The 227685-nt window shown below is 71.7% G+C and carries 214 protein-coding genes, 1 other RNA gene and 3 pseudogenes (2 of these 218 running past the window's edge); 123 read left to right on the forward strand and 95 right to left on the reverse strand.

The window, feature by feature from the left end; translation table 11 throughout:
- Positions 1-545 carry the start of an erythromycin esterase family protein gene (locus tag ACFYT9_RS11100; protein WP_389162295.1) on the reverse strand. The gene continues 799 nt to the left of window position 1, outside the view, so only the first 545 of its 1344 coding nucleotides appear in the window; its start codon is at positions 543-545; its stop codon lies beyond the left edge, outside the window.
- Between the two features lie 122 nt (positions 546-667).
- Here ACFYT9_RS11100 and ACFYT9_RS11105 point away from each other — a divergent pair, with 122 nt between their 5' ends.
- A complete protein-coding gene (locus ACFYT9_RS11105; RefSeq protein WP_389162297.1) occupies positions 668-1258 on the forward strand; it encodes a TetR/AcrR family transcriptional regulator in 591 nt (196 codons plus the stop codon).
- 144 nt (positions 1259-1402) lie between these two features.
- Here ACFYT9_RS11105 and ACFYT9_RS11110 read toward each other — a convergent pair whose 3' ends face one another.
- The gene (locus ACFYT9_RS11110) at positions 1403-2329 is read right to left on the reverse strand and encodes a Gfo/Idh/MocA family protein (protein WP_389162299.1); all 927 of its coding nucleotides are present in this window, start codon (positions 2327-2329) and stop codon (positions 1403-1405) included.
- Positions 2330-2559: 230 nt separating this feature from the next.
- Between ACFYT9_RS11110 and ACFYT9_RS11115 the strand changes: the two genes are divergently transcribed.
- From ACFYT9_RS11115 to ACFYT9_RS11150, 8 genes are all read left to right on the forward strand, one after another.
- Positions 2560-3975, forward strand: coding sequence for a hypothetical protein (locus tag ACFYT9_RS11115; RefSeq protein ID WP_389162301.1), 1416 nt, complete (start codon positions 2560-2562; stop codon positions 3973-3975).
- Positions 3972-5150 carry a hypothetical protein gene (locus tag ACFYT9_RS11120; protein WP_389162303.1) on the forward strand — a complete coding sequence of 393 codons (1179 nt, stop codon included), beginning with the start codon at positions 3972-3974 and terminating at the stop codon, positions 5148-5150. The genes ACFYT9_RS11115 and ACFYT9_RS11120 overlap by 4 nt, the downstream gene beginning before the upstream one ends.
- A 187-nt stretch (positions 5151-5337) precedes the next feature.
- Positions 5338-6369, forward strand: a complete 1032-nt coding sequence (gene glnII / locus ACFYT9_RS11125) for a glutamine synthetase (protein WP_376604296.1) — start codon at positions 5338-5340, stop codon at positions 6367-6369.
- Positions 6370-6845: 476 nt separating this feature from the next.
- Positions 6846-7376 (forward strand): winged helix-turn-helix domain-containing protein, encoded by a 531-nt coding sequence (locus ACFYT9_RS11130; protein ID WP_376604993.1) that lies wholly within the window; start codon positions 6846-6848, stop codon positions 7374-7376.
- A gap of 189 nt (positions 7377-7565) precedes the next feature.
- Positions 7566-8366 (forward strand): tyrosine-protein phosphatase, encoded by an 801-nt coding sequence (locus tag ACFYT9_RS11135; RefSeq protein WP_389162306.1) that lies wholly within the window; start codon positions 7566-7568, stop codon positions 8364-8366.
- Positions 8367-8431: 65 nt separating this feature from the next.
- Positions 8432-10558: a hypothetical protein gene (locus ACFYT9_RS11140; protein WP_389162308.1), complete on the forward strand. Its 2127-nt coding sequence runs from the start codon at positions 8432-8434 to the stop codon at positions 10556-10558.
- A 297-nt stretch (positions 10559-10855) separates the two neighbouring features.
- A complete protein-coding gene (locus tag ACFYT9_RS11145; protein ID WP_376604886.1) occupies positions 10856-11740 on the forward strand; it encodes a metal-dependent hydrolase in 885 nt (294 codons plus the stop codon).
- Positions 11740-12840, forward strand: coding sequence for a PDR/VanB family oxidoreductase (locus ACFYT9_RS11150; RefSeq protein ID WP_389162310.1), 1101 nt, complete (start codon positions 11740-11742; stop codon positions 12838-12840). Before ACFYT9_RS11145 ends, ACFYT9_RS11150 begins: the two co-directional genes overlap by 1 nt.
- 3 nt (positions 12841-12843) lie before the next feature.
- On the opposite strand, the gene ACFYT9_RS11155 is transcribed toward ACFYT9_RS11150, so the two are convergent.
- Positions 12844-13368 carry a hypothetical protein gene (locus ACFYT9_RS11155; protein ID WP_389162312.1) on the reverse strand — a complete coding sequence of 175 codons (525 nt, stop codon included), beginning with the start codon at positions 13366-13368 and terminating at the stop codon, positions 12844-12846.
- 37 nt (positions 13369-13405) lie between these two features.
- Between ACFYT9_RS11155 and ACFYT9_RS11160 the strand changes: the two genes are divergently transcribed.
- Entirely contained in the window at positions 13406-14125 is a 720-nt protein-coding gene (locus ACFYT9_RS11160) for a TetR/AcrR family transcriptional regulator (protein WP_376604891.1), read from the forward strand.
- On the opposite strand, the gene ACFYT9_RS11165 is transcribed toward ACFYT9_RS11160, so the two are convergent.
- From ACFYT9_RS11165 to ACFYT9_RS11200, 8 genes are all read right to left on the reverse strand, one after another.
- Complete coding sequence (locus tag ACFYT9_RS11165; protein ID WP_387280411.1) at positions 14110-14442, reverse strand: 5-carboxymethyl-2-hydroxymuconate Delta-isomerase; 333 nt, start codon at positions 14440-14442, stop codon at positions 14110-14112. The genes ACFYT9_RS11160 and ACFYT9_RS11165 overlap by 16 nt on opposite strands.
- A 101-nt stretch (positions 14443-14543) precedes the next feature.
- Positions 14544-19841, reverse strand: a complete 5298-nt coding sequence (gene pulA, locus ACFYT9_RS11170) for a pullulanase-type alpha-1,6-glucosidase (RefSeq protein WP_389162315.1) — start codon at positions 19839-19841, stop codon at positions 14544-14546.
- Positions 19842-19909: 68 nt separating this feature from the next.
- A complete protein-coding gene (locus ACFYT9_RS11175; RefSeq protein WP_389162317.1) occupies positions 19910-21634 on the reverse strand; it encodes a carbohydrate-binding module family 20 domain-containing protein in 1725 nt (574 codons plus the stop codon).
- Between the two features lie 141 nt (positions 21635-21775).
- Positions 21776-22843, reverse strand: a complete 1068-nt coding sequence (locus tag ACFYT9_RS11180) for a LacI family DNA-binding transcriptional regulator (protein ID WP_389162319.1) — start codon at positions 22841-22843, stop codon at positions 21776-21778.
- Positions 22831-24483, reverse strand: coding sequence for a glycoside hydrolase family 13 protein (locus ACFYT9_RS11185; RefSeq protein WP_376605255.1), 1653 nt, complete (start codon positions 24481-24483; stop codon positions 22831-22833). The genes ACFYT9_RS11180 and ACFYT9_RS11185 overlap by 13 nt, the downstream gene beginning before the upstream one ends.
- Positions 24484-24533: 50 nt before the next feature.
- On the reverse strand, positions 24534-25406 hold the full coding sequence (locus tag ACFYT9_RS11190; protein WP_387276961.1) for a sugar ABC transporter permease: 873 nt from the start codon (positions 25404-25406) through the stop codon (positions 24534-24536).
- A complete protein-coding gene (locus tag ACFYT9_RS11195) occupies positions 25403-26416 on the reverse strand; it encodes a carbohydrate ABC transporter permease (RefSeq protein ID WP_389162322.1) in 1014 nt (337 codons plus the stop codon). The genes ACFYT9_RS11190 and ACFYT9_RS11195 overlap by 4 nt, the downstream gene beginning before the upstream one ends.
- A 19-nt stretch (positions 26417-26435) precedes the next feature.
- On the reverse strand, positions 26436-27713 hold the full coding sequence (locus ACFYT9_RS11200) for an extracellular solute-binding protein (RefSeq protein WP_389162324.1): 1278 nt from the start codon (positions 27711-27713) through the stop codon (positions 26436-26438).
- Between the two features lie 435 nt (positions 27714-28148).
- Between ACFYT9_RS11200 and ACFYT9_RS11205 the strand changes: the two genes are divergently transcribed.
- A complete protein-coding gene (locus ACFYT9_RS11205) occupies positions 28149-29183 on the forward strand; it encodes a LacI family DNA-binding transcriptional regulator (RefSeq protein ID WP_389162326.1) in 1035 nt (344 codons plus the stop codon).
- 97 nt (positions 29184-29280) lie between these two features.
- The gene (locus tag ACFYT9_RS11210) at positions 29281-30192 is read left to right on the forward strand and encodes a phosphatase PAP2 family protein (RefSeq protein WP_389162328.1); all 912 of its coding nucleotides are present in this window, start codon (positions 29281-29283) and stop codon (positions 30190-30192) included.
- Here ACFYT9_RS11210 and ACFYT9_RS11215 read toward each other — a convergent pair.
- Entirely contained in the window at positions 30176-31738 is a 1563-nt protein-coding gene (locus ACFYT9_RS11215) for an amidohydrolase (protein ID WP_389162330.1), read from the reverse strand. The genes ACFYT9_RS11210 and ACFYT9_RS11215 overlap by 17 nt on opposite strands.
- Positions 31651-33186 carry an APC family permease gene (locus ACFYT9_RS11220; protein ID WP_389162332.1) on the reverse strand — a complete coding sequence of 512 codons (1536 nt, stop codon included), beginning with the start codon at positions 33184-33186 and terminating at the stop codon, positions 31651-31653. Before ACFYT9_RS11220 ends, ACFYT9_RS11215 begins: the two co-directional genes overlap by 88 nt.
- A 135-nt stretch (positions 33187-33321) precedes the next feature.
- Here ACFYT9_RS11220 and ACFYT9_RS11225 point away from each other — a divergent pair, with 135 nt between their 5' ends.
- Positions 33322-33939 (forward strand): TetR/AcrR family transcriptional regulator, encoded by a 618-nt coding sequence (locus tag ACFYT9_RS11225; protein WP_387276948.1) that lies wholly within the window; start codon positions 33322-33324, stop codon positions 33937-33939.
- A gap of 9 nt (positions 33940-33948) precedes the next feature.
- Here the strand turns inward: ACFYT9_RS11225 and ACFYT9_RS11230 are convergent, their stop codons facing one another.
- The 3 genes from ACFYT9_RS11230 to ACFYT9_RS11240 all read right to left on the reverse strand — a co-directional run bounded on the left by ACFYT9_RS11230 (position 33949) and on the right by ACFYT9_RS11240 (position 39392).
- On the reverse strand, positions 33949-35145 hold the full coding sequence (locus tag ACFYT9_RS11230) for an NAD(P)/FAD-dependent oxidoreductase (RefSeq protein ID WP_389162334.1): 1197 nt from the start codon (positions 35143-35145) through the stop codon (positions 33949-33951).
- A gap of 126 nt (positions 35146-35271) precedes the next feature.
- Entirely contained in the window at positions 35272-36213 is a 942-nt protein-coding gene (gene sigJ, locus ACFYT9_RS11235) for an RNA polymerase sigma factor SigJ (RefSeq protein WP_387276944.1), read from the reverse strand.
- A 191-nt stretch (positions 36214-36404) separates the two neighbouring features.
- Complete coding sequence (locus tag ACFYT9_RS11240) at positions 36405-39392, reverse strand: bifunctional [glutamine synthetase] adenylyltransferase/[glutamine synthetase]-adenylyl-L-tyrosine phosphorylase (RefSeq protein WP_376603968.1); 2988 nt, start codon at positions 39390-39392, stop codon at positions 36405-36407.
- A 633-nt stretch (positions 39393-40025) separates the two neighbouring features.
- Between ACFYT9_RS11240 and ACFYT9_RS11245 the strand changes: the two genes are divergently transcribed.
- Positions 40026-42113, forward strand: a complete 2088-nt coding sequence (locus tag ACFYT9_RS11245) for a PIG-L family deacetylase (protein ID WP_389162337.1) — start codon at positions 40026-40028, stop codon at positions 42111-42113.
- Between the two features lie 36 nt (positions 42114-42149).
- Here the strand turns inward: ACFYT9_RS11245 and ACFYT9_RS11250 are convergent, their stop codons facing one another.
- A complete protein-coding gene (locus tag ACFYT9_RS11250) occupies positions 42150-43394 on the reverse strand; it encodes a cytochrome P450 (RefSeq protein ID WP_389162339.1) in 1245 nt (414 codons plus the stop codon).
- On the reverse strand, positions 43391-44674 hold the full coding sequence (locus ACFYT9_RS11255; RefSeq protein WP_389162341.1) for a cytochrome P450: 1284 nt from the start codon (positions 44672-44674) through the stop codon (positions 43391-43393). Before ACFYT9_RS11255 ends, ACFYT9_RS11250 begins: the two co-directional genes overlap by 4 nt.
- Before the next feature lie 210 nt (positions 44675-44884).
- On the opposite strand from ACFYT9_RS11255, the gene ACFYT9_RS11260 reads away from it, so the two are divergent.
- The gene (locus ACFYT9_RS11260) at positions 44885-45316 is read left to right on the forward strand and encodes a VOC family protein (protein ID WP_376605204.1); all 432 of its coding nucleotides are present in this window, start codon (positions 44885-44887) and stop codon (positions 45314-45316) included.
- Positions 45317-45550: 234 nt separating this feature from the next.
- On the opposite strand, the gene ACFYT9_RS11265 is transcribed toward ACFYT9_RS11260, so the two are convergent.
- Together ACFYT9_RS11265 and ACFYT9_RS11270 are read right to left on the reverse strand one after the other, a co-directional pair.
- Complete coding sequence (locus ACFYT9_RS11265) at positions 45551-45829, reverse strand: hypothetical protein (RefSeq protein ID WP_387276934.1); 279 nt, start codon at positions 45827-45829, stop codon at positions 45551-45553.
- 231 nt (positions 45830-46060) lie between these two features.
- On the reverse strand, positions 46061-47422 hold the full coding sequence (locus tag ACFYT9_RS11270; protein ID WP_360311921.1) for a glutamine synthetase family protein: 1362 nt from the start codon (positions 47420-47422) through the stop codon (positions 46061-46063).
- Positions 47423-47625: 203 nt separating this feature from the next.
- On the opposite strand from ACFYT9_RS11270, the gene ACFYT9_RS11275 reads away from it, so the two are divergent.
- The 4 genes from ACFYT9_RS11275 to ACFYT9_RS11290 all read left to right on the forward strand — a co-directional run bounded on the left by ACFYT9_RS11275 (position 47626) and on the right by ACFYT9_RS11290 (position 49951).
- Positions 47626-48039, forward strand: a complete 414-nt coding sequence (locus ACFYT9_RS11275; RefSeq protein WP_389162343.1) for a hypothetical protein — start codon at positions 47626-47628, stop codon at positions 48037-48039.
- Positions 48040-48104: 65 nt separating this feature from the next.
- The gene (locus ACFYT9_RS11280) at positions 48105-48782 is read left to right on the forward strand and encodes a DUF3105 domain-containing protein (RefSeq protein ID WP_389162344.1); all 678 of its coding nucleotides are present in this window, start codon (positions 48105-48107) and stop codon (positions 48780-48782) included.
- On the forward strand, positions 48779-49414 hold the full coding sequence (locus ACFYT9_RS11285) for a DUF305 domain-containing protein (protein ID WP_376600684.1): 636 nt from the start codon (positions 48779-48781) through the stop codon (positions 49412-49414). Before ACFYT9_RS11280 ends, ACFYT9_RS11285 begins: the two co-directional genes overlap by 4 nt.
- A 117-nt stretch (positions 49415-49531) precedes the next feature.
- A complete protein-coding gene (locus tag ACFYT9_RS11290) occupies positions 49532-49951 on the forward strand; it encodes a CBS domain-containing protein (protein ID WP_376600682.1) in 420 nt (139 codons plus the stop codon).
- Here the strand turns inward: ACFYT9_RS11290 and ACFYT9_RS11295 are convergent.
- Complete coding sequence (locus ACFYT9_RS11295) at positions 49936-50739, reverse strand: alpha/beta fold hydrolase (protein WP_389162345.1); 804 nt, start codon at positions 50737-50739, stop codon at positions 49936-49938. The two genes, ACFYT9_RS11290 and ACFYT9_RS11295, sit on opposite strands and share 16 nt — an antisense overlap.
- The gene (locus ACFYT9_RS11300; protein ID WP_389162711.1) at positions 50736-51545 is read right to left on the reverse strand and encodes a DUF998 domain-containing protein; all 810 of its coding nucleotides are present in this window, start codon (positions 51543-51545) and stop codon (positions 50736-50738) included. The genes ACFYT9_RS11295 and ACFYT9_RS11300 overlap by 4 nt, the downstream gene beginning before the upstream one ends.
- Before the next feature lie 257 nt (positions 51546-51802).
- On the opposite strand from ACFYT9_RS11300, the gene ACFYT9_RS11305 reads away from it, so the two are divergent.
- The gene (locus ACFYT9_RS11305; RefSeq protein ID WP_389162713.1) at positions 51803-53587 is read left to right on the forward strand and encodes an NAD+ synthase; all 1785 of its coding nucleotides are present in this window, start codon (positions 51803-51805) and stop codon (positions 53585-53587) included.
- Here the strand turns inward: ACFYT9_RS11305 and ACFYT9_RS11310 are convergent.
- The 4 genes from ACFYT9_RS11310 to ACFYT9_RS11325 all read right to left on the reverse strand — a co-directional run bounded on the left by ACFYT9_RS11310 (position 53553) and on the right by ACFYT9_RS11325 (position 58665).
- Positions 53553-54794 carry an MFS transporter gene (locus ACFYT9_RS11310; RefSeq protein ID WP_387276924.1) on the reverse strand — a complete coding sequence of 414 codons (1242 nt, stop codon included), beginning with the start codon at positions 54792-54794 and terminating at the stop codon, positions 53553-53555. The genes ACFYT9_RS11305 and ACFYT9_RS11310 overlap by 35 nt on opposite strands.
- Before the next feature lie 143 nt (positions 54795-54937).
- Complete coding sequence (locus ACFYT9_RS11315; RefSeq protein ID WP_376600676.1) at positions 54938-55951, reverse strand: endonuclease/exonuclease/phosphatase family protein; 1014 nt, start codon at positions 55949-55951, stop codon at positions 54938-54940.
- Positions 55952-56181: 230 nt separating this feature from the next.
- Complete coding sequence (locus ACFYT9_RS11320) at positions 56182-56913, reverse strand: TetR/AcrR family transcriptional regulator C-terminal ligand-binding domain-containing protein (protein WP_389162347.1); 732 nt, start codon at positions 56911-56913, stop codon at positions 56182-56184.
- Positions 56914-57060: 147 nt separating this feature from the next.
- Positions 57061-58665 (reverse strand): MFS transporter, encoded by a 1605-nt coding sequence (locus ACFYT9_RS11325; protein ID WP_389162349.1) that lies wholly within the window; start codon positions 58663-58665, stop codon positions 57061-57063.
- Positions 58666-58880: 215 nt separating this feature from the next.
- Between ACFYT9_RS11325 and panB the strand changes: the two genes are divergently transcribed.
- From panB to ACFYT9_RS11340, 3 genes are all read left to right on the forward strand, one after another.
- Entirely contained in the window at positions 58881-59744 is an 864-nt protein-coding gene (panB, locus tag ACFYT9_RS11330; protein WP_387276920.1) for a 3-methyl-2-oxobutanoate hydroxymethyltransferase, read from the forward strand.
- A 91-nt stretch (positions 59745-59835) separates the two neighbouring features.
- Entirely contained in the window at positions 59836-60837 is a 1002-nt protein-coding gene (locus ACFYT9_RS11335) for an ATP-binding cassette domain-containing protein (protein WP_387276918.1), read from the forward strand.
- The gene (locus ACFYT9_RS11340; RefSeq protein ID WP_387276916.1) at positions 60834-61691 is read left to right on the forward strand and encodes an ABC transporter permease; all 858 of its coding nucleotides are present in this window, start codon (positions 60834-60836) and stop codon (positions 61689-61691) included. The genes ACFYT9_RS11335 and ACFYT9_RS11340 overlap by 4 nt, the downstream gene beginning before the upstream one ends.
- 26 nt (positions 61692-61717) lie before the next feature.
- On the opposite strand, the gene ACFYT9_RS11345 is transcribed toward ACFYT9_RS11340, so the two are convergent.
- Positions 61718-65038: a BTAD domain-containing putative transcriptional regulator gene (locus ACFYT9_RS11345; RefSeq protein ID WP_389162352.1), complete on the reverse strand. Its 3321-nt coding sequence runs from the start codon at positions 65036-65038 to the stop codon at positions 61718-61720.
- A 269-nt stretch (positions 65039-65307) separates the two neighbouring features.
- On the opposite strand from ACFYT9_RS11345, the gene ACFYT9_RS11350 reads away from it, so the two are divergent.
- Positions 65308-66108, forward strand: a complete 801-nt coding sequence (locus ACFYT9_RS11350) for a site-2 protease family protein (protein WP_376603081.1) — start codon at positions 65308-65310, stop codon at positions 66106-66108.
- Here ACFYT9_RS11350 and ACFYT9_RS11355 read toward each other — a convergent pair.
- Together ACFYT9_RS11355 and npdG are read right to left on the reverse strand one after the other, a co-directional pair.
- The gene (locus ACFYT9_RS11355) at positions 66105-66296 is read right to left on the reverse strand and encodes a hypothetical protein (RefSeq protein WP_387275303.1); all 192 of its coding nucleotides are present in this window, start codon (positions 66294-66296) and stop codon (positions 66105-66107) included. The genes ACFYT9_RS11350 and ACFYT9_RS11355 overlap by 4 nt on opposite strands.
- A 137-nt stretch (positions 66297-66433) precedes the next feature.
- Positions 66434-67132 carry an NADPH-dependent F420 reductase gene (gene npdG, locus ACFYT9_RS11360; protein ID WP_376603079.1) on the reverse strand — a complete coding sequence of 233 codons (699 nt, stop codon included), beginning with the start codon at positions 67130-67132 and terminating at the stop codon, positions 66434-66436.
- A 93-nt stretch (positions 67133-67225) separates the two neighbouring features.
- Between npdG and ACFYT9_RS11365 the strand changes: the two genes are divergently transcribed.
- A complete protein-coding gene (locus tag ACFYT9_RS11365; protein ID WP_389162355.1) occupies positions 67226-67825 on the forward strand; it encodes a hypothetical protein in 600 nt (199 codons plus the stop codon).
- 48 nt (positions 67826-67873) lie between these two features.
- Positions 67874-69196, forward strand: coding sequence for an MFS transporter (locus tag ACFYT9_RS11370; protein ID WP_387275308.1), 1323 nt, complete (start codon positions 67874-67876; stop codon positions 69194-69196).
- A gap of 261 nt (positions 69197-69457) precedes the next feature.
- On the opposite strand, the gene ACFYT9_RS11375 is transcribed toward ACFYT9_RS11370, so the two are convergent.
- Complete coding sequence (locus tag ACFYT9_RS11375) at positions 69458-69688, reverse strand: hypothetical protein (protein ID WP_376603076.1); 231 nt, start codon at positions 69686-69688, stop codon at positions 69458-69460.
- A 61-nt stretch (positions 69689-69749) separates the two neighbouring features.
- Here ACFYT9_RS11375 and map point away from each other — a divergent pair, with 61 nt between their 5' ends.
- Positions 69750-70607 carry a type I methionyl aminopeptidase gene (gene map, locus ACFYT9_RS11380; RefSeq protein ID WP_389162357.1) on the forward strand — a complete coding sequence of 286 codons (858 nt, stop codon included), beginning with the start codon at positions 69750-69752 and terminating at the stop codon, positions 70605-70607.
- A gap of 118 nt (positions 70608-70725) precedes the next feature.
- On the forward strand, positions 70726-71376 hold the full coding sequence (locus ACFYT9_RS11385; RefSeq protein ID WP_376603074.1) for a heme oxygenase (biliverdin-producing): 651 nt from the start codon (positions 70726-70728) through the stop codon (positions 71374-71376).
- A gap of 16 nt (positions 71377-71392) precedes the next feature.
- On the opposite strand, the gene ACFYT9_RS11390 is transcribed toward ACFYT9_RS11385, so the two are convergent.
- The 3 genes from ACFYT9_RS11390 to ACFYT9_RS11400 form a co-directional block, all read right to left on the reverse strand.
- Positions 71393-72070 carry a PhzF family phenazine biosynthesis protein gene (locus tag ACFYT9_RS11390; protein ID WP_376603073.1) on the reverse strand — a complete coding sequence of 226 codons (678 nt, stop codon included), beginning with the start codon at positions 72068-72070 and terminating at the stop codon, positions 71393-71395.
- 113 nt (positions 72071-72183) lie between these two features.
- Positions 72184-73854: an HtaA domain-containing protein gene (locus ACFYT9_RS11395; RefSeq protein WP_389162360.1), complete on the reverse strand. Its 1671-nt coding sequence runs from the start codon at positions 73852-73854 to the stop codon at positions 72184-72186.
- 127 nt (positions 73855-73981) lie between these two features.
- Positions 73982-75484, reverse strand: a complete 1503-nt coding sequence (locus ACFYT9_RS11400; RefSeq protein WP_389162362.1) for an HtaA domain-containing protein — start codon at positions 75482-75484, stop codon at positions 73982-73984.
- Between the two features lie 126 nt (positions 75485-75610).
- Between ACFYT9_RS11400 and ACFYT9_RS11405 the strand changes: the two genes are divergently transcribed.
- The 4 genes from ACFYT9_RS11405 (at position 75611) to ACFYT9_RS11420 (ending at position 79748) form a co-directional block, all read left to right on the forward strand.
- Positions 75611-76612, forward strand: a complete 1002-nt coding sequence (locus ACFYT9_RS11405; RefSeq protein ID WP_389162363.1) for a hemin ABC transporter substrate-binding protein — start codon at positions 75611-75613, stop codon at positions 76610-76612.
- On the forward strand, positions 76609-77721 hold the full coding sequence (locus ACFYT9_RS11410) for a FecCD family ABC transporter permease (protein ID WP_389162365.1): 1113 nt from the start codon (positions 76609-76611) through the stop codon (positions 77719-77721). Before ACFYT9_RS11405 ends, ACFYT9_RS11410 begins: the two co-directional genes overlap by 4 nt.
- Positions 77721-78581 carry a heme ABC transporter ATP-binding protein gene (locus ACFYT9_RS11415; protein ID WP_389162716.1) on the forward strand — a complete coding sequence of 287 codons (861 nt, stop codon included), beginning with the start codon at positions 77721-77723 and terminating at the stop codon, positions 78579-78581. Before ACFYT9_RS11410 ends, ACFYT9_RS11415 begins: the two co-directional genes overlap by 1 nt.
- A gap of 129 nt (positions 78582-78710) precedes the next feature.
- Positions 78711-79748 (forward strand): hypothetical protein, encoded by a 1038-nt coding sequence (locus ACFYT9_RS11420; RefSeq protein ID WP_389162367.1) that lies wholly within the window; start codon positions 78711-78713, stop codon positions 79746-79748.
- A gap of 120 nt (positions 79749-79868) precedes the next feature.
- Here ACFYT9_RS11420 and ACFYT9_RS11425 read toward each other — a convergent pair whose 3' ends face one another.
- Entirely contained in the window at positions 79869-80648 is a 780-nt protein-coding gene (locus tag ACFYT9_RS11425; RefSeq protein WP_387275324.1) for a bifunctional DNA primase/polymerase, read from the reverse strand.
- A 113-nt stretch (positions 80649-80761) separates the two neighbouring features.
- On the reverse strand, positions 80762-81442 hold the full coding sequence (locus tag ACFYT9_RS11430; protein ID WP_387275326.1) for a TetR/AcrR family transcriptional regulator: 681 nt from the start codon (positions 81440-81442) through the stop codon (positions 80762-80764).
- A gap of 180 nt (positions 81443-81622) precedes the next feature.
- On the opposite strand from ACFYT9_RS11430, the gene ddaH reads away from it, so the two are divergent.
- Positions 81623-82453: a dimethylargininase gene (gene ddaH, locus ACFYT9_RS11435; RefSeq protein ID WP_389162369.1), complete on the forward strand. Its 831-nt coding sequence runs from the start codon at positions 81623-81625 to the stop codon at positions 82451-82453.
- Here ddaH and ACFYT9_RS11440 read toward each other — a convergent pair.
- Together ACFYT9_RS11440 and ACFYT9_RS11445 are read right to left on the reverse strand one after the other, a co-directional pair.
- Entirely contained in the window at positions 82450-83439 is a 990-nt protein-coding gene (locus ACFYT9_RS11440; protein WP_376601344.1) for a small ribosomal subunit Rsm22 family protein, read from the reverse strand. The genes ddaH and ACFYT9_RS11440 overlap by 4 nt on opposite strands.
- Positions 83440-83513: 74 nt before the next feature.
- Entirely contained in the window at positions 83514-84791 is a 1278-nt protein-coding gene (locus tag ACFYT9_RS11445) for a Bcr/CflA family multidrug efflux MFS transporter (RefSeq protein WP_389162371.1), read from the reverse strand.
- Positions 84792-84869: 78 nt separating this feature from the next.
- Here ACFYT9_RS11445 and ACFYT9_RS11450 point away from each other — a divergent pair, with 78 nt between their 5' ends.
- A complete protein-coding gene (locus ACFYT9_RS11450; RefSeq protein WP_389162373.1) occupies positions 84870-85865 on the forward strand; it encodes a Gfo/Idh/MocA family protein in 996 nt (331 codons plus the stop codon).
- Here ACFYT9_RS11450 and ACFYT9_RS11455 read toward each other — a convergent pair.
- Positions 85852-86025 (reverse strand): annotated as a pseudogene (locus ACFYT9_RS11455) (alkaline phosphatase); the annotation flags it as partial. The gene ACFYT9_RS11450 and the pseudogene ACFYT9_RS11455 overlap by 14 nt on opposite strands.
- A gap of 231 nt (positions 86026-86256) precedes the next feature.
- Here ACFYT9_RS11455 and ACFYT9_RS11460 point away from each other — a divergent pair.
- Positions 86257-87000, forward strand: coding sequence for an SDR family oxidoreductase (locus ACFYT9_RS11460; RefSeq protein ID WP_389162719.1), 744 nt, complete (start codon positions 86257-86259; stop codon positions 86998-87000).
- A gap of 4 nt (positions 87001-87004) precedes the next feature.
- Here the strand turns inward: ACFYT9_RS11460 and ACFYT9_RS11465 are convergent, their stop codons facing one another.
- On the reverse strand, positions 87005-87337 hold the full coding sequence (locus ACFYT9_RS11465) for a nuclear transport factor 2 family protein (RefSeq protein ID WP_387275334.1): 333 nt from the start codon (positions 87335-87337) through the stop codon (positions 87005-87007).
- Between the two features lie 150 nt (positions 87338-87487).
- Between ACFYT9_RS11465 and ACFYT9_RS11470 the strand changes: the two genes are divergently transcribed.
- Positions 87488-87922 carry a hypothetical protein gene (locus ACFYT9_RS11470; RefSeq protein ID WP_389162375.1) on the forward strand — a complete coding sequence of 145 codons (435 nt, stop codon included), beginning with the start codon at positions 87488-87490 and terminating at the stop codon, positions 87920-87922.
- Positions 87923-88133: 211 nt separating this feature from the next.
- The gene (locus ACFYT9_RS11475) at positions 88134-89324 is read left to right on the forward strand and encodes an FG-GAP-like repeat-containing protein (RefSeq protein WP_389162377.1); all 1191 of its coding nucleotides are present in this window, start codon (positions 88134-88136) and stop codon (positions 89322-89324) included.
- 716 nt (positions 89325-90040) lie between these two features.
- Here ACFYT9_RS11475 and ACFYT9_RS11480 read toward each other — a convergent pair.
- The gene (locus ACFYT9_RS11480; RefSeq protein WP_389162379.1) at positions 90041-90508 is read right to left on the reverse strand and encodes a hypothetical protein; all 468 of its coding nucleotides are present in this window, start codon (positions 90506-90508) and stop codon (positions 90041-90043) included.
- A gap of 363 nt (positions 90509-90871) precedes the next feature.
- On the opposite strand from ACFYT9_RS11480, the gene ACFYT9_RS11485 reads away from it, so the two are divergent.
- From ACFYT9_RS11485 to ACFYT9_RS11505, 5 genes are all read left to right on the forward strand, one after another.
- Positions 90872-91477 (forward strand): hypothetical protein, encoded by a 606-nt coding sequence (locus ACFYT9_RS11485; protein WP_389162381.1) that lies wholly within the window; start codon positions 90872-90874, stop codon positions 91475-91477.
- A gap of 36 nt (positions 91478-91513) precedes the next feature.
- Entirely contained in the window at positions 91514-92044 is a 531-nt protein-coding gene (locus ACFYT9_RS11490; protein WP_389162383.1) for an ImmA/IrrE family metallo-endopeptidase, read from the forward strand.
- Positions 92045-92060: 16 nt separating this feature from the next.
- The gene (locus ACFYT9_RS11495) at positions 92061-93251 is read left to right on the forward strand and encodes an MAB_1171c family putative transporter (protein ID WP_389162384.1); all 1191 of its coding nucleotides are present in this window, start codon (positions 92061-92063) and stop codon (positions 93249-93251) included.
- On the forward strand, positions 93248-94825 hold the full coding sequence (locus ACFYT9_RS11500) for an amidase family protein (protein WP_389162386.1): 1578 nt from the start codon (positions 93248-93250) through the stop codon (positions 94823-94825). Before ACFYT9_RS11495 ends, ACFYT9_RS11500 begins: the two co-directional genes overlap by 4 nt.
- Positions 94826-94979: 154 nt before the next feature.
- Positions 94980-95441: a hypothetical protein gene (locus ACFYT9_RS11505; protein ID WP_389162388.1), complete on the forward strand. Its 462-nt coding sequence runs from the start codon at positions 94980-94982 to the stop codon at positions 95439-95441.
- A gap of 36 nt (positions 95442-95477) precedes the next feature.
- Here the strand turns inward: ACFYT9_RS11505 and ACFYT9_RS11510 are convergent, their stop codons facing one another.
- The 6 genes from ACFYT9_RS11510 to ACFYT9_RS11535 form a co-directional block, all read right to left on the reverse strand.
- Positions 95478-96857, reverse strand: a complete 1380-nt coding sequence (locus ACFYT9_RS11510; RefSeq protein ID WP_389162390.1) for a hypothetical protein — start codon at positions 96855-96857, stop codon at positions 95478-95480.
- Between the two features lie 181 nt (positions 96858-97038).
- Positions 97039-97491, reverse strand: a complete 453-nt coding sequence (locus ACFYT9_RS11515; RefSeq protein ID WP_389162392.1) for a hypothetical protein — start codon at positions 97489-97491, stop codon at positions 97039-97041.
- Positions 97492-97546: 55 nt separating this feature from the next.
- On the reverse strand, positions 97547-97876 hold the full coding sequence (locus ACFYT9_RS11520) for a hypothetical protein (protein ID WP_389162393.1): 330 nt from the start codon (positions 97874-97876) through the stop codon (positions 97547-97549).
- Positions 97877-97998: 122 nt separating this feature from the next.
- Complete coding sequence (locus ACFYT9_RS11525; protein ID WP_389162395.1) at positions 97999-98304, reverse strand: hypothetical protein; 306 nt, start codon at positions 98302-98304, stop codon at positions 97999-98001.
- A gap of 80 nt (positions 98305-98384) precedes the next feature.
- Positions 98385-98789, reverse strand: a complete 405-nt coding sequence (locus tag ACFYT9_RS11530) for a hypothetical protein (protein WP_389162397.1) — start codon at positions 98787-98789, stop codon at positions 98385-98387.
- A gap of 68 nt (positions 98790-98857) precedes the next feature.
- Positions 98858-99742, reverse strand: coding sequence for a hypothetical protein (locus ACFYT9_RS11535; RefSeq protein ID WP_389162399.1), 885 nt, complete (start codon positions 99740-99742; stop codon positions 98858-98860).
- 284 nt (positions 99743-100026) lie between these two features.
- Here ACFYT9_RS11535 and ACFYT9_RS11540 point away from each other — a divergent pair, with 284 nt between their 5' ends.
- On the forward strand, positions 100027-100353 hold the full coding sequence (locus tag ACFYT9_RS11540) for a nucleoside triphosphate pyrophosphohydrolase (RefSeq protein WP_389162401.1): 327 nt from the start codon (positions 100027-100029) through the stop codon (positions 100351-100353).
- A 71-nt stretch (positions 100354-100424) separates the two neighbouring features.
- Here ACFYT9_RS11540 and ACFYT9_RS11545 read toward each other — a convergent pair whose 3' ends face one another.
- Positions 100425-101765, reverse strand: coding sequence for a methyltransferase domain-containing protein (locus ACFYT9_RS11545; RefSeq protein ID WP_389162403.1), 1341 nt, complete (start codon positions 101763-101765; stop codon positions 100425-100427).
- A gap of 19 nt (positions 101766-101784) precedes the next feature.
- Positions 101785-102855, reverse strand: coding sequence for a LysR family transcriptional regulator (locus ACFYT9_RS11550; RefSeq protein WP_375887943.1), 1071 nt, complete (start codon positions 102853-102855; stop codon positions 101785-101787).
- A 207-nt stretch (positions 102856-103062) separates the two neighbouring features.
- Here ACFYT9_RS11550 and ACFYT9_RS11555 point away from each other — a divergent pair, with 207 nt between their 5' ends.
- From ACFYT9_RS11555 to ACFYT9_RS11570, 4 genes are read left to right on the forward strand one after another with little or no spacing between them, the layout of a single operon-like run.
- Positions 103063-103620, forward strand: coding sequence for a hypothetical protein (locus ACFYT9_RS11555; RefSeq protein WP_389162405.1), 558 nt, complete (start codon positions 103063-103065; stop codon positions 103618-103620).
- A 5-nt stretch (positions 103621-103625) separates the two neighbouring features.
- Positions 103626-104246: a hypothetical protein gene (locus ACFYT9_RS11560; RefSeq protein WP_389162407.1), complete on the forward strand. Its 621-nt coding sequence runs from the start codon at positions 103626-103628 to the stop codon at positions 104244-104246.
- Positions 104247-104267: 21 nt separating this feature from the next.
- A complete protein-coding gene (locus tag ACFYT9_RS11565) occupies positions 104268-105212 on the forward strand; it encodes a hypothetical protein (protein WP_389162409.1) in 945 nt (314 codons plus the stop codon).
- Positions 105209-106369: a cysteine desulfurase family protein gene (locus ACFYT9_RS11570; protein ID WP_389162410.1), complete on the forward strand. Its 1161-nt coding sequence runs from the start codon at positions 105209-105211 to the stop codon at positions 106367-106369. The genes ACFYT9_RS11565 and ACFYT9_RS11570 overlap by 4 nt, the downstream gene beginning before the upstream one ends.
- Positions 106370-106473: 104 nt before the next feature.
- Here ACFYT9_RS11570 and ACFYT9_RS11575 read toward each other — a convergent pair whose 3' ends face one another.
- From ACFYT9_RS11575 to ACFYT9_RS11615, 9 genes are all read right to left on the reverse strand, one after another.
- Complete coding sequence (locus tag ACFYT9_RS11575) at positions 106474-107208, reverse strand: hypothetical protein (RefSeq protein ID WP_389162412.1); 735 nt, start codon at positions 107206-107208, stop codon at positions 106474-106476.
- 127 nt (positions 107209-107335) lie between these two features.
- Positions 107336-107968, reverse strand: coding sequence for a hypothetical protein (locus ACFYT9_RS11580; RefSeq protein ID WP_389162414.1), 633 nt, complete (start codon positions 107966-107968; stop codon positions 107336-107338).
- 90 nt (positions 107969-108058) lie between these two features.
- Positions 108059-108556, reverse strand: a complete 498-nt coding sequence (locus tag ACFYT9_RS11585) for a hypothetical protein (RefSeq protein WP_389162417.1) — start codon at positions 108554-108556, stop codon at positions 108059-108061.
- 65 nt (positions 108557-108621) lie between these two features.
- Positions 108622-109041, reverse strand: coding sequence for a hypothetical protein (locus tag ACFYT9_RS11590; RefSeq protein ID WP_389162420.1), 420 nt, complete (start codon positions 109039-109041; stop codon positions 108622-108624).
- Positions 109042-109176: 135 nt separating this feature from the next.
- On the reverse strand, positions 109177-110904 hold the full coding sequence (locus tag ACFYT9_RS11595) for a hypothetical protein (RefSeq protein WP_389162422.1): 1728 nt from the start codon (positions 110902-110904) through the stop codon (positions 109177-109179).
- Between the two features lie 98 nt (positions 110905-111002).
- A complete protein-coding gene (locus tag ACFYT9_RS11600; protein ID WP_375887916.1) occupies positions 111003-111515 on the reverse strand; it encodes a hypothetical protein in 513 nt (170 codons plus the stop codon).
- Between the two features lie 68 nt (positions 111516-111583).
- On the reverse strand, positions 111584-112003 hold the full coding sequence (locus ACFYT9_RS11605; protein WP_389162425.1) for a hypothetical protein: 420 nt from the start codon (positions 112001-112003) through the stop codon (positions 111584-111586).
- 115 nt (positions 112004-112118) lie between these two features.
- Positions 112119-112352, reverse strand: coding sequence for a hypothetical protein (locus ACFYT9_RS11610; RefSeq protein WP_389162428.1), 234 nt, complete (start codon positions 112350-112352; stop codon positions 112119-112121).
- A gap of 122 nt (positions 112353-112474) precedes the next feature.
- Positions 112475-112726 (reverse strand): hypothetical protein, encoded by a 252-nt coding sequence (locus ACFYT9_RS11615; RefSeq protein ID WP_389162430.1) that lies wholly within the window; start codon positions 112724-112726, stop codon positions 112475-112477.
- Positions 112727-112993: 267 nt separating this feature from the next.
- On the opposite strand from ACFYT9_RS11615, the gene ACFYT9_RS11620 reads away from it, so the two are divergent.
- The 11 genes from ACFYT9_RS11620 to ACFYT9_RS11670 all read left to right on the forward strand — a co-directional run bounded on the left by ACFYT9_RS11620 (position 112994) and on the right by ACFYT9_RS11670 (position 121756).
- Positions 112994-113473, forward strand: coding sequence for a hypothetical protein (locus tag ACFYT9_RS11620; RefSeq protein WP_389162433.1), 480 nt, complete (start codon positions 112994-112996; stop codon positions 113471-113473).
- Between the two features lie 67 nt (positions 113474-113540).
- The gene (locus ACFYT9_RS11625; RefSeq protein WP_389162435.1) at positions 113541-114149 is read left to right on the forward strand and encodes a hypothetical protein; all 609 of its coding nucleotides are present in this window, start codon (positions 113541-113543) and stop codon (positions 114147-114149) included.
- Between the two features lie 49 nt (positions 114150-114198).
- Positions 114199-114831 carry a hypothetical protein gene (locus ACFYT9_RS11630; RefSeq protein WP_389162438.1) on the forward strand — a complete coding sequence of 211 codons (633 nt, stop codon included), beginning with the start codon at positions 114199-114201 and terminating at the stop codon, positions 114829-114831.
- Positions 114832-115255: 424 nt separating this feature from the next.
- A complete protein-coding gene (locus tag ACFYT9_RS11635) occupies positions 115256-115624 on the forward strand; it encodes a hypothetical protein (protein WP_389162441.1) in 369 nt (122 codons plus the stop codon).
- Positions 115625-115684: 60 nt separating this feature from the next.
- Positions 115685-115897 carry a hypothetical protein gene (locus ACFYT9_RS11640; protein WP_389162442.1) on the forward strand — a complete coding sequence of 71 codons (213 nt, stop codon included), beginning with the start codon at positions 115685-115687 and terminating at the stop codon, positions 115895-115897.
- A gap of 57 nt (positions 115898-115954) precedes the next feature.
- On the forward strand, positions 115955-116632 hold the full coding sequence (locus ACFYT9_RS11645) for a hypothetical protein (RefSeq protein WP_389162444.1): 678 nt from the start codon (positions 115955-115957) through the stop codon (positions 116630-116632).
- 86 nt (positions 116633-116718) lie between these two features.
- Entirely contained in the window at positions 116719-117381 is a 663-nt protein-coding gene (locus tag ACFYT9_RS11650) for a hypothetical protein (RefSeq protein WP_389162446.1), read from the forward strand.
- A gap of 97 nt (positions 117382-117478) precedes the next feature.
- The gene (locus tag ACFYT9_RS11655; RefSeq protein WP_389162449.1) at positions 117479-117943 is read left to right on the forward strand and encodes a hypothetical protein; all 465 of its coding nucleotides are present in this window, start codon (positions 117479-117481) and stop codon (positions 117941-117943) included.
- Between the two features lie 152 nt (positions 117944-118095).
- The gene (locus ACFYT9_RS11660) at positions 118096-118941 is read left to right on the forward strand and encodes a hypothetical protein (RefSeq protein ID WP_389162451.1); all 846 of its coding nucleotides are present in this window, start codon (positions 118096-118098) and stop codon (positions 118939-118941) included.
- Between the two features lie 258 nt (positions 118942-119199).
- Positions 119200-120546: a DNA cytosine methyltransferase gene (locus tag ACFYT9_RS11665; protein ID WP_389162453.1), complete on the forward strand. Its 1347-nt coding sequence runs from the start codon at positions 119200-119202 to the stop codon at positions 120544-120546.
- A gap of 106 nt (positions 120547-120652) precedes the next feature.
- Positions 120653-121756 (forward strand): hypothetical protein, encoded by a 1104-nt coding sequence (locus ACFYT9_RS11670; protein WP_389162456.1) that lies wholly within the window; start codon positions 120653-120655, stop codon positions 121754-121756.
- A 16-nt stretch (positions 121757-121772) separates the two neighbouring features.
- Here ACFYT9_RS11670 and ACFYT9_RS11675 read toward each other — a convergent pair whose 3' ends face one another.
- Positions 121773-122099 (reverse strand): DUF6087 family protein, encoded by a 327-nt coding sequence (locus tag ACFYT9_RS11675; protein WP_389162459.1) that lies wholly within the window; start codon positions 122097-122099, stop codon positions 121773-121775.
- Positions 122100-122320: 221 nt separating this feature from the next.
- On the opposite strand from ACFYT9_RS11675, the gene ACFYT9_RS11680 reads away from it, so the two are divergent.
- From ACFYT9_RS11680 to ACFYT9_RS11705, 6 genes are all read left to right on the forward strand, one after another.
- Entirely contained in the window at positions 122321-122755 is a 435-nt protein-coding gene (locus ACFYT9_RS11680; protein ID WP_389162461.1) for a hypothetical protein, read from the forward strand.
- A 166-nt stretch (positions 122756-122921) separates the two neighbouring features.
- Positions 122922-123419, forward strand: a complete 498-nt coding sequence (locus ACFYT9_RS11685) for a hypothetical protein (protein WP_389162464.1) — start codon at positions 122922-122924, stop codon at positions 123417-123419.
- 94 nt (positions 123420-123513) lie between these two features.
- A complete protein-coding gene (locus ACFYT9_RS11690; protein ID WP_389162467.1) occupies positions 123514-123867 on the forward strand; it encodes an HNH endonuclease in 354 nt (117 codons plus the stop codon).
- A 571-nt stretch (positions 123868-124438) separates the two neighbouring features.
- Complete coding sequence (locus ACFYT9_RS11695) at positions 124439-125098, forward strand: hypothetical protein (RefSeq protein ID WP_389162470.1); 660 nt, start codon at positions 124439-124441, stop codon at positions 125096-125098.
- 281 nt (positions 125099-125379) lie between these two features.
- Positions 125380-125631 carry a hypothetical protein gene (locus ACFYT9_RS11700; RefSeq protein ID WP_389162472.1) on the forward strand — a complete coding sequence of 84 codons (252 nt, stop codon included), beginning with the start codon at positions 125380-125382 and terminating at the stop codon, positions 125629-125631.
- A 260-nt stretch (positions 125632-125891) separates the two neighbouring features.
- Positions 125892-127685: a hypothetical protein gene (locus ACFYT9_RS11705; protein WP_389162474.1), complete on the forward strand. Its 1794-nt coding sequence runs from the start codon at positions 125892-125894 to the stop codon at positions 127683-127685.
- A 44-nt stretch (positions 127686-127729) separates the two neighbouring features.
- On the opposite strand, the gene ACFYT9_RS11710 is transcribed toward ACFYT9_RS11705, so the two are convergent.
- Entirely contained in the window at positions 127730-128410 is a 681-nt protein-coding gene (locus ACFYT9_RS11710; RefSeq protein ID WP_389162475.1) for a hypothetical protein, read from the reverse strand.
- 297 nt (positions 128411-128707) lie between these two features.
- On the opposite strand from ACFYT9_RS11710, the gene ACFYT9_RS11715 reads away from it, so the two are divergent.
- Together ACFYT9_RS11715 and ACFYT9_RS11720 are read left to right on the forward strand one after the other, a co-directional pair.
- Positions 128708-128926: a hypothetical protein gene (locus tag ACFYT9_RS11715; protein WP_389162478.1), complete on the forward strand. Its 219-nt coding sequence runs from the start codon at positions 128708-128710 to the stop codon at positions 128924-128926.
- A gap of 42 nt (positions 128927-128968) precedes the next feature.
- Complete coding sequence (locus ACFYT9_RS11720; protein WP_389162480.1) at positions 128969-129217, forward strand: hypothetical protein; 249 nt, start codon at positions 128969-128971, stop codon at positions 129215-129217.
- A gap of 30 nt (positions 129218-129247) precedes the next feature.
- Here the strand turns inward: ACFYT9_RS11720 and ACFYT9_RS11725 are convergent, their stop codons facing one another.
- The 4 genes from ACFYT9_RS11725 to ACFYT9_RS11740 all read right to left on the reverse strand — a co-directional run bounded on the left by ACFYT9_RS11725 (position 129248) and on the right by ACFYT9_RS11740 (position 130642).
- Positions 129248-129469 carry a hypothetical protein gene (locus ACFYT9_RS11725; protein ID WP_375880877.1) on the reverse strand — a complete coding sequence of 74 codons (222 nt, stop codon included), beginning with the start codon at positions 129467-129469 and terminating at the stop codon, positions 129248-129250.
- Positions 129470-129493: 24 nt separating this feature from the next.
- Entirely contained in the window at positions 129494-129922 is a 429-nt protein-coding gene (locus ACFYT9_RS11730) for a DUF6233 domain-containing protein (RefSeq protein WP_389162483.1), read from the reverse strand.
- A gap of 10 nt (positions 129923-129932) precedes the next feature.
- Entirely contained in the window at positions 129933-130106 is a 174-nt protein-coding gene (locus tag ACFYT9_RS11735) for a hypothetical protein (RefSeq protein WP_389162486.1), read from the reverse strand.
- Between the two features lie 122 nt (positions 130107-130228).
- Positions 130229-130642, reverse strand: a complete 414-nt coding sequence (locus ACFYT9_RS11740) for a hypothetical protein (protein ID WP_375880881.1) — start codon at positions 130640-130642, stop codon at positions 130229-130231.
- 171 nt (positions 130643-130813) lie between these two features.
- Here ACFYT9_RS11740 and ACFYT9_RS11745 point away from each other — a divergent pair, with 171 nt between their 5' ends.
- A complete protein-coding gene (locus ACFYT9_RS11745) occupies positions 130814-131296 on the forward strand; it encodes an NUDIX domain-containing protein (protein WP_389162488.1) in 483 nt (160 codons plus the stop codon).
- Positions 131297-131340: 44 nt separating this feature from the next.
- On the opposite strand, the gene ACFYT9_RS11750 is transcribed toward ACFYT9_RS11745, so the two are convergent.
- Positions 131341-132621 carry a helix-turn-helix domain-containing protein gene (locus ACFYT9_RS11750; RefSeq protein ID WP_389162490.1) on the reverse strand — a complete coding sequence of 427 codons (1281 nt, stop codon included), beginning with the start codon at positions 132619-132621 and terminating at the stop codon, positions 131341-131343.
- A 216-nt stretch (positions 132622-132837) separates the two neighbouring features.
- Between ACFYT9_RS11750 and ACFYT9_RS11755 the strand changes: the two genes are divergently transcribed.
- Entirely contained in the window at positions 132838-133749 is a 912-nt protein-coding gene (locus ACFYT9_RS11755) for an NAD-dependent epimerase/dehydratase family protein (protein WP_389162493.1), read from the forward strand.
- Positions 133750-133861: 112 nt separating this feature from the next.
- Positions 133862-135166, forward strand: a complete 1305-nt coding sequence (locus tag ACFYT9_RS11760) for a UDP-N-acetylglucosamine 1-carboxyvinyltransferase (protein ID WP_389162495.1) — start codon at positions 133862-133864, stop codon at positions 135164-135166.
- A 432-nt stretch (positions 135167-135598) separates the two neighbouring features.
- On the opposite strand, the gene ACFYT9_RS11765 is transcribed toward ACFYT9_RS11760, so the two are convergent.
- The 6 genes from ACFYT9_RS11765 to ACFYT9_RS11790 all read right to left on the reverse strand — a co-directional run bounded on the left by ACFYT9_RS11765 (position 135599) and on the right by ACFYT9_RS11790 (position 139593).
- Positions 135599-135892, reverse strand: coding sequence for a hypothetical protein (locus ACFYT9_RS11765; protein ID WP_375880888.1), 294 nt, complete (start codon positions 135890-135892; stop codon positions 135599-135601).
- Complete coding sequence (locus tag ACFYT9_RS11770) at positions 135889-136527, reverse strand: hypothetical protein (RefSeq protein ID WP_389162498.1); 639 nt, start codon at positions 136525-136527, stop codon at positions 135889-135891. The genes ACFYT9_RS11765 and ACFYT9_RS11770 overlap by 4 nt, the downstream gene beginning before the upstream one ends.
- A gap of 28 nt (positions 136528-136555) precedes the next feature.
- Entirely contained in the window at positions 136556-137431 is an 876-nt protein-coding gene (locus tag ACFYT9_RS11775) for a hypothetical protein (protein WP_389162500.1), read from the reverse strand.
- Positions 137432-137540: 109 nt separating this feature from the next.
- On the reverse strand, positions 137541-138077 hold the full coding sequence (locus ACFYT9_RS11780; RefSeq protein WP_389162503.1) for a hypothetical protein: 537 nt from the start codon (positions 138075-138077) through the stop codon (positions 137541-137543).
- 373 nt (positions 138078-138450) lie between these two features.
- Positions 138451-138690, reverse strand: a complete 240-nt coding sequence (locus ACFYT9_RS11785) for a DUF397 domain-containing protein (protein ID WP_389162721.1) — start codon at positions 138688-138690, stop codon at positions 138451-138453.
- A 6-nt stretch (positions 138691-138696) separates the two neighbouring features.
- Positions 138697-139593, reverse strand: a complete 897-nt coding sequence (locus tag ACFYT9_RS11790) for a helix-turn-helix domain-containing protein (RefSeq protein ID WP_389162505.1) — start codon at positions 139591-139593, stop codon at positions 138697-138699.
- Positions 139594-140067: 474 nt separating this feature from the next.
- Between ACFYT9_RS11790 and ACFYT9_RS11795 the strand changes: the two genes are divergently transcribed.
- The 16 genes from ACFYT9_RS11795 (at position 140068) to ACFYT9_RS11870 (ending at position 166822) form a co-directional block, all read left to right on the forward strand.
- Positions 140068-140646 carry a hypothetical protein gene (locus ACFYT9_RS11795; protein WP_389162507.1) on the forward strand — a complete coding sequence of 193 codons (579 nt, stop codon included), beginning with the start codon at positions 140068-140070 and terminating at the stop codon, positions 140644-140646.
- On the forward strand, positions 140643-141068 hold the full coding sequence (locus ACFYT9_RS11800) for an ATP-binding protein (RefSeq protein ID WP_389162510.1): 426 nt from the start codon (positions 140643-140645) through the stop codon (positions 141066-141068). Before ACFYT9_RS11795 ends, ACFYT9_RS11800 begins: the two co-directional genes overlap by 4 nt.
- 29 nt (positions 141069-141097) lie before the next feature.
- Positions 141098-141502 (forward strand): hypothetical protein, encoded by a 405-nt coding sequence (locus ACFYT9_RS11805; RefSeq protein ID WP_389162513.1) that lies wholly within the window; start codon positions 141098-141100, stop codon positions 141500-141502.
- 191 nt (positions 141503-141693) lie between these two features.
- A complete protein-coding gene (locus tag ACFYT9_RS11810; protein WP_389162516.1) occupies positions 141694-142635 on the forward strand; it encodes a LuxR C-terminal-related transcriptional regulator in 942 nt (313 codons plus the stop codon).
- Positions 142636-142786: 151 nt separating this feature from the next.
- On the forward strand, positions 142787-143230 hold the full coding sequence (locus tag ACFYT9_RS11815; RefSeq protein WP_389162519.1) for a DUF6082 family protein: 444 nt from the start codon (positions 142787-142789) through the stop codon (positions 143228-143230).
- 364 nt (positions 143231-143594) lie between these two features.
- Complete coding sequence (locus ACFYT9_RS11820) at positions 143595-144158, forward strand: hypothetical protein (RefSeq protein ID WP_389162521.1); 564 nt, start codon at positions 143595-143597, stop codon at positions 144156-144158.
- Positions 144159-144204: 46 nt separating this feature from the next.
- Positions 144205-144801 carry a hypothetical protein gene (locus ACFYT9_RS11825; RefSeq protein WP_389162524.1) on the forward strand — a complete coding sequence of 199 codons (597 nt, stop codon included), beginning with the start codon at positions 144205-144207 and terminating at the stop codon, positions 144799-144801.
- 24 nt (positions 144802-144825) lie between these two features.
- Complete coding sequence (locus ACFYT9_RS11830) at positions 144826-145716, forward strand: endonuclease/exonuclease/phosphatase family protein (RefSeq protein WP_389162527.1); 891 nt, start codon at positions 144826-144828, stop codon at positions 145714-145716.
- A 241-nt stretch (positions 145717-145957) separates the two neighbouring features.
- Positions 145958-146275 (forward strand): hypothetical protein, encoded by a 318-nt coding sequence (locus tag ACFYT9_RS11835; protein WP_375880905.1) that lies wholly within the window; start codon positions 145958-145960, stop codon positions 146273-146275.
- 53 nt (positions 146276-146328) lie between these two features.
- On the forward strand, positions 146329-146667 hold the full coding sequence (locus ACFYT9_RS11840; protein WP_389162530.1) for a hypothetical protein: 339 nt from the start codon (positions 146329-146331) through the stop codon (positions 146665-146667).
- Between the two features lie 128 nt (positions 146668-146795).
- Positions 146796-149114 (forward strand): phage portal protein, encoded by a 2319-nt coding sequence (locus tag ACFYT9_RS11845; RefSeq protein ID WP_389162532.1) that lies wholly within the window; start codon positions 146796-146798, stop codon positions 149112-149114.
- Positions 149111-149326 carry a hypothetical protein gene (locus ACFYT9_RS11850; RefSeq protein WP_375880911.1) on the forward strand — a complete coding sequence of 72 codons (216 nt, stop codon included), beginning with the start codon at positions 149111-149113 and terminating at the stop codon, positions 149324-149326. Before ACFYT9_RS11845 ends, ACFYT9_RS11850 begins: the two co-directional genes overlap by 4 nt.
- A gap of 236 nt (positions 149327-149562) precedes the next feature.
- The gene (locus tag ACFYT9_RS11855; protein ID WP_389162535.1) at positions 149563-165714 is read left to right on the forward strand and encodes a hypothetical protein; all 16152 of its coding nucleotides are present in this window, start codon (positions 149563-149565) and stop codon (positions 165712-165714) included.
- An 11-nt stretch (positions 165715-165725) separates the two neighbouring features.
- Entirely contained in the window at positions 165726-165959 is a 234-nt protein-coding gene (locus ACFYT9_RS11860) for a hypothetical protein (RefSeq protein ID WP_389162538.1), read from the forward strand.
- Positions 165960-166015: 56 nt separating this feature from the next.
- Positions 166016-166597 (forward strand): hypothetical protein, encoded by a 582-nt coding sequence (locus ACFYT9_RS11865; protein WP_389162540.1) that lies wholly within the window; start codon positions 166016-166018, stop codon positions 166595-166597.
- Between the two features lie 12 nt (positions 166598-166609).
- On the forward strand, positions 166610-166822 hold the full coding sequence (locus tag ACFYT9_RS11870; RefSeq protein ID WP_389162543.1) for a hypothetical protein: 213 nt from the start codon (positions 166610-166612) through the stop codon (positions 166820-166822).
- A 6-nt stretch (positions 166823-166828) separates the two neighbouring features.
- On the opposite strand, the gene ACFYT9_RS11875 is transcribed toward ACFYT9_RS11870, so the two are convergent.
- On the reverse strand, positions 166829-167173 hold the full coding sequence (locus ACFYT9_RS11875; RefSeq protein WP_389162546.1) for a hypothetical protein: 345 nt from the start codon (positions 167171-167173) through the stop codon (positions 166829-166831).
- Positions 167174-167488: 315 nt separating this feature from the next.
- Between ACFYT9_RS11875 and ACFYT9_RS11880 the strand changes: the two genes are divergently transcribed.
- The 10 genes from ACFYT9_RS11880 (at position 167489) to ACFYT9_RS11925 (ending at position 175980) form a co-directional block, all read left to right on the forward strand.
- Positions 167489-169351, forward strand: a complete 1863-nt coding sequence (locus ACFYT9_RS11880) for a 2'-5' RNA ligase family protein (protein ID WP_389162549.1) — start codon at positions 167489-167491, stop codon at positions 169349-169351.
- A 184-nt stretch (positions 169352-169535) separates the two neighbouring features.
- The gene (locus tag ACFYT9_RS11885) at positions 169536-170840 is read left to right on the forward strand and encodes a phage major capsid protein (RefSeq protein WP_389162552.1); all 1305 of its coding nucleotides are present in this window, start codon (positions 169536-169538) and stop codon (positions 170838-170840) included.
- A gap of 360 nt (positions 170841-171200) precedes the next feature.
- Positions 171201-172448 (forward strand): hypothetical protein, encoded by a 1248-nt coding sequence (locus ACFYT9_RS11890; protein ID WP_389162554.1) that lies wholly within the window; start codon positions 171201-171203, stop codon positions 172446-172448.
- A gap of 74 nt (positions 172449-172522) precedes the next feature.
- The gene (locus ACFYT9_RS11895; RefSeq protein ID WP_389162557.1) at positions 172523-172987 is read left to right on the forward strand and encodes an IPT/TIG domain-containing protein; all 465 of its coding nucleotides are present in this window, start codon (positions 172523-172525) and stop codon (positions 172985-172987) included.
- A 96-nt stretch (positions 172988-173083) separates the two neighbouring features.
- On the forward strand, positions 173084-173548 hold the full coding sequence (locus tag ACFYT9_RS11900; RefSeq protein ID WP_389162559.1) for a hypothetical protein: 465 nt from the start codon (positions 173084-173086) through the stop codon (positions 173546-173548).
- A 249-nt stretch (positions 173549-173797) separates the two neighbouring features.
- Positions 173798-174421, forward strand: coding sequence for a hypothetical protein (locus ACFYT9_RS11905; RefSeq protein ID WP_389162561.1), 624 nt, complete (start codon positions 173798-173800; stop codon positions 174419-174421).
- 13 nt (positions 174422-174434) lie between these two features.
- Entirely contained in the window at positions 174435-174767 is a 333-nt protein-coding gene (locus tag ACFYT9_RS11910) for a hypothetical protein (protein ID WP_389162563.1), read from the forward strand.
- Complete coding sequence (locus tag ACFYT9_RS11915) at positions 174767-175297, forward strand: hypothetical protein (protein WP_389162565.1); 531 nt, start codon at positions 174767-174769, stop codon at positions 175295-175297. Before ACFYT9_RS11910 ends, ACFYT9_RS11915 begins: the two co-directional genes overlap by 1 nt.
- A 54-nt stretch (positions 175298-175351) precedes the next feature.
- Positions 175352-175558, forward strand: coding sequence for a hypothetical protein (locus tag ACFYT9_RS11920; protein ID WP_389162568.1), 207 nt, complete (start codon positions 175352-175354; stop codon positions 175556-175558).
- On the forward strand, positions 175558-175980 hold the full coding sequence (locus ACFYT9_RS11925) for a hypothetical protein (RefSeq protein ID WP_389162571.1): 423 nt from the start codon (positions 175558-175560) through the stop codon (positions 175978-175980). The genes ACFYT9_RS11920 and ACFYT9_RS11925 overlap by 1 nt, the downstream gene beginning before the upstream one ends.
- 68 nt (positions 175981-176048) lie before the next feature.
- On the opposite strand, the gene ACFYT9_RS11930 is transcribed toward ACFYT9_RS11925, so the two are convergent.
- Positions 176049-176294: a hypothetical protein gene (locus ACFYT9_RS11930; protein ID WP_389162573.1), complete on the reverse strand. Its 246-nt coding sequence runs from the start codon at positions 176292-176294 to the stop codon at positions 176049-176051.
- A gap of 48 nt (positions 176295-176342) precedes the next feature.
- Positions 176343-177023 carry a hypothetical protein gene (locus tag ACFYT9_RS11935; RefSeq protein WP_389162576.1) on the reverse strand — a complete coding sequence of 227 codons (681 nt, stop codon included), beginning with the start codon at positions 177021-177023 and terminating at the stop codon, positions 176343-176345.
- A gap of 146 nt (positions 177024-177169) precedes the next feature.
- Here ACFYT9_RS11935 and ACFYT9_RS11940 point away from each other — a divergent pair, with 146 nt between their 5' ends.
- From ACFYT9_RS11940 to ACFYT9_RS11965, 6 genes are all read left to right on the forward strand, one after another.
- Complete coding sequence (locus tag ACFYT9_RS11940; protein WP_086828654.1) at positions 177170-177754, forward strand: hypothetical protein; 585 nt, start codon at positions 177170-177172, stop codon at positions 177752-177754.
- Positions 177755-177851: 97 nt separating this feature from the next.
- A complete protein-coding gene (locus tag ACFYT9_RS11945) occupies positions 177852-178370 on the forward strand; it encodes a hypothetical protein (RefSeq protein ID WP_389162579.1) in 519 nt (172 codons plus the stop codon).
- 282 nt (positions 178371-178652) lie between these two features.
- Entirely contained in the window at positions 178653-182693 is a 4041-nt protein-coding gene (locus tag ACFYT9_RS11950; RefSeq protein ID WP_389162582.1) for a hypothetical protein, read from the forward strand.
- Positions 182680-183621 carry a hypothetical protein gene (locus ACFYT9_RS11955; RefSeq protein WP_389162584.1) on the forward strand — a complete coding sequence of 314 codons (942 nt, stop codon included), beginning with the start codon at positions 182680-182682 and terminating at the stop codon, positions 183619-183621. Before ACFYT9_RS11950 ends, ACFYT9_RS11955 begins: the two co-directional genes overlap by 14 nt.
- An 86-nt stretch (positions 183622-183707) precedes the next feature.
- Entirely contained in the window at positions 183708-184685 is a 978-nt protein-coding gene (locus ACFYT9_RS11960; protein WP_389162587.1) for a hypothetical protein, read from the forward strand.
- Entirely contained in the window at positions 184685-185881 is a 1197-nt protein-coding gene (locus ACFYT9_RS11965; protein WP_389162590.1) for a hypothetical protein, read from the forward strand. Before ACFYT9_RS11960 ends, ACFYT9_RS11965 begins: the two co-directional genes overlap by 1 nt.
- On the opposite strand, the gene casA is transcribed toward ACFYT9_RS11965, so the two are convergent.
- Together casA and ACFYT9_RS11975 are read right to left on the reverse strand one after the other, a co-directional pair.
- Positions 185875-187380, reverse strand: a complete 1506-nt coding sequence (gene casA / locus ACFYT9_RS11970) for a type I-E CRISPR-associated protein Cse1/CasA (protein ID WP_389162592.1) — start codon at positions 187378-187380, stop codon at positions 185875-185877. The genes ACFYT9_RS11965 and casA overlap by 7 nt on opposite strands.
- Positions 187377-187706 carry a hypothetical protein gene (locus ACFYT9_RS11975; protein ID WP_389162595.1) on the reverse strand — a complete coding sequence of 110 codons (330 nt, stop codon included), beginning with the start codon at positions 187704-187706 and terminating at the stop codon, positions 187377-187379. Before ACFYT9_RS11975 ends, casA begins: the two co-directional genes overlap by 4 nt.
- 263 nt (positions 187707-187969) lie before the next feature.
- Between ACFYT9_RS11975 and ACFYT9_RS11980 the strand changes: the two genes are divergently transcribed.
- The 5 genes from ACFYT9_RS11980 to ACFYT9_RS12000 all read left to right on the forward strand — a co-directional run bounded on the left by ACFYT9_RS11980 (position 187970) and on the right by ACFYT9_RS12000 (position 193799).
- Positions 187970-191377 carry a hypothetical protein gene (locus tag ACFYT9_RS11980; RefSeq protein WP_389162596.1) on the forward strand — a complete coding sequence of 1136 codons (3408 nt, stop codon included), beginning with the start codon at positions 187970-187972 and terminating at the stop codon, positions 191375-191377.
- Between the two features lie 8 nt (positions 191378-191385).
- Positions 191386-191739 (forward strand): hypothetical protein, encoded by a 354-nt coding sequence (locus ACFYT9_RS11985; protein WP_389162599.1) that lies wholly within the window; start codon positions 191386-191388, stop codon positions 191737-191739.
- A 121-nt stretch (positions 191740-191860) separates the two neighbouring features.
- Positions 191861-192277: a hypothetical protein gene (locus ACFYT9_RS11990; protein WP_389162602.1), complete on the forward strand. Its 417-nt coding sequence runs from the start codon at positions 191861-191863 to the stop codon at positions 192275-192277.
- 73 nt (positions 192278-192350) lie between these two features.
- On the forward strand, positions 192351-192671 hold the full coding sequence (locus tag ACFYT9_RS11995; protein ID WP_389162605.1) for a hypothetical protein: 321 nt from the start codon (positions 192351-192353) through the stop codon (positions 192669-192671).
- A gap of 297 nt (positions 192672-192968) precedes the next feature.
- Entirely contained in the window at positions 192969-193799 is an 831-nt protein-coding gene (locus ACFYT9_RS12000) for a hypothetical protein (protein ID WP_389162608.1), read from the forward strand.
- Positions 193800-194321: 522 nt separating this feature from the next.
- On the opposite strand, the gene ACFYT9_RS12005 is transcribed toward ACFYT9_RS12000, so the two are convergent.
- From ACFYT9_RS12005 to ACFYT9_RS12030, 6 genes are all read right to left on the reverse strand, one after another.
- Positions 194322-195932 (reverse strand): hypothetical protein, encoded by a 1611-nt coding sequence (locus ACFYT9_RS12005; protein WP_389162610.1) that lies wholly within the window; start codon positions 195930-195932, stop codon positions 194322-194324.
- A gap of 254 nt (positions 195933-196186) precedes the next feature.
- Positions 196187-197140 carry a hypothetical protein gene (locus tag ACFYT9_RS12010; protein WP_389162612.1) on the reverse strand — a complete coding sequence of 318 codons (954 nt, stop codon included), beginning with the start codon at positions 197138-197140 and terminating at the stop codon, positions 196187-196189.
- Between the two features lie 131 nt (positions 197141-197271).
- On the reverse strand, positions 197272-198069 hold the full coding sequence (locus ACFYT9_RS12015; RefSeq protein ID WP_389162615.1) for a hypothetical protein: 798 nt from the start codon (positions 198067-198069) through the stop codon (positions 197272-197274).
- 15 nt (positions 198070-198084) lie between these two features.
- The gene (locus tag ACFYT9_RS12020) at positions 198085-199113 is read right to left on the reverse strand and encodes a hypothetical protein (RefSeq protein ID WP_389162618.1); all 1029 of its coding nucleotides are present in this window, start codon (positions 199111-199113) and stop codon (positions 198085-198087) included.
- Positions 199110-199397, reverse strand: coding sequence for a hypothetical protein (locus tag ACFYT9_RS12025; RefSeq protein WP_389162619.1), 288 nt, complete (start codon positions 199395-199397; stop codon positions 199110-199112). Before ACFYT9_RS12025 ends, ACFYT9_RS12020 begins: the two co-directional genes overlap by 4 nt.
- 68 nt (positions 199398-199465) lie before the next feature.
- On the reverse strand, positions 199466-200032 hold the full coding sequence (locus tag ACFYT9_RS12030; RefSeq protein ID WP_389162622.1) for a hypothetical protein: 567 nt from the start codon (positions 200030-200032) through the stop codon (positions 199466-199468).
- 614 nt (positions 200033-200646) lie between these two features.
- On the opposite strand from ACFYT9_RS12030, the gene ACFYT9_RS12035 reads away from it, so the two are divergent.
- The 4 genes and pseudogenes from ACFYT9_RS12035 to ACFYT9_RS12050 all read left to right on the forward strand — a co-directional run.
- Complete coding sequence (locus ACFYT9_RS12035) at positions 200647-201291, forward strand: ParB N-terminal domain-containing protein (RefSeq protein WP_389162625.1); 645 nt, start codon at positions 200647-200649, stop codon at positions 201289-201291.
- A gap of 2 nt (positions 201292-201293) precedes the next feature.
- Positions 201294-201935: a hypothetical protein gene (locus ACFYT9_RS12040; protein WP_375880954.1), complete on the forward strand. Its 642-nt coding sequence runs from the start codon at positions 201294-201296 to the stop codon at positions 201933-201935.
- A 92-nt stretch (positions 201936-202027) separates the two neighbouring features.
- The gene (locus tag ACFYT9_RS12045) at positions 202028-203068 is read left to right on the forward strand and encodes a peptidoglycan-binding protein (protein WP_389162628.1); all 1041 of its coding nucleotides are present in this window, start codon (positions 202028-202030) and stop codon (positions 203066-203068) included.
- Between the two features lie 58 nt (positions 203069-203126).
- A pseudogene (locus tag ACFYT9_RS12050) lies at positions 203127-203489 on the forward strand (single-stranded DNA-binding protein); the annotation flags it as partial.
- Positions 203490-203614: 125 nt separating this feature from the next.
- On the opposite strand, the gene ACFYT9_RS12055 reads toward ACFYT9_RS12050, so the two are convergent.
- The 3 genes from ACFYT9_RS12055 to ACFYT9_RS12065 are packed head-to-tail and all read right to left on the reverse strand — an operon-like array spanning position 203615 to position 206323.
- On the reverse strand, positions 203615-205294 hold the full coding sequence (locus ACFYT9_RS12055) for a hypothetical protein (protein ID WP_389162631.1): 1680 nt from the start codon (positions 205292-205294) through the stop codon (positions 203615-203617).
- Positions 205291-205677, reverse strand: coding sequence for a hypothetical protein (locus ACFYT9_RS12060; protein WP_389162634.1), 387 nt, complete (start codon positions 205675-205677; stop codon positions 205291-205293). The genes ACFYT9_RS12055 and ACFYT9_RS12060 overlap by 4 nt, the downstream gene beginning before the upstream one ends.
- Positions 205661-206323 carry an RNA polymerase sigma factor gene (locus ACFYT9_RS12065; RefSeq protein WP_389162637.1) on the reverse strand — a complete coding sequence of 221 codons (663 nt, stop codon included), beginning with the start codon at positions 206321-206323 and terminating at the stop codon, positions 205661-205663. The genes ACFYT9_RS12060 and ACFYT9_RS12065 overlap by 17 nt, the downstream gene beginning before the upstream one ends.
- A gap of 227 nt (positions 206324-206550) precedes the next feature.
- On the opposite strand from ACFYT9_RS12065, the gene ACFYT9_RS12070 reads away from it, so the two are divergent.
- The 3 genes from ACFYT9_RS12070 (at position 206551) to ACFYT9_RS12080 (ending at position 208502) form a co-directional block, all read left to right on the forward strand.
- Positions 206551-206769 (forward strand): hypothetical protein, encoded by a 219-nt coding sequence (locus tag ACFYT9_RS12070; RefSeq protein WP_389162639.1) that lies wholly within the window; start codon positions 206551-206553, stop codon positions 206767-206769.
- Between the two features lie 141 nt (positions 206770-206910).
- Positions 206911-207096, forward strand: coding sequence for a DNA-binding protein (locus tag ACFYT9_RS12075; RefSeq protein ID WP_389162642.1), 186 nt, complete (start codon positions 206911-206913; stop codon positions 207094-207096).
- A 167-nt stretch (positions 207097-207263) separates the two neighbouring features.
- Positions 207264-208502 carry a tyrosine-type recombinase/integrase gene (locus tag ACFYT9_RS12080; protein WP_389162645.1) on the forward strand — a complete coding sequence of 413 codons (1239 nt, stop codon included), beginning with the start codon at positions 207264-207266 and terminating at the stop codon, positions 208500-208502.
- Between the two features lie 296 nt (positions 208503-208798).
- Here ACFYT9_RS12080 and rnpB read toward each other — a convergent pair.
- An RNA gene (gene rnpB / locus ACFYT9_RS12085) (RNase P RNA component class A) lies at positions 208799-209197 on the reverse strand.
- A 78-nt stretch (positions 209198-209275) separates the two neighbouring features.
- Here rnpB and ACFYT9_RS12090 point away from each other — a divergent pair.
- A pseudogene (locus ACFYT9_RS12090) lies at positions 209276-210047 on the forward strand (MerR family transcriptional regulator).
- Positions 210034-210897: a hypothetical protein gene (locus ACFYT9_RS12095; RefSeq protein WP_389162650.1), complete on the forward strand. Its 864-nt coding sequence runs from the start codon at positions 210034-210036 to the stop codon at positions 210895-210897. Before ACFYT9_RS12090 ends, ACFYT9_RS12095 begins: the two are co-directional and overlap by 14 nt.
- On the opposite strand, the gene ACFYT9_RS12100 is transcribed toward ACFYT9_RS12095, so the two are convergent.
- Positions 210842-212290 (reverse strand): RNB domain-containing ribonuclease, encoded by a 1449-nt coding sequence (locus tag ACFYT9_RS12100; RefSeq protein ID WP_389162653.1) that lies wholly within the window; start codon positions 212288-212290, stop codon positions 210842-210844. The genes ACFYT9_RS12095 and ACFYT9_RS12100 overlap by 56 nt on opposite strands.
- Positions 212291-212594: 304 nt before the next feature.
- Here ACFYT9_RS12100 and yaaA point away from each other — a divergent pair, with 304 nt between their 5' ends.
- Both yaaA and eda read left to right on the forward strand, forming a co-directional pair.
- Positions 212595-213362, forward strand: coding sequence for a peroxide stress protein YaaA (yaaA, locus tag ACFYT9_RS12105; RefSeq protein ID WP_389162654.1), 768 nt, complete (start codon positions 212595-212597; stop codon positions 213360-213362).
- A gap of 70 nt (positions 213363-213432) precedes the next feature.
- Positions 213433-214107, forward strand: a complete 675-nt coding sequence (eda, locus tag ACFYT9_RS12110) for a bifunctional 4-hydroxy-2-oxoglutarate aldolase/2-dehydro-3-deoxy-phosphogluconate aldolase (RefSeq protein ID WP_389162656.1) — start codon at positions 213433-213435, stop codon at positions 214105-214107.
- A gap of 46 nt (positions 214108-214153) precedes the next feature.
- Here eda and ACFYT9_RS12115 read toward each other — a convergent pair whose 3' ends face one another.
- Genes ACFYT9_RS12115 through ACFYT9_RS12130 form a run of 4 tightly spaced genes read right to left on the reverse strand, consistent with a single transcriptional unit; the run spans position 214154 to position 217908 of the window.
- Positions 214154-214957, reverse strand: a complete 804-nt coding sequence (locus ACFYT9_RS12115; protein ID WP_389162659.1) for a GNAT family N-acetyltransferase — start codon at positions 214955-214957, stop codon at positions 214154-214156.
- A 52-nt stretch (positions 214958-215009) separates the two neighbouring features.
- Positions 215010-216350, reverse strand: coding sequence for a bifunctional RNase H/acid phosphatase (locus ACFYT9_RS12120; protein WP_389162661.1), 1341 nt, complete (start codon positions 216348-216350; stop codon positions 215010-215012).
- Positions 216350-217093, reverse strand: coding sequence for a zinc ribbon domain-containing protein (locus ACFYT9_RS12125; protein ID WP_376605142.1), 744 nt, complete (start codon positions 217091-217093; stop codon positions 216350-216352). Before ACFYT9_RS12125 ends, ACFYT9_RS12120 begins: the two co-directional genes overlap by 1 nt.
- On the reverse strand, positions 217090-217908 hold the full coding sequence (locus tag ACFYT9_RS12130; RefSeq protein ID WP_389162664.1) for a Nif3-like dinuclear metal center hexameric protein: 819 nt from the start codon (positions 217906-217908) through the stop codon (positions 217090-217092). The genes ACFYT9_RS12125 and ACFYT9_RS12130 overlap by 4 nt, the downstream gene beginning before the upstream one ends.
- Before the next feature lie 312 nt (positions 217909-218220).
- On the opposite strand from ACFYT9_RS12130, the gene ACFYT9_RS12135 reads away from it, so the two are divergent.
- A complete protein-coding gene (locus tag ACFYT9_RS12135; RefSeq protein ID WP_389162666.1) occupies positions 218221-219408 on the forward strand; it encodes a hypothetical protein in 1188 nt (395 codons plus the stop codon).
- A 56-nt stretch (positions 219409-219464) separates the two neighbouring features.
- Positions 219465-219599 carry a hypothetical protein gene (locus ACFYT9_RS12140; RefSeq protein WP_376605134.1) on the forward strand — a complete coding sequence of 45 codons (135 nt, stop codon included), beginning with the start codon at positions 219465-219467 and terminating at the stop codon, positions 219597-219599.
- A gap of 257 nt (positions 219600-219856) precedes the next feature.
- On the opposite strand, the gene ACFYT9_RS12145 is transcribed toward ACFYT9_RS12140, so the two are convergent.
- Genes ACFYT9_RS12145 through ACFYT9_RS12155 form a run of 3 tightly spaced genes read right to left on the reverse strand, consistent with a single transcriptional unit; the run spans position 219857 to position 222769 of the window.
- Positions 219857-220801, reverse strand: a complete 945-nt coding sequence (locus tag ACFYT9_RS12145) for a 3-oxoacyl-ACP reductase (RefSeq protein ID WP_376602680.1) — start codon at positions 220799-220801, stop codon at positions 219857-219859.
- 11 nt (positions 220802-220812) lie between these two features.
- Positions 220813-221889, reverse strand: a complete 1077-nt coding sequence (locus ACFYT9_RS12150; protein ID WP_387275370.1) for a Zn-dependent alcohol dehydrogenase — start codon at positions 221887-221889, stop codon at positions 220813-220815.
- A 25-nt stretch (positions 221890-221914) separates the two neighbouring features.
- Positions 221915-222769, reverse strand: a complete 855-nt coding sequence (locus ACFYT9_RS12155) for a MaoC/PaaZ C-terminal domain-containing protein (protein WP_389162670.1) — start codon at positions 222767-222769, stop codon at positions 221915-221917.
- A 317-nt stretch (positions 222770-223086) separates the two neighbouring features.
- Here ACFYT9_RS12155 and ACFYT9_RS12160 point away from each other — a divergent pair, with 317 nt between their 5' ends.
- From ACFYT9_RS12160 to ACFYT9_RS12175, 4 genes are read left to right on the forward strand one after another with little or no spacing between them, the layout of a single operon-like run.
- Positions 223087-224019, forward strand: a complete 933-nt coding sequence (locus tag ACFYT9_RS12160) for an ATP-binding cassette domain-containing protein (protein ID WP_389162673.1) — start codon at positions 223087-223089, stop codon at positions 224017-224019.
- Positions 224016-224756, forward strand: a complete 741-nt coding sequence (locus tag ACFYT9_RS12165) for an ABC transporter permease (RefSeq protein WP_389162677.1) — start codon at positions 224016-224018, stop codon at positions 224754-224756. Before ACFYT9_RS12160 ends, ACFYT9_RS12165 begins: the two co-directional genes overlap by 4 nt.
- Before the next feature lie 12 nt (positions 224757-224768).
- Positions 224769-225956, forward strand: a complete 1188-nt coding sequence (locus tag ACFYT9_RS12170; protein WP_389162680.1) for a histidine kinase — start codon at positions 224769-224771, stop codon at positions 225954-225956.
- Between the two features lie 5 nt (positions 225957-225961).
- Entirely contained in the window at positions 225962-226594 is a 633-nt protein-coding gene (locus ACFYT9_RS12175; RefSeq protein WP_389162724.1) for a response regulator, read from the forward strand.
- Between the two features lie 46 nt (positions 226595-226640).
- Here ACFYT9_RS12175 and ACFYT9_RS12180 read toward each other — a convergent pair whose 3' ends face one another.
- Positions 226641-227327, reverse strand: a complete 687-nt coding sequence (locus ACFYT9_RS12180) for a response regulator (protein ID WP_389162683.1) — start codon at positions 227325-227327, stop codon at positions 226641-226643.
- A protein-coding gene (locus tag ACFYT9_RS12185) for a sensor histidine kinase (RefSeq protein WP_389162685.1) crosses the window boundary here: on the reverse strand, positions 227324-227685 show its final stretch. The gene runs 832 nt beyond the window's last position; the window shows 362 of its 1194 coding nt (coding positions 833-1194); the start codon falls outside the window, past its right edge — the gene reads right to left on this strand; its stop codon occupies positions 227324-227326. The genes ACFYT9_RS12180 and ACFYT9_RS12185 overlap by 4 nt, the downstream gene beginning before the upstream one ends.

The following is a 227685-nucleotide window of genomic DNA, read 5'->3' on the forward strand; positions in this document are numbered from 1 at the left end:
GTGACGTGGTCGAAGGCGTCGGGTCCGGCATAGCCGAGGTCGTTGCCCACGAACCGCAACGGCGGCCGGTCGGGGTGGGTGATGTTGTAACGGCGCATCCACCGGATCAGGTCGAGGTACTCCTGGGTGTTCCAGAAGACGTACTGGCCCTGGAACTCGTCCCGCATGATCTGCGCGGGATCGCCGATGCCGCGAGTGACGTAGGCGTCCAGTCGCAGGCCGGTGCTCCAACTCGCCTCCAGGGTGAAGGTGGTGAAGCCCTTGGTGGCGACAAGATGGCGGAAGACCCGCTGCTTGAGCGTGAAGAACTCGTGGGCGCTGTGGCTGGCCTCTCCCAGGCCCACGACGCGGGCGCCGCCGATCATACGGCCGAGCCCGTTCAGGTCGCTCAGGGGCCGTGAGCTGCGGTTCAGGGCGTTGACCGGCTCGGCGGCCGAGGGGGTCGACGCCGCGGCGGTGCCGGTGCCGAGGGTCCCTGCGGCGAGGACGGCGGCGGTGGCCAGGCTGAGCAGACGGCGGCGGCTGACGGGGTGCGTGTGGCTCATGGGATCTCCCTCGACTGGTGGGTGCGGCACGACAGTACTCAGAATTTGGGCGCTTGCACAAGACGCACGTCTCATTCATTCGCCTCACGCGTACGCGCAATACATCGGGTAGCGTTCTCGGCATGGGAAATCGCGAGGATCTACTGGCGGGAGCCAGGCGCTGCCTGGAGGAGAAGGGCTGGGCCCGGACCACGGTGCGCGACATCGTGACGGCGGCCGGCGGCGTGAGCATGGCGGCCATCGGCTACCACTTCGGCTCCCGTGAGGCGCTCTTGAACGCCGCGCTCATCGAGGCGATCGACGAGTGGGGCACACGGATCGGCCGCACACTGGCCTCCTTCGGCGAAGCCGGAAGCAGCCCGGCCGTGCGCTACGAGGCGATGTGGGCGGAGATCATCAAGTCCTTCCAGGACGACCGGACGCTGTGGCTGGCCACGCTCGAAGCCCTGCTCCAGGCGGAACACTCCGACGATCTGCGCCGCTACCTGGCCGGAAGTCAGGCCCAGGGCCGCCAGGGTCTGGCCGCACTGCTGCTCGGCACACCCGAGGACGAGATCGACGACACCGCCGCCCGCACCCTGGGCGCCGCGCAGATGGCCCTGTTCACCGGTCTGATGACGCAGTGGCTCACCGACCCCGACCAGGCTCCTGACGCCTCTGAGATCGTCGCGGGTCTACGCGCCCTCACCGGCATCGTCGACGCCCACGAGTAGCCGAGGCGTCGACGGGGCCACCCGATCGCCGGACAACGACAGGCAGCGGGCACGTCCCGTCCGGCCGTCCCGGTCCGGAACTTCCGCACGATCCCGTTCAGGACCCTGCGGTCGTCCAGCCGCTTGCGCCCCCGCAGGCCCGTGTCAGAGAGTCCCGGTGCGGGCTTCCGTCGTGGCGCGGGCTTCCGCTTCGGTGAGGAGTTCCGTGAGGCGGAGGGCGAAGCGGGCGTCGCAGGGGTGGGGGGTGCCGGTGCGGGCCGCCGCGAGGAGGGCGTCGACGGCGTGGGTGTACGCCTCCGCCGCGCCGTTCCAGGCGGGCAGCTCGGCGCGGCCCTCCGTGCCGTACAGCGTGATCGCCGCGCCGGCCGCCGCCGGCGGGGCGCTGAGGGTGAGGGTGGCGGTGCTGCTCGCGCCCGAGGTGTGGCGGAGGGTCAGGTGGTGGGTGTCCTGCGGACCCTTCACGGCCGTCAGCGAGGTCACGTCGCCGAGGACCGGCAGGAGGACCGAGAGGACGTGCGGGCCGACGTCCCAGAGGCCGCCCTTCTCCCGGCGCCAGGGGGAGGCCGCGTACGGGCTCTCGGAGCCGGCCGCGTAGAGGGAGCCGAGCCAGCGGGCCTCGGCGACGTACCAGCCGCCAGCCGCCCGCTGCTCCTCGATCCATCGGGCGGTCTCGGGGGCGAAGCGCAGGGTGCAGAAGACGACCGAGGCGACGTCCGCCTTCTCCGCCGCCTCCACGACCTCCCGGGCCCCGGCGACCGTGGTGGCGAGGGGCTTGTCGAGGAGGAGGTGGCAGCCGGCCTCGGCCGCGCGGGCGGCGACGCCGGCCTGGACGTCCGGCGGGAGCGCCACCGCCACGGCGTCGCACTCCGCCAGGAGCAGGTCCAGGTCCTCGTACGCGCGCGTGCCGAAGGCCGCGGCCAGCTCGGCGGCCGCCTCCGGGCGCCGGCCCCACACCCCGGCGAACTCGACCCCCTCGTGCGCGGCGAGGGCCGGCGCGTGGGTGCGGGCGGCCCAGGGGCCGGTGCCGACGAGTCCGATACGGGGGCGCTGGTGTGCGGGGAGGAGAGCCATGGGACCAGTCTGCCCTCCCGGCCGCGCGGGGTCCCGGCCGCGGGGTCCCGGCCGCGCGGGGTCCCGGCCGATATCCGGTGGCCGGGCTCCCCGGGGCCGGTGTTAGCGTGCACGGGTGCCGGCCGCGGGACTTCGGCGTGACTTCCGGAACCTGCCTGGTAAAGCAACGTCTTCGCTGATCGCGCTCCCCTTCCCCGGCCGGCACACCGACACGCGAGAAGGGGGACGCCGTGTCCGAGCTCGTCGCCGCCGAGGACGTGCTGCTGTTCGTCAACGCGGCCGTGACCGCCACCGGGCAGCGGGAGTTCCGCTCCTCCGCCGCCGAGCAGCGGCTGTCGCTCGACTTCGTCCACGAGTACGTACGGGTCAACTACCGGCCGCTGTACGCGGCGTCCCTCGCGCTCGACATCAACGACCACAACGCGGCCCTCGTCGTCGAGCAGCTGCTGCGGACGCCCGGCGAGGCCGGCGAGGGTGAGGGCCGGCTCGTCGCGGCCCGGCTGGCGCGGATGGCGCCTCAGCGGGTGTACCGGCTCTTCGGGCGGCTGCGGCAGGCCGGGGTGAACAACCGGCGCACGCGCGCGATCGCGCGGGAGTGGCTGGCGGCCCGGCCCGATCCGGCGCTCGACGCCGTGAAGTACCGGGCCGGGGTCAAGGCCGTCCACAAGCACGCGCACGTGCCGGCCGCCGACGCCGAGACCGGGGACTTCCTCTTCGCGCCGGGGCGCCGGGTCCGGTACGAGAACCGGACGCTGGAGGCGTACCGGCGGGCGCAGTACGACGAGAGCGCGCTGTACGGCCTTCCGTTCACCGTCGCCGAGGGGTTCGCGGCGAAGCACGGGGTGGACCGGGCGGTGTTCCTGGAGCGGATCGCGCCCCGGATGACCCGTCTCGAACGGCTGCGGAGCGAGCGGGCGGCGGGGCGCGGGGCGGGGGCCTCGGACCTGGCCGTGATGCCGCTGACGCGGCTGGCGCTGTACGTGCTGTCGCTGCCGTTCGCGGAGCGGGCGGCGCGGCGGGAGGAGCTGACCGGATCGCTGCGGGCCGCGGCGCTCCGGGCGGCGGGTCCGTACGCGGGGAGCTGGGGGCGGGTCGCGGCCGTGCTCGACGACAGCTTCTCCTCGTCGGGTTCGGCGGTGAAGCGGCGCCGGCCGCTGGCGGTGGCGCTCGGCTGCCACTTCCTCCTGGAGGCGCTGGCGGCGCCGGGCGCGTACACCGGCCTGTGGACCTCGGGCGGTACGGATCCGCTGCTGGTCCGGCCGTACGGGCCCACCCCGCTGGGGCTGCGGATCCTGGACGCGCTCGACGGCGGGCCGGAGCGGCTGGTGATCGTCTCGGACGGCTGGGACAACGCGCCGCCGGGGCTCGCGGGCGAGGTGCTGCGGGTCTGGCGCTCGCGGCTCGATCCGGACCGGCGGACCGCGGCGGTGCATGTGAACCCCGTATACGACGCGGGGGTGTTCGACGTGCGCCGGCTGGGGCCTTCGGTGCCGGCGGTCGGGATCCGGGACGCGGAGGACCTGCCGGCGCTGGTGGAGATCGCCGGGTTCGCCGAGGGGCGGACCGGGCTGACGGAGCTGCGCGCCTATCTGGACCGGCGGGTGGCGGACTGCCTGGCGGCGCACGAGAAGGGAGCGGGGGCGTGACGCGGATCGATCTGACCGGTCTCGAGGTCCGTCCCTCGCAGGTCTGGGGCGGGGTGCGGCTGGTGCCGCTGGTGCGGGCCGAACCGGTCGCGGGGCTGCGGCTGCACCGGGAGGTGTACGGGAGCGCGGCCCGGTCCGACGGCGGGTACGTGTCGTCCCCCTCCTCCGTCGACGTCGGCGACGGCTCCGTCTACACCTCGTACATCCCGCACGGCTTCGTCGCGGACTGGTCGGGGGCGGAGCGCGAGGAGGCGGTGTACGGGACGCGGCTGGGGGACGGGCCGTCGGCCACCGTGCCGCTGCGCGCCCCGCACCACCGGCTGGCGAAGCGACGCCGCGGCGAGCGCCGGCTGCGGTTCCTGCCGCTCCACCTCGCGCTGGACGGCTATCTCTCGCTGCACTTCGGCGGGCCGTCGGTGCTGTGGGAGGAGTGGTCGCGGGAGGCGCTGCGGCGGGGGCTCTCGCCGCGCGCGGAGGCGGCGTACGCGGGCGTGGACGTGCCGGGGCTGGCGGAGGCCCTGCGGATCTTCGAGCTGCACCCGGGTCAGTGCGGGGTCCTCGTGTACACGGCGGACGCGCTGGCAGCGGCGTTCGTGGTGCCGCACCCGGAGGACTACCGGCTGCTGCACCCGACGCTGGTGGAGGACCTGTACGGCGAGCTGGTGCACCAGTACGCGTACTACGGCGGCCCGGTGCCCGAGTTCGCGGCGCGGATCCGGGACGGGGCCGGCGGGATCCGGGACCTCACGGACCTGCGGGCGGCGGCCCGGGAGCAGGAGCGGCGCTGGGCGGTGGCGCACGACGGGCTGATGGCACGGGACCTGCTGGAGACCCCGTACGCCTTCGAGCGGGTGTACCGGATGGGGTCGTTCGAGCTCCACCGCTTCCTGCCGCCGTTCCTGCGGGACGGGCGGGAGCAGCACATCGGCGAGCTGATCTCCGACCACAAGGGGCGGACGGCCTATCTGAAGACCTTCCGGCTCTCGGACGCGCAGGTCAGGCGGGGGTACCTGCTCCGCCGGCTGGCGGCCTGCGACTGGCACCCCGGCCGGACGGCCGAGGAGCTGGGGACCTCGCGGGACGAGCTGGTGCGGCGGATCCGGGCGGCGGGCTTCGGCGCGCTGCTGGACGCGCACGGGCTCGCACAGGCGGCCCGCAATGCGCAGGAAAGCTGAGTAACACGGGGTTCACAAACGGGCAACCGAAGGGAAATCCCGTGTTGCGAAGCTGCGGTCACACGAAAGGCGCAGTCACGGCGGGCCGGGTACCGGTCGGGCGGTCGGCGCCGACACCGCAGCTCTCGCAGCGCCGCGAGCCGCCGCGGACTCCCGCAGCAGCACGCCACGCCCTAAGGATGACCCCGTGACCTTCAAGGCTGAGTACATCTGGATCGACGGCACCGAGCCGACCGCGAAGCTTCGCTCGAAGACGAAGATCATCGCGGGCGAGGTCCTGCCGCTGGCGGAGCTGCCGATCTGGGGCTTCGACGGTTCCAGCACCAACCAGGCCGAGGGTCACGCGTCGGACCGCGTCCTCAAGCCGGTCTTCACCTGCCCGGACCCGATCCGCGGCGGCGACGACATCCTGGTGCTGTGCGAGGTCCTCAACACGGACATGACCCCGCACTCCTCCAACACCCGCGCCGCGCTGGTCGAGGTCGCCACGAAGTACGCCGCCCAGGAGTCGATCTTCGGCATCGAGCAGGAGTACACCTTCTTCGAGGGCACCCGTCCGCTCGGCTTCCCGGTCAACGGCTTCCCGGCCCCGCAGGGCGGTTACTACTGCGGCGTCGGCGTGGACGAGATCCACGGCCGTCCGATCGTCGAGGCGCACCTGGAGAACTGCCTCAAGGCGGGCCTGGGCATCTCCGGCATCAACGCCGAGGTCATGCCGGGCCAGTGGGAGTTCCAGGTCGGCCCGCTGGCGCCGCTGGAGGTCTCGGACCAGCTGTGGATCGCCCGCTGGCTGCTCTACCGCACCGCCGAGGACTTCAACGTCTCCGCGACGCTCGACCCGAAGCCGGTCAAGGGCGACTGGAACGGCGCCGGCGCGCACACCAACTTCTCCACCAAGGCGATGCGCGAGGGCTACGACGCGATCATCACCGCCTGCGAGTCGCTGGGCGAGGGCTCGAAGCCGCTCGACCACGTCAAGAACTACGGCGCGGGCATCGACGACCGTCTGACCGGTCTGCACGAGACCGCCCCGTGGGACCAGTACTCCTACGGCGTCTCCGACCGCGGCGCCTCGGTCCGCATCCCGTGGCAGGTCGAGCAGGACCAGAAGGGCTACATCGAGGACCGCCGCCCCAACGCCAACGTGGACCCGTACGTGGTGACCCGCCTGATCGTGGACACCTGCTGCGAGGCCCTGGCGAAGGCCGGCCAGGTCTGACCGTCCCGCTCACGCGCTTCCCGGGAGGGGCGCCCACCGTTCCGCACGGTGGGCGCCCCTCCCGTCGTGCGTGGTCGTCCGGTGTGTGCGGTCGCCCGTCGCGTGTGGCCGTCCGGTGGTGCGGTGACCGGCGCGTGTGGTCGTCCGGCGCGGGTGCGGGGCTTCGTCATGTGGTCCGCGCGACAGGGGTTTTGGGGTCCCGGGGCTGCCCGCCGGACTTCCCTCCTGGTTTAATAGGGATATGGCCAGCATGGAGCGGGACGAGAGCGCGCGGGGTCGCCATGACCTCGAACCGTTCTGGCCTTCCCGCCAGCACCACGACTTCGACCGGTGCTGTCGGCGCGTGAGGAACGCGCCGGCCCTCTAAAGCCCCGACCGGGCGGATTCCGGTCCCCGGCCTTCGGCCGCCGCGCATGACGCATGACGTACGACCTCCGGTCCGTCCCGCACCTCGCGCGAGAGAGCTGAGTCCTCCCATGGCCCACACCCAGGCTGCCGCCACCCCGCTTCCCACCGCCACCCGTCCCCGCCTGCGCGCCGTCGCCCCCGACGAGGTCGCCGGGCTCGCCCGGGTCGCCGACTTCCTGCCGCCGGGCGCCACGCTGCTGCCGGCCCCTCCGCACGCCCTGCCCACGCTTCCGGGCCGACCGCCGATGGTCGGCTATCTGGTGCTGCTCCCCGCCGAGCAGGAACCGCTCCCGCCCGCGCCGCCGGGCCCGGAGGCCGAGGGGCCGGTCGGGATCGACGGGGAGCGGCGGATCGCCCACGTCGACGGGCGTGCGCTCGACCTGACGTACCTGGAGTTCGAGCTGCTCGCCCACCTCGTGGCCCACCCGCACCGGGTGCACACGCGCGACCAGCTGGTGCAGACGGTGTGGGGGTACGGGCACGTGGGCGACGGCCGGACGGTCGACGTCCACGTCGCCCGGCTGCGGCGCAAGCTGGGCGCCGAGCACCGCCACACGATCCAGACCGTGCGGCGGGTCGGCTACAAGTACCTGCCCTGACCGTCTCCCGGGAGGCGGCGCTCCGCTTCGTCCTCGCCCTGACCACCAGGGCGGGGACGACCTCGGCGTCCGGCCGCGCGCCGGATGGCGGCGGCGGGGAGGGGGGTGAGCGGGGAGGGCTTGTGGTGCCGGGTCGTGGCGGGGCCGTTAACGTCGGGGGGAGCCCTGTCACGGGAGGAGACCCAGCCCATGGCCGCGATCGCCGCCACCTCCGTCGCCAATCTGCGGGACCTCGGCGGTCTGCCGCTGGGCGGCGGGCGTTCCGTACGGGCCGGGCTGGTGCTGCGGTCGGCGCAGCTCGACCGGCTGGAGCCGGAGGAGGAGGCGGTCGGCGGGCTGAAGATCCGTACGGTCGTGGACCTGCGGACGGCGGCCGAGCGGGCCGACCGGCCGGACCGGCTGCCCGACGGGGCCCGGGCGGTCGTCGCGGACGTGCTCGCCGACCACCTGGCGGCGAGCGGACTGCCGCCGGCCGCGCGACTCAAGGACCTGCTCGGCGATCCGGCGCTCGCGGAGCGGCACCTCGGCGGCGGACGGATCCTGGAGGCGATGCGGAGCACGTACCGCGCCTTCGTCACCAGTGACTCGGCCCGCGCCTCCTACCGGACGCTCCTCACCGAGCTCGGCACCCCCGGCGCGGGACCGCTGCTCTTCCACTGCACCGCGGGAAAGGACCGCACGGGCTGGGGCGCGACGGTGGTGCTCGCGCTGCTCGGCGCGGACGAGGCGACGGTGCGGGAGGAGTACCTGGCGGTCAACCCGGCGGTGCGGCAGGCGTTCGCGCCGATGATCGAGGGGTTCATCACCCAGGGCGGCGACCCGGATCTGGTCCTCGCGATGATCGGCGTCCTGCCGGAGTACCTGGACGCGGCGCTGACGGAGGTCGCGGACCGGCACGGCTCGATGGAGGCGTACGTACGGGACGGTCTCGGCGTCTCCGACGAGCTCGTCGCGCTGCTGCGGGAGCGGCTGACGGTGTACGCGGTGTGAGAGGCCGGCCCGGGACCCGAGGGGCTCCGGGGTGACCATCGGAAGAATCGCTCGTTCTGCTGAACGTGACCACCCAGGATCTCGTTCCGTCGCCCGTGGGCCCCGTCGACGTCGAGCAGGCCGAGGCCGCGCTCGTCGAGCGCTATCCGCGCCTCGTGCGCATCGCCTATCTGGTCCTGCCGCCGACGATGGGCCGCAACCGGCGGGTGCTGACCGCGCACGCGCTCGTCCAGCGCGCCCTGCCGCGACGGCGGGTGCCGGGGCCGGCCGTGCCGGACGCCCGGCGGCCCGAGGACGCGGTGGATCCCGGGTACGCGTACGTGCGGGGCGAGGTGCTGCGGCAGGCGCTGGTGGCCGCGCTGCCGCTGCGGCGGCTCGCGGTGCCGCGCCGGGCCCAGCTGCCGCCGCTGCTCCCGCAGGTGTGGGGGCTGCGGCTGTTCCCCCGCGCGGGCGGGGCGGACGAGCTCGCCCTCGACCAGCTGCTCGCGGGCCTCTCCGCGCCGGCCCGCGCCGCGTACGTGCTGCGCGGCCTGGAGCGGCAGGGCGACGCGGAGGTCCTCCGGGTGCTGGCCGCGGCCGGCGCCGAGGACCCGGCGGCGGCCCTCGCCGAACTGGCCGCCCTGGAGGAGGACGGGCCGGTCCCGGACGGGGCGCGGCCCGCTCCGGACCTCCCGGCCGCTCCGGGCGGCGGCGAGCGCCCCGCCCGCGTGGCCGAACAGGCCGGCCCGGGCCGGACCCGCGGCGGCGGCCGCGCCCCCGACGGCTCCCCCGGCTCCCCCGACCGCCCGGCCGGTCCCGAGGCGCCGGCCGCGCCCGCGCCCTCCGCCGGGGGGCGGATCAGCGGGGCCGCGCTGCTGGAGTCGGCCGAGTTCGACCCCTGCACGCTTCAGGCCCGGCCCGGCGACCTGCTGCGGCGGCGGCAGCACGGGCGGGCCGCGCTGGTGGGCGTGGCGGCGCTGCTGGTGTGCGGGGCGCTGCTCGGGCTGCCCGGGGACGGGTGGGGCAGAAACGGTGCTGCTGCGCCGAATTACGCCCGCAACCCCGCCGCCGAGGCCGCGCTCGACCCGGCGAAGGTGAAGCGGGTGACCGCGGCCGTGTGGCCGGGGGCGGTGCGCAGGGACTTCTCGGTGTGGCCGGTGCGCGGGGAGCTCGCCGGGGACGCGGGGCTGCTGCGGCGGGCGCTCGCCGTGTGGGCGCGGCCCGGCGGGGCGGTGGAGTCGTCGGCGACGCCGGGGACTCCCGTCGGGCCGCCGATGGGGCCGCCCCAACTCCTCTTCGCGGGGCGGGTGGACGCGGCCCGGGTGGTGCTCCTCCACGACGGGCTGCGGATCGTGCGGTACGCCGAGCCGGTGGAGGGGACGGCGGGCGCGGCACTCGACTTCGCCCGGACCGACGCGGCCGAGGGCCCCGGCGCCGCGGCGGTGGTCGTGACCCGCGCGGCCGGGAACGTGCGCTACCTGACCGCGCCCTGGGTGACCGGCGCCTCCGTACGGGACCTGCTGATGCCCGGCAAGGAGCCGTGGCCGCTCGGCCGGGACGCGCGCGGGGTGACCGACGCCCTGCCCAGCCCCGCGCAGGCGAAGGAGTGCGCGCGGTGGAACACCCTTCAGCTGAGGGACGGTTCCGGCAGCCGGCTTCTCGGCGACCTCGGCGAGCTGGTGCCCGCCCGGCTGCTGTGGGGCTCCCCCGACGCGCCCGTGGACGCGACCGGCCGCGAGGCGCGGGCGGCCTGGGCGCGGACGGCCTGCCAGCTGACCACGCTGCTCGGGCAGGGCGTGCGGTCGGCGCAGGCGTGGGCGTTCGCCCGGCAGACGCTGCCGGAGGGCGTGGGCCGGGCGACCTGGGTGTGCACCCGGGCGGAGACCTGGCGGGGCACCGGCAGCCGGGTCCTCGCCCAGTTCCTGCCGCCGGACCGGAAGGCGCCGGCCTCGCTCGCGGCCCGCGCCCAGGACGTCCCGGCGTGCGGGGCGCGCGAGCCGAGGGTGCTCGCCGGGGCGCTGTGGCAGGCACCGGGCGGCGGCTGGTACGTGCTGGCGGCGGGCGGCCCGGACGTCGCCTCGGTGGAGGTGACGGGCGGGGTGAAGGCCCGCGCCGAGGGCCCGGTCCTCGCCGCGGCGGCGCAGGCGGGCGCCCGCGCCGAGCTGAGCGCCACCCTGGAGGACGGCCGCCGGATGCCCGCGCTGAGGCAGTGACGGGGCGGCCCCGTCGGCGGGGGTGGCCGCGGCGGTACGAGACCCGGGACGGCGTACGGGCCACCGGCCGCCGGCCACAGCCGTGGAACCCTGGGGCCGGCAGGGCGTACCGGCGGCGGAGCAGGGGCCCGGGACGCCGTGTCCGTCGCGGTGGCGGCAGGCGCGGAGCGGCGCGCCGGTCCCGAGCCGTACCGGCGGCCGGGCAGGGGCCCGGAGCTGGGGCGCCTTGGCGTCGTGGGCCGAAAAAGGCGGTGCACGGCCCTGTCGCGCGTGTCTACTCCTCAGTACATTGACGACATGTCTAATACGCAGCCTGCACCGGTGGCGTCGGAACACGTCGAGCTCAAGGCCCGCAAGGTGGCCTTCGACTGGCAGGAGACCCCGCTCCACTGGGTTCCCGGCGACCCCTTCACCACGCACACGATCAACGTGCTGCACCTCCTGCTCCCGGCCGGCGAGCGATGGTTCGTGCACGTCTACCAGCAGGCGCTGCCGTACATCACCGACGACCGGCTGCGCGAGGACGTCATCGGCTTCATCGGGCAGGAGGCCGTCCACTCGCAGGCGCACGACGACGTCCTGCCGCACCTGCGCCGGCAGGGGCTCGACCCCACGCCGTACACCGCCCAGGTCGACTGGTTCTTCGAGAAGCTGCTCGGCGACCGGACGCTGCCGCCGGGCCGGGCGCGCCGCTGGTGGCTGATGGAGCGGGTCGCGATGATCGCCGCGATCGAGCACTACACCGCCTTCCTCGGCGACTGGGTGCTCAACGCCGAGGAGCTGGACCGGCGCGGCGCCGACCCGATGATGATGGACCTGCTCCGCTGGCACGGCGCCGAGGAGGTCGAGCACCGGGCGGTCGCCTTCGAGCTCTTCATGCACCTCGACGGCGGCTACCGCAGGCGCGCCCGCACCTGGGCGCTCGCCTTCTCAGCGCTGGTCTTCCTCTGGCAGCGCGGAGTCCGCTTCTTCCTGGAGAACGACCCCACCCTGCTCGACCCCAAGGCGTCCTGGGCGGACTTCTACCGCAGGGGCCGCGAGGGCGTGCTGCCGTCCACCCCGGCCATGCTGCGCTCGATACCCCGCTATCTGAGCCGCGCCTACCACCCCTCCCAGGAGGGCGACACCGCGCAGGCCGTGGCCTACCTGGCCGCCTCCCCCGGCGCCAACGGAGGCCGCTGATGCCCCGGTTCACCACCGTCGCCCTCGCCGCCGGCGCCGCGCTCCTCGTCCGCCGGGCGGTCCGCTCCCGGATGACGAGAGCCCCGCTCTGGCCGCTGCCCTCCCTGGAGGAGCCCGTCTCCGGGTACGGGCGCGGGGCGACCGTCCCGCGCCGGGTGCGCGTCACCGGGCGGGCCGTGCCCGCGCAAGGCGTCGTCGAACTGCGCCTGGAGGGCGAGCGGCTGCCGTCCTGGGAGCCGGGTGCCCACCTCGACCTCGTCCTGCCCTCGGGCCGGGTCCGGCAGTACTCGCTCTGCGGCGACCCCGCCCAGCCGGACGTGTACCGGATCGCGACCCGGATCATCGAGGAGGATCAGGGCGGCCGGGGCGGCTCCCGCGAGGTGCACGAACAGCTCCACGAGGGCGCCGAGATCGAGATCCGGGGCCCCCGCAACCGCTTCCCGCTGATCTCCTCCCCCGCCTACGTCTTCGTCGCGGGCGGCATCGGGATCACCCCGGTCCTGCCGATGGTGCGGGCCGCGGAGGCGGCGGGCGCGGAGTGGCGGCTGGTCTACTGCGGCCGGTCCCGCGCCACCATGCCGTACCTGGCGGAGCTGCTGCGGATCGGCGGGGAGCGGAGCGGGACGGAGGTCCCCCCGGCCGGGGGCCGGGAGCGGGTGACCGTGGTCGCGGAGGACGAGTCCGGGTACCCGGACCTGTCGTTCCTCGGCTCCGTGCCGGACGGGACGGCCGTCTACTGCTGCGGGCCCGAGGGGCTGATGGACGCCGTCACCGCCGCGATGCCGTCGGGCCGGTCCCCGCGCCTGGAGCGTTTCTCGGCGGTCGCCCCGGCCGACGGCACGCCCTTCGAGGTCGAACTCCGGCGCTCCGGGCGCACGGTGGCCGTCGCCGCCGACCAGTCGGTGCTCGCGGCGGTACGGGAGGAGGTGCCGGGCCTCATGTACTCCTGCACGCAGGGCTTCTGCGGCACCTGCCGGCAGACCGTCCTGGACGGCGAGGTCGACCACAGGGACGAGCTGCTCACCGACGCGGAGCGGGCGGACTCGATGCTGATCTGCGTCTCGCGCTGCGCCGGGAGGAAGCTCGTCCTGGACCTCTGAACGTCAGGGCAGGATCAGCCAGTCGAAGGCGAGGGCGGCCGCGAGGCCGCCCACCAGGAGCCAGGTGGCGAGACGGGTGCGGCCGTTGCGGGCGAGTTCGATGACGATGCCGCAGAGGATCATCGCCAGGCCGTAGACGCCGACGACGAGCACGGAGGTCCGGCTCGCAAGGCGGACCACCAGGATCACGCCCATCACCACGAGCAGGACCGAGGCGGCCGCCACGCGCAGCCGCCTCGCCTGCTTGGGGGTCATCCCGTCGACGGAGTCCTCGTCCCCCTCGTCCTCGTCCTCGTCCTCTTCGGCGTCGTCCTCGTCGTAGTCGTCGCCGTCCTCGTCGTCGGCGCCATCGGCGTCAGCGTCGGCGTCCTCAGCCGCGGCGTCGTCCTCGGCGGCGGCGGTGTCCTCTTCGACGCCCCCGTCCTCGCCCTCGCCGGCGTCCTCGTCCTCCACCGCCTCGTCGAGTTCGTCGGGCTCGTCGGCCACGGGGCTCGCTGTGGCCGGGGTGGACTGGTCGGAAGCGCTCATGGACGAGGAGCGTAACGGACCCCGATAGGCTGTTCGTATGACGACCGGTGTACGGCGCAGGATGGGCGTCGAGGAGCGCAAGCAGCAGCTGATCGGGGTGGCCCTCGAACTCTTCAGCAGCCGCTCCCCCGACGAGGTCTCCATCGACGAGATCGCCGCCGCCGCGGGCATCTCCCGGCCGCTGGTCTACCACTACTTCCCCGGCAAGCAGAGCCTGTACGAGGCGGCGCTGCGGCGCGCGGCCGACGAGCTCGCGGCCCGCTTCCTGGAGCCGCCGCAGGGCCCGCTGGGGGCGCGGCTGCTGCGGGTGATGGGCCGGTTCTTCGACTTCGTCGACGACCACGGGCCCGGGTTCGCGGCGCTGATGCGCGGCGGCCCCGCGGTGGGTTCGTCGACGACCAACGCGATGATCGACGAGGTGCGGCAGGCCGCGTACGAGCAGATCGTCGCCCACCTCGGGGTGGCGGAACCCTCGCCGCGGCTCGAACTGGTCGTGCGGTCCTGGGTGTCGCTCGCCGAGTCGACGGCGCTGCTGTGGCTGGACGGGCGGCGGGTGCCGCGCGCGGAGCTGGAGCAGAAGCTGGTGCACGACTTCGCCGCCCTGACGGCGGTGAGCGCGGTCTACGACGAGCAGGCGGCGAAGGTGCTGGCGGCGATCCTGGCGGAGGAGCCGGCGGACGGGCCGTTCGCGCAGCTGGTGGGCCGGCTCCTGGAGCTGGCCCCGGCCGCCGCCGTACCCGATCAGCGCTTGCGGTAGGAGTTCTCCAGGTCGCGCACCTCGACCGAGAGGCGGACGCCGTCCGTGGTCTTGAGGTGGCGGGGCAGCAGGTCGAGCACGGCCTCGGCGAGCCGGGCCTGGATCGCGTCGGTGCGTCCGAAGAGCAGGGCGATCTCCACGTGGACGACGACGTCCTCGGTCGACCCGTCGCCGACGACGGTCTCCTCCACCTCACGGAATCGGGTCTTGCAGGAGTCGAGCGCGGTGTCGACGGTCTCGACCAGCAGGGCGTGGAGGTCGAGCGCGAATCCGCGCCGGTCCAGGGGCGCGGAGTAGTCGACGGTGATCTGCGGCATGACGGTGTCTCCTGCTGGTACGGGGTGTCGGGCCACAGCTTTACGGCGCGGGCCCCGGCCGCACAAGTGGCGGCCGGGGCCCGTGCCCCTGAGGAGGAGCGTCAGCCGGTGGCCTTGAAGACGGCGACCGTGCGGGCCGGGACGGTGAAGGTGCCCGAACCGGTGTCGTACGAGGCCGTCCTGGTGACGGCGTCGGAGCCCTTCGCCTGGACCGGGTGGAGGGCGTGGGCCGTGCCGGCCAGGCCCGTGACCGTCTGCTTCGCCTCGCCCGGGGTCGCGTTGAACACGACCACGAGGTCACCGAGGCGCATGGTGATCACGCCCGGGGTCTCGCCCTCGCCGGAGAGCGGGAAGGAGAGCGCGGACTGCACCTGGCCGGCGGTCGCCAGGGAGAAGGCCGGCTCGGTGGTGCGGATCTTCTGGAGGTCCCGGTAGGCGGCGGAGGCTCCGTCGATCTGGGCGCAGCCGGCCGTCAGGTTCGGGTTGGTGAGGAGCGGCTTGCCGTAGCCCCACTTGGCCTTGTTGTCGGCGGCCGGCGGGAGGCCGATGCCGAAGCCGTTGCCGGCCCGGCAGTCCCAGTGGATCGAGTTGAACCAGTCGCCGCTGTCGTAGGAGTTGCGGTCGAGGGACTTGGAGCGGAGCAGGTCGGAGCCGGCCTGGGAGAGCGCCGGGCCCTGGGAGAGGTTGGCGGTGGCCATGGCGAGGACCTGCATGCGGGCCCGGTCGGCGGCGGAGGTGCCGGCCGGGAGCTTGAACGCCAAGGCGTCGTAGAGGGTCTCGTTGTCGTGGGCGTCGGCGTAGGCGAGGGCGTCGCCGGGGACGGCGGCGTAGCCGGCCGGGGAGCCGTTGTAGTCGACCTCGGAGCCCTTGACGGTGCGGCCGGAGGTGTCGGTGAAGGTGTAGCCGGCGAGGTTGCCGCTGAGGCCGACCTTGATGAGGTCCTGGTAGTGCAGGAGGCGGGCCTTCTGCTCGGCCGGGGTGCCGTTGGCGGTGGAGGTGTTGGGGTCGGTGTAGAGGCCGGAGGCGAAGCCCTGGACCCCGGGGTCCTCGTCGAAGGGGCCGCCGCCGCGGACCGCGTCGCGGGCCCGGTCGGAGAAGGTGGCGACTCCGGTGCCGGCCATGTTCTTCTGGGTGGCCTGGACGAAGCGGGCGTCGTCGGCGATCTCGCCGAAGTTCCAGCCCTCGCCGTAGAGGACGATCGCCTTGCCGTCGACGCCGTCCTTCGCGACGGTCAGGGCGTCGAGCGCCTTGCGGACGGCGAGGATGTTCTCCTTCGGGTGGTGGCCCATGAGGTCGAAGCGGAAGCCGTCGACCTTGTACTCCTTCGCCCAGGTGACGATCGAGTCCACGACGAGCTTGCCCATCATGGCGTTCTCGGGCGCGGTGTTGGCGCAGCAGGTGGAGGTGGCGACGGAGCCGTCGGCCTGGAGGCGCTGGTAGTAGCCGGGGACGATCCGGTCGAGCACCGACTTGTCGGACTGTCCGGCGGCGACGGTGTGGTTGTAGACGACGTCCATGACGGTGCGCAGGCCCTGCCCGTTGAGGGCCTGGACCATCTGCCGGAACTCGACCGTGCGGCGGGTGCCGTTCGGGTCGGTGGAGTAGGAGCCCTCGGGGACCGTGTAGTGCAGCGGGTCGTAGCCCCAGTTGTAGGCGTCCTTCGCGGCGGCCTCGGCGACGCAGGCCTGCTGCTCCTCGGAGTCGGGGGCGTAGACCTTCAGGTCGCAGGCGGGCGCGGTCTGGTCGGACTTCTTCTCGGGGACGGTGCCGATGTCGAAGGCCGGGAGGAGGTGGACGTAGGAGGTGCCGGAGTCGGCGAGGGCCTTGAGGTGCTTCGAGCCCTTGCTGTTCTTGTCGGTGAAGGCGAGGAAGGTGCCCTTGTGTGCGGAGTTCGCGGTGGGGTCGGCGATCGAGAAGTCGCGGACGTGGAGTTCCTGGATCTGGGCGTCGCGCAGCGGCACGGCGGCGGGCTTGCGCAGGCTCTTCCAGCCGGCCGGGGCGAGCTTGGGGTCGGTGAGGTCGACGACGAGGCTGCGGGCGGAGTCGGCGGTGAGGGCGGTCGAGTAGGGGTCGGTGACGCGGTTCTCGACGAGCTTCTGGACGGTGGGCGCCCAGACCTTCACGACGTACCGGTACGGCTTGCCGTTCCAGGACTTCGGGCCGGTTGCCGTCCAGACGCCGGAGGCGTCGTCGCGGCGCATGGGCAGGGTCCTGCCGTCGATCTCCAGGGCGACGGACCGCGCGGTGGGCGCCCACAGGGAGAGGGTGGGGCGGCCGTGCCGGTCGAAGACCGGTCCGAGGTCGGCCCGCACCGCCTTCTCGGCGTACAGGTCGTCGAGGACTCCGGCGGTCTGGACGCCGGTGGCGGCGAGGAGGGCGCCGTTGGCCGCGCGCTGGGTGGCGATCAGCTGGCCGCGCAGGGAGGAGCGGACGCGGTCGGCGTCGCGCGGGTCGACGGTGAAGGCCGGGTAGTCCTTCAGGTGCGGGAACTTCGCCTTCTGGGCGTCGGTGAGCGCGGCCTGGTTCAGCCGCAGCCACTGGCCCTCGCTGCTGAGGGCGCCGTCGGAGACGGTGATGCCGCCGTCGGGGGCGTACACCAGCTGCTGGCTGGTGGCGTCGTTCGTCTTCACCTTCCAGACGACGGTGTTCCGGTCGATCCACTGCGCCTCGGCCTTGGCCAGGTCGAGGGCGGGGGCGCCGCCGGAGGTCGGCAGGAGGTGCTTCGGCCGCCCGGCGAGGAGCCAGACCTCGTGGCCGGTGGCGGCCAGGTCGAGGGACTGGTCGGTGGGGAGGTCCTTCTGGTCGCCCTTGTGGAGGATGTACGAGAGGGAGGTGGCGCCCTCGGCGAGCGGCACCTCGTAGACGGCGCCGTAGGCGTCGACGCGGGTGGGCAGGAGGGGCTTGGACCAGTCGGTGGGCTGGGCGGCGCCGGTCCACAGGTGGAGGCCCCAGCCGTCGTAGTTCCCGTCCTCGCGCTGGTAGTGGAGGACGGCCTTGGTCTTGTCCTGCGGGGCGGGGGCCGGGTTCGTGTCGGACTGGCCGTCCTGGCCCTGGGTGATCCAGACCTCGCCGGTGCGGCCGAGGCTGATGGTGCGCTGCGGGCCGTCGGCGGTGCCGGCCTTCTCGACGGTGTACGGGACGGTGGAGGCGCCCTCGGGGAGCGTGACCCAGGCGAAGGCGCCGTGGGCGTCGCGGCCGGTGAAGGCGGCTTCCTGGCCGGCGGCCTTGAGGGTCCAGCCGTCGTAGTCGCCGTCCTCGCGCTTGTAGTGGACGATCGCGTACGGGCGCTCGACGGCGACCGGCTTCTCGGGGGCCGGGGGTGCGCCGGCGGTGGTGGCGGCGGTGGCGCTCGCGGTGCGTCCGGCGGTGTCGACGACGACGGCCTTGTAGCGCAGCGGGGTGCCGGCGGGGGCGGTGACGTGCTGGGTGACCTTGTAGGGGGCGTGGTCGGCGGTGCCGAGAGTCTGCCAGCGTCCGTTGCCGACCTGGGCGGCGAAGACGACCCGGTTCAGCCCGCCGCCGTCGACGTCGGCGCTGATCTCGACGGTGCCGGTGGAGCCGGCGGCGGGGGCGTCGAGGGTGACGGTGGGCTTCGCGGTGACGGCCGGGAGGGGCCGGTCGGCCTTGAGGACCAGGGTGGAGAGGGCGGGGACGGTGACGGTGACCTCGCCTCCCCGGGCGGTGACGGCGCCCTGGCCTCCGTACAGGGTGTGGAAGGAGGCGGAGTCGACGGGGACGGTGACGGTCCTGGCCTCGGTGGAGCTGTTGGCGGCGACGAGGTACTCGACGCGCTGCTTCGCGTCGGTGCGGGAGGCCGCGTAGACGGAGCCCTCGGCGTACCGCTGCCGCTGGATGCCGTCGCGGAGCGCGGGGTGTTCGCGGGTGAGCTTCGACAGGGCGGCGATCGACCGGTAGAGCGGGTGGCCGGTGTCGTACGCGTCGGTGGCGTGGGTGCGGTCGGTGCCGAGCCGGTCGTCGTCGAGGTAGTCGGCGACCTGGGAGGCGAAGAGGGTCTGGCGGGCGTCCTTGTCGCCGCCGGCGCCGGTGAAGCCCTGCTCGTCGCCGGAGTAGATCACCGGGTTGCCCCGGGAGAGGAACATCAGCTCGTTGGCGAGGGAGGCGCGGCGGAGGAGTTCGGCGTCGGAGGCGTTCGGGTTGTCCTGCTTCAGGAAGGTGCCGAAGCGGCCCATGTCGTGGTTGCCGAGGAAGGTGACCTGCTCGTAGGCGTTGGCCTTGTCGGTGGTGTAGCGGTAGTCGTCGGCGAAGACCTTGGCGAGGCGGTCGGCGCCGGCGCCCTGGGAGGCGAAGGCGCGGGCGGCGTCCTGGAAGGGGAAGTCGAGGGTGGCGTCGAGCCGGCCGCGGGTGACGTAGGGGGCGGTGACGGTGGTGTCGGCGGAGTACACCTCGCCGAACATGAAGAAGTCCTCGCGGCCCCGCTTCTTGGCGTAGGCGTCGAGCGCGGTGGCCCACTGGGTCCAGAAGTCGAGGTCGACGTGCTTGACGGTGTCGATGCGGAAGCCGTCGATGTCGAAGTCGCGGACCCACGTCTCGTAGATCCTCTTCATGCCCTCGACGACCTCGGGACGCTCGGTCCACAGGTCGTCGAGGCCGACGAAGTCGCCGTACTCGGCGGATTCACCCTGCCAGGTGGAGTCGCCGCGGTTGTGGTACATCTCCGGGTCGTTGAGCCAGGCCGGGACCTTGGTGCCGGCCTTCTCGACGGGGGTGTACGGGAAGGACTCCGCGTCCACCTTCCCGATCGCGGCGCGGTCGTCGAAGGGGCGCCCGTCCTTGTCGAGGTACGGGTAGGCGCCCTTGGGGCGGTAGCCGTACTTCTTCTCGGCGTAGTCGACGGTGTCGGCGGTGTGGTTGGTGATGACGTCGAAGAAGACCTTCATGCCCTTGGCGTGGGCGGCCTTGATGAGCTTCTTCAGGTCGTCGTTGGTGCCGAAGTGCGGGTCGACCTGGGTGAAGTCGGTGATCCAGTAGCCGTGGTAGCCGGCCGAGGCGTCCTTGCCCTCGCCCTGCACGGGACGGTTCTTGAAGATCGGCGCCATCCAGATGGCGGTGGTGCCGAGGCCCTTGATGTAGTCGAGGCGCTGGGTGAGGCCCTTGAGGTCGCCGCCCTGGTAGAAGCCCTTGTCGGTGGGGTCGAAGCCGGTGGCGGTGCGGCTGCCGGTGAGGCCGCCGCGGTCGTTGGAGGTGTCGCCGTTGGCGAAGCGGTCCGGGAGCACGAAGTAGAACTGCTCGCGGGTGAGGTCCTGGCGGGCCGGCTCGGCGGCGAGCGCCCGGTCGGACGGGGGCGCGGGCGGGCGGGGGGCGGCGGTGGCCGGGACGGCGGGCACGAGGGCCGCGCACAGGGCGGCGGCGAGCGCCACGGCCGTTCTCTTGGGTATCACGGGGGCTCCCTGGAGGTACGGGAAGAGGGGGCCGCCCCGGTCGGGGCGGCCCTGCGGAGGGAGGGGGCTCAGCTGCGGAAGGTGTCGTTCAGGACGACCTGGCCGGAGGCGGGGACGGTCGCGGTGCGGTTGGCACCGGACTCCCAGGTGACGTTCCCGGCGGCGTCCTTGCGGATGTACTTGTACTCGAAGGACGTTCCGGCGGGCAGGGCGACCTGAAGCTTCCAGACGGGGTAGGCGGCCGGGTCGAGCTTGAGGGCGGAGGCGGGGGCCCAGTTGCCGAGTTCGGCGCGGTTGCCGGTGACGTAGATGTTCTGGCCCATCACCGTGGTGGCGGTGGCGTTGAAGGCGGCGCCCGCGGTGGCGGGGGGCGTGGTCGGCGGGGTGGTCGGCGGGGTGGTGGGGGTGGTCCCGCCGCAGTTCACGGCGCCGGTGTGCAGGGCGACGGCGGTGTTGGCGCCCAGCGTGGCGGTGAACTGGCCGTTCGTGCCGACGGTGACCGGGGTGTTCGACTGGACGTCGCAGTAGGTGCCGGCCGGCAGGGAGGTCTGGAAGGCGCGGGTGAGCGGGGACGACTCGTGGTTGATCGCCACGTAGGCCTTGGACCCGCGGCCGAACGCGATCGCGTTGTTGCCGTTGTCCCACCACTGGGTGACGGTCTCGCCGCGGGCGGTGTTGCGGAAGGCGACCATGGAGGAGATCTCGCGCCAGGCGTGCTGGCACTTCCAGCCGTCGGCGTAACAGGCGTTCACCTGACCGCCGTTGGGCGGGCCGGCGTCCTTGTTGCTCCACTCGTAGCCGGAGTGGACGTCCGGGGAGCCGTAGGGCCAGGCGAGCATGAAGACGGAGGCGAGGGTGTAGTTCGCGCCGTCCTTGTAGGAGAGGGTGTCGCCGCCGCGCTCGGTGTCGTGGTTGTCGACGAAGACGCCGGACCGGTCGCCGGGCATGTAGCCCCAGGACTCGCCGAAGTTCTTGAGGTGGGCGAGCTTCTCGTTCTGGAGGACGCGCTTGAGGTCGCGGGCGTAGCGGAACTCCTGGACGTCGCCGCTGCCGAGGTACTCGCTCGGGGAGACGGCCTCGCCCGCCCCGAAGATGGCCTCGTGCTTCCAGTAGACGTTCGGGTTGCTCAGCCGGGTCTTGATGTCGGCGAGGTCGGCGGCCGGCATGTGCTTGGCGGCGTCGATGCGGAAGCCGTCGACGCCCAGCGAGAGGAGGTCGTTGAGGTATCCGGCGATCTTCCCGCGGACGTAGTCCTCGCCGGTGTCGAGGTCGGGGAGCCCCACCAGTTCGCAGTTCTGGACGTTCCCGCGGTCCTGGTAGTTCGAGATGGTGGCCCGGCAGTCGTCCATGTCGGCGCCGGAGTAGAGGCCGGGGTAGTCGTACTTGGAGAACGGGGTCCCGCCCGTTCCGGTGCCGGAGCCGTTGGCCATGTGGTTGATGACCGAGTCGGCTATCACCTTCACGCCGGCCGCGTGGCAGGTGTCGACCATGTTCTTGAAGGCGGCGCGGTCCCCGAGCCGGCCGCCGATCTTGTAGCTGACGGGCTGGTACGAGGTCCACCACTGGGAGCCCTGGAGGTGCTCCTGGGGCGGGGAGACCTGGACGTAGCCGTAGCCGGCGGGGCCGAGGCGGTCGGTGCACTCACGGGCCACCGAGGCGAAGTTCCACTCGAACATCACCGCGGTGACGTCCCTGGTCCCCGGCGGCGTCGCCTGGGCCGGGGCGTTCACCGTGACGGCCGCAGCGGCTCCCGCCACGAGGGCGAGTGCAGCGGCCACGGTCTTTCTTGCCATGCTTCCTCCTGTACGACGTCCCTGTCGCGTGCGAGAGCTGTTCGCAAGAAGTTGCCGAAACTCTCAGCAACTGTTTTCAGCCGCGACCGTAGGGGTGTACAGGCGTGCGGTCAATACTTCCGGCACCGCGATCGCAAGGGATTACGCAAGGAGTTGCGGCGGCTGCGCGGTGGACCCGCGCACGACCAGCTCCGGCTGGAAGACGAACTCGGTGCGCTGCACCGGGCTGCCCTCGATCTCCTCCAGGAGCGCGCCGACGGCGGCCGTCGCCATGGCCTGCACGGGCTGGCGCACGGTGGTCAGCGGCGGGTCGGTGAAGGCGATCAGCGGGGAGTCGTCGAAGCCGACGACGGAGACGTCCCGGGGCACGTCGAGGCCGCGGGCGCGGGCCGCCCGGACGACGCCGAGCGCCATCAGGTCGGAGCCGCAGACGATGCCCGTGCACCCCTCGTCGAGCAGGATCTCGGCGGCGGCGTGCCCGCCCTCGACGCCGAACAGGGTGGGCCGCACGAAGCGTTCGGCCTCCGCCCGTCCCACGCCGAGCATCTCGTAGAGCTCGGCGGCGAAGCCCTCCGCCTTGCGGCGCGAGGGCACGTACCGGGTGGGGCCGATGGCCAGGCCGATCCGCTCGTGCCCGAGCTCGGCCAGGTGTCGTACGGCCATCCGGGCGGCGGCGCGGTCGTCCGGGGAGACGAAGGTGGCGTCGATCCCTTCGTGGTAGCCGTTGATGAGGACGTACGGCACCCCCCGCTCGGTCAGCCGGGCGTACCGCGCCGGGTCGGCGGAGGCGTCCGCGTGCAGCCCGGAGAGGAAGACGATGCCGGCCACCCCGCGCTCGACGAGCTGGTCGACCAGCTCGTCCTCGGTGGCGCCGCCGGGCATCTGGGTGCAGAGCACCGGCGTGTAGCCGTGCCCGGCGAGGACCTGCTCGACCACCTGCGCGAAGGCCGGGAAGATCGGGTTGGTCAGCTCGGGCACCACGAGCCCGACGAGGCCCGCGCTCCGGCGTTTCAGCCGGACCGGACGCTCGTAGCCGAGCACGTCGAGCGCCGCGAGCACCTTGTGCCGGGTCGCGCCGGCCACCCCCGCCTTGCCGTTGAGGACGCGGCTGACGGTGGCCTCGCTGACCCCGGACTGGGCCGCGATGTCCGCGAGCCGCGGGGCGCCGTTGCCGGTGCCCCGCGGCGGGGGGATCGTCACACCGCCCACCAGACGGTGGTGTCGGCCGGCACCTCGACGGCGTCGTCCACGATCCTGACGTCCTCGCTGGAGAGGAGATACCGGCCGGGCAGCGGGACGGAGATGGCCCGGCCGGTGGTGTTGGCGGTGCAGACGAAGCCGTCGCGGCGGAAGGAGAGCACACCCTCGGGTGCCTCCAGCCACTCCACGGCCTCGCCCGCACCGAGCTCGGGACGCTCGCGGCGCAGGGCGAGCGCGCTGCGGTACAGCTCCAGGGTGGAGCCGGGGTCACCGGTCTGGGCCTCGACGCTCAGCCCGCCCCAGGCGGCCGGCTGCGGCAGCCAGGAGCCGCCGTCGCCGAAGCCGTACGAGGAGCCCTCGGCGGTCCACGGGATCGGCACCCGGCAGCCGTCGCGGAAGCCGTCCTGGCCGCTGGCGCGGAAGAAGGACGGGTCCTGGCGCACCTCGTCGGGCAGGTCGGTGACGTCCGGCAGGCCCAGCTCCTCGCCCTGGTACACGTACGCCGAGCCGGGCAGCGCCAGCATCAGCAGCGTCGCGGCACGGGCCCGGCGCAGGCCGAGCGCGCGGTCGCCGGGGGTGCGGAGCTGGGTGCCGAGGCCCGCCGGGTTGGCGAAGCGGGTGGCGTGCCGGGTGACGTCGTGGTTGGAGAGCACCCAGGTGGTGGGGGCCCCGACCGGGCGCATCGCGGCGAGCGAGGCGTCGATGACGGTGCGCAGCTCCGTGGCGTCCCAGTGGGTGCCCAGGTACTGGAAGTTGAACGCCTGGTGCATCTCGTCGGGGCGCACGTAGTGGGCGGTGCGCTCGACGGTGGGGGTCCACGCCTCGGCGACGAGGACGCGCTGTCCGTCGTACTCGGCGAGGATCTGCCGCCAGGAGCGGTAGATCTCGTGCACGCCGTCCTGGTCGAAGAAGGGCATGACGTCGTTGCCGAGCAGCTTCAGCTGGTCGTGGGCGCCGATGTCGGGCAGGCCGGGGGCCTTGACCAGGCCGTGGGCGACGTCGACGCGGAAGCCGTCGACGCCCATGTCGAGCCAGAAGCGCAGGATCGAGCGGAACTCGTCGCGGACGGCCGGGTGGTCCCAGTCGAAGTCCGGCTGCTCGGGAGCGAAGAGGTGGAGGTACCACTCCCCGTCCTCGACCCGGGTCCAGGCGGGTCCGCCGAAGATGGACTCCCAGTCGTTGGGCGGCAGTTCGCCGTTCTCGCCCTTGCCGGGGCGGAAGTGGTAGCGGTCGCGCAGCGGGGAGCCGGGGCCCTCGCGCAGGGCGCGCTGGAACCACTCGTGCTGGTCCGAGGAGTGGTTCGGGACGAGGTCCACGATGATCCGCAGGCCGAGGGCGTGGGCCTCGCGGATCAGGGCGTCGGCGTCGAGCAGCGAGCCGAACATCGGGTCGATGGCCCGGTAGTCGGCAACGTCGTACCCGGCGTCGGCCTGCGGCGAGGCGTAGAAGGGGGAGAGCCAGACGGCGTCGACGCCGAGCTCCTTGAGGTACGGCAGCCGGCTGCGGATGCCCACCAGGTCGCCCATGCCGTCGCCGTTGCCGTCGGCGAAGCTGCGCGGGTAGACCTGGTAGATCACCGCGTCTCTCCACCAGCCCGTGTCGGTGCCGGTGGTCGGGGCGGCGGCGGGGGTGGCGAGGTGCTGGGTCATGTCTTCCCTGGGAGGTAAGGAGGGGCGTACGGGTTCGGCGCTCAGGGCCGTCAGCCCTTCACCGCGCCGGCGGACATGCCGGTGACGAGGTGGCGCTGGGCGAGGAGGAACACCAGGGCGGCGGGGATGGCGATGAGGACGGAGGCCGCCGTCATCGGACCCCACTGGGCCCCGTACTGGTTGACGAACTTCTGCAGACCGCCGGCGAGCGTGAGGTTCTCGTCGCCGACCATGAAGGCGGAGGCGTAGGCGACCTCGCCCCAGGCGGTGATGAAGGAGTAGAAGGCGGTCACCGCGATGCCCGGCTTGGCGAGCGGCAGGATGAGCCGCCAGAAGGTGCCGAAGGGCGTCAGCCCGTCGACGTACCCCGACTCGTCGATCTCGCGCGGGATGCCGTCGAAGAAGCCCTTCATCATCCAGGCGCAGAACGGGACGGCGATGGTCAGGTAGGTGATGACCAGGCCGGCCGCCTGGTTGAGCAGCCCCAGCGACGCCATGATGTTGTAGATCGGCACGATGAGGACGGCGACCGGGAACATCTGCGTGACGAGCAGGGTCCACATCAGGCCGCGCTTGCCGGCGAAGCGGAAGCGGCTGACCGCGTAGCCGGTGGTGGCGGAGATGAACACGCCGACGACGGTGGTGAGTCCGGCGACGAGGAGCGAGTTCCCGAACCAGGTGAGGAACGGGGTGTCCCTCAGCAGGTTCGTGTAGTTCTCGAACGTCGTCTCCTTGAAGAAGTCCGTGGTGCTCGCGTACTTCGCCGGCTTGAGCGAGGTCAGCAGGACCCACAGCACCGGGAAGACGGCGATCACGGAGGCGACGATCAGGGTGACGTGCAGCGCCACCGAGGCGAGCGGCGAGCGGCGGCCGCGGATCGGGGCGTTCAGCCGCTGCGCGGGGGTCGGGGTCGTGGTGGTCACCAGGCTTCTCCCTGCTTGCGGAGGACTCGCTGGTAGATCGCGGCGAAGATCATCAGGAGCACCAGGATGAGGACGCCCCACGTGGACGACTGGGCGAAGTCGCGCGGGCTGATCTCGAAGGAGAACTTGTACGCCTGGGTGACGAGGATCTGGGTGGCCTCGCCGGGTCCGCCCCGGGTGAGCAGGAAGATCACCGGGAACATGTTGAAGGTCCAGATGGTGGAGAGGAGGACCACCGTCGTGGAGACGGACCGGAGTCCGGGCATGGTGATGTTCCGGAAGCGCTGCCAGGCGTTGGCGCCGTCCATCTCGGCGGCCTCGTAGAGCTCGCCGGGGATGGACTGGAGGCCGCCGAGGAGGGCGACCATCATGAAGGGGACGCCGAGCCAGACGTTCACGGCGATGACGGAGAACTTGGCCCAGGTGGGGTCGTTCAGCCAGGGCACGCCGTCCATGCCGACGCCGGAGAGGATCTGGTTGAGCATGCCGCGGCGCTCGTCGTAGAGGAAGCGCCAGGCGAAGACCGAGACGAAGCCGGGGACCGCCCAGGGAAGGATGAGCATCATCCGGTAGGCGGAGCGGCCGGCGATCTTGCGGTTGAGGATGTTGGCGAGGGCCAGGCCGAGGGCGAAGGTGAGGGACACGCAGGCGACGGTCCACAGGATCGTCCAGCCGAGCGTGGCCCAGAACTGGCTGCCGTTGATGGCCGTGACGTAGTTGTCCAGGCCCACGAACTCGTAGGTGGCCGGGATCTCGTTGACGCCGATGCTGCGCGCGACGTTGCGCTCGGTGGCGTCGGTGAGCGACAGGTAGATGCCGCGGATCAGCGGGTAGCCGATGATCACGGCGATCACGATCACCACGGGGGCGACCATGGCCCACGCGTACCAGTGGGTGGCGAGGGAGCGCTTCGGCGCCCGCCGCTTCGGACCAGTCCCGCGGCTCCGGCCGCGGGCGACGTCGTCGCCCGCGGCCTTCGCCACCGACTGGCCGGTGGTGTCCACAGCCATCAGCCGGTCAGCCTTCCTTCTACTTCCAGTCCTTGAGGAGCTTGCGGTAGCCCTCGCCGACCGTCTTCGCTCCCTGCTCCGGGGTGGCCTGGCCGGTGAGGACCTTGGTGTACTCGGTGACGAGCGGCGCGAAGAGGCTGCCGCCCTCCGGGATCCAGGGGCGCTCGACGGCCTTCTCGACGGCCGGCTTGAAGAAGCCGACCTTCTCGTTGCCCGCGACCTCGGACTCCAGGTAGGCGGACTGACGGGTCGGGAGGAGGCTCAGCTCCTTGGTGACCTGGGCCTGGGCCTCGGTCGAGGTCATGTACTCGGCGAAGGCGTAGGAGGCGTCCAGGTTCTTGGAGCCGGCGTAGACGGCGAGGTTGTGGCCGCCCTGCGGGGCGCCCTGGCCGGCGGAGCCGGCCGGGACCGGGGCGATGCCCAGGTTCGCCTTGTCCGCGAACTCCTTGCCGGTGTACGTGTCGGCGAGCGCCCACGGGCCGTTGACCATCATCGCGACCTTGCCGTCCTTGAAGGCGGCCTGCATGTTGTCCCAGCCGTTGGTCGCGTCCGTGATCGCGGCCTTGGAGTCGACGAGGTCCTTGACCGTCTTGAACGCCTTGACGCCGGCGGCGTTGTCGATGGTGATCGTCTTGCTCGCGGCGTCGACCATGTCGCCGCCCTCGCCGTACAGGAAGGAGAGGAACCAGTAGGCGTCGTCGCCGCGGAGGTACAGGCCGGTCTTGCCGGTCTTCTCCTTGATCTTGGCGGCGGCGGCCTTCAGCTCGGTGATGTTCTTCGGCGCCTCGACACCGGCCTCCTTGAGGATCTTCTTGTTGTAGAAGAGGCCCATGGAGTCGATGACCTGCGGGACGGCGTAGGTCTTGTCCTTGTACTTGGTGGAGGCGGCGGCCTGCGCCAGGAAGTCGTCCTGGTTCTTCAGCGCCGGGGTGCCGTCCAGCGGGGCGAGGTAGCCGAGGTCGGCGAACTCGGGGGTCCAGGCGACCTCGGAGCGGATCACGTCGGGGGCGCCGGAGCCGGACTGCGCGGCGTTCTTGAACTTGTTCTGGGCCTCACCGAACGGCACGTTCACGTACTTGACGGTGACCTTCGGGTGCTTCTTGGTGAAGCCCTCGGCGAGCTTCTTGAAGACCTTGTCCTCGGAGCCGACCGTGGAGGTGTCCCACCACGTCACGGTGCCGGAGAGCTCGCCAGAGCCCTTCGAGGCGCCGTCGGTACCGCTGTCGCTCCCGCCGCACGCCGCCAGGGTGACGCCCAGGGCCGCGACCAGCGCGGTGGCCGCTATGCCACGCCGCATGTGAACTCCTTCAACATGATCCCGGGGTGACGAGGGGCTGGAACCTTCCTCATTGCGACCGCTCCCTCGCGGCGCTCCGGGTTGCCAGGAACGTAACAGGGATGAAAACGAGCCGAAAGAGCTTGCGTGAAATTTCTGCAAGGACCGGGGATCGTTACATCCGCGTGTCCCGAAGGTTGCCATCGGGCCGCTTGACAGCGGCCCGGAAGCACCCCTTCCGCCCTTTCGTCCGGATTCTCCGGCCCTGATCGGCTCGACGGGAGCCCTCACCGCCCCTCGGAACCACTGATTCCGCCGCAACCGCCACCCACGCCCCACCGCAAGACCTGCAAGACCTTGCGGCCGCCTTGCGGAGGGACCCCGGCCGGCCTTGCGGCGAGCGGACCCTCCCCCACTGGTGGGCAACACGCGCTGTGACCGGTACAGTCCACTCTCATGACCGCGCGGCTTGCCGACATCGCAGCCCAGGCGGGGGTCAGTGAAGCCACAGTCAGCCGCGTGCTCAACGGCAAGCCCGGTGTGGCCACCGCCACCCGCGAATCCGTCCTTGCCGCGCTCGACGTGCTCGGCTACGAGCGTCCGGTACGGCTGCGCCAGCGCAGCGCCGGCCTCGTGGGACTGATCACCCCCGAACTGGACAACCCCATCTTCCCGGCCCTCGCGCAGGTCATCGGGCAGGCCCTGACCCGCCAGGGCTACACCCCGGTGCTCGCCACGCAGACCCCCGGCGGGTCCACCGAGGACGAGCTCACCGACATGCTGGTGGAGCGCGGGGTGGCCGGCATCATCTTCGTCTCCGGGCTGCACGCCGACACCACGGCCGACACCTCCCGCTACGACCAGCTGCGCGGCAAGGGCGTCCCGTACGTCCTCATCAACGGCTTCTCCCCCAAGGTGCAGGCCCCCTTCGTCTCCCCCGACGACCGGGCCGCGATGCAGCTGGCGGTCACCCACCTCGCCGCCCTCGGCCACACCCGGATCGGGCTGGCCGTCGGACCGAAGCGCTTCGTGCCGGTGCTCCGCAAGATCGAGGGCTTCCAGAAGGGGATGCGGGACCGGCTCGGTCTCACCCCGGAGGAGTCCGAGGAGCTGATCCAGCACTCGCTCTACACCCTGGAGGGCGGCCAGGCGGCGACCGCGGCCCTCATCGCCAAGGGCTGCACCGCGGTGGTCTGCGCCTCCGACATGATGGCGCTCGGCGCGATCCGCGCGGTCCGGCAGCAGGGGCTCGACGTGCCCAGGGACGTCTCCGTCGTCGGTTTCGACGACTCCCCCCTCATAGCCTTCACCGATCCGCCGCTCACCACCATCCGGCAGCCCGTGCAGGCCATGGGCCAGGCGGCGGTCCGCGCCCTCCTGGAGGAGGTCGGCGGCACCCCGGCCCCGCACTCGGAGTTCGTCTTCATGCCGGAGCTGGTGGTCCGCGGCTCCACCGCCTCGGCGCCGTCCCCGGCCCCGGCCGCCCCGTAGTACCCGGGTACCTCGTCCTTGAGACGGAGAGGGTGCGCCGCACACCCGACCGGGGGATGATCGGTCGGGGGGCGTGGATCTGGCAAACTCTCTCCCTATGGGTGAAACGACCGTGAAGAGTTTGGACGACCGGACGACCCCGTCGTCACCCATCGTGGCCGACGGCCGGTGGGCGTGGCTGCGTGCGCGCAGCCCGCGGCGTCCCCGCATCTGGTTCGAACTGCTGCTGATCGCGGTCAGTTACTGGGTGTACTCGCTGATCCGCAACGCGGTGCCGGAGCAGAAGGCCGAGGCGCTGAAGAACGCGGACTGGATCTGGCGGACCGAGGAGTCCCTCGGCCTCGCCTTCGAGCACGCCGTCAACCACGCCGTGAACTCGGTGACATGGCTCATCGTCTCGATGAACTACTACTACGCGACGCTGCACTTCATCGTCACCATCGGTGTGCTCGTGTGGCTCTACCGATGGCAGCCGGGCCGTTACGCCGCGTTCCGGACCGTCCTCTTCGCCACCACCGCCATGGCCCTGGTCGGCTACTACCTGTATCCGCTCGCGCCGCCGCGGCTGATGGAGAGCAAGGACTTCATCGACACGGTCCTGGTGCACCACACCTGGGGCTCGATGGCCTCGGGCGACCTCAAGCACATGTCGAACCAGTACGCGGCCATGCCGTCGATGCACATCGGCTGGTCGACGTGGTGCGGCCTGACGATCTTCTTCCTGACGAAGGCGCCCTGGGCCCGCATCCTCGGCCTGCTCTACCCGGCGCTGACCCTGGTCGTGATCGTCGCGACCGCCAACCACTTCTGGCTGGACGCGGTCGGTGGCTGGATCTGCCTCGGCTTCGGCTTCCTCGTCGCCTACTTCTGGTACGGCACCTGGCCGCACCGCCTGTCGAAGCAGGTGGAGCCGATGACCGCCGTCGCGCCGGCGGCGTCCGCCCCCGCGCGGGGGACGGACGCGTCCGAGGCCGCGGAGCGCGAGGAGCCCGTCAGCTCCGGAAGGTGATCCGACCGCCGCTGAGCGTGAGCAGGACCGGGGCCTCCGCCGTTTCGTCGGCGGGGGCCTCCGTCGGATCCAGGGCGAGCGCGGTCAGATCGGCGCGCAGGCCCGGGGCGATCCGCCCGGTCAGCTCCTCCTCCCCCGCCGCGTGGGCCGCGTGGGTCGTCATGCCCTCCAGGGCCATCAGGCCGGTGAGGCCGCGGCGGGCCGAGGCGGCGCCGAGCGGGGCGCGGGCGGTGGCGAGGACCTGCCGGGCGTCGTGGTGGGCGATGGGCCAGTCCGAACCGAGCGCCAGGTGGGCACCGGCCTCGCGCAGGTCGCGGCAGCGCCAGGCCCGCGCGGCGCGCTCCTCGCCGAGCCGCCGGGACCACTGGTCGGTGTGGTCGGCGCGGGTGTAGGCGGTGTGCGGGGGCTGCATCGAGGCGACGACGCCGAGGGCGGCGAAGCGGCCGAGCTGGTCGTCGGGGACGGTCTCGATGTGCTCGACGCGGTGGCGGGGGCCGCCGGGGCCGAAGGTCTCGACGGTGTCCAGGACGTGCCGGACGGCGGCGTCGCCGATGGCGTGGGTGGCGGTGCCGACGCCGGCCCGGTGGAGCCGGCGCACGGCGGCCGAGTACGCCTCGGGGTCGGGCCAGAAGGCGTCGGTGCCCTGGCCGTGGCAGTCGGCGTGCTCCAGCCAGGCGGTGCCGCCCTCGACCGTGCCGTCCATGAAGAACTTCACGCCGCCGACGCGCCAGTTCCGGCCGGCCCGCTCCTGGAGCCGTACCAGGGCGTCCAGCTCCTCCTCGCCGGCGCCGGGCATGCACCAGGGCGCGAGCCGGAGCCGTACCGGCAGGTCGCCGTCCTCCTCGATCGCGGTGAGCAGACCGGGGACGTCGTGGCCGCCGAGGTCCATGACGTGGGCGGTGGTGAGGCCGGTGGCGGCCATGCCGGAAAGCAGCGCGACGAGCCGGTCGCGGCGCTCGGCGTAGGGGGTGACGGGCAGGACCGGGGTCATCAGGTCCATGGCGGCGTGCTCGTTCAGGTGCCCGGTGGGGCCTGAAGCGTCGCAGACGATCTCGGAGCGCTGGTCGAAGGCGCGGGGTCCGTCGATGCCGGCGGCCTTGAGGGCGGCGGCGCTCGCGAGGGCGGAGTGTCCGTCGTAGAGGCGGAGGAAGGCGGGGGCGCCGCCGAGGGCGTCCTCGACGAGGTCGCGGTGGATCGGGCGGCCGCCGAAGACGTTGTGGTCGAGGCCGAAGCCGAGGATCCAGCCGTCGCGGCGCTCGGCGTTCCGCAGCGCGGCGCGCAGTCCGTCGAGGTCGGTGACGGCGGAGAGGTCGGTGCCGGTGAACATCTCCAGGCCCCAGACGGGGTGGCTGTGGGAGTCGGTGAGGCCGGGGACGAGGGTGGCGCCGGCCAGGTCGACGGTCTCGGTGCCGGGTCCGGTCCAGTCGCGGGCGTCGGCGGTGGAGCCGACGGCGGCGATCAGTCCGTCACGGACGGCGACAGCGGTGTGGCCGGTGAGCTCGGGGTCGCGGACGCGGGCGTTGACGAGGACGAGGTCGGCGGACATGCGGGGGTCTCTCCCTGGGGGGTCGGTTCGGCGGCGAAGCGGGCGTAGACCTCGGGGCGGGTGCGGCGCAGCCGGCGCGCGAGCAGCAGGCCGAGGACGAAGACGGCGGGGACGAGGGCGACGAGCACGGTGTTGACCGTGCCCGAGGCCGCCGTGAAGAGCTCGATGTTGGCGGTGACCAGGACGATCGCGCCGGCCAGCAGGACGAAGGCGGTGACGGGGGCGACCACCGTGCGCCAGACGCCCTCGCGGTGCGGGATCTTCCGGAAGAAGCAGGGCACGGCGAGCGCGGCGAGCAGCTGGAGGAGCATCAGGCCGAGCATGCCGGGGGTGTTCACCCAGAGCAGGAGCTGCTGGTACGGGTCGGCGCCGGCGAGCGCGAAGGCGAGGACGACGACCGCGCCGAGCAGGGTCTGCGCGGCCCCGGCGAGGTACGGGGAGCGGTGGCGGGGGTGGATCCGGCCGAGGGCCTTCGGGAGGACGCCCTCCTCGGCGAGGGCGAGGGTGTAGCGGTTGATGGCGTTGTGGAAGGCGAGGAGGGAGGCGAGGACGCTGGTGACGATGAGGACGTGCATCAGGTCGGCGGCCCAGGCTCCGACGTAGGTGGTGATGGCGGCGAAGAAGAGGCCGCCGGGGTCGTCGGCGGCGGCTTGGACGACCTTGTCCTCGCCGAAGGCCTGGATGACGGTCCAGACGACGAAGGCGTAGAAGAGGCCGAGGAAGGCGACGGCGAGGTAGGTGGCGCGGGGGACTGTGCGGTCCGGGTCGCGGGCCTCGCGGCGGTAGATGACGGTGGACTCGAAGCCGGTGAAGGCGGCGAAGGCGCAGGCCAGGACGGCGGCGGTGCCGCCGGTGAGGACGTGGGCGGGGGCGAGTCCGGCGACCGAGAGGCCGTCGGCGCCGCCGTCGAGGAGGACGCCGGCGGCGAGCAGGACGAGGATGCCGGTCTCGGCGACGAGGAGGACGCCGAGGACCTTGGCGCCGAAGTCGATGGAGCGGTAGCCGCCGTACCAGATGAGCAGGAGGCCGGCGAGGGAGACCGGGAGCCAGGGGACGTCGAGGCCGAAGGCGGCGGCGGTGTCGGACGTGGCGGAGCCGAGGAGGCCGTAGACGCCGATCTCCATGCCGTTGTAGCCGAGCATGGCGACGAGGGCGGCGGCGAGGCCGAGGGGGACGCCGAGGCCGCGGGTGATGTACGCGTAGAAGGCGCCGCCGGAGCGGACGTGCCGGCTCATGGTGGTGAAGCCGACGGCGAAGACGGTGAGCGTGAGACCGGCCAGGAGGTAGCCGACGGGGGCGCCGATGCCGCCGAGCAGGATGGCGACGGGGGCGACGCCGGCCATGACGGTGAGCGGGGCGGCGGCGGAGACGACGAAGAAGGTGATGTCGCTGGTGGAGAGGGTGCCGGTGCGGAGTCCTGGCGGCTGGTCGGGGGTGGTTCCGGGCATGCGCGGGGAAGCCCTTCCGTGGCAGGGGGTTCCGTGGGGAAACGGAAACCTAAAGGCTTTCGGTTCGCGCAATGTAACCTCGGCTTCGTCCGCGGGGGAAGACCCGACGGGAAGCCGAACAGGAAGTGACCTCGCATGGGCCGGCCGCGCAGACCCCTCCTCGACCGGGAGCGGATCACCACCACGGCGCTCGCGGTCGTCGACGAGCTGGGCGATCTCAGCGTGCCGCAGATCGCGAAGCGGCTCGGGGTGCAGACCGCGTCCGTCTACCACCACGTGGACGGGCGGGACGGGATCATCGAGCTGATGCGCGAGCGGGTGGCCTCGGCCATCGACACGGAGGGGCTCGTCCGGGGCCCCTGGGAGTCCGGTATGGCCGCCTGGGCCCGCTCCTACCGGGCCGCGTTCGCCGCGCACCCCCGGGCGATCCCCCTGCTGATGACCTCACCGGTGCGGGCCCCGAAGGTGCTCGGCCAGTACGAGCGGGCGGTGACCCTGCTGCTCGACGCGGGGTTCGCGCTGCCGGACGTCATGCCGGTCATCATCGGGCTGGAGAACCTGGTACTGGGTTCGGCGCTGGACCTCGCCGCGCCGGAGGCGATGTGGGAGGTGGCCGACGAGACGGTCACCCCGCGCCTGGCCGCGGCCCTCGGCGCGGCCCCCGAGGGCCGCGCCGACCACGCCTTCGAGCTGGCGCTCGCCGCCTATCTGGCGCACGTCCGGGGGCTGCTGACCCCCTCGGACCTGCCGTAGGACCTGCCGTCAGGCGGTCGCCTCCGCCGGGACGGCGTCGTGGAGGTCCTGCCGGGCGACCCGCCGGCGGCGGGAGGGCAGGCCCATGGTCGGATTCGCGACGCCCCAGACGGCGCTCTTGCAGATGAGCTCCTTGTAGAGGGCGGCGGTACGGCCGGTCAGGGCCTTCTCCTTGGCCTTGTCGCCGGCGGTGACGAACTGGACCAGGCCCTCCTTGCGGCCCAGCGACACGCACTGCTGGAAGTAGCGGATCGGGACCCTGGGCACCTTGACGCCGGCCAGCCGGGCGGCGAGGGCGTCGGCGGCCTGCCAGGCCATGGGGACGCCGGAGGCGCAGGACATGCGCAGCGGCGCGCCCTCGGGGCCGGCGGCCATGGCCGCGTCGCCGACGGCGTAGACGTCGGGGTGGGAGACCGAGCGCATGGTGGCGTCGACCGCGATCCGGCCGTCGGGGGCGAGCTCCAGGCCGGTGGCCGCCGCCTCGGTGTGGACGGCGAAGCCGGTGGTCCAGACGGTGACGTCGGCCGGGACGGCGGTGCCGTCGGCGGTGGTGACCCGGTCCGCGGCGACGGCGGCGACCGTCCGGTGCTCGTGGACGGTGATGCCGAGCCCGGCGACGACCTTCCGCAGGTGGCCGCGCCCCTTCTCCGAGAGCCAGTCGCCGAGGGCGCCGCGGACGACCAGGGCCACGTCGAGGTCGGGGCGGCTCTCGGCGATCTCGGTCGCGGCCTCCAGGCCGGTCAGTCCGCCGCCGACCACCACCACGGTCCGGCCGGCCTCCAGGGACGCGAGCCGGGCGCGGAGCCGGAGGGCGCCGGGGCGGCTCGCGAGTTCGTGGGCGTGGTCGGCGACGCCGGGGACGCCCCCGTCGTTCCAGCCGCTGCCGAGGGCGTAGACCAGGGAGTCGTACGCCAGCTCCTCGCGTCCGGCGGCGCCGTCCACGGTGACGGCCTTGCGGTCGACGTCGACGCCGGCGACCCGGGCGAGCTTCAGCTCGACGCCGGTGCCCGCGAACATCTCGTCGAAGGGGCGGGGGGTGAGGTCCTGGCCGGCCGCGAGCTGGTGCAGGCGGACGCGCTCGACGAAGTCGGGCTCGGCGTTCACCAGGCGGATGCTCACGTCCTCGCCCCGCAGGCGGCGGGCGAGGCGGCCGGCGGCGACGGCTCCGGTGTAGCCGGCTCCGAGGACGACGATGCGGTGCTGCATGACCGAACTCCTGTCTGCGCGGGGTCCGCGCCGTTTCTCCGGCGTGGTCTCGCCCCTTGAACCGGGCGGCCCGGCATTCCCTGACAGGATTCGGATGTGACCTGCATCACATGCTTCGGTGGGGGGTCAGAAGGCGAACAGCGGGGCCTCGTGCTCCTCCGCGGCCCAGCGCTCGGTGGCCCGGTCCAGCTTGTCGGGGTTGACCTGGCTGCGGACGGCGAGGATGCCGTCCGGGGTGACCTCCAGGCAGGTGATCCCGACGACCCGGCCGTCCACCACGGCGACGAGCGCGGGACCGCCGTTCGCGGTGGAGGCGTAGAAGGCGGGCGAGCCGCCGACCAGCGCCCGCTTGGCGTCGCTCGGCTTGAAGAGGCCGCGCAGGAAGGTCGCGACCGCGACCGCCCCCTCGAAGGCCCGGGCGCGGGCCGGGACCTTGCCTCCGCCGTCGCCGATGGCGGCCGCGTCCTGGGTGAGCAGCTCGATGAGCGGTTCGGTACGGCCGCTGGTCGCGGCGGCCAGGAACTCCTCGACGATCCTGCGGGCGGCGGCCTCGTCGATCTCGGTGCGGGCCCTGCCCTCCGCGACGTGCTTCTTGGCACGGTGGAGGATCTGCTGGCTGGAGGCGGTGCTGATGTCGAGGATCTCGGCGATCTCCCGGTGCGCGTACCCGAACGCCTCCCGCAGCACGTAGACCGCGCGCTCGGCCGGCGTCAGGCGCTCCAGGAGGACGAGGACGGCGTACGAGACGGACTCGCGCTGCTCGGCGGTGTCGGCGGGGCCGAGCATCGGGTCGCCGGCGAGCAGCGGCTCCGGGAGCCACTGGCCCACGTAGGTCTCGCGCCGGGCGCGGGCCGAGGTGAGCTGGTTGAGGCAGTAGTTGGTGAGCACCTTGGTGAGCCATGCCTCGGGCACCTCGATGCGCCCGATGTCGGCGGCCTGCCACCTCAGGAAGGTCTCCTGCACGGCGTCCTCGGCCTCGGCCGAGGAACCGAGCATCCGGTAGGCGATGGCCTCGAGCCGGGGCCGGGCCGCCTCGAACCGGTGCACGTCGCTCATGATCAGGGCCATGCGGCGATCGTATCCGGCCGCGCCCGCCGGCGTCGGCCGGATCGGGCCACCGGCCGGACGGGGGCCGGGCGTTCGGCTCGGGCGGGCGGGGCGGTCGTCGGTGTCGGTGTCGGTGTCGGCCGGGTCGGGCCACCCGCCCGGCGGGGGACGGGCCTTCGGCTCGGGCGGGCGGGCGGGGCGGGAGCCGTGGGTCAGCTCCCGTAGAAGAGTTCGTCGACGACCGCGCGGGCGCGGCGGGTGATCCGGCGGTAGTCGTCGACCATCTCGCCGACGTGGCCGGGGCCGTAGCCCAGGTAGCGGCCCACGGCGGCCAGTTCGCGGGGGTCGGAGGGGAAGGTGTCGCCGGGGCGGCCGCGCACCAGCATGACCGCGTTGCGGACCCGGGTGGCGAGGACCCACGCCTCGTCCAGGGTCTGTGCCTCCTCGGTCGGGATCAGGCCGGCGGCGTGCGCGGCGGAGAGCGCGGTGCGGGTGCGGGTGGTGCGCAGCCCGGGTTCGGCCCAGCCGTGCCGCATCTGGAGCAGCTGGACGGTCCACTCGACGTCGCTGAGGCCGCCGCGGCCCAGCTTGGCGTGGAGGGTGGGGTCGGCGCCGCGCGGCAGCCGCTCGGACTCCATGCGGGCCTTGAGGCGGCGGATCTCGCGGGCCGCGTCCTCGCCGAGGCCCTCGGCGGGATAGCGCAGCGGGTCGACCAGCTCGATGAACCGCTGCCCGAGGTCGGCGTCGCCCGCCATGGGGGCGGCGCGGAGCAGCGCCTGGGACTCCCAGACGAGCGACCAGCGGCGGTAGTACGCCTCGTAGGAGGCGAGGGTGCGGACGAGCGGCCCGTTGCGGCCCTCCGGACGCAGATCCGCGTCGATCAGCAACGGCGGGTCGGTGGTGGGCAGCTGGAGGAGCCTGCGCATCTCGGTGACGACCCGGTTGGCGGCCTTCGCGGCCTCCTGCTCGTCGACGCCGGGGCGCGGCTCGTGAACGAAGAGGACGTCGGCGTCGGAGCCGTAGCCGAGTTCGTGGCCGCCGAAGCGGCCCATGCCGATGACCGCGAAACGGGTGGGGAGTTCCTCGCCCCACTCGGCGCGGACGGCGGCCCGCAGGGCGCCCGCGAGGGTGGCCGCGTTGAGGTCGGTGACCGCCTCGCCGACCCGGTCGACCAGAGCGCCGGGGTCGGAGGTGCGGGGGCTGTCCTCGGTGCCGTACGAGTCGATGAGGTCGGCGGCGGCGGTACGGAACAGCTCGCGGCGGCGCACCCCGCGGGCGGCGGCGACGGCCTGCTCGGCGTCGTCCGCGCGGCCCACCGCGGCGAGGACCTCCTGCTCCAGGTGGTCCCGGCCGCGCGGCCTCAGCCCCTCGGGGTCGCCCAGTATGGCGACCGCCTCGGGGGCGCGCAGCAGCAGGTCGGGGGCGAGCCGGCCGGCCGAGAGGACCCGGGCGAGGTTCTCGGCGGCGGCGCCCTCGTCGCGGAGCAGCCGCAGGTACCAGGGGGTCTTGCCGAGGGCGTCGGAGACGCGGCGGAAGCCGAGGAGGCCGGAGTCCGGGTCGGCGGAGTCGGCGAACCAGCCGAGCAGCACCGGCAGCAGGTGGCGCTGGATGGCGGCCTTGCGGCTGACCCCGGAGGCCAGTGCCTCCAGGTGGCGCAGGGCGGCGGCGGGGTCGGCGTACCCGAGGGCTTCGAGGCGCTGTCCGGCCGCCTTGGGACTGAGCCGGATCTCGCCGGGCGCGAGCTGGGCGAAGGCGTCGAGCAGCGGCCGGTAGAAGATCTTCTCGTGGAGGCGGCGGACGACGGAGGCGTGCCGCTTCCACTCCTTGTTCAGCGCGGCGACCGGGTCGGTGCGCAGGCCGAGCGAGCGGCCGAGGCGGCGCAGGTCGTCCTCGCCCTCGGGGACGAGGTGGGTGCGGCGCAGCCGGTACAGCTGGATGCGGTGCTCCATCGCGCGCAGGAAGCGGTACGCCTCGTCGAGCTGGGCCGCGTCGGCGCGGCCGACGTAGCCGCCGCCGGCGAGGGCGGCGAGCGCGTCCAGGGTGGAGCCGCTGTGCAGGGTGGCGTCGCTGCGGCCGTGCACCAGCTGGAGGAGCTGGACGGCGAACTCGACGTCCCTGAGGCCGCCGGGGCCGAGCTTCAGCTCCCGGTCGACCTGGGCGACCGGGATGTTGTCGACGACCCGGCGGCGCATGGCCTGCACGTCGGTGACGAAGTTCTCGCGCTCGGCGGCCTGCCAGACCAGCGGGGAGACGGCGTCCACGTAGGCGCTGCCCAGCTCGGGGTCGCCGGCCACCGGCCGTGCCTTGAGGAGAGCCTGGAACTCCCAGGTCTTCGCCCAGCGCTGGTAGTAGGCGAGGTGGGAGGAGAGGGTGCGGACGAGCGGGCCGTTGCGGCCCTCGGGGCGGAGGTTGGCGTCGACCGGCCAGATGGTGCCCTCGACGGTGGTCTCGGAGCAGATCCGCATGAGGTGGGAGGCGAGCCGGGTGGCGGCCTGGATCGCCTTGGCCTCGTCGGCTCCCTCGACGGGCTCGCCGACGAAGATCACGTCGACGTCGGAGACGTAGTTCAGCTCGTGGCCGCCGCACTTGCCCATGGCGATCACGGCGAGCCGGCACTGGGCCGCGTCGGCGGGTTCGGCCGCGCGGGCGATGGCGAGCGCGGCCCGCAGCGTGGCGGTGGCCAGGTCGGCCAGCTCGGCGGCGGTCTGGGCGACGTCGGTGGTGCCGCACACGTCCCTGGCCGCTATCCCGAGGAGGCAGCGGCGGTAGGCGACCCGCAGGGACACCGGGTCGGTCGCCTCGGCGAGCCCCCGCTCGAACTCGGTGATCCCCGGGTGGAGATCGACCGCCTCGTAGGTGACCAGGGTCGCCCAGTCCTCCGGGTGCCGGGCCAGGTGGTCGGCGAGCGCCTCGGAGGCGCCGAGGACGCCGAGCAGCCGGTCCCGGAAGGGCTTGGCCGAGAGCAGCGTGGTGGTGAGCGTCTGCCGCTCGGTGTCGGACTGCGCCTCGACCAGCCGGACCAGGCCGCGCAGGGCCAGGTCGGGGTCGGCGGTGGCGCCGAGCGCGTCGAGCAGGACAGGGTCCCCGCGCAGGGCGGCGAACTCGGGCAGGTCGAGCAGCCGCTCGGCGGCGGACGGATCGGTGAACCCGTGCCGCAGCAGCCGTGAGAACGTACTGCTCCTGCGCCCCGGCACCGTCATCTCCGCCGCTCCCTCCAGCCCCGCACGCCCGACGGATCGAGCCTATCCGCAGCGAGCGGACCGGGCCCCCGCGACGGGCGCGGAACGCCGCCGCGGGCGGGGCGGAAGCCGTTGGAGGACGGGGTACGGAGGTGCGCGCACGGGAGGGCCGGACACGCCGCCGGGGACGGGCGCACGGGGCGGGGAACGCGAGCCGCGCGGGCGGGCGCGCCGGGGAGCCGGACACGCAGCCGGGACGGGCGCACGAGGCGGGAAAGTGACCCGCGCGGGCGGGCGCGCCGGGTGGTCGGGCGGGCGGCCGGGGGCGGGCGTACGGGCGGGGCTAAGCGCGGTCGTACGGGCGGGCGTACGGGCGGCGGCGGGGCTCCGGCGGGGTGGCCGGAAACCGTTCTCACCTGCCCGGATCCGGTGAGGATCACACGTGACGTCGGGCACAACGGGCCGTTTTCGGAACCCTTCGCTCGCTTTGGCCCTGTACCCATGTGAGTCGTTCGTCCCGTCGCCGTCGCCAGTCGCGAACCGCCGTCGCTCCCCGACGCGCCCCCGTCGCCCAGGTAGAGAAAGCCCTCCCCCGCCATGCCCGTCCGCAGTCCCTCACGCCTCATACGCCCCTTCCGTCACCGCAGGTCCGTCGTGACCGCGGCGACGGTCGCCGTGCTGACCGGCGGGACGCTCGCCGGCGTGCTCACGGCGACGTCCGCCACGGAGGAGGCGCACGGCGCGGCCGCCCCGTCCTCCGTCGGGGTGCGGGAGCCCGTCCCCGACCCGCGGCCGTCCCGCGACGCCGTGCAGGGCGTGACGCAGGAGCCGACCCGGGGCGGACGCGGTGACGCCATCGCGGGGAAGGCCGACGCCGCCGCCCGGCTCGCCGTCGTCCAGTTCGTCTCCCACCCCGACGACGACCTGTACTTCATGAACCCGGACACCGCGCAGTCGCTGGCCGACCGGGTCCCGCTCACCACCGTGTACATGACCGCGGGCGAGTCGAACGGCGTCAACGCCCGCTCCGGGCGGGCCTCCGCCGTCACCCTGCCGGACAAGCCCGCCTTCGCCGAGGCCCGGCAGAACGGCATACGCGCGGCGTACGCCGAGATGGCCACCGGCGACCGCACCAGCCCCTGGGAGCGGACCGTGATCCCCACGGCCGGCGGTGGCGCGGCCGAGCTGGACACCCTGCGCGCCCGGCCCGAGGTGCGGCTGGTCTGGCTCCAGCTGCGCGAGGCCGGCTCGACCTCCGCCGACCGCCCGGTGAGCCTGCGCGGCCTGTGGCACGGCCGGATACCCGCGCTCGGCTCGCAGCTCTCCTCGGGCACGCCGGTCGCCGCGGACTTCGCGTACTCCAAGGAGCAGGTCGTCGCCACGCTGACGGGGCTGCTCGACCGCTACCGGCCGACCTTCGTGCGCACCCTGGACCCCACGCCCGGCACCGACGAGGACACCGGACGGCTGCGGGACCACCAGGACCACGCCTACGGGGCGCGGTTCGTGCAGGCGGCACTGGCCCGGTACGCGGAGCGGCCGGGGAACCCGCGCTTCGGGGTGCAGAGCTACATGGGCTACCCGAACACGGATCTGCCCCGCGCGCTGGACAGCCGTACCGCCGAGGAGAAGCTGCGCAGCCTGGAGACGTACGCCTGGCTGGACGGGGCGGACTGCGGCAGCCCGGCGGGCTGCGGCGACCTGAAGGCGTCGGGCCGGCCGAGCGGGCGCGGGTGGACGGGGACCGTGCGGTACGCGCGCGGCTCGTCGACCGGCTGGATCCAGCCGGCCTCGGACGGCGGGCTGCTGGCCTTCGGCGTCCAGGACGGGCGGCTCGCGACCTGGCACCGGGCGCCTGGCGGCGGCTGGAAGGGGCCGGAACTGCTGGCCGGCGGCGGTCTGGACAGCGGGGTCAACACCGTACGGCTGCGGGACGGGCGGATCGCCGTCTTCGGCACCCGGACCTCCTTCGAGGGCCCGGCCGGCTACCGGCGCGAGGTCGTCACGGTCGAACAGACCGCGCGGGGCGGCCGTTTCGGGGCGTGGCGCTCGCTGGGCACGCCCGGGAAGCGGGACGAGGCCGACCGGACGCCGGACATCAGCGCGCCCGCCGTGGCCGTGGACGGCGCCGGCCGGGTCTCGCTCTTCCTGCGCGACGGCGACCACCGGCTCTCCGGACGCGAGCGGACGCCGGGCGGCGCCTGGGGTCCGTGGCGGAGCCTCGGCGGAGCCGACCTGCACGGCGACCCGGTGGCGGCGACGGACGCCCGGGGGCGGACGTACGTCTTCGCGGGCACCCCGCTCTCGGTCCTGATGTGGACCGGCGCGTCGGGCGGTGGCCCGGTGGCCGGGCCGCTGCCGACCGGTCTGCCGGCGACGACGCTGGCGCTGAGCGCGGGCCCGTCGCCGGCCGGCGACGGCATCCGGCTCTGGTCGCGCGTGCCCATCACCGGCGAGCCGCGGGCGGCCGACTTCCGGGGCACCGTCCGGCTGGCCCCGGTCGTCCCGCCGGCCGGCGGCATCGCGGGCTTCGGCCCGGTGAGCGCGGCGGACGGCCTGGTCGCGGCCCGGTCCAGGACGGGCCGGCTCGCGGTGGCCCCGCTCCCGGGCGGCGGCACCTGGCGCCTCTCCGGCTTCCCGCTGGCGGGTGCGCCGGCGGCGGGCCCGGGCGGGGTGGCCGCCCTCGGCCAGGACGGCCGGCTCCACTGGACGCCCGGCCCGCCGCCGAGCCCGCGGACCTGACGCCGGAGCGGCTCACGCGGCCAGCAGCACGCGGGCTCAGGCGTCCAGCAGCACCGGGAAGGACTCCAGGTCGTTCTGGGTCATCACCGGGAGGTTGCGGAGCTCCTCGTCGGGGACGGCGAGCCTGAGGCGGGGGAAGCGGGCGAAGAGCGCGGGGAGGGCGATGCCCGCCTCGACGCGGGAGAGGGCCGCGCCCGGGCAGATGTGCGGGCCGTGGCCGAAGGTCATGTGCCGGACGGGCGCCGGGCGGGTGATGTCGAAGGCGTCGGCGTCCGGGCCGTGCTGTGCGGGGTCGCGGCCGATCACCCGGTACGAGATCACCACGCCCTCGCCCTTGGGCAGGACGGCGTCGCCGACCCGGACGTCCTCGGTGGCGAAGCGCATCAGCAGGTGGGTGGTGGGGGTGTCCCAGCGCAGGGTCTCCTCGATCACGGCGTCCCAGGAGACCTCTCCGGCGAGCACCTTGCGGAGCTGGTCGGGGTGGGCGAGGAGGGCGCGCACGGCGTTGAGGACGAGGCCGATCGTCGTCTCGTGGCCGGCGGCGACCATCGCCTTGAGGTTGCCGACCACCTCCTCCTCGGTCAGCGGCTCGCCGCCCTCGTCGGCGAGGATGAGCGCCGAGGTGAGGTCGTCGGTGGGCAGGGCGGTCTTGGCGCGGACGAGGTCCGTGTAGAAGACGTCGAGGTCGGCGAGGAGGGCCAGCCGCTCGTCCTGCGGGGTGAGCATCGAGAAGAACTTCTTGTACTGCCGGGTGAGCATCGTGTTCGCCTCGGGGTCGACGCCCATCAGCATGCCGACGACCCGCATGGGCAGCGGCTGCGCGAAGACGGACTTGAGGTCGACGACGGCGCCGTCCCGGCCGCCCTCCTCCAGGGCGTCGAGGAGTTCCGCGGTGAACTTCTCGATGTCGGGGCGGATCGCCTCCAGGCGGCGCGGGGTCAGCGCCTGGGAGGTCTTGGCGCGCAGCCGGCGGTGCTCGTCGCCGTCGACGGTGAACATGGAGCGGCCGGCGTCGATCATCCCGATGAGCGGCCAGGCGTGGGTGACGGTTCCGGAGGTCCACAGGTCCCAGGCGTTCAGGTCCTTGACCAGCCGGGGGTCGACCAGGAGGCGCCGGGCGTCGGCGTGGCGGGTGACGGCCCAGGCGGGCACGCCGAGCAGGTCGATGCGGGCCAGCGGACCGGCGGCGGCGATCCGGGCGGTCTCGCCGTCGAGGTCCCGGACCATCGGGTCGACGACGACGGGTGCGCCGCCCTGGGCGGCCGCGTGCGGGCAGGTCACGAGGGATCTCCTGTCGGGGGTACGGGGGTGAACCGGACGGGCAGGGCGGTGGTGCCGCGCAGGAAGGCGGACGGGCGGCGGACCAACGCGTCCTCCGGTACGCCGAGTTCGAGGTCGGGCAGCCGGTCGAGGAGGACCTCGATGCCGGTCCTGGCGATGGTCTCCGCGATCTCCTGCGCGGGGAACGGGCAGCGGTACTCGCCGTGGCTGAAGGCCAGGTGGGCGCCGCCGCCGCCGCGTCCGGACGGGGCGCCGCCGGGGGCGCCCGCGCGGATCACCGGGTCGGTGTTGGCGGCGCCGAGACCGAGCAGCAGCAGGTCGCCGGCCTTGATCCGGCGCTCGCCGAGGCGGGTGTCGCGGACGGGCCAGCGGCCGGCGAGGATCTGGGTGGGGCCGTCCTCCCACAGCACCTCGTTCATGGCGTCGGCGACGCTGCGGCGGCCGCGGGCCATCGAGTCGGCGAAGTCGTCCTCGGTGAGCATCAGCCGGACGGAGTTGCCGATCCAGTCGGCGGTGGTGAGGTGCCCGGCGGCCGTGACGGCCATCAGGTCGAGCGTGTACTCCTCGTCGGTGAACTCCTCGGGGAAGGCGAGCATCCGGCTGGTGACGTCGTCGCCGGGGTCGGCGCGCTTCGCGGCGACCAGCCGGGCCATGTGTCCGGCGAACCGCTGGTGGGCGCTCCGCGCCTCCGGCCCGCCGTCGGCGAGGTCCTTCAGCACCCGGGCGATGTCGGCGCCTTCGCCGTCGGGGAAGCCGATGAGCCGGGCGAGGACGAGGACCGGGAGGGGTTCGCAGAAGTCGGCGACGAGGTCGGCGGTGCCGCGGGCGCAGAAGGCGTCGATCAGCCGGTCGGCCAGCTGCTCGCCGTGCCCGCGGACCTCGAAGGGGTCGACGGCCTCCAGGGCGGGCACGAGCATCCTCAGATGCCGCCGGTGCTCCTCGCCCGCGCTGAAGTAGACGGAGGGCAGGGGGCGTCCGACCATGGGGAGGAGCGGCCAGTCGTCCGGGACGTGCGGCCACTGGTTCCACAGGCCGACGTCCCGGGGGAAGAGCTCGGGGTCGCTGGTGACGCGGTGGACCTCGCGGTAGCCGATGACCAGCCAGGCGGGGAAGCCGCCGGGGAGCTCCACCGGGACGACGGGGCCGTGCTCGCGGCGCATGGACCGGTAGAGGGCCTGCGGGTCGGTGTGGAAGCCGGGTCCGGAGAGCGGGACGGCCGCGGGGCACCCGGACGGGGGAGCCGGATCGGGTACGGGCCCGGCGGAGGGGGAGCTCGTCATCGGTCCTGTCTCCTGTGGCGAACCTGCCGTCGGCACGCCTCGTGCGGCCAACGCGTGGTCACTATAAGGAAGTTGTGTGTCACCGAACCGGTCATCGGTGATCCGTCTCAGCCCTCGGCCGAAAAGATCAGGTCACCCGGTCGGAGGGAGGACGCATGTCCGTCAGGTCGAAGACGTGCGGCAAGCGGCGGGGTGCGGGACGGTGGTCCCATGAACTGGACACTGGAAGTCGTGCCCGTCCCCGTCACCGACATGGACCGGGCGAAGGAGTTCTACGCCGAGCAGTGCGGCTTCGCCGTCGACCTGGACGACGAGGTCGCCCCCGGGACCCGTATCATCCAGCTGACCCCGCCGGGCTCGCGCTGTTCCCTCGCGCTGCTCTCCGGCATGCCGCCGATGCCCGGCACCACGCAGATGGCCCCGGGCTCCCTGCAGAACCTCCAGATGTGCGTCACCGACATCGAGGCGGCGCGGATCGCGCTCGTGGAGACCGGGGTGGACGTCTCCCCCGTGATGCACCTCGGCGCGAACGGCTGGGAGGAGGGCAAGGGCGAGACCTGGAACTCCTTCCTCTCCTTCCAGGACCCGGACGGCAACGGCTGGATCGTCCAGGAGGCCCCCTCGGAACTCACCGAACGCTGAGCATCCCCCGCCGCGGCCCCACCAGAAACCGCACCAGCCCGTCCCCCTCCCCCGCGCGCCGCGTCCCGGCACGCTCCCTCACGCGGTGGGAGGGGCGTCGGCGGGGTCGGCGTCGCCGCGCGGGACGGTGGCCCCGGCCTCCTGGCCGATCCCGATCACCGCCGCGAGCGCCTCGGAGGCGTGACGGCTCCCCGGACGAAGGCTCCCGGGCTCACCCTCGGCGACGGTCAGGCGTCAGCGCCTCTCGTGCGGCCAGGCGATGTTGGCCTCAAGGATGCGGTCGGTGATCGTCATACCCTGCTGGAAGTACATCGCCTCCAGCTGGAAGCCTTGCGCTTTCGCCATGCCGGCGTCGGCCTCACAGGCTGTCCGGGCGCTGCCGGTCTTCTTCTTGCAGTAGGCCATCGACTTGTTGTAAAGGCTGGCCGAGTCGGCATTCGCGACCGTACCGGTACCGAGGACAACCGCCACTGCCAGGATCCCCGTGGCGAGCGACTTCTTGAACATGCTCATGGTTCCACCCTTCCGTCCGCCTCGTGACCGAGAACGTCTCGCTGAGGTCAGCAGCACCCTCCCAGCCCGCGGCCTCGGAAGCACGGCTCAGGCACCAGCGGGATGACCAATGTCCTGAACTGGAGCGCCCTGGCGCGTTCGAGGCGGTGGAACCGGTGACGGAGGAAGGCTCAAGGGCCGACGGTTCGCCATCGTCGGCCCTTGAGCGTCGGTTCCAGGCAGTACCTGCCCTTACAGCACCGGCAGGTTCTTCCGCAGCTCGAAGGCGGTGACCTCGGAGCGGTACTCCTCCCACTCCTGCTTCTTGTTGCGCAGGAAGAAGTCGAAGACGTGCTCGCCGAGGGTCTCGGCGACCAGTTCGCTCTTCTCCATGAGGGAGATGGCCTCGCCGAGGTTCTGGGGGAGGGGCTCGATGCCCATGGCGCGGCGCTCGGAGTCGGAGAGCGCCCACACGTCGTCGTCGGCGCCGGCGGGGAGCTCGTAGCCCTCCTCGATGCCCTTGAGGCCGGCGGCCAGGAGGACCGCGTAGGTGAGGTAGGGGTTGGCGCCCGAGTCGATGGAGCGGACCTCGACGCGCGAGGAGCCGGTCTTGCCGGGCTTGTACATGGGGACGCGGATCAGGGCGGAGCGGTTGTTGTGGCCCCAGCAGATGTACGAGGGGGCCTCACCGCCCGAGCCGGCCGTGCGGGAGGAGCCGCCCCAGATGCGCTTGTACGAGTTGACCCACTGGTTGGTCACGGCGGAGATCTCGCCCGCGTGCTTCAGCAGGCCCGCGATGAAGGAGCGGCCCACCTTGGAGAGCTGGTACTCGGCGCCCGACTCGTAGAAGGCGTTCCGGTCGCCCTCGAAGAGGGAGAGGTGGGTGTGCATGCCGGAGCCCGGGTACTCCGAGAACGGCTTCGGCATGAAGGTCGCCTGCACGCCCTGCTCCAGCGCCACCTGCTTCATGACCAGGCGGAAGGTCATGATGTTGTCCGCGGTGGAGAGCGCGTCGGCGTACCGGAGGTCGATCTCCTGCTGGCCCGGGGCGCCCTCGTGGTGGGAGAACTCGACCGAGATGCCCATCGACTCGAGCATGGTGATGGCCTGCCGGCGGAAGTCCATGCCGACGTTCTGCGGGGTGTGGTCGAAGTAGCCGGAGTTGTCGGCCGGGGTGGGCCGGGAGCCGTCCAGCGGCTTGTCCTTCAGCAGGAAGAACTCGATCTCGGGGTGGGTGTAGAAGGTGAAACCGAGGTCGGACGCCTTGGCGAGCGCCCGCTTGAGGACGAAGCGCGGGTCGGCGAAGGAGGGGGAGCCGTCCGGCATGAGGATGTCGCAGAACATCCGCGCGGTGCCGGGCGCCTCGGCCCGCCAGGGCAGGATCTGGAAGGTGCCCGGGTCCGGCTTGGCGATCATGTCGGACTCGTAGACCCGCGCGAAGCCCTCGATCGCGGAGCCGTCGAAGCCGATGCCCTCGTCGAAGGCCTGCTCCAGCTCGGCGGGGGCGACGGCGACCGACTTGAGGAAGCCGAGCACGTCGGTGAACCACAGGCGCACGAAGCGGATGTCGCGCTCTTCGAGCGTCCGGAGCACAAATTCCTGCTGCTTGTCCATTTACACACCCATCCTCGCTGGTCAGGCCGCCTGCTCCCACCGCCTCGGGCACATCGGGGGGCACCTGAGCATCCCACCACATGGTTTCGCGCACGTTGCACACCCATAGTGCCTGTTCGGGTGTGACACAGGTAACCGAGGACCTCCGGAATCCGTACCCCGTTCGGCCCACGGAGCCCCCTCGCCCACTACGATCTGCGCCCATGGGAGCCCTACGGCTCGAACGCCCGTACCGGCACGCGCGTCCCCTGGCACTGGTGAGTGCCGTGGCGACGCTCCTCGGCGCGCTCTTCGTCTGCCTGGGGCCCGGACCGGCCGGTCCCGGCCGCCATCCGGGTCACGAGCGGGCCGCCGCCGCGGCGGCCCCCGGCCCCGCCGCCACCCCCGTCCCCGGGGGCGGCCGGAGCGCGTACGTCTGCCCGTACGACCGCGGTGACTGCTCCCTCTTCCCGTCCCTCTCCCCCGCGGTGCTCAGCGCCCCGCCCCTCGATCCGCCGCTGCACACCGAGGACCGGCTGCCGCGCGTCGACACGCGCGCCGGCGACGGTACTGCGGGCGGCCCCGGGGTCCGGCCGCGCGCCCCGGACCTGCACGTCCTTCAGGTCCTCCGGACCTAGGTCCCTCCGCCCTCCCCCGCCCGACGACACCCCCCCTTTCTCTTTCCCAGAAGGACGACACCACCATGGCCGCCAACCGCTCCACCACCGCCGACCGCCGCGCGCGAATAGAGGAGATGCGCCGCGCCGAGCAGGCCCGGGAGCGCCGCAACCGCTTCCTCACGATCGGCGTCTCCGCCGTCGTCGTGCTGAGCCTCGTCGGCTTCGGCACCTTCGTGCTGATGAAGAAGGCCGACGAGGAGGACGCCAAGGAGGCCGCCGCCAAGGCCCCCATCGCCGGCGAGAAGAGCTGGGACGCGGCGAAGCTCGGCCGCAACCACGTCGAGACCGCGGTGAAGTACGACACCAAGCCCCCGGTCGGCGGCGACCACCACCCGGTCTGGCTGAACTGCGACGGCGACGTCTACGACAAGGCCGTCCCCGAGGTGCACGCCGTCCACTCGCTGGAGCACGGCGCCGTCTGGGTGACGTACAGCAAGAAGGCCGCCGAGGCCGACGTGAAGAAGCTGAAGGACAAGGTCTCCGACACCCCCTACACGCTGATGAGCCCGGTCGACGACCAGACCGGCGCGATCATGCTCTCCGCGTGGGGCAAGCAGGTCACCGTGGACAGCGCGAGCGACCCGCGCGTCGACGCCTTCCTCACCAAGTACGTGCAGGGCAAGCAGACGCCCGAGCCGGGCGCGGCCTGCACCGGCGGCGTCGGCGCCGACGGCATGGGCGGCGCCGGGATGGGCCAGTGACCCCCCGCCGCACCCGCTACGCGGCGATCACCGCGGTCGCCCTCTCGGTGCTCTTCGCCGCGGGCGCGGTCACGGTCGCCTCGGCCGAGCGCGAGGAGGCCCCCCGCACCCCGGACACCGCCTCGGCGGACGCCGGCTTCGCCCGGGACATGTCGGTCCACCACCAGCAGGCCGTCGAGATGTCCTTCATCGTCCGGGACCGGACGCGGGACGAGTCGGTGCGCCGGCTCGCGTACGACATCGCCAACACCCAGGCCAACCAGCGCGGGATGATGCTCGGCTGGCTCGACGTGTGGGGTCTGCCGAAGGTCGAGTCCGGCACCGCGCCGATGACCTGGATGGGCATGCCGGTCACCGGCGACGCCGCCGCCAAGGACGGCGCGCTGATGCCCGGCATGGCGACGCGGACCCAGCTGGACGCCCTGCGGAAGGCGTCCGGCAAGGAGGCCGAGATCCTGTACCTGAGGCTGATGACCGCCCACCACAAGGGCGGGGTGCACATGGCCCAGGGCTGTGTGCAGAAGTGCTCGGTCGACATCCAGCGCGACCTCGCCCAGGGCATGGTCGACGCCCAGGAGTCGGAGATCGCGCTGATGGCTGACATGCTCCGCAAGCGCGGCGCGACCGCCTGAGCCAGGAGCGCCCGGCCCCCGTGACCCGCTGCGGTCGCGGGGGCCGACGCGTCCCCGGAGAATGAGAGGCGCTCGGGGAGTTCGTACGACGACGTTTCGACGAAAGGTACGCACCCCATGACCACGGCGAAGGACATCATGCACCCGGGAGCCCAGTGGATCCCGGCCCACGAGACGCTCGACCGCGCGGCGCAGATGATGCGCAACCTGAACGTGGGGGCGCTCCCCGTCGCCGACGAGAACGAACGGCTCTGCGGCATCGTGACCGACCGCGACATCGTCGTCCGCTGTGTGGCGATGGGCCACGACCCGTCCGAGGTGACCTGCGGCGAGATCGTCCAGGGCACCCCGCGCTGGATCGCCGCGGACGCGGACGTGGGCGCGGTGCTGGAGGAGATGCAGAGCCACCAGATCCGGCGGCTGCCGGTGATCGAGGACAAGCGGCTGGTCGGCATGATCAGCGAGGCCGATCTGGCCCAGCAGCTCTCGGACGAGCAGCTGAAGGCGTTCTGCGCGAGCGTCTACGCCGCTTCCTGACCCGACTCCAGGACGACCCGGGCGACCGCGTCCGGGGCGTCCCGCATGACCAGATGGCCCGAGGGCACGGCCGCCTCGTAGCGGGCGCCGAGCCGTCGGGCCAGTGCGCGCTGGCGGCGCTCCCAGCGGGCGGAGCCGTCGGGGGCGGCGAGGACGGTGACGGGGGCGGCGGGCGGGAGGGGGTGAGTGCGGCGGAGGGCGTCGAGTTCGGCGGCGACGGAGCCGTAGCGGGCGTTCTCGCGCAGGGCGCCGCGCCAGACGCGTGAGCTGCGGTAGACCCGGCGGACCTCGGCGGGCGGTGCGGGGTCGGGGTGGACGGCGAGGCGGCGGAGGGCGGGACCGAGGGCGGCGGGCAGGCCGAGGGCGGTGAGGGCGGTCCCGGCGGGCACGGTCCAGCCGAGCACTCCGGGGCGGGGGTGCTCCTCGACGGAGGAGTCGACGAGGACCAGTCCGGCCGTGCGGTCCGGGTGGAGGCGGGCGAACCCCTCGGCGTGGAAGCCGGCGATCGAGTGGCCGACGACGGTGACGGGGCCGGGGAGCCGGAGGGCGTCGAGGAGGGCGGCGATCCGGTCGGCCTCGCCGGCCAGGGTGGGGGGCGCGGTGGTCCCCTCGGTGAGGCCGTGGCCGGGGCGGTCGAAGCGGACGACGGTGCGGTGCGGGGCGAGCAGCGGGACGACCGGGTCCCAGTCGAACCAGCCGAGGCCGAGTCCGGCGGAGAGCACGCAGACCGGTCCCTCCCCGTCGACGGCGACGTGGTGGGCGAGGCCCCCGAGGCGTACGAAGCTCATGGTGCGCCGCTCCTTCCGGTGCCGCCTCCGGTTCCGCTTCCGGTGCCGCCTCCGGTGCTTCTTCGGCGGGTGGTGCCCTCACGCGCGAGCGACACCGCGAGCAGGCCGGTCCAGACGGCGACGAGGAGGACCTGGAGGCGCTGGCCGGCGCCGAGGGCCCACAGGCCCTTGCCCGCCTCGAAGGAGGCGACCTCGGCCAGTGTCCAGGCGGTGGCGGCGAGTTCGAGGGCGACGAGGAAGGGTCCGGTGCGGGCCAGCGGCGGCCAGAGGCCGTACCGGCGGGCGGCGACGGTGAGGAGGACCATGGCGAGGAGCGCGCCGGTCATGGCGAGACCGGAGCTGACGGCGTGGGCGGTGTGGGTGGCGGGGACGAGCCCGGCGGTCTCGCGGGCGGCGCACTCCGGGTCGGCGGTCGGGGCGCAGCTGAGCGGCAGGCGGGAGTCGACGGCGGTGGCGGCGCCGAAGAGGGCGAGGGCGGCCCAGCCGGCGAGGAGCCAGGGGCGGCGGCCGGAGGGCCGGGGGTCGGTGCGGGCCCAGCTGGGGGTGCCGGGTTCGGCCGGGGGTCCGGCGGGTGTGCGGGCGGCGAGGAGGCCGAGGACGGCGCCGGCGAGGACGAGGAGCCCGGCGACCAGATCGGTGGCGCGGAAGAGCCCGCCGAGGGGCTGGTCGGCGGCGGCCAGCTCGGAGACGTAGGTGCGGACCGGGTCGAGACCGGTCCGCACGACGACTTCGAGGACCCAGGCGGTGTACGCGAGCGCCCCCAGGAACAGCAGGACGGCGGAAGCGCGCGTGACCTTTCCGGGCATACGGGGTCTGACGTCAGGGAGCGCCGGAAGGTTCCCGGTGCCGGGGGTGGACCCGTTCGGGCTCGCTGGACCCGCGGAGGAGGCGGGGACGACGAGGGCGGGGAGGAGCGGTCCGCCGCCGACGACGAGGGGGTCGTCCGTGGTCGTCATGGGCCCATGATCACGGGGATGGAGAAGCTTCGCATGTCGGGAGAGAAGGGGCGAACGGCGGGCGGCCGGCGCCTTTCCCGGGACATAGCGTCGAATTGACGATTAGACTGGGGGGCGTGCATCGACTACGCCTCGCGCTGAATCAGATCGACTCGACCGTCGGGGACCTCGCCGGGAACTCCGAGGCGATCGTCCACTGGACCCGGCACGCCGTCGGGCAGGGCGCGCACCTCGTCGCCTTTCCCGAGATGGCGCTGACCGGCTACCCCGTCGAGGACCTGGCCCTGCGGCCGTCCTTCGTCGAAGCCTCCCGGGCGGCGCTGCTCGCGCTGGCGGAGCGGCTCGCGGAGGAGGGCCTGGGCGAGGTGCCGGTGGTCGTCGGCTACCTCGACCGCACCGAGCGGGCGGTGCCCCGGCTCGGGCGCCCGGCCGGTTCGCCGGAGAACGCGGCGGCGGTGCTGCACCGCGGCCGGGCCGTGCTCCGCTTCGCCAAGCACCACCTGCCCAACTACGGCGTCTTCGACGAGTTCCGCTACTTCGTGCAGGGCGACACCCTGCCGGTGCTGCGGGTGCGCGGGGTGGACGTGGCCCTGGCGATCTGCGAGGACCTGTGGCAGGAGGGGGGCCGGGTGCCGGCGGCGCGCAGCGCCCGGGCGGGTCTGCTGCTGTCGGTGAACGCCTCGCCGTACGAGCGGAACAAGGACGACACCCGGCTCGAACTGGTCCGCAAGCGGGCCCAGGAGGCCGGCTGCACGACCGCCTATCTGGCGTCGACCGGCGGGCAGGACGAGCTGGTCTTCGACGGGGACTCGATCGTGGTGGACGCGGCGGGCGAGGTGATCGCGCGGGCCCCGCAGTTCACCGAGGGCAGCGTCGTCCTCGACCTGGACCTGCCGGCCGCCGACCCGGAGGCGCCGGCGCCGGGGACCGTGGTGGACGACGGGCTGCGCGTCGACCGCGCGGTGCTCACCGGGGAGGCCGGGGAGGTCGTCCCGCCGTACGAGGCGGAGCTGACGGGCGGTTACGCGCAGCGGCTCGACGACGACGAGGAGGTCTACTCGGCGCTCGTCATCGGGCTGCGCGCCTATGTCGCGAAGAACGGTTTCGGCTCGGTGGTGATCGGCCTCTCCGGCGGGATCGACTCGGCGCTGGTCGCCGCGATCGCCTGCGACGCGCTCGGCGCGGACCGGGTGCACGGGGTGTCGATGCCGTCGAAGTACTCCTCCGACCACTCGAAGGGCGACGCGGCCGAACTGGCCCGCAGGACCGGCCTGAACTTCCGCACGGTCCCGATCGGGCCGATGTTCGACGCCTATATGGCCTCGCTGGAGCTGACCGGGCTCGCGGAGGAGAACCTCCAGTCCCGGCTGCGCGGCACCACGCTGATGGCGATCTCCAACCAGGAGGGCCACCTCGTCCTCGCCCCGGGCAACAAGTCCGAGCTGGCGGTGGGCTACTCGACCCTCTACGGCGACTCCGTCGGCGCCTACGGCCCCATCAAGGACGTCTACAAGTCGGACGTCTTCCGGCTGGCCCGCTGGCGCAACCGGGCCGCCGAGGAGCGGGGCCAGACCCCGCCGATCCCGGAGAACTCGATCGTGAAGCCGCCCAGCGCCGAGCTGCGCCCGGGCCAGGTGGACACGGACTCGCTGCCGGACTACGAGGTGCTGGACCGGATCCTCGCCCTGTACGTGGACGCGGACGAGGGTACGGACGCGATCGTGGCGGCGGGCTTCGACGCGGAACTGGTGGGCCGGACGCTACGGATGGTGGACGCGGCGGAGTACAAGCGGCGCCAGTACCCGCCGGGCACCAAGATCTCGGCGAAGGGCTTCGGCAAGGACCGGCGGCTGCCGATCACGAACCGCTGGCGCGAGACGCCGGCGTCCTGACACCGGTCTCCCGGTCGGACAGGGGGCTTCGCGCGACGACGTGCGAGGCCCCTTCCGCGTTCCTCCCCGTACGGTCGAGGAGCCCGGCGGCGACGGCGATCGCGAGGCCGGCGGCGGCGAGGCCCGCGCCGACCAGGGCCGGGGAGGTCCAGCCCCAGCCGGCGGCGATGGCGGCGCCGCCGGCCCAGGCGCCGCCCGCGTTGGCGAGGTTGAAGGCGGAGTGGTTGGAGGCGGAGGCCAGGGTGGGGGCGTCCTTCGCCTTCTCCATGACGAGCATCTGGAGCGGGGTGGTCGTCATGAAGCCGACGGCGCCGAGCACCACGACGGTGACCAGGGCGAGCCAGGGCACGTGGACGGTGAAGCGGAAGGCCACCAGGGCCAGCGCGAGGGCGGCGAGGGAGCCGTACAGGGTGGGGCGCGGGGCGCGGTCGGTGAGCGGTCCGGCGGCGAGCGCGCCGGCCGTCATGCCGATGCCGAAGAGGGCGAGGACGATCGTGACGGTGGACTCGCCGAAGCCCATCACCTCGGTGGTCATGGAGGCCAGGTAGGAGTAGACGGCGAAGACGCCGGCGAAGCCGAAGACGGCGGTGAGCAGGCCGAGCAGCACCTGCGGGCGGCCCAGCGCGCGCAGTTCGCGGCCGAGGCCCTGGCGCTCGTCGACGGGGAGGTCCGGCACCATCCGGGCGAGGGCGGCGAGCGAGACCAGGCCGATGACGGCGACGACGAGGAAGGTGGCCCGCCAGCCGAGGTGCTGGCCGAGCAGGGTGGCCGCGGGGACGCCGAGGATGTTGGCGACGGTGAGGCCGAGGAACATGGTGGCGACCGCGCGGGCCTGCCGGTCGGGGCGGACGAGCCGGGCGGCGACGACGGCGCCGACGCCGAAGAAGGCGCCGTGCGGGAGGCCGGCGAGGACCCGTCCCGCGAGGAGCCAGCCGTAGCTAGGGGCGAGGGCGGAGGCGAGGTTGCCGACGGTGAAGAGGACCATCAGCAGGAGCAGCATCCGCTTGCGCGGGATCCGGGAGCCGAGGGCGGTGAGCAGCGGGGCGCCGATGACGACGCCGAGGGCGTAGGCGGAGACGAGGTGGCCCGCGGTGGGGACGGTGGTGCCGAGGTCGGCGGCGACGTTGGGCAGCAGGCCCATCATCACGAACTCGGTGGTGCCGATGCCGAAAGCGGAGATGGCCAGGGCGAGCAGGGCCACGGGCATGGGTGGGAGACCCTTTCCGGATCCAGGGGTTTGTTATCTGACGAAACAAATTGTGTCAGACCCTGGAGGCTCCCCCGGTCACCGGGGGATGAAGAAAAGGTTTCGGCCGCCCCGCGCCTGGCTTCGCCAGGCCGGCAGCGCGGTCAGAGGGTGATGCGGGCGGCGAGCGGCAGGTGGTCGCTCTTCGTCTCGGGCAGCGCCCAGGACGAGACCGGCTCGACGCCCCGGACCAGGATCTGGTCGATCCGGGCCATCGGGAAGGAGGCCGGCCAGGAGAAGCCGAAGCCGTCGCCGGCCGCGCCCTGGGTGGAGCGCATCTGCGCGCTGACGGCGTTCAGGGCGCGGTCGTTCATGGTGCCGTTGAGGTCGCCGAGCAGGACGATCCGCTCGGCCCGGTCGCCGGCGATGGCCGCGCCGAGGGCGTCGGCACTGTTGTCGCGCTGGTTGGCGGTGAAGCCGGCGTCGAGGTTGACGCGCACGGAGGGCAGGTGGGCGACGTACACCCGCAGCTCGCCCTGGGGGGCGACGACGGTGGCGCGCATGGCGCGGGTCCATCCCATGTGGATGTCGACCGGCTTGGGGTCGCGCAGCGGCAGCCGGCTCCACAGGCCGACGGTTCCCTGGACCGAGTGGTACGGGTACTTCTCCGCCAGCTCCCGCTCGTAGACCGGCACCATGTCGGCCTTCAGCTCCTCCAGGGCGAGCACGTCGGCGCCGGAGGCGGCGAGCTGGCGGGCGGTGCCCTCGGGGTCGGGGTTGTCGGCGTTGACGTTGTGGGTGGCGACGGTGAGGTCGCCGCCCGCGGTCGACTTGTCGGCCACGAGCCCGCCGAAGAGGTTGAGCCAGACGACCGCCGGGAGCAGCAGCGCGATCAGCGCGGTGGCGGAGCGGCGCAGCAGTGCGAGGAGGAGCAGGACCGGGACGAGGAGGCCGAACCAGGGGAGGAAGGTCTCGGTGAGGCTGCCGAGGTTGCCGACCCTGTTGGGGATCTGCGCGTGGAGGGCCATCACGAGCGCGAGGACGATCGCGAAGGCGGCCAGCAGGATGCCGCGCCGCCAGATGCCGGGGTCGCGGCCCAGGCGGCCGAGGGAGGAGCGGAACCGGCCACGGGCCCCGGAAGGGGCACCTCCCGTTCCGCCGTGCTCCGTCCCCGTCATGTCCACCCGCGCCATCGCTGCCCTCGCTCGTCTTGCCGTGCCGTGCGTCGTACCCGTCCGTGCTCCGAGACCCGGTCCCGACCCTAGGCGATGCCGGGCCCCGCGCACTCCCCCAAGGACGGACACGGCGTGTGACGGGGTTCCCGGGAGCGCGGCGATGAGGGCGGGCTGTGACAGAACGCGCACATTCGTACGGATCTCGGGCCCGGGTCCGGCGGCGGCCGGTGTGGTCAGTTTCTCGGCCGGACCCCGTCGAGGATGGTGTCGGCGACGCGGGCGGGGAAGTCCGGCGACAGGTCGGCGTCGGGCTGGAGGACGGTACGGAGCAGGAGCGGGCCGACGAAGAGGTCGTTGACGAGCTCCAGGTCGAGGTCGGCCCGGACCTCGCCGGTGGCGACGCCGCGCTCCAGGACCTCGATGCCCCGGCGGCGGCGGGGTTCGATGGCGGTGCGGTGGTACTGGTCCCAGAGCCGTGGGTGGGCCTGCATCTGCGCGAACATGTTCCGCAGGAGCGCGGAGGTCCGCTTGGCGAGTCCGCGCCGCCGCATGAACTCCAGGAGCATCACGAGGTCGTCGCGGACGGAGGTGCCGGGCAGCTCCGGGTCCGGGGGCTCGACGGAGCGGATCAGCTCGACGAGCAGGTCCTCCTTGCCGGCCCAGCGACGGTAGATCGTGGCCTTGCCGACGCCCGCGGTCCGGGCGATCCGCTCGATGGAGACGTCCCCGAGGGGTACCCCGCCCTCCAGGAGCCCGATGACGGCGTCGAACACGGCCCGCTCGACGCCCTCGCTCCGCGGCCGCCCCCGCCGGACCCCGCCCTCGGCCCCGGAACAGCCGCCGGACGCGTCGGGGCCGGGTCCGGGGCCGGCCGGAACCAGCGGAACCGCCGGAACCGCCGGGGGGCGCCGGTCGGGGGCCGGTCCGGCCGGCTCGCCGGGATTCTCGCCGTCCGCCAAGGACACGCGCGTCGCCTCTCGTCGCAGGAATGCTGAGTTCCCTGTCATTCTCGCCCCCGGGCGCGGCCCCTCGGGCGCCGGCGGGGCGGGGCGAAGCCGGGCCCGGCCCGAGGCCGGGGCCCGAGGTCGGGGGCCCGAGGTCGGGGCCCGAGGTCAGCGGTGGGCCGGTTGCGGGTGGTCCTGCTGGTCGGTGGCCGGTCGGGGCGGGGTGCCGGGGGGCGCGGTGCGGCCCGGGAGGAAGACGGCGACGACGACCGCGCCGACGGCGGCGACGCCCGCGGAGGCCCAGGCCGTGACGTGCATGGCGTCGAGGAAGGCCTGGTGGGCGGGGGCGACGAGGGCGTCGGCGCCGAGCTTCTCGGCGACCGCGAGGGTCGCCTCCAGGGACTCGCCGGCCGTGGTGCGCACGCCGGCCGGGAGGGCGCCGAGGTGGCTCTCCATCTCGCCCCGGTAGACGGCCGAGAGGACGGAGCCGAGGACGGCCACCCCGAGCGCGCCGCCGACCTGCCGGAAGGTGTTGTTGATCGCGGAACCGGAGCCCGCCTTCTCCCGGGGCAGCGCCTGCATGATCGCGACGGTGACCGGCGGCATGATGTGCGCCATGCCCGCGCCCTGCACCAGGAAGACCAGGCACAGCACCCAGACCGGCGTGTCGGCGTCGAAGAAGGCGAAGGCGCCGAGGCCGAGGGCGACGGCGGCCATGCCGGTGGCGCAGACCGTCCGGGCGCCGAAGCGCTCGACGGCGAGCCGGGCCCGGGGCGCGAAGACCATCTGGGCGAGGGCGAGCGGCAGCAGGAGCAGACCGGAGTCGAGGGCGCTGTAGCCGCGGACGCTCTGGAGGTAGAAGGCGGAGAAGAAGGTCACGCCCATGAGGGCGAAGAAGACCAGCGCGATGGCGGCGACGGCGGCGGAGAAGACCGGCTTGCGGAAGTACGAGACGTCGAGGGCCGGGTGGGCGCTGCGCTTCTCGTACAGGACGAAGGCGGTGAGGACGGCGAGGCCGGCCACGACCGGCACGAGGACCCCCGCCTCGGTGAAGGACGCCTGCTCGCCGCCGCGGATGATCCCGTACACGAGGAGCACGAGGCCGAGGACGGAGAGGAGCACGCCGACGACGTCGATCCGGCCGGGCGCAGGGTCCCGGGACTCGGGGACGAGCCAGACCATCAGGCCGAGGGCGAGGAGCACCACCGGCACGTTGACGAGGAAGATCGAGCCCCACCAGAAGTGCTCCAGGAGGACGCCGCCGGTGATCGGCCCGATCGCGATGGCGAGGCCGACGCCGCCGGCCCAGATGCCGATGGCCTTGGGCTGCTCGTCGCGCTCGAAGACGTTCATGAGGACGGCGAGGGTGGCGGGCATGACGAAGGCGCCGCCGAGGCCCATGACGGCCCGGAAGGCGATGAGCTCGCCCGGCGAGCCGGAGAAGGCGGCGAGGGCGGAGCCGGTGCCGAAGACCACGAGGCCGAAGAGGAGGGACTTCTTGCGGCCGAACCGGTCGCCGAGGAGGCCGGAGGCGAACAGGAGCCCGGCGAAGACGAGCGTGTAGGAGTTGATGGCCCACTCCAGCTCGCTCTGCGTGGAGCCGAGGCCGGTGGGCGCCGGGGTCGAGATCGTCTTGACCGCCACGTTCAGGATCGAGTTGTCGAGGACGACGATCAGCAGGCTGAGCATCAGCACGCCGAGGACGGCCCAGCGGCGGCGGTGGACGGCCTCGGGCACGGAGCGGGCGGGCGCGGACGGGGTGGGCACTGGCATGTTCACCACTGTAGACGCGTTTCGATACGGGTCCGTCTCGTATTGGAATTCATGACCGACCCTTTACACGCACCCCGCCTCGCATTCGAACACTCGTGCGTCTGTGAACAGCGCCACTCCGGCCCACTTCCCCGCCCGCCCGGCGAAGTGCCACCATGGATGTGGTCCGGGGACGCCGTCAGGGCGCCTCGAGATGACACAAGGAGCCGTGCACCATGACGCTTCAGGCTGCCCAGAAACCGCCCGCCGACAGCACCAGGACGCTGTACGGGGGCAAGGGCTCGCGCCGACTCACCGTCCACGACATCGCCGCCGCCAAGACCCGCGGCGAGAAGTGGCCCATGCTCACCGCCTACGACGCCATGACCGCGTCCGTCTTCGACGAGGCCGGGATCCCGGTGATCCTCGTCGGCGACTCCATGGGCAACTGCCACCTCGGCTACGACACCACCGTGCCCGTCACGATGGACGAGATGGCCCTGCTCTCCGCCGCCGTCGTCCGGGGCACCCGGCGCGCCCTCGTCGTCGGCGACCTCCCCTTCGGCTCGTACCAGGAAGGGCCCGTCCAGGCCCTGCGCAGCGCGACCCGGCTGGTCAAGGACGCGGGCGTCCAGGCGGTCAAGCTGGAGGGCGGCGAGCGCTCGCTGCCGCAGACCGAGATGCTGGTCCAGGCCGGCATCCCCGTCATGTCCCACCTCGGCCTCACCCCGCAGTCCGTGAACACCATGGGCTACCGGGTGCAGGGCCGCTCCGACGAGGCCGCGCACAAGCTGCTGCGCGACGCCAAGGCCGCCCAGGACGCGGGCGCCTTCTCACTCGTCCTGGAGCTGGTCCCTGCCGAGCTGGCCGCCGAGGTCACCCGCTCGCTGCACATCCCGGTCATCGGCATCGGCGCGGGCCCCGACACCGACGCCCAGGTGCTCGTCTGGACCGACATGGCCGGGCTGACCGACGGCAAGGTGCCGCGCTTCAGCAAGCAGTACGCCAACCTCCGCGAGACGCTCGGCGACGCCGCCCGCGCCTTCGCCGAGGACGTGGCCGGCGGGGCCTTCCCCGCCGAGGAGCACACCTTCCACTAGACCGCTCCCGGTCGTACCGACAGCCCGCCGACAGCCCCCGTCGGCGGGCTGTCGGCCGTCTGTCGGAGAACTGTCAGTGGCTGCGTGTTCCATGGTGTCCATGACGCGATCACAGACCAACTCCATCGAGGTCCGGGGCCTCGTGAAGCACTTCGGTGAGACCAGGGCGCTCGACGGGGTCGACCTGGACGTCCGCGAGGGCACCGTCCTCGGTGTCCTCGGCCCGAACGGAGCCGGGAAGACCACCCTCGTCCGCTGCCTCTCCACCCTCCTCGTGCCGGACGCCGGGACCGCCACCGTCGCCGGCTACGACGTGGTGCGCCAGCCCCGCCAGCTGCGCCGCACCATCGGCCTCACCGGCCAGTACGCCTCCGTCGACGAGAAGCTCTCCGGCTTCGAGAACCTGTACATGATCGGCCGGCTGCTCGACCTGTCGCGCGCCGACGCCCGCCGCCGCGCCGACGAGATGCTGGAGCGCTTCTCCCTCACCGAGGCCGCCAAGCGCCCGGCCGTGAACTACTCCGGCGGCATGCGGCGGCGCCTCGACCTGGCCGCCTCGATGATCGGGCAGCCGGCCGTGCTCTACCTGGACGAGCCGACCACCGGCCTCGACCCCCGCACCCGCAACGAGGTGTGGGACGAGGTGAAGCGGATGGTCTCCGAGGGCGTCACCGTCCTCCTCACCACCCAGTACATGGAGGAGGCGGAGCAGCTGGCGAGCGAGCTGACCGTGATCGACCGGGGCAAGGTCATCGCCAAGGGCGAGGTCGACGAGCTCAAGGCGAAGGTCGGCGGCCGGACCCTCAAGGTCCGCCCGGTCGACCCGGACCAGCTGCCCGCGATGGCGGCCGCGCTCCGCGAGACCGGTCTCGACGGCGTCGCCGGCGCGACCGTGGTGCCGGACGAGGGCGCGCTGTACGTGCCGATCCTGACCGACCAGCAGCTGACCGCCGTGGTCACGCTGCTCGGCGCGCGCGGCTTCGGCATCGCCCACATCGGCACCCACCTGCCCAGCCTGGACGAGGTGTTCCTGGCCATCACCGGCCAGAAGACCGCCGTCTCCGACGAGATCCCCGAGGAGGTCGCCGCGTGAGCACGACCACGGTCACCGAGTCCCCCACCGTCACCCCGGGTCCCGCGAAGGACCGGCCGGTCCGCACCGAGACCGACGGCCGCATCGGCCTGCGGGCCAACCTGCGCCACATCGGCGCCCTGGCCCGGCGCAACGCGCTCCAGATCAAGCAGGACCCGGAGTCGATGTTCGACGCCGTGTTCATGCCGATCATCTTCATCCTGCTCTTCGTGTACGTCTTCGGCGGCGCCATCTCCGGCAAGGGCAACAACGACCTCTACGTGAACTACGTGACGCCCGGCCTGATGGCGATGATGGGCATGAACATCGCCATGGGTGTCGGCGTCGGCATCAACGACGACTTCAAGAAGGGGGTGATGGACCGGTTCCGGACGATGCCGATCGCCCGCTCCTCGGTCCTCATCGCCAAGATCGTCGTCGAGCTCGGCCGCATGATGATCGCCACCGCGATCCTGCTCGGCATGGGCTTCCTGCTCGGTCTGACGATCCACACCTCGGTGCTCCACCTCCTCGCGGCGATCGGCCTGTCGGTGGTCTTCGGCGCCTCCCTGATGTGGATCTTCGTCCTGCTCGGCCTGAGCCTGGGGTCCGCGCAGGCGGTGCAGGGCATGGCCATGATGGTCCTGATGCCGCTCCAGTTCGGCTCGTCGATCTTCGCGCCGACGACGACGATGCCCGGCTGGCTGGAGACCTTCACGGACTACAACCCGCTCTCCAACCTCGCCGACGCGGCCCGCGCACTCATCAACGGCGGCGCGGTCGCCCAATCGGTGTGGATGGTGCTGGGCTGGTCCCTGGTCATCACGCTCGTCACGGCGCCGCTCGCGGTCGCCAAGTTCCGCAAGAAGACCTGACGGGACCGGCCCCCTGCGGAGGGGGATCAGGGCTCGGCGCGTCCGGTGATCGCGTCGGCGGCGCGACCGAGCAGGGCGGCGGCCTCCTCAGCGGAGAGGCCGCCGCCCTCGGCGTGCGCCGCCTCGTAGGCGGCGTCGCCGAGCGCCGCGCGGGCCAGCTCCGTCGCCCGCGCCAGGTTGTCCCGCTCCATCGCCGGCTCCAGGTGCCCCTCGGGCACCAGGGCGTCCCGCACGCCGAGGAGCACGGCCGCCGTCCGCGCCGGCTCGCCCCCGAGCCCCGCCAGCGCCCAGGCCCCCACCGTCAGATGGATTCCGGGCATCTGCGGCATCACCATCATCGACAGCGGGCCGAGGGAGCGCTCGTACGCCTGGAAGGCGCGCCCCAGCGCGTTGGCGTACTCCTTCTCCAGGGCGTCGAGCCAGGCCAGGATGCCGAGCGTGAACCCCTCGAAGACCGAGAGGGTCTCGCTGCTGAACTCGTCCAGGAGGGCCATGAGGTACTCCCGGGCCTCGCCGGTCCGGCCCGTGCGCCCCAGCGCGATGGCGAGGAAGAGCCGCGCGCCGAGCTGGGGTTCGTGTCCGGTGGAGTGGTCGCCGATGATCTCCCGCAGGATCGCCTCCCCCTCCTCGACCCGGCCGGACTCCACGAGGGTGTCGGCGTACCGGGCGCGCAGCAGGGCCCGCTGCGAGGGGGCCCTGATCTTCTCCGCGTAGTCGATGGCGGCGGCGAAGTCCCGGGCGGCCAGGTCGTAGGCGAGCTGCCGCTCATGGGCCTCGGCGCGGGCCGAGAGCGCCTCCGCGGCCCCCCAGGCGTCCCCGAGCCGCTCGAAGAGCTCCAGGCTCTCGTCGGCGTCCGCGATGGCCCGCTCGGCCCACTGCCCCCGGTTGGCCCGCATGTTGGCGCGCATGTGCAGGATGTGGGCGAGCTCCCACGCGTAGCCGTTGCGGCGGCAGGCGTCCACGGTGACGTCGAGCAGTTCGTGCAGCCGCTCGGGCTCCCCCATGATGAGGACCGCGAAGACGGCGAAGGAGCCGGGGAGCCGACAGGTCTGCGGCAGCCCCGGCCGGTAGACGGCGGTGATCTCGCGGAGCCGGTCCTGGCCCTCGGGGCTCATCCAGCGCGCGGTCTCGTGGTCCATGTTGATCAGCTCGACCAGCCGCACCCCCCGCCGGGCCTCCCAGCGCTGTTCCTCGGAGAGCGGCGGCGGGGAAGCCGTGCAGGGCTCGGCGAGCGGGACGAGGGGCGCGGCGGGCGGGGTGAAGGGGTCGGGGCCGAGGGCCGCCACGGCGCGGACGGCGTGCAGGGCGTCGGAGCGGTGGTCGCGCAGCTGCCAGTACCAGAGCAGGGCGTGGACGAGGACGAGGGCCTCGTCCTCGTCCCGGGCGGCGACGGCCCGGCCGAGCGCGGTCCTGACGTTGCCGTACTCGGCGTCGAGCCGGACCATCGCGGCGATCTGCCCCGCCCCGCGCAGCTCCGGGTCGGTGCGGCGGGCGAGTTCGCGGTAGTGCGTGAGGTGGGCCCGTTCGACGGCCGTCCTCTCCCCCGCCTGGTCCAGCCGCTCCGCCGCGTACTCGGCCACGGTCTCCAGGAGCCGGAAGCGCATCCCGGACTCCTCCGGCGCCGACACCACCAGCGACTTGTCCACCAGCGCGCCCATCACGTCGAGGACGTCGGCGCCCTCCGGTCCGGCGCAGACGGCCTCGGCGGCCTCCAGGTCGCAGCCGCCGGTGAACACGGCGAGCCGCCGCAGCACCGCCCGCTCCGGCTCCTCCAGGAGCTCCCAGGACCAGTCGACGACCGCCCGCAGGGTCTGCTGGCGCGGCAGCACCGTGCGCGCCCCCGAGGTGAGCAGCCGGAAGCGGTCGTCGAGGCGGTCCGCGATCTGGCGTGCCGACAGCATCCGCAGCCGGGCCGCCGCCAGCTCGATCGCGAGGGGAAGCCCGTCGAGCCGGCGCACGATCTCCCGCGCCGCCGCCGGGTCGTCGGTCACCTCGAAGCCGGGCCGCGCGGCCGCGCCGCGCTCGGCGAGGAGCCGCAGCGCCGTCTCCTCGGGCAGCGGGCCGAGCGGCCGCAGCCGCTCCCCCGGCACGCCCAGCGGCTCCCGGCTCGTCGCCAGGATCCGTACCCCCGGGCACCGTGCCAGGAGCGACTCGGCCAGCCGGGCCGCCGCACCCACCACGTGCTCGCAGTTGTCCAGGAGCAGCAGCATCCGCCGGCCCGCGCAGTGCTCCACGAGGCGGGACAGGGGGTCGGCCGCGGTGCGCAGTTCCTCGGCGCCGGCGCCGCGGAGCACGGTCTCGCGGGCGCCGAGGGCCGCGAGGACGGCCTCGGGGACGGTCTCCGGGTCGCGGACGGGGGCGAGTTCGGCGGACCAGACGCCGTCGGGCCAGTCGGCGGCGACCCGCTCGGCCGTCTCCTGGGACAGCCGGGTCTTGCCGGCCCCGCCGGGTCCGAGCAGGGTCACGAGCCGGGCGGCTGCCAGGTCCTGGCGCAGGGCGCCGATCTCCTCGTCCCGCCCGACGAAGGAGGTGAGCCTGGCCCGGAGGTTGCCGGGGGCGGGGGCCGGGGCCGGCGCGGGGGCCGGGGTGGGGGCAGGGGCCGGCGCGGGTACGGGCTCCGCCGCCGGGGCGAGCAGCCGCTCGTGGAGGGCCCGCAGCTCGGGGCCCGGGTCGGCGCCGAGGCGGTCGGCGAGGGTCCGGCGGACCTCCTCGTACGCGGCGAGCGCCTCGGCGCCCCGGCCGGTGTCGCGCAGGGCGCGGATCCGCAGGAGCTGGAGGGGCTCGTCGAGCGGCCGGCCGGCGCAGAGCGCGGTCAGTTCGGGGAGCGCGTCGGCGGCCCGGCCGAGGGCGAGCGCCGCGTCGAGGCGGGTGCGGCGGGCGTCCAGGCGACGGGCCTCCCAGCGGCCGGCCTCGGCGTGCCGGTCGGGCAGGTCGGCGAGGACGGGCCCGTGCCAGAGGCCCAGGGCCTCGTCGAGGAGGGCGGCGGCCCGCCCGGGGTCCCCGGCGGCGAGCGCGGCGGAGCCTTCGGCGGCGAGCCGTTCGAAGCGGAACAGGTCGACGTCCTCGCGGGCGGCGCCGAGCCGGTAGCCGCCGCCCTCCGCGGAGTGGACCCGGTCCCGTCCGAGCACCTTCCGGAGCCGCCCGACCAGGGCCTGGAGGGCGGCGACGGCGTCGGCGGGCGGTTCGTCGCCGTACCAGACCTCGTCGACGAGGGCGGCGACGGGCAGCGCCCGGCCGGGCCGCAGGGCGAGCGTGGTGAGCAGGGCGCGGACGCGCGGGCCGCCGACGGACAGCTCGTCGCCGTCGGCGGTCAGCACGCGGGTCGGTCCCAGGAGGCAGTAACGCACGCCCCCATTCTCCGGGAGAGCCGCGGGCGCGCGAGGAGGCGGGGGAACCCGGGGGCGGACCGGTACGTTCTCCCGCACACAGTCCGCAGCCCGTCCACCCACCCGTACCGTCCGCACACACCCGCACACACCGGCCCACGCACCTACGCGCCCGTCCGGCCGCCGTCCGCACCCGGCCCGGCACACGCACCCGGCCCACCGTCCGCAGCCCGTCCGCCACCGTCCACAGCCCGTCCGCGCGGCGCGGGTCCGTCCCAGGGGAGTTCGTGATGAGTTCGGCCGCCGTCCGCCGCCACGAGCGCCGGATCAGTCCCGTCTTCCTGGCGGTCCTCGCCGTCATGGCCGTCACCGGATGGGCGGTGTGGGTGGACTTCGCGGCCCTGCCCGGGGTGGCGGTCTTCCTCTTCGTCGTCTCGGCGTGGATCGTCTCGCTCTGTCTGCACGAGTACGCGCACGCCCGCACGGCCCTGCACAGCGGGGACGTCACGGTGGGCGCCAGGGGCTACCTCACCCTGAACCCCTTCGCGTACACCCATGCCGTCCTGAGCGTGATCCTGCCCGTGCTCTTCGTGATCATGGGCGGGATCGGTCTGCCGGGCGGCGCGGTCTTCATCGAGCAGGACCGGATCCGGGGCCGCTGGAAGCAGAGCCTGGTCTCGGCGGCGGGCCCCCTGGCGAACGTGCTGTTCGCGGTGGTGTGCACGGCCCCGTTCTGGCTGGACGCGCTGGACGGGGTGCCGCCCGCCTTCCGCTACGCGCTGGCCTTCCTGGCGTTCCTTCAGGTCACGGCCGCGCTCCTGAACCTGCTTCCGGTGCCGGGCCTCGACGGCTACGGGATCGTCGAGCCCTGGCTGTCGTACGAACTGAAGCGGAAGATCGCGCCGTACGCCCCCTACGGCTTCTTCGTCGTGATCGGCCTGCTCTTCGTGCCGGCGGTCAACGGCGCCTTCTTCGACGCGGTCGACGCCCTGATGCGCTCGCTGGGCGTCGACGGGCTGAACCGCTACTGCGGCTCGGAGCTGTTCCGCTTCTGGCAGGGCACGCCGGCCCCGGAGTACTGCCCGCTCTAGCCGGCGACGGCCGCCGCCGCGGCCTTCTCGGCCTTCGCGCGGCGGACGTAGTACCAGGCCATGTTGGAGGAGAGGCCGGCGAGGAGGACCCAGACGATGCCGATGAAGCTGCCGTTGACGAAGGAGATCACGGCGGCGGCGACGGCCAGCGCGCAGACGGCGAGGGCGTAGAGGGCGAGACGGGGCATGGGGGTCGGCTCCTGTCGGGTACGGCTGACGGTGCCCGACCAGTGTCCCCCATGCCCCGAAGCGTCCGTTCTCCGGCTCCGCCCCGCGCGCGGCGGGGCTCCCGGACGGCGGCGGCGCGCCGGGCCCGCGGGTGGTCTCAGACGTCGGTGACGCGCAGGCCCGCGTGGGCCTTGTAGCGGCGGTTCACCGAGATCAGGTTGGCGACCAGCGACTCGACCTGGTGGGCGTTGCGCAGCCGGCCGGCGAAGACGCCGCGCATGCCGGGGATGCGGCCGGCCAGCGCCTGGACGATCTCGACGTCGGCGCGCTCCTCGCCGAGGACCATCACGTCGGTGTCGATCTCGGCGATCGAGGTGTCCTTGAGGAGGACGGCGGAGAGGTGGTGGAAGGCGGCGGCGACCCGGGAGTCCGGGAGGAGCGCGGCGGCCTGCTCGGCGGCGGAACCCTCCTCGGGCTTGAGCGCGTAGGCGCCCTTCTTGTCGAAGCCGAGCGGGTTGACGCAGTCCACGACGAGCTTGCCGGCCAGTTCCTCGCGCAGCGACTCCAGCGTCTTGGCGTGCCCTTCCCAGGGCACGGCGACGATGACGACGTCGCTGCGGCGGGCGCACCCGGCGTTGTCGGCGCCTTCGACACCGTGGCCGATCTCGGCGGCGACGGCCTCGGCGCGGTCGGCGGCGCGGGAGCCGATGATCACCCGCTGGCCGGCGGCGGCCAGCCGGTAGGCGAGACCGCGGCCCTGGTCGCCGGTGCCGCCGAGGACGCCGACGACGAGCCCGGAGACGTCGGGGAGGTCCCAGGGGTCCTTGGGGGTACGAGGGGGAGTCGAGGAAGTCATGGGGCGACCCTACCCACCGGTTCGGTCCCCGTTCGGGTGGATCGGGGACAACCGCCGGGCGCGCGGGCGTCGGCCGGGGCAGGATGCGGCGCCATGGATGCCGTACGGGTCGCGTTGCTGCGGGAAGTGCTCGCCGGGACGGAGTGGCCGGCGGCCGCCCGCCGCTTCGCCGGGGCGCTGCGCGCCTCGGTGGTGCCGCAGCGGGGCGGACTGCTGCTCGTCGGCACGGAGACGTACGAGCCCTGGCACCTGGCGGCCCATCTGGTGGACGAGGCGGCCTGGTCGGGGCTGCCCGAGCTGGCGCCGACACTGGTGCGGCACCGGGCGCGGCCGGGCGGCCCGGCGCACCTGGCGGTCGGCCTCGACCGTCTGGAGGCGGCGGGACGGGGCGCGACCCTGCTGGTGGTGGCGCCGGAGCGGCCCGGGGCGGGCCTCCTCCAGCGGGTCCACGACGCCCGGCGGGCGGGGGCGACGGTGCTGTCGCTGGACGGCGGGGACGCGGAGGTGCGGGGACTGGCGCACGAGGCGCTCGCGGTCGAGGAGGCGGCGGGGGTGGACCTCGACACGGTGCAGCACCTGGTCAGCGCGGCGGCGGGCGAGAACGCGCTGCCGTCGCCCCGGGGACGCGGCTTCCGCGACCGGCTCTCCGTGCTGGCGGACCGGCTCACCTCGCCGCCGCCCGCCCACTGGTGACCGAATCCGGTTGCCTCAGGCGATCGTCGCGGCGCAGGATGGCTTCTCGTGTCCTCCTCAGCTCCCTCCCCCGCTCCGCCCACGCTCCGCGCCCGGCTCACCGCCCTGCTCCCCGACACCGCGCCCTGGCGCTCCTCACGGGACTTCCGGCTGCTGTGGGGTCAGGGGCTCGTCACCTTCTTCGCGAGCGCGATGGCGATGGTCGCCCTGCCGCTCCAGATCAAGGAGCTGACGGACTCGCCGCTCGCCGTGGGAGCGATGGGCGCGGTGGAGCTGGTGCCGCTGGTGGTCTTCGGGCTCTACGGCGGGGCGCTCGCGGACGCGGTGGACCGGCGGCGGGTGATCATCGGCACCGAGGCGGGCCTCGGACTGCTCGCGCTGCTGCTGCTCCTCAACTCGCTGCTCGACGAGCCGCTGCTGTGGCCGCTGTACGTGGTCGCGGCCGGGGTGTCGGCGCTGGCCGGGCTCCAGCGGCCCGCGCTGGACTCGCTGATGGCGCGGATCGTGCCGCACGCCCAGCAGACCGCCGCCGCCGCGCTGAACTCGCTGCGCTGGCAGCTGGGCGCGATCGCGGGTCCCTCGCTGGCGGGCCTGGTGGTGGCCTACGCGGGGCACGCCCCGGCGTACGCGGTGACGCTGGCCGGCTTCGTGGTGTCGGTGCTGATGTGCCGGCGCCTCTCCCCCGCGCCGCCGGCGCACGACGCGGAGAAGCCGTCGCTGCGGTCGATCGCGGAGGGCGCGCGGTACGCCTGGTCGCGGCCGGTGCTGCTGGGCACGTACGCGATCGACATGGCGGCGATGTTCTTCGCCTTCCCGAACGCGATCTTCCCCTTCCTCGCGGACGACCTGGACGCGCCCTGGGCGCTGGGCCTGATGTACGCGGCCGGCTCGGTCGGCTCGCTGGTGCTCGGGCTGACCAGCGGCTGGACGTCGAAGGTGCGGCGGCACGGGCTGCTCGTGGCCGGCGGCGCGGCGGGCTGGGGCCTGGCGATCGCGGGCGCGGGCTGGTTCGGGAACGTGTGGCTGGTGCTGCTGTGCCTGGCGTTCGCGGGCGCGGGCGACATGCTGAGCGGGCTCGGCCGGTCGACGATCTGGAACCAGACGATCCCGGAGGAGCTGCGTGGCCGGCTCGCGGGCATCGAGGTGCTGTCGTACAGCGTGGGCCCGCAGCTCGGCCAGGTACGGGCGGGCGTGATGGCGGGGTGGACCGGCACGCGCACGGCCGTGTGGGCGGGCGGCGTGGCCTGTGTGGCCTCCGTGGGCCTGCTCTGCCTGGCGCTGCCGAAGCTGCTCCGCTACGACTCCGAGACCGACGAGGACGCACTCCGCCGCAAGGCCCAGCAGGAGGCGGCGGGCGCCGGGTCCGTGTGAGCCGGGCGAGGCCGGGGCCGGGGCCGTGTGAGCTCCGGCCGGACCGGACCGTGTGACCTGCGGCGGGGGCCGGGGCCGCGCGAGCGGCGGCGAGGCCAGGCCGTGTGAACGGCACGGGGCGGGGCCGTGCGAGTCGCTACGAGGCCGGGGCCACGTAAGCCCGAGGCAAGGCCGTGCGAGTCGCGGCGAGGCCAGCCGGGACGGGTGAGCGGCGGCGGGGCCGGGGCCGTGGTGGACCACGGTCCCGGCCGTCCGTCGCCGTCAGTCCCGGCTCTCGTCGGGGCCGGGTGCGTCGTGCCAGCGCGGGTCGGTCTCCCACTCCAGGTTCCGCTCGCGGGCGGTCTCCATGGCGTGGGTCGCCTCGTCACGGGTGGCGTAGGGGCCGAATCGGTTCTTCGCCGGACACTCGGGCCCTTCCTCGACCTTCTTGTGTTCCAGGCAGTAGTACCACTCGCCCGGCTTTCCGGCCGTGCGCTTCTTGAACAGGGCCATGGTCGTCGGCTCCTTCCCTCGGGACCATGCTGCCCCAGACACGGTCGTTAGACTCGCTGGCATGTCTGGCCAGTCGCTTCTCGTTCCGGGGGAGCTCTCCCCCACCCGCTCCGTCCCGGGCTCGATCCGCCGCCCCGAGTACGTCGGGAAGCCCGCCCCCACCCCGTACACGGGGCCCGAGGTGCAGGATTCCGACACCATCGAGCGGATGCGGACCGCCGGCCGCATCGCCGCGCAGGCGATGGAGGAGGCCGCCAAGCACATCACCCCGGGCGTCACCACCGATGAGCTCGACCGGGTCGCGCACGAGTTCCTGTGCGACCACGGCGCCTATCCCTCGACCCTGGGCTACCGGGGCTTCCCCAAGTCGCTCTGCTCCTCGGTCAACGAGGTCATCTGTCACGGCATCCCGGACTCCACGGTGCTGCGCGACGGCGACATCGTGAACCTGGACGTCACGGCGTTCATCGGCGGCGTCCACGGCGACAACAACGCCACCTATCTGTGCGGCGACGTCGACGAGGAGTCCCGGCTCCTCGTCGAGCGCACCCGGGAGTCGCTGAACCGCGCGATCAAGGCGGTGAAGCCCGGCCGGCAGATCAACATCATCGGCCGGGTCATCGAGTCGTACGCCAAGCGGTTCGGCTACGGCGTCGTGCGGGACTTCACCGGGCACGGCATCAACTCGTCCTTCCACTCCGGCCTGATCGTCCCGCACTACGACTCGCCCCACCACACCACCGTCATCCAGCCCGGCATGACCTTCACCATCGAGCCGATGCTGACCCTCGGCACCCACGAGTACGACATGTGGGAGGACGGCTGGACGGTGGTGACCAAGGACCGCAAGCGGACAGCCCAGTTCGAGCACACCCTCGTGGTCACCGAGACCGGAGCGGAGATTCTTACGTTGCCCTGACGCCCCCCGGGGGTACAAGCTTTACCGACAGGCCGTCGGGAACCAGTTGACTTAGGCAAGCCTAACCTTGCAAAATCGGGTCTACTGGTTCCCGCCCCATCGGTCCCGGAGGCACGCCTTGGACACGCCCTTCTCCACCCTCATCCGCACGGCCTCGCACGAGCAGCACACGGAGGCGGAGACCTCGTCCTTCATGGGCGACCTCCTCGGCGGACGACTGGGCGTGGACGCGTACGCCCGCTACACCGAGCAGCTCTGGTTCGTGTACCAGGCCCTGGAGGAAGGCGCGGAGGCGCTGCGCGAGGACCCGGTCGCCGGGCCGTTCATACAGCCCGAGCTCTTCCGCACCGCCGCCCTGGAGGCGGACCTCGCCCACCTGCGCGGCCCCGACTGGCGCTCCGGCGTCTCGGCGCTGCCGGCCACCGTGGCGTACGCGGAGCGGGTCGCCGAGTGCGCCCGCACCTGGCCCGCCGGGTACGTCGCCCACCACTACACGCGCTACCTGGGCGACCTGTCGGGCGGCCAGATCATCCGGGACAAGGCCGAGCGGACCTGGGGCTTCGACCGCAAGGGCGACGGCGTGCGGTTCTACGTCTTCGACGCGATCGGCAACCCGGCCGCGTTCAAGCGGACCTACCGCGAGCTCCTCGACCAGGTGAACGCGGACGACCTGGAGAAGCAGCGGATCGTCGACGAGTGCAAGCGGGCCTTCGCCTTCAACACCGGCGTCTTCCGCGAGCTGGGCGTCGAGTTCCCGCTCAGCGCCTGAGACCGGCGGGGCACGCTCAGCGCGTGAGCGTGCCCTCCAGGCGGACCCGTCCGCCCAACTCCACGATGCCGTCAGGGCCGGGGGCAGTGAGCAGCTGCGAACCCCGGCCCTGCGTGATGTTCAGGGCCCGGCCCAGTTCCGCGGTGAGCAGCAGCGCCGCCGCGCCGGTGGCCTCGTCCTCGTCGATCCCGTCGCCGCGCCCCGGGAAGGCGCGCGCCCTGATCCGCCCGGCGGCCTCCTCCTCCCACGCCCAGGCGTAGATCCACTCACCGGGCGGCGGCACCTCCAGCGCCTCCACCTCGGCGGCGGAGCCGTACCGGCGCAGGGTGCGCGGCGGCGCCCACTCGGCGCGCGCCTCGATCCAGGTGAACTCGCCGTCCCCGCGCACCCAGACCTCGCCCGCGGGCGGGCAGATGACCTCCAGGTCGAGCAGCCAGGCGGCGCCGACCAGCGGGTGCCCCGCGAAGGGGAGCCGCACTCCGGGCGTGTAGATGTCGACGACGCCGCGCTCGGGGTCGTCCACGAACACGGTCTCGCTGTAGCCGAGTTCCTTGGCGAGCGCCTGCCGGGACGCCTCGTCGGGGTGGGTGCGCCCGTCCCGTACGACGCCGAGGGCGTTGCCGTGGCGGCCGTCGCCCGCGCAGAAGACCCGCAGGACGTCGATCTCCGTGACATCGGTGACAGTCGTGTTCATGGCGGAATTGAACCATCCAGGGGCATGCGGCAGGGCCGCACCTCCGTTTCCGGGGTGCGGCCCTGCCTGTTGGGGGGTGGCGGTCTTCGGGTGTTTCGGGTGGTGCGGGCCGGTCAGCCCTGGGCGCCGCCGGTGCGGCGGCGGGCGGCGACGACGACGGCCCCGCCGGCCGCGACGATGAGCGCGGCGGCGCCGGCCAGCAGGCCGGTGGGGGTGGAGGAGCCGGTGGCGGCGAGGGCGCCGGAGCCGCCGGCGGTACCACCGCCGCCGACCGTGCCACCGCCGCCGACCGTGCCCGCTCCGGTGGTGCCGGCGCCGGTCGTGCCCGAGCCGGTGGTGCCCGAGCCCGTCGTGCCCGAGCCGCTGGTGCCGGTGGAGCCCGTGGAGCCCGTGGAGCCGGTGGAGCCCGTGGGCGGCAGGGTGGCGTCCTTGTCCAGGGCGAGGGAGACGGTCACCGGCTCCAGGGCGAGGCCCGCGTCGTAGAAGGACGCGCCGCCGGGGGCGGCGAAGAGGGCGGCGCCGTCGGCGGTCAGCTTCGCCGGGAGGGCGGCGAGGGTGACGACGCCGTCCTTCGGGGTCCAGTCGGCCTTCGCCAGGTCGAGCTCGGCGAAGCGCACACCCTTCTTGGTGCCGTCGGCGGTGGTGACGTCGGCGGTGATGCTGCCCTTCGTGCCGTCGGCGGCGATCTTCACGCCGCCGATCCGCCAGTCGATGCCGTGCGCGGCGCAGACGAAGTCGACCCGACCGGTGAAGGAGGCGTCGAGGGTACGGGCGTCCGCGTCGAGCTCGGCCCCGTCGACCTGGAAGGCGTACGCGGAGCCGGACTTCGTCGCCCCGGCGGCCGGGGTGACGGTGCCGCCGCAGCGCTCGGCGACGTACACCCGCCAGCGCTCCAGGACGCCCCAGGTGAGCCGGCCCGCGACGACACCGGGCTCCTCGGCGGGCGTGGTCGTGGTGGCGGTCGGGCTCGGCGCGGTGGTGGTCGGGGCCGGGGTGGTGGGCGCGGTGGTGGTCGGGGCCGTCGTGGGGGTGGTCGGCGCGGTGGTGGGCGGGGTGGTCGGGGGCGTGGTCGGCGGGGTCGTCGACGGCGTGGCGGTGGGCGGGGTGGTGGGCGGCGTCGTGGACGGGGTCGGGCGGGCGCCGGCCTTCACCGTGAGGGTGGCGGCGTCGAGGGCGTCGCCCTCCTTGTAGAACCCGGCGAACGCGGCGGCGCCCTTCTCGGTGAGCTTGGCCGGTATGTCCTTGAAGACCATCGCGCCGCCGGCGCCCTGGCCGGGGCGGATGCCGGTCATGTCGAGCGCGGCGAAGGAGACGTCGCCGCGGGTGGTGAAGGTGCCGTCCTTCTCCTTGGTGACGACGTCGGCGGTGATCTCGCCGGTCGGGGCGGCGGAGCCGGTGGTCTTGAGCTTGACGTCCGAGATGCGGATGTCGAGGGCGCCGTCGTGGGCCTCGAAGTGCACGCCGCCCTTGAAGGCGGTGGCGGTGGCGTGGCTCGTCATGTCGTAGGTGCCGGCGCCGTCGACGAAGGTGAAGACGCCGTTGCCCGCGGCCTGGGTCGCGCCGCCCTCCATCGTCGTCTTGCCCTTGCTGAAGGGCTGCGCGAGGTAGTTGCGGAAGGACTGCTTGATGCCCCAGTCCAGGGTGCCGTCCACGAGGGGGAGCGGCGGGGCCGGGGTGTCGGCGGCGGCCGCGGGGAGCGCGAGGGTCAGGGCCCCGGCGCTCAGGGCGGCGGCCGTGGTGACGGCGGCGGCCAGAGTGACGGGGCGGCGCATACGGGTGGCCATGTCGGGTGGTCTCCTAGGCGGGAACGGGGGGTTCGGGGGGTGTGCGGGGGGAGCACAAGGGTGTGGGGGACCTGCGCACGGGCGTCTTGCGCGGGCCCGTGCGCGGGGGGCTTGGGAAGGGGGGAGGTCAGTCGGTGGGCTTGGGCGCCCCGTTCGTGTCGGCCGGGCCGGCCGTGTCGGCCGGGCCGGCCGTGTCCACCGGCTGCGGGGTGCGGCGGCGGAGGAGGAGCACGTACGCGGCGGCGGCGACGGCCAGGAGGCCCGCGCCGATTCCGGCGTAGACGCCGACCGGCGTGCCGGAGTCCGAGGAGGCGGCGGCGGTCACCGGCGCGGCGGAGGCGGAGGGGCTCGCGGCGGACGGGGAGCTCGTGGCGGACGGGGTGGCCGTGGGCTCGCTGCCGAGGTCGGGCAGGGCCGGGAGGGCGGCCGCCGCGTCGACGGAGACGGCGAGGGAGACCGGGTCCATCACGGTGCCCGCCTTGTACATCCCGCCGAAGGCGCGGGCGCCGCCCTCGGTGAGGGTGGCGGGCGCCTCGGTGACGACGGCGAGGCCGTTCTTCGGCGCGAGTCCGCGGGCGGGGAAGGTGACGAGGGGGACCTTCTTCTCGGTCTTCCCGGCGCTCGTGACGTCGGCGGCGAGGGTGCCGGTGCCGCCGGTCACCTTGACGGTGAACTCGGCGAGGGTGAGGTCGATGTGGGTGCCGGTGAAGCGGACGCTGCCGGCGAAGGCGGCGTCGAGGGTGCCCGCCCCGGGGTCGAAACGGCCGGTGCCGGAGGGGAAGCGGAAGAGTGCTCCGCCGTCCTGGGCTCCGTCGGCGAGGGTCCACTTCCCCTGCGCGATGGAGCCGGTGACGTACTCGCGGAAGGTGCGGCGGACGCCCCAGTCGACGGCGGCGGTCTTCAGCGCGGTGCCGGAGGTCGCCGTGGGCTTCGGCGTGGCCGTGGCGGGGGCGGTCGTGGCCGGGGCGGTCGTGGGCGGCGCGGTGGTCGGGGGCTTCGTCGCCGGGGCGGCCTGCACGTCCACAGTGAGGCTGATCGGGTCGAGCGCGGTGCCGGCCGGGTAGTAGCCGGCGAAGGCGGTGGCGCCCTGGGCGGTGAGCGTGGCGGGGACGTTGGCGAGCGAGACGGAGCCGGTGCCGCCGCGCATGTCGATGCCGCCGAGGTTCAGGGTGGCGAGCGGGACCTGGGAGCTGACGGTCTTGCGGCCGCTGCCCTTGGCCTTGCTCGCCATGTCGGCGTAGAGGGTGCCGGCGCCGCCCTGGACGCGGATCCGGGGCCGGCTGATGGTGAGGTCGAGCTCGTTCGTGCCGTCGGCCTTGCGGTGTCCGGTGAAGTGGACGCCGCCGCCGAAGGCCGCTTCGAAGGCGCCGGTGTCGGCGTCGTACGAGCCCTGCGCGGAGTGGAAGCGGTACTGGGAGCCGACCGTGGCCGCGCCACCGGTGAGGTTCCAACTGCCTTGCGCGATGGGGCCGGTGACGTAGCTCTGGAAGGAGGACTTGATGCCCCAGTCCAGTCGGCCGCCCTGCACCGGGCGGCTCTCCGCGTGGGCGCCGGTGGCCGGCACGAGGGCGGCGAGCAGGGCCGCGAACAGGGTCACGGCCAAGGCGCGGCAGGGTCTGGACAGCAACATGGAGCACCCCTCCGAGGGCTAGCGGGTGAGGTAAGGCTAACCTAAGGTATCCCTGGTCCCGGCGGGAACCCCTTCCGCGGAAGCCGGGCCACGAACTTCCGAAGCGGAACGACAGGACGGTGTCCGGTGCGCAGAACTCGCCTCGCGGGAGCGCTGACAGCAGTAATCGCCCTCGCCCTCACGGCGACCGGGTGCGGCGGCGGCGACTCCCCGAAGGCCGCCCCCGCCGCGAAGGCGGCGGCCGCCCCCGACCGGGTCGAACCGCTCTCCTCCCCCGCCTCCCCCGAGCTCCCCGTCACCGTCGGCTCCGCCGACGGGCGCCGGGTGACCGTCGACTCGACGGAGCGGATCGTGCCGCTCAGCGGCTCGCTCAGCGAGATCGTCTTCACCCTCGGCCTCGGCGACCGGGTCGTGGCCCGGGACGTCACCGCCACCTTCGAACAGGCCGCGGACCTCCCGGTGGTGACCCGTGCCCACGACGTCTCCGCCGAGAGCGTCCTCTCCCTGAAGCCGACCCTGGTCCTCGCCGAGTCGACCACGGGACCGGCCGAGGCGATCGCCCAGATCCGTGACGCCGGCGTCCCGCTGGTCGTCGTCCCGGCCGCCAAGGACCTCGACGACGTCGGCAGCCGCATCGACGACGTGGCCGCCGCGCTCGGCGTGCCCGCCGCCGGCGAGGAGCTGCGCGAGCGGACCACCGAACGGCTCGACGCCGTACGCGAGAAGATCCCCGCCCACGCCGACAGGCCGCGCGTCGCCTTCCTCTACGTGCGCGGCTCGGCCGCGGTCTACCTCCTCGGCGGCGCCGAGTCCGGCGCGAGCTCGCTCCTGGAGGCGGCCGGCGCGGTCGACGCGGGCAAGGAGTCGGGGCTGAAGAAGGACTTCACCCCCATCACCACCGAGGCCCTCGCCCAGGCGGCCCCCGACGCGATCCTCGTCATGACCAAGGGCCTCCAGTCCGTCGGCGGGGTCGACGGGCTGGTGAAGATCCCCGGCGTCGCCGAGACCCCGGCCGGCGCCGACCGCCGGGTCGTCTCCGTCGACGACGGCGTCCTCCTCAACTACGGCCCGCGCACCGACCAGGTGCTCGCCTCGCTGGTGGACCAGCTGTACGGGGAGAAGAAGTGACGGCGATCCAGGACCGCGCGGCCTCCCCCGCGGGCCCGACGGCCGCCGAGGGCCCCGGGAAGACTCCCGGCCCCGCGCCCCGCCGCGGCCGCACCGCGCTGCTCACCGGCGGGCTGCTCACCGCGCTGCTGCTGCTCGCCCTGCTGTCGGCGGGCATCGGCGCGTACGACATCCCGCTCGGCGACGTCCTCGCCTCGGTCCAGCACCGGATCGGCCTCGGCGGGCACCCGCTCGACCGGACCGCCGAGAGCGTGCTGTGGAACATCCGGCTGCCCCGGGTGGTGCTGGCCCTCCTCGTCGGCGCCTCCCTCGGCTGCGCCGGCGCGCTGATGCAGGGCGTCTTCGGCAACCCGCTCGCCGAACCCGGCGTCATCGGCATCTCGTCCGGCGCCGCCGTCGGCGCGGTCGGCGCGATCGTGCTGGGCGCGGGCTTCCTCGGCACCTGGACGGTGACCGTCTTCGCCTTCGCCGGCGGTCTCGTCACCGTCGTGCTGGTGTACGCGATGTCCCGCTCGGGCGGCCGGACGGAGGTCGTCACACTGATCCTCACCGGCATCGCCGTCACCGCCTTCGCGGGCGCCCTCATCGGGCTCTTCATCTTCTTCGCGGACAACGCGCAGATCAGCCAGATCACCTTCTGGCAGCTGGGTTCGCTGGCGCAGGCCACCTGGCCGAAGGTGCTCGCGGTGCTGCCGTGCGCGCTGCTCGGCCTCGCCGTCGCCCCGCTCTACGCCCGCCGGCTCGACCTGCTCGCGCTCGGCGAGCGGCCCGCCCGGCACCTCGGCGTGGAGGTGGAGCGGCTGCGGATCGCGCTGATCCTGGTGGTGGCGCTGCTGACGGCCGCGGCCGTCGCGGTCTCCGGCATCGTGAGCTTCGTCGGCCTGGTCATCCCGCACGTGCTGCGGATGGCGAACGGCCCCGGCCACCGCTTCCTGATCCCCGGCAGCGCGCTCGGCGGCGCGGTCGCCCTCACCGCCGGCGACCTGGCGGCCCGCACCCTCGCGGCTCCCGCCGAACTCCCCCTGGGCGTCCTCACCGCCCTCATCGGCAGCCCGTTCTTCTTCTGGCTGCTCCGCAGGACCCGCAGGAAGCAGGGTGGTTGGGCGTGATCGACGTGTTCAGGAGGCGTACGAAGGCGCTGCCGGCGGCCGTGGAGCCGGGCGGGTCCGTCGCCGGCGCGGACGGGGTCCGGGTGGTGCGGGGGCGGCGGACCGTCCTCGACGGGGCCCGGATCGAGGTCCGCGCCGGCGAGGTGCTGGCCCTGGTGGGGCCCAACGGCGCCGGCAAGTCGACCCTGCTGTCCGTGCTCGCCGGTGACCTGGCACCCGAGGCGGGGACGGTACGGATCGGGGGCCGGGAGGCGGCCGGGTGGAGCGCGCCCGAACTGGCGCTGCGGCGGGCGGTGCTGCCGCAGACCGCCGAGCTGTCCTTCCCCTTCCCGGTGGCGGACGTGGTCCGGATGGGCCGCGCCCCGTGGGCCGGGACCGCGCGGGAGGCGGACGACGAGGCGGCGGTGGCGGAGGCGATGGCCGCGACCGAGGTGACGGAGTTCGCCGCGCGCCCGTTCTCCGCGCTGTCCGGCGGCGAGCGGGCCCGGGTGGCGCTGGCCCGGGTGCTGGCCCAGCGGACCGGTCTGCTGCTGCTCGACGAGCCGACGGCGGCGCTCGACCTGCGTCACCAGGAACTGGTGCTGCGGGTCTGCCGGGAGCGGGCGGCGGCCGGGGACGCGGTGGTGGTCGTCCTGCACGACCTGGGGCTCGCCGCGGCGCACGCGGACCGGGTGGGGATCGTGCACGGCGGCGGGGTGGCCGCCGACGGGCCGCCGGCCGAGGTGTTCGACGAGGAGCTGCTGAGCCGGGTCTACCGCCAGCCGGTGGAGGTCTTCCCGCACCCGCGCACCGGCGTCCCCCAGGTCGTCCCGCGGCGGGACGGACCGCGCCCGGACGCGGTGGCGGTGGCCGCCGGCTGAGCCGGTGCGGGGGGCCGACGGCCCCTCAGGTCACGGTGTGGGCGCTGTATCCGGTCCCGGCGCTCGCGCCCTCGCCCTCCCCGATAGGGTCGGGTCCGTCCGTGCGCGTGGAGAAGCAGAAGGCGACCGATGAGAAGGCTGAGGCTGGAGCGGCAGACCCGGCGGTCCGGGGGGCGGCGGGGACGGCGTCCCGCGAGGGCCCTGGCGTCCGTCGCCGCGGTGACCGCCGTGGCGCTGACGGCGAGCGGCTGTGTGACCGTCCACGGCGAGACCGCGGTGGTGCCGGGGGCGACGGCGGAGGAGGCGACGGCGGCGCTGGCCGGTTTCGTCACCGCCTTCAACCGGGCCGACAAGGCCAACGACCCGGCGCTCGACGCGCGCCAGGTGACCGGTCCGCTGGGGGCGATCAACCAGGCCGGCCTGAAGTCGAAGTCGGTGACCCAGCCGGGGGGCAATCCGGACCACAAGCCGCTGGAGCTGCGCGACGCCCGCTTCCTGGTCCCCCGGAAGGCGGGCTGGCCGCGCTGGTTCGTCGCCGACACCGACGCCAACCGGGACGACGGCACGGCCGGGGCGGAGAACCGCTGGCTGGTGGCCTTCGTCCGCAACGGCCCGGACGAGGCGTGGAAGGCCGCGCACCTGGTGATCCTCGGCCCGGACGAGGTGCCCGAGTTCGCCGAGGCGGAGGGGGACGAGGTGCCGGTCGCGGCCGGCTCGGATGCGGTGGCGGTCGCCCCCGGCGAGCTGAGCGAGCGGTACGCCGCGTATCTGACGGACGGCGGGACGGGTCCGTTCGCCGCCGGTCCGCACACCACCGAGTGGCGCGACAAGCGGGCCCGTAACGCCCAGCGGCCCGGCCTGGCCGTCCAGTTCATCGACCGGGCCGCCGACACGGGCGACTTCGCGCCGCTGGCGCTGGGCACGAAGGACGGCGGGGCGCTGGTCTTCTTCGCGAGCCGCCACTTCGAGCGGCAGACGACGGCGAAGGGCTACCGGCCGAAGGTGAGCCCCGAGCTGCGGGCCCTGATGAAGGGCGAGATCGTGAACACGGTGACCAAGGAGTGGGTGTCGAGCCAGGTCGTCCTGGTGCAGCCGGCGGGCGCGGACCGCGACACGGTCACGTTCGCGGGCAGGCTCCAGGGCGTGGTGGCGGTCGAGGGCTCGTAGCCCGGGGCGGGCTCGACGGCCTCCCTCGGCTCGGCGGAACCGACCGTCCCGGCAGACACAGCGGGCTCGACGGCCTCCCTGGGCTCGGCGGAACCGACCGTCCCGGCGGACCCAGCGGGCTCAGCGGGTCAGGGGCCAGGCGACGGAGTGGGCGGCGTGCTCGTCGTCGCCGTCCGCCTCGCGCTGGGCGGCGTGCCGGGCACAGGCGTCGGTGAGCGTCTCCAGCAGGTTCAGCGGGTCGGGCAGGGCGTGCTCGGGGCCGCGGAGCCAGCCGACGACCGGGTGGTCGTCCTCGTCACCGGGCAGCCGGGCGGGCGGGACCAGGACGTAGCTGCCGCGGCAGTGCCAGCGCAGGCCGGGATGCTCGTCCATGGTCTCGGGATGGCAGTCCAGCTCGCAGGGCCACCACTCGTCCTCGTCCTCGGGGGTGCCGCGGGTGGCGGTGAAGAAGAGCATCCGGCCGCCGTCGCCGGTGCTGTCCGCGGACTGGGCGACGGGCCCGACCTCGACGCCCTCGGCGAGGAGCCGGTCCAGGGCGGCGCGGCCGGCGGCCAGCGGGACGTCGAGGACGTCGTGGACCATGCCGGTGGCGGTGATGAAGTTCGCCTCGGGCTGGTTCCGTACCCAGCGCTCGATCTGCGCGCGGTCGGTGGTCGACTGGGTCTGCCAGGCGAAGGAGACCGGGTGCCGGGCGGGGGTGGGACAGCCGATCCGCTCACAGGAGCAGCTGTAGCCGACGGGGTGGGCGGCGGGGGCCAGGGGCAGGCCGGCGGCGGCGATGGCCAGGAGCAGCGTCTCTCGGGTGTTCCCGTCGTCGGCCGCGGTGCGTTTCGGGCGCCTGCGCAGCCACTGTGCGAGTTTGCTCTCCGTGCCGCGGTAGCGGCCGATGCCGTCGCCCATCTATCCCCTCACACCTCATGCTCGCCCGTTCGGCTCTTGCCCATGGTCCCACCATCCTGCTCCCCGGGTGACCGGAGTGGGGAACCGGGGGCCGGTGACGACGCTCACGCCCGTCACGCGCGGGGTGCGAGGCCGCGCAGGGCGAGGTCGACGAGGGCGTCGGCGTAGGCGTGGGTGAGCGGGCCGGTGCGGTGCAGCCAGCGGTGGTGGAGGGGGCCGACGAGGAGTTCGGTGGCGAGCCGCGGGTCGACGCCGGGGTCCGCCTGGCCGGCGGCCTGGGCCGCCTCGATGCGGCGGGCGAAGACGTTCAGCTGCGGTTCGAGGAGGGTCTCGGTGAAGCGGGCGCCGAGCTCGGGGTCGGTGGAGCCCTCGGCGGCGAGCGCGCGGGTGGGGGCGTCGTAGCGGGGGTTGTTGAGTTCGTCGACGGTGGCGCGCAGGACGAGCCGGAGGTCGGCGGCGAGGTCGCCGGTGTCGGGCAGCTCGGTCTGCCCCTCGGCCGCTCCGGCCTCCTCGGCGGCGCGGGCGGCGAGGTCGAGGAAGGCGTCGAGGAGGACGGCCGCCTTCGAGGGCCACCAGCGGTAGATGGTCTGCTTGCCGACGCCGGCCCGGGCGGCGATGCCCTCGACGGTGGTCTTCGCGTAGCCGGTCTCGGAGACGAGGGCGAGGGCGGCGTCGAAGATGGCGCGGCGGGAGCGCTCGCTGCGGCGGGAGGCGTCGGGGGCCTTGGCGGCGGACGTCCTGGCGGCGGGTGTCCGGGGCGCGGGGGTCCCGGCGGTGTCCTGGTGTGCGGGCATGACACCAACCTACCATCCGGCGAGACGAGCCGTCTCGTCCTCCGGGTGGTGCGGGATCGCCCAGGTGTGCGGGGAGCGAACCACCCGAACGGTCCACTGCGCTCGGGGCCGCGAGAGCGGACCATGGCTCCACCGAACCACGGCCCGCCCCGCGGGCCGCCCGTCCGTGAGGAGGCCCGATTGCGCCCCACTCCGCGCGAGTCCTCGCCCCGCCGCTACCTGATGTGCCCACCCGCGCACTTCTCGGTGACGTACTCCATCAACCCGTGGATGGACCCGACGAAACCCGTCGACCTGCCGCTCGCCCTCGCCCAGTGGGAGGACCTGCGCGACCGCTACCTCGCCCTCGGGCACACCGTCGAACTCCTCGACCCCGACCCGGCGCTGCCCGACATGGTCTTCGCGGCGAACGGCGCGACCGTCGTCGGCGGACGGGTCCTCGGCGCCCGGTTCGCCTACCCCGAGCGGACGGCGGAGGCCGAGGCGCACCTCGCCTGGTTCCGCCGGAGCGGCTGGGCGGAGGAGGACCTGTGGCTCCCCCAGCACGTCAACGAGGGCGAGGGCGACTTCGCCGTCACCGCCTCCTGGATCCTGGCCGGTACCGGCTTCCGCTCCAGCCCGCTCTCCCACGGCGAGGCCCAGGAGTTCTTCGGCCGGCCGGTGATCGGCCTGGAGCTGGTGGACCCTCGCTACTACCACCTGGACACGGCGCTGTGCGTCCTCGACGAGGCGGCCGACGAGGTCATGTACTTCCCCGACGCCTTCTCCCCCGGCAGCCGTGCCGTCCTCGCCCGGCTCTTCCCCGACGCCCTCCTGGCCACCGACGAGGACGCGGCGGCGCTCGGTCTCAACGCGGTCAGCGACGGCCGCCACGTGCTGCTCCCGCAGACGGCGACCGGCCTCTTCGCCCCGCTCAGGGCCCGGGGCTTCGACCCCATCGGCATGGACCTGGGCGAACTCCTCAAGGGCGGCGGCAGCGTGAAGTGCTGCACGCAGGAGTTGCGGCCCTAGTCGGTCTCCGGCTCCGGCGGCCAGGAGTCGCCCCACTCGGTGTCACGGGCCCGCTTGTAGAGGGGGCCGTGGCGCTTGGTGACGGTCTCGCGGCCCAGGCCCTCGGGGCCGCAGAGGTCGAGGAGGACGAGCCCCTTGCGGAGCTGCGGCTTGCGGGTGACGCGGGCGGGGGCCGGGATCGCCGGGAACCGGGTGGCGGCGACGTACGCGTACTTCTCGTCCTCGTACGGCAGCGAACCGCCCTTGACCTTGCGGTGCAGCGAGGAGCGGCTGACCCGGGCCGCGAAGTGGCACCAGTCGGTGCCGGGTTCGATCGGGCAGGCGCCGCTGTGCGGGCAGGGCGCGGCGACGGTGAGGCCGGCGTCGATCAGGACGGAGCGGGCGGCGATGATCCGCTCGTAGCCGTCCGGGGTGCCGGGTTCGACGATCACGACGGCTCCGCGCGCGGCCCGGGCCGCCTCGGTGACGAGCGCGGCCCGGTCGGCCTCGGTCAGCTCCTTGAGCACGTACGAGACGGTGACCAGGTCGGTGTCGTCGAGCCGCAGCGCGGTGCCGATCCGTTCGCGCCGCCACGCGACGTCGAGGACCCCCGCGGCCAGCTCTCGGCCGAGGGCGAGCGCGGGCTCGGCCCAGTCGAGGACGGTGGTACGCGGCGGGGCCCCGGCCCACGCCTCGGCGACCGCCCAGCTCGCGGCGCCCGTCCCGCCGCCGACGTCCGTGTGGCTGCCCGGCACCCACCCGGGCGCCGCGTCCCGCAGCGCGCCGAGGGCGGCGCGGGCGGCCTCGAAGGTGGCGGGCATCCGGTAGGCCGCGTACGCGGCCACGTCCGAACGGTCCCGGAGCACGGGCGCGTCGGTGGGGGTCGTGCCCCGGTAGTGCGCGATCAGCCGCTCCACGGCCTTGGCGGTCTGCGAGGGCGGGAGCCCGTCCAGCAGCCCGGCGAGGGCGGCACGCAGGGACTCGGCGGAAGGGGTGGAGACGTTCACCGATCCAGTCTAGGCGTCGCCTCCGCGCCCCCGTTCCGCCTCGAGCCGGGCCCGCCGCACCGGTCCGCCCGGGGTCAGGTGGCCCGGGTGGCGCGCCAGGGGCGGCACAGGAGCAGGAAGCAGGCGAGCGCGGCGGCCGCGCAGGCGAGCTGGACGACGGCCATGGGGACGGCGGTGTGCTCGCCCGCGATGCCGACGAGCGGCGAGGCGATCGCGCCGATGAGGAAGGACGAGGTGCCGAGGAGCGCGGAGGCGGAGCCGGCCGCGTGCGGGGTCCGCATCAGCGCCTGGGCGTTGGTGTTCGGCATGGCCAGGCCCATCGCGGACATGAGGACGAAGAGTCCGGCGGCGATCGGGACGAGGCCGACCTCTCCGAAGACGCCGCTCGTCATCAGGAGCAGCGCCACCGCGGCGAGGAGGATGACGGAGAGGCCCCAGCCGAGCGCCTTGTCGAGGCTGACCCGGCCGACGAGGAGCTTGCCGTTGATCTGGCCGACGGCGACGAGGCCGATGGAGTTGAGCCCGAAGAGGAGGCTGAAGGTCTGGGGGGAGGCGCCGTAGATCTCCTGGACGACGAAGGGGGAGGCGGAGATGTAGGCGAAGAGGGCGGCGAAGGCGAGCCCGCCGGCCAGCATGTAGCCGGTGAAGACGCGGTCGGCGAGGAGGCCGCGCATGGTGCGCAGGGCCTGCCCGACGCCCCCCTGCTGGCGCCGCTCCGGGGGCAGCGTCTCGTGGAGGAAGCGCCAGACGACGACCGTGAGGGCGACGCCGATGAGCGCGAGGACGTGGAAGACGCCCCGCCAGTCGGTGATCCGCATGATCTGGCCGCCGATGAGCGGGGCGATGATCGGCGCGACGCCGGAGATCAGCATGAGGGTGGAGAAGAAGCGGGCCATCTCGACGCCGTCGTACAGGTCGCGGACGACGGCGCGGGCGATGACGATGCCCGCGGCGCCGGCGAGGCCCTGGAGGAGCCGGAAGGCGATGAGCAGCTCCGCGGTGGGCGCGAAGGCGCAGACGGCGGTGGCGAGGACGTAGACGACCATGCCGGCGAGGAGGGGCCTGCGACGGCCCCACTTGTCGCTCATGGGGCCGACGACGAGCTGGCCGAGGGCCATGCCGGCGAGGCACGCGGTGAGGGTGAGCTGCACGGTCGCGGCGGGGGCGGCCAGCGAGCGGGTGACCTCCGGCAGCGCCGGCAGGTACATGTCCATGGACAGAGGGGGAAGGGCGGTGAGCCCGCCGAGGACGAGGGTGACGAGCAGTCCGACCTGTCGGGCGACAGGGGCGGAAGCGGCCGGGGAAGGTCCGGCTATGTTTCCTTGTGTTGTTTTCTGGCCGCTTTCCGGCATCGACTGCTCCGTTTCGTTGAAACCTTGCCTATGCTCTCAGCTCGACCGGACGCGACGAAACTGATGGGGTGGGACGGCATGAGTGACGGCATACGGTGGGGCGTGCTCGCGACCGGCGGGATAGCCGAGCGGTTCGCGACGGATCTCGCGGAGCTGGACGGCGCCGAGGTGGTGGCGGTGGCGTCCCGTACGGAGGCGTCGGCGCGCGCCTTCGCGGACCGGTTCGGGATCGACCGGGCGTACGGCGGCTGGGACGGCCTCTTCGCCGACCCCGAGGTCGACGTGGTGTACGTGGCGACCCCGCACCACGCCCACCGGGAGGCGGCGGGACGCGCCCTGGAGGCGGGCAAGGCCGTCCTGTGCGAGAAGGCGTTCACGCTGAACGCGCGGGAGGCGGAGGAGCTGGTCGCGCTCGCCCGGGACCGCGGCCTCTTCCTCATGGAGGCCATGTGGATGTACTGCAACCCGCTGATCCGGCGCCTCGCCGAGCTGGTCCGGGACGGGGCCGTCGGAGAGGTGCGGACCGTGCAGGCCGACTTCGGGCTCGCCGGCTCCTTCGGCCCCGACCACCGGCTGCGGGACCCCGCGGTCGGCGGCGGGGCCCTGCTCGACCTGGGTGTGTACCCGGTGTCCTTCGCCCACCTGCTGCTCGGCGAGCCGGACTCGGTGCAGGCGCACGCGCGGATCTCCCCCGAGGGCGTCGACCTGAACACGGGCATGCTGCTGGGCTGGGAGTCGGGCGCCTCGGCACTGCTGTCGTGCTCACTGGAGGCGGACACCCCGCTGACCGCCTCGGTGACCGGCACGAAGGGCCGGATCGACGTGCCGCGCGGCTTCTTCTTCCCCGAGCGGTTCACGCTGCACCGCGAGGGCGCCGAGCCGGAGGAGTTCGTGAACACGGACGACCCGCACTCGCTGCGCCACGAGGCCGCCGAGGTGATGCGCTGCCTGCGGGCCGGTGAGACGGAGTCGCCGCTGGTGCCGCTGGACGGCACCCTCGCGGTGATGCGGACGCTCGACGCGGTACGGGACCGCGTCGGCGTCCGCTATCCGCAGGAGCTCACGCGGGCCTGAGGCCCGGATCGCCCGCCACCGTGACGAAGGAGCCCGCGGTGGTGACCGGGGCGCCCGGCGTCGTCACGTACGGGACGGTACGGAAGCCGGCGCGGGCGCTCTCCTCGCCGAGGGCGACCGTGACGTAGCCGCGCCGCCCGTTGACGAACCTCAGGTGCGGGCCGAAGGGGCGCGCGGCGGCGCGGAGTTCCTCGCCATGGGCCGAGGTGTGCTGCGATGCGGGCGCCAGGTGCCCAATCCCTGACGGTCGGTGTCCGCAGGTGTGCGAGGGGCCCGCGATCGCCTTGTCGGGGACAGGTCATCCACGTGTCGGACGGATGAGTTCATGGGGCACGCGTCTGGCGTACGCTGCGCGGCCGGGGGCGACACGGAGCTGGAAGGCGGGTTCGGCATGGGCGTCGCAGTGGTGACGGGAGCGGGTTCGGGCATCGGCCGGAGCGTGGCACGGGCCCTCGCGGAGGCGGGCTGGTCGGTGGCGCTCGCGGGCCGGCGGCTCGCGCCCCTGGAGGAGACGGCCGAGGGCCTGGCACGGGACCGCGTCCTCGCCGTGCCCACGGACGTGACCTCACCGGAGGCGGTGGCGGCCCTCTTCGACGCGGTACGGAACCGCTTCGGCCGCGTCGACCTGCTCTTCAACAACGCGGGGACGTTCGCGGGCGGCGGCACCCCGGTGGAGGAGCTGTCCTACGACACCTGGCGCGCGGTCGTCGACGTCAATCTGACGGGCGCCTTCCTCTGCGCCCAGGCGGCCTTCCGGGCCATGAAGGAGCAGTCCCCGCAGGGCGGCCGCATCATCAACAACGGCTCCATCTCCGCCCATGTGCCGCGCCCGCACTCGATCGCGTACACGGCCACCAAGCACGCGATGACGGGCCTCACCAAGTCGCTGTCCCTGGACGGCCGGCCGTACCGGATCGCCTGCGGCCAGATCGACATCGGCAACGCGGCCACCGAGATGACGGCCCGCATGCAGACCGGCATCCTCCAGGCCAACGGCGAGCTCGCGGCCGAACCGGTGATGGCCGCGGCGGACGTCGCCGCGACCGTCACGCACATGGCGGCCCTCCCCCTGGAGGCGAACGTGCAGTTCGCCACCGTGATGGCCACGACCATGCCCTACGTCGGCCGCGGCTGACGTCTCACTCCGCGGGGGCCTGCCCGGTCTCGAAGCGGGACACCTTCCCGCCCTCGACGGTGAACCGCCAGGCGGTCCGCATGGCCCCCCAGGTGTCGTTGCTGTAGGTGGCGACCAGCGCGAGGCCGGCCTCCCCCTCGCTCTCCACCTCCATCCGCCCGTGCGAGGCGAACACCTCCCGCTCGGTCCACTCCCGCAGGTCCCGCTCGGACCCGTCGTCGGACATGGTCGCGCCGGGTGCGAGCGCGTCGGCGAAGGCCGCCCGGTCGTTCGAGTTCAGCGCGGCGACGAAGGCGCGCACGGCCGGCTCACGGAGCCGTTCCACAGGAAGCGTCATGCCCCAGCCGTACCCGCCGGAGCGCCTCGCGCCCCGCTCCGGCGCCGGGGATGGGCCAGTCGGGCGAGCCCTCCGACAGCCTGCGGCGACCGGGCGGACGCCCCGGGCAGTATCGGGGGCACCAAGCCGCCCGTCCCCGCTGGAGGAGCGATGTCGGAGCACGACCGGATCGTCAGGCTGTACGCGAAGGGGGCCCCGGTCGGGGTCCACGAGGGCATGCTGATCGGCTTCCCCGCCGAACAGCACCGCACCGCCGAGTGGGCGGTCGGCGCGGCCGACGGCGGCTTCCGCCTCACCGTGAAGGGCACCGAGGACCGGGTCACCGCCCCCGGCACCGACCGCACCCCGGCCCTGGTCCGCCCCGACGACACCCCCGCCTCGGTCTGGCGCCTCCAGCGGATCACCCCCGAGGGCGTCACCACCGTCACCGACCTCGCCGCCCTCGGCACCGGCACCTACGTCATCACCCAGAACGGCCTCGCCCTCGGCCGCGACCTCTTCGAGGAGCCCACCCCCGCCCCCAAGCCGGTCGTGATCCGCACCGACGACCGCGAACCCCACTGGACGGTGGAGGTGCTGGCCTGAGCCGTCCGTCTCACCGTCCTGTCCGATCCGGAGGGCGACGGGTTCGGCCTCCTCCGCCCCGTATCCGGCCGGCCACCGGCGGGCGGCCGGTGGCCGCACCCCGCACCACCCTCCGGGGAACCGCTCGGCAGCTGGACGGAGACTGCGGTTACGGTCCTCCTTGCGGTGTGGATCGAAAGCACGGGCGCACCGCGTTCAGGGGAGGAACTCCATGCACAGACCACTTCTTCGGCGCCTGGCCGCGACGGCCGCCGCGCTGGGGCTCACCTCGCTCGGCCTGCTCGGGGCGGGTGCCCCGCCCGCGGAGGCCGCGGTGAACGGCTGCCCTTCGGGGTACTTCTGCGCCCGGCAGTCCGGCGACAGCACCGGCCCGATGTTCAAGACGAACACGAGCAGGGCCACGCTGGGCACCTGGAACGACAAACTCGACACGGTCCAGAACCGCACGTCCATGATCGCCTGTCTCTACGACAATGCGAACTACGGGCGCAACCAGAACTACTACCCCCTGGAGCCCGATCACCGCTACGCCACACACTTCGGCGCGGACGCCTCCTTCAGTTCGGTGAAGCTCGTCCGCACCACCCGCGAGTGCGAGACGACCCCGTACCCCTACTGGTACTCGGAGACCGCGCCCAAGGCCACCGGGTTCGGCGACATGAACGGCGACCGGCGGTCGGACGTCCTCGTCCGGGACGAGGCCGGACGTCTCTGGTTCCTGCCCGGTGACGACAGCGGCAGGCTGGTCGGTACGGGCGGCTGGAACGCCTTCAACGCCCTGGTCCGGCACGGCGACTTCAGTCGGGACGGCCGCGAGGACGTGATCGCCCGCGAGACCGCGACCGGCAAGCTGTGGCTCTACCCCGGCACCGGCACCGGCGGCATCGGCGCCCGCAGGCTCATCGGCGCCGGCGGCTGGAACAGCATGAGCCGGATCACCGCGTTCGGCGACCTGACCGGCGACGCGCGGTCCGACCTGCTCGCCGTGGAGAAGTCCACCGGCAGGCTGTGGCTGTACCCGGGTACGTCCACGGGCACCCTGGGTGCCCGCAAGCTCATCGGCACCGGCGGCTGGAACAGCATGAACGCCCTGACGGGCGTCGGCGACATGAACGGCGACGGCCGGGCCGATCTCTACGCCCGCGAGGCGTCGACCGGCCGCCTCTGGCTCTACCCGGGCAAGCCCGGCGCGCTCGGCTCCCGCGTGCTGGTCGGCAAGGGCGGCTGGAACGCCATGACGACCCTCATCGCCAACGGCGACTGGTCGGGCGACGGCCGGCCGGACCTCCTCGCGATGTCCGAACCCGGCTGGCTGGTCCAGTACCCGGGCACGGGCACGGGCGGCCTCCGGGCGGGCGAGCGGACCAACGGGACCTGGTGGCTCCTGAACGGCGCCTTCTGAGGTGAGGGGCCTCCGCCTCCGGACGGGGGCCCTCGACCCGAGCACAGGCGGCCTCGCGACGGCTGCTTCCGCGGCTGTGCACGTGGCCGCGAGTTCCGGCTCGCCGCGGCACGGACCGGGGTGAGGCGACGCGCACGATTTCACCAGAAGAGGCCACTGGCCTGTGATATCGCAGGTCAGTGGCCTGAGGGGCAGACGAGTCGGGCTGTACGCCGGGGACAGTAGCCAAAACGCTATGACCTGCACGAACACCCTAAGACCGGGGTCTCGTGGCTACTTTCGCGGCTACTTTCGCGGGACAGTCTTGGAACCAGGTGACTGGCGCCGTCTGCCGGATGAACGATGCCGAAGCGTACAGCAGGCCCGGCAGCTCCCATGAACGTCGCCCAGGAGGTCTTCCGAAGGCTTCCGACTCCGGCCCAAGCGTCCAACATGTGGACGGCATGCGTGACCTGCGTCACCCGAAGCCCGCCCCTTTTCGTCCGGCCGGCATTTCCGGGAGCCTTCGGACCCGCCCCTGACGACGTCGCGCCCGCGCGCCGACTATTTCCTGGGAGATTTCGCGCAGGCTATGCCCGCAGGGGGCCTTGCGAATCACTCACCGCCCCAGCCTCGACCGCCCCGCGAGCGGGATGCAGCCACCTGCGCCACCAGCGGCCGGTCAGCCTCGCGCCCGAAGCGATCGCGAGGCGCGGCTGCACGTGAATTCGTACTCGCTATTCGCCGCTCACGGCGGCCCAGACGACGTAACCGTTTTCGTCGCCGCGATATTGGCCGACCTCGTCGGCGATTCGGTTGACGAGGTAGAGGCCGGGCTCGACCTCAGGGCGAGGAAGGGGCTGCCGCTTCTCGCCGACGGAGACCGTGACGTGCGCGCCGTCGAAGGTGATGCGTCCGAGGATGTCGGTGCTGGACCGGTCCCGGGCGGTGATGTCGACGAGTTCGCGGACCACGGAGAGGACGTTCTCGCTCGCCGCGAGAGCCGCGGGTGTGCCCTTGAGGAGTAGCGGGAGGGCTCGGCGGGCGGTGGCGACGGCGCGCTCCATCGCGTCGGCCGGCGCGACGTCCGGCCCCACACAGAAGGCGGCTTCTCGTCCGAGAACGAGCCGCGAGCTCGGCCCCAGTGAGGGCAGCAGCAGCCCGACATCCAAGCCGTGTTCGGCGGCGGAAAGCGTCACGTCCATCCGTCCCATCCCCAAGAGCGGGCCCGCGCGGTCGCGGGGGCCCTGGTCAACTCTCATCCGGAAGGTGCCCGCGTATGCGTCGCAAGCCCCCAGCTCAGAGCAGGGCGGGCAACCTGAGTTCGCAGCGTAGCCGAGAACAAACCGGAGAGTACCGTTCCGATGAACTGAGGTGAACGGGCCCCCTCGGTGTGGGGCGAAATGCCGCGCAGGCGTGCACCCAGGTGAACACACCCCTGGAGCAGGATCGTGGGCACCCCCCTGCCGCGAGCTGCGTCAACCTGAGTTGATAGCCTCCCCAACCGGAACCTGGCGATCCGGTCTGGTTCTCTGAAGTGAGATGAATCTAGGAGGGGAGGTGCCATCGTGACCGATGCCGATAGACAGGAACCACCGGAAGACGACAGCTTCGCGGAGCGGCTCGACTTCCTGTGCACGAACGATCCCCGGGGGCCCTTCAGCAACCCTGAAGTCGTCCGGATGCTCGAAAAGGAGGGCATGCCGGCGCCGTCGGGCACTTACATCTGGCAGCTCCGGACGGGGCGCTCGGACAACCCGACGAAGAAGACCATGGACGCGTTGGCCGACATGTTCGCCGTCCCTCGGGACTACTGGGCGAACGACGCCACCGCCGCGGCCGTCAACGTCATGATCAACCGCTTGAACGGCCTCAAGGCCACGGGGGCTACCCCGGAGCAGTTGCACCGGCAGCTCAAGAGCTTCACCCAGCGCATGAATCAGGGCGTGGACCCGGAGAAGCTGGTGGCGCAGCTGGAGGCGCTGGAGCGCTTCAAATCGGCAGGCGTGAGCACGGCCGACTTGGAGCGGCTGAAGGATGCCCGCGTGACAGGGATCGCGATGCGTGCGGTCGGACTGTCTCCTCAGGGCCTGGATGCGGCTGCGGCCATGATCGAACACGTTCGCCGGCTCGAAGGCTTGCCGCCAGAGCCGTCCGCCTCGGCCGAGATCTGACCGGGGCGCAGCATCACCAGCACAAGGAGCAACCCCATGAGGCGCCGTGCACGTCGCGCCATCAGCGCCGAGGCGATTGCCGTCGATCCGCTGGTTGGCCAGTGTCGCGAGTTCGTTGAGTCTCTGGGCCTCCCCCCGGCGACGAGCGTTCGGGACCTCGTCCCTTTCGTGGAGGCGAAGATCGGCGAACCGATCCACATCGCCCCGCACGAGAAGACCGACGGATCCCTGCCGTGCGGCCTGGTGGTCAGAAGGGGTGAGGGCAACTACATCGGGTACGACCCCGAGACCAGCCCTGCTCACCGCGATCACATCATTGCCCACGAGCTGGCCCACCTCCTCCTGGGCCACCGTGGCGCCGCGCCCGCAGAGGATTTCGACCTGGACCTCCTCGATGACGATCTGCTCGTCACGGTCCTCGGCCGTACCGAATACGACGAGGACCCCGAACGCTGGGCAGAAGCGGTCGGGAGCCTCCTCCAGGCACATGTGCTCACCAGCCGCCCGACCTCCAAGAGCGAGTCGGCGAATCGCATCGCGCGCACTCTCATGCGGCGCGATGCCTGATATGTAAGAGAAAACCTTGAAAGACCTTCTTCACCCGCTTTGCCTGGTCATCGCGGGGAGCGGCTTCCTGCTGCTCCTGCGCGACCTGCGGGCGGGCAGGCGTGACCCAGCACTGACCGCGCTGGCGTTCACGTACTTCTTCTCGGCCCTGAGCTACGCAATCTCGCTGACCCCGGTATGGGTGCGTATCGACGGCTGGCTCGGCGTGACCAACATCGCCGTACCGCTCGCGCAGGGCTGCGTCGTCCTCGTCCTCGGGCTCCAGGCAAGCGTCCTGGCCTTCTGGACGAAGCCGGCCACCGAGGCGGCCCGCCGAGTCCGGTGGCTCATGTCCGGGGCGCTGACGGTCATCGTGGTTATGGCCGTGCTGTTCGCCCTGCTCACGCCCGTGTCGCAGCGGCCGACCGACTTCACGCTGTACTACGCGCACGACCCGGTCTTCCAGACCTATCTGCTGCTGTACATGTGCACCTACACCGCTGCCGAGATCTACCTCGCCCGCGTGTGCTGGAAGTACGCCCGGGAGACCAGCGATCCGTGGATCGCCAGGGGCCTGCGCATCATCGCCGTCGGCGCAGTGATCACCCTGGGGTACAGCGGCATCCGCCTGCTGGCGATCTTCGGTGCGACCTACGGATTCAGCGTCAAGCCGCTGGAGCCGTACGCCTGGATCTGCGGCGATATCGGCGCGACGATCACTCAGATCGGGTACTTCATCCCGCTCGTCGCCCACAAGATCGCCGCCTCCTGGACCGCCCGGAAGGAGCCCCGGCAGTACCGAACGCTGGAGCCGCTGTGGCGTGCGGTGTCCGCCGCCGAGCCCAGCATCGTCCTCGTCGAGCCGGGCTCCGACTCGACGGACGTCTCCTTCCACCTGTACCGCCGGTCCGTCGAGATCCGCGACGCCCAGATCGAGCTTCGGCCGTACCTCGCCCCCGAGGCACGCGCGGCTGCCGAGCAGCAACGGTTCGCGTGGTGGCGCTCGCGCCGCGACCGCGTCGCCGCCGTCACCGCAGCCCAGATCCACGCTGCCCTCGTCCAGCGCCACGAGGGCCCGGTCGAGGCCCCCTCGTCGTACGCCGACGCGGCTCTGGACGCGCTCAACCCTCGCCAGGAACTCGCCCACCTCGTCCGAGTCGCCCGGCACTTCACCGTGCCGGCGCCGCGACCTGAGCCCGCCACCACATCGGGAGCCACCCGCCCGTGAATCGTCGAACCCTGCTCACCGCCGCTGCCACCGGCGTGGCCGCAGCTTCCCTGCCCTCCGTGGCCGTGGCCTCCCCCACCACCAACGTGAAGGACGCCATGAGCCGCACGTCCGCTCTGTACCGTTCCAGCGCCCGCGCGCAGCTCGCCGCTCTCCGGCGGGGCACCGTCACCGCCCGGGAGCTGCTGGACCAGGTCCTCGCGCACCACGCCCAGGTCAACCCGGGCGTGAACGCGGTCGCGACGCTCGACGTCGAGGGCGCCCGCGCCGCCGCCGAGAAGGCCGACCAGTACCTGGCGCGCACCGGGCGGACCCTGGGACCGCTGCACGGCCTGCCGATGACGGTCAAGGACGCGTTGGAGACCGCCGGACTGCGCACGACGTGCGGAAGTCCAGACCTGGCCAGCCATGTTCCCGACCGGGACGCGGACGTCGTCGCGCTCCTGCGGCAGGCTGGGGCCGTCATCGTCGGCAAGACGAACGTGCCGCCGATGTGCCAGGACCTCCAGACCTCCAACAGCCTGTTCGGGACGACCAGCAACCCCTTCTCGTCCGCTCACACCGCTGGTGGCTCTTCCGGGGGTCCGGCCGCCGCCGTCGCCACCGGCATGAGCCCGCTGGAGGTCGGCTCCGACCTCGCCGGATCGCTCCGCCTTCCGGCCGCATACTGCGGTGTGCTCGCGCTCCGTACCTCGCGGAGCTCGTCGCCGATCGTCCCGACCCGCGGGCACATCCCCCGCCCGCCCGGGTGGCTCACCAGCTCGGACATGCTCACCCTCGGGCCGATCGCCCGCGACGCCGACGACCTCGACCTCCTGCTCGACGTCCTCGCCGCGCCCGCGCCCGCCGACCGTGACGCCTGGCGCGTCGACCTGCCCGCGCCGGTCTCGACGACGCTGCGCGGGCAGCGCATCGGTATCTGGGCGGACGACGAGTTCTGCCGCGTGGACACCGCGACCCGCGACCTGCTGGAGCAGGTGGCCCGTGAAGCCCGCGCCGCCGGCGCCGTCCTCGACGAAACGTCCCGGCCCGTCGACTTCGCCAAGAGCAACACCCTGTTCACCCAGCTCATGTACGCCACCTCGTCGGCGACGGCGTCCGACGCCGCGTTCGCCGGAGAGGTCAAGGCCGCCGAGTCCGTTCCCGACGACTCCCCCTCGGCCCTGTACCTGAAGTCGCGGACCATGCGGCACCGCGACTGGGCGCGCGCCGACGAGGAGCGGCAGAAGCTCCGCGCGAAGTGGGCGGCGTACTTCGAGACGCACGACCTGCTGATCACCCCGGCCGCGCCGACGGCCGCTGTCCTGGACCAGACGTCCGTCCCTGCTGCGGACCGGTACATCACGGTGGACGGCGTGCGGCGCAGCTTCTACGACCAGACGAGCTGGATCAACCTGGCCTCCCCGGTCGGCTTGCCGTCGCTCGTGATGCCGGCGGGGAAGAACCGGGACGGTCTGCCGCTGGCGATCCAGATCGTCGGCCCGTATCTGGCCGACCGCAGCGTCATCGCCGCGGCGAAGGCCCTCGGTGCGCTCCTCCCGACCGCGCCGACGGCGCCTGGCCTGCTGGCGTGACGAACTCGGTGTGCCCGTTCCCACGGGGGTGGGACGTGCGCACCGGCTTTCAGGAGGGCCCCGGCACATGCCGGGGCCCTTCCCTGTACTGCGCCGCAGGTCACCAGGGGTGCCGTGGCATGATCGAGCCATGATCAAGGGGTGGGGAAAGACAGTGGCGAGCATTCTGTTCGCCGCCTCGACGATGACCATCGTGACGGCCTGCTCGGAAGCGACGCACGCGACCTCCGGCGACAAGCCCGCTGCCACGCAGCCCGCGGCGAAGGCTCCCGCGAAGCCGGTCACGGCCCAGTGGCGGGAAACGATGGACTGGTGGGCCACGCACGACATCGGCTGCCTCAACGGCAGCTCTGTCGACGAGAACGGCGAGGGCTGCGCCATCCGGCTCCAGGACTACGTCGATGACGTCCGCAAGATCCGTAAGGCGATGAACAACGACCCTGCCGCGCCGAAGGGCTTCTACACGGAGGCGTACGTGATCATTGACCGCATCGAGACGTACGCCGCCACCGCGGCCGACGAGGACGACACTGCCGGGTGGCTCGCTGCCCGCCCGCTCATTTGGATGGAAGGCGGCGACCTCGACGAGTGGATCACCGCCCACCCCGCCCAGTAGCTCTGTGCCGACGAGCAGGCCCTCGTCGGCACAGAGCTAGACCCAGACTTCGTGCTCGTCCCGGTAGTGCGGCCACGGCCTACCCACTTCCTGCGCGCGGAGCAGGTGCTTGATGCCAGCGGCCCAAGTCCCGGGCTTGAGCAGTTCGATGAGATAGCGGTCGATCTCTGACCTGGTGACCTGCAACGTCATCCCCTGGGTCATCTTCAGGCCGCCGGGCAGGAACACTGCCGTCGATTCGTCTTGCTGATGAATTTCCATCACGACCTCGCCGACCTTGAGCGCGGCGCGGCTGCCCGACGGGCGCACCCACCTGGCATCCAGCCCGGCAACCTGCAACAGCCTGGCCAGGACCGGCCCGGAGGTCTCCACGTTGAACGAGACGTAGTCGCCGATGAGCCTCGCGCACAAAGCGGAGTCGAGGCGGTAGCTCGCCCATGGGACGCGCTTCGGATCACCGGCGGCGCTGTCGAGACTGGTGGCGTGCACGTTGTTGTCCAGGCGGTCTCTGGCAATGCCGGCGCTCTGGAGGGCAGCTTGGAGCTGACGATCAGCGGGGCCGCTGTTCTGGTCGGTGATCCCGAGCCGGGAGCACGCAACCTGATCGATGAAGGTCAGCACCCGGGCGCCTGGCAGCGGGGCGGCGAAGACACCATGCTCGGCAGCGTGCTCGGCAGCCGACGGCAGCAGGTCCACGTGAGTGCGCAAGGGGAGATCGAGCTCGTACAGGCGCTCGGCGAGGTTGTCGCCCGGCAGATGGGCACCCTCCAGGACCGCGTCGCGGGCCTGGTTGATCCGCCGGATCTGGGCGCTGCGACGGTTGTTCGGGTTGGTCTTGATCTCCTCGGTGCGCGGCGGGTTCACCTCGTCCCAGATCGTGATGTCCCCGATGCGCAGGCAGTTGGTGAGGTCGTGCAGGAGGGCGAACTGCCCATCCTCCTTGTAGGCCCTCTCGGCTCGGGCTTGCTCGACTGCAAATCCTGCCTTGCCGTGGATCGGGCCGGGAGGGTCGTTGCGGCTGAGGGCGATGATGAAGGGGCGGTGGAACCCAAAGGCTTTCCACGCGAACCCGTCGCCGACCGAGCGGAGCTGGCGGGCCAGCCGTGCACAGAGGTCGTGCTCGAAGAGCCATGTCGCATGCTCGGCAACATCGCGGCCGGACTGGGGCTCGGGGGCCTGCGGGTGCGGCCCCTTGCCCTTCCTGACCCGGTCCGCCGCCCTCTTCAGCTCGCGCCGGTCTCCTTCCACGGCGAGTAGCAGCTCAGCTAGCTCCCGTTGGAACTCGTAGCCGTCCGCCGCTGAGCCGATGGCCCTGAGTTGTTGTATGAGGCGAACAAGCACAGGCTGCATGGCGATATGCCGAGGGTGCCTCAGCATCTCGTCGGGCGTGTAGTGGGCGGCGTCGAGCAGACTCATCGGCCCAGTGTGCCGACGAGAGGGCCGCCGCGCGAGGAGATTGGACATCGGCTCAGATCTCGGACTCGGCGCGTGGTGAAAAGGGCGGGCCCGCTGAGGCCCGGGGCCCGCCCGGCCTGTTCCCGATCGGCCGCCTGCGAGGCGCGGCCGTGTCAGCTCGCTGGGCGTGCTGAGTCAGGGCTCACCACAGGCTGGTCTGACCGGCGTCCTCCAGGGCCTGCCGCTCAGCGTCCGCCTTGGCTGCGGCCTGGTTCTGCCGGAGCAGCGCGAGGAGCGGGGCTTGGGCTCGGGTCTGGGCACGCTTGCGTTCCTGAAGCTCGGCGGAGGTGGCCCAGCGGACCAGAACCTCGTGGTCGGCGAGGCCGGGCTCGTCGGTGAGAACGGTGCACCTGATGTACGGCTGCTCCAGGCGGTGGATGATCTCGCGCATCGTGGCGAACCAGTCCGGGCCGTAGGCCCCGGCGATGACCACGGGCGTGCCGGCGCGGTCAGTGTGCTGCCGGACGGCAAAGCCGTCGGCGTCGTGCCGGCCGGGGTGTCCGTCGCGCTGCTCGGCTTCGGTGAGGCGAAGGTGGGCAAGGCCCCCGTTGGTCAAGTGGGTGGCGATGGTGTGGGAGCGGGTCGTGCGGGACATGGGAGGTCTCCTGGGGCGGGGCCGCCCGCGCAGGGCGGGCGGCCTCGGGTGGGGGTCAGTTGAGGGGCGAACCGGCCTGGTCGAGCAGGGCGTAGTAGTCCGGCGTGGACGGGATGCGGAAGTAGTGGACCTGCTCGGTCGTGCCGGTCGCCGCGACTCGGTGGACCAGGAGTTCACCGCCGTTGCGCTGGGGCCGGTTGCGGGCCGGGACGAGGCTGAAGATGTAGGTGGCGCTGCCGATCTGGCGCTCCCAGGAGATGGCCAGGCGCCAGGCTCGGGGGCGTCCGATGTGCATGCGGAAGCGGTGGCCCGCGATCTCGCGAGGGGCGTGGCGGTCGTGGGTGATGGTGCAGGCGGTGCAGCGCATGGACTCGTACCTGGACATGGGTGCCTTCTGTTCGGGTCGGTGGCCGGTTGCTCTCCGGCCGGGAGACGGCGGCGTACGGGCCGCGAGGATGTGGGCTGTCGGCGGCGGGGGCGCGGGGCGCGCCCCCGAGCGGGGAGGAACTAGGAGGGGTTCTCGACGAGCCAGTTGCGGTAGTCGATCCCCTGCACGACATAGACGTCTTCGCGGTCGGTGACCCAGCCCTTGCCGTCGTGCCATCGCTGCGTGCGCAGGCAGGACATGGGGATGATGCCCTGGTCGCGGATGTCGTCGAGGTTGAGGACGGTTCCGGTCCAGGCGTAGAAGGTGCCGGAGGGGCGCGTGTGGGCGGCGCCGAAGTCGAGCCGGATACGCATGCCGTGGGTAAGGACGATGTCGCCCTGGGCGAGCTCGCTGCTGTTCTTCACGGTGACGTCGGTGGTGGTCATGGCTACCTCTGGTCGTGGTGGGAGTGGTGGGGAGAGTTGCCGGGGCGCGCCGGTTGTGTCGCGCCCCGGTTCGGCGCCGGTCAGGTGGCGAGCGCGGCGTGGGCGTCGGTGTCCCAGTCGGGGAGGGCGATGCCGAGTTCGGCGTAGCGGGCGGCGCGCTTGGCGGCGCGGCGGGGTCCGGAGTGGGTGCAGCCCTTGTGACGGCGGGGCGGGGCGGGGTTCGCTCCGGTGCGCTTGCGCATGTGGCTGGGGAAGACGTCGATGTCCTGGTTGCAGAGCAAGCAGTGCAGGGCCCAGCGGTGTTCGCTGCCGGGGTAGCCGTTGTGGACTCCGGCGCAGCGGGTGCGGGTGCAGCCGTCGGGCTCGTCGACTGGGGAGGTGCGGGTGCGGTAGGCGAGTTCGGTCATCCGCTTCCCGGCGGCGGCGAGGCTGTCGCGGTTGCGGGGGGTGTCGGGCAGGAAGGCTGAGAGGAAGAGCGCGGTCATGGCGCGGGCCTTTCGAGGCTGGAGGTGGGCCCGGGGCGGCTGGTGCGCCCCGGGCGGGAACGGCTGGTTCAGGCCGCGAGGTGGAGCAGGGAGACGGCGGTGTCCTGGTGCCAGTCGGACAGGGAGGCCAAGAGGCGGTTTCGCCACGCGAGGGCGTACCGGGGGCAGTTGGAGCACGTCTTGTGCGTGCAGCCCGGCAGGGGGGCGTGGTGGCGGGCGTTGAAGCTCCAGGCGAGGGAGTCGGAGCTGTAGAGCAGGTGGTGGACCTCGCGGAGGCCGGTGACCTTGAACCCGAAGCCGTGGAGGCGAAGGCCGAGTCCGTGCAGTCGCTCGACGATGCGTACGGCTTCCTTGGTGGACTGGCGGCGGCAGACGGAGCCGAGGCCGACCAGCGGTTCCAGGGTGAGGTCGATGCCCATGGCGGCGTACATGTCGACGCACCGGAGGTAGTCGTCGAGAGTCCAGCCCTGGAGGACGGGCATCCAGGGGAGCTCGTCGTCGCGCCACATCAGGTTGAGGAACGAGGCGACGGTCCGGCTCTGGTGGTCGTAGATGCTCTGGCGGGTCTTGGCGAGGATCTGCGGTTCGCACATCCAGTCTTGGATCGCGGAGCGTTCCAGTTCGCCGACCTCGTCGGCGTACCGGCGGACGGCGGTGGCGTACTGGGCCGGGGGTACCGTCCATTCGCCGTACAGGCTGAGCTCGGTGAAGCCTCCGCTGTCGAGCATCCACGGGGTGCTGGCGCGCGGCAGGGTGCGGCGGGCGGCGAGTCGACGGTGGGAGACGCACAGCGGTACGACCATGCTGCCGCCGAACTCGGGGCGCTCCAGCCATGAGGGCTGGTGGGTGCCGAGGTAGCTCCAGCGGTCGGTCTCGCCGTACTGGCGAAGGGTGCGGCCGGGGTTCACGGGACCGGCGGGGAGGGTGGGGACGGTCACCGCGGGTGCGGGCACGTCGAAGAGGGTTGCGGGATGCACGTGGGTGGCTTTCGCTTCGGGTCGGTGGCCCGGTTGCTCTCCGGGCGGTGTCGGCGGCTGCTCTCCACCAACAAGAAAAATAGTACAGCAGACGTCACCCCTGGTCTAGTCGCCCCGCCTGTGGTCGCCGAGACGCGCCCCTCCGAACGGGTGGGATTGGTGGTTCTCATGGCGAAGATGGAGGCGCCTTCCCTAGGCTGCTGTGGCACGAGGGGCGGCAACTGGGGCCTCCCTGTGGCGATCAGCGCTGGAGAACAGGCGTGAGCAGCAACGTCTTGGAAGGCAAGCTCGTACGGGACCGGATTCCGGAGATCATCCGCGACAACGGCGAGGAGCCGGTCACGTACATCGCGGACCGGAAGGAGTACCGCCAGCGGCTTGAGGCCAAGCTCCTCGAAGAGGTCGACGAGTTCCTTGAGGCCGACGACGAGGCGAAGAAGGGCGAAGCGGCGGACGTTCTTGAAGTGCTGCTGGCCCTCGTCGCCGAAATCGGCGTGGATCCGGCGCAGTTGGAGAAGATCCGGTGCGCCAAGGCGGATGAGCGCGGGGGCTTCGCTGATCGGGTCGTCTGGACAGGCAACCGCTGACCTGCCGCCCGCACCCGGTCGGGCCAGCAGCAGGCCAACGGCAGTGCCGGTAGGACTGGGCTGGGGCGTCCCTACGCCTCAGGCTTCAGCAGGACGGCATGGCATACCCCTGGCAGCGGAAGCATCGGGGCGCCGACGGCGGGGGCAAGCCCTGCTTGGCGGGCGAGGGCCGTGATCTCGTGCGGGTCGATGCCACGCTGGAAGGTCCCCTTGCTCTCGCTGGACCAGAAGCCGTCGTGGTGTGCCGGCCAGCCGCCGTCCGCTGCGGCCTTCGCGATCTCGTCGGGGGAGCGCGTGACGACGACGAGGTGTCCTCCCGGCCGAGCGAAGGAAGCGGCGTCCCTCAGTGCCTGAATCCTCTGCCAGGGGTCCGGCAACACGTTCAGGACGAACATCGAGGTCACCAGGTCGAACCCGGCGCGATCGGGGCGGGGCCAGCCGAACGCCGCGTACGGGTCGAACCCTTCAGCCTCCAGGCCGGCCGCCCGGTAGTGGGCAACGTCTGCGCCACGGCCGCACCCGTGGTCCAGGACAGTCCGGACGCCGAGGGACGCGGCCAGGTACTCGGTGACCGCCCGGGAGGCCGGTGAGGGAGCCTGGCGGCTCATGGCGGTCTTGTGCGGCTGGTACTCCTTCCTCGCTCGGGGAGCGGCGGCGTCCTCGCCGGTGAGGTCGCTCAGGGCGAAAAGCACATCGTCCGGCTCGGCGGCTTCCAGCGTGACGGGCAGTTCCAGCAGGAGGGCGGAGTGGTCGGTGAAGGCGCTGGGGGCGGTCCGCACGGACGCGTCGGCCGTGACGGTCGTCGTGACTGCCAGGTGATCACTGAGGAGCGCGAGGTCGCAGCGGAAGCGGCTGAGCTTGCCCGAGAAGACCCGCTCGAAGGTGAAGGCGGGCACCTCGTCGGCGGTGGTGTCGACGACGCTCGCATCCTGCATCAGGTGCCGCAGCTCCGTGCGCTCGGCCTCGCCGGTGAAAGTGCTGGGGTCGTCGCCGAACATGCCGTCTTCGGGCCGGGGCGCGAGGTTGAAGTCCCCGCAGATCAGCAGCGGTCGCCCCTGCTCGGCGGCAGCCATCTCCCTCAGTTCCGCCAGCTGGGCCGCACGGTTCGTGCTGGTGTAGGCGTCGAGGTGGACTTGCAGCACGACCAGCCACTCCAGCTCGACGCGCTGGACCCACGGCCGCGGTGAGGAGACCTGGGGTCGCAGCAGGTCCTCGCTGACCCACACGGCCAGGCCGCCGTCTCCACCGGCGAAGACAAAGCCGCCGATCGCGGGTGGGGTCCGGTCGACGGGCTTGAACGGTTCCTGCGCGAGGAGGACCTTGACGCGGTGCTCGCGGAGCCACGCGGCGAGGTTCGAGCGGGCGCCGGCGGCGCCGAGTCGCTTGTTGAGGTTGACCGAGGCCAGCAGCACGGGGCGGACTCCTTCGGGGTCACAGGGGCAGGGGGCGTCCGGAGGCTGCTTCCTCGCGGAAGGCTTCCCACAGGATGTTCAGCGGGTGGGAGGAGTCGTAGGTCTCGCGCTCGCCCTTGCGGGCGAAGACGCCGGAGACGAGTTCGAGCATAGGGTCGAAGTCATCGGCGAAGTCGACGAGCCGGAACCCCTCCCCGGTGGGCAGTCGTCCGTCCACCGCGGCTTCGCCGATCGAGCGGGCGCAGAGCATGCAGCCGTAGGTCATGCGGGAGCGCAGCAGGGCGAGGCCGTAGTAAATGTCGTCGATCTCGGCGGCGATCTGGAGCTGTGCTCGGAAGTCGGGGCCGTACCAGCGCTCGACGAAGTCGGTGATCACTCCCCGGGAGGGGATGACCAGGGGCAGCGTCTTCAGGCGTTCGACTCCGACGGGCTTGGCGCCCAGCTCGCGCACGGGGAGGTTGGTGAGCAGGGCCAGGCCCTCGCGGTGCCATTCGAGGAAGTCGTACTCGGGAGCGATGCGGCCGACGGCGACCTCGGCGGCGAGCCCTCCGCACAGGAGGTCCACCTGGTTGGAGTCCAGGCGCCTCCAGAAGTCCCGGGTCCGCACGTGCACGACCTTGAGCTCGACCTCCCGCTCCTGCAACTCCGGGGCCACCCGCTCCCACACTCTGCCCAGGAAGCCGAGGGTGAACTCGGTCGTGCCCACCGTCAGGGTGGAGCCGAGCCGGCGGCGGGAGTCGGCCACGCCCTGGAGCCAGTCGGCGAAGGTGGCGCGGGCACGCTCGACGACCTCCAGACCGGTGGGGGTGAACAGGAAGTCCATGCCGCGGCCCTGCTTGACCACCAGCATCTCGCCGGTGAGCGCCTGGTAGTTGCGGTTGATGATGTCGAGCTGCTTCTGCACGCTCGACTGCTCTCGCCCGAGGACCCGCGCGGCGGCAAGCGCGGTCCCGGCCTGGTGGACGACGATCAGCGTCCTCATCTGGTCCCAGGTCAGGTCCAGAAGATGCGGGGAGCAGGACAGCAGATCAGCCCAGAATGCTTCGGGTCCCTGCACCTTCAAGGGCCCCAGCGGTAACGAAGACGTCATGGCGCTCCTCCCTGAGGATTCCTCAACTAGCTTGCACTGTCCGAGCGTTCAGCAAAACTGAACTTCTCCACATTTCACCCCGAGAAAACCTTTCAATGTCCAATCGGACATATGGATATCGCGGACTATCCACGGGAACATCTCAGCAGTCACCTTCGAACGGAAGGCGATGAACTCCACCGCGATCCACGTCTCAGGGGGTGCGTCATGCTTTCAGCCACGTCAATCTCCTCCGCGATCGAGCAGGGGACGATGGACTGGGACGGTCAACTGCGCGGCAACGGGCTGCTGTTGTCACTCGGCGCACCGCTTCAGCCCCTCATCGACCGGGGCCGGCAGGTGATCGACCTCGCCGACCAGTCCAGCATCGACAGCCTCTACGGCGAGCCGGTCACCGAATGGGAGACCTACGAGCTGGCGCCGGGCGGGGTCCTGCTGGGCGCGGTCGCCGAGCCGCTGCGACTCGGCGGCGCGCTGATGGGCATGATCGGCGGGCTGAGCCACCTGGCTCGCGTCGGTCTCGCCGTCCACGTCACCAGCCCGTTCGTCATGCCGGGCTGGAACGGCCACCTGACGCTCGAACTCCTCAACACCGGCCCCGCCGCCCTGCGCCTGCACCACGGCATGCCGGTGGCCCGCCTGGTCGTCTTCGCCCTCGAAGGCGTCCAGGACGACGAGACCACGCCCCACACGTTCTACGGCCGTGCGGCCGACCTGAAGAGCCGATACGCCGACGAGTTCACCGTCGGCCCGTCCCGGAGGTAACCCTCATGGACTGCCAGTTCTGCACCGAGTTCACCGCGCGCGAGAGCAAGACCCGGATCATGACCGAAACCTCCAACGGGTGGGTGCTGCTGCCCACCATCGGCGCCCTGACGCCGGGCTACAGCCTGTTCATGCCGCTGGAGCACCTGGACGCCGCGGCCGACATCGCGTCCGCCGACCTGGAGCGGGTCGCCGAGGAGACGGAGCAGATGCGCACGCTGATCCAGGCCCGCTACGGGCCGGTGATCCTGGCCGAGCACGGCCCGCGCGACTGCGAGCTGGGCGCCTCGTGCTGCTCCCACTGCCACCTGCACCTCATCCCCGTCCCCGACCCCGACGGGATCACGGCCGCGTACGAGAAGACCGGAGGCCCCGGCCTGCGGCTGGCGTCCATGGCGGAGCTGCCGGCCGCCGGGGACAGCTCCTACCTCTACCTCTCCCCCAGGCCCGGCGAGCACTACTACTGGCCGTCGACCGGGTTCGCCCGCCAGTTCGTCCGCCGGGTCTGCGCCGACCAGCTCGGCATGGCCGAGTTCTACGACTGGCGCGACCACCCCTTCACCGAGAACCGCGATCTCACGTACGCCGCGCTGACCGCCGACCTGCGCGGCTCCCACGCCGCCTGACCCAGCGAAGGGAACAGCCCGATGGCGACCTCCCTGCCCCGCCCGTTACACGCGCTCCACTCCAGCGAACTCACGACCGCGGCCAAGGACCGGCGCTGGCCGAAGTGGCAGACGATGGCGCTGCTGCACTCGCTGGGGCTGCCCGTCCTCAACGCCTGCGCCATCGAGCCCGGCCACGGCGCGGCCGAGGTCCGCACCGCCGCCCGCGTGCTCGCCGCCGCCGTCGGCACGCAGACGCTCATGATCCGTTCCGACGGCGGCGTCGAGAAGAAGCAGTACTACCGGGGCGGCAACACCTTCCCCGTCGAGGAGATCCCCTCCCGCGCGGCGGCGCTGCTCGCCGACGGCCGGGCCGTCATCCTCGCCGAGCCCACGAACCGCTTCACCAACCGCCTCACCGTCCTCGTCCGCATGGACCGGCCCGGCCGGGGACAGCGCGGGTCGCTCACCCTGGAGGCCCTCGGGCCGGGCTACGACGTCGCCGACCTGACCCGAGGACAGATCCCGCCGCAGGTCACGGCGCACCTCGACGACGTCGACTTCGACCGCTTCCAGGCACCCCGGTGGAACGAGTGGAAGATCACCGGGGACCTGTGCCCCGGCGGCGAGGACGCCCGCCGGCAGCGACGCCTTCAGCGCCTGGCCACCCAGACCCTCACCGACGGCGGACACCTGCACGGCGACGTCGGCGCCGCACACGCGGAAGCCTGGCTGCGCGAACAGGGCTTCCTGCACCTGTTCGGCCCGCAGCCCACCCGCGAGCTGCTGGCCCGGCGGACGCAGCGGCTGTTCGAGGACGCCTTCTTCCTGGCCCGGTCCCAGCCGAACCAGAACTGGCGCTGCCTGGCCACCGCCTTCTCCGTGTTCGACGAGCCCCGCACCATCTACTGGGACCTGGTCGACGGGGAGCGCAAGTACGCCGCGACGGCTCCGGCCGCCGCCCGACGCGAGGAACGGGCCGCATGACCGAACCGATCTACCTCGACCACCAGGCCACCACTCCGCTGGACGAACGCGTCCTGGAGCAGATGCTGCCGTACCTCACCCGCGAGTACGGCAACCCCTCCAGCTCCCACGCCCGGGGGCGCGCCGCCTCCCAGGCCGTGCGGGACGCCCGTCGGCGCGTCGCCGACCTCGTCGGAGCGAAGAGCGACGTGGAGATCGTCTTCACCTCCGGGGCCACCGAGGCGAACCACCTCGCGATCATGGGTGCCGCCCTCGAAGCTCGGCCGCACGGCGGGCACGTCGTCACCACCGCCATCGAGCACAAGGCCGTCCTGGCGGCCTGCCAGCGGCTCGTCGACCACCACGGCTACACGATGACCCGCGTCGGCGTCGACGAGCACGGGCGTGCCCACCCCGCCGACATCGCCGCGGCTCTCACCCCGCGCACGGTGGTGGTCTCAGTGATGCACGCGAACAACGAGATCGGGACCCTCCAGCGGCTCGCGGCCATCGCGGAGATCACCCGCCCGCGCGGCATCGTCCTGCACACGGACGCCGCGCAGAGCGCCGGGTGGGGGCTGCTCGACGTCTCCGAGCTCGGCGTCGACCTCGCCTCGGTGTCCGCGCACAAACTCCACGGCCCCATGGGCATCGGCGCCCTCTACCTGCGGGGCGGCACACGCATCGTCGCGCAACAGACGGGCGGCGGGCAGGAACGCGGGCTGCGCGCCGGCACGCCCAACGTCCCCGCCATCGTCGGCTTCGGCGCCGCCGCTCACCTCGTCACCAGCGACGCCGTCCCGTCCCCGACTCGCGTCCGGGCCCTGCGCGACCGGCTCCAAAACCTCCTCCTGGACTCGGTGCCCGGCGCCACCGTCAACGGTCACCGGCACCGGCGGCTGCCCGGGAACCTCAGCCTCACCCTGCCCGGGATCGAGGCCGCCGACCTCCTCGACCGGCTTCCGGGCATCGCAGCGTCCACCGGCTCGGCCTGCAACACCGGCAGCGGCGAGCCCTCCCATGTCCTGACCGCGATCGGCCTCACCCGCGCCCAGGCCCGAGCGACCCTCCGCTTCAGCATCGGGCACACCACCACCGAGGCCGACATCGAGCAGGCCGCCAACCTCATCACGGATGCCGTCGGCGCCATGCTCCCGGCCTCGGTGCGCGCGGCCTGACCCACGAGCCCGACTCGAACGAACAAGTCCCCCGAGACCAAGGGCGGTCTCGGGGGACTTCGTGGCGTGACGGGCATGTCGCGGAGCTGCCAGCGGCCGGAGGTCTACGGGTGGCCGGAGCGCCCGACCCGGCGGAAGGGCGCCCTCTGTATGCGGGCCAGGCGGGCGCGGGCGGACCTGACCGGACCGGACGCCGGGGCCGGCCGGGGAAGAACACGGACTCGACGAGGAAGGGGGCGCAGCTCGGTCACCGGCACCTCTCGCTCTGGCCGATTCCAGTGCTCCTTAGGCAGCCATACGCGTACCTTCCCGTCCAGCATGGGCCAGCTGTGGACTTGAACATGAACATCCGGCTGCCCGGGGCGTCTCCAGATGGCCCAGGACCACAGGGGAAAGCGTGCGGTGAGCGCCGGGGCCGCGAGCGGCATACCCACCACCTTCCGGCCGCGCGGGGTGATATAGGGGACGGCACCGGTGATCCACCTGTCGGTGGGGTCCGCCGGCCGCCCGCGCGGGTCGAGGAAGACGATCAGGCCGTCACGGGTCAACCCGCGTCCTTCCGCGTAGCTGAGCCCCGTCACGATCCCCTTCTCGGGGTCGGCGCGCCGGAGCTTACGGAAGCGGTCGACGTTCAGCAGAGCGCTCGCTCCCGCTTCGGTGAGCCACCGCAGCCCGGTCCTCGTGTCGGTGCGTGCCCACGTCTCGGGAATCGAGTCGAGGACTCTCCCAGGGGTGTTGGTGGGCAGATGGCCGCCGATGTCGATGGCGGCGAGCATGGCGCGGCGCCTGGCCGGGGGCATCTTCACGATGCAGTAGGACAGCTTGCTCTCGGACAGCACGAGCAGTTCCTTCGTTTCGGGTCGGTGGCCGGTTGCTCTCCGGCTGGGTCGGGGCGCGGCTCATGGCCACGCCCCGGGTGGGTTCAACAGGTGGGGGCAGGTGGAGTGGGCGGCGACGGCGGGGCGATCAGGCGGGGTGGTTCACAACGCTCGCGATGATGTTCGCGACGGCGGCCGAGTCTGCGGTGCAGTCGACGGGGGTTTCGCCGTCGCCGCTGCTGAACAGCGGGTTGCCGACGGGCTCGCCGTTCTGGTCGTGGAGGAAGAGGGTCCAGCCGGTGTGCGCGGCGGGGACGTGCTCGACCGACGGGTTGCGGTCGCCCACCGTCAGGTGCAGCCCGTTGCGGACGTCGGCGGCGGGGGTGGCCGGGCCGACGGGGATGGCGTAGCTCATGCCGACGTCGTCGCTGTGGGCGGTGATGCCTCGCTCGGCGAGCGCCGCGAGCAGCACGCCTCCGGCAGTCGGGCGAGGCTCGGCGAACCATTCGGCGACGGCACGGGCGCACTGGTGGATGTCGCCGCGCGGCGCGTCGAAGACGATCCCGGTCTCGGCGTAGTCCGGGAGCCCGTCCGGCTCGTACGCCACCGCGACGTAGCCCGGCTTGCCCGAGTTGTATCGGGTGACCGTGACCTGCTCGGAGTGGATGGCTTCGTCTTCCGTGGTGCCGGGGCGGTGCGCGATCAGGAGGTCTTCGCCCTCCTCGATGAACCAAGGGACGCCGGCGGCGGTGAGGGCTTCGGCCACGAGGGTGTTGAACATGGGAGTTCCTTCGTTGGGGGTCGGTCCGGCGGTTGCTCTCCGCCGGGGCCGCGCCGCCGGGAGATGGGCGGCGCGGCGGATACGACAGGGTCAGGCGGCGCGGTGTGCCTGCGGGAAGCCGGTGACGATGCGGCGGCCCAGTTCGGTCACGTGGGGGGCGTACAGCGGGCCGCGTACGCCGTCGTCGCCGTCAGTGGGGTACACGATGCCGTTGGCGTCGCGGTACTCGACCAGGCCGTCTCGGTGCAGCGTCCGTGCCGTCGGCCAGGCGGTGCCCTCCGGCAGTCGCCCGTCCGGTCCGGCTTCGCGGAGCGCGGTGCGCCCGGCCTCGGTGAGGAGCGCGGCGCGCCCGCGCGAGTTGATCGAGAGGAACGTCGGGCCCTCGTACCCGTGGAGCCGTGCGTTCCAGGCGGCGCGGCCGGTGTTGGTCACCTCGTTCACCCAGCGGGCGAGGTAGATGGCGTCGAGGACGCGGGTGCTGGTGTATTCGGGGACGCGTCCCTTGGGGTCGGCGAGTGCGGCGAGCAGTGCGCGACGCTGGGCAGGGGTCGGGGTGGCGTGCGCCTTGCGAGCGAGGGTGGTGGTCACGGTGGATCCTTGCCGGTGAGGCGGGCGCAGGGACGTATGTGCCCCTGCGCCCTGGTGGGAGGGCGTCAGAGGACGTCGGTGGCGTCGTAGAACGCGGCGAGGCTGCTCGTGGACCTCTCCGGGCCGACGGGGAGGGAGGGGTTGGCGAACTCGGCGAGGACCTGTCGCTCGTACTCGGCGTCGCAGACGATGCGGGCGGTGTGGTCGACCGTGCGGAAGCCGACCGTGGACCACTTCTCGACGGCGAACCGCTGGGACTCGGCGACGGGGTCGCGGTAGTCGAGGAGGCGGATGATCAGGACGGGGCCGGTCACGTCGTTGATGACGGACTCGCGCAGCGTGCGGCCACCCAGGATCTCGAACGAGTAGACATCGGCGTGCTCGGGCTGGATGCCGATGGGGCCGGAGTCGGCGAGGACCGCACGGAGCGGGCCGCATATGGCGGTCAGTTCCTCGACGGTGGGCATATACAAGGCGACGGACACAGGAGTCCCTTTCGCTTCGGGTCGGTATTGGCGGCTGCTCTCCACCAACAAGGAAAATAGTACAGCAGGCGTCACCGCTGGTCTAGTAATCCCAGATCAATAAGCCTCATGCGCCCCATGGCGCCGCACGCTGTATCAGTTGGTCATCTGGTTGTGCAGGTGAGGGCCGATGTACCCGACGACGAGTCGGCCGGCAGCCGCGCCCTCTGTGCTCTTCGCCCCGTCCAGGAAGTACAGCCGGGGTGCGACCGTGCCGCGTGCGCCCAGCTTGAGGTGGGCCTGCATCTCGACCCGGCGTCCGTCCGGGCCGGGGAAAAGGCGCTCGTGCCCGTACTTCTCCATCGTGGGCGGGCTTTCCGCCATCGCGACGTGCCGGACAGGGTAGGGACGGGCCCCGGGCGGTGGGGTCAGGCAGAACTGGTAGAAGTTCCCGGTGAAACCGTCGGTGGCCGCCGCCGTGTAGGAGTCGAGGGCGCCCAGGGCCGTCCACGCCTTCGCCGCCCAGGTCCGCGCCTGGGGGTGAACGTCAAGCCCCAGGGCGGTGCGCCGGTCTGCGGTGACGAGCAGGCGATCCCACTCCTCCAGTCGCTGCCACAGCTCCTCGAACGAGCCAGGAACGCCGGGGAGCCCCGCTCCGGCCTGCTCCGCCTCGTCATGGCGGTCCTGGCGCAGGAGCATCACCCGGAGCCGGTCCGTCTCCGCTCGGGCCTGCGACAGTGCGTCCAGGGTGGCGAGGTGGTCCTCGACCTCGGCGTCTCGCTCAGCGGCGACGGCAGCCAGCTCACTGCGGGCGGACAGGTGAGCTCGCTCGGTCAGGCCCTTGGCGCGGCCGAGCTCCGTCAGCTCCTCGTCGGCCTGACCCAGCAGCCCGTTCAGCAGGGTCACTTCCGCGCGGAGCTTCGTGAGCTGATCCTCGGGCTCGCCGGAGGGGGCGCTCGCGACCTGGCGGGCCTTGTCCAGGGTCTCCTGGCGCTCCTGGCGGTGCTGTTCGGCGACCCGGTTCGGGAACTCGACGGCCGCGAGCTGCTGCGGCATCGGCTGCTCCCGCGCGATGGAGAGGATGTTGGTGGTGATGCTGCGCCATGCCCGGTCTTCTGGGTTGGTCCAGCGGGGCGCTCCCAGGACACGGTGCCGGGCCCCGTCGGCTGCCCACGCAGGGTCGACGAGTGGTAGGTAGACGCGGACGGCACCAGCGTTGACGCGGTGGTCGTAGCCGACGGCCTCGCGGAAGGCGTCGATGGCGGGAAGGTCCCACAGCAGGTAGGCCGAGGCGTCCCCGGAGACGGCGTGCACGGTGCCGGCCACGCGCTCCACCCACAGCGGATGCCTCTGGGTGGGTCGGGCGGCGACGATCAGGGGCTTGTGCCGGTCGGGGGTGCGGAGCATGGTCACCAGGGCGGGAACCTGTTCCGCGGTGACGCGCAGGGCCTCGGGGGTGAGCCGGGAGGGACCGTCGTACGCCTCCAGCTCGGTGACGAGCTCTCGGACGATCTTCGGCTTCGCGGTGCGCGGGGGGCGCTTGCTGCTGGGGAAGCATTCCAGGTCGACGCCGACCGTCCCCGGGCCGGTGGTGGATCGCACGGCGGTGATGGTGGTGCGCCAGGTGGCCGAGGGCTGGTATTCGCGGAGCTGCATTCGCGTGGCGTACTCGGCGCCGGTGTCGTCGTAGGCGGCTTCGGTCAGCAGGACCGTGCTGGGGGCGATGGTGTGCTGCCCGGTTCCGGCGGGAACAGCGCTCGAACCGAACTTGCCCTTCAGCCACTGGGCGGAGACCCAGCGGACGGTGTCGAGCATGGTGGTGGCGTCGGGGACGGTGAGGGTCGAGCGGTGGGCCAGGGTACGGGCGGAGCTGTCGGTGTTCACGGATACCTCTTCGGGGTCGGGATGGAGGGGAGGTCCGGGCCCGCGCAGCGGTCGGCCGGCGCGGGGCCCGTCGTCCCCCGGAGGTCTGCGGAGGGGAGTCAGCCCCAGGGCGTCACAGCTGGACGCTTGATGCCGCGCGCGTGCCCGTACCAGCGCAGGAGGACGGCTGTCGGCTGTCGAGCGAGCCAGTCACGTCGTTCGGTGGTGGTGGCGGGCTCCCATTCGATGGCGGGCCCCGTGGGGTCGACGTGGGGCTGGAAGCCGGTCTCCAGGAGGACGTCGATGACGGTGGTGCGCTCCCGTACGGGCAGGGACAGGTCCGGCCAGTCGCTGCGCCCGACGCGGGTGTCGATGTGACGGACCAGCCAGTCGCGTTCGGAGATGTACGGGCCGACCTCTCCGGCAGCGGCTTGTACGGCGGACCGGCGGTCGACGGCCTGGACTTCGGTGGCCTTGAGCCCGCGGGCGAACATGTCCTGCCAGGCGGCGGCGTACGGTCCGAGCGATCCGTCCGGCTGGAGTTCGGCGCGTGCGGGGACGACGTGCAGCACTTCTCCGCGCTGGTGGAGGACGGTGAAGGTACGGAGGGGCTTGACGAGGTTGATGGGCATGGCGGACTGCCTTCTGCTGCTGGTGGGGTGGGTCGGCGCCCGCCTTCGTGGCGGGCGCCGGTGAGCGGCTAGGAGCCGAAGTGGCTGCGTCCGTCGCGGTTCACGTGGATGCCAGCCACGGAGAGGCTCCGGGCGACCTCGCGGTCCTTCCAGAAGCCGGTGGAGCAGTCCCAGCCGGAGATGCCGACGACGAAGCCGTAGAAGTAGCCGACCCCGTACCGGTCGAACTGGCGGACACCCGGCTCGTCGGGGTGGGAGTCGACGAGGGCCTTGAAGATGGCGCGGACGGCCCGCGTCTCGTACGAGTCGGCGGCGAAGCGGCGGGATTCGTGATGGCCGTATCCGTAGTCCCGTACCTCTTCGCAGGAGGCGGCGGCGAGCCGGGCGGCAACGGCGTCGGGCACTACCGCAACGGGACGGTCCCAGCAGTCGAGCGCAACGGTTACCTGCTCGGCGGTCAGTACCGGGGTGGTGATGGCCGTGGTCATCAGGGGTCCTCACATGGGGGTGGAACGCGAGATTTCGCGAGTTTTGCGAGACCTCTACGCGCGCGCACGCGTAGAGGTGCTGGTTGGTCACGGGGCGCGGTGGCCCTGATGGGGCCTAGAAGTTGCGGAGGTCGTGGATGGTCTCCCAGCCCTCGGCGAGGTACGGCGTGGGGTTGGGCACGAGGGTTCGGACGCGCAGCTCCACGGCTCCTTCGGCGTTCCAGGCCCATTCGAAGTAGAACGGGCGGCCGTTGATGTACCGCGTGTGGTCGGCCTGCCCACCGCCCTGGCCGTTGGCGTAGTGGTGGGGGTAGAGGCGGGGGCTGATGGTGAAGGTCGGGGTGGGCATGGGGGTGCTCCTCTGCGAGGGGAGGGTCATGGGGTGCGGGGCGCCGGCATCGGGTGTTGGGCGCGCGGGATGGGGCCCGCCCCGCCGTGCGGGGCGGGGCGTGGCCGGGAAGCGCGGGAAGGTCAGGCTTCGGCGCGTTCGATGGCCTCGTTGATCGCCACGAGGCTGGCGTGGGCTTCGACGCCCTTACTGAAGGCTTCGTAGCGGTCGATCGCGGTCACCTCGTACACGTCGAGGCACAGGCCGAAGTGCGCCTCCAGGTACATCGCGTCGCGCTCGTCGTCGTCCTGGGGGGTGAGGGCGACGCCGAAGGGTGCTCCATCGACGAGGAAGACGGTGAAGGCGTAGGGGGTCTTGTCGAGGCTGACGGACATGGTGGTGCCTTTCGCTCTGGGTCGGTGCCCGGCTGCTCTCCGGGCGTTGTCGGCGACCACTTCCCGCCGACACAAAAAGAGTACAGCAGACGTCACGCGATGCGCAACATCACGACCATTTACTAAGCATTCAAGTCCAACAACACTCTCCAGCTCACTACCAAGCGACGCCTGCTGTACTTTTTCCTCATCGCTGTGTAGCGTTCGGAGCGCACCACCGGCCTGGAGAGCAACCGGGCCCCCGACCCCCCTCTGGAGACAACTCCCATGCGTTCATCGCGCCTTCGTCCCTACCTGCCGCGCCCCGCGGCGCTCCTCGTCGCCGTTGCGGCGGGCACGGTTCTCGCGCTCGCCTCGGCTTCGCCTCTCACCGAGGGCACCTCGCCCGCCGGGCGGGCGGGCCACCCGGTGGAAGTCGTCGCCGTTCCGCTGTCCGCCGAGCGCGGAGACGACAACCGGGACGGCCGGATCGACGAGGACGAGAGCGGCTGGGACTGCCGGACGATGGGCAACCGCATCTGCGGCCCGCGCACGGTTCCTGCCGAGTGCAAGGGCGTCGGCTCTGCGATGGATCTGTGCGTAACGGTGGCCAGCCGCCCGCCGTACGGATGGACGAACGCCGACGGCTCCCGCACCGACAACCCGGACGGCCGCACGCTGATCGCCGACCTCGACGAGACGCCGGGCAGCCCGGAGTTCGAGAGCGCCTTGGTCGCGCTCGACGCCGAGTGGCGCCAGCAGCACTGACCACCGTCACCCCGGGGGCGCAGCCGCGCCGCTGCGCCCCCGCCCACCCTGCCGGGAAGGACCCGCGATGCCCACGTACTTCGACCTCGACCCGACGACGCGCCCCGTCCTCCTGTCCGCGCGCCCGGCCGGCACTCACCCGTACGACTTCGACCCCGCCGCCGTGCGCATCGTGCGCGCCGACCGGGTCCGGCGCGGGGACGTTGTGCTCGGGGAGGTCTACGGCCACGACCCGGGCCACTCCGCCGGAGTCAGCTACCTGCCGTACGGCTGCGTCCCGTACGCCGCCCGGCCGCGCCCCCTCGACCCGGCGTGCCCGTGCGAGATGTGCGCCGCCGTCCGCTCGGACCCGTTCACGTACCTCACCGATCCGGTCGCGCTCACGGTCTGGCCGCGCGACGGCCTGGACCCGGTCTGCCAGCTCAACAACGCTGACGAACTTCTCGTGATCGTGCCCGCGTGGGCGAGGAACGGGGCGTTTCCGACGCCCGTGCGGCGCTACTGCCGGGAGCGCGTCGAGCGGGCCGCCAACGACGCATTCGACCGCCTGTCGGCTTACTTCGACTTCGGCCAGCCGGACGACCGGCAGCTGTTCACGGGGGCGGTGCTCGCCTTCCTGGACGACCCGGACAGCCCTTTCCCGTACCGGAGCCACGAGCCCGACGACGAGTCGTGACCGGCCATCTCCCCACCCGCCAGACAGGATTGGAACCCCCATGCGCTTGATGACGCTCGCCGACGGCACCGTGTCCCTTCACGTCGACGACCGGCCGACGGATGACGACGAGTTCGACTCGCCGCTGCCCTACGGGCTCACGCTCGACGACGCGGTCGCCGTTCGGGCCCGGGAGGTGGAAGCCGGGGACCTTGTCGTCGCGTTCACCGACGAGCAGTTCGGGGCGCGCCGCGTCGACCACTGCCCTCAGCCGTTCCCGGCCGCGCCCACCTCGCCTCCCGGGTGCGCTGGCAGGGCGTGTGAGGAGTGCGCCAAGTTGGAAGCGTGGACCCTGGCCGATCACGCTCGTGTTGCGGATCTCGCGTGGCGGTACGTGTGCCTGTCCCCGGCAGAGGCGGGCGAACCGTGCGTGATCGAGCGGGCCAACCTGCCCGTGATCGTGGTGCGCGCCGAGCGGGTGGAGCGCGCCAAGGCCGCGAGCGGGCCGGTCCGGCGCCCGTTCAGCGTGACGTGGTCGGCGGACGTGGAGGCGGCCGACCCGGAGGAGGCGGCGCAGCTCGCCTACGAACAGGTTCGGGCGCAGGTGGAGGCCGCGACCGCGATGCGATGGGAGGTCTCGGAGTCGGAGGGCGAGGCTCGCACGGTGACCGCGCCCGTCGCCGCGACGGAGGTCGGGGCGTGAAGGGGCGGGACTGGCGGGAGATGACCCGGGCCGACTTCGACATGACTGCGCCGCTGCGCCTCCGACCTCCCGGGGGCGGTGGCCGCGTGCCGGCCGTGCCGGACTCGTACGGGACGGAGGCCCTGTTCGGTGACGAGGTGGGGGCGCCGCCCGCCCCGGGCAGGCGGGCGCGTGGGGCGGAGCCGCCGCAGGAAGACACATTGTTCACCCTGGATCTGTAGACACAGCAGCCGCCACCGACAGCCGTCCAGATCGGAGCCCAGCACAGGAACACGCAGGTAGATGACCCAAGTCGATCCGATCACCCTTCCCGGCTAGACACGTTGTGACGCCTGCTGTACTATTTTTTCTGTTGGTGGAGAGCAGCCGCCGACATCGCCCGGAGAGCAACCGGGCAACCGACCCGAAGCGAAAGAAGATCCCCATGGCTTCCGCCAACGCCCGCCGCGCCGCCGCCGTCCTCCGTCACCGCGCCCGAGACAACCGCGCCGCACATCAGGCCGCGCAGGCCGTCTCAACCGGCGTCGCCGCCGTCTCCGCCCACCTGATCGCGGGCGGTCTCGACCCGGCCACCGCTCACCGCTTCTCCGGCGCCGTCACCCGCAAGGCCAAGGCCCTCGGTCACACCCCGGCCGCCACCGGCACCAAGCGCAAGAAGCTCAAGGGCCGCGTCTCCAAGCTCGTCGAGTTCGCCCTGTGGACCCGGGCGCAGATCGCCGCCGTCCTCGCCGTCTACCGGCCGAAGGACAAGCAGGCCGCCGCCCTCTTCGCGCGCCTCGCTCTCGCCGCCTGACGGACACAAGCCCCGGCCGGGGCGCACCCTCACGCCCCGGCCCAACCCCTGGAGAGACCCGTGTCCGACACCGTCCGCACCCTGGCCGACCACGCACGCCCCGCCTGGGACCTCTTCCGCGAGGCGTTCCCCGCCGCTGAGATCACCGACCTCATCACCGACCTACTCCACCTCGCTGACATCGACTCCGACACCGACGGCACCGACGTACTCGACCGGGCCACGCGCGACTGGGAGGCGGAACGCTCCGATCCCTCCTCCGCCGCTGGCTGATCGTCCACCATCCCCGCTGGGGCGCCCAGCGCCCCGGCCCCTTCTCCGGAGCACACCGTGAACCTCTCCCTGCCTGCCCGTTCCGCCGTCGCGACCCGTGCCCGCGTCGCCGCCGCCGTCTGCCGTGATCGCTTCGCTCCGCCCGCGACGATGCGCGCGCTCCACTCGATCGCTGTCCACCTCGACGACGCCGCGTCAGCCTGTGGGGCCACCCCGTTCAACTTTCCGGCCGTCATGCGCCCGCTCGCCGAAGCTCAGAAGCTGATGGGGGCTCACCCTGACGCACGCCTGCCCCTCAGCGTCCTGCCGTACATCGTCGCCCCGTTCTCTCCGGCCGTCGCCCTGCCAATACCGGAGCCGCTGCTGCCCCTGATGGAGCGGCACGCAGCCGAGGAAGCCGCCCTTGTAGCGGACCTGGACCGGCTCCACGCCGACACGACCGCTGCCGCCGAGGACACCGAGACGTGGTTCACCGCCGTGCTCGGCGTCCTGGCGAAGTGGATGCGCCTGGCCGGTGAGGTCGACGTCGACAACCACCGCCCCGGCAACCGCCAGGCCGTAGTCGCCAAGCACGTCTCCTGCCCCAAGTGCTCCGGCCACGATGTCCGATTCAGCGTCCGTGAATGGGCGACCTGCTCGTGCGGCTACGGGGACCTGTGGGGCCAGTTCCTCGTCTGCTTCTGCTTCGGCTACGACTGCCCCGCCATCACCGCCCCTGCCGTCGCCGCAGTCTGACCACCCCCCGGGGGGCGCGCCGCCGGGCGCGCCCCTTCCCGGCCGGAGAGCAACCGGCCGCCGACCCACCCGAAAGGCACCACCCCATGACCACCGCCGTCGTCACCGCCTCCCAGCTCGCCGCCGACGCCCGCGTCACGCACCGCGCCTACGCCGCGTTCCTGCACCGCGATCCGTCCGAACTCATCGACCGTCTCGACGAGATGTGCGACTACGCCGCTCCCCGCAGCTCGGAACAGCCCTGGGGCGTCGCGCTCCAGCGCCTGACCCGCGCTCTGCGAGCCGTCAGCCCGGCCCCGGCCCGCCCGACCACGTCCGGCCGCGCGGAGCACCAAGCGGCGACCACGGCCGCCCTGAACGCCATCGTCGCGTTCGAGGAGGCCGACGCGGTGACCGTGACGCTCCCCCACGACGAGCACGGCCGCTACGTTCCCGCCCCTGGCACGGAGTACCCGTTCCATGTCTCGGACATCGGCCGCGCCGCCGTGCAGCTCCTCGGCTCCCACTGGCACGCCGAGTCCTTCTCCTTCGGCGTCGGCGCGCACCTGACGCGTACGGGCAGCGTGCGCGGCTTCGTGCTCGGCGTCGACGACGAGGGAGACCTGTTCTTGGAGGACGAGGACGACAGCAGCCGCCGCAGCCACTTCCTGTACGCCTCCGCCGCCGACGGGCTGCTCCCCCTCGCGCACCTCGTCGCCGACAGGATTCGCGAGATCCGCGAGATGCGCCTGTTGAGCGCCGCCGCCTGACCACCCTGGGGCGCGCCGCCGGGCGCGCCCCACACATCCCCGGGGCCGCACCGTTGCGGCTCCGGCCGGCTCACCCACGACCACACCGGAGAACCCTTTGAACGCCGCCCTCGACACCGCTTCCGTCCCGGCTGTACCCGAGCTGTTCACCCGCACCCAGGTCAGGGAAGCGATCAGCGCGGGCATCGACCTGACCACCGACGAGGCGAACCGATCCGACCGCGAGGACCGCTTCGTGTGGGCATCGGCCGCCGTGCTGGTTCTGCTCGACGAGCCCGACGCCACGTGGGCCGCCATCCGGGAGCACCGCAACGGCACCCCGGTCACCCGCGAGGACGACGACGTCGCGCAGTTCACCCGCGACCAGGTGGCCCGCGCTGTCGACGACAGCGTGCGGCTCGTTGCCGGGGCCAGCCCCCGTCGTCTGCCCGACGACATCGACGACTTGATCGTGAACGCGACGCTGACGCTCCTCGACAACCCCCGGGCCGACTTCGAGTCGATCGCCCGCGACAACTACGCCGTGAGCCCGCGCGAACTGCGCTCCTGGCTGCACGACTGACACCCCGATGGCCAGGCCGCACGGTGCCGCCCATCCCTCCCTCCCGCCCGGTGAACACCGGGCAGCCCACGGCGAGAGGCGACGTAAGCCGCCTCCCGCCGCTCCACTCCCCGGCGAGAGCAACGCCGGTCGACCCGAAGAGAAGGAACCCCATGAGCACCGTCATCGCCCCCGGGCACGCCGGACTGGCACTCGCCCACCGAATCGTCGAGCACCTGCCGCACCGAGACGGCCACGCCTGGACCGCCGCCGCCTACTCGGCGTGGTGGACCACCCGTCCGGCCGCGCGCCTCACGCAGACCGGCCGCACTGGGGCCGTGATCGTGGCCGTTCAGGCGTGGCGCACCGAGCTCGCCTTCCAGCTCGACGGGCGGGAGCCGTACCGCCCCGACGCGGTCACGGACCGGCTCGCCCCGCAGCCGATCGCGCGGGAGATCCTGCGCCTGGTGCTGCCGCGCCTCGACGACGCGACCGCTCTCGCCGAGGCACCCGCGCCCGCCGACGCCGCCCCTGTGCGCCTGGCCCACCTCGGACTGATCGGGGCTGCTCTGCGCGCCCACGGCGCCGAGCCGGCCGAGCGCCGGGGACCGCTGCCTCACTCCGACTCTCTGGTCTGGCGCAGCGGGAGCGGCATGGAGTACCGGGCGACGCTGGTCGGCGCGAACCCGGCCGTCGACCTCGCGCTCTCGGGCCCCGTCCGGGAGGTGGAGGCCGTGTTGCCGCTGTTCCTGGACGAGCCCGCCAAACTGCCGCGCCGCGTCCGGGGGGTGAAGACCGCCCTGGGCCGCAGGCTCGCCGCGCACCTGACGCAGTTCACGACGGTCGACCTCCTCGACGACGGTGGGCTGAGCGTCGGCACGGCGAGCGGCCCGTTCGGATACGTCGCTCCGCCCGCCGACCCGGGCGCGCCCGTCGGCGACAGCTCGCCGGTCGCCGCCGAGCTGCACGGGGTGGGCATCGACCACCTGATCAGCCTCGCGCCGCTCTTCGCCCGCTGACCCGCTCCGCCCCTTCCGCGCGCCCGGCCTATCCGCCGGGCGCGCTTCTCTGCCCTTGGCCCCACCGACTGAGGGACAGGGGCCACCCCGCCAGAACCGCGCGCACAGCGCCAGCACACGTCACGAGCAACGCGCTTACCTGCACATTCGACTTCACGGCGACGTCTGCTGTACTATTTTCTCTGTTGGCGGAGAGCAGCCGCCGACACCGCCCGGAGAGCAACCGGGCAACCGACCCAAAGCGAAAGAGCATCCTTCGTGTCCGAGCTGACCGCCGCCGAAGAAGACTTCCTCGACACCGTCCTCCTGGACTACCACTACGCCGACAAGCCCATCCCCGCGGGCGTCATGGCCGAGCTGGACCAGATCGCCGCGCCCTGGCCGGGCCGCTGGCTCCTCCCCTCCAAGCCTGGCGACCGCAAGCGCGTCATCGAGCTCTGCGCCGGCCCCGGGGGCTGGGCGGAAGGACTCAAGACCGTCCTCGGCCTCACCGCCTACGACGTCGTCGGCGTCGACATGAGCGCGGACGCCTGCGCCACCGCCGTCGCCGCCGGGCACGTCCGAATATGCGCCGACATCACGAAGCTCGATCCCGAGCACCCCGCGCTGCGCGAGACCGTCGGCGTCATCATCAGCCCACCGTGCCCCAGCTTCTCCACCGCCGGGAAGCGTGCCGGACTCCTCCGCAGCAACATCTGCATCCTGCGCGACGCCATCGCCGCCGTCGGCGAGGCCGGGGGCTTCATCCGTCTCGACGAGGTCTGCTGCGACGAGCTGTACCCCGACCTCGAAGACGACTGCCCGCTGTGCGCCGATTTTGGCTACCACGAGGGCTACGCCCCCCGAAACGGGCAGACCTGGGACGACGTCCGCGCCATGCTCGACGGCCTCACCGACCCGCGCATCGGCCTCATGCTCGAAGTGGTCCTCTGGCCGCTCGCCCTGCAGGCCGCTGGTGCGCCCATCGAGTGGATGGTCATGGAGCAGTCGAACAACCTGCCCGAGGAGATCCTGGAGGAGCTGAGCGTCGAGTTCGGCGGCGCCGACTGGTTCCGCACCACATGGGCCATCCTGGAGGCCGCAGACCTCGGCGTCGCCTCCCGCAGGAAGCGAGCCTTCATGATCGCCTCCCGGTACCGCTGGGTCACCCTGGAGCCGCCGAAGGAGCCCCTGCCGACCACCACGATGGCCGAAGCACTCGGGTGGGACGAGGGCGAGCGGGTGAATACGCGCGGCCAGCGGCCCGTCGACCCGGCCACGGGGCGCGCCAAGGGCGGCAACACCTACTCGGCGGACAAGCCCTCTTGGTGCCTGACGGGCAAGACCCGCACCTGGGTCCGCGAGCGGGACGGACTGCGGCTCACGCCCGCTGAGGCCGGGGTCCTCGTCTCCTTCCGGGCGTCGTACCCGTGGCAGGGCTCCCGCTCCAGCCAGTTCCAGCAATCCGGTGATGTCGTATGTCCGGCCGTCGCCGCGTATGTCCTGGGGGTGCTCCACGGCGTGGACTGGGAACGCCGGGTCCGGGACTACCTGACCGGCCTGTACCACTACGACGACCTGTGGACCGACGAACCCTGGCCCGAGGAATACGACTTGGCGGTCTGACCGGCGCTCTGGCGGCCGAGGGAGGTCAACTCCCCGGCCGCCGAAGCCAATGTGCCGGTCGGAAATCCTGGGGCGTTCCATCTGCTTCACGGAGATACTTCACTCTGTGACCGATCCTCAGCTCTGCTGGCCTCCAACCCTGTGGCAACCGGCCAGCGCGTCCCAGCAGCTCGTCTATCTCGACCTGTGCCACTGGATCAACCTGGCAAAGGCCGCTAAGGGGCTGGCCACTGGTACGGCGCATCGCGCCGCCTTGGAGGCATGCCGTGCTGCGGTCAGGGACCAACGGAGCCTGTTTGTGCTGTCGCCCGAGCTCTACAGGGAACTCGGGCAGGTGGAGGACCCCAAGCAGCGTCAGGACGTGACCTCGGTGATGGAAGAGCTCACCGGGTACGCCACCCTCCCACCGCGCAGTGCGGTGCTGGAACGGGAGATCGACGCCGCGCTCACTTCGCTGTTCGGTCCATCCGCGATGCCTCCGGCACCGATGAGCCTGGTGGAGATCGGCTTCGGCCACGCGCTCGGCGTGCCCGGCAAGCTGTCGGTCCGCGGCCCTCGTTCCACTGCCGACCTGGAAGAGCAGATCGGTGCTGCGAAGTTCCGCGCTCTGATGTCCGATCTCCAGGGTGAGGTCGAACGCCGGATGCTCGCCGGCCCCGACGACGACGAAGCAGCCAAGCTGGCGGCGCGGGGATACGACCCGAAGTCTCTTGAGGTCCAGCAGGAACAGCGAGCGGAATCCGAGCGCGTCCTGCAAGGCTGGCTACGGGAGAACCCCAACCGGTTCAGGCGGCAATCCGAACTTCGCAACGTCATTGCGGGTCGCGAGCTCATCGTCGGGTTCTTCGACCAGTTGCTCGCGCAGCTGATCGCTAGGGGCCTTGCCCCCGATGCCGTCGACAAGGACATCGCCACGCTGAACGCCTTCGTGCTGTCCATGCCGAGCATGCGCGTCACCACGGTGCTCAAAGCCCGGATGCACAGCAACCGTACGAAGAAGTGGCTGCCCAACGACATCTACGACATCGACGCCATGAGCCTTGCCGTGCCCTACTGCGACATCGTGGCTCCCGACAAGGAGTACGCGAATGCCCTGCACCAGGCGCACCTGAACACCACCATGCACACCACGGTGGTGCGGAACTTGGGTCAGCTCGCGCAGACCCTGGTTCAACCGCGCATCCCTCACAGCCGCTCGGGGCGTTCGTGAATCCGCGAGCCTGAACCTACCGGTCCTGCTCCTCCGCCGGGGTCGGCTTCCGATGCCGCCCTCGGCCCCTGCCCATCGCGGGCCGGTCCCACTCGGCAGGCTTCTCCTGCTCGGGCGACGGCGGGTACAACAGGGCCTGAGCGGCGGCAAGGTCCTCGACGAGGCCAACCACCGTCCATTCCGTGCCGGTCCACTCCTCGATCGCTCGTGGCGCGCCGGGGTCGACGTGGGCCCCGCGGTGAGGCCCCTCGCCGAGCGGCACCGCGCGCCTCTTGCCCTTCGAGGCGGCCTGGCGGGCGTCGCGCCGGCGAGCCCACTCCTCCAGCGGTTCGTCATCCTGCATCCGAGCATCGTGGCCGAGGGACAGGCGGGGCCGCCACCCTGTCGCTCGTACGAGTGATGACACCCGTCGGGGCGCTCGGGGGCTGTTACGCTCGGCGTGCCCTGCGGGTTCGTGGGGTGGGCCGTGCGCAGGCCCGCGTGGTCGGCTCCGCTGACGCGCTCGGACAAGGTGCTCGGCGCCAGCGCATTCAGATCCCCCCTCTGGATGCCCATGGAGCTGCCATGCCCGCTGACCACGCCCGCAAGGGCCCCGTACGTCGCCGCCAGTCGGCCACCGGAGAGTCGTACACCGAAGCCGCGACGGCCCTGCGCCACTCGAACAGTCCCGCCGCCTGGGACCCATGGGTGGCACCCCGCTGCGAGGAGGCCGACCCGATCCCAGGGCACGACTCCTGGCTCTCGGGTCCCTGCCCGGCAGGGTGCCCGACCCGGGAGCGCCCGGACTACCTCGCGTACCTGGAGACCCTGCCGCCGAAGGCTCGGCTGCCGCGCCCCCTGCCCGAGCGCGAGCCGTACGTGTGTCCGGGACCGTCCTCGTGCACTGACGACTGCTGTGACTGCAACTACATCCACCTGACGGTCTGCCGGGTCTGCGAGGCCGTCTACAGCCCGGGGCTCGAACTGCCCTGCCCGAACTGCGGGCGGCGCCCGGAGTAGATCTACGCCACGGGTCGGGGGCCCTGCGGGTGGCTGCGGGCGAGGGTGACCCGTTTGAGCGGAACGCACGACACTAGCGGGCGACGTCCGAATGCTGCTCCTTCGTCCCTACACCTGCCGGGGCCAGCCCTTGTGGCTGCGTGCTCGGAGACCGAACGGAGCAGCCATGCACGCCGATATCGCCGCCGCCATCGACTCCTGGGAGGAGCAGTGGAACGACGCCCTGGAGGCCGCCGTCGCCGCGCTGAAGACCGCCTTCCCGCCGCTCACCGACTACCCGCGGCCGGTCAGCCACCCCATCCTGCGCCTTGAGTACGAGGAGGACGGTCGCGGTGGCTGCGTGTGCGTGGACGAGGGGCGGGCGACCATCACGCTCGACCACATCCCGAACAAGGTGATCGCTCGGGCGGTCGACGAGATCGAGTTCCCGTACCTCGACTACGCCGACGGCCCACTCGCCGAGGCGCCGCCGGGCACGTACTCGTACGACTGCGAGGCGTCCTCGTCCCTCTTCGAGTTCACCCTCGGCGACCTCGGCCACGGGAAGGTGGACGTCTGGGGGGCGACGATCCCGGATGCCGTCGCGGTCCTGGACGCGGTCAACCGGGCCCTGGAGGAACACGACGGTACGCCCTCGAAGCCCGGCGAGGAGCCCGAGACGTAAGGCACGGCCGCCTTCCACTCTCCTGCCGCTCGCCCCGCCGGCTTCGCTCGGGCCGCACCCGCGGCCCGGCGGCGGGGCAGGACGGAGACCGATCGTGGCTCGACGGCGAACCGGACCGACGGACGAGGTCAAGGACCTCGTCCATCAGCGTGACGGCGGGCGGTGCGTGCGGTGCGAGCGGGCGTACGGGCTGACGATCCACCACCGGGTGAACCGCGGTATGGGCGGAGCTCGGGAGGGCTGGGTGAACGAGCCGCAGAACCTTCTCCTGGTGTGCACCTTGTGTAACGGGTGGTTCGAGGACCATCCGCAGCAGGCGTACGACGCGGGCTGGAAGGTGCGCCGGCCGCAGCGCCCTCAAGACGTTGAGGTCCTGTACGGCGGCGGGGGCGTCTACCGGCTGGCGGCGGACGGCGCGCGGTCCCTGGTGCGGGTGGCGGGCCGATGACGGAGGCGTCGTGGCTGCTCCCGCCGGTGTGGCATCGGTGGGGGCGCTGGGCAGTGAGCCGGTCGGGCGGCGAGGACTCGGGGACGCTGTTCTCGATCGGGTCTGTGCGTCGGTTCGGCGCGGCCTCGTACGAGCCGTGCGGGATGACGGTGAGCGTGGGGCGAAGGTCCTGGTCTGTGTTCGCCGTCTGTTCTCGGGCGGCGTACAGGGCGGGCGCGCCGTGGCGGCCGGAGAGCGAGGAGTTCAAGCCGCTGCGTCGTGCTGGGTACCTGGGGTGGTGGCGGTGATCCGGCTGCTCGGTCTCGGGCGGCTCAGGGGCACGGGCGGGCTGAGGGTGGGCCGGTTCGCGTTCACCGAGGAGTCGGGGCAGCCGAAGGGAAATACGGCAGGGGACGTCACCGGTCGAATGCTGCTGGTCGGAAGCCTCGGGTTTGCGGTGCTCAAGAGGAGCAAGCCACGGCCGCGGTGACACCTCCACGCCGTGGGCTGTACTATTTCCGTGTTCACTCGGCATGGGGTTGCCCCAGCCGTCGCCGGCACCGGCCCGGTGCCACATACGACGGAGGCCAAGATGACCGACCACTCGCTCGGAACTGCCGACGGCTCGACCCCCCGTGTCGAGCCGCAGAGGTCCCAGAAGGGTGTTCACCACCTGCTGCGCATCCCCGACCACGCCAAGCTCCGTGCCGATGCTGAGCTGGCCGTCAAGGAAGAGCTCGGGGAACTGGCTCGCACCGATGACCGGTTCAAGAGGGCCATGGACATCGTGCAGCAGGCCGACCTGGAGATCACCGCGTACTCCGAGGAGCGCAACCAGGCAGCGCTGTCGCTGTTCTTCTACGACGGGGTCCGCGGCCTTGGCCGTGTCCTCGGCATGCTCCCCAACGCGTTCCGGCAGATGCGCACCCTCGCCCTGTACGGCAAGCGGACGGCCCCGCTGACCGCCGACGACGACGAGCGGATGTCCGCGGAGGAGCGTCGCGCGGCGGCAAAGAAGGCCGGCCTGCCGTACGTCGAGGGCGCGGCCGATCGGCTGCCGGACCTGTCCGAGACGGTGTCCGTGGCGACCGCCCGCAGGAAGGCCGCTCTGCCGTTCCTGCGGAAGGCGGCGCTTGCGCTCACGGAGGAGCCGTACTCCTGGCCCACTAGCAAGATCGCCGAGCTCGGAGGCGTCACGCCGAAGTACGTCCGCGACTTGAAGAACGCGGCGTCCAAGGCACGCACCCGCTGACCCGCGCTTCCCTGCCCGGCCCCGAAGCACCACCGGGGCCGGGTTTTCAGTCTCCGGTGACCGGGGCCTGAATTTCCGGCGCCGGTGAAACCGGACTCCGGCGGACCGGCTTCCGGTAGGTCAGGCGCCTTTAGTACCAACATCAAGTACCCCCATTAAGTAGTTACGGTGCCTTCGCTTCGCTCAGACACCGTCGGCATCCGGGAGGGATTAGGGTCAGCCGCATCGAGGCGCCTGGGCGGCGGCTGTCACAGAATCGAGCGGGTGACGTTCCACGAGGCATGACGACTTCGATGCCGCCGCTGACCCTCGCCCGCCACTACTACGAGACCCGCCGGGAGGTGCTGGGCTCGGCCGGGCTCCGGACGAAGCCCTGGTTCCGGCTCACCGACGACGAGCGGGCCGTCGCCGTGGCGGAGGCGTCCCTGATCACCGAGGCGCTGCACCGTGCCGAGAAGGAGCGGCGGATGCTCCAGGACCTCGCCGGGACACTGTCGGCGCCGCGCCGGGTACGCCTCCTGCCTCTGGTGTAGCTCGGGCCGTGGTCGGCCGCCCGCCTGCGGCGGGGTGTAACAGGATTCGCCGCGCAACGTACTAGAGGGTGCCGAGGTCCTGCGCCCCCAGCCCATTCCCCCCGGAGGGGCGCGGGGCCTCGTGCGTGAAGACTTCCGGTGTCGCGTACAGGGCGCGGTTCGTAGTCACCGCCGGAAGCGCGTGGTCTGGCCGGGTGTCTGGGCATGGGCCCTCGGCCAGACCGCGACGTAAGAACTGCCCGGACGGCACCTTCCCGATCATGTCCCGCACGCAGCCTGAACAGCCGAGAGCCACCCCCGTGGCCCCTCCGGCGTCCGCGCTGCGATCGGCCCGTCCGGGTGTCGTCTCCCGCGACGCGGCGAACATCGCCGATATCCTCCTGCGCCTGTCGCCCACCGAGCGCCGCAACGCGTTCAAGCACCACCTGACGGCCCGGGAGCGGGCGGTGGTGATGACGGAGGTCGAGAGGGCCACCGGGTCGCTGTACGGCCTGTGGCGGGACTCCCCATCGGGCTTCGTCGAGGACGTTCTCGGCGAGAGCCTGTGGTCGAAGCAGCGGGCCGTGCTCGACGCGATCGTCGGCCACAAGCGCGTCGCGGTCCCCGCGGGCTTCGGCGTCGGCAAGACGCACCTCGCCGCCCGCGCGGCCGTCTGGTTCACCAACGTGTACCCGGTCGGGACCGCGCTGTGCATCACGACCGCGACGCGGTTCCGGCAGGTGCAGCGACAGCTCTGGCCGCACATCCGGAAGGTCGTCCCGCGTGCCGGCTTGCCCGGCTACTGCGACACCGTCCAGTACAAGATGCCCGACCCGTACGGGAACGACGTGGTTGCCGCGTACGGCTTCTCGGCCCCGGCCAACGATGAGGCCGCAATGCAGGGCATCCACATGCCGCACCTGCTGCTCATCGTCGACGAGGCGGGCGGCATCGCCCCGATGATCGGGCACGGCACCAACAACCTGCTCACCGGCGGCCACGCCGCCATGTTGGCCATCGGCAACCCGGCGATGGACGATCCGGCCTCGTGGTTCGAGGAGCTGTGCGTCGAGGGCGACGACCCGGCCGAGCCGACCACCGTCACGATCCCGATCTCCTCCCTCGACTCCCCCGCAATCACCGGGGAGCGCGCCCCGTACTGCACGGACTGTCCGGCCGGAGTGGAGCGGCACTCCCTCGCCGACCACATGCCCGACCAGGACTGGGTCGACCGCACGATCCGCTCGTACGGCGAAGACCACCCCTATGTGATCGCGAAGGTTTTCGCCCGGTTCCCGAAGGGCGGTGGCGGCGTCGTCATCCCGCCGAGCTGGGTCGAATCGTCCATGGCGTTCGAGGACCCCGTCGGCGACGGCTGGCGCCGGATCTGCGACCTCGGCCTGGAGGGCGAAACCGCCACGCACACGGTCCGCGACGGAGCGTGGGTCCGCCTCGGTGTAGACGTGGCCGCGGACGGTGGCGATGAGTTCACGGTCTACCGCGCGGTCGGGGACGCAGTCGAGTTCCGGCACGCCTCCGCCGGCGCGGCGAACGACAACCAGGTCTCCGTCGCGGAGAAGGTCTTGGAGGAGATACGGGCGGCGCAGCGGCTCGCCAACGCTCTCGGTTCACCGCACCCGGTCCGGGTCAAGGTCGACCAGAACGGCATCGGTCACGGTGTCGTCAGCATGCTCGAACGCTGGGCGGAGACCGGGCAGCACACGGCGCAGATCGTCGGCGTCATGGTGTCGGAATCGCCCAGCCAGGACGACCCCGGAGCGGTCATGCGACCGTGGCGGAAGCGAGACGAGATGTGGCTGGCCACCAGATCCCTGCTCCAGCCCGATCCGTCCTCGGGCCGGGGGCGGCTGCGGCTCCACGTCGACAAGAAGGCCGCCGCGCAGCTGTCGACGCCGAAGCTGCTGTCGACGACGAGCGGCTACACCCAGGTCGAGAGCAAGCGGGCCATGAAGGGGCGCGGTATGAAGTCGCCAGACCGAGCCGAAGCCGTCCTCCTAGCCTTGTACGAGCCCGAGCCCCTGCACAAGCCGCGTCGCCGCGGCCTGCTCAACTAGATCGCGTCCCGGGCCGGCGCAACATCACAAAGCCGCCCTATCTCTCAAGAGCCGTCATCGAACTGCGCGCAGGCATCGTAGAACTCTTTCATGAATTCGCTATCCGCCTCAACCACACGAGACGGAATGCGCACTTTACAGGTGACCTTGACATCACCTTCCAAAGTAATCTCGAATTCACCGTCATCATAGTCTGGCGCGCGCCCTCCTTCCCTAACGCCAAAAATCCCCTTCTCTTGCTCCTTGACCTCGCGCGGCGCAGCAGGGAGTTCACGGCGCGCGCCATCGTCGAACATGAACCCCAGGGGTGCGACTCCAGTCAAATTGTTCCAGAATTCAAGCAGACCCCCCACGGCAGCCGCTCCGATCAGAGCGGTAGACATGCCGCTCCGCAGGCGCACACGGAGCGAGCCTTCTTCGGTTCGAACGATGCGGAAGGTGAATTCCTTCGGCGACACAGGTTGCAGCAGCAGCAAGCGAGGCGGTCGACCGCCTGCGGAATCACGGGCCCGATCCAACGCGTAAGCCCAACGAAACCACATATCAATATCTTGCAGAGCGGGCCCCACACGAAAGGCAGAGGAGTCGTCGAAATGGATAACCGCCTCAATCTCGCGAACTCTGCGCCCTCCGCTCAAGCCGTCCATAAATGGAGCGACCGTTTGCGTGAAGTGCTCCCAGTACGCAGCGGGGAGCCGAACGTCTTCGTGTGAGCGATACGCCATTCACCACTCCTTGGAGATAGGTGCTGCCCAGTAACACATGGCCATAAGCAAGTTGCCACACATGACGGGGATGACGGCATGCCGGAAGCGCCCGATCGGAGCATGGCATCCAGTACTCGGACCCAGGGAGACCCGGCTTCCTCCGGCCTCGCCGAGGCCGCCAAACGAGTCACCGGGGCCGGGTGGAGGCCGGTCCCGCGGGCGATACACGAGGCCGAACCGAGCCGCCGCCGGGCCAATCCCCTCGCCGCGGGCCACTGAACTGATCGAGCCACGAGCCGGAGTAGATTCGACAGCATGAGCGACACCCCCCGACGACTGGACCCCACCACCGACGCCTCGTCGGCGGCGATCATCCTCGGATGCGAGCCGTCCCGGGTGGGGCCGTGCGCGCGGTGCCGGGGGCTGACGATCCGATATGGGGGCGGTATCCCGCGCGCCATGCCCGTCTGCCCCGCCTGCCAGGCAGAGAGCGAGGCGTCCGGGACGGGCAGCGCGGTGAGGTCCGGCAGGTAAGCCGGGTGCTCACCTCGTAGTCCTGGCGGTACGCTCCGTGCCATGACGGACCCGTTCCTCACAGCTCTCGACCAGGCGACCCGCACCGTCATCGCGCGGGTTCGCGGAGAACTGCCCACCGCGACGTCCCCCTCGATCGCCCACACCTACTGCTGCGCACCGGAGCGGTCGCTGTGCGGGCTCGACCTCGCCGACGCGCCAGCCGCCGGCTGCGGAGGGGGCGGGGAGCAGGAGTGCGTGGTCTGCGTCGACCTCGAAGCCGTCGCGTGCCCTGACTGCGCAACGGCCTGAGGCGGCGGTCCGACTCCGGGTCGCCTCTGGTCAGGCCGCCTCATACACGTGTGGCTCGCCTCCGCGCCACTCGATCAGCGTCGAGTCGCGGGCGACGAGTAGTTCGGGCTCATCGACCCCAGCCCCGCGCAGCAGCTCGATGAGATCCCAGTCGTCGTAGGCGAGACCCAGGATCCTGTCGTGGAGCGTGATCCTGCGCCCGCCGGTCGGGCTCGGCCGGTGGACGACGATCGGAGCCTCGGTCTTGGTCATCGCCCCTGGCGACTTCCCGCTCGGTCACATGTCCATTCCCAGGGCCACATCGGGGTGGCACTGATCGCAGGACCCGACGCCCCGTGTCAGCAGCTCGCGCGCGTTGTGGGCATCGACCAGGCGGGCCCTTTTCGGCCCCGGCCTCGGGGCGAAGATGCACGATGCCTCGTGGACTCGCTCTGGCACGGGTCCCTCAGGCGAGCGGCGCCACTCGATGGCGTACCCCTCCAGGGGTGCCGACGGAGCGCTGGCCACTGGCGGGCTCGGCCTGGCGCCCGATGGGAGTGCGAGCGGAGGAGCTGTACGTCCTCCGTGGCCGTTCAGGCGTTCGTCGACCTGCTGGATCTGGACGTCGAGGTAGGTCCGAATCGTCTCGGCCTCCGCCCGCTGCCGCGCCAGGTACGCCTTGATGATCAGTAGGCGTTCCCGATCAGGCGGCAAGATATCGAACACATGACCGATACTACTCGGGCTCGGGTAGACGGAGCGCGATGTCGGAGGCGAGCTGCTTCGCTCGGCGGCCGTCGCTGGTGTGGTCGCCGCCGAGGCTCAGGAGCAAGTCGACGGTCTCGCGGGCCTCGCTGAGGGTGATCAGCGGTACCCGCGGCTCGTTGATGTAAAGGCTGTCATCGTCCACACAGTGAAAACCGGCATCTCCCGCCGCAGGACACGGGCGGAAAGCGGCAGGCGCAGATCGCGCGGCGTAATACGGAAGGGCCGCCGGACGCGGGGTCTGGCAGCCCTTCGGGGTGTTCAGGCTCAGGCGATGACGTACGAGCCGGAGACGGTAACGGTCTCCGCCTCGGCCGCGCCCTCGGCGTCGCCGTAGAAGTGGTTGATGTTCTGAAGGGCCGCGCCGTTGGTCGTGCCCGTGACACGCAGACGGTCGACCTGCTTGCCGGTCGAGCCGGCGTGGATCAGCGCCTCGCCGGTCCAGATGCCGTGGTCGGCGTCGCGGCCGTCGAGGCTGAGCTGGAAGACCACGCGGGAGCCGGTGGCAGCGGGGACCGGCAGGGTCATGCCGAAGCCTGCGCCGTCCTTGGCGTTGGTCTCCTTGTAGGCGACGATCATGGCGTTGAAGGTGCAGATGCCGTTCGAGACGGCGTAGTGGCCGGAGCCGCGGGTGCCGTCGGTGCCGGCGAAGTTGGTGAGCTTCGGGGTCCACGCGGTCATGGGTGCTTCCTCCTGGATGCTTGAGAAACTGCCTGGTCAGGCAGGTCCGCGCACTGTGGAGGTCGAGCAGGGCTAGTGTCGCGCGCTCCGGTGGGGCGCATGGTGGTGTTCGGCACGGCAGAGCGCCCGGAAAGGCCACCCCCGGCACTCGGGGCGCCCTAGGGTGTGGACATGGTTCCTGATTTTGTGTCAGATCTTCGGCGGGCGGTCGGCCCCGACTGTCTGCTGTGGCTTCCCGGAGTGGTCGCGGTCGTCCGCAACGAGAACCGGCAGGTGCTGCTGCAACGCAGGTCGGCTGCCGGCCTGTGGACGCCACTCAGCGGGATCGTAGAGCCGGGCGAAGCCCCGGCCGCCGCAGCGGCGCGGGAGGTGGAGGAGGAGACCGGAGTCCGGGTGGTGGTCGAGCGTCTGGCGGCGGTGACGCACTCCCCGCCGGTACAGCACGCCAACGGGGACCGGGCTCAATACTTGGAGATCGTTTTCGCGTGCCGCCCGGCAGACCCGGGCCAGGTGCCCCAGGTCTGCGATGACGAGTCGGTCGAGGTCGGCTGGTTCGCACTGGACGCCCTGCCGCCGATGAGCGAGCGGATGCAGCAGATCATCGCGATCGTCGAGAAGGACGAGCCCGCGGCATGGTTCATCCCGGCGCCGTGACCGCGCGCCATCCCCGCTCGTAGGAGGCGGGTGGGCCGGGCCGCTCAGGCCGGCACGGCCCCTGTGCGGACAGCGAACTCCTTGAGTCCCGGGAGACGCGTCGGACCGTAGAGGAGGTTCGCCGTCAGCGCCCGCAGCGCGGGACGGCGGGCCTCCTGGGCTGCTTCCCGCTCGACGCGGCGCAGGGCGGCGAATGTCTGCTGCCCGTTGCCGAGCGCGTGCCACATCCGGGCCGTGTCGGTCCAGGCCCGAGCACGCCGTTCGGCAGTCGACATCAGGCCGATGTTCAGACCGCGTGAGAGCTCCACTGCCTCATCGGGGGTGCCGAGGGTGTTGTGGACGCCGATGCGGTAGACGTCGACCTGCGTCTTGGTGGCCTCGACGGTGAACAGCCCGTCGGGGGCGGCGTGCGCGCGACGCTCAACGGACTCGTCGGCCTCGTCGAGCAGCGCGAGCGCCGTCGTGCGGTCGTGTCCAGCGGCTGCCGAGTAAGCCGCAGTGAGCAGCAAGGTGGTGCGTACGGCTCCGGCGCGCAGTTCGGCAGGGTCGAGCTGGGCCGCCTCGTGGGTGAGGAGACGGACGGCGGAGGCGCAACGGCCGGAGCGGCGCATGGTGATGGCGAGTACGCGGGAGGCTTCGCCGATGGGGATGGGCATGCCGCTGGCCCGTGCGGCGACGAGGGCGCGATCGGCCGCGACCCACGCGGTGTCCGAGTGCTGCTTCGCGGCGAGTTCGGCGGCCAGGACGTAGGCGCGGGCGAGGATGCCGTTGGCCTGCTGCCGGGCCTGGCCGGCAGTGGCGTCCCTGGTTGCTTCGGCGGCGGCAAGGAGGCTGGGCAGGGCGTGGCTGAGGTCGCTGTACCGGGCGGCGCTGAACGTCTCCCGCGCAGCGGCCGTCGCGGAGGCCAGCGTCCGTAGCGGTGCAGGTCCGGTGTTCGGGAGACGGAACAGCGCGTCGTCCAGGTCCAAGACCGGCAGCGCCTCGGCCGTGCCCGTGCTGATGACGGCCGATGCTCCGGCGGCGAGCGCCCCCAGCAGTGTCGTCCTGCGTCGCATCGCGTCCTCCTCGTCCGACATCGGTACGTTGCCCACGGTATCGATCACCGGGCCTGCGGGGGCGGGGAACCCGCTGACCCGCTCAGGAGGGATGTGGAGCACCCGGGCCAGGCGCAGGCGGGTGTCGAGGTCGATGCGCATCCGGTTGCGCTCGATCCGCGAGATCGCCGACGCGGAGTAGCCGACCTCCCGACCGACCTCACCTTGTGTCAGGTCCAGGGCGCGGCGCGCGTCGCGGAAGATCTTGCCTAATTCATCGTTCGAGCCCATGGGCACCTCCTGCGCACCGACGGGACGCACGACACTACTGCCTGTCGCCGCCCGACGGCAGGGCGTGCGGATGCACGCCGTGTGCCGGTCTCGCACACCGTGTGCGAGACCGGCCGAAGCGGCTCCCCATCGGGTGCGCCAGGGCGGACGGTTGCGGGAGCAGGCGGACGGCACACGGGCCGGTCCGCCGCTCAACTCCTCTGCGGAGGCACCCCCTTGAACATCTTGATCACCGGCGGCGCCGGCTTCATCGGCTCGGCCCTCACTCCGGCGCTGCGCATCGCCGGTCCCACGGTCACCACCCTGGACAACCTGTCGGTCGACTCCCGGCGTCCGCGCCCGGCGGACCTCCTGGTCCGCGACGTACGGGAGCTGACCGCCCGGGACCTGGACGGCATCGACACGGTCGTGCACCTCGCCGCACTCAAGTCCGTCCCCGCCTCGTTCGAGGTCGGCAACTTCGAGCACAACACCGCCGTCGACCGGCACATGATCGACACCTTCGTCCGCTCGACCGCCGGGCGGCTGCTGATGGCCTCCTCGTGCGAGGTCTACGGCGAGCAGACCGGCCCGCTCGCCGAGAGCGCGCCGTACGCCCCCCGTTCCCCGTACGCGGCGGGCAAGGTCGCCACCGAGCAACTGGTCGGCGTCTACCGGTCCCTCGTGGAGGACGGGCGCCAGCTCGGCGTCGTGCGGTTCTTCAACACCTTCGGCCCCGAGGAGGACCCCGATGCCGTCGTCCCCGCCTTCCTCGACGCCGCCGCCGAGGGCCGCCCTCTGACGGTTGACGGCGACGGGAGGCAGGCCCGGGACCTGACGTACATCGACGACGCGATCACCATGCTCACCCGAATTCTGGGCGCGCCCGCGCTGCTGCCCGTCGTCAACTGCGGCTCCGGCACGGCGGTGTCCGTCCTCGACCTCGCCCACGCGGTCTTGCGTGCCGCCGGGCGCGGCACCATCACCCACGCCCCCGCCCGCATGAACGAGATCAGCTCGTTCACCGCCGACCAGAGCCTGTTCACCCGCACGTACGGGCACGTCGACCGCATGCCCCTGGACAAGGCCCTGGCCGTCAGCTTCCAGACCCGCGCGCGCTCCCTGACGGCGGCCGGGCTCAGCCGCTGAGCGCCCCGCCCACCCGCGGGGCCACAAGCCCTGCCGCCCGCGGCCCCGGCGCTCCTCCTCGCCGGGGCCGTGCTCCCTCCAACGCGCCCCACATCACCAGGGGAAGGAACCCGTGACCGAGCAGACCCTCCTGCCGTCCCTCACCGATACCCGCACCATCCGCGTGACCGGCGGCCACCGCCTTCAGGGCACGGCCTCGGTGCAGGGCAGCAAGAACTGCGCCTTGCACCAGTACGCCGCAGCCCAGCTCGTCGACGAACCGATGGTCCTCACCGGCATCCCGGGCATCCTGGACACCCAGGTCTGCGCGGAAATCCTCACCCACACCGGCACCCCGGCCAGGATCGTCGGCGACCGCTTCGAGATCACCCCGGCCACAGCCTGGCACCCGGTCATCCCTGACCAGCTCGGCAGCCGCATCCGCACCACCGCCGTCATGGCCGCCGGCTTGCTCGCCAGAGCCGGTCAGGTCCGCTTCCCCGTGCCCGGCGGCGATGCCTTCGCCCACCGCCTCATCGACCGGCACCTGGCCGCCATGGAAGCCGCCGGCGCCACCCTCGACGTCACCAGCACCCACATCGGCGCCCGCCTGCCCGGTCAGGACCCGCTGCCGTTCACCGTCGACGTGACGACCCAGCAGTGGGGGCCGAGCCTGGGGGCAACGGTCACCGCCATGCTGCTGGCCGCCCGCGCCCCCGGCACGTCCACCATCCTCAACCCCAACACGGAGCCGGAAGTCCTGACGAGCGCCGCGATGCTCGCGGCAGGCGGCGTCGGCATCACGTGGGAGGGGGCCACTGCCCTCCACGTCACCGGTTCCGACCGCATCACCGGCGGGACCGTCCCCGTTCCACCGGATCGGCTGGAGGCCGCCACGCTGGCCCTGGCCGCCGCCATCACCGGTGGAACGGTCCACCTCTCCAACGTGCCCATCGGCACGTTTCCCTCCGCGCTCGTGGTCATGCTCGCCGACGCCGGGATCGAGCTCGTCTCGTCGGACGGCGGCACGCTCGCTCGGTGCCCGGCCGGTCCCCGGCCCGTCCAGACGGCCACCGTCTCCGCGACCTGCACCGACGTCCAGCCGCAGCTGACCGCCCTCCTCACCCAGGCACCCGGCGTCTCGCGCATCGAGGAGCGGATCTACACCGCCCGGGACAGCCACGTCGGCCCGCTGCGCAGCTTCGGTGCCGCCGTTACCTCCGATGGGCCGACCATCACCGTGCACGGCCGGTCCCGTCTCACCGCTGCCCGCGTGGCAGGGCAGGACATTCGGGCGGTCGCCGCGCTGGTGATCGCGGCCCTCGCGGCGGAGGGCGTCTCGACGATCGAGGGCATCTACCACCTGCAACGCGGCTACGGCTCTCTGCTGCCCACGCTCTCGGCGCTGGGCGCCGAGCTGGAGGTCGCCCGCGAGTAGGAGCGCGGAAACGCCGAAGCGCGACCGCTTTGTACGGTCGCGCTGTCGGTGATCGTCCTCATGGGCTGCCCTCTGCCTCAGGACGGTGCCCACGGGCTCGTGGGGTGATTCATACGGTGGGCCAGAGCCCGCGTCCGGTTGCCGGAACAGGGCGGGGCCTGGGCTCCGATGTAGCGGCAGGGAGTTCGATGGGGGCCGGGCGAAGGGAGCGCTGGCAGTCCGGACACAGCCGGTTCTCGTCGAGAGGGCCGTGCCACGGCCGGACGCCGGGCGCTGTCTCGGGGTCGGGCCGGCACTCCAACGGCACGGTGAACATCGCGGCGGCCGGGAGCTTCACGGTCGCCGCGGCGATGTGGAGTTCCAGGCGTCCGGCTGCCCTGACGATGAGCCGTCCGGGGCCCGCCGGCACCGTGGACTCGACGGCGAGCGCGCTCATGCTTCGGTGCCGGTCCGGACTACCGGCAGGGGGAGTCGCATGATGAAGACGTGTTGGCGCTGGCAGGCTGATCCGGCGACGAGCGTCCGGGTGCCCAACCACCAGGACCGCGAGAGGCGGCCGAGGCCGCAGGCGGGGCAGGTCACAGCGTCGCGGACCTTCACCGCCGTGTTCGGCAGCGGTGGCGGGAAGATCGGGAACCCGGCGGCGAGGGCCAGGTTCTCGGCGGCCGGGGCCTGGAGCCGGATGTAGACGCGCTCGTCCTCGACGGGGGCGAAGGCGGTTGTCATCGGTCTCCCTGCTTAGAGGGCACGGTGATGTGCGGGCGGGCGCCCTCCGGCGGCGCGGGGTCGTCTGTACGGAGCCGGAAGAGCCACATGCCGTCGCGGTCGGGCTTGTCCTCGCGCCGGTAGCGGACGGTGCCGTGACTGAGATACGCGGTGTCTCCCCAGACGATGGGGAAGACCGCGAAGGCGGGGGGTCCGGCAATCCACTGGCTGGTGGAGAGGTGCCCGAGCGGGTCGCCAGGGTCCGGGTACGGGACCGACGGACCGTCGAGGGCCATCTCGACGCCGCGATACGGGCCGTTGACGAACCGGACGGCGTAGGGCCTCTTCGGTGCACGGCACGCTGCGGCATGGGCGATGCGCTGCTGGTCCTGCCACTCCATGACCTCTCGGGCCGTCGGGGACGGGGAGAAGTCGAGGATGCTTCGCAGGGCCGCCACCGCAGACAGAAGTTCGTGGTAGGCGACGTGCGGGAAGCCGGCGCGGAACCGGTGCCGGATGAGGGAGCAGGCGGCGTTCTCGGCGACGTCGGCCAGGTGCAGGTCCAGGACTTCGGGGGCAACCTGCTCGCCGCCCCGCGCGTACGCGGTGACGGCAGCGAGGATCGCGGGCGGGGTGCTCGCGAGGGTGGTGCTCATGGGAGGGGCATCTCCTGTGTGGTTCGGGCTACTTCGGGGTGGGGACCGGGGTACCGGGGCGCAGGACCAGGCGGGAGAGCTTCCGGTTGCCGCGGTGGGCGTTCCAGGTGGTCACGAGGTAGGCGAGGTGCCGGGCCCAGGCGATCTGCCCCTCCTTGGCGCGCTCGGAGGTGACGCGGGCGCGGAGGGCGAGTATGGCGTGGCCGCTGGGGAGTTCGGCGCCGTCGCCGAGGCGCTGGAAGAACCAGGTGGCGGCGGCCGGGTCGATCGCGTTGAACAGGTGGTGCGCGGTGCCGAGCGCCGACGGCGGGATGTGCGGGAAGGCGGTGTAGGTCCGCAGCGCGATCTCGGCGGAGCGCCGAATCTCGGGGTGCTCGGCGAGGAGCGCCGTGGACTCAGCGGTGGTGGGGCGGCTGCGGCGGGTGAACTTGCGGTCGCCCTGCTTCCAGCCCCATACGCGACCGAGGATGGCGGCGACGGTGGTGGAGTTGTCCTCGTCGACCAGGGACAGGGCGTCGGCCACGGTGCGGCGCCGGCCGGAGTCCATCGTGGCCTGGGTCTCCGTGGGCAGGCCGCAGGTCATGAACGTGGTGACCGGCCGCTGGGCCTTCACGATCGCGTGGAGGCGGTGCTGGCCGTCGAGGACGTTGCCGCGCACGTCGAGCTTGATCGCCTCGCCGTTGAGCAGCCAGGTGCCGGACTCGATGTCGCGGGCATAGTCCTCGACGGCGGTCTGGCGCAGGGGCCGGTTGTGCTTGTTGCGGCGCAGGAGCCGGGCGGCGAGCTGGGGGTGGAGCTCGATCACGTGGGCGCTGGGGCCGCTGGTGTTCGCCATCAGGGCGTCCAGCTCCGAGAGCGTCATCGGGGTCAGGTACGCGGGCATGGCGACAGCAAGAGCCGACATAAGAGGGGCATCTCCTTGTGCGGGATCACAGGGTGGGCCTCCGGGTTGGAGTCCCGCCGTCTAGTACGCCGTCTGCCGGAATCTGTTACACCGGTTGGAAACGTGCAGGTCAGGGCTCTATCGGTGTGAGTTCGACGATGACCAGGGACATGCGGGCCCCGCCGCTCGGGACGGGGGGCCCGATCTCTGGGTAGGGCCCGGCGAGGTGGGTGGAGTTGTCGTCCGGGAGGAGCCCGGCGTCCACCAGGCCGTCGACGTACGCCTTCGCGCTCACGGACCAGTTCCCCGGGTCGCGGTTCCTCTTGATCGGCCGTGGGTGGAGGACGTAGAAGATGGCGGCCCGCTCCAGCTTCGGCAGGCCGCGGGCCCGCGCGGTCTCTGCCGCTTCCTGCCGCAGGCGCCGCTGCGCCCGGCACGCCGCCATGTGGTGGAGCCGCTGGTTGCTGGTCAGCAGCTCCCCGTACGGCATCAGGAGGGTCCACGACCGGCCGGCATCAGGCATCCGGGCGACAGCCTCGCGGAGATCCGGTGGCTCGGGCACCGAGCTCGGCCCGAGCGCTGCCCGCTTCCTGACCGGGAGGGGCGGGGTCGCCGCCTTCCTGGCCAGCCGCGCCCGGAGGCCGGTGAACTCGTCCGGTCGCGCCATGCCTGGCATACGGCCCCCCGTGATCGCTCTGCCTCCTGATGAGGGGAACGGCAAAGGAGCTGCGGCTGTGACAGACCGAACGATCGGAGGCCAGACCTGGGCGGGAAACCGGTGGCCACCAGGCCACACGGACCGTAGGGTTCTACCGAACGCCCCGGGGACCGCCTCTCAATGCGATGCACCCCGGGGCACGGCTATGTCCCGCCTTCCGCGCGGCGGGACTAGGACGAGCCAGGCAGCATCCGTGCGCACGCAAGACGAGGGGGCCGGACGTTCGCCCGGAACCGCGGCAGATCATTCGTGAGGGCGGCCCCCGCCCACCGGTCCAGGCCGGAGGAAGGGGCCGCCCTCAAGGCAGGCTCGGGATCAGCGTTCAGGCGCGGGGATCAGCCGCACCGTCGCCCACGGCTCCGACGAAGGCGCTGAACGCCTGCGGGGTGAACTTGAGTCGGGGTCCGGTCGGTACCTTCGAGTCCCGGACATGGACCGCAGCATGCGTGAGGAGCGTGTTGGCGACCTCGACGCAGTTGCCGGTGCCGTCACTGCTGTAGGACGACTTGACCCAGGTGAAGTCGGTGTCGGTGTTCGGCGTAGTGGCCGGGCTGGTGTTGATGGCCGTTCATCCTTTTGCTAGTTCGTGCAGGAACTCGATGGTCTTTTCGACCCCGAAGGCCAGACCGACCATCGTGTCGAACCGGCGTTGGAACCGGTCGACTTCTCGGGGCTTGTCCGTGGTGCTGATCGCACCCCATGCATTATCGATCTGAACGCGGCTGGGCAGCTCTCCCAGGTCCAGAATGGCGAAGTCATGGGTCGAGCGGTACCCCGGCCCGAAGGGCAGTACCTGGATGGAGACGTGGTCCAACTCCGCGAGTCGGATGATCTCGCGATACTGCGCGCGCATCACCTCCTTGCCACCGTACGGGATCCGCAGGGCTGCCTCCCCCAGGATGATCCTCAACCGTGCAGGCTCACGGCCCGGCGGATGGAAGACTCGGTGCTTGCGCTCCATCCGCACTTCGAGCTTGTTCCTGACCGACTCGGCAGTCGTGTCCTCCACCGGGCGATGGGTCTCCAGGAGGGCCCGCGCGTACTCCTCGGTCTGGAGCAGCACGTAGACGAGCATCGGGTGGTAGGCGATGATCCCTATGGCCTCAGCTTCGAGCCCCAAGTAGTGCGGCATGCCCGCGGGCAAGAAGCGTGTGTGCGTCGTAAGCCACTCTTCCTTGGGTGACTCCCGGTTCAGCTCGACGAGGTAGTCCTCCAGCTCGGGGTCCGTGACCTCGTACCGCCTCAGGAGAGCCTTCAGGTCGCCGACATTGCGTCGAAAGTTACTCTCCCCGCCTTCGATCCGAGCGAGCTTGGCCTCCGACATCTCCTTGAGGCCCCGGATGGCTTCCTTCCGGGTCATGCCCTTGACTCGCCCCGGTTCGACCGGCGGACAGTTCTCGCGAAGCGTCCTGAGCTGAATGCCGAGTTCCAGCCGCCGGCCGCTGGGACCTACCTTCGCCGCCACCTGCGCACCTCCCCATCCCTCTCGTGCATGCGCCATGCCAGGTTGAGCAGAGTCTGACACCTCGTGAGCATGTCGCCCAACCCCCTGTGCATGCCACTGCATATTCCATTTCGGGCCTCTACTGAATTTTCAGCGGAGTCTCAGTTGCACACCAACCTGAGTGCCCGACAGGCTAGTTCAGCAGGAAGTTGCACGGAACTCCGGCGAGCTTCACGAGGGTGGTTGCGCCCTCCTCAGGCGACGGGTTCCCTCCCCCCTCCCCCTGACGAAGCCGAGGCCGAGATGAGCCAGAGCACCACCCGAGGTCGGCCGACCGCCGCACGGTGGATTCCGTCGGACTCGAACTTCGAGCGCGACACGAACGGCCCCTCCAAGGCCAACCGCCCCGTCCACTCTCCCCCCGCCCAGGTCCTCAGCGCCTTCGTTGGATCCGCTGAACCGCGTCCCCTCAGCACGCGGCGAGGAGGGCCTGAAATGCGGCTCGGCGTCGCCCTGACGGAGTACCTGGACCGGGCCGCGCACCTTTACGACGTGCCGCTGCACCCGCCCACCCCCGCATCACGCCAGGTCCACAGCACACCGTCGTGGATGGACGCGGAGCGGGAGTTCCACACGCGGTGGTGGCCGGAGCGGCTGGGCACCCTGCCAGATCCCTTCGTCCGGATCGCCGCCGCGCGTCGAGACGCCCTCACCCGGCGACTGGAGGAGATCGAAGCACGGCGCCGCGTCCCCCGCGTCTGCCTCTACGCCGCTGGTCCATCCAACCCTGGCCAGCGTGAAGCGCTGGACGGCGCCCGCGAGTTCGTCAACGCCAGGGGGTGGCGGATGAAGGGCGAGTGGAGCACCGACGTGTACGGCACCATCCCGGCTGACCGTGCGGGATGGAGCGAGATCGTACGCAAGATTCGAGGATGCTTCCTTGATGGCGTCGTGGTGCCGGCGTACGACGAGATCAGCCCCTACGCGGGCGAGTATGAGGTCCAGCTCAGGCGGGTCGACAGCGTGGGCGGGTTCGTCGTCTTGGTGTCCCCGGAGACGGGAGGCACCCGATGAGCACCCTCACCCAGGTCAGCTTGACCAAGACGGCGGTGGCCGCCGGACGCTTCGAGGTCGCCATGACGCCCGGCCTGGGGCGACCGGCGCAGGCCCGGCGGATGATCGCCGCCCACGCCCGTCTCTGGCGGTTGCCCGACGTGGCCACGGACTCCGCGATGCTGATCGCCTCGGAACTCGTGACCAACGCCGTCGTCCACGGCAGGGGCAGCGTCGGCTTACGCGTGGCCCTCGCAGACGGTGAGCTGCGCATCGAGGTCAGCGACGAAAGCTCCGTGGAGCCGCGGCTCAAGACCGCTGCCGACGACGACTTGAGCGGGCGCGGACTGTTCCTCGTGGCCGTGACCGCGCGAGACTGGGGCGTCATCAACAACGGTCGCACCGTCTGGGCTGTCCTGCCCGTGAAGGGCGGGGGTCGATGATGCTGCTCGCCAGTAGTGACGAGACCACCATGACGCGGCTCCTGGCCTGTCTCGCCCGTGACGTGGTCGCCGAGGGCGTCGGGGACGATCTCGTGGCGACCCTCGACGAGATCTTGGTGACCGGTGGCGAACCGCCGGCCCCGTCCCGCGGTGGCCTGCTCTCCCGGCTCCCCTATCGTTGGCGGCGCGTGCACAAGAGCGGCGCCTCGTTCTCCGAGGGCGACGCAGCTCGACTGCTGTTCGAGCTCCAGCGGTCCACGAACTCCTTCATCGCCCTCGCGCGGCAGCGGATCCTGCCGGAGCCCACGGGCCTGTTTGACCAGTTGCGCGGGTTCCATGACGGCAAGGCGGAGCCGGGCGATCTGGCCGGCTACCTCCGCCGCTACGCCCTGGCCTTCGTCGAACTCCTTGACCTGCTGGGAGACGACGAATGACGCGTGCTCCCCTCCCGAACGTCGGACCGCGTCCCCCGACGGTCCGACCGCCCGTCCGGCGCCGAGAGAACACGCCCCTCCCCCTCCTCGCAGGGGCGAAGCGACTCGGTGCCGGACGCGGCACCCTCTTGATCCGCGCGATCGGCTCCCTGAGGGGAGCCCGGCGTCGCCCCAGCCCGTCCACTCTGCTCATGTACCGCATCGCACGAGCCGACGAAGCCGCGCTCGGCGCCTTATTCCAGAAGAAGCCCCGATCCGACCGAGGAGTCGCCCCCGTGACCGCGTTGTCCCTCCCCATCCGGCAGATCAGCCTTGCCGCTCGTGAACGCGAGGCGTTGATGGGCGTGGCGCAGGGCCTGGACGTCCCCGCTGTCGCCGCCTCGCTCGGGATCGCGGCGGGCACGGTCACCAGCTATTTGAAATCGGCGAAGGCCAAGCTCCACGGTGTCCGCGAGATCCCCTTCGCGCTTGCCGTCGCGTACGCCACCGACTCGATTCCCGCGCCCCGGCTCCGGGATGAGGTGCTCGACCTCCCGGTGGAGCAGAGCGAACTGATCCCGCTGCTCGCGCAGGGTATGAAGCCGGTGCAGATCGCGCGGAAGCTGAACCGCGTCAGCAAAGACGTCCGGCAATTCGCCGCAGAGCTGCTCGTTTCCCTGGGCGCCCGCAACTACGCCCACGTCGTCACCCTGGCCTGGGAGCACCGCCTCCTGACTGCCGCCGACGTGACCGCTTGGCTTGTTCCCTCCTCCCCGACGAGCCCGGCTGGCGAGCTGCGCGAGCGACTGGGCAAGATCATCGGCTGGGACATAACGGGGTCTGGACTGCCGGAGACCTTGACCATCGTCTCCATGGTCAAGGACCTGGTGCGCGAGGGCATCGGGCTCTACAACGAGGTGTCCCAGCTGACCTCGTCTATCCCCCGGGACTCCAAGGCGGCGCTCGAAGCAGCGGTGGTACTCGGCGACATCCGCCGACTCAGGCACGTCCCGCGGCTCACCACGCAGGTCGACGCTGCCGAGTACGCGCAGAACGTCGCGCGCGAGGTGACCGCCCTCCTCCTCATCCTGGGGATGGTGCAGCAGGAGCACGCGAGGCGGTCATCAGCAGACCGGGGCCTTCACCGCTCGTAACGGCGTGAAGGCGGCGTCAGCGGGCGCCTCGGCCGCTCTCCGTGGGGGAAGGGCGGCCGACCCATTCCTTCCCCTGTCCCTGCGGGCTCGCCACCGGAGTCCAGGCAGGGCCCCCAACGTTCATCATCCAGTCCGACCACAAGGACCGCCCATGCGAACGTCCACCGCCATCCTCATCTCTGCCGGCGTCAGCGCCATCGGCATCGCCTTCTCGCACGTCCAGCACAGGCAGCGCCTCGAACTGGGGACCGCCGAGCTCCACCAGAACATGCTGGCGGACACGCTGCGCGACCCCGACCTGCTGGAACTGTGGCGCACGAAGGACGAGACCCTGGAGAAGTTCAAGCGCTCCGTCGGCGCGAACCGGCAGCTCTCCTTCACCGCCCTGAAGTACCGCCTGGGCCTGCTCTCGCCCGAGACCCTGCGCGTCCAGACCGACAGCCTGATGCACCGGCGCGGCGTCCGCGAGCACTGGGAGCAGCACCAGAGCTTCAGGATGGCCGAGGCAGGCAGCCGGCGGGATCGCGAATTCCTGACGGCCCTCGCCGCCTCGCACCAGGCGACCCAGGAGCTGGCGCCGCCGCCCGTCGGCTGAGCCTCCGTCTCCCCACAGTCAGCCCTCCGCGCGGCCTGCCCTCGACGGCGCCGTGCGGAGGGCCCCCAGCTCCGTTGCGGCCCGATGCAGGCCGTCTCGTCAGGGAGGTTGCAGTGACGCCTTGGGGTGCCGTCATCGCCTTGGGCCTGCTCGCCGCGTTCGCCTTTCTCGTCGAAGTCGGCCCTCGGCTACGTGGTCGGCCTCCCTCTGTCCCCCTTGAAGTGCCGCCCTCGACGGACACCTGCGCGCGCAGCGAGCAACGAGAGGAGTCCTGATCATGTCCCCGTTCCCTTTGACGTACCAGGGCATGCCTGTGCCCCTGGTCGCCAGATGGACGACAGAGCGAGACGTCACGCCTCTTGTCGTGGCCCGTGACTTCGGCATCGGCTTCCGCGATGACCACGACGATCACATCTCGCGCGACCGCTGGCACGTGCTGTGGAAGCGGTGGACGGTCAGCCGGGGGGTGGGCCAGCCGGTCCTCAGCGGAGGGCACCCCTCCCGGCAGCGGCGCGCGATGCTCGACATGCTCTGCCAGTTCTGCTTTCTGCCGGCAGAGGACACCATCCTCGGCACCCTGTTCCTCTTGGGCGATACCACCCGCTCGGGCCTCCGAGGCCCGGTAAGGGACGGCGAGATCACTTCGACCCCTCCCGTGCACCTGGCATGTGCACTCTCGGCGGTCGAGCTTTCTCCCGACCGGCTCAAGGGTCTTACCGCCGCGCGAGTGAAGGCAGCGTTGCCATGGGGGGTGATCGGCACCCGATACAAGATCGCCAGGCCCTTTCCGGTCGCGGAGCCGGACCTGACGTCGATGAGCTACGACAACGACAACATCAGGTTCATGCTCGCCCAACAGGCGCTCGTGGAGCTCCATGGGTGCGAGCCGGTTGACCTCGTCGAGGAAGCCCGGAATGCCTGCCCCTGATTTCGCACCGCCCAGTGAGCGAGATGATCGCTCCCAGCTCCGACCTGTGACCGGTCCAGATGAGCCGCTGCTCGTCGTCCTCCGCCAGGAACTGCGCGACGGTACCTGGCGGGCGGGCACCGTCCGGACCCTTGCCGGGCTGCGAGACCGGTTCGGCACCGCGCAGCTCACTGTCCAGGCAGCGATCCGCGTGCTCCGCGGTGAGGGGCTGGTGGTGTTCGAGGGCTACAAGGCCGTACGAGCTGCCCGTCCTGGTACACGGCCCCCGATGGGCGCCCGCACCGTTTCCGACCTCATCGCCATGACGATCCGCAAGCGCATCGACGACCGCACGTATCCCCCGGACTCCCCCCTGCCCAGGCAGATGATCTTGGCCGACGAGTTCGACACTTCGCCGGCCACCGTCCGCCTGCCGATCACCCAGCTTCTCCTGGAGGGCCGACTTCGTCGGCACCTGCCGTACGAGACGCCGGGAACGTACGTCGTCAACCACGAACGGAAGCAACGCGAGGACCGTCTCTTCGCCACGCTGCTCCAGACCCTTCAGACCGACGGCTGGAGCCGCAGCGAGTTCCCCGACGCCGTCGCCCACGCGATGCACAACCTCCTGGGCGCTCCGCCCACGCCTGCGAGACCACGGTAGAACCCCCGTCCCGGAGAGAGCACAGTGAACGAACTGCGAGTCCTGACCTGGAACATCATGCGGGGGGAGAACCTGCGCCGCGTGATCAAGCACGTCAAGGACGTCCACCCGGACGTCTGGCTTGCCCAGGAGATTCAACCCAAGCACCACCGGCTTCTCGAACAGAAGACCGGTATGCGCTGCTACCCGGCGCCGCGCACCGCGAACAGCATCAACGACAACGCCATCTTCGTACGAGAGCGGGACGACAGCCCTCTCGTCGTGGAGGACGTCTTCGAGCACCCTCTCAACGGTTGGCACCCGCCCGCCAACGTGACCCTTGTTGACGAGCGCTTCCGCACGGAGCACGGCGCCCGCCCCCTCAGCCTGGTCAGTCACCACCTCTGCTATTTCTCCCCGGATCGACGGCTCGCCGAGGCTGAGTGGCTGACCACCCTGGCCAAGCCCGGCTGGCTGGCCTTCATCGGCGGGGACTTCAACAGCTACCCCGCCCGCGAGGCCCCGACCGACGAAACGTGGGCGGAAGTCCTGGCCGGGGACCACGCCGACCGCGCGTTCTACACCAACCGGACCCTCCTCTTCGGCGAACGCCGGATCAGCGACGTACGCCCCCACAGCACGCTCACCTCGGCCGGATTCGTCGACCTGGCTCTGTGGGCACGCGACCGCATGGGGCAGCCCTTCGCCGCCGAGCCGACGGCTGGCCACATGAATTCCGCGAGGCAGGGCGGCCAGTGGCGGATCGACTGGAACATCGCCAGTCGCGAGCTCGCGCCGGCCGTGCTCGATGTCGCCGTCGGGGAAGAGATGAAGCACGTTTCGGACCATCTGCCGATCGTGACCCGCCTCGACCTGGACGCGGTCTTGGAGAGCATGCGCCCCGCTCTAACGGACTCCCTCGACGCCCAGGCGTAACAGATCCCAGCTCTCCGACGTACGGCGAGGGGAGAGGTTACGGATTGCGTCAACCTCCCAGCGAATCGGCTTGGAGGAATGAGTGACGACCGCCACTGCTCCCCTCTTGCCGGCCACGGGCCGGGCCTTCTGGCAGGAATCCCTCTTCTCGACCAACCCCGTCTCCCCGCCTGTCGGACAGAGGGACCAGCCGGACCATTCCCCATCGTCCTCTGAGCCTCAGGACCTCACGCACACGTGGTTGGTCGCGGCCGAGATCCAGGTCGAACCGCGAGTCGCGAGCATCGCCGACTTCAGGGGCTCGTTCAAGGCCACCGCCGGGCAGCGAGTGGAAGCGCTGGAGGTCTACTGCAAGGGCTGCCGCCGCCCGTACGACGACGTGAAGGGCCGGCCCTGCGAGGAGAAGGTGGATAACCGCCACTTGATCGGCGGGGACCAGTCCATCCGGAAGAAGCGGAAGCTGCCCCCGCCGCCGAAGGGCGTGCGGATCATCCCCGGTGAACGAATCCAGCGCCGGGGCATCGGCGCGTACATGGCTGGCGTCACCCGCCCGAGGTGACCCGCTCGTCGAGCACGCGACAGTAGCCCCACCCCCCGCTCAGGGTGCGCGCCGTGAGCACACCACCTGAGTCCCCCTCGACAGATCGCCTCGTACGAGAAGCCGCCGGCCTGCTCCTCGCCGCGATCGGCACGCTGCTCGTCCTCTTCTCGCTCGGGCTCATTCACCCGGTCCTGGGCAGCACCGCCGCGACGGCAGCCGCTCTCGGCCTCAGCTACTTCGTCCTGCACCCCCGTGGTCGAGGCGGGCGGATCGCGGCACGGGTGCTCACCGGGACCACATCTCTGGCCAGCGGCGTGACGGCCTTCCTGTATGTGCCGCCGCTCGCGTGGGTGGAGATCGGCGCGGCGGCTGTGGCCGTAGGAGCGTGGCTCGCCAGCGAGGGGGCCTGATGCCGCGCGAGTTCCTGCCTGGGCTTCGTCGCCTCCTCACCTCCCGCCCGGCGCAGGTGGAGGTGGAGGAGAAGTCCGCGGCGATCGGATCGTCGTACGTGTCGATGACGTACGCCGGTACGACGACGGTGTGGGGCACGGAGAACCGCGGGGCCGGATGGGACCTGGACCGGGTCATCCAAGAGGGCTACGAACGGAGCGTCTGGACCTTCAAGGCCGTCGAGGCGATCTCCAAGCACCCCGGCGCCCTCAGCATCGAGATCGGACGCGGCGGCGATGACCGGCAGTTCGCCGAAACCCTCACGGACCATCCCCTGCTGCGCGTGCTGAACGTCCGGGCGAACCCTCTAGAGACGGCAGCCGTCTTCAAGAAGCGGCTCTCAGCGCAGTTCCTGCTCTCGAAGAAGGGCGCGTTCGTCGAGATCACCCGCTCGCGCGCGGGCATGATCACCCGGCTCGATCTGCTGCCGCCCAACCGGGTCGAGCCGATCCCTGACCCGCGCGGTGACTACCTCAGCCACTACCAGTTCACGACGTACGACGGCAGAATCCGCGAGCTCGATCCCAGCCGCGTCGTCTGGCTGCGCGACCCCCACCCGACCGACCCCTACTGCGGCGTCACCCCGCTCGAAGCCGCCGGTCTGTCCGTCGACCTCGACATCAAGGCCCGGCTCTACAACATCGCCTTCATCGACAACGACGCGAGGCCGAGCGGGATCGTGGCCATCGATGTCGACGGGCTGGACCAGCGGGAGATCGACCGCATCCAACAGCGTCTCGCACCCGGTGCGCAGCAGGCGGGCGAGACCGTGGTCGTCGGCAGCGGGCCGGGCGGCCTCAACTACGTGGACACCAGCACCCGGCCCCGGGACATGAACTACGAGTCCCTGGCCAAGGCGGCAAAGGACGAGATCTTGAGCGCCTTCGGGGTGCCGGAGAGCATCGTCGGAAACGCGTCCGAGAGGACTTACGCGAACGCGGACCGCGAGGAGTGGAACTACTGGCAGCACACCGAGCTGCCGCACCTGGGCCTGATCGCGTCCGCCTTCGACTTCGATCTCGACGACGGCTGGTCGATCCGCTTCGACACTAGCGGGGTCGAGGCGTTGGAGTTCCCCAGGCGGCAGCGTCGGGCGGAGGCCCGGGAAGAGTGGAACGCCGGTTTGATCACGGCCGACGAGTACCGGGAGATCGCCGGTCGCCGGCCGTTCAATGTGCCTCACACCCGCGCCCTGTGGATCAGCCCCCAGAAGGCGCCCGTGCCTGCGAGCGAGGCTGACGCTGCCGCGCTCGGCGTTGCGCAGGACCCCGCAGCCGGTGGTACGCCGGGCCTGCCTGGGGCTGGAGGTCCGCCTGCACGGCCGTCGTCTGCCGGTGCCGGGTCGGCGGCTGCCGCTGTCGCCGAGCCCACTGGCGCCTCCGGGTCGTCAGCTGCCGAGGACGTGGCGGCGGCAAGGAGCATGCTGGATGCGCCCGCCCTCGGCTCGGCCGCCGAAGACGTAGTCGCAGCGCGCGAGAAGCACCCGCTTCGGATCGACGGCGAGGCGTCAGCCGACGTGGCGGCGGCCCGCTCCACCGCCACCGCAACGAGCTCGGGGGACGCGGCGACGGATGTCGAGGCCGCGCGTACTCCGCTGGAGGGCAAGTCCGCCTCCGGCGGCGGCTACGAGGTCACGGACTCCGATTTCGACACGGCGGTCTCAGCGGTCACGGCCGTGCTCGCCGCGCTCCTGGCTCGCCAGGAAGGCGTGATCCGGGCCCGGCTGCGCTCTCCGAAGCTGCGCAAGCACACAAGGTACTGGTCCCCGGACGGAGACACCGATCTGCGCGGAGGGACGGCGGCGATCGACGGTCAGCGCGTCGTCGGTGCTGCCCGCTGGGAGGAGGAGGTGGCCTCCACCCTTGCTCCGGTCCTTCAGCAGACCGCGTCGTCCACCGCCCAGAAGGTGACCAAGCACCTGACGGGCGCTGGCAGCGTGCCGGCCGGTGCCGCCGCCGCTGCTCTCACCGCGGCTGCTGTGTCCGGGCGCGCCGTCCTCGCCCTGCTCGCGGATCTGGCTGACGCCCTGGACGCCGCCCAGAACGAGACGACGACCCTCGCCGATCTCGACGAGGTGATCACCAGCTTCTTCGCGGACCGCGCCGCGCCGTTCATCAGCCACATCGCCGAGTCCTCTGCGGTGACCACCGTGAACGGAGCTGCCGACGCTGCCGCCGAGAGCATCGGGCCATCAGTCCTGCGTACCTGGGTGACGAGGCGCGACGGCCGCGTACGGCCGCAGCACCAGCAGCTCGACGGAATCACCCTGCCCACCGGCACCGCGTTCGAGGTGGACCGTGTCCGCCTGCGCTACCCCGGCGACCCATTCGCCCCAGCTGACCTCACCGCCAACTGCCGCTGCCGGCTGCGGTACCGCACCGGCCCTGCTCCGAGGGAGACCCCGTGATCTGGCCCACCGTCTGGTTCGTCTGGACCTGCATGTTCGCCGTCGCCGAGACCATCGCCCTGGTCAACCGGCGCGAGGGCGACACCCTGAGCGAAACCGTCCGGGCTCTGTTCCACACCCGCACCTCCAAGGTCGGACGGGCGGCGTTCGCCGTCGGGTGGGCCGGATTCTCCGTCTGGTTCGCGGTACACATCCTCACCGAGACGATGTGAGCCCGTCTCCGTAGAGGGCAGCCCCGCCGGACAGGCAGGCCGCGACGCTAGGCCGTCGCGCTCTGCATCGTCCGCGCATGCTGATGCGCACCGCCCCGACCGACCTGAGTCGCACCCTTGAGGCCAAGTCCGTACGACGGCCGTGGAACTCTGCCCTCCACCCTCGGGACTCGAAGGGCAGGTTCATCGAAACGGGAGGAATTGCCCGCCTTTGGTCGGGCAATCTCGCCCGCGTCGTGCGCGCCCTGCCTCGCGACCGCGTCCTCGTCCAGGACCGTGCGTCCGACGGCACCTACACGGGACGGCGGCACAGCACCAGCGCCAAGTGGATCACCATGGTGGCGCGCCCCGACGGCTCCGCGCCGACCGCGAACCAGAAGAAGGTCGAGCAGGAGGACGCCCGCCGGGGCGCCGACGACCGTCGCGGCCTCGGGCTGTCCCGCGACGACCACGGTGACCCGGACACGCCGGACGAGCCACACGACGTCGACGACGAGGGCAACGCGATCGGCGACGATGAGGGTGACGCGCCGGAGGACGACGACCAGGACGAGCCGGAAGACGGCACCCACGACGTCGACACGGACACCCTGCCCAACCGGCAGGCTCTGCCCGGCAGCCGTTTCACGGACACGGCCGCCGTACGTCGGCACTTCCTGGAGCTGGCCGAGCAGCCCGGCACCAACTCGGCGGCCCTGCGACGTCTCGCGGGCGATGAGGACTTGCAGATCACGCCGACCGGCGGCCTGGTCACCACCCGCGACGACGCCAACGGCCGCTGGTACCTGACCGCGACCGGCACCGGCGGCTACCTCGACGTCGGCGACTTCTCCAGTCGCAGCGAGGCGGAGGCCGCCGCCGACTCCATCCACGAGAACGTCCGCAACGGCCACATCATGCCGGGCGAGTTCAACCAGCCCATCGACTTCTCCGACCCGAAGATCGGGACCTGGCTCCAGGACTGGCGCTCCACCAAGGGCGAGGGCGCCGAGCAGGCGATCCGCCGTGCGGTCAGCGACTTCCGCGCCTCTCGCCACAAGGAGGGTTCCGCCTCGCGTCCGAAGCCGGTACGCCAGGCCGCTCAGCCGCGAGGCCGGTTCACCACCCTCCAGCAGGCGCGGGACAACTGGGCCCGGCGTGCCGCAGACCTGCGGGCCTCCGGAAGCGAACAGGACCGGGCTGCCGCTCGTGCTCTCGACGAGCTGATCAAGGAGCCGCGGCTCAAGCTCGTCGGCGACGGACAGTTCGTCACCCACCGCGTGGACGGCGACTGGTACCTGCACGCGACCGGCACCGGACAGCAGATGGGGTGGTGGTTCGACAAGCAGGCGGACGCGAAGGGCTTCGCCGACCACATCGTTGGCACGCTGAAGGGCAAGGACGGCAAGCCGCTCGACTTCTCCGACCCCGCCTTCGCCGACTACCGGGGCACGTGGCGTTCGGACAAGGGCCGCGACTACCACCAGGAGTGGACCGCCGCTCGCGCCCTGTGGGACCAGGAGCACCCGCCCAAGCACAGCATCGCCACCGACCGGCTCGCCGAGACGCTGCGACGCCCGCCGTTCGGCGACCAGCCGACCCCGGACGACAAGGACGAACAGTCCGCTCCGCCGTCCCCGGCACCGGGCAACGACTCCGAGAACGACGTCCCGGGGACCGACTCCGGCCAGTCCGAACCTGGCCCGGCAGGCGAGCAGCCGGAGCCGGAGCAGGCCCCCGATCCCGAGGAGGCACCGGAGGAGAGCGACGACCGGCCGGCAGGCGTGCCCGCCGACGCCGAGCCCGTCGACGGCGTGCCCGGGTACTGGGCAACGTCCTGGAACCCCGGCCCGGTCACCGTGTACGGCCCGGACGGCAGCCGGATCGCGTCTGTCGAAGGCGGCTACAGCGACCGGCACGCGACCGTCGACGGCGTACGGCTCCCCATCGGCGGCCACCTCACCATCGCTGACCAGATCATCGCCCGCCACCACCTGGCCACCACCGACCCGTCCCAGGCCGACCGCGTCCACCTCGCGTGGACCATGCACAAGACCAAGCGCGTGGTCGCCGTACGCGGCACCGTCAAGGACGATCCGACCGACGACCGCGCCGTCAACGCGGCCGGCAAGCTCGCCTGGTCCCCGGTGCAGAGCGCGCGGATCACCGGCACCCAGTGGAAGCCGGAGACCCGCGACCGCAAGGCCGCCGACATCCTGGCCGCCTTCGTCCGCCAGGGCCGCAACGTCCGCTTCACGGACGAGACCACCCGCAAGTCCGATGCTCCAGAGCCGTCGCAGCCGCTCGACGAGGAGGACAAGAAGCTCCGCGTCATGTCCGAGACGGACCTGCGCGAGCACCGCACCAACCTCCAGTTCCACGCCCAGACGGCACGGTCCCCGCGCAGCAAGCAGCAGGCCCTCAACTCCGTGCGCAAGGTGGAAGCGGAGCTGGAGCGCCGTCGCGCCGTCGCCGAGGACGGCGAGCAGAAGACCCCTCAGGAGCGTGCAGCGGCCCTGAGCGATGTCGACCTCGCCCAGGCCATCAGTAACTCCGAGCGCGAGCGCGGCACCTACGGCTCGCGTCGCGGCGACAAGCTCAACGATGACGAACGGGCGCTGTACGCGGACCGCCGCCGCCGCTCCACCGAGCGGATCTCGCGCGTCGCGGCCCCGCAGGACCTCGACGACGACGCCCTCACCTCGTACATCCAGGACCTGGACCGGCTGAAGCGAGCCCACGACCCGGGCGGTTCGACTCACGAGGAAGACGACCTTGCCCCCGAGCGCGACCTCTGGGACGACGTCTCTTCCCGGCTCGACGATGCCCTGAAGGAGCAGAGCGAGCGGCAGCTCCGCCAGATCGAGCAGCGCCCTCCCGTGCAGGACCTCGACGACGAAGCCCTGGAGGCGGAGGCCGCCAGGCTCCCGGTACGCCTGCCGAAGCTGGACGAGGAGCAGAACAAGATCCTCTCTGCCCGCCGCAGAGCGGTGTACGAGGAGCGTCAGAACAGGAAGGCGGGGGTCTACCGGCGCCGGCCCGAGCCCTCCGGCCTCGAAGACGGCGATCTCGTCAAGGAGTTCCGCGAGCTCCAGAAGAACCGCAACCTGACATCCGGAGCCGAGCGCGAGGCCCTGGAGGAGCGCCGGCGGGCCATCTTCGACGAGCAGAACCGTCGCGGTGCGAAGGGCCACGAGGAGACCGTGCGGCGTGCCGAGACCCGCGAAGACCCGCTGAACGCGCACTACAACATCTCGGTCCGGGTCGACGGCAACTCTTACGGCGAGGTCTCGTACCACGAAACCGGCTCCACCTGGGCAGGCGGCCCCAAGGCCGGATGGAACGCGAAGACCGACCGGTACGGGGGCGGCCTGGGCTCCTTCCCGAGCATGGTCGAGGCCCTGGCCGCGCTCGTCGAGAACTACGACACCGACCCCAACACCGAGCCGGTCCGCCTGTACGGCCGGACCCACCAGGTATGGGTGCCGAAGATGTTCTTCGAGCTGTACCAGTCCTCCCGGCGCGCGGACTCCTTCCCGTCAGCGACCAAGGAACGCCAGACCCTCTACGGCCGGTTCAAGGGGCACGGCTACGGATGGTCGGACCGCACCAATCCGATCACCGGGAAGATCGGCAAGGGCGCCGTCCTGGAGATCCCTGAGGGACTGCTCGCCGAGTTCCAGCGGGTCACCGAGGAACTGTCCCGGGAAATGATGCTGCGGTCCACCGACCGCGAGCTGGACTCGTCGGACCGTTCCAAGGCCCGTACTCGACTGGCCGCGATCAACGCGGCGCTGCACGGCATCGACGCCGCGCGCACGAATGTACGAAAGGATGGCGGGGACGACGACCGCAAGGTCATCTCCGCCAAGGAGATCGAGGCGCAGCAGGCAGCCCTGCGCGCCGCACTGAGTACGGATGAGAGGGCTGAGGATGAGCATCTACAGCCAGGTGGCCAGGGACCACTGGACGAAGCATCTGCCCAGGGAACTGGCGCAGATGGCCGACCCGGAGAAGTTCTTCCTGAGCAAGGGCAGGGAGATCGAGACGGCGATTCTGGTGGCCGAGGAGGCGCTGGAGAAGACCGTGCCGGCGGCGACGGAGTACGAGCAGCGGGCGGGTCAGCTCAGGCAGATCAGGGCGACCGCGACCGAGATGGTGCTGCGGGACCTGCTGCCGGAGCCCGAGCCGGAGACCGAGGAGCTGCCGACCCTCACGCCGGAGATGCGGGATCTGCTGGCGATGAAGGACGAGGTGTACGACATGTAGGCCGGTTCCGGCCGGACCCGGCCGACGCCGCGACCCGCGGGCCCGTTCAGCGTGCTGCCGCGAACGTCGAGGCGATCCGGGTCCTGAAGCGGCTGGAGCAGGAGAACCGTCCGGCCACCGAGCAGGAGAAGCGCACCCTCGCCCGCTGGAGCGGCTGGGGCTCGGTTCCGATCATGTTCGCGTCGGAGCCGAACGAGAAGGAGCCGCGCTACCAGCAGGGTGGCGCGCGCTTCGGGAAGTTCACGCAGGACCACGCCCGCTGGGCGGAGTACACCGACCTGCGGGCCATGCTCTCGAACGAGCTGACGCCGCTGGAGTGGCAGCAGGCTCGACGCGGCACGCTGTCCATGCACTACACGCCTCAGGGCATCGCCGAGGCCATGTGGGACGGCCTCAAGGCCCTCGGGTTCGAGCGCGGCGACGTTCTGGAGGCCGGGTCCGGGTCGGGCACGTTCTTCGGTGTCTCCCCGCAGGACGCCCGCCTCACGGGCGTCGAGCTCGATCCGACCACGGCACGGATCGCGAAGGCGATCTACCCGGACGTCAACGTCCTGAACGAGAACTTCGCCGAGACGGACGCCCCGGCCGGAACCTTCGACGCGTCCATCGGCAACGTGCCCTTCGCCGCTGTCCCCTTCGGCGATAAGCGCTACCCGTCCGAGTCCCTGCACAACGGCTTCGTCACCAAGGAACTGGCACTGACCCGCCCCGGCGGCGTCACGCTCCTCATCACCTCGCGCCACACCCTGGACTCCAAGGGCGACAAGGCCCGCAAGCAGATCGCGAAGTACGGCGACCTCATTGGCGCCGTCCGCCTGCCGTCCGGCGTCTTCAGCGACGCCGGCACCAGCGTGGTCGCCGACGTCCTCGTCCTGCGTCGCCGTGCCGACGGCCAGGAGCCGGGAGACACCTCCTGGCTGAACGCGCCCGAGCGGAAGGTCGGGGACACCCGAGAGCACGTCAACGCCTACTTCGCTCAGCACCCTGAGCACATCCTGGGCGACCTCACCACCGAGTCGTCGCCGTACGGCCCGCGCCTGACCGTCAAGGGCGATCCGGGCAAGGCGGCCGACCAACTCCGCGACGCCCTTCGCGACATCGCCGAGAAGGCCAAGGAGGACGGCCGCGGCTACGAGCCGCACCCCGACGGAGACGACCGCCTTCCCATCCACCTCCAGACCGCCCGCGAGAAGCACGCCAACGACTGGACCGGCCGCCTCTACGAAGGCGACGACGGCCAGCTCTACCAGCACGTCAACGGCGGCAACCCCGTCGTAGTCGAGCCGTCCGACGGCCAGGCCGACCAACTCCGGGCCCTGATGCAGCTCCGCGACGTCGCCGCCGAACTGCGTGTCCTGGACCGCAAGCGGGAGGAGGACGAGCGGGCCGAGAAGCTGCGTGCCCAGCTTCGCGACCTGCACACCTCGTACGTGCAGCAGTACGGGCCGCTGTCCAAGCCGGGCCAGTTCCGCAGCATGAAGACCGGCGTCCGAGAGGACGGCACGGAGGAGCGCACCCCGACCGCCTGGGGCTACTTCCGCTCCGACCCCGACGCCGGGTCGGTCCTCGCACTGGAGCGCTGGGACGCGGACAAGCAGGAGCCGGTCCTCTCCCGCGTCTTCACCGAGCGGGCCGCCGCCCGTCGGCAGCCGCTCGACCAGACCGACGACCCGAAGACCGCCCTGTCCGCGGTCGTCGCCGCCACCGGCGAGGTCGACCTCGGCGAGATCGCCCGCCTGCTGAACACCGACCCGCAGGACGCCCTGCGGGCCCTGGGCACCGAGGTCTTCACCGACCCGGTCACCGGGCGCCTGGAGCTGGCCGGCGCCTACCTCTCCGGCCCGGTCCGCGACAAGCTCGCCGACGCCCGCCGCGCCGCCGAACGCGATCCTGCGTTCCAGGTCAACGTCGCCGCGCTCGAAGCCGTCCAGCCCACTGACCGCACGATCGGCGAGTTCACGCCCGAGATGGGCGCGCACTGGACGCCGCCCGAGCTGCTTCAGGGGTTCCTGCGCGAGTACCTGGGCGACAAGACGCTCCGAGTCGCCCACGACGACCGCTACGGCTGGATGCTCTACACCGGCCAGGTCCCGAAGGCCAACAACGTCCTGCACGGCGTCGCGGCCAACGAGGAGAAGGGGACCAAGGGCAAGGGTGCGGTCGACATCGCCCGCGCGATCCTCGGCCACGGCTCGCTGACGATCTACCGCGACGACAAGCGGCGGGACGTCGACGAAGAAACGTCCCGCCTGGTGCGGCAGAAGGCCGACCAGATGCGGTCGGAGTTCGCGAAGTACGCCACGGCCAACGCCGACCGCCTCACCCGCCTGACCAACTCCTACAACACGATCATGAACGGGCACGTCGTCCGTTCGTACGACGGCATGAGCCCGTCCCTGGACGGCTTCACCCCGGACCGCGACCCGCACCCGTGGCAGCTGTCCGGCGCCGCCCGCATGCAGTTCGAGCGGTCGGTGATCCTCGCCCACGAAGTCGGCCTGGGCAAGACCTCCACCCTCGTCATGGGCACCCAGGCCCTCAAGGGCTCCGGACAGATCGAGAAGCCGTTCGCCGTCGTCCCCGACCACCTCGCACAGCAGTGGTACGACGAGGCCCGCTACCTCTACCCCAACGCCGAGATCCACCTGATCACGTCGGCCGACCTCGCCGACGGCCGCCGCGACAGCACCCTGGAGTGGCTCCGCGCCAACAAGCCGGACCTCGTCATCTTCACCGAACCCGCTTTCGGGTCGATCAAGATGAGCCCGGAGGCGCAGGAGGAGTACGAGTTCCGCGAGCTGGAGGCTCTGCGAGAACAGCTCGACCGGCAGTACGAGGACGCCACCAACCCGAACCACCCGTTCATCGTCGCCAAGATCGAGCAGCGCATCGCGACGGTCCAGAACAAGATCAGCAAGAACGCCGCGCCCATGCGCACCCCCGGCGCCACGTACTGGGACGACCTCGGGTTCGACTACGCCGTCGTCGACGAAGCCCACCGCTACAAGGGCGTCGGCTTCCGCTCCCGTGAGGGCGGCGGCGACCCCGCGTCCATCCGGGGCGTCGACCTCCACCAGAAGCTGACCGACCTGCACCGGCGGCGCGCCGGCCGCGCCACCGTCACCCTGGCCACCGGCACGCCGCTGTCGAACTCGATCACCGAGCAGTACACGATGCTCGCCCTGGCCGCCCCCTGGGTCCTCGACTCCTACAAGGCCGGTGCCCCCGACCTGTGGGCCGCCACCTTCGGCCGCAAGACCCTCCGCGTCGAGAACGCGCCCGACGGCTCGGGCCTGCGGGTCGTCGAGCGGTTCAGCGAGTTCCACAACAGGCGCGCCATGAAGACCATGTGGGGCCTGGTCGCGGACACCAAGCGCGCCGACGACGTCGGCATCCCCCGGCCCAAGATCAGGGGCGGGCAGCCGAACCTGGTCATGGTCGACCCGACCAAGGACCAGACCGCCCGGCTGAAGAAGCTGGTCGCCCGTGGCCGCGCGATCCACAACGGCGAGGTCGACCGCTCCCAGGACAACATGCTCGCCGTGTCCAACGAGGGCACATCCGTCGCCCTGGACCCGCGGCTCGTCGACGCCAAGGCCCCGGCCGGCAAGAAGCTCGCCGCCGTCGCCGCCCGCCACGTCGAGCGCTACCACCAGCACAAGGACCGGGTCTACAAGACCCACTACGGCAGCACGGAGGACCACCCGGTCCCCGGCGCCCTCCAGATGATCTTCCTCAACGAGGGCGTCCCGGGCGGCAACAACCGAGGCGACTTCGACGCGTACGCCGAACTGAAGCGACTCATGGTCCAGGGCGGCATACCCGCCGACAAGATCGCCTTCGTCCAGGACGCCAAGAAGTCCGGCAAGCCCGAGCACCTGGCCGAGCTCTTCCGCCGCGCCCGGGACGGCGAGGTCTCCGTCCTCATCGGCTCCAGCAGCGTCGCCGGCACCGGCATGAACGCGCAGAACCGCATGGTCTCCCTCACCCACGTGGACCTGGACTGGGGCGCAGCGCAGATGGAGCAGCGCAACGGCCGCATCCTGCGCTACGGCAACCAGAACGACGAGGTCGAGGTCGACATCTTCGCGACCAAGGGCAGCCTCGACGGCTGGAAGGCCGGATTCGTCGCCTCCAAGGCGGAGGGCCTGGTCGACATCCAGCGCCCTGAGATGGCCGACAGCGACACCCGCGACACCGTCACCGAACTCGACGTCGACTACCCCGACTACGAGACGATGGAAGCGGAGATCGGCGGCAACCCCTACATGAGCCAGCTCATGAAGGCCCGCCGTCAGCTGCGTGACCTGGAGATCGACCAGCACAACGAGGCCGCCGAACGCGTACGGCGCGCCGAGGCACTGGCAGAGCTGGAGCAGGAGACCGCCGACACCCGGGCCGGCATCACCCGCCGCGAGGCGGCGCTGCCCCGCATCCGCGACGTACGCGGGACCTTCAGCATGGCCATCGGCGGCATGCCCTACACGGAGCGCGCCGACGCGGCGGCGGCCCTGCACCGGCAGGTGACCACCCAGCTCCTGGACCACGCCCACGAGGGCGTGAGCCCGTGGAAGACCGTCGGCCAGCTCGGCGGCCTGGACGTCGCCGTGCGAACGGAACGGCGCGCGGACGGGAAGCTCGTCGCCCATGTCGGCTTCCCCGACCTCGCCCGTTCCAGCTTCGAGCGCACCCCGGACGACCTGAAGAAGCGCGGCGCCGGGTCGGGCATGATCACCCGGCTCGCCAACGCGTTGGAGAAGGCCCCCGCCCTCCAGGAGGCCGACCGGCGGCGGCTGCCGGAACTCGACGAGCAGATAGCCCTGCTCCAGTCCGCACAGACCGCTGCCGACCTCACCCCGCAGATCGAGCACGCCCGTGCCCGCGCCAACCTGCTCGACGACATCGTGGGACGGATCGCCGACCTCGACAAGCTGCCGGAGATCGACGAGGACGACCTCGACAAGAAGCTCACCGAGACCCAGCGGCGCAAGATCGTCGAGGAGCGTCGTACGGCCCGTGTACCCCTCCAGGGTGCCGTCGGTGCTGCCGTCCTGACCCTGGAGGAGTTCGACAAGAAGTTCCCCGAACCCGAGCGCCCGGAGCGCCCCCGCGACCGGGGGCAGGAGCAGGTACGGCTTCCGGCCGACGAGGTCGCTCAGGTCCTCGACGCGATCCGCCCCGAGGAGGGTGGTGCCGGCGAAAAGCCGACCGCCCCCGGGGACTCGGACGAGGAATCCCCGCAGCCCCTCGCGGAAGATCTCTCGGAGGAGTCCCAGACGGCAGCGGGCAGCGGTCTCATCGCGGGCCGCTTCCAGTTCGACGAGCCCGTCACCGACCTCGACGGCCAAGGGTGGTACGTCGGCAGCGAGAACGACGACGGCACCGTGAACGTCTCCAACGGCCCGAGCAGCGAGACGTTCCGGCCGGAGGAGCTGACCAGCGCCCGCCAGGACGCCCCGTCTGCCCCGAACGTGCCGGAGATAGCGCCTGAAGGACCCGACGACACGGTCACGCTCGACCGCGACGATGTCGAGCAACAGCTCGAAGCCCTCCGCCCCGCAGGCGACCGCGCACCGTCCTCGATGAGCGAGCAGGAGATCACCGACGAGATCGTCTCCCTGATGGAACGGGAGATGCTGGAAGGTGAGCTGACCGGCGCCGACCGCACGCGAATGGCCGTCCTGGAAGCGGAGAACGACCGCAGAGCCGGGCGCGCCCCGAAAGCTGAGCCCAAGAAGCCCACCCCCGACCCCGTCGATGACGGGGGCCTCTTCGACGTCGCCGCACCCGCCCCGCAGGAGCCGGCCGCCGCCGACCCGGACAACCCGCTCGACCAGCCCGACGATCTGTACGGCACGCCGGACATGTTCGCCGACCACGAGGGCCGGGACACGAGCCGCCTGCGCCCCGTGCAGATGCGCAGCCCGGAGAACCTGTCCGAGGGCGACCGGTACACCGACGCCGACGGTCGTACGCACACGGTGGCCGAACCGCCCAAGCGCACCGGCCGAGGCCGGGTTCGCATCGTGACGGAGGGCGGCGAGGAGCACTTCTACAGCAGGGATGCCGAGCTCCGGCTTCGCTACCCCGACGAGGAGATCGACGACGACGCCCAGGACTCGAACAGCCGGGATGCGTCCGACGAACCCGCCGCCGACGACGCCCAGGGCGGCGCCCCGAACAGCGACGAGAGCGACGAGAGCGACGAGAGCGACGAGGACGAACGACAAGGCCACCGTCGCCGTGACGGCGACCCCGACGGTGCCGCACCGGCCGATGCCCCGGCCGGTGGGTCCGGCGGTCCTTCGCAGCCGGACGTCGACCAGGACGAGGAGGACGACAGCAAGAACGAGGAGGACGGCGCCGACTCCGCAGAGAACAACGAGGAGGACGACGAGCGGCGTCGCCGACGGCGTCGTGGTAACCGCCGGTCCGATGGCCGGGGTCCGAACGGGCCGGGTCTGCCGGGGCTTCCGGGCATCCCGCATCTGCCCGATGTCGACTCGCGTGCCCCCGAGGACGGTGGCACGGCTTCGGAAGGGCCATCCCCCCGCAGGGCGCCTCGCGACGTGCAGGGCCTGCGCGCAGCGTGGAGGCGCGGCGAGGGCCTGATCGCCGAGGAGAACACCCCGGAGCGGCGGGCATTCCTTGCCCAGCTCGCCGACAACCCCACGTTGTCGCTCTCCTCGGGAGGGGGGATCGCCACCTGGACCGACGACACCGCTCCCGATGGGATGCGACGCTGGCACTTCGCCCAGGCGCGCAACGGCGGCCGGTTCGGGGGGATCACCCTCACCGCTCGTACCGCTGACGAGGCTCGGGATCTCGCGGACCTCTTCGAGATCATCACCAGTGCCGGCGGACAGCAGATCGACTGGCACCAGCCGCTCACGACGAGTGCCGTCGCCGGGTGGAGCGACCGCGACGGGCGGACGCTGCCGGAGGCCCTGCGGCACCTGCGCGACCTGTACCAGGACGGCGACGAGCAGGAAGCGGGACTGGTCAAGCCCCTGATCACGCTGCCGGAGGACCTGACCGACTGGACCGACGAAGACCTCGCCGATGCGTGGGGAGCGGGCCTGTCCCCGGCCGACCAGCAGCGCGTCACCGCGGAGATGGACCGGCGAGACGACGCCGACCAGCGTGTCCGTGACGCCCTCCCGGAGACTCCGGCCGCCGACGCTGACGAAGTGCGTCGCCGCGGTGAGGCGATGGACGCGGCGCTCGGGTTCTCTGGCGCCGACGCCACCCGCCGTCCGCTGACGCGCGAGGAGCGGATGCAGCAGGAGTTCGCGGACTGGGACGAGGCCCGCTACCAGGCCGCGATCGAGGCCACCAACGGCTACTTCTACAGCAAGAACAGCCGTCGTCTGCCGCGCGTGAACGAGCGCGATCTGTTCTCCGGGGGCTCGCTCTCCAGGTTCGGTCGCTGGCGTGAGTACGCGAGCGAGGAGCTGATCGACTGGTACGACGCCAACGGAGGCCGCGTCACGTACAACGCCTTCAAGGCCCAGCGGCGCGCCCACGAGAAGATCGAGCGGGAGCAGTACGAGGAGCAGCGGCGCAACGCGAGTCCCATCCCCGAAACCTCGCCGGCTTCGTCCAGCCCTTCTCCGGCCGAGGGGCCGCGCGCGTCCGACGCTGACACCAGCAGCCAGATCGATGTCGACGACATCAGCTTGGCGTCGGCTTCTCCGGGCCGGGAGAGCGAGGAGGAAGGTGCCGCGCGCTTCGGCGGCCCCGAGCAGGTGCGGGCCTTCGTCGAGCGCGCCCAGATACGTGAGGGCGGCGGCGATGGCGTGTTCCAGGTGTGGATGGATGGCCGCAAGATCGGCCACGTCCGCCTCGTCGGCGGGAGCGCGGCCAAGGATTCCACCTGGGACAGCAGCCCCTCTCTCGTCCTTGGTGACGGTGGCATCACCCGTGCCGCGTCGAGGGACTTGGCCGTCGCTGCGCTCGTCGTGCGGGCTCTGCGTACTCCGGTCAGCGCTACCGACCCGAACGGGGACATCTGGGCGACCGTCAGGATGGATCTCGCCGGGCACTATCCGGAGCTTCCGGAGCTGCCCGCGCGGCTGGCCAAGGACCCGGCAGTGCGGGAGCGTTACGAGGGGATCGTCCAGCTCGTCGCGAACTTCCGCACCAGCGAGTTGGTCAGCGGCGACCTGCGCCAGGACATCGACCACGCCAAGGGCGAGTTCGAATGGCTGAGGGACGTCTTGTCCACGCTTCCGGCCAAGCAGCAGAACCGTGACGTGCTCAGGGATCTGGACCGGCGCGTTCTCCTGGCTTCATGGCTCCGTGAGAGTCTGCCTCCCGAGGACCGCGATGAGGCGGGCCGCGCGCCCGACGGCCCCGGGGAGCCGGGCACCTCCCCGAGTAGCACGGACTTCCCCGGAGAGACTACGGGCACTTCGCCGACGGACTCTGACGCCCCTGCCGGCGACATCGGCGAGCAGCGCCACCCGTCCGCTGACAGGACAGGTCGCAGCCGTCCCGAAGCGGAGCAGGGAACCACGCCCGAAGCGGCGCGCGAGGAGAGCGGTCAGGACGCGCGTGCCCGCCAGGACGACGAGGCCGAGGATAGGACGGGGGGCTCGGAAGCGAAGCCCGCCGCCGATCCCGTGTCGAAGCCTGACGAGACCGAGGACCCGGGGGCCCGGCCCGAGCCGAGCGTCGAGCCGGAGCCGGTCGGTGGTCAGCCCGCTCATTGGGCCAGCATCGACCACCTGGCCCCAGGCGACATGGCTCGTATCGACGGGACCACCCGGCGCGGTCGTGCCACCACGCTCGCCGGGTACGTGCTCGACTATCCGGAGCGGGTCACTGTGACCCGCCGGGGCCGCACCGAGGAGATGTGGCGCATCCGGATCGGCGAGTCCCCGGACAGCCTTTCCGGCTCCCGCAGTACCGTCTACACGCCGCTCACTGCCACGGCTGCCCGCGCCGAGGCGCCCGAGTCGTCCGCGCCGGGTACCCCAGTGAGCGGCGCCCAGGGCGAGGTCGCCAGCGGCGATCTTCCGGACCGTATCGCCACCGACTCCACCGGGGCGGGTCTCTTCCCCGGCAGCCACGTAACCGGCGCCGATGGACGCGACGGCACGGTCACGGGCGTCACCGATACCACCGCCAATGTCCGGTGGTCTGACGGCGACACCGATACGGGCGTCGCACCGGCGTCCCTGACCGCTGACGACGCGGACGACCGCCGCCCCGCCGGTTGGACCTCTACCGGCCAGCGGATTCGTCCGGGTCACCTCGTCGCTGACGACGGCGCGCTCCTCGGCCCCGTGGACGAGGCCGACGGAGATCGCATCACGGTCACCACCGCTGACGGCACGGTCACCCGCGATGCCTCGCGCCTGAGCGTGGTCGGCGAAGTCCGCGACGAGACCCCGCAAGAGGCGCCGGTCACAAGCGTCACCCCGCACACGGCTGGGGACACCTCCAAGGGCGACGTCATCGTCCTCGACCTCGACGGCTCCCTGATCACGGTGGAAGTCCGGGACGCGGACCGGGACGGCGACCGGGTCACCCTCGACTACGTCGACATCGCGACGGGCGAGCTCGGCGGTATCGAGATGGACGCCGCCACCGTCATCTCGAAGGCCGAAGGCCCCGACGGCAGCACCCCGGCATTCAGCAACACCGTGCCGGAGGCCGAGGGCGACTTGACCGTGCACGAGCCGCCCGCCGTCCTCGACCCCGTCGCCGGTCCGACCGTCGATCCGGACCTCACGCCGGCAGACCGAGACGTGATCGCCGACCACGGCTCCGCGCCGGAGGACGACCCCGACGCGCAGCAGGCCGTCGCCCGTATCGGGGCCGATCTGCCTGTGACGGACACCCAGGCCAGCGCGCTTGCCGCCCAGCTCCGGGCCAACGGCAACCCCGCTACCCGAGACGGACGGGCGGCGCTGCGCGCCGCTGACCACCTGGACCCGGACAACGCTCCGGAAGGACTCGACCGTCCCCGGCCGTCCACCGCCGCCCAGGTCGGCGAAGGCGACGTCATCGCAATACCCGACGAGCGTCGCGACAACGAGGTCCGCACCTACCGCGTCCTCGACGTCGAGGAGGCTCCCGGCGGCATGCGGAGTCTCTTGCTGGAGGACGAGGACCGGCAGTGGAAGCGTCGCATGGTCCCCGCCAGCATGCCCGTGTGGCAGTTGCCGGAGCCCACCCGCGCCGACGACAGCACCACCCCGGCCGCTACAGCACCGGAGACCCCTGCTCCGCGCGAGCCGAACCCCCCGCTGGCGTCTGTACGCCGCCAGATCATCGCCGAGCACGGCCGCATGATGGCCCTCCGCATCGTCGACGAGGCGGTGGCCGGCACGGAGCAGCCCGGGAGCGTCCACGCACTGCGCGAGCAGATCTCGCTTCGGCTCACGCCGGACGCTCTTCGCGATGCCCGCGAGCAGGCCCGCCGAGAAGCCGGCGCCGCGCTGGACGCCGCCGGGATCACGGGCCGGGACCGAGTTTCAGCTCAGCAGGCCCTTCGCCGTGCGCGGGACAAGGCTCACGACCGGACCGTCCGCGCCGCGCTCCGCACCATCAACGATCTCGAACCCCTCCCCGGTGAGCCTGACGAGGACCTGGCGCAGCGGGTCGCAGGTCTCCTCCGCCTCATCCCCGTCCCCGACGAGCCCGCGCCCGTCCGGCGCCGCAGCGCCCCGTCCGCGCCCGGCACCCGCGCCCAGGGCGGTGGGTCTTCGGAGGCGACGGGGCACGCCGATGACGCCGTGACGTCGCTGCTCCAGCACCTTCAGGACGGCGGCGTTGATCCGGCAGACCTCGATGCGCTGGCCGCATACCTGGCGCGTCAGCTCGACAACGGCAGGCAGGGGACGGCAGAGCGGATCGTCCGCCGTGCCGCGCCGGATGCCTCGAAGCAGCCAGGACTCCTCGCCCGGGCCATGGGACTGCTCTGGCGCCTGGGCCGTCGGCTCGTCGAGCTGGTGAAGGCCGCGGCCCGGAAGATCGCCGAGCTGTGGCGCAGCAGCCGTGACCGTTTGTCCCGTCTTCGGGCCTTCCTGAACCGCATGGTGACCCGTGTACGGGACTGGCCCGAGTCCCGGCGTCTGGCCCGCCTCCATGCCGCGCTGGATCTGCCGGACGTCGAGGGTGACTCGCTGGCCTCCCGCGTGTTCCAGTGGGCCAACTTGCTTCCGGAACCCGGTCAGTTCGGCCGTAGGGAGCGCAGTGCGTCGTGGTGGAAGCCGACCACGTGGGCGCAGCTTGCCGCTGGTCGGCTGCCCGGCCGTGCCACCGGCCGCCGCTCCGCGCCCGACCGGGCTTCCGACAACGGGCCGGGACTCGCCGCCCTGCGGCACCTCGCGGCCGTACGTGCTGCTGGCGCGGACGTCGACCGGGACGTGACCCGCCGCCTGTCCACCCTGCTGGGCGACGACTTCGGCGACGACCCGCACAGCACGCTCCAGCACGCGGACGACTACCTGACGGCCGCGGAGCACCGTCTGCTCAACCTTCAGGCGGCCCGGACCACGGCGCTGGACCCCGACGTCGAGGTAGAGATCGCTGCCGCGCGGATGGAGGTCGCCACCGCACGGCGCGAGTGGGAGGACCTGCGGCGCCAGTACGCCGCAGCGGTTCCCGAAGCGGTCGCCGGGGCGTTGGCCGGCATACGGGACCTCGGCCCTGAGGGCACGGCGGGGTTCGTGTTCGGTCCCGACACCGTTCCTGATGCCGAGCGCGCCGTCCGCAGGGTGCAGCGGCTTCTTCCTCGGGACTGGCTGAGCAATCCGGGTGTGCGACGTCTGACCGCGACCAGCGGAGACGGCGGCCAGTACGAGCCCGGCGTCGGCCGCGCCACGGTCGCTGACCTCGGAGACGAAGGCAACGGCACGGCCGCTCACGCTCTGGGACAGCACCTGGTCGCGCACATCCCGGACCTGGAAATGGCGGCGCAGATGTACTGGTTCACGCGGACGCACTCGGGCCGCCCCGGTGCCCGCGTCCGCAACGCCTCGGGGCTCAGCCGTCTCCTGGCCGAGCAGCAGACGCAGAGGACCACGGGTGACACCATCGCTCGCTCGATGCAGGCCATGTTCACCGGGGACTGGTACGAGGACGACGACTTGAGGGCGTTCCTCCTTGGCCTGCTGGCCACCCGATAGAAGGGGTAACGATGTTGGTCACTGGTCGCTTTGATGATGGTTCCGCCTATCAGGTGCGGGTCACCGGAGACGCGGAGCGGCCGGTGATCGGCTCCGTGCGTGCGGCTGCGCTCGTCGAACTGCACGCGGGCAAGCCGATCCTGCTCACGCCCACCGGGCCCCAGCGCACCGTCGCCGGGAACGACGTCCAGTCGGTGCGCGCCGTGCTCGGGCGGCACACCACCGTGCTCGACTCCGCGCCGTAAGGAGGTCCCTGGTGAGCGCAGGACACTAGGGGGCGGCCGTCCTCACCCTGCCCGGCGTGATCAGATACGGATTCGCGATCAAGGCGCTCCCAAAAAGCGGCAAGCCGTTCGGCGACGAGGAGGACCAGGACGACACCCCTGAGCTGGAAAACGGCCCGCTTCCCGAGGACGGCGCGCCAGCGTCAGCCGGGGCCGCCGTGTCCGAGCCGAATGCTTCGTCATCGGGTGTGGAGGGCGACACAGAGGCAGCCGAGGAGCCGCCGCTCGACGAGACCGGACCCGAGCCGGACGATCGCTCCTCGTCGACGGACGGTGATGCCGCAGCCGGTCCCGAGAGCGACGCGCGCCCCTGGTCGGGCGATCCGTACGATGAAGGCGACGAGACGGACCCCGCCGATGCCTTCGCCGCGTACAAGGGCCCAGGCGGCGAGGAGGCATGGCTCGATCAGGCTCCGGACGGCACACTGACGGGGTGGGTCAGGGATGAGACTGGCCAGGTGTGGCGGTACACAGATCCGAGCGTGTGGGCCATCGACGTCGACGACGCCCCGATGACCCGCACCCACAGTCAGGCCACCGCCGGGCCGCCGCCGGACGAGCACGGCGGCCAAGACCCCCTGTTCCCGCCGACGCGATAGGAGCCCTCAGCAGTGCAGCTCAACCGCCAGACCGCCTGGAAGCTGATGCAGGAGGGGAAGGACGCGTTCGCGCAGGGAGACCCGGGCGACGCCTGTCCCTACGACGCCCGCAGCGCCGACGCCGAGCAGCAGTTCGGCGCCTGGTACTGGAGCCGCGGATGGTCCGATGCTCGCACTGCCGCCGAAGCCGCCGTCCCGGAGTCAGACGTCGAAGTGGCTCGGTAGAAGGGCTCACGCAGCCGGGGAGTGCCCGGCCGCCATGAACCCCTTCCCGTCGGGCGCCCGCCGCAAAAGACCGCTCTCCTCCAGGCGCAGCACGCACACCGCCAGGCTCATCGCCTCCCGCACCGTGCCGATCAGCAGGAGCTCGCCGATCTCCTGCAGACGGGCAGGCGCGCCGGGCACGGTCCCGAGCATGCGCTTCACATCCTCGGTGTACGTGTACGAGGCGTTGATCTCGTGCTCCGTGAGCATGTCCTGCCAGTGGAAGCCGTCTTCGGCGGGCTCCTGGCTGCTGAGCTCGTCCCAGTCGCTGGGCTCGGGGGCGGTGTCGAGGCGGAGCATGTGCAAGCTCATGGTCGGGGTGGCCTTTCGGGTACGGGCGGACGGGTGCACACCATCGGAGCCGGTGCTTCTCGCACCGGGCTCGGGCGTGTCCAGTTGTTGCGATCCTCGGCCCGTACAGGCCGCCACTGCGGGGCTCGCCCCGCTGCGCACAGCCTAGTACGCGCAGGCCCGCGACGGCGGCGCACCGCAGGACAGTAACCAGGCCGGCACTGCACGGTCCGCGGCGGCCATTCGTCCAGCCGCCGAAGGAACACCACTGTGCCGACCGCGCCCGCGCCCCGCGCGCCTGCGTCACGTAAGGGCATCTGCCGCGCCATTTTCGCCGTGACCGGAGTCGTCGACGAGGTCGCCGACTTGATCGTTCCGGGAGCTTTCGCGCACACCCTGGCGACCAGACCTGTGAAAACGGTTTGGCACCACGCGTGGACGGACCCCATCGGCGTGGTTCTGGAGATCACCGAGTGGCGACCGGGCGATGCGCGGTTCGCCTCGATTCCGAACTGGCCGGCGGAGGCCGGGGCGCTGGTCGCGACCATCCAGTTCAACCTGAGGACCCAGCGGGGCCGCGACGTCTACGAGCAGGTCCGCCAGTGGCACGAGCACGGCGAAGCCCAGTTCAGCATCGGCTACCGCGTGCCCCCGAGCGGAGCCACGAAGCGGTCGGACGGGGTTCGGGTGATCCACAAGCTCGACCTCTACGAGGTCTCCCCCGTCCTTCATGGCGCGCACCCGATGACCCGGTCCTTGGAGGTCAAGGCCGATGGTGGCGCCACGGAGTTGGAGCACAAGACGACAGCGGGCGGGCACCTCGACTTCAAGGCCGCCGAGCGGCAGGTTGGTCGCGGGGCGATGGTCGCGCTGTACGTGCCTGGCGAGATCGCGGGCAGGATCGCCCACCCGGACGGCACCTTTGCACGGGACCTGCACATCACGCTGGCCTATCTCGGCGACGCCGAGCGGCTTCCCGGCCACCCTGACGACCTCGCCGACCTCGTGGCCGCAGCCCTTGAAGGCGCGAGCCCCGTGGAGGGGAAGATCGGGGGGATCGGCCGGTTCCCGGACACGGGCGACGGCGAGCCGGTCTTCGTGCCGGTCGACGTGCCGGGGTTGGCGTCGCTGCGCCAGCGGATCGTGGACGCGATCGAGTCGTCCCCGCTCGCTTCCTCGCTGAACGTCGACCACGACTTCACGCCGCACATCACGCTCGGGTACGGCCTGCCGCTGGACACCGTGCCCACCCCGTCCATCCCGGTCGCCTTCGACACCGTGCACGTCGTACGAGGACCGGACTCGACTCCCATCCGCTTGCTCGGCCCTCTCACTGCCGATGCTCACACCGAGCCGACCGTGACAGAGCCACGTTTCGCCTCTCCGGCCCCAGCTGAGGAGAAGTCCGCGCACCAGGCCGTCCGCCAGGCTCTGGCTGCGCCCCGCTGGGCCCGCGCGAGCGCCCACGCCGCCGTCCTCGAAGCCAAGTCCCGTATCCCCACAGGAGTTCCCGTGTCGCCTCTCCAGCCTCTTCCCGCCTCCTACGAGGACATCCGCGAGCAGGTCAGCGATGCCGTCCACGGCCTGCTCGCCTCTGAGGACGGCACCTGGTGCTGCGTCGAGGCGACCTACCCGGACCGGGTCATCGTCTCCGTCCACCAGGGTGACTCGGGCGCTCGAACCTACGCCGTCCCGTACAGCATGTCCGGCACGGAGATAGCCCTCGAAACGCCCCAGCCCGTCGCGCTGGCCACCGTGGTGATCCCCGACGAGGGATCGGTACGCCCTGCCGACAGCGCCGAGACAGCCGACAGCCTCCTCGTCCGCCCCACCCTGCGCGCGCTCGCGGAGGCGACCTCCCGCGTCCAGGCCGCGGACGCCTCTGAGCAACTGGAGCCCGTACGGGCCTCGGTGAGCAGCCTCCTCAGCGCCCTGTCCGCCAAGGGCCTCGACCTCACCGCCGAGGACGATGAGGAAGGCCCTGTCGGGGAACGGCTCCCCGCCAGCGGCTCGGCAGCCGTGGCCGGCAACGGCATCGACCTGTGGGACGACCCATACGACGAACCTCACGATGTCGACGAGGACGAGGACGAGTCCGAGAACGGCGACAACGCCGAGGAAGAGGTCGACGAGATGGGCGCGACCGTTCATCTCGACGCGACAGAGGTAAAGGCGCGCCTGGCCGCGATCCAGCTCTAGCGCGATCCAGCTCCACGGTCCCTCGAACCCTCCACTGAAAGGAGTTTCCGCAGGTCAGACCCTTTCGACGCGACATTAGGGGCCTCCTCTCTCTCCAATACCCGGCGTTGTCGGGTCGTCCCGGTGCTGGCCGGGCGAGCGACGCACGTCAACCGCCCCCCAGCACGTGGAGAGAGCAGCCGAGATGGCTGAGAGCAAGTCCCTGATCAACAACCTCCGCCAGCAGCTCGCCGAGAAGTCGGCGGAGGCCGAACGAATCAGCCGCACCTTCAAGGTCGAGGACAACGGCGGCTTCGTCGTTTCGACCGAGCAGGCCACGGCCTTCAAGAAGATCTCCAACGAGGCAATGGAGCTCAAGCAGCTCCTCGCCGACGCGGAGGGTATGAGCGAGGTGAAGCAGTACCTCGACGAGCCCGACGGCCCGTCCTCCGCCGGGCAGTTCTACGGCCAGCAGCCCGCGCACGGCGGCATGGAGGGCAAGAGCCTCGGTGACCTGTTCGTCGAGAGCGACGCGTACAAGAACGCGGCCCAGGCCGGCTTCCGTGACCGCCCGTATGTGAGGGCGGAGATGGAGGGGAAGTCGATCTTCAGCCTGTCTGGCGGCACCGTCACGCACCAGACGCTCGGGTCCGCGCAGAACCTCGGGATCGCCGAGCGCGAGTACCGCAAGATGCACATTCGGGATCTCTTCCCGAAGAGCTCCACCAAGCAGTCCGTCCTCTACGGAGCCCGCGAGACCGGGTGGACCAACAACGCCAAGCAGGTGAAGGAACGTTACGGCGCCGACGGCTCCAGCCCGGCGACCGGAGCGGACACCGACACCTGGGGCCGCGCACCGCGATCGAAGCTGGCCCTAGTGCCTGTCATGTACCCGATCAGCGAAATTGCCCATCTGCTCGACGCGCATAAGAATATTCTTTCCGACGAGCCGCGACTGAAGACATTCATTAACTCTCGAATGGTTGAGGGTGTGAAGTATCAGGAGGACTGGGACCTCCTGCACTCTGTCGGTGACGGCCAGTCCCTGACGGGCATCTTCAACACGCCCGGGGTCCAGCAGTACCGAGGGCTCGCGACCGACAAGTACAGCGTGCAGATACGCCGCAGCATCACCAAGGCGCTGCTAGCCGAGTACGACCCCACGGGCATCGTCCTGTCTCCGACGATGTGGGAGCACGTGGAGGTGGAGGAGGACGACACGGGCGCTTTCCGCGTCGCCCTCCAGATCGCGGTCGGCGCGACCAAGCGCGTCTGGAGGCTGGACGTCGTCGAGACGACCGCGATGGCCGACGAGCAGTTCCTCGTGGGCGCCTTCGGTCTCGGCGCCCAGCTCCACGACCGGGAGTCCGTCTCTGTCACGGTCAGCACCGAGAACGGCGAGAACGTGGAGAAGGGCTTGGTGACGTTCCGAGCGGACGAGCGGGTCGCGCTCGAAATCCCTCGCCCGGAGAGCTTCGTGATCGGCACCTGGACCGCTCCCGCCGGCTGATCCCACCCGACAGAGGGGGCGCCGCACGGACTTCGTTGGCGCCCCCTCCTCGAACTCGCCCACATCAGCAACTCACAGGGGAACGCGCGTGTCGATCACCGCACTTGATGGCCTCGAAGCCGAACTCGCCGCTCTTCCGCAGGCATCGACTACTCGGAAGGGCCCGCCGTGCACCGTCGGGGCGACCCTGTCCAGCATCGCCCCCGAGACCGCAGAGACGCTGCGCCGAATACTCGACACCGCCACCGTGACCTCGACCGCCATCGCGGCCGTCCTGAGCCAGCACGGTCCCGCCGTCGCCTCGAACACCGTGGCGCGGCATCGGCGCCGGGGCCAGCCGAACGGGTGCAGGTGCCCCCGATGACCCTCTCGCAGGACCTCACCGCACTGCTCCAGCCGGTCACCTCCGCCCAAGCCCGACCGAGCGAAGTGCTGCACCCTGCCGCGCCCGCTCCCCGCGGGTGGGAGGCGGGTGTGCGCTACGAGCCCGGCGGCACGATGGTCGTCACCGCCCCGCCGACCGAGCACCCTCCCAGCAATGCGGATGACTGGCAGACCCGAGTCGAAGACCTCGGGCTCGCCATCCCGGACGGCTGGCGTGTACGCCTCGTCGAAGCACGTCACGACCCGGCAGCCTGGCACCGAGACAAGCAGGGAGACGACGCTGTCACCCGGCCCGTATGGAGATGCCGGTACGTAATCGAGCCCGCTTCCCCGTCGTGGATGTCCGCAGACGATGTCGATGCGCTCGTACGCGATGCGCTTCGCCGTCGCCGGAAGTCCCGTCCGAATGCTGATGCCGGCGAGCGTGCCCTCGTCGTGGTCTACGCCGACGCCCAGGCCGGCAAGGTCGGCAAGGATGGCGGAACGCCAGAGCTGGTCCGACGAGTTGCCGACCGACTCGACCGACTCGACGACCACGTCCGCGACTTGAAGGCCATCGGCCAGGGACCGACGGCCGCCTACTGGATGGACGCCGGAGACTGCGTCGAGAACTACGAGAACACCGGCCAGCAGGCGTACACCAACGACCTGGCCATGACGGAGATGATCCGCGTACACAGACGGATCACCTTCGAGGGCCTGGACCGACTGGCCGGAAGGTTCGACCGGGTGGTGGCCGCTACCTGTGGCTCCAACCACGGCCGGGTGCGCCGCGGCCGGGAAGCTGTCGGCCCGCCGAGCGACGACTGGGGCATCGAGGTGATGTCGCAGGTCGCCGACGCCTACGCCCGCAACGTCGACGCCTTCGGACACGTCTCCTTCGTACTGCCGGAGAAGTGGCGCGAGACCGTGAGCCTGGACGTCGCCGGAACCACGGTCGGGCTCGCCCACGGGCACCAGTATCCCCGCCCCGACAAGGCCGCCGACTGGTGGCGCTCTCAGTCCTTCGGACGGCAGGCCGTCGCCGACGCCGCCATCCTCGTCACCGGCCACTTCCACCACTTCCGGGCTCAGCAACTCGGGTCTGGGCGTCTGTGGATTCAGGCCCCGACGCTCGACAACGGATCCGACTGGTACACGGCCCGCTCAGGCGAGGTCTCGACCTCCGGGCTCTTGGTATTCAGCGTCGGCCCCACCGGCTGGGACCACCTCCGCCTGCTTTGAGCGCCGGGACGGACGCGACTCAAGGCTCCCTCCCCGCGCACCCTTCTACCCCCACCACCTGAAGGAAGGACCGCATGGGTCTGTATCGCAAGGACGGCAGCCGCATCACCAAGGCGGCTCTCCCCGTCACACTCCTCGACGACCCGCTCGTCACCGTCACAGCGGACATCTACCAGTCGGAGCCGTACGGGCGAGGAGACATGCAGCCGGAGGGCTCGAAGCGTTTCCTGCTCTACCCCGCAGGATGCGTCGTGCGGCGTTCCGTACTCGACCGGCTGTTCACCCCCGCCGCGATCTCCAGCATCAGCCCGGCCAAGGGACCGGCCACCGGTGGCACCGTCATCACAATCAAGGGCGACGCCCTGGACGGCGTCACTGCCGTCTCCTTCGGAGGTAAGCCCGGTACCGAACTTCGAGTTCGTTCGGCCACGGAACTCTCGGTGAAGACGCCCAGCGCCACTTCCGGTGCCGTCACCGTCGACCTCGCGGACGACGCCGGCGCCGTATCCAAGGCCAACGCCTACACCTACGAGGCGTAGCCGCCGGGGGCCCGATCGGGCCCCCGGTTCCACGCGACACAAGCCAGGCAGAAGCGGCAGGGTGCGCGCGATCGGATCGACCGCTTGAGGAGACCCATGGCCACCACCCGCACTCGCAAGACCGCGCCCAAGACGGCTGACGCCAGCCCGACCGGCGACGCGGCCACCAAGCCCGCCACCGCGCCGGAACCGGCTGCCATCCCGGACGCCGCCCCTCTTGAGCCGCCGCTCGTCGAGGAGGCACCGGAGCCCCCGGCACCGGACCCCTACGTCACCCCGACCGAAGTCATCCCCGACGACCAGCACCTAGCGGAGGTCATCCTCGACGACGCGACGGGCCAGCCGCCCGCTGACCTCGACAAGGTCTTCGTGCCGCTCACGCCCCTCGGGTCCGCGCTCTCGTGCACGATCCGGCTGGTCGAGCAGACGTACCTCGGCCCCCATCGCACCCCCGTCGTACGTCTCCTCCAGCCCAAGGGCGCCGTGGTCTCCGAGAACATCGCCACCCGCATCCTCAGGCGCCTCGAAGAGCAGGCGGGCAGCACCGTCACGAACGCGTAGGCGGCCCGGATGTCGGTCTACGACCACAGGCCCCTGTGGGCCGGGGCGCACTGCGACCCGGCCCTCGCCGGGGGAACGGTCAGTCGTCTCGATCTCTACGCCTCCCCGGACCGGTCCGGGGAGCCCACCGCCTCCGTCTCCCCTGCCGTCCGGCTCCGGACAGGCATCTATCGATTCGTCCTTCCGTCCCTTCCGGCCGGCAGGTATTGGGGAACAGTCACCTTCACCCCGAACTCAGCCGCGCGGGCCGTGACCGACACCTCCGTGATGCTCGACCTGCCGACCGGGCAGGGACTCGTGGCATCACCCGAAGCCGTCGCCGATGCCCTCGGCCTTCCACTGCCGCTGACACCCGCGCAGCGCACGACGTACGAGATGGAGATCCGCGACGCGCAGGCCGACGTATCCGCCTACCTCAATCGGCCTATCGTCCCGACGCTGACCACCCTCCGCGGACTCCGTCCTCACGGATCCGGGGACCTGGACGACGCAGCCACGTGGGCACTCGATCTCGACGACATCGCCTTGGTCGAGTCCTACCGCGCCGCTCCGGACGGCACGTACGACGTGGACCTCCTCGTCGGGCTTCACGGTGCCCACGAGGAAGCCGTCGTGCGGTACGTCGTCGCGCACGCCGCCGAAGCCATCCGGCAGCGCCCCGACAGCAACGGCGCGGCGGGGCGCCGGGTGTCCTCGGTAAGCGCCGAGGGGCAGTCCGTCTCGTACGAGTCGACGCCGGCCACCGGGCAGGCCGGTGCGCCCCCGGTGATCGGGAGCCTCAACCGGCTTCGCCGTCTGACCTTCCAGCCTGTCCGCCGTCCAGCTCGCGCCCCGTGGCCGTACTCCTCCAGCCGCACCCGCCCGTGGTTCTGACGAAAGGAGGACCGTGGCCGTCGTACTGCCCAACCGGATACTGACCCTGTGCCCGCTCACCCACCCCTGGGAGCGGGATGCGAACGGTGTCCCCGTCCCACCGAACCCCTATACCGCCCCGGCACCGCGAGGCACGTGGCCCGGCGGCGCCGCCGAACAGCCCGACGCCGCATGGTCCCTGCGTCTGGACCCTGCTGCCTGGCCGGTAGAGCCCGGCGACATCGTCCGTGACGAGACGGGAACGACGTGGACCGTGGCGACAGCCCGCCTCCACCGGGTCCCTGGCTGCCCGGCCGTCGACTACGTCCAGGTGAGCGCGACGCTGAACCCGCCGAAGGTGCCCTGATGGCGAAGTTCACCGTCAATCCGGCACTCGAAGCCATGCTCGCGCGGATGGTCGCCCCGCACGTGCAGCGCATCGCCTTCCAGGTCGAGATCGAGGCGAAGCGACTGGCGCCGGCGACGAAGCGATGGATCACGATGGCCGACGATCAGGTGCGCCCGACGCACGCCAAGATGCAAGGCCAGCTCGTACCGGCCAACCTCCGTTTCTCCGTCCCGTCGATGGACTGGGACCGACAGCACCGAGGAGTGGGCCGTGCCACGTACATGAAGTCGCCGCGCGACCAGACCTCCCGGGCGGTCGCGAACCTGAAGAACTGCCGCTGCACCGTCTCCCTCGATCCCGAGGGCATCGCGCGGAACATCACTACCGGCCAGCCGGTCATCTCGGGGAAGAAGGTCACCGTCACCGTGACCGCCCGAACCCCCATGGTGGTCGAAGCCGAGGTCGGAACCGTCTACCCGGATGGCCTGACCGCCGAGGGGACGCACTTCATGGCCCGCGCTGCCGCCGCCGTCGCCGCCCGAACGTGAGCACCCCGAAGGACCACGCGACGCTAGGTGACTCGACCACCCATGGTGCGCGCCATGACGACCAAGACCACCAAGACCCCGCCCACGAGCCCGGAGGCCGACGCCACGGCCACCGCCACGCAGGCCCGGCCGACTGAGCTGATCACCCTCTCCCACCACTTGAACATCAGCGGCACCGAGTACCAGCCGGGCTCCCGAATCCGGGTCGACGCCGACTACGCCCGCCGCCTCCGCCGGCAGGGCTACGTAGCCCGCGGCTGATGGGCCTCAACCTGGCCTCGGCTGACCCCGTCTCGGCACTGCTGCCATGGCTCCAGCAGCACCCGGCGGTGACGGCGGCCCTCAGCGGCCCTGACCGCGTGTCCGGCATTGCCGAGGCCCCGTGGCCGCACCTGCGTGTGAGCCACGGGCCGGGCGGGGACCTGCGGACTCTGACCTGGGCCACCGAGCCGGAGGTCACGCTGGAGGTGTACGGCGACCCGGGCGGATGGCCAGGACAGGCCGAGCTCCGCCGCATCCTGCTCACCTGCGCGATCGCCGCTGCTGAGCTGCCCGAAGCGCCGCACCGCACCGGACAGCCTGTCGTCAGCGGCGTTCGTCCGTCCGGAACGCTGGTGTGGTCGCCGCTTGTCGACGGTCAACCGCGATGGGTGATGGGCCTGTTGATCTGCATGCACCCTTGAGAAGGAAGTGACCGTACTGAGGCGCCTCGGCGGGCGGGCTCTGAGGGCCCGCTCGCCGAAGCCGTGGTTCAAACCTGCTGCCGGCTGTCCTCGACAGCCCTTTCAGCCAGGTCGTCGACGGGCGGGGGGACCTCGGGGCCAAAGCTCCGCGCGACCCGGAGGAGGGCACGATGGATCTTCGGGGACCAGAACGCCCAGGCCAGCTTGCCAAGGGGCGGTCCGAAGATCACCGCGGCAATGCCGAGGACGATGGCGACGGGGCCGCTCTCGGGAACGACATCCATCAGGGCATGGGGCAGGGTCGGCTTCTGCATGAGTTCTCCGTGGGGTTGGCCTGGGTCAGCCAGCCCCGTGGACGGAGGTCAGGCAGCCAAGGCGAGTTCGAACGGGTCGCGGAAGGACGCGCCTGCCGTCGGAGGGCGCGGAACGATCGCGCACCTGAGGCGGGTGAGGCCACACGGGCTGCACTCATGGACGAAGGGGCCGTGTTCGTCGAGAACGCTCAGCACGCCCAGCTGAAGCAGGACGGCGTTCTCCAGGAGGTCGGCCCACGCCTCGTGGGCGCGCGCCTCCCTCGCCATACCCGTCAGGGCGTCGTGCAGGGCCTCATGGGCAGCGGCCAGCCGCTGCGCCGCGCGTTCGCGTGCATCGCCGAAGGACGGCTCGTTGCCAGAAAGGGTTCCCTGCACTCCCCATTCGGGCGCCAGGCCGGGAACACCGTTGAACCTAGGGCGATCTTGAGCAGGGAATTCAGGCCCAACAGCCCTACGGGCCTCCATCGCCTCGGCGAGCGCCCTACCGAAGCGTCCAGCTCTGTCGATCCGATGTGCTTCCTCGCGGTGTCGCCTGGCCTGAGCTAGGAAGACCACCTGGTTGCTCTTGCCGGACCCGGCACTCCACATGATCAAGTCGGCAGACGATCCGGTTCCCGCGCCCCAGACCCTCGGGATGACCTGCTGAACAGTGTCGATCTCATCCACGAGGACAGCCATGGCAGACGCGTAGCTCGCCTCCACCAACTGACTTCCCTCGTCTGCCGTCACGGCACGAACTCTACTCCGCGTCCCCACGGGCGCGGCCGACTTGCGCCCCATCGCGGTCAGCATCCGCCGTGACGAGCACGCGACGCTAAGCATCTGCGCTCCCCAAGGTGCCGGGCCCGACTACCGGACCCAGGGAGCAGCACCTCATGGCTGGCGAGACCGCCAACAACAACCAGATCCTCATCCCGTCCCTCACCCGCGTTTGGCTCGCCCTCGTCGGCACCGCCGCGCCGGCCGACGCCACCGTGGCGATGCCCGCCGGATGGCGCGCTGTGGGTCTCACCACGGAGGATTCGCTCAAGTTCAACTCGGAGCCCAACTTCGAGCAGGTGCGCAGCGCGCAGAGCAGCTACCCGACCCGCACCTTCCAGACGCAGGACGCCTCGACGATCGAGGTGGACCTCCAGCAGTGGAGTGGTGACAACTTCCGGGCGGTGTACGGCGGCGGTGAGATCACCGAGATCACGGCCGCCGACACGAAGAAGCACTACCGCTTCACGCCGCCCAGGATCGGTGGCCGCACCGAGGTTGCCGCGTGCATCGAGGTGATCGACGGCGGCAAGCACTACCGGTACATGATTCCGCGCTCGATGCAGATGGAGGGCGTGAGCAAGGACCTCGCCAAGACGAAGGAATCGGTCCTCCCTCTCCGTCTCGCCGTGCAGGGCGGCGACGAGACCGACGCCTGGTACGTGATCACGAACGACCCCGCTTTCGCCCCGGCTGCTTGACCTCTCGCGGCAGCGCGCGACGCAAGCCAGTCCGGCTTGCCAGTGTCCGCGCGCTGCCGCACCCCGCGACTCAGCACGCACACGAGAGGCCCGCACCATGTCCTTCGTCATCGACCTCGACGCCGCCGCGCGCCGCGAGGCCAAGCACCCGCACGGCATCCCGGTCGTGTTCGGCGGCGAGCAGTTCCTGTACCCGGCCGAACTGCCGGCGAAGGCCCTCGACCCGCTCCTCGCCGACGAGCTCGACCTCGTCGGTCTGCTGCGCGACATCTTCGACGCGAGCGAGAACCCGACCGCCGCCACCATCATCGACCTCCTGTTCAAGCGCTCGCGGCTGCCGCGCCAGTTCGTCGAGGCGATCTACCAGGTGCACCGAACCCTGCTGGGCGCGGAGCAGTACGCGCGGTTCGAGGATCTGAACCCGTCGGTCGCCACGTACGTCCGCGTCACCGTCGCCCTCGTCAAGGTGTACGGCCTGGACCTGGGAAAGTCCTTCGGGCTGGTCAGCTCCTCCGAGACCGATGGGGAGACGTCGAGTCCGACCTCGCACGCTTCTACCGCATCGATGCCCGCGGAATCTGGCGCGAGCCCGGAGAACCCGGCTTCCTCGGACTGAGGCGCCTGACCGTCCTGGTCGACGGCCTCCCCGAGGACTCCCGCACCCGATCCGGCCCGATCGACGGCTGGACCAAGGAGACCGAACTCCTCGCGCAGCTGATCGAAGAGGTCAGCATCCTGGCGGCCGACCGGCGACGAGCAGAGCCGACGTCCATCCCTCGCCCGTACAACCCTGCCGACACCGCCTCGAAGCGGGCCGGCAGCCCGCCGCAGCAGTCCTCCCCGGGCACGGGGCACAAGACGATGCTCGCGGCGGCGATGCAGAGAGGTATGGTCCGCAGTGCCTGAGGGCCTTCAGGCTGGCCGCCTGGACGTGCCGGTCGTCGCCGACCTCAACGGCTTCGCCCGCACGCTGCGCAGAAAGGTCGAGGCCGCCGCCGAAGGCTTGGCCGTCAAGGTCAAGATCAAGGTCGACGCCAAGCACCTCCGCAGGAAGCTCGACGACGCCGTCAAGGAGGCGTCGAAGGGGCTCTCCGCGAAGGTCAAGGTCAAGCTCGACGACCGGCGGCTTCGCGCCGAGCTGGACACCATCGTCCAGCAGGTCGGCGACACCGACGTCCGCGTCCCGGTCACCGCCGACGACGAAGCGGACGGCGGGCGTCGGGGCGGCCTGCTGGACCGAATCCGCGCGCTGATCCAGGGTGCGCAAGGGGAGGCCGACCGCACCCCGGTCGACGTACCGGTCCAGATGCGGATGCCGCGTGGCCGGGGTTCACTGCGGACGCTGCTCTTCGGCTCCCTCCTTTCCGTCGCTCAGCCCGCAGTGGCCGCGCTGGGCCAGTACGCGGCGGGACTGACCGCGCTGGTCTCGGCCGCCGCGCCGGCCGTCGGCGTCCTTGGGGCACTCCCCGGCCTCATCACCGCAACCGGCACAGCGGCTATCGGCACGGTGGTGGCCTTCAAGGGCTTTGGGGAGGCCCTGAAGCAGACCTTCAAGGCCCAGCAGCAGGCAGCGGCCGACGGCAAGGTCACCGAGGCCCAGCAGAAGGCCCTGGAGCAGGCTCTCGACGGCTTGTCGGGCTCCGCCCGCAAGTCAGTCTCAGCCGTCGCGTCCCTGAGCGGCGCTTGGCGCGAAATGCGCCAATCAGTGCAGGAACGTTTCTTCTCGCAGATCTCGGACGAGATCAAGCCCCTGTCGAGCTCGGTGCTCCCACTGCTGAAGTCCGCGCTCGGCGACAGCGCAGGGCAGATGGGCAACCTGGCCAAGCGCGGTGCCGAGTTCATGCAGTCGGGTCCGTTCCGCGCCGACTTCAAGAAGATCGCCTCAAGCAACAGCACCGTGGTCGGCCACATGGCCGACAGCCTCGCGAACCTCGGCCGCGCCGGCGTCGACCTCCTCGTCACCGCGGGTCCGCTCACCGAGTGGGTGGGCGACGGCATCGAGTCGCTGACCGCGCACGCGCGAGCGTCCGTTCAGGCCGGTCGCGAGACAGGGGCGCTGGCACGCTTCTTCGACAACGCGCGGGAGAAGTCGGCACAGCTCGGCCGCTCGACCTGGAACCTGGTCAAGGGCCTGGGCGGCGTCGGCAGGGCCGCGCAGGACACCGGCAACGCTCTCCTCGATGGCTTCGAGGGCACCACCCTGCGCTTCAGGAGGTGGGCGAACTCGGCCAAGGGCCAGCTGTCGATGAAGCAGTTCTTCAGCGACGCCGCCCCCACGTTCCACGAACTCAACCGCCTGGTCGCCGACTTCGTACGGGGCCTGGGGCGCGCCGCGAAGGACAACGGCGTCACGGACCTCATCCGGCAGATCCGTGTCGAGCTGATGCCGGCCCTGGGCACCTTCTTCGACTCGCTCGGCCAGTCGATCGGGCCCGCAGTGATCAGCCTGGTCTCGAACCTGGCCACCGCGATCGGGAACTTGTCGTCCGCCGGGACTGGCCTCGGCGTTCTCCTCATGGCCTTCAACGGCCTGCTCCACGCATTCAATGCGCTCACCGATGCCTTCCCCCTGCTGAACACGGGCCTCGCCGTCCTCCTGGGCACGGTGCTCGCGCTCAAGGTCATCTCCGGTGTCACGAGCATGCTGAGAGGTTTCGGCACGTCCGTCCTGGCGGCCGCGCAGTCCGCTGCTTCGCTGGGCACGGTCATGCGAGGGACGCCCGGTGCTGTCGGGCCGTCGGTGACCTTGTGGCAGCGGATGGGAGCCGCGTACCGCACCGCCTCCGCCGACGGCGGTCGCCTGACCGGAACGCTGCGCGGCATCGGCGCGGCGAACCGGGTCGCCTCCACCGCCATCGGCGGCATGACCTCCGCACTCGGCGGCCCCCTCGGCATCGCGATAGCCGGTGTGACGATCGGGCTTGGACTGCTCGCGGCGAAGCAGGAGGCCGCTGCCCGTGCGGCAGCCGCGCACGAAGAGCGGATCAGCTCCCTGGCGCAGGCCCTCGCGGACTCCAACGGCCAGATCGACGCGAACGTCCGCGCTCAGGCGGCGCAGTACCTCCAGGACGTGAAGCTGTCCGACGGCAAGGGCAAGCTCGTCGACACCCTCCGCTCGGCCGACGTCACCCTCAAGCAGGTCACCGACGCCTACCTCGACCAGGGCGGCTCGATCGAGGGCCTGGAGACGAAGCTGCGCGGCCTGGCCAAGGAGACCGAGCACTACGTGTCGATGGGTCCCAAGGCCGACGTCCTGAAGATGACCCCCCAGGGCGAGAGGTACCAGGCCGCGGCCGACGCCCTGAAGGGCATGAGCGGTGAACTGGACAAGTCGAAGGCCAAGGCCAAGGAACTGAACGAAGCCGTCAACGGGACGGCGAGCACCGGTTCATCCGCCTACGACAGGCTCCAGTCCGCCGTCCAGGGCTACAGCGACAAGACGAAGAGCGCCGACGAGCGCACCGCCAGCCTGCGCCGCGCGCTCGACGCCCTCAACGGCAACGCGCAGAGCTTCCACGACGCCTCCGCGCAGCTCAACTCGGTGATGCTCCAGATCGACGAGACGATGAAGGGCAACATCGACCGCGCCGAAGGGTGGGGCGCGGCCCTCGTCGACAACGACGGTCTGGTGAACACCAGCACCCGCAACGGTCAGACCCTCAACTCCCAGCTCACCGAACTGCGCGACTCGATGCTCGCCGTCGCAACCCGCGCTCAGGAGGCGTCCGAGCAGGGCATGATGCCCATGTCCGAGGCGATGGACAAGAGCCAGGCAGCCATGGAGCGCGCCCGCGCCAAGGCCATCCAGCTCGCTATGGACATGAACGTCCCCGAGGCTCAGGCGAAGGCCCTCGCGGACCAGATGGGTCTGGTGCCCGAGACCATCACCACGCTGATGACCACCAAGGGCATCCCGGAGTCCACCGCTCAGATCCTCGGGCTGCGCTCGAAGCTCGAAAGCCTCGGTGCCGGCAAGTCGATCACGGTCAAGGCGCCGACCGCGGAGGCCCGTAAGCAGCTCGAACTCCTTGGGTTCTCCGTGCAGAACATGCCTGGCGGGAAGAACGTGCGGATCACCGCACCGACGAAGGGCGCCCGTGCCGACATCGGGGCGCTGGCCACGGACATCGCGAACGCCCCGAACAGGAAGAACGTGACGGTCAACGCGATCATCACGAAGGCGACCGGCGACCTCACCGCGATCCGGAACAAGGTCGCCGAACTGCCGCCCGGCAAGAAGCTGGTGATGGAGGCACCGACCGCGACGGCACAGCAGATGATCAAGGACCTGGGGTTCAAGGTCCGGGACCTCAAGGGCAAGAAGGTCGAGATCAGCGCGCCCACGGGGTCGGCGGTCTCGAACGTCGAGGCTATCCAGCGGAAGATCAACAGCCTCACCGGCAAGACGGTGAACGTGACCGTGAAGTATTCGACGATGGGCAAGCCGTACGTCTCCGAGCACGCGGACGGCGGGATCGTGAAGTACGCCAACGGCGGCATCCGGCTGCTCGGTAACCGCATCAAGGCGTTCTCGAACGGCAGCGAACGGCACGTCGCGCAGATCGCTCGCGCGGGCGAGATGCGGCTATGGGCGGAGCCGGAGACTTACCCCGGCGAGGCGTACATCCCCCTGGCGCCGTCGAAGCGAAAGCGCTCGGAAGAGATCTTGGGCACGGTGGCCGGGTACTTCGGCGGCACGGTGGTCTACCCCGGTCGGAACACCCAGCAGTTCGCGGACGGCGCGGTGCGGCTCCACCAGTCCGCCCGGCCCGCTCCCGCCGCTCGCGCCACGTCCTCCGCCGGCCCCGCACCTGCGCTCGTCGGCGGAGACCTGAACCTGACCATGACGAACGGGGCCACCACCCCGGGAGAGGCGCTGAACGACGCGCTCTTCGAGCTGCGCCGGATCAGGCGAGGAGGTGCGTATGCCTCCGGCTGAGGGCGAGTGGACCCTGTCGTACGGAGGGAACGGGATCATGCCGGGGGCGACGCTCACGTTCGGCTCGCTCCGTACGGGGTACTACCTGCTGGACGAGGTCGACATCGCCTACGGCGACATCGACTCCGGGGACGTGCCGATGCCGCGACAGGACGGCGTCCGCTTCGGTCTCGACTACCGGCCCGGCGCCACTCTGACGTTCGAGATCGGTGTCGACGCCGTAGACCGGGCCAGCACCCGCCTGGGCCGCCACGGCGCCGTGCTCGACCGTGTATCCCTGCTCGCACAGGCATGGGACGCCGAGGCCGTACGCTCCCGCTTCGCGACTCCGGCCGTGCTCTCGACGACGCAGGGCGGGCGCTCGCGCAGGTTCTTCGGCAGGCCCCGGAAGTTCGCCCCGGCGGCCTCCCGACTGACCCGGCAGGGCTATACCCCGGTCGTCGCGAGCTTCGTGTCCGTGGACGGGATCGCGTACGACGACGTCGAGCAGGTAGCCCGGGTCGACCTCAACCCTGCGCCGCACCGCGGCCTGGCCGGCCCGCTCACGACGCCGCTCACGATGACGGGGACGGCGTCGAGTCGCACGCCGGGCGAGATCGTGTTGGGCGGCAACCGCCCGACCTGGCCGGTGATCACGATCCGGGGTCCGATCAGCCAGCCCGTGGTCGAGGTCATCGGCCGATGGAAGCTCGGCCTGAACCTGGCCCTCGGGGCCGGTGAGTACGTCGTCATCGATCCTCGCCCGTGGGCGCGCACGGCTCTGCGCAACGGTGGCGCCTCGGTTGCCGGAGCGATCACCCGGGGTTCACCGCTCATGCCGCAGATGCGCCTGCCCCCGGGGCGTCTGGACATCGTGCTGCGCGGCGCGGACGCCACCGGCACCGCGCACATGACGGTCGCGTGGCGCAACGCCTTCTCGTACATGTAGGCGGCGCATCGAGCCCGCGACACAAGGGGGCCGTCGCGAACACCGTCTGCCCCTGAACGTAAGCAACATGATCAGGGAGGTAGACGGTGGCGTGGGATTCCGTGCCGTGGTTCACCGAAGGCGGCGCCGAGCACTCCAGCGAAGTGGCTAGGCTGCTGGCCTACGCCGCATTCGCCGGCGGGGAGGGCATCGTCGGTTCGGGTGACCTTCAGGTCCGGGCGCTCTCGTCGCCCGCGGCTGCGGTGAACGTCTACCCGGGGGCGTGCGCGATCCTAAACAGGGCGCCGGGCGGCCGGTATCAGGCGTACGCCGCGCGTCTCCCGAGCGCGGACCAGGTGCCGGTTGCCGCGACCGGCGCAGCCAAACGCTCCGATCTGGTGGTGGCCCGGATCGAGAACCCGTATTCGGCCGGAGAGACGTGGCCGCTGCCCGGAGACCCAACGGTCGGCCCGTACATCTACACCCGGATCGTCTCGAACGTTCCAGCGACGACCACGAGCGTCCGGCAAGTCCGTCCCAACGACTCGTCGATCACCCTCGCTCGCATCGACATCCCCGCGAACACGTCCTCCATCACCCAGGCGATGATCAAGGACCTGCGCGAGATGGTGGCTCCCCGCGCTCGGCGACGTCTCTACACGTCCTCGCCGAGCGGAGACCAGAACTGGGCCGGCAACAGCAAGGGACAGTGGGTCGCGTGGCCGCCGGCCGCCCGCTGGACGGTCGAGGTGCCGCCCTGGGCGACGAAAGCCCGGATCATGCTCACGGTCGCGGGGGTGCAGGTGATGCGCGGCGGCGTATGGGGCTCGTCGGCGTGGAAGCTCGGCTCGCTCCAGGGCGAGTCGGTCACGCTCGACACCGGCGCCGGAGACGGCTCCCAGCGCATCCACCTGATCTCGGCTGACACCATCTCCATCCCCTCGTCCATGAGGGGAACGGTCCAGACCCTGTCCGGGATGATCTCGCTCGACGACGACAACGCTGGCGTCTTGCAGGCCGACGTCGCCACGACCTGTGTGCTCGACGTCGACTGGGCGGAGGACCCGACCGAGGACGAAACCTGATGGCCTGGCGGTACATCGCGCAGCGCGCGCTGCCGGAGGCGATCCTCGACTGGGATGTGCCCCTCAGCCTGTCCTCGAACCCGAGGAGAGAGCTGTCCGGCCCCGGTTCGCTCACCGGCACCATCGAGCCGGAGTACGCCCGAATGCGAGGTGCGGACGGGCAGCCGATCCTCCAGGAATGGGCGACGAAGCTGTACCTCGAAGTCGACGGGCATATCCGCTGGGGCGGCATCGTCACGAAGACGAGCTACGAAGGCTCGAAGGCAACCATCCAGGCCGAAGGGCTGTCCTGCTACCCGCACGGCATCCCGTACGAGAGCTACATGATCTCCGGGCAGCTCATCACCCCGAAAGACCCTTTTGCCGGAAAAGATAAAAACCATGACGGCTGGGTCGACGGCAAGAAAGGAACCCAACGCGTTCCTCCGCCACCAAAGCCCTATGGCGGTCCGCGAATTGACGCATTCGACGCCTTCCGGAACATCTGGGCGCACGTCCAAAGCCGCCCGTACGGGAACATCGGCCTCACCATCGACCAGCACGACCACGGCGAGAAACTCGGTGCCGCAGACGGAAGTTCACCGTGGGAGCTGGCGTGGTGGGACAACCCCGACTGCGGCTCCACGCTCGACACCCTCACTCGCACCATCCCCTTTGACTGGCGCGAGGACCATTCCTGGGCCACCTCGGACGGCAACGAGATCTCACACCGCCTCCGCCTCGGCCGACCCCGCCTCGGCGGGAAGCGGCACGACCTGCGGTTCGCCGGCGACGAGAACATAGTCGCCATCGCCCGGCCGGAAGGCATGGGAGACGACTACGCCAACGAAGTCGTAGTCCTAGGCCGCGGTGAGGGTCGCAAGATGGCCCGCGCGCAGATCGCGCGTTTCGACGGACGACTCCGCCGAGTCACCACGGTCACCGACAAGACGCTGGTCTCCCCCACCGCGCTCCGCCGACGGGGCGAACTGGAGCTTGCTGGACGGACAAAGGCCCTTCAGATTCCGTCCATCCAGATCGTCGACCACCCCAACGCGAGGTTCGGCTCCTGGGCACTCGGTGACGACATCCGCGTGCAGGTCCACGTCCCCTGGGTCGGTGACCTCGACGTCTGGCACCGGATCGTCGCCGACGAGATCAGCGCCGACGGCACCGTCACCTTGACCCTCCGCCGTTCCGACTCCTTCCACTACTGAGTTCCAACGACCTCCGGCACCCTCTGGTCCAGCGCGTCTCGGACGAGGCCGCGCAGCCGCCTCCTCTCCGCCTCCACCCGAGCCCTCTGCTCGTGGTTCAAGAGGCTGTTCCGCGCCATCAGGACGTCGTCGATCTCGACGAGGAGAGCTTCCCGTAGATCGACGAGGGCCCCGGCGCGGTCTTCGGTGAGCACCACCTCCGCCCACTCTCCCGACAGGTCGCGCAGGAGCGCGGGCGCGTGCGGCCTGCCTGTAACCCTCGCGTGCAGCTCAGCCAACTCGGACCTGACCCTGGCGACGCCGCTCGCCATCTTGTCCAAAACGGCCCGCTCCTCCACGCGAGCGAGCTCACCGGCAACGCCGAGCGGCGCGTGCTGGACATGGACCCCTTGGAGAAGGGACTTCTTCGGGTCGGTGTGGGTGACGTGCGCGAGGGTCGCGGTGACCACTTGCTCAGGCAAGAGGACTCCGCGTTCGCACGCTGCCAGGACATGGTCGAGAGCCGCGCAGTGCCCGAAGTTGGTGAGCAGTTTGGCCGCCGCCCCGACACGCTCGCTGCCGTGAGATGCCACAACGCTGACGGGGAACAGCTTCCCCGGTTTCATGGACCTCCCGGGCTTCTGCTGTCGAATCCAGGCGGTCATGGGGTCGATCTCGGCAATTTCGTCCCAGGTCCTCTGGACTGACCGGTCTCCTGGGTAGAACCCGACCTTGCGCACGGCGCCGTCCGGTCCGGGGAAGAGTCGGACACGGCGGCTGGGCCAGGTGAGCAGATCCAAGCGCCCCGTGATCGGCCGCGCAGCGTGCGCGGGACCAGGGCTGGGCCGCTCCCAGGCTGGCGTGTCGCCGGGTGTCCGGGGAGCAGGCGGCAGCGAGAGCAGCAGCATGTCCTTGACCGTGCCGGAAATCGTGAAGTGCGCGTGGGTGACCTGCGCGAGCATCCCCACCCGGTTTCCGGCCTTCCCGCGCGGGTCGTCGGGATGCGGGGTCTTCATGCCGGCGACGTCGTACCCGAGCATGACGAGGGCGGCGAGGAAGGCGTGGACGGGGGTCATGGGCGGGTGCTCGTCCACACCTCGCGCGAGTCGCCCATCGAAGAAGCCGCCCCCGCGTCCATAGCGGGAGATGTTGAGCACGCCGACGCTTTGAGTCGGTCGGGTCACGGCAGCGCACTGGAGGAACGGGTACTCCGGGTGGAAGACGTCGAACCTGTCCTGCCACTGCTCGAAGTAGGCCAGGATGGGCGCGGTGTCCAAGGCGGGTGCCGTCCAGGCCCGATCCCACTGCGCCGTCGTGGTCGGTCCGGCGGCAGCGTCGTAGAGGGCAGCGATCAGCCGGAAGACGACCACTCCTTCCAGACCGCTGTGGGCGAGGTGAAGTTCCTCGGCCCGGTCGAACAGCTCGATCAGTCCGACCTCGCGAGCCTCGCCCGACCGCAGGTCCATCACGCTGATCCAAGGGTGAGTAAGCAGGTCCAGTTCCTGCCGTCCGCCGGTCATCCGTTCACATCCGCTTCCTGGTCCTCCAGGTCACGACGCTCGGCCAGGACGCGCTCGATGCCCTCCTCGGCCTCCGCGCGTAGGTGCTCCAGGACGTGCTCCTGGCTGAAGTTCTCGTCGAGGGCGTTCCACTGGGCTTCCACGCCGTCATCGGCGGAAGCCCCCAGCAGATCGACCAGGGCCTCCTGGCGGAGCACGATATTGGCGTGCCCTGCGTGAGCCGCAGGGCCGACGGTCAGACGTTCGTCCTCGTCGACGTAGAGCACAGGATCTTCTGCTGGCGAAGCGACAAGAGCCGCGAGAGCCGCAATCGTGAGCTTGGGCATCGTGTGGGTGGTTCCTCCCTCTGCGGTGGGCGACGCACCACGAACTGGGGCATCGACAGGCCGCCTGGGCATCCACCAGGCGCATCCCCACACACGCGGGGAGCAGCAGAATCCCCGCGTGCGCGGGGAGGAATCACAAGCCGATCGTACGGCCAAGGCCAGGTCGTGCGCCAGGAATCCGGATCGCCATCACCCCATGGGGACGCTGCCGCCCCAGGGCCGACACGCGACGCTAAGAACACCTCCTGTGCATGGTCCGCAGCATGGTGAAGATCCTCGACCCCGGGCCTGGTGGAGACCTGGCACGGCTCCTTGCCTCGTACGACAAGCGGCTCCAGGCGCTGGAACGGACGTCGCAGGCCGCGTACTCCTCCATCGAGGGCGGCTCGATGGACATCTACGACGAGACCGGCGAGCTGCGCGGCTCGGTCGGCGTCCAGCCAGACGGCGGCGTCGCCCTGGTCGCCGTGAACACCCCGCCGCCGCCGACCCCGACGCCCCCGTCGGTGGAGCCGGTCCTCGCCGGACTCGTCGTCGGGTGGGACGGCCAGTGGGACGACTCCTACACCACCCCGACGGACTTCTCGCTCGTCCAGGTCCACATCGGACCGTCGCCTGACTTCCTCCCGGACCTGAGTACCCACGTCGCGACGATCACGGCGCCCCTCGGCGGTACCGTCACCATCGCAGTCGACGGCTACACCCCTGTGTGGGTGCGGCTGATGGCAGCGAATACGGCGACGACCACAGGCCCGGCATCAGCGGCCGTGCAGGGAACCCCTCGACAGGCCGTCGAGCAGGACCTGATCGACGGCATCGTCACCGAGACGAAGCTGGCCCGGGACGCGGTCACCGAGACGAAGATCGCGCTGGGAGCGGTCGGGGCCACTGCTCTGGCGGCCGGCGCTGTTCTGGAGGACAAGCTCGCCAAGGCCGCCGTCACCCTGGACAAGATCGCCAAGGGTGCGGTGACCATGAACGCCTTGGGCGGGTCACTCGCCGACGGCGTGACCCAGAGGTACGTCGACGCGATGGCCGACCCCGCGGCGTGGCAGGTCCTCAACCAGGCACCCGGAGCCCAGTTCGAGCACCTGCCCCTGGCGGATGCTCCGACGGGCCAGAGCGTCGGCCGCGCGACCGGGTACCTGGTGGTTCGCGGCACCGTGCAGATCCCGTACGACCCCGATGTCCTGTACCGGATATCCGCCAGGGCCCGCACCACCAGCGGCTCAGCATCGGGCACCGACGCCCTGTACGTGGGCGCGCTCGGCATCGCCGCCGACGGAGTCACCCTCGTTTCCCGCCACGGGGCCAATACGTACAGCTCAGCCCACTACGTAGCCGCCTCGAACACGGTCCAACCCGTCGGGGGTAACTGGACCACCTACATCGGCTACCTGCGTGGACGCGCGGCTCCCGACGGCCTCGGAACGCCTGGCGTCGCAGCCGATCCGCGTGCCCCTGGCGTTGTGCACGACGCCGTACGGTTCATCTCGCCGATCCTGTACCTGAACTACGGCAGCGGACAGTCCAGCGCCAGCGGCGTGATGGAGCTCGACGCCGTCACGGTCGAAGTCCTCAAGACCGGCGTGGTGGACTCGACGAACCTGGTCGTCGGATCGGTGACGACGGCAGCACTCGCCACCGATGCGGTCACGGCCGGGAAGATCGCTGCGGACGCGATCGGGGCCCGGGAGATCCAGGCCGGTGCCGTCACCGCCTTCGAATTGGCTGCCGGGTCCGTCTCTGCCGAGAAGCTGACCGCGCTCGCCGTGACCGCCGACAAGATCGCGGCCAACGCGGTGACGGCCGAAAAGCTGACCGCCTTGTCGGTGACGGCCGAAAAGCTGGCTGCCCTGTCGGTGACGGCCGAGAAGATCGCGGCGTTGTCGGTGACGTCGGACAAGCTGGCCGCGAACTCGGTGGTGGCCTCCAAGATCTCTGCGGGCGCGATCGAAGCCACCCACGTCAAGGCCGGAGCACTCACGGCCGATCGGCTCGCGCTCGGTGCTGACGGGAACATCATCGCCGACCCGGGCTTCGAGGGCGCCGTCACCGATCAGCGTGTGGCCACGGCCGCGAACTGGTCGATCACGACGGGGAACAACTCGCCGCGCGCCGTTAGGGTCGACGCGATCAGCGCGACCGCCGCTACCCGGGCGCTCACGCTTGCCGACCTGCCCGCGGTCCCCAACCAGCGGATGTGGTTCGGCGTCGACTATCTCGCCTCCGCCGACTGGGCCGGGTCCAGGATCAGCATCTACGCCGAATGGCTCGGCGCAGATAGCGCGGTCATCGGCACGAGCGTCGTGACCACAGGCGACGGTGCCGCCGTACGCGGCACGTGGCAGCGCCTCACAGGAGTACCCGCAGAGGCCGCGCCTGCGAACACGACCCGGGTCCGCATCCGTATCGCGTCCGTCTCAGGGACAGCCGGTGGTGTCGCCTTCGACAACGTCTCCGCCCGCGTCGTGGTCTCCAGCGGAGCGGCTGGAGCTCGCGCGGAACTCTCTCCGCAGGGCCTTCAACTCTTCGACGACGCAGGCGACGAGGCCGTCGCCCTCATGACGGGTCGGCCCAACTACCTGTCGCTGTCCAACGGTGGCGTCGCTGTGGCCACGATCGACGAGACCGGCAACGCAGGATTCGGTGACCTCGCCGTGGCCGGCAAGCTCACCATCGGCGGTGACCCGATCGAACAGCACCTGACCCTGGGAGCCCGAGGCCTCGTCGCAATCGACTACCAGGCGAGCGCCGTCTCTGCCAGCACTACGGACTACGGCTTCGTGGAGCTCGCCTTCGAAGCCGAGGGCCCTCGCATGTACCGGGTGGTACTCGACTGCTACGCCGACCCGAGCGTGGCCGGCGGTGAACTCGTCCTCACGTTGCGGGATGGCGGCGCCTCGACGCCAACGATCTCGTCGAACCAGATCCAGTCCGCGATCTACCCCATCGCGGGGGCCGGGTATCACCGTGTTCGTCTGGAGACCGTCCGGTCCGGCTGGTCATTCGGTGTCGGACTGCGGCGGCTGCTCACCACGTTTCGTGTCCAGTCCGGCCCGGCGGGGCAGACCGTCCGGCTGTTCGGTGGCTCGAACCACCCGGGGGTCTTCTACATAGAGGACGTCGGACCGTACATCCCGGAGACCGGCCAGTACAACACGGGCGGCGGCACGGCCACTCCTCCGGTTCAGCGGTACGTCAAGACGTACCCGGCCACGTGGTCGGGGTCCTACGCCAACCGCAGCTCGTACAACAGCTACTACGGCAACAAAGCCATGCAGGGCTACTACAGCTCCACCAACGGAATGCAATCGAGCCTCATCGGCTTCTCCTCCGCGCTCGCCACGGATCTGACCGGCGCCACGATCAACAAAGCGGAGATTTACCTCTATTTCGACCATTGGTACAGCAACGCGGGTGGCAAGGCGGTCATCAAGGCCCACAAGCACACCAGCCGTCCGTCAACGTTCTCCTGCGACGCCGAGGCCATGACCGTCGACTGGGGCAAGAACGTCGGCAAATGGGTGGATATAACCGGCGTGTTCGACAGCACGAGCTGGCGAGGTATCGCCCTCGACCCCAACAACTCCAGCACCACGTACTACGGCCGCGCCCGCGGCTACGGCGAGACCTACCCGCCTCAACTGCGGGTCACCTACACCAAGTGAGGAACCCAATGCCCGTCTGCTCGCTCCTCGACGAGCACAACTACCTCGTCCGCAACGCCACCTTCGCCGCCCGGGTGCGCACCGCCTTCACCCGTGTCGCGCGCGAAGTCCTGGCCGAGGACCCCACCACGGCCGGGTACCCGCTGCGCGTTTCTCTCGCCCGCAGCGTCCTCAACCCCAGCGACTTCACCAGCCCGGGCCTCGCGCCCGCCATCGCCGCCGATCCGATCGTCTCCGCCACGGCAGCCGCCGGCCACGATCCCGCCGACACGGACAGCGCCCAGGCCGCCGTCAGCGACGAGCAAATCCTCACCGCCGTCCGCGATGCCTGGAACAGCACGGCCGGGATCACCCCGGCATGACGCAGCAGGACGAGACGCAAGTCCGCGCAGGGTGCACCGTACGTCCTGCGGGGAGCCGCGGGCCCGTTCCAGGCCCCGGCTCCCGCGCACCCACACTCGATCGATAGCCCAGGGAGTGCCAGTGGCAGGGCTCGTGTCGGCAGCACCCCTGCTCGCCCCCCTCTTCGGAATGATCGGCGTCCTCGGAGGCGCCTGGCTCGCCTATCGGCAGACCAAGCGGAAGAACGACACCGACGCGACCACCAGCGCGGTCAAGACCGTGACGGACGGATTCACCAGCCTGCTGGAGCAGCAGAGGGCCGTAGCCACCCAGACCCTGGACCGGATGGCCTCGCTGGAAGCGAAGTACTCCGACCTCGAACGCCGCGTCGAGGACCTACAGGAGGAGCAGCGCCAGTGGCGTCGATGGAAGGCGAGCGCGATCGAGTACATCCACGACCTGCGTGGTCTCGTACGAACTGCGCTGGGCCGCACGGCCCCGGAGCCGCCTGCCGAGATCGCGGCGGACGTCGAGCAGCGCGAGACCGCACGACCCTGAGCACAAGACGCAACCGTGTCCCGTCGTCCACGCTCGCGCCCTTCCATCTCCATCATCGGAAAGGGCACACACCATGTCGCTCGTCGACTCCCTCACCACCGGCGCCCAGGTCGGCGCCCTCCTGCCGCTGCTGACCGCGATCGTGCAGCGACCCGTCTGGTCGCCCCAGGTCAAGAAGATCGTCGCTGTCGTCCTCGCGCTCGTCGCCGGCGTCGTGACGGTCGCGGCGTCGGGTGGCTGGCAGCAGTTCCAGCACGGCTCGCTCACCTTCGCCACGATCATCGCCGTCCTCACCGTGTCGCAGAGCACCTACGACCTGCTGTGGAAGCCGACCCGGATCGCTCCGGTGATCGAACGCGCCACGACTCCCGCCAGCGCGAACGCCCCCGAGTAGGTCAGCGCGCGGGCCCGCCCAGGGCCGGCGGGTACCATTCGCTTTCAGGTGGCCGCCTCGCCGCCGATCTCACTGCGTTGAGGACTGCCTGTCGGTGCCTGGGAAGCCTTTCTTCTCCCGGGTCGGGCCGACGGGACAAACAGCCCGAGACCACGGCGCGCCGCGCAGGCGCGCAGGGCCGGGGAGCGGCTGCTCCTGCGATGAACCGGCACACGGAGTGGGGTCGGTTGCGAGGCGGCCACCGCCACTATCCCGAGCCGTATCTCGGGGCCGCCGCGACCAGGAGGAATCGTAGGGATGGCCGAGCAGCCGCCTGCCGAGCAGGTATCGGCACAGGCCGAACGCCTGACGAAGATGACCCACCAGGCGTTCTACGACGCCTGGGTGTCCTTCGTCCGAGGCGAGACGGATCGTCGGGTCTCCCGCGATGTCCAGGCCGCGGCCTTCTGCGCTGCTGCGGTGGCCAGCCGCACCTTGGCCACAGCAAATCGCGCAGCCCGCGAGTTCAAGACGCTCCTGCCCAAGAGCCCGGACGAGACGAAGCGCGAGTACCAGGCCCGCATCAACACCTTCCGCGATCAGCTCAGGGCTGCCCGCCAGCCCGTAGAAGCCGCGGTCGAGGACCTGGCGCTCGACGAGGCCGAGTTCCTGCTCCAGCTCGACGACGAGGCGTTCGTCGAGGAGTGGCGCCAGTTCGTGGCGGACAGCGCCGGTCGTGGTCCGCGCGCCGGCCGCGACCTCGTACAGGGCCTCGCCTTCCGCAACCCTGAGGTCGCCCCGCGCACCTTCGCTCTTGCCGAGCGCATGATGAGCAACCCGCTCGCCTTCCTGCCGAAGGTGGAGGGCGAGTCGCGCAAGGCCCAGGAAGCCCGGGCATCGCAACTGTGCTCCCGACTCGAAGCCGAGTTGCGCTTCCTGCGGTACTCCCTGGACTACGCGGAGGCGCGCTGGGGCCGGTTGCCCTCGGCACCGAACCATCGGCTTCAGGCGATGCGGTTGCTCGCCGAGAACCACCCGGAGGAGTTCTCGCGGTTGCTCCACGCTGTCCGCGCCGACTCGCACCAGGCGCGCAAGGAGGCGCGCGAGCAGCGCCGCTTCGAGCGCCGGCACCCGCAACCGGCTTCCTGATCACCACGCGTACACCGAAGGGGCGCGCCCGCGATGAGGCGCGCCCCTTCGGTATGTCCGCCTGGTTCGGGATGCGCAACCGACCCGGGACGCCCTCTTGCGGAATGGAGCGCAACGCGCCCGTTCTCGCAGGTCAGGTGGTTGCGCGCAACTGGTTGCTCTTGGGGTGGGCGGCTGATGGTGGCGCCGAGTTGCCGAGAGCCGGTACGGGGGCGCATCGGCGCGCCTCTGTCATCGGCCCGGTTGAGCGCGCCCGCCCGCGCCTGAACGCTCGGGATCGCTCGGGCGCGTGCCGGCCGCCGCGTCGGGATCGCCCGCCTGGCCCCGGTTGCGGTGCGAACGGGCGGAGTGCGCTCCGGTGCGCAGCGAGCAGGGAACTCGGGCGCGCCCGGTGAGCAACCGTGCCTCGGGGCGCGCGGGCGGGGACGGCTGAGGCGCGCGCCTGCACGATCCGTAGATCACGAGGCGCGCGCCTCAGGTTCGACCGGCGCTCGCGGGTGCGCCGAGGTGTTGCGTGCCGGGTCAGTCGGTGGCGGCCAGGTCGGCGTGCAGGGGCGCGAAGAGTTGCGCAATCTTCAGCTCCGGGGTGCCTGCGCGGCGGTACGCGTCGGCAATGCCCTGGTGCCCGTCCGTCTCCAGAAGGTCGGCGACTTGGTGCCGGTGCCGGGCAACGTAGTTGCGCAGCCTCGTCATCGTCACGGCGCCCTCGGACGCGAGGGAGGCAAGATGGTCGTCACGGGTGATCCCGAGGGTGCGCGCCTGGATCTCCGCCTCGGTGAGCAGGACGGTCATGACGCGGTCGACTTTGCTTGCCTGCGCGGGGCGGGGAACGCGGGTGGGCAGGTCCTGCGGTTCCTCGGCCTCGCTGATCTCTTCGAGCGGTTCGAGTCCCGGCTCCGGCTGCTGCGGGTCCGGGGGCGGCGGCACCGAGTCGTCCGGCTCGGGTTCGGGCTCGTCGGACGTGGTGCTCGACGAGCCCTGCTCGGGCCCACCCAGGGTTTGCTCGATGTCGCCGGTCTCGGAGGTGGCTCCTGTGGCCTGCTGACCCGCTTCGGCCTGAGCCTGCTCGGCCTTCGTCTTCAGGTGCTCAAGGGACCGGTCTATGAGGTCATCGGCACTCATGGTTCCCCATCCCGTCTGCGTCGTGACCGCTCCGAGGGTGAGGCGGCCGTGCTGCTCGCGGAGCACGCGCAGCTCCGCCTCCGGGTTGTTCGGGTGCATGAGCGCGCGCCGGATCATCTCGGCTGCTTGCTCGCTGGTCAGGGATGGTGCTTGCTGCGGGGCGGGCGATCCGGGCAGGGGTTCGCCCAGGGTGGCGTCGGGACGCAGTTCGGAGACGGACCGGGAGTCGGCCGCGTCCTGAAGCCCGAGGCGGCGCAGCAGGGCGTCCACCGTGAAGTCCGGGAACCGCTGGGTCTCGCCCGGTCGGATGTCCATGTGGAGGCTGCGGACTCCGGTGAGCCACGCGTCGCCGATGGCGTGCAGGTCCACGATTGCGTCGACGGCGGCGGGGAGGTTGCGCTCCGCCTTGATCTTGCGGGTGGTGTTCCGGGTGGGCTTGTCGTTTTCGAAGGCGGTGACGATCTCGGTGCGGGCGAGCAGGAGGCAAGGGCCCTGGTGGCGGCGGATCTGCCACAGCACCTCGCCCCAGCGGTCCTTGGCCCGGTTCCACAGGTCGGAGTCGACGACGACGGGGTCGTCGAGAGTGGGGATGCGAGAGCGGTTGCGTTCGGCCTTGCGGATGGCCCTGTTGCGGGCGTACCTCGCGACCTCGTCGCTGAGCATGTCCCACAGGGCGGTCATGGTGTCGATGACCAGGAGGTTGGGCTTGCCGTCGGTTCGGGGCTGGTGGTTGACCCACCGGATCGCGTCGAGGATGTCCTGGTAGGAGCCGTCGTGCTCGACGATCTCGTAGTCGGCTCCAGGGACGCGGCCGTAGTAGTCGGCCGTGCCTTCCGTGCCGCCGATCTCGATCCAGAAGGATCGGCCGACGAGGTCGGAGCCGGTGCCGCGTGCGGCCTCGAAGCTCTTCCCGGTCTTCTCCAGCCCGGTCAACAGGACGAGCGGCGGGTTGGGCATGCCGGTCGGCCGGCGGCTCCTGCGGGTGCGCTGCGGCGTGGTGATTCCAGCCATGGTGGTGCCTTTCGGGTCGGTATCCGGGCTGCTCTCCCGGATGTTGCGACGGGTACGCCCCTAAGATCGCGGCGTGACGTCTGCTGTACTAATTTTACCTGGGGTGATCGCCCTTCTTCAAGGCGGGCGGAGGGTCAGATGCAGCTCCGCGAGGCACCGTCGCCCGCCCGTCGGCCCACCGTGGCCGCTCATGACTGCGGCGGGCGCCCCGAAGAGGGTGCGCCCGCCGCGTCGTACGTCGTTCTCAGCGAAGGTCAGGAGGACGACTCCGTCGCCTTGGCCAGCTCGTCTATGTTGACGCCCCCGCCCTGCTCCTTCAACTTCTCCGCCCTGTAGCGGGCCTCGAAGCGGGGCCCGACGTTCTTCCGCCCGTTCTGCGGGGTGTGACCCAGGCGGCGTCCGAGCTGCGAGGGGTTGAGATCTCCGAACCGTCCGAAGCGGGACTCCTCGTTCTTGTCGCGGGCGTCCTTCCAGATCGCGTACAGCTGCTCCTCGGTGAGCGTGGCGTCGCTGTCGTCGTCCTGCTCGTCGTCCTCGTTAGGGCCGCTCTCGTCGTCCTCCTTGGAGGTGTCACGCTCCTCCTCGGTCTCGGGTACGACCGGCTCGGCGGTCTCGGCGGCGTCCTCGCTGACCGCGGGGGCGGGCGGGGCGGCGGTCGCCTCGTCCTGGGCGACGCAGGTGCCGTCAGGGTCCACCCAGTCCGATCCGGCTCCGTGAGCGCGGACGAACCCGGAGATGTGCAGCCCGAAGCTACCGCCGAGGGGGACCATCGCGGCCACAGCGGATCCGATGCCGTAGACCCAGGCACGGTTCTCGTTGAGCACCTGGGGTGCCTGGCCACTGCCGAACCATGTGGCGAGTGCGGCCATGGCGTGGCCGACGTTGGCCGCGATCGAGATGGTGAGCAGGAATCCGAAGATCAGCCAGAGCGACCAGTAGTAGCCGGTCTCGTTGCCATCGGCATCGCGGCGCCGGATGGTCGTGACCGCGCCCGCGTTGAAGGCGAGGAGGGTTTCGAGGGAGACGGCCATCGCGCCGGCGGCGATCGTGGGGAAGCCTACGAGCGTTCCGGCCCAGTGGAGCTGGTAGAGGCTGGCGATCATCATGCCGAATCCGGCGCCTGCGGCGCCGAAACGCAACCGCTTGTGCCAGTCGCGTAGTTCGCGTTCTCCCTGGGTGACGGCACGCGCAGCAGGCAGCTTGGACATGGGTGTTCCTTCGCTTCGGGTCGGCCCGAGATGCCTATGCTCATCGGCTCTCGGTTGCCCAAACCCTATAGCGTCACCCCCTGCTGCGCTTCAGGTATGCCTTGGGCATGTACCAGAGGCGTCGGGGTCGTTCACCAGTCGAGGGCCTGCCGGGGCTGGCGCCGGTCCTTGCCGACGACCTTCATCAGGTAGGCGCGGTCCTCGATGCGGGAGAGCAGCCGCTCGCCGAGGATGGCCTTGATCGCGTCGCGGCGGAGGTTGGTGGAGTACGCCGTGGGCTTGCCTGCGGCGATGCGGGAGCCGACCAGGTCGGTGGTCTCCCGGCGTACGAAGTCGGTCTGGACTCCGTCCATCTCGCCGCACAGCTCGTCGAGGATGAGCAGGTCGGGCTCTTCGACGAACCGCTTGCGGACGTCGTACTTGCTCATGCCGTTCGGCCCGCCGTCGGGGCGGCGCCAAGCCAGGTAGGTGGAGTGCTGCACCAGTCGGACGAACAGGCCCCGCTCACTGGCCTCGTTGCCGAGCGCGAGGATGCCGGTGGTCTTCCCCGAGCCGACGTTGCCCGCGACGACGAAGTTCATGGTGCTGGGCCGGGCATGGGTCTTCTTGGCCGCGACCAGGCTGTCGAGCCAGCCCTTCAACCGGTCCGGTCCCTGGTTCTCGTCGAGGTCTGCGAGGCGCCACTTCAGGTAGTCGTCGTGGTCGGCGGCGAGGACGCTGTTGCGCCACGCCAGGGCTCGCGCGTGTGCCTGCGGGACGGCGACGTCCTCCCACAGTCCGCCGTCGTCGTGCCCGGAGGCGTTCACTCCGAGCTGGGAGAGGTCGGCGCCGCCGCGCTTGAGGGCGGCGAGCATGCGGTCGCTGACGATGTTGCCCAGGGGCATCGGCTCCCGTCCGCCGCGGTGCCGCTCGATGGTCATGGTGCTCACTGCGGGCTCCTCTCGTTAGGCGGGGACGACGCTGAAGACGGGTTCGTCGAGAGCGGGGGCGGGCGGCGGGTCGTCGCTGCCGATGGGGCCCCAGGTGGCCGTGTCGTTGTAGGGCGCGGGTCGCCCGCCGTACCGCACCGGCATCGGGGCGTTGTTGCGTTCGTCGCTCAGCGCCCGCTGGAAGTGAGGAGCGTTCGGCCAGTGCACCCCGGTGCGCTGGAACGCCTTGGCCACCTGCTGCTTCTCGTAACCGGCTTCGAGGGCCTGCTCGCTGAGCTTGAGCAGACCGAAGTACCAGCCGGACTTCTTGGGTCCTGCGTACGGGCCGAGGTGCTTGGTGGCGTGGTCGTAGTACCAGGCGGCGACTTCCTGCGCCGGGGTCTTCCTCTTCGGCTCGGGGGACTCGCCGTTCGCAGAGCCCTCGTCCGGCTTCTTCTTCGTGGCGCGCGGCGTGGCGGGCCTGCGCTTCCTCTGCCCGGCGGCGGCGCGGGCCGCCGGGGGCAGGGGCCGCTTCGCCTCCTTGGCCGGGACCTCTTCGGTGTCGACCTCCGGCTCGGGGGCAGGCGTCTGCTCGCCGTCAGCCGGGGCGTCGTCGGCGCCCGGCACTGTGCCGGCCGTGATCCCGTCCGGCCCGTAGGTGTCGTCGGGGTAGCGGACCTGCCACGAGCCGTCCTGCTGCTCGACGACGGGGATCGTCAGGTCCTCGCCGAAGATCTCGTAGTCGCGGGCCCACTGCTCCATGGGGTACTCGCTGATCGCCGCACCCATGACGGTCTTGCCGTCGCGGAAGCGGCGCCGTTCCAGGCGGTAGTAGCCGTACTTGGCGAGCTGGTGAAGCGACTTCCGGATGGCGTCGCGGCCTTCGCGCCCTTCGCCTCGGGAAAGCTGTTCGCTGCGCACCTGCCAGCTCTCGTGCTGGTCCAGGCAGTACGTCAGGATGCCGAGGGAGCGGTAGCTGAGGTTGGTATCGCGGACGGTCTCGGACTCGACCTCGACGTGGTACTTCCGACGGGGGCTACGCCGGAGGGCGCTGCGGTCGATCACGCTGCCGCCCCGTTCGTCTGGTCCAGGGTGCGGAAGTGGGTGTGCCAGGTCTTACGGCCCTTGGAGCCCATCTCGTAGACACGGCGGGACTCGGCCATCTTGGCCTTTCGCAGGTCCGACAGTGGCTTGCGCGCCTGGTGGTTGGTCAGGGTGCAGGCGTCGGCGGCGTCCTGGACGGTGACCCACTCGCCACCGCCTTCGATCACGAGGAAGCAGTAGAGACGGAACGCGCGGTCGGATATGCCCCCGCCGAGGGCAGGGCTGATCTGGGCGTGGCTGGACAAGGAGAAGGTCCTTCGAAGCGGGGCCCGGCCACTGTGAGCGCGGCCGGGCTGCTGGGGCTGGCGGTCGGCTACTGCTGCTCGGGCGCGGGGAGCATGGGCACCCCGTTGAGCAGGCTGCGGAGCTGACCGCTGGCGTACGCCGCCTCCAGGACCTCCTGGCCGCCGTCCTTCCACTTGGTGCTGATCGACCCGGTGGCCTTCCCACCCGGGATGTACCGGAGGCCGGGGATGGGCTCTCCGGTGAGCTTGTCGACCACGATGCCGGTCGTCTTGTCGTAGACCGCACGCTTGAGCATGGCGTCGCGGAAGGCGGGCCGGACCTGGATGATCACCTCGCATTCACCGCAGTCATCGGCGAAGGCCGCGAACTTCTCCTCGTCCGCCACCTCGTACTTGCCCCTGGAGACAGAGACAGTGTGCGTGGCGATCGGAACTCCGCCGATCCTCACGTCGATGGACTTGATGCCGCTGTCAGGGTCCGCGTAAGCGGCGAGGAGCGGGGCCTTGACGGCGTCCGCCTTCTCGTCGATCAGGGGCACGACGCGGGTCCTGAAGTGCTTGGCGAAGGCCGAGAGCAGGGCAGCGTCCCCAAGGGACAGGGGGGTCTCCGTCGTCTGGCCAGCGTCGTTCGACATGGCAGTCCTTTCTCACCCCAGGTACGCCCAGGGCTTCTTCGGGTCGGTTCCCGGGCGGGGTGCTGGGGCGTCGCCCCTACGTACGTATGGGGCGGAAATCCGTTACACCTAGGCCCAGATAGCTGGGTCGCTCTCCCAGCTAGAAAAATAGTACAGCACCCGTCACCCGGTGTGTAGTGGGGACTCTTGTTTCGGAGTTCGAGCGGGGGCGCCGTCGGCGGCACAGAGGTGTCCTTCGCCTTCCGAGGCACCCCCGGCTCAGTCACCTGGGACGGCGACCTCTGGTGGCCATCAGCCGACGCGACCAGACGACCAGCGACTGAACCGCCCTCGTCGACACTCCTGGCCCGCTTCGCCGGCTGTGCCCACGCGACGACGTAACCGGCCGGCGTCTCTTACCTTCCGCCCGGCTCGCCTGCCCATGGTGACGTCGCCACAGGCAGACGAGCCCCGGCACTGCCCCATCCGGAACGAGGGCGGTGCCGGGTCGGCGGCGAGCGCGGCCCGGCCATGACGGCATGTCCTGCGTGCGAGGCAGGGCGCCGCGGTTGAAGTCCGCGGGCTCGCAGACCGCGCCCGCCGCCGGCATCACCCCCGCTGCCGGAAGGACCCCGATGGCTGTGCCCGCCCCCCGCTACACCACCTACATCCCCCTCGCCGACCTGGCCCCGAGCCCCGGCAACCCCAAGAAGCACGAGATCGAGCGAATCATCGAATCGATCCAGACCCACGGCTTCCTGGACCAGCCGATCGTCGACGAGCGCACCGGCCTGGCCATCGGCGGCCACGGCCGCCGGGAGTCCCTGCACGAGATGCAGCACCGGGGCATGCCGACACCTGACGGCATCCTCGTCGACGACGATGGCGGTTGGCTCGTGCCTGTCCAACGCGGCTGGGCCTCTCGCAACGACACCGAGGCCAAGGCCGTGATCATCAAGCTCAACCGCATCACCCAGGACGGCGGCTGGGAGCCCCGCGCGCTCGCCGCGTTCTTCGAGGACATCGTCACCGCCGAGCCCGATCTCTACGACTCCCTCGCCATCCCCGACGAGGAACTGGAGACCCTGCTGCGCCAGGTCGACCCCGAGACCCTGCCCGGCGCCATCCACGACAGCGACACCCAGCCCCCCACTCTCCACCTACCCGACGACGGCTACGGCACGGAAGCCGAACTCAGCCCTGACGACGAGGGACGACCCCAGGTGACCACCTGCCCGGCCTGCGGCCACCACTTCACGCCCGGTCGCAAGGACGCCTGAGCATGTCGAACCGCCGCAAGCCACGTCGTCCCGGGGCCGGCAGGCCCACCCTCCTGTCCCCCGAAGTCGAAAGCCGAATCCTGGCCGCTTCCCGGTCCGGCATCGCGGTCGAGCTCGCCGCCGAGGCCGCTGGCATCAGCGCCGCCACGTACTGGAGGTGGATGGCCCGAGGCCGCGCCGAAGCCGCCGCCCGCGACGAAGGGCAGAAGCCCAACCGCGATGAAGACCCCTACGTCGAGCTGTTCGAGCGGGTACGCACGGCCCGCGCGATGGCCGCCGCTCGCGCCATGGCCAATATCAGAAGGGTCGCCGACGGCGGGATCGTCACCAAGACCACCACCCGCAAGTACCGCGACCCCGAGACCGGACAGATCGTCGAGGAGGTCACCGAAGACCGGACCGCCCCGGACTGGCGCGCGGACGCGTGGTACCTGGAGCGCCAGCACCGTCACCATTACGGCAAGGACGCAGCCCTAGCCGTCGAGATCACCGGCCTCGCCGACTCCGAGCCTTCGCCGGAGGAACACGTGGACCTCGGCGCCCTCGCCGAACGGCTGAACAAGACGCTCTTCGCCGTCGAGTACCCCGACCGGCCCGCGTTGGAGGACGGCACCGTCGTCGACGCCGAGGTGATCGACGGATGATCCGCTGCTCCTCAAGCGGCAGGACGCGACACTAGGCCCGCTCTGCCCTCACGGTGCTCCCTCCCTGACCCCAGCCTCTGGAGGGCACCACCATGAAGATCGTCACCCGCGCCGAGTGGGGCGCCAAGCCCTGGGCCGGGACGCCCAACAGCGTCCCGCTCAGCGCCCGCACCGAGTTCTTCATCCACTACGACGGCGGCACCCCGGTCTCCCGTACCGGCTTCGCGATCATGCGCGCCATCGAGGCCGAGCACCGCGCTAACGGCTGGTCCGGCGTGGGCTATCACTTCGTCGTCGACCAGGCGGGCACGATCTACGAGGGCCGCGGATGGGGCCTTCAGGGCGCTCACTGCCCCGACCACAACGTGAGCGGGATCGGCGTCCAGATCGCGATCGGCGGCAGCCAGGAGCCCAGCGCGAAGGCCCTGGCTGCCGCCCGCGCCCTGTACGAGGAGGCGTGTCGGAAGACGGGCCGGACCCTGGCGAAGAAGGGCCATAAGGACGGCTTCGCCACGGCGTGCCCCGGACCGGCGCTGTACTCCTGGGTCCGCGCTGGGATGCCGGCCGGGGACTACAAGCCCGCCCCGTCGCCCGGTGGGGACACCGGCACGAGCACTGGCTCGATCGCCCGCTACCAGACCACCATCAACGGACTCGTCTACGGCTACGGTGCCCGTGGAGCCCACATCACCCGGACCGGCGAAGCTCTCGTCAAGCGCGGTTTCGGCAAGCGGTACACGTCCGGCCCCGGCCCGACCTGGACCGACGTCGACACCCTCAACTACCGCGACTACCAGCTGTCCATCGGCCTCAAGGGCAAGGCGGCAGACGGCATTCCGGGTCCGGATTCCCTCAGGAAGCTCCTCGGCTCCCTCCCGTCCGCTGCCAAGCCCATGCCGCCCTTCCCCGGCACCTCCTACTTCGGGCCCGGAAAGAACAACGCGCATATCACCATGCTCGGCAAGCAGCTCGTCGCCCGCGGCTTCGGCAAGCACTACGCCTCCGGGCCCGGCTCGAAGTGGTCAGAGGCCGACCGCAAGAACCTTCGCGACTTCCAGCTCTCGCGCCCGGACCTGCGCGGCGACGCCGACGGCCTCCCTGGCCCGAAGACCTGGCGCGCGCTCTTCTCCTGACCCCACATCTCTCGCGGCCCGCCTAGCGGGCCATCCCCTTCCATCCGAAAGGCTTTCCGTGGCAGGCGAGACCGTCATCACCGTCCTCGGCAATCTCGTCGACGACCCCGAGCTGCGCTTCACTCCCTCGGGCGCAGCCGTCGCCAAGTTCCGAGTCGCGTCCACCCCACGCACCTTCGACCGCCAGAGCAACGAGTGGAAGGACGGCGAGCCCCTGTTCCTGACCTGCTCGGTCTGGAGGCAGGCCGCCGAGAACGTCGCCGAATCACTGAGCAAGGGCACGCGCGTCATCGTCCAGGGCCGCCTCCGCCAGCGGTCCTACGAAGACCGGGAGGGCACCAGGCGCACGGTCTTCGAGCTCGACGTCGAGGATGTCGGCCCCAGCCTGCGCAACGCCACCGCGGCCGTCGCGAGGACGACCGCCACTCGCACGATGGCTCCAACGGCCAGCCGCGCGGTGGCGGACGACCAGTGGGCTGGCGCGCCTCCGTTCTGACCCAGCGCGATCGGGCCCCGCAGGACGTCGTCTGCGGGGCCCGCCCGTTCCTATGCGGCTTGCGCGACCCAGGCACGAGGGAGCCCGAGTAGCCCTTCGTCCTCGTCGTGGTCGAACAACTCGGCCTCAGCGCGCCCCGACTGCTCGTCTCCGCTGCCGTCGTTCGACTTCAGGTCCAACGTGGGGTGCACTTCCGGGACCGAGACTGGCGTCAAGTCCAGCTCTGAGGTCGGATCCGGAGTCGGGGTCGGGTCCGGAGTCGGATCCGGCACCGGGTCCGGAGTCGGGTCCGGGGTCGGAGTCGGGTCCGGAGTCGGGTCCGGGGTCGGAGTCGGGTCCGGAGTCGGAGTCGGGTCCGGAGTCGGGTCCGGGGTCGGGTCCGGAGTCGGAGTCGGGTCCGGAGTCGGGTCCGGGGTCGGAGTCGGGTCCGGAGTCGGAGTCGGGTCCGGCGTCGGGGTCGGGTCCGGGACCGGGGTCGGGTCCGGGACCGGGGTCGGGTCCGGGACCGGGGTCGGGTCCGGGACCGGGGTCGGAGTCGGATCCGGGACCGGGTCCGGGTCCGGCGTAGGAGCCACAGTCGGCTCCGGCTCGACGACAGGCACCCTAGCCCCGTTGGTCTCGGTCTCGTCGATAGGCGACGGCTCCAGCCCTGCGGCGAGGGCCACAATGTCGTCGATCCCTGACGGTTCAGGAGAGTGCACACGGTCGTCGTCCAAACCGAGCACCGCACGTGCAGCAAGCAGCGTCGGCATCGTCACCCCGGACTGCTCGGGCCTGAACACGATCTCGTCCAGGTCTTCCGAGGTGATCCCCAAGGTGCCGAGAGTGAGCGCGGCGAGACGCGGTGGCAGCGGTCGCCCATGCACACCCATCGCGCTGAACGCGGCAGGACGTTGCTGCGGCGCCGAACGCAGTTCACTCATGTACTCGGTGAGACGTTCTTCGTCCGTCCCCCACAGGACGTAGCGGCCCCAGCGCTCCATGTTCGGGTACATCGCCTGGGAGCCGTCCTGCTGAACCCACGTCGCGGCGTAGTCGATGTCCTCGAAGATCCTCAACCCAAGGCGCTCAGACCCGTAGCTGAAGGTGAAGATGACGGAATCGGGGCCGGTAGCGGCAGTGGTGGCCATGACCATGCCGTCAGAGTCAGTGCACTCCGCTTCGAGGCTGTCGATCGTGTGGCATGCGATCTTGCCCGCCTTCGAGAAGTCCAGGAAGTCCCCGGCTTCGAAGGGCTCCGGCGCCTTGTACTGCGGGTCGTCCGCCGTCGTTGCCGGCGTCTTGTCCTCGGCGCTGGCAGCGCTCTGCGACCCGTTCGGCGCGGTCGCGTGCCCGAGAGCCCATGTCCCGGCGAAGGCCGGAACCAGGGCAGCCGCTATCACCCAGCTCCGAGCCCGCCTACGTGGGGCAGGCACAACCGGGGCCGGGGGCTCAGGCGGCAGCGGGGGCAGGTCGACCGGCGGCACGGCAGGTTCGACCGCCGGGGTCAACAGCTCGTCGAAGTCCCTGAAGCTCACGTGCTCACGTACCAGGCGCTCGACCTGTTCAACGGGCAGGTCTGGCATGGCGCTGCGAATCTGACGGACGGCCGAGGTGAAGCTCTGGGGCTTCAGGAAGAGGTGGCGCTCCCCGTCCACGGTGACCACGCCCACATCGGTGAGGGCCACCGCGTCAGGGTCGGGGTCGTCCGGGTCGACGATGTGGATCTTGATCGGGTAGTCCGAAGTCACCGCTGCTGCCGGTCTCGCTCGCTGTTGAGTATCCGCTCGATCACGGCCTTGCTCTTCTCGGCGCGCTCGGGCGTGATCGGCTCGATATCGCTGAGGAGGAGCCGCCCACCATCGGACAGCTCGACCTCCTGCTGGTGAATCTCCGGCTCGTCGAGGCCGTCGCTTGTGCCGGCGTCCTCTCGCGTCGCCTGGGGATTCAGCGCCCGCTGGAACTCGCGCAGCGCCGCTTCCCTCGTGGCCCGCCCGCGAGCGGGGTCCCGACGGTAGCCGGGTCGCAGCGCACCTGCGGTGGCGAGCAGACGGCGGGTCTCCTCGTCGTGAGGAACGGGACCGCCTTCCAGGGCCCGCTCCAGGCGCTCGCTCTGGTCACCGCGTCGCAACATGCGACCTCGCCTCTCGTTCCACGCGGGTCTCGATGACCCTGTCCTTGCCCACGGCCGCCGTCAGCAGCTCTTCAATCAACTCCGCCGAGGACTCGCTCGGCGGCATCACCTCGGCGAGTTTGCGTAGCGCCCTCAGAGTCAGGGTACGGACTGCACCATCCGTCTTCCCCATGATCTCTGCGGTGCGCCCCGGGCTCTCGCCGTCGAAGAACCGCAGGATGAGCACCTGCCGCTGGTCGGGCCGCAGCTTGTGCAGCTGTGCCTCAACCGCGCGGGCCAGTTCTCGATTCTCCGCCAGTTCCTCGGTGGTCTGCCCGGCTCGCGGCCGGTCCAGCTCCAGGTGATTGGCGCACAGGGACTCGGGAGGGCGCCGCTGGATGGCCCGGAGGTGGTCGAGGGCCGTGTTCCTCGTGATCGTCTTCAGCCAGCCCATGAAGTTCGAGCCAGCCCGGTACTTGCGAATGTTCTGGGCGACCTTCAGCCAGACTTCCTGGCTCAGGTCTTCTGCAACATGCCCGTCCCAGACGAGGCGCAGCACCCAGCGATACACGGTCTCCTGGAGTTCGTCGTGCAGCGCAGCGAACGCGTCAACGGCGTCTTCGCCGCCTTCTGCGGCACGCGTGACCAGGTCTTCCAAGGTCTCCACGGCGTGGCATTCCCCCCATGAGCAACAGCAGCACAGCCGCCGTCCGGCCTCCACTTACATCTGGAGGCGGTCATTCCGGTACGGCGCCGGGGAAGCATAACCGGACGCATACGACCCGCTTCGTACGAGATGCCTGCACCAGCCACGGACCCGACGTGATATACGGTCCTACCGACGCCAGGAGAGCAACCCGGCGGCACCGACCCGAAGCGAAAGGCCGATCCGGCATGCCCGCGACCACCACCGACCGCACCCTGATGCTGCTCCCCTTCGAGGAGTGGATCTCGGTCCACGCAGCGGCCGAGGCCGCCGGGCTCGACCAGAGTGCCGTCACTCGCATCGTGCGAGCCGGCCGCCGACGCGGCATCCTCCGCACCCGCGGGAAGGGCGCCACCCAGCAGGTCAGGCGAATCCACACCGGGCCCCGCCGCCGAGCCGTCAGGTAGCAGGTCCGACTCCGCGCGCTTCCCTCACGCCAGGTGTAACGGATTTCGCCCATCCACGTACGTGTCTGTGCCGGGCCGAAACAGGCCCCACCCGGCCGGACCAGTCCACCGGGGGAATCGCACGGAAGAAGAGGGACACACATGGCTCGCGGCGGCTCCAACGCGTTGCTGAGTTTCGACACGATCGCCGACCGAATGGAAGTTCCAAAGCGGACGGTGCTCGACAACTACAAGAGCTGGAATATCCCCGTCGTTCGCGTCAGCGGCCGAATCCTCCGAGTCCGAGAGCGCGACTTCGAAGCATGGATCGACGCCCGCACGGAATAGCCTCGCATTCCCCCCGGAATTTACCGCCCCTGGTAAACGGGGCGGCTCGCCCATGACTTGCCCCCCTCCCATCGACGACTTGACCTGCTGCGCCCACGCCTACGTACAGTCCAAGTCCCCTGGCCAGGGCAGCACATGCAGACCAACGCGATAACGAGAGGCGCCCCGTGGCAAAGCAGACCACTGTCTACAAGCGGTGCGAATGCCCTGACCAGAAGAGGCCAAAAAAGGGCGGCTGCAAGCACTCCTGGAGCTACAACTACACGAACAGCAAGGGCAACCGCACCCGGGGCTCCGTCCCTAATTCCGTCGGCCTTAGCGAAGCCCAGGCGCAGTCGATCCTGGAGGACATAGACGCCGGCGTAGCGCCACGGGTCACAGAGGCGAGGGTCACCTTCGAGACGTGGGCAGCCGACTGGTTCAGCAGGCGGCGCGCGAAGGAGACCAGCGTCGAGAAGTACGAGATCGCCATCCGCGTGCACCTGAACCCCAGGTGGGGCAGGGAGCGGTTGAACGCCATCGAGAAGCGCCACGTCGAAGCCTGGGTGAAGGAGATCGAGGCGAACGACGAGATCGCGGGGTCCACGGGGGACGGTCACTGGAAGGTCTTCCAGATGATCATGAAGGACGCTCTCCAGAACGGGAAGATCACCACGAACCCGACGTACGGAGTCGATGGGCCCTACGTGGGGCAGTCGACCTCGTACGTCTTCACCCCGGAGGAGTGCTGGGCGATCTACGACGAGTTCCCCGAGCGGTACCGCGTCATCCCCATGATCGGTTTCGCCTGCGGCACCCGTCAGGCGGAGGCGTTCGCTGTCTGCGAGGACGTCGTCGACTGGGACCGGCAGCTGTTGACCGTGCGTCGCCAGGTGCTGACGACGAAGGAGACGCGGTACAAGCGCCTCCTCGTCGAACGGCTGAAGACGAGCCCTCGCCTCAACTCGAAGGTCGTACCGGCGCCGTCGTACCTCCTGGAGGCCCTGGCGGAGCACTCGACGCGCCACCCGCCGCGCACTGCGGAGACCGTTCTCTGGGAGCACAGGAAGCAGATCGCCGACTGCGAGCGCGGCTCGGCCCGCGCCTACTTCTGGACGCCGCGCAACAACCTGATGTCCCGCAACTACTTCAACGACGACCTGTGGAAGCCGACGTTGCTCAAGCTGGGGATCAAGGACAAGGACGGGAACCTTCCCACCTTCCACGACCTCCGGCACACCTTCATCTCCACGTGCCTCCAGAACGGAATTCCCGAGCACACCGTCGCCGCGTGGGTGGGCGACACCGTCGAGGAGATCCGGCGCACGTACAGCCATCTCCTGAAGGACCACGGCGAGACCCACGGGGCACTGGCCGCCGGCCTGACGGCCCGGCCCAAGACACCCAGCGTCCTCGCAGTCGCGTGAGGCCACGACCGCCGCTATCTCCTCAAGCAGGCACCCCCGATCCGACCGTCGTCGATCGGGGGTGTGTTGCGTTCGGGCGAGTCGACCTGTATTGGACGGTCAAGCACCGCACCGCGCTGATCAGGGCAGGCGCCGCAGTCGGCCTCGCGATGGCTACGTTCATGGCTACTTTCATGGCTACTTTCGTAGCGGCGAGGTCCAGTTTGAACCGGTACGGACCGGGGTGTGGCCAGAGCCAACCTTCCACGAAAAAGAGCCCCTGACCTGCGGTTTCGCTGGTCAGAGGCCCTGAGGGGCAGACGAGTCGGGCTGTACGCCGGGTTCTGTACCCCGGGACCTCGCGGTCGTCGGGGTGACGGCCATCCATCTAGGGCCGGCGTCGCCGCCGGCCTCGTGCGGTCTACCCGCGAACTCGGGCGAGCAGCCCTCGATCATTCGCGCAGGGACACCGGGGTGTCCCCTCTTGACCTTGCTCCGGGTGGGGTTTACCTAGCCGCCTGAGTCACCTCAGGCGCTGGTGGTCTCTTACACCACCGTTTCACCCTTACCGTGGGCCGAGGCCCCCGGCGGTCTGTTCTCTGTGGCACTGTCCCGCGGGTCACCCCGGGTGGCCGTTAGCCACCACCCTGCTCTGTGGAGCCCGGACGTTCCTCGGGGAGATCCGGGGATCTCCACGCGGCCGCCCGCCCGGCTCGTCTGCCGTGCCGACCATGCTACCTGCCGGGAGCGACGGGCCTTGACCTTGTCGCGGCGTCAGGGTTTCTACTGAGGGCATGCGTATCGGCGAGATCGCCGCGCTCGTCGGGGTCACCCCCCCGCGCGGTGCGGCACTACCACCACCTGGGGCTGCTGCCCGAGCCCGAGCGGCTGCCCAACGGCTACCGCGCGTACGGCATCCGGGACGCGGTGCTGCTCGCGCGGGTACGGCGGCTGACCGAGCTGGGGCTCGGGCTCGACGAGGTGCGCGACGTGCTCGCGGACGACGAGGGGCGGGAGCTGGTGGACGTGCTGGAGGAGCTGGACGCGGACCTCGCGCGCCAGGAGGCGGTGATCCACGAGCGGCGGGCGCGGCTCGCCGGGCTGCTCGACGCGGCCAGGGCCGGGCGGCTCACCGCCGAGGGCCCGGTCTCGCCGGAGCTGGCCGCGCTGCTCGCCGGGGTCGGCGAACTGCCGGACTCGCCGATGGCGGTGAAGGACCGGGAGATCCTCGCCCTGCTGGACACGGTCGTTCCCCAGGCGGAGCGGGCCCGGTTGATGGAGCTGATGCACGAGGTCTCCGGGAGCGCCGGGCACGTGTACGGGCTCCTCGACGCGCTCGTCGACGCCCCGGCGGACGACCCCCGGGTCGAGGAGGCCGCGCGGGCGCTCGCCGCGGCGCTGCCGGACGGGATCGGCGGCTTCGAACTGCCCCCGGAGGGGGCCGGCGGGCTCGCCGACGTGTTCTTCGCCGATCTGGCGCCGGCCCAGGCGGCCGTCGTCCGCCGGGCGCTCGGACTCGTCCGGGAGCGACAGGAACAGGGAGGGGAGACGGATGGCGGGGCGTGAGCGGGGGCCCGTGCCGCGGGCGCTGCGCGGGGTGGCGTACGTGGCGCTCCCGGCGGAGCTGGTGGTGCTGGTGCTGCTCCTCGGCGGGGTGCGGATGCCCGAGGCGGTGCTGCTCGGCACGGAGCTGCTGATGGCCGTGCTGCTCACCGCGGAGGCGGTGGTGTGGACGCGGCTGCGGCGGCGGGGGCTCTCGCGGCGGGAGGCGCTGGCGGAGCTCGTACCGGAGCGGGTGCTGCGGCTGATCACCCACGAGCTGACGCTGCTGGCGAGCCTGTGGCGGTGGGCCGCGCGCCGGCCGCACGGGACGGCAGGGGCCGAGGGCGTCTTCCCGCACGCGCGGGACCAGGCCACCCTCATGTACGGCTTCGCCTTCGTCTGCCTGGTCGAGACGGCCGGCATGTCGTGGCTCCTGGCCGACATGCCCGTCGCGCACGCGATCGTCCTCGTCCTGGACGTCTACACGGTCCTCTTCGTCCTCGGGCTGCACGCGGCCTCGGTCACCCGGCCGCACGTGCTCGGCGACGGGCTGCTCCGGGCCCGGCAGGGCGCCCACGTGGACGTGTCCGTCCCGCTGGAGCGGATCGCGGCCGTCCGCAGGGAGAACCGTTTCACCCATGAGAAGCGGGACGGCGAGCTGAACCTCGCCGTCGGCTCGCAGACCTCCGTCACCCTGGAGCTGGACGAGCCGGTCGACGTCGTCGGACTGCTCGGCGGGGTCCGGCCGGTCACGACCGTCCGCCTGCACGCCGACGACCCCAAGGCGCTGTACGAGGCGGTCCGTGACGCGGTCGCCGTCACGCGGGCGCGAACAGCACCTTCGCCCGGCCAGGATCCGCTTCCGACAGCCTGACCCGCAGCCACTCCCCCAGCGGCAGCGGGGCGGTGCCGCCCTCGACCCGGGCGACGACCGCCGGGTCGTCGAGGTGGACGGTGCCGACGGACGGCTCCTTCTCCTTCACGTCGATCACGTACGCGTCGAAGAGCTCCCCGACCCGGCCGCTGAGCAGCGCCGCCTCGACGACGTCGACGCTCTCCCGCTCCACCGTGTTGGCCCGCCGCGACCCGGCCGCCATGGTGTCGGGCAGGCCGGGCAGCGCGGCCCGCACCCACTCGGGCGGCTCGTTCCCGTCGACCGCCGCCACACACAGCTCGGAGGCGTACCGGTCGACGAGCCGGCGCAGCGGGGCGGTGCAGTGGGTGTACTCGTCGGCGACGGCCGCGTGCACGGCCGGGTCGGGGAGCTTCCCGTCGGTGAAGACGGTGTAGCCGGCGCCGCGCAGCAGGGTGGTGCACTCCTGGAGGAAGGCGGCCTGGCGCGGGTCGGTGGGGTCGGCGTCGCGGACGACCTCCGCGTACGGCACGTGGTGCGGCCAGGCGACGCCGAGCGCCTGCGCGGAGCGGCGCAGCCGGGCGACGGCTCCGTCGGGGGCGACCGGCAGGGTGCGCAGGATGCCGGTGCCGGCGGCGGTCATCAGGTCGGCGGCGGCCATGCCGGTGAGGAGGGAGATCTGCGCGTTCCAGCTCTCGGCGGGGACCGGAGCCCGGTAGGCGAGCGTGTAGGTGTGGTCGCCGGGGACCTCGACGATCTCCTGCTCGGGCACGTCGAGGGAGATGCCGCCGCGTTCGATCTCGCGCTCCTCGCGGAGCCGGCCGATGTCGCGGAGGAGGGCGAGGGGTTCCTCGGCGGTCCCGGAGTCGATGAGCCGCTGGACGCCCTCGTAGTCGAGCTTGGCGCGGCTGCGGACGAGGGCGCGGCGCACGTCGGTGGCGACGCGGCGGCCCTCGGCGTCGAGGTCGATCCGCCAGAGGAGGGCGGGCCTGGTCTCGCCGGGAAGCAGGCTGGCGGCGCCCTCCGAGAGCACCGGCGGGTGGAGGGGGGCCTTGCCGTCGGGGAAGTACAGGGTGAGGACCCGCCGGTGGGCCTCTGCGTCGATCGCCCCTCCCGGCGTGACGAAGGCGGCGACGTCGGCGATGGCGTAGTGGACGCGGTAGCCGCCGTCCGCCCGCCGGGCCAGGTGCATGGCCTGGTCGAGGTCGGTCGAGGTGGGCGGGTCGATGGTGAGGAAGGGCAGGTCGGTGGCGTCGTACGCGGGAAGGCGCGGGTTCCGCGCGGCGGCCTCGGCCTCCGCGAGGACCACGGGCGGGAAACCCTCGGGGACCGCGAGCTCGGTACGGAGTGCGCGCAGGGCGGCCCGCAGCGGAGCCTCGGCTGCGCCGGTCACGTGGATGTGGCGGCGGGGCATGGAACCGAGCGTAGGGCGGGAGGCGGGGGGCGGCATGTCGTGGGTGGGGCGGGCGGCGGGGGCGGCGTGTCGTGGGTGGGGCGGGAGGGAGTGGCCGCGTGAGGGGTGGTGGGGGTGATGGCGGGAGCCTGGGCGCCGGGAGCCGGGGGGGGGCCGCTTGGCGTGGAGTGGGCGTGGGGCAGGTGCGGAGGCGGCGCGGAGGGCCGGGGGCGGGTGCGGGGTGGCGAGGGCGGTGCTCGGCACCTCGTACGCTGGCATTCGGGGCCGCACCCCTCTTCCCCGTCCGTACTGAAGGAGAACCACCGTGCTCGTGCTGTTGCCGCCCTCCGAAGGCAAGGCGCCCTCCGGGCGCGGGGCGCCGCTCAAGCCGGAGTCGCTGTCGCTGCCGGGGCTCGCGGAGGCGCGGGCCGCGGTCCTGGACGAGCTGGTCGAGCTGTGCGCCGCCGACGAGGAGAAGGCGCGCGAGGTGCTGGGCCTGAGCGAGGGACTGCGCGGCGAGGTCGCGAAGAACGTCGGGCTGCGCACGGCGGGTGCCCGGCCGGCCGGGGAGGTCTACACCGGCGTCCTGTACGACGCGCTGGGCCTTTCCACGCTGGACGCGGCCGCCCGGAAGCGGGCCGGGGCCTCGCTGCTCGTCTTCTCCGGGCTGTGGGGCGCGGTGCGGGTGACCGACCGGATCCCGTCGTACCGCTGCTCGATGGGCGTGAAGCTGCCGGGGCTCGGCGCGCTGGGCGCGCACTGGCGCGGGGCGATGGCCTCGGTGCTGCCGGAGGCGGCCGGGGACGGGCTCGTGCTCGACCTGCGCTCGTCGGCGTACGCGTCGGCGTGGAAGCCGAAGGGCGAGGTGGCGGCGCGGACCGCGACGGTCCGGGTGCTGCACGCGCCGACCCGGAAGGTGGTCAGCCACTTCAACAAGGCCACGAAGGGCCGGATCGTGCGGAGCCTGCTGGAGGCGGGCGCGGTTCCGGGGACTCCGGCGGAGCTGGTGGAGGCGCTGGGGGACCTCGGGTACGTGGTGGAGACGGGTGCGAAGGCGGGGGCGCTCGACGTACTGGTGGACGAGATCCACTGACGCGATCCAGCCCGTTGCACAGCTTGCAACGGGCGTTGCGTGGAATGGTGGCGCCGGTCAGGATGAGGACATGCTCAGCACCCCGGGTCTCTTCGCGCTCGCCCCGCACGCCCCCGTCGTCCCCGTCGTGGTGGTCGAGGACGCCGCCGACGCCGTGCCGCTGGCCCGCGCCCTGGTGGCCGGCGGGCTGCCGCTGATCGAGATCACGCTGCGTACCCCGGCCGCGCTCGACGCGGTGCGGGCGGTCGCGGCGGAGGTGCCGGAGGCGGTGGTCGGCGCGGGGACGGTGGTCTCGGCGGCGGGCGCTGCCGACGCGGTACGGGCCGGGGCGCGGTTCCTGGTGAGCCCGGGGTGCTCGGGGCGGCTGCTCGGGGCGCTGCGGGAGTCGGGCGTGCCGTTCCTGCCGGGCGTGTCGACCGCGTCCGAGGTGCTGGCGCTGGTGGAGGAGGGCGTCACGGAGCTGAAGTTCTTCCCGGCGGAGGCGGCGGGCGGGGTCCCGTATCTGAAGTCCCTGGCGGGTCCCCTGCCGCAGGCCCGCTTCTGCCCTACCGGCGGCGTCTCGGCCGCCTCGGCCCCCGGATACCTGGCCCTGCCGAACGTCGCCTGCGTCGGCGGCACCTGGATGCTGCCGCCGGACGCGCTCGCGGCCCGCGACTGGGGCCGGGTGGAGGCGCTGGCGCGGGAGGCGGCGGGGCTGCGGACGACTGGGGGCCGCCCGGCGGATCCGGGGCGGAAGCTGCCGTGATCCGCCGGACCCGCCCCGGACCCACCCCGGATCCGCCGGACCGGCACTATGGCCGGGGCGTGAAGCGCACGCCGAGGTGGTCGCCCATCGGGCGGTAACCGAGGCGCGGGTAGAGGGCGTTGCTGGTGGGGTTGGCGAGGTCGGTGAAGAGCAGCACCTGTGCGGCGCCGGCACCGAGGGCGGCGCGGGTGACGGCGGTCGTGACGCCGGCGGCGTAGCCCCGGCCGCGCTCGGCGGGCGCGGTGTACACGAGGTGGACGCGGGCCTGACCCTCGATGACGCGGGAGACGGCGGCCATCGCCACCGGCCGCCCGTCGGGGGCCTCCCAGACGTGGAGGCGGCCCTCGGTGATGCGCTCGGTGAGGAAGTCCGTGTAGTCGTCCCGCGGCTCGTAGCGGTGCACGGCGGCGAAGTCGGCGGCCCACTCGCCGAGCAGCGGGAGGTCGGCGGTGGTCGCGCTCCTGACCCGCCCGGCCGGTGCCGGGTCCCGCGGGGTGAGCGCGTCGAGGCGGAAGAGCCGGATGCCCATCACGGGCTCCCAGTCGAGGCCGGTGGCCCCTGCGTACGCCTCCACCGCCGCGGTCTCCCCCCGCAGGGTGGCGGGCTCGGTGCCGTCCGGCAGGACCAGCGCCTCCGCGGCCTCCACGGGCATCGCGCCGAAGGTGACGACGGGCGGCGGGGACGCGGCGAGGACGCCGGTCACGGTCCCGTCCGCACCGGTCCACCAGCCGAGGAGTTCGGCCCCGTCCACCATGGTCAGCACGGCGGTGTTGCGGGCCGGTTCGGCGGCGAGGAGTCCGCGGGCGGCGGTGCGGAAGGTCTCCGGGTCGGTGGTGAAGTGCCAGGTCATACGGGGATGGTGGTACGGGACCCCGCCCCGGCGCCACCGGTTTGCGCGGCCTTCAGCGTCTGAGGTGCGAGGTGTCGTTGAGGAGGCGTACGGACGCGTTGCCGTCGGCGTAGTAGGCGACGGCGGAGAGCGAGGCGGCGGACAGCTCCATCTTGAACAGGGACTCGGGCGGGGCGCCGAGCGCCAGTCTGACCAGGGTCTTGATGGGCGTGACGTGGCTGACGAGGAGGACCGTGCGGCCGGCGTGGGCTTCGGCGAGGCGGTCGCGGGTGGCGGCGACCCGGCGGGCGACCGTGGTGAAGCTCTCGCCGCCGCCGGTGGGCGCCGCCTTCGGGGAGGCGAGCCAGGCGTCCATGTCCTCCGGGTACCGCTCGCGGACCTCCGCGAAGGTGAGGCCCTCCCAGGCGCCGAAGTCGGTCTCGCGCAGGCCGGGTTCGAGGACGACGTCGAGGCCGAGGCGGGCCGCGACGGCCTCGGCGGTCTGGCGGCAGCGGACGAGCGGGGAGCTGACGATGTGCTGGATCGTGCCGCGCGCGGCGAGCGCGTCGGCGACGGCGGCGGCCTGGCGGCGTCCCGCCTCGGACAGCTCGGGGTCCGAGCCCCCGCTCCCCGAGAACCGCTTCTCGGGCGTGAGCGCCGTCTCGCCGTGCCGGAGGAGGACGAAGGTGGCGGGGGCGGAGAGGTCGGGGGGCGGCGCGGCGGCGGGGGCGGCTGCCGCGCCCGGCGTGCGCTCGCTGTGTGCGGGTGCGGCCGCGGTGGGGGCGGCCGGCGTGCGGTCGCTGTGTGCGGGTGCGGTGGGGGCTACCGGCGTGCGGTTCGTGGGCGCCACGGGCGCGGGCGCCGGTGCGGCGGCCGCGGGGGTCGCGGCGGCCAGGGCCTCGCGGGCGCGGGCGGCGCCCGCCCTCGCGTCGCCGGGCGGGCCCGACGGGGACGGGGTCGCCGCGTTCCGCGCGGCGGCCGTGTCGCGCGGGGTCCACTGCTCGCCGCGCTTGCCCGCGTCCATCGCCTCGTTGGCCAGGCGGTCGGCGTGCTTGTTGCGCTCGCGGGGGATCCACTCGTAGCGGACCCGGTCGGACGGGAAGGCGCGGGCCGCCTCCGCCGCGAGGGGCTTCATGTCGGGGTGCTTGATCTTCCAGCGGCCCGACATCTGCTCGACGACGAGCTTGGAGTCCATCCTGACCCGCAGCGTGGCGTCCGGCGCCAGGTCCAGGGCGGCGCGGAGGCCCGCGATGAGGCCCTTGTACTCGGCGACGTTGTTGGTGGCGACGCCGATGTACTCGGCGGCCTCCGCGAGCGTCTCGCCCGTGGCCGGGTCGAGGACGACGGCGCCGTAGCCGGCGGGCCCCGGGTTGCCCCGGGAGCCGCCGTCCGCCTCGACCACGAGCTCGCGCATTACAGGCCGGACTCCGCCGTGCGGACGAGGATCCGGCGGCAGTTCTCGCACCGGACGACCGCGTCCTTGGCAGCGCTGCGCACCTCGTTCAGCTCGGTGATGTTGAGCTCGATGTGGCAGCCCTCGCACTTGCGCTGGTAGAGGCGGGCCGCGCCGACGCCGCCCTGCTGCTCGCGCAGCTTCTCGTACAGCTTGATCAGGTCGGCGGGGACGGAGCCGGCCACGACCTCGCGCTCCTTGGCGACGGTGGCGGCCTCCTCGTCCAGACCGGCCTGGGCGACGTCCCGGCGGCCGGTGGCGTCGTCCACCTTGGCCTGGACGGCGGCGACGCGGTCGGTGAGCTCGGTGACGCGCTCCTGGGCGGACTCGCGGCGCTCCATCACCTCCAGGACGATCTCCTCCAGGTCGCCCTGGCGCTTGGCGAGCGAGGTGATCTCGCGCTGGAGGCTCTCCAGGTCCTTCGGGGAGGAGACGGCGCCGGAGTCGAGCCGCTGCTGGTCGCGGGCGGCGCGCTGACGGACCTGGTCGACGTCCTGCTCGGCCTTGGTCTGCTCGCGGGCGCAGTCGCTGTCCTCGGTCTGCGCGGCGACGAGCAGGTCGCGCAGCTGGGTGAGGTCCTTGGTCAGCGCCTCGATCTCCGCGTGCTCGGGCAGCGCCTTGCGCTTGTGGGCGAGCTGCTGGAGGCGGACGTCCAGGGCCTGGACGTCGAGGAGGCGGATCTGGTCGGCGGGCGCGGCGTTCAGTTGGGGGCTCCAGGAGAGGTGTGGTGGGAGGACCAGGGGTCGGTGACCGTCTTCGAGACGTGGACGCGGAGGTCCCAGCCGTGGCGGTCGGAGATCTCGTCGAGCTGGGCGGCGGCCAGCTCGCACCAGGGCCATTCGGTGGCCCAGTGGGCGGCGTCGACGAGGCCCAGCGGAGAGTGCTGGGTGGCCTCGGAGACGGGGTGGTGGCGCAGGTCCGCGGTGAGGAAGGCGTCCACCCCGGCGGCTCGCACGGCGTCGAAGAGGCTGTCGCCGGAGCCGCCGCTGACGGCGACACGGCGGACCGGCATGTCCGGGTCGCCGGCGACCCGGATGCCCTGCGCGGTCGCGGGCAGCCGCTCGGCGGCGCGCGCGGCGAACTGCGCGAGGGTTTCCGGCTGGTCGAGCTCGCAGATCCGGCCGAGGTTGCTCTCGGGGACGAGCGGGCCGGTGACGCGCAGGTCGAGGGCGCCCGCGAGGGCATCGGAGACGCCCGGGTCGGCGGTGTCGGCGTTGGTGTGCGCGACGTGCAGGGCGATGTCGTTCTTGATCAGGGTGTGGACGCCGCGGCCCTTGAAGTGGCCGGCCGCGACCGTCGTCGTCCCGCGCAGGTAGAGCGGGTGGTGGGTGACGATCAGGTCCGCGCCGAGGGCGACGGCCTCGGCGGCGATCTCCTGGACGGGGTCGACGGCGAAGAGGACACGGGTGACCTCGGCGTCGGGATCGCCGCAGACGGTGCCGACGGCGTCCCACTGCTCGGCCCGCTGGGGCGGCCAGAGGGCGTCGAGCTCGGCGATGACTTCAGACAGACGGGGCACGGGGGAAAGGCTACCTGTCCCGCGTGCCGCACCGTCCTGGCCTGTGGATAACCGGGCGTCCGACGCTCTCTCCCTCACCGGGCCGCCCCACCGGAACACCCCGTCGGACCTCTCCGCCGGGACACTCCGTCCGACTTCCCGACCAGGTCTGCGCACGGCTCCGTACCCGGGGCGGCCCGGCCCCGCCAGCACAGTCGGCCCCCTCCCCTCAACGGAACGGGTGGACCGCCACCCTTATGTGTGAAGTGCGGGGGCTCGTGTTGTTCGGCTGGAAGTGCGAAAACTAGCTTCATGGCCGGAGGTGACGAGTCGATGACAGCGTGTGCCATCGAGACCACGGCCGAGGACGGCGACCGCGACGGGACGGCCGTCCACCCCTCGGCGGGGTTCGCGATCACGGCGAACGGCGCGTACGGTGCCAGGCTCGCCGGTTCCGGGGACGCCCTGTACGCGGAACGGTGGACGCTCGACGGCCCGGAGCCGTACGCCGTCCCGCTCCCGACGGACCAGCCCGAGGAGCCGGACACCCGGCTGCTGCCGCTGGCCGACGGCCGGGTCCTGGTGTGCCGCCGGGTGGACGGACGGCGCCACACCTTCTCCCTGCTCTACCCGACCGGTCCCGGCACCGGGGAGCTGCGGCTCGGCTCGGTGGAGGCCCCCGGCCCGGAGCGCGTGGAGTTGCTGCCGCCGTCGCCGGACGGCATCTGCGCGTACGCGATGCAGGCCGGGCCGGACTCCACCACGCTCTGGCTGGTGGCGGGCGGGGCCTTCGGCCCGGAGCGGGTCGCGGAGATCCCGGGCCGCTGCTCGGGCGGGGTCTGGCTGGACCGGGCGGGGCGGATACTCGCCCTGGACCGGCGGCTCGGCGACGGGCCGGTGAAGGCGGTGGCCGTGGACCTGGAGCGGGGCGGCGAGGTGTCCCCGCTGCTCCAGATCACCGAGGCCAGCAACGACCGGCTGCTGCTCGCGGACCCGGACAGCGGACTGCTCCTGATCCGTTCGGACGCACCCTCCCCGGGGCACGAGCGGCTGGGCTGGGGGGTCCTGGGGAGCCTGCTGCCGGTGCGGTTCCCCGAGTGCCTGCGGCTGGACGACGCGGCGGTGACGCCCTTCGCGATCCAGCCGGGCCAGGTGCTGATGCCGGAGAGCTGCGGGGTGGCGCTGCGGATCGACTCGGCGGCCGGCAGCTGGGTCGGCCTGTGGCGGCCGTCCGGGCGGCGGATGCACCAGGTGGCGGCGCCGCCCGGGTGGGTGGCCGGGGCCGGGGCGTGGTCGCCGGAGGGCATACTGCGGCTGCCGTGCTCGACGCGGGAACTGCCGTGCGCGCTGGCGGGCCTGTCGGTGCCGGAGGAACCCGAGCCGGCGTCGGAGCCGGAGCCGGGGGCCGCGCCCTGTCCGGGGCCCGAAGCGGGGGACGGCGGGGAGGACGCGCGCCCGCGCGCGTGCCGGCCGGTGCCGCTCCAGCAGGCGCCCCTGACGGACCGTAAACCCGCTGGTTAGACTCACCGCCGCACCACAGCACAGCAGAGGCACGTTTCAACGGGGTGAGTACGTCCATGACGGAGAACAGCACGGAGGCGACGCAGGAGTCGCAGGGCACGAGCGCCGGCCGGCACCGCGGCTCGGCAGCGGCGGAGGAGTCCTCCTCCGCCCCGCACGGCCGGCACCGCCGCGAGGCGGACGAGCGGTAGAGCACCACGCGCACGCGCGCGCGTGGTGACGCGGTGAAGGGCCCCGGGGGATCCGCTCCCCCGGGGCCCTTCGCCTCCCCGCACCCGCGAGGGGCGCCTCAGCCCTTGGCCTCCCCCACACGCCGCGAGGGCCGCTTCGGCCTCGCGCCTCCCCCACACGCCGCGAAGGCTTCAGTCCATCGCAGCCCGGCACGCCGCGAAGGCTTCAGCCCGTAGCCTCCGCGCCTCCCCGCCGCCGATGGCCGCCCCGGCCCCGCTCAGCCCTTCTTCAGCCCCAGGACCTCGGAGGCCGCGAAGGTCTCGCCGGGCGGGCGCTCGGCGAAGTACGGGGTGAGCAGTCCGTCCAGCTCCTCGAAGCCGAAGGCTTCCTTGGCGGTGTCGAACTTGGCCGCCACCCGAGGCCGTTCGACGACCGCGACCATCCCGCCGTGGACGACGAGCAGCTGTCCGTTGACCCGGGCCGCGGCCGGGGAGGCGAGGTAGCCGACGAGCGGTGCCACGTGCTCCGGCGACAGCGGGTCCAACTCGTCCTCGGCGGCCGGCTCGGCGAAGCCGGCGAAGACGTCCTCGGTCATGCGCGTGCGCGCGCGGGGGCAGATGGCGTTGGCGGTCACCCCGTACCGGGCGAGGGCGAGCGCGGTCGAGGTGGTGAGGCCGACTATGCCGCCCTTGGCCGCCGCGTAGTTGGGCTGTCCGGCCGAACCGGCGAGGAAGGCCTCGGAGGAGGTGTTGACGATCCGGCCGTAGACGCCGGCCTCCCCCGCCTTCGACCGTCCCCGCCAGTGCACGGCCGCGAAGTGGGTGGTGTTGAAGTGGCCCTTGAGGTGGACGCGGACGACCGAGTCCCACTCGTCCTCGCTCATCGAGAAGACCATCCGGTCGCGCAGGATGCCCGCGTTGTTGACCAGGACGTCCAGCTTGCCGAACTCGGCCACGGCCAGGTCCACCAGACCGCGCGCGGTCTCGAAGTCGGAGACGTCGCCGAGGTGGGCGACGGCCCGGCCGCCGGCCGCGGCGATCTCGGCGGCCACCTCCTCGGCGGGGGTGGCCGACGCCTCCCCGGAGCCGTCCCGGCCGGGCTGCCCGTAGTCGTTGACGACGACGGCGGCACCCAGCCGGGCCAGTTCGAGCGCCTCCGCGCGGCCGAGCCCGCGCCCGGCGCCGGTGACGATCGCGCTCAGCCCCTCAAGAGGCAGTGACATGGCTGGTCCTCTCAGATCTCGATGCAGGTACGGAGGGACGCGCCGGTCCGCATCTGCTCCAGGGCTTCGTTGATGTTCGCGAGCGGGACCCGGTGGGTGATCAGCGACTCCAGGTCGATGCGGCCGGCCCGCCAGAGCGCGATGGCCCGCTCGTACGACCGGAGCACGTCGCCGCCTCCGTACATGGAGGGCAGGATCCGCTTCTCGTCGAAGAACAGCTCGAACATGTTGAGCTGGAGGTTGTCGTCCATGGCGCCGGCGCCGACCACGCAGAGGGTGCCGCCCCGCCGGGTGGTCTCGTAGGCGGTGCGCGCGGTGGCGGACTTGCCGACGACCTCGAAGACGTAGTCGAAGCCCTCGCCCGCGGTGATCCGCTGCTTGGCGTCGCCGAGCGCGTCGGGGGCGACGGCCTCGGTGGCGCCGAAGCGGAGCGCGGCCTCGCGGCGGGACTCGACGGGGTCCACCGCGACGATCTGGGCGGCGCCCTGGAGCCGGGCGCCCTGGATGGCGGAGATGCCGACGCCGCCGCAGCCGATCACGGCGACCGACGAACCGGCCTCCACCTTGGCGGTGTTGATGGCCGCGCCGAGCCCTGTGGTCACGCCGCAGCCGATGAGGGCGGCGATGTCGAAGGGGACGTCGTCGGGGATCGGGACGGCGCAGCCGGCGTCGACGACGACCTCCTCGGTGAAGGTGCCGGTGCCGGCGAAGCCGAAGACGTCTCCGCCGGGGCGCTTGAAGTTGGGCGTGCCGGCGTTCATGAAGCCGGCGAGACAGAGCTGGGTCTGGCCGCGCTTGCAGGCGGCGCAGCTGCCGCAGGCGGGCAGCCAGCAGAGCAGGACGCGCTGGCCGGGGGTGAGTCCGGTGACGCCGTCGCCGACGTCGAGGATCTCGCCGGCGCCCTCGTGGCCGGGGATGAAGGGCGCCGGCTGGGGCAGGACGCCGCTCATGGCGGAGACGTCGGAGTGGCACAGGCCGGTGGCCCGCACCCGGATCCGCACCCTGCCCGGGCCGAAGCCCACCGCCTCGACGTCGTCGAGGACTTCCAGTTTGTCCTGGCCGATCTCGTGCAGTACGGCTGCGCGCATGGTGCGGCTCCCTCCGGAAGCGGTTCTACGAGTGTTCGACGAGGGTGTCGGCGAGGACGGGGGCGTCGTCGCGCTCCACGGCCGTCACCGCCACCTGGACGCGGCCGTCCCCGGCCCACATCCGGATGCGCAGGGTCTCGCCGGGGAAGACGATCCCGGCGAAGCGGGTGCGGTAGGCGCGGACGCGGGTGACGTCGCCGCCGAGCACGGTGTCCACGACGGCCTTGAGGGTCATGCCGTACGAGCAGAGGCCGTGCAGGATCGGCCGGTCGAAGCCGGCAAGCGAGGCGAAGTCGGGGTCGGCGTGGAGCGGGTTCCAGTCGCCGGAGAGCCGGTAGAGGAGGGCCTGCTCCTCGCGGATCGGGCGCTCGACGGTCTTGTCCGGCTCGCGGTCGGGGACGTCGAGGCGCTCGGAGGGGCCGCGGTCTCCGCCCCAGCCGCCCTCGCCCCGGACGAAGATCTGGGCGTCGGAGGTCCACAGCGGCCCGTCGGAGTCGGCGGCCTCCGAGCGCAGCACGAGGATGGCGGCCTTGCCCTTGTCGTACACGGCGGCGACGCGGGAGGTGGAGACGGCCCGGCCGCCGGTGGGCAGCGGACGGTGGAGGGTGATCGACTGGCCGCCGTGGAGGACGGCGGCGAGGTCGATGTCGATGCCGGGGGCGGAGAGCCCGCCGACGACCCCCATGCCGGCCCCGGCGACGGTGGCGAAGCTGGGCAGCACGTGGAGCCGGGATTCGAGGGTGTAGCGCAGCTCGGCGGGGTCGGTGGCGGGGCAGCCGGCCCCGAGACCGAGGTGGTAGAGCTGGACGTCCTTGTGGTCCCAGGCGATCTCGGCGCTGCGGGGTTCGGCGGCGAGGGCCTTGGCGGGGTCAATGGGCATCGACTTGCTGCTCCTTGGAGGTCCTTGGAGTGGAAGACCTCGGCGCGACCGTCCGCACCGTCGGTCACGCCGAGGCCGTGCGGGAACCGCTCGGAACACGTCAGCTAGAACGCGTTCCAGTTCGGTGTCCCCCATGTATAGCGGAGCCCCGATGGGTTGGGAACCCTCGCAGACGACACTTCTGACGGTACGTCAGACGGGGTTGTGAGGGGTACCCGGCGGGAGGCGCGACCGCGTCGACCCGGGACATTTGTCACCGCCGAATCCGTACGTGGCCGTCTGCCGCGCCCCGCCTCCCGCTCCGTAGCTTCGAGGGCATGACGAACGAACCCGCGGCCGTCTTCGAGGCGGTCACCAAGGCGTACGGCTCCGTCCGCGCGGCGGACGGCCTGGATCTCACCGTCCGGCGCGGCGAGACGGTGGCCCTGCTGGGGCGGAACGGCGCCGGGAAGTCCACTGCGCTCGGCCTCCTCCTCGGCCTCGACACCCCCGACAGCGGGCGGGTCGCGCTCTTCGGCGGCGCCCCCGGCCGGGCCGTCGCCGCGGGCCGGGTCGGGGCGATGCTCCAAGAGGGCCGGCCGGTCCCCCGCGTCACCGTCAGCGAGCTCCTCGGCTTCGTCGCCGGCACCTACCCAGAGCCGATACCGGTCGCCGACACGCTCGCCCTCGCCGGCCTCACCGCCATGGCCGACCGCCGGGTGGATCGGCTCTCCGGCGGACAGGCCCAGCGGGTCCGGTTCGCCGTGGCACTGGCGGGCGACCCGGACCTGATCGTCCTGGACGAGCCGACCTCCGCCCTCGACGTCGAGGCGCGCGGCGAGTTCTGGGCGGCGATGCGCGGTTACGCCAGGCGCGGCCACACGGTCCTGTTCTCCACCCACTATCTGGAGGAGGCCGACGCCTTCGCCGACCGGATCGTCGTCCTCGACGGCGGCCGGATCGTCGCCGACGGCACACCCGAGCTGCTGAAGCGGGCGGCCGGCGGGGCGCTCGTCGCGGTGGACCTGGCCGGCACCCCGGGCGCCTCCCTCTCCGGACTGCCCGGGGTGACGGAGGTGGAGATCCGCGGCGACCGCGCACGGCTCCGCACCGACGACCCGGACTCTACTGTGCGGGCTCTGGCGGTACGGAATGCCATACGCGGCCTGGAGGTGTCCCCACTCTCCCTCGACGACGTCTTCCTCGGCCTCACCCGGGCCCAGGACGCCCACCGGAAACACCCCGCGCACGACCTGGAGCAGACCCGATGACCACCGTCCTGTCCACGACGACCGCGTACGCCCGGCTGGAGATCCGCCGCACCGTGCGTGACCAGGCATTCGTCATCTCCACCCTCGGCGTCCCCGTCCTGATGTACCTGCTCTTCACCAACCTCGGCGGGCAGGACGGCCTCGCCTCCAGGACCGCCGCCATGGTGGGCATGGCCGCCTACGGAGCGCTGGGCGCGGCCCTCTCGCTCGGCGGCGGGGTCGCCGAGGACAAGGCGACCGGGTGGCTGCGCCAGCTGCGGGTCACCCCCATGAGCCCGCGTCGGGTGGTCGCCGGGCGAGCCCTGACCGGCGCGGTGGTCGTGCTGCCGGCGATCGCGGCGGTTCTGTCGGCCGGCCTGCTGGTCAACGGGGTGCGCATGGAGCCGCTCCAGTGGGCGGCGGTGGCTCTCGCGCTCTGGCTGGGTTCGCTGCCTTTCGCCCTGCTGGGCCTCGGCAACGGCTACCGGCTGACCCCCCAGTCGACCGGCGCGGTCAACGTGGCGTGCAACCTCGGCCTGGCGGTCGTCGGCGGCCTCTGGTTCCCGGTGTCGCTCTTCCCGGGCTGGCTGGCGGCGCTCTCCTCCTGGACCCCGACCCACCGTTTCGCGGAGGTGGGAACGGCGCTCGCCGAGGGGCACCCGCCGCCCGCGGCCGCACTCCTGGTGCTCGCCGCGTGGACGGCGGTCTTCGGGACGTACGCAGCGGTCTCGTACCGTCGTTCCGCGCGGACGGTCTGACGAGGGGGCGAGATGCGGCAGGGGTGGCGGGATCGGTGCGAGAGCCGGGAGCAGCGGGGGCCCAGCGGGCTGAGCCTGCTGCCGTGGCTGCTGCTGGGGCTGGGGGCGCTCACCCATCTGATCAGCGGTGAAGCGGCCAGGCCCTGGCTCGGCCTGCTCGGCCTGGTGGTCTTCAACACGCTGTACATCGCGATCGTCTTCCGCGCCTTCGACCACAGGCGTCGGGACTCCCGGACGACCTGGGCGCTGATGGGGACGGCGACCACCGTCAGCTTCTGCCTCGCGATCGGCTACGGCCGGGAATGGCTGCTGCTCTTCCCGCTGCTCGGGCTGGCGCTGGGTGCGGTGGTGCGGGGCGGGCGGATGCTGCGGATCACGGCGTTCCCGCTGGTCGCGGCCGTCGCGGTGGTCACGTTCTGGCGGGAGGGCGTGGGCTCGATCGGTGTCGTGTACGGGACCTTCATCTCGATCATGGTGACGGCGGCGATCCTCGCGCTGAACGAGACGGTGCGGGAGCTGCGGGGGACCCGGGAGGAGCTGGCGCGGGCGGCTGTGGAGAAGGAGCGGCTGCGGTTCTCTCGCGATCTGCACGATCTGCTGGGTCACACCCTTTCGGTGATCGTGGTGAAGGCGGAGGCGGCCCGGCGGCTCGCGCCGGGCGATCTGGACGCGGCGCTCGGGCAGGTCACGGACATCGAGACGGTGGGCAGGCAGGCGCTGACCGAGATCCGGGAGGCGGTCACCGGCTACCGCGAGGGCAGCCTCGGCACCGAGCTGGACCGGGCACGGGACGCGCTCGCCTCGGCGGACGTGGAGCCGGTGGTCCGGCGTTCGGGCCCGCCGCTGGAGCCGGCGACGGAGGCTCTCCTGGGCTGGGTGGTACGGGAGGCGGCGACGAACGTGGTGCGGCACGCGCGCGCGACCTGGTGCGAGATCGCGGTGACGAGCGGCCCGGAGCGGGCCCGCCTCACCGTCGCCGACAACGGCCGCGGCCCCTCCTCCGGGATCTCCGGAAGCGGTCTGCGCGGCCTGGCCGAGCGGCTCGCGGTGGCAGGCGGCACCCTCGCCACAGCGGCGGCCCCGAGCGGCGGATTCCTGCTGACGGCGGAGCTACCGACCTCACCGCCCCCGTCCGACCGGCCTGTTCCGCCTGTTCCGTCCGGCGAGGTGGAACCGTCCCGCCTAGGCTTCCGGTTGTGAACGAGATGCCGCGGGACCATCGGCCGGTCAAGTCCATCCGGGTGCTGCTCGCCGAGGACCAGGGGATGATGCGCGGGGCGCTCGCGCTGCTGCTCGGGATGGAGGCGGACATCGAGGTGGTGGCCCAGGTCGGGCGGGGCGACGAGATCGTGGAGCGGGCGCTGCTCGCCCGGCCCGACGTGGCGCTCCTCGATATCGAGCTGCCGGGCCGGTCGGGGCTGGACGCGGCGGCGGACCTGAGGGACGAGGTGCCGGACTGTCGGGTGCTGATCCTGACCACCTTCGGCCGTCCGGGGTATCTGCGGCGGGCGATGGAGGCGGGGGCGGCCGGGTTCCTGGTGAAGGACGGGCCGGTGGAGGAGCTGGCGGAGGCGGTCCGGACGGTGCTGCGCGGCGAGACGGTGATCGACCCGGCGCTCGCGGCGGCGGCCCTCGGCGCGGGGCCGAACCCGCTGACGGCCCGTGAGCGGGAGGCCTTGTCGGCGGCGGTGGACGGGGCGACGATCGCGGACATCGCGAGCCGTCTCCACCTCTCGGAGTCGACCGTACGGAACTACCTGTCGTCCGCGATCGGCAAGACGGGCACCCGGAACCGGATGGAGGCGGCCCGGGCGGCCCGCCAGCAGGGCTGGCTCTAGGGGGTGCCCCGTCGATGACGCCGCGGGCCTGACCTGATCGACACCCCTAGGAAAGGTCCTGGGCGCTGTGGGTGGCCGGGCGGACCAGGCCCGTCTCGTAGGCCAGGATGACCAGTTGGGCTCGGTCGCGGGCGCCCAGTTTGGCGAGGGCTCGGGTGACGTGGGTCTTGGCGGTGAGGGGGCTGATGACGAGGCGGGCGGCGATCTGGTCGTTGGAGAGGCCGGTGGCGATCAGGCGGGTGACCTCGCGTTCGCGGGCGGTGAGGACGTCGAGGCGTTCGGGGGTCTCGGTGGGGGCGGCCGGGCGGTGGGCGAACTGCTCGATCACCCGGCGGGTCGCGCCCGGTGAGAGCAGGGCGTCTCCGGCGGCGACCGCGCGGACGGCCTGGCGCAGGTCGTCCGGTTCGATCTCCTTGGTGAGGAAGCCGCTGGCACCGGCGCGGAGCGCGGCGAAGACGTACTCGTCGGTCTCGAAGGTGGTGAGGACGATGACCCGGCACTCCGTCAGGCCGGGGTCGTCGACGAGGGTCCGGGTGGCGGTGAGGCCGTCGGTGCCGGGCATGCGGATGTCCATGAGGACGACGTCGGGGCGCAGGGCTCGGGCGGTGCGGACGGCCTCGTCGCCGGTGCCGGCCTCGCCGACGACCTCGATGTCCTTGGCGCGGCCGAGGAGGCTGCGGAAGCCGGCCCGCACCAGGGCCTGGTCGTCGGCGAGGAGAACCCGGATCGTCATGCGGGGAAGCCTGGCACAGGGAGGACGGCCCGGACGAGCCATCCGCCATGGTCGCCGCGTGCCCCGGCGGTGAGTTCGCCGCCCAGAGCGTGGACGCGTTCGGCCATGCCCCGGATGCCGTGGCCCGGGGTGTCCGCGAGGGCGGGGGCGGCCCGGCCGTCGTCGGTGACGGTCACCTCCACGCGGCCGCCCTCGCTGCGGACGGCGACTTCGGCGCGGGAGGCGCCGGAGTGGCGGACGGTGTTGGTGAGGGCTTCCTGCACGACGCGGTGGACGGCGAGGGAGACCGGGGCGGGGAGCGCGGCCGGGTCGCCGGTGGTCTCCAGGTCGATGGCGAGGCCGGGGGCGCGCATCCGGT

The sequence above is a fragment of the Streptomyces sp. NPDC004435 genome (assembly GCF_042873895.1).
In the GTDB taxonomy this organism is placed as follows: Bacteria; Actinomycetota; Actinomycetes; order Streptomycetales; family Streptomycetaceae; genus Streptomyces.

Bases quoted from the DNA above. Each gene is read 5' to 3' on its own strand.
- ACFYT9_RS11105 (WP_389162297.1), top strand. From the start codon at position 668: ATGGGAAATCGCGAGGATCTACTGGCGGGAGCCAGGCGCTGCCTGGAG.
- ACFYT9_RS11110 (WP_389162299.1), bottom strand. From the start codon at position 2,329: ATGGCTCTCCTCCCCGCACACCAGCGCCCCCGTATCGGACTCGTCGGC.
- ACFYT9_RS11130 (WP_376604993.1), top strand. From the start codon at position 6,846: ATGGCCCACACCCAGGCTGCCGCCACCCCGCTTCCCACCGCCACCCGT.
- ACFYT9_RS11135 (WP_389162306.1), top strand. From the start codon at position 7,566: ATGGCCGCGATCGCCGCCACCTCCGTCGCCAATCTGCGGGACCTCGGC.
- ACFYT9_RS11145 (WP_376604886.1), top strand. From the start codon at position 10,856: ATGTCTAATACGCAGCCTGCACCGGTGGCGTCGGAACACGTCGAGCTC.
- ACFYT9_RS11150 (WP_389162310.1), top strand. From the start codon at position 11,740: ATGCCCCGGTTCACCACCGTCGCCCTCGCCGCCGGCGCCGCGCTCCTC.
- ACFYT9_RS11155 (WP_389162312.1), bottom strand. From the start codon at position 13,368: ATGAGCGCTTCCGACCAGTCCACCCCGGCCACAGCGAGCCCCGTGGCC.
- ACFYT9_RS11160 (WP_376604891.1), top strand. From the start codon at position 13,406: ATGACGACCGGTGTACGGCGCAGGATGGGCGTCGAGGAGCGCAAGCAG.
- ACFYT9_RS11165 (WP_387280411.1), bottom strand. From the start codon at position 14,442: ATGCCGCAGATCACCGTCGACTACTCCGCGCCCCTGGACCGGCGCGGA.
- ACFYT9_RS11175 (WP_389162317.1), bottom strand. From the start codon at position 21,634: ATGGCAAGAAAGACCGTGGCCGCTGCACTCGCCCTCGTGGCGGGAGCC.
- ACFYT9_RS11185 (WP_376605255.1), bottom strand. From the start codon at position 24,483: ATGACCCAGCACCTCGCCACCCCCGCCGCCGCCCCGACCACCGGCACC.
- ACFYT9_RS11195 (WP_389162322.1), bottom strand. From the start codon at position 26,416: ATGGCTGTGGACACCACCGGCCAGTCGGTGGCGAAGGCCGCGGGCGAC.
- ACFYT9_RS11200 (WP_389162324.1), bottom strand. From the start codon at position 27,713: ATGCGGCGTGGCATAGCGGCCACCGCGCTGGTCGCGGCCCTGGGCGTC.
- ACFYT9_RS11205 (WP_389162326.1), top strand. From the start codon at position 28,149: ATGACCGCGCGGCTTGCCGACATCGCAGCCCAGGCGGGGGTCAGTGAA.
- ACFYT9_RS11210 (WP_389162328.1), top strand. From the start codon at position 29,281: ATGGGTGAAACGACCGTGAAGAGTTTGGACGACCGGACGACCCCGTCG.
- ACFYT9_RS11215 (WP_389162330.1), bottom strand. From the start codon at position 31,738: ATGTCCGCCGACCTCGTCCTCGTCAACGCCCGCGTCCGCGACCCCGAG.
- ACFYT9_RS11220 (WP_389162332.1), bottom strand. From the start codon at position 33,186: ATGCCCGGAACCACCCCCGACCAGCCGCCAGGACTCCGCACCGGCACC.
- ACFYT9_RS11225 (WP_387276948.1), top strand. From the start codon at position 33,322: ATGGGCCGGCCGCGCAGACCCCTCCTCGACCGGGAGCGGATCACCACC.
- ACFYT9_RS11230 (WP_389162334.1), bottom strand. From the start codon at position 35,145: ATGCAGCACCGCATCGTCGTCCTCGGAGCCGGCTACACCGGAGCCGTC.
- sigJ (WP_387276944.1), bottom strand. From the start codon at position 36,213: ATGGCCCTGATCATGAGCGACGTGCACCGGTTCGAGGCGGCCCGGCCC.
- ACFYT9_RS11240 (WP_376603968.1), bottom strand. From the start codon at position 39,392: ATGACGGTGCCGGGGCGCAGGAGCAGTACGTTCTCACGGCTGCTGCGG.
- ACFYT9_RS11255 (WP_389162341.1), bottom strand. From the start codon at position 44,674: ATGACGAGCTCCCCCTCCGCCGGGCCCGTACCCGATCCGGCTCCCCCG.
- ACFYT9_RS11260 (WP_376605204.1), top strand. From the start codon at position 44,885: ATGAACTGGACACTGGAAGTCGTGCCCGTCCCCGTCACCGACATGGAC.
- ACFYT9_RS11265 (WP_387276934.1), bottom strand. From the start codon at position 45,829: ATGAGCATGTTCAAGAAGTCGCTCGCCACGGGGATCCTGGCAGTGGCG.
- ACFYT9_RS11270 (WP_360311921.1), bottom strand. From the start codon at position 47,422: ATGGACAAGCAGCAGGAATTTGTGCTCCGGACGCTCGAAGAGCGCGAC.
- ACFYT9_RS11275 (WP_389162343.1), top strand. From the start codon at position 47,626: ATGGGAGCCCTACGGCTCGAACGCCCGTACCGGCACGCGCGTCCCCTG.
- ACFYT9_RS11280 (WP_389162344.1), top strand. From the start codon at position 48,105: ATGGCCGCCAACCGCTCCACCACCGCCGACCGCCGCGCGCGAATAGAG.
- ACFYT9_RS11290 (WP_376600682.1), top strand. From the start codon at position 49,532: ATGACCACGGCGAAGGACATCATGCACCCGGGAGCCCAGTGGATCCCG.
- ACFYT9_RS11295 (WP_389162345.1), bottom strand. From the start codon at position 50,739: ATGAGCTTCGTACGCCTCGGGGGCCTCGCCCACCACGTCGCCGTCGAC.
- ACFYT9_RS11300 (WP_389162711.1), bottom strand. From the start codon at position 51,545: ATGCCCGGAAAGGTCACGCGCGCTTCCGCCGTCCTGCTGTTCCTGGGG.
- ACFYT9_RS11310 (WP_387276924.1), bottom strand. From the start codon at position 54,794: ATGCCCGTGGCCCTGCTCGCCCTGGCCATCTCCGCTTTCGGCATCGGC.
- ACFYT9_RS11315 (WP_376600676.1), bottom strand. From the start codon at position 55,951: ATGACGGGGACGGAGCACGGCGGAACGGGAGGTGCCCCTTCCGGGGCC.
- ACFYT9_RS11325 (WP_389162349.1), bottom strand. From the start codon at position 58,665: ATGCCAGTGCCCACCCCGTCCGCGCCCGCCCGCTCCGTGCCCGAGGCC.
- panB (WP_387276920.1), top strand. From the start codon at position 58,881: ATGACGCTTCAGGCTGCCCAGAAACCGCCCGCCGACAGCACCAGGACG.
- ACFYT9_RS11335 (WP_387276918.1), top strand. From the start codon at position 59,836: ATGGTGTCCATGACGCGATCACAGACCAACTCCATCGAGGTCCGGGGC.
- ACFYT9_RS11350 (WP_376603081.1), top strand. From the start codon at position 65,308: ATGAGTTCGGCCGCCGTCCGCCGCCACGAGCGCCGGATCAGTCCCGTC.
- ACFYT9_RS11355 (WP_387275303.1), bottom strand. From the start codon at position 66,296: ATGCCCCGTCTCGCCCTCTACGCCCTCGCCGTCTGCGCGCTGGCCGTC.
- npdG (WP_376603079.1), bottom strand. From the start codon at position 67,132: ATGACTTCCTCGACTCCCCCTCGTACCCCCAAGGACCCCTGGGACCTC.
- ACFYT9_RS11365 (WP_389162355.1), top strand. From the start codon at position 67,226: ATGGATGCCGTACGGGTCGCGTTGCTGCGGGAAGTGCTCGCCGGGACG.
- ACFYT9_RS11375 (WP_376603076.1), bottom strand. From the start codon at position 69,688: ATGGCCCTGTTCAAGAAGCGCACGGCCGGAAAGCCGGGCGAGTGGTAC.
- map (WP_389162357.1), top strand. From the start codon at position 69,750: ATGTCTGGCCAGTCGCTTCTCGTTCCGGGGGAGCTCTCCCCCACCCGC.
- ACFYT9_RS11390 (WP_376603073.1), bottom strand. From the start codon at position 72,070: ATGAACACGACTGTCACCGATGTCACGGAGATCGACGTCCTGCGGGTC.
- ACFYT9_RS11395 (WP_389162360.1), bottom strand. From the start codon at position 73,854: ATGGCCACCCGTATGCGCCGCCCCGTCACTCTGGCCGCCGCCGTCACC.
- ACFYT9_RS11400 (WP_389162362.1), bottom strand. From the start codon at position 75,484: ATGTTGCTGTCCAGACCCTGCCGCGCCTTGGCCGTGACCCTGTTCGCG.
- ACFYT9_RS11420 (WP_389162367.1), top strand. From the start codon at position 78,711: ATGAGAAGGCTGAGGCTGGAGCGGCAGACCCGGCGGTCCGGGGGGCGG.
- ACFYT9_RS11425 (WP_387275324.1), bottom strand. From the start codon at position 80,648: ATGGGCGACGGCATCGGCCGCTACCGCGGCACGGAGAGCAAACTCGCA.
- ACFYT9_RS11430 (WP_387275326.1), bottom strand. From the start codon at position 81,442: ATGCCCGCACACCAGGACACCGCCGGGACCCCCGCGCCCCGGACACCC.
- ACFYT9_RS11445 (WP_389162371.1), bottom strand. From the start codon at position 84,791: ATGCCGGAAAGCGGCCAGAAAACAACACAAGGAAACATAGCCGGACCT.
- ACFYT9_RS11450 (WP_389162373.1), top strand. From the start codon at position 84,870: ATGAGTGACGGCATACGGTGGGGCGTGCTCGCGACCGGCGGGATAGCC.
- ACFYT9_RS11460 (WP_389162719.1), top strand. From the start codon at position 86,257: ATGGGCGTCGCAGTGGTGACGGGAGCGGGTTCGGGCATCGGCCGGAGC.
- ACFYT9_RS11465 (WP_387275334.1), bottom strand. From the start codon at position 87,337: ATGACGCTTCCTGTGGAACGGCTCCGTGAGCCGGCCGTGCGCGCCTTC.
- ACFYT9_RS11470 (WP_389162375.1), top strand. From the start codon at position 87,488: ATGTCGGAGCACGACCGGATCGTCAGGCTGTACGCGAAGGGGGCCCCG.
- ACFYT9_RS11475 (WP_389162377.1), top strand. From the start codon at position 88,134: ATGCACAGACCACTTCTTCGGCGCCTGGCCGCGACGGCCGCCGCGCTG.
- ACFYT9_RS11480 (WP_389162379.1), bottom strand. From the start codon at position 90,508: ATGGACGTGACGCTTTCCGCCGCCGAACACGGCTTGGATGTCGGGCTG.
- ACFYT9_RS11490 (WP_389162383.1), top strand. From the start codon at position 91,514: ATGAGGCGCCGTGCACGTCGCGCCATCAGCGCCGAGGCGATTGCCGTC.
- ACFYT9_RS11510 (WP_389162390.1), bottom strand. From the start codon at position 96,857: ATGAGTCTGCTCGACGCCGCCCACTACACGCCCGACGAGATGCTGAGG.
- ACFYT9_RS11515 (WP_389162392.1), bottom strand. From the start codon at position 97,491: ATGTCCCGCACGACCCGCTCCCACACCATCGCCACCCACTTGACCAAC.
- ACFYT9_RS11520 (WP_389162393.1), bottom strand. From the start codon at position 97,876: ATGTCCAGGTACGAGTCCATGCGCTGCACCGCCTGCACCATCACCCAC.
- ACFYT9_RS11525 (WP_389162395.1), bottom strand. From the start codon at position 98,304: ATGACCACCACCGACGTCACCGTGAAGAACAGCAGCGAGCTCGCCCAG.
- ACFYT9_RS11530 (WP_389162397.1), bottom strand. From the start codon at position 98,789: ATGACCGCGCTCTTCCTCTCAGCCTTCCTGCCCGACACCCCCCGCAAC.
- ACFYT9_RS11550 (WP_375887943.1), bottom strand. From the start codon at position 102,855: ATGACGTCTTCGTTACCGCTGGGGCCCTTGAAGGTGCAGGGACCCGAA.
- ACFYT9_RS11555 (WP_389162405.1), top strand. From the start codon at position 103,063: ATGCTTTCAGCCACGTCAATCTCCTCCGCGATCGAGCAGGGGACGATG.
- ACFYT9_RS11560 (WP_389162407.1), top strand. From the start codon at position 103,626: ATGGACTGCCAGTTCTGCACCGAGTTCACCGCGCGCGAGAGCAAGACC.
- ACFYT9_RS11565 (WP_389162409.1), top strand. From the start codon at position 104,268: ATGGCGACCTCCCTGCCCCGCCCGTTACACGCGCTCCACTCCAGCGAA.
- ACFYT9_RS11570 (WP_389162410.1), top strand. From the start codon at position 105,209: ATGACCGAACCGATCTACCTCGACCACCAGGCCACCACTCCGCTGGAC.
- ACFYT9_RS11580 (WP_389162414.1), bottom strand. From the start codon at position 107,968: ATGTTCAACACCCTCGTGGCCGAAGCCCTCACCGCCGCCGGCGTCCCT.
- ACFYT9_RS11600 (WP_375887916.1), bottom strand. From the start codon at position 111,515: ATGCCCATCAACCTCGTCAAGCCCCTCCGTACCTTCACCGTCCTCCAC.
- ACFYT9_RS11605 (WP_389162425.1), bottom strand. From the start codon at position 112,003: ATGACCACGGCCATCACCACCCCGGTACTGACCGCCGAGCAGGTAACC.
- ACFYT9_RS11610 (WP_389162428.1), bottom strand. From the start codon at position 112,352: ATGCCCACCCCGACCTTCACCATCAGCCCCCGCCTCTACCCCCACCAC.
- ACFYT9_RS11615 (WP_389162430.1), bottom strand. From the start codon at position 112,726: ATGTCCGTCAGCCTCGACAAGACCCCCTACGCCTTCACCGTCTTCCTC.
- ACFYT9_RS11620 (WP_389162433.1), top strand. From the start codon at position 112,994: ATGCGTTCATCGCGCCTTCGTCCCTACCTGCCGCGCCCCGCGGCGCTC.
- ACFYT9_RS11625 (WP_389162435.1), top strand. From the start codon at position 113,541: ATGCCCACGTACTTCGACCTCGACCCGACGACGCGCCCCGTCCTCCTG.
- ACFYT9_RS11630 (WP_389162438.1), top strand. From the start codon at position 114,199: ATGACGCTCGCCGACGGCACCGTGTCCCTTCACGTCGACGACCGGCCG.
- ACFYT9_RS11635 (WP_389162441.1), top strand. From the start codon at position 115,256: ATGGCTTCCGCCAACGCCCGCCGCGCCGCCGCCGTCCTCCGTCACCGC.
- ACFYT9_RS11650 (WP_389162446.1), top strand. From the start codon at position 116,719: ATGACCACCGCCGTCGTCACCGCCTCCCAGCTCGCCGCCGACGCCCGC.
- ACFYT9_RS11660 (WP_389162451.1), top strand. From the start codon at position 118,096: ATGAGCACCGTCATCGCCCCCGGGCACGCCGGACTGGCACTCGCCCAC.
- ACFYT9_RS11675 (WP_389162459.1), bottom strand. From the start codon at position 122,099: ATGCAGGATGACGAACCGCTGGAGGAGTGGGCTCGCCGGCGCGACGCC.
- ACFYT9_RS11680 (WP_389162461.1), top strand. From the start codon at position 122,321: ATGCCCGCTGACCACGCCCGCAAGGGCCCCGTACGTCGCCGCCAGTCG.
- ACFYT9_RS11685 (WP_389162464.1), top strand. From the start codon at position 122,922: ATGCACGCCGATATCGCCGCCGCCATCGACTCCTGGGAGGAGCAGTGG.
- ACFYT9_RS11695 (WP_389162470.1), top strand. From the start codon at position 124,439: ATGACCGACCACTCGCTCGGAACTGCCGACGGCTCGACCCCCCGTGTC.
- ACFYT9_RS11700 (WP_389162472.1), top strand. From the start codon at position 125,380: ATGACGACTTCGATGCCGCCGCTGACCCTCGCCCGCCACTACTACGAG.
- ACFYT9_RS11705 (WP_389162474.1), top strand. From the start codon at position 125,892: ATGTCCCGCACGCAGCCTGAACAGCCGAGAGCCACCCCCGTGGCCCCT.
- ACFYT9_RS11710 (WP_389162475.1), bottom strand. From the start codon at position 128,410: ATGGCGTATCGCTCACACGAAGACGTTCGGCTCCCCGCTGCGTACTGG.
- ACFYT9_RS11715 (WP_389162478.1), top strand. From the start codon at position 128,708: ATGAGCGACACCCCCCGACGACTGGACCCCACCACCGACGCCTCGTCG.
- ACFYT9_RS11720 (WP_389162480.1), top strand. From the start codon at position 128,969: ATGACGGACCCGTTCCTCACAGCTCTCGACCAGGCGACCCGCACCGTC.
- ACFYT9_RS11725 (WP_375880877.1), bottom strand. From the start codon at position 129,469: ATGACCAAGACCGAGGCTCCGATCGTCGTCCACCGGCCGAGCCCGACC.
- ACFYT9_RS11740 (WP_375880881.1), bottom strand. From the start codon at position 130,642: ATGACCGCGTGGACCCCGAAGCTCACCAACTTCGCCGGCACCGACGGC.
- ACFYT9_RS11745 (WP_389162488.1), top strand. From the start codon at position 130,814: ATGGTTCCTGATTTTGTGTCAGATCTTCGGCGGGCGGTCGGCCCCGAC.
- ACFYT9_RS11750 (WP_389162490.1), bottom strand. From the start codon at position 132,621: ATGGGCTCGAACGATGAATTAGGCAAGATCTTCCGCGACGCGCGCCGC.
- ACFYT9_RS11765 (WP_375880888.1), bottom strand. From the start codon at position 135,892: ATGACAACCGCCTTCGCCCCCGTCGAGGACGAGCGCGTCTACATCCGG.
- ACFYT9_RS11770 (WP_389162498.1), bottom strand. From the start codon at position 136,527: ATGAGCACCACCCTCGCGAGCACCCCGCCCGCGATCCTCGCTGCCGTC.
- ACFYT9_RS11775 (WP_389162500.1), bottom strand. From the start codon at position 137,431: ATGTCGGCTCTTGCTGTCGCCATGCCCGCGTACCTGACCCCGATGACG.
- ACFYT9_RS11780 (WP_389162503.1), bottom strand. From the start codon at position 138,077: ATGGCGCGACCGGACGAGTTCACCGGCCTCCGGGCGCGGCTGGCCAGG.
- ACFYT9_RS11795 (WP_389162507.1), top strand. From the start codon at position 140,068: ATGCGGCTCGGCGTCGCCCTGACGGAGTACCTGGACCGGGCCGCGCAC.
- ACFYT9_RS11800 (WP_389162510.1), top strand. From the start codon at position 140,643: ATGAGCACCCTCACCCAGGTCAGCTTGACCAAGACGGCGGTGGCCGCC.
- ACFYT9_RS11805 (WP_389162513.1), top strand. From the start codon at position 141,098: ATGACGCGGCTCCTGGCCTGTCTCGCCCGTGACGTGGTCGCCGAGGGC.
- ACFYT9_RS11810 (WP_389162516.1), top strand. From the start codon at position 141,694: ATGTACCGCATCGCACGAGCCGACGAAGCCGCGCTCGGCGCCTTATTC.
- ACFYT9_RS11815 (WP_389162519.1), top strand. From the start codon at position 142,787: ATGCGAACGTCCACCGCCATCCTCATCTCTGCCGGCGTCAGCGCCATC.
- ACFYT9_RS11860 (WP_389162538.1), top strand. From the start codon at position 165,726: ATGTTGGTCACTGGTCGCTTTGATGATGGTTCCGCCTATCAGGTGCGG.
- ACFYT9_RS11875 (WP_389162546.1), bottom strand. From the start codon at position 167,173: ATGAGCTTGCACATGCTCCGCCTCGACACCGCCCCCGAGCCCAGCGAC.
- ACFYT9_RS11885 (WP_389162552.1), top strand. From the start codon at position 169,536: ATGGCTGAGAGCAAGTCCCTGATCAACAACCTCCGCCAGCAGCTCGCC.
- ACFYT9_RS11890 (WP_389162554.1), top strand. From the start codon at position 171,201: ATGACCCTCTCGCAGGACCTCACCGCACTGCTCCAGCCGGTCACCTCC.
- ACFYT9_RS11895 (WP_389162557.1), top strand. From the start codon at position 172,523: ATGGGTCTGTATCGCAAGGACGGCAGCCGCATCACCAAGGCGGCTCTC.
- ACFYT9_RS11900 (WP_389162559.1), top strand. From the start codon at position 173,084: ATGGCCACCACCCGCACTCGCAAGACCGCGCCCAAGACGGCTGACGCC.
- ACFYT9_RS11915 (WP_389162565.1), top strand. From the start codon at position 174,767: ATGGCGAAGTTCACCGTCAATCCGGCACTCGAAGCCATGCTCGCGCGG.
- ACFYT9_RS11920 (WP_389162568.1), top strand. From the start codon at position 175,352: ATGACGACCAAGACCACCAAGACCCCGCCCACGAGCCCGGAGGCCGAC.
- ACFYT9_RS11925 (WP_389162571.1), top strand. From the start codon at position 175,558: ATGGGCCTCAACCTGGCCTCGGCTGACCCCGTCTCGGCACTGCTGCCA.
- ACFYT9_RS11930 (WP_389162573.1), bottom strand. From the start codon at position 176,294: ATGCAGAAGCCGACCCTGCCCCATGCCCTGATGGATGTCGTTCCCGAG.
- ACFYT9_RS11940 (WP_086828654.1), top strand. From the start codon at position 177,170: ATGGCTGGCGAGACCGCCAACAACAACCAGATCCTCATCCCGTCCCTC.
- ACFYT9_RS11945 (WP_389162579.1), top strand. From the start codon at position 177,852: ATGTCCTTCGTCATCGACCTCGACGCCGCCGCGCGCCGCGAGGCCAAG.
- ACFYT9_RS11955 (WP_389162584.1), top strand. From the start codon at position 182,680: ATGCCTCCGGCTGAGGGCGAGTGGACCCTGTCGTACGGAGGGAACGGG.
- ACFYT9_RS11965 (WP_389162590.1), top strand. From the start codon at position 184,685: ATGGCCTGGCGGTACATCGCGCAGCGCGCGCTGCCGGAGGCGATCCTC.
- casA (WP_389162592.1), bottom strand. From the start codon at position 187,380: ATGACCGGCGGACGGCAGGAACTGGACCTGCTTACTCACCCTTGGATC.
- ACFYT9_RS11975 (WP_389162595.1), bottom strand. From the start codon at position 187,706: ATGCCCAAGCTCACGATTGCGGCTCTCGCGGCTCTTGTCGCTTCGCCA.
- ACFYT9_RS11980 (WP_389162596.1), top strand. From the start codon at position 187,970: ATGGTGAAGATCCTCGACCCCGGGCCTGGTGGAGACCTGGCACGGCTC.
- ACFYT9_RS11985 (WP_389162599.1), top strand. From the start codon at position 191,386: ATGCCCGTCTGCTCGCTCCTCGACGAGCACAACTACCTCGTCCGCAAC.
- ACFYT9_RS11995 (WP_389162605.1), top strand. From the start codon at position 192,351: ATGTCGCTCGTCGACTCCCTCACCACCGGCGCCCAGGTCGGCGCCCTC.
- ACFYT9_RS12000 (WP_389162608.1), top strand. From the start codon at position 192,969: ATGGCCGAGCAGCCGCCTGCCGAGCAGGTATCGGCACAGGCCGAACGC.
- ACFYT9_RS12005 (WP_389162610.1), bottom strand. From the start codon at position 195,932: ATGGCTGGAATCACCACGCCGCAGCGCACCCGCAGGAGCCGCCGGCCG.
- ACFYT9_RS12010 (WP_389162612.1), bottom strand. From the start codon at position 197,140: ATGTCCAAGCTGCCTGCTGCGCGTGCCGTCACCCAGGGAGAACGCGAA.
- ACFYT9_RS12030 (WP_389162622.1), bottom strand. From the start codon at position 200,032: ATGTCGAACGACGCTGGCCAGACGACGGAGACCCCCCTGTCCCTTGGG.
- ACFYT9_RS12035 (WP_389162625.1), top strand. From the start codon at position 200,647: ATGGCTGTGCCCGCCCCCCGCTACACCACCTACATCCCCCTCGCCGAC.
- ACFYT9_RS12040 (WP_375880954.1), top strand. From the start codon at position 201,294: ATGTCGAACCGCCGCAAGCCACGTCGTCCCGGGGCCGGCAGGCCCACC.
- ACFYT9_RS12045 (WP_389162628.1), top strand. From the start codon at position 202,028: ATGAAGATCGTCACCCGCGCCGAGTGGGGCGCCAAGCCCTGGGCCGGG.
- ACFYT9_RS12060 (WP_389162634.1), bottom strand. From the start codon at position 205,677: ATGTTGCGACGCGGTGACCAGAGCGAGCGCCTGGAGCGGGCCCTGGAA.
- ACFYT9_RS12070 (WP_389162639.1), top strand. From the start codon at position 206,551: ATGCCCGCGACCACCACCGACCGCACCCTGATGCTGCTCCCCTTCGAG.
- ACFYT9_RS12075 (WP_389162642.1), top strand. From the start codon at position 206,911: ATGGCTCGCGGCGGCTCCAACGCGTTGCTGAGTTTCGACACGATCGCC.
- ACFYT9_RS12095 (WP_389162650.1), top strand. From the start codon at position 210,034: ATGGCGGGGCGTGAGCGGGGGCCCGTGCCGCGGGCGCTGCGCGGGGTG.
- ACFYT9_RS12100 (WP_389162653.1), bottom strand. From the start codon at position 212,290: ATGCCCCGCCGCCACATCCACGTGACCGGCGCAGCCGAGGCTCCGCTG.
- eda (WP_389162656.1), top strand. From the start codon at position 213,433: ATGCTCAGCACCCCGGGTCTCTTCGCGCTCGCCCCGCACGCCCCCGTC.
- ACFYT9_RS12115 (WP_389162659.1), bottom strand. From the start codon at position 214,957: ATGACCTGGCACTTCACCACCGACCCGGAGACCTTCCGCACCGCCGCC.
- ACFYT9_RS12120 (WP_389162661.1), bottom strand. From the start codon at position 216,350: ATGCGCGAGCTCGTGGTCGAGGCGGACGGCGGCTCCCGGGGCAACCCG.
- ACFYT9_RS12135 (WP_389162666.1), top strand. From the start codon at position 218,221: ATGACAGCGTGTGCCATCGAGACCACGGCCGAGGACGGCGACCGCGAC.
- ACFYT9_RS12140 (WP_376605134.1), top strand. From the start codon at position 219,465: ATGACGGAGAACAGCACGGAGGCGACGCAGGAGTCGCAGGGCACGAGC.
- ACFYT9_RS12145 (WP_376602680.1), bottom strand. From the start codon at position 220,801: ATGTCACTGCCTCTTGAGGGGCTGAGCGCGATCGTCACCGGCGCCGGG.
- ACFYT9_RS12150 (WP_387275370.1), bottom strand. From the start codon at position 221,889: ATGCGCGCAGCCGTACTGCACGAGATCGGCCAGGACAAACTGGAAGTC.
- ACFYT9_RS12155 (WP_389162670.1), bottom strand. From the start codon at position 222,769: ATGCCCATTGACCCCGCCAAGGCCCTCGCCGCCGAACCCCGCAGCGCC.
- ACFYT9_RS12160 (WP_389162673.1), top strand. From the start codon at position 223,087: ATGACGAACGAACCCGCGGCCGTCTTCGAGGCGGTCACCAAGGCGTAC.
- ACFYT9_RS12165 (WP_389162677.1), top strand. From the start codon at position 224,016: ATGACCACCGTCCTGTCCACGACGACCGCGTACGCCCGGCTGGAGATC.
- ACFYT9_RS12170 (WP_389162680.1), top strand. From the start codon at position 224,769: ATGCGGCAGGGGTGGCGGGATCGGTGCGAGAGCCGGGAGCAGCGGGGG.
- ACFYT9_RS12175 (WP_389162724.1), top strand. From the start codon at position 225,962: ATGCCGCGGGACCATCGGCCGGTCAAGTCCATCCGGGTGCTGCTCGCC.
- ACFYT9_RS12180 (WP_389162683.1), bottom strand. From the start codon at position 227,327: ATGACGATCCGGGTTCTCCTCGCCGACGACCAGGCCCTGGTGCGGGCC.